We start from the raw sequence: 230,686 nt of genomic DNA on the forward strand, positions 1-230,686 counted from the left end.
GAAGACTCGGTGCTGGCGCCGCTGGCGGACGACGACGCCCACCTGCGCGAGCTGTTTGAGCTCGACAACGCGACGAATGCGCGCCTGGTGGCCGAATACGGCGGCGCGCCCGGCATCGGCGTCGATGAACTGGTGTTCGGCGTGCCGCATTTCCGCATCATCAATGCCGCCTACACCTATGCCCGCCCCGAGGGCGCGCGCTTCAATGACGGCGAACGGGGCGCCTGGTATTGCGCCTTCGAGATGGAAACGGCGCTGGCCGAGATCGTCTTCCACAAGACCGTGGAATACCAGGAAATCGGCTATTTCGACGACAGCGTCAGCTACCAGTCGCTGCTGGCCGATTTTTCCGCCAGCTTCCACGACCTGCGCGGCCAGGAGCGCTACCGCGCCTGTCTCGATCCGGCCAGCTATATCGCCTCGCAGGACCTGGCCGCCATCCTGCTCGATGCCGGTTCCATGGGGGTCATCTTCCCCAGCGCCAGGCGCGACGGCGGCACCAACCTCGCCTGTTTCCGCCCTGCCCTGGTGGGCAATGTTCGCAAAGGCGCCGCCTATCGGTTAACATGGCGGGGCACGCCGACGCCGCACGTGGACATCCTGTAAAAAAACCTGCGCGGCGCGGCATCCCACCCACAGAACATTGATATTTCGCATGCAAACCAATCCTGAAAAAGACACCGAACTGCGCCTCAAAGTCAACAGCGAAACGGCCCGCCTGGCCTGGAGCGAACTGGAAAAGCATTTCGCCCAAGGCAATGTCGTCTGGGTCGCCAATGAACTGGACCTGGTCGAAGTGGCCGTGCGCATCTCGCACGACGACAAGGCCACCATCACGCAATGGATGGCCGACGGCAAAGTCGCCAAGGTCTCCGACCAGCAGGCGCTGGACTGGCAGGCGGCCGACGCGGCGTTATGGGCCGTCGTCGTCAGCCCGTTCATCCTGGTGCAGCAGGAAAAGCCGACGAAACACTAAAGACTGCGTTCGAGCAGCAGGCATAGCGATGTATGCCCGGGCAAGATCTTCCGACCTCGGCGCATCGCCATATACGCATTACAGTAGGCCGCTACGTTATGTTTAATCATTTTGCCTTCTTGATTTTTGAGCGATTAAATGCACGCAAGTTGGCGGTATCTTTTGCTGAGTTTTCGGGCACATCCGAACGCACTTGGCGAACCCGCTTTAAGCATGGATGGGTGCCAACCGAGGAGGATCGCAGAAATTTAGGCGAAAGAACCAACGCTGCGCTTACCCAGCGACTGATTGACATAGGAGGATGGTCCTCCGATGAGGCAAGCACCATTCTTGCGCAATATCCGTCTGTCAGGACAGGTAAATTTTTACCAACTGCTGATCTCATTTACAGCTTGAGTCCTCAGCACGGAAAGTATTGTCAGGAAACGCTAGCCCTGGCGGAACACTTTGACCGGGATTGCGCAGCGCTTAGTGACGCCGTTATCTCGCAGGATACTGCCCTGGTACGTAAGGTGTTGATCACTATGCTCGATTGGCTTCAGTCGTTCTGCCAAGAAGAGGTTGATATCGACGATGCACGTGTGCTGCGCGCCCAACTTGAACTCGGTTTAGACGTTAATGTGTTACTCGAGACAGCCAAGCCTTTGAGTGATGCGCTGTTCTTCCATGTATTGTCATGCTGGGATGTGGAATTCTGTGCTGGTTACTTTGGCAATACTATGCAGGCCTATCCACTTTTTCAGCTGGTGATGCCCCGCTTTGATCCCAGCATTGATTTCGACCTTGAAACAGGACGACTCTTGAAAAATGGCAAGCAACCTAAAAAAGGGGTTTTCAACACTGCGACCTCGCGCCTGTTTGATTTCTTATTTGTCCTTGCAGCCTGGAGGCGTGACCGACGTTTGCCCGAAAACATGCCGCGGGTGAAGGACTTCTCCGCCTGGTCTGGCGAGAGCGAGGCGCGCCTGGTAAGCTGGCGCGACGAGACTACGCGCTTCACGATACACCAACTGGAATGCTTGTGGACAACCCTGATCAAGCCGGACAGCAACGGCATTTACCTGTCAATTCCATTTCCTATGTTTGTCTGCTCACATCTATGGAGTCCGCTCTTGACCCGAGAGAAGGGTCGCGCCACCGCCTTGGTCGATTGTACAGACAGCTATGGGGGCTGGTGGAAGCGGAACAGGGACCGTTTGGTCAGCAAAGGCCTGCAATTTGGCGTGCAGGCCTGGCCTAGCTATCTTACGTCTCAAGAAGCGGAAGGCAAATCATTTTCATCCTTCTGCGCCTCCCAGTCCGCCGGTCGCTCATCTTCTCCCCGCGACTGCCAGTAGGCATCATTATTCGGGTTCATCTGGTTGCCATGGTTGTCGCGTTCCTGTTGGCTTGTCATGTCCGCGCTCCCGTTACTTGGCACCTGGCTTGCCAGAGTTATTGGCAGCTGCTGCCTGAAGGCGGCCAACGTAACTGCCCTTGGGGACGCTGCCGCCGGTCGAACGGGCAACTGTTGCCTGCACTCGCGATGCCGCACGGGTTGTGGTGAGTGTCGACGTTTTTTGATCGTGCTTTGCTTTGGTCATGATGTCCTCAGTGATTCGGTTAAGTAACTGCGCTGAAATCAGCAAATGCAGTGTGCCGTATCGTGATGGATTTTTAGTTCCAGAATTCGGAAGCCCGGCGTCGTCGCCATTGGCTTGGGTGTTCGTGAATCACAAGTCATGGCAAATGAAAACGCGATAGATGAGTTGCCACCGGTAGCGTAGACCTTCTTGATTCATAATTCTTGGCAAAAGAGACCTCGACAGGTTCTGTTGAGCACCCATAAGTCCGGCCAAGCAGGCGATGAGTGCCTGGCAAAACACTACATTGCGCAATGCAGAGGCTTTGACAATGCGCAGCAAGCGCATTGTCAAAGCCAGCTTCAGTGCCCGCCGCCCAGGTAGGCCGCGATCACCTTCGGATCGTTCTTTAGACTCTCGGCCGGGCCGTGCACGGAAATGCTGCCGTTTTCCAGCACGTAGCCGTAATCGGCCACGTTCAGGGCGGCGGCGGCGAACTGTTCCACCAGCAGCATGGTCACCCCTTCGCCTTTCAGGCGCGTGATAATGCGGAAGACTTCTTCCACCAGGATCGGCGCCAGGCCCATCGACGGTTCGTCCAATAAAATCACTTCCGGGTTCAGCATCACGGCGCGGGCCATGGCCAGCATCTGCTGCTCGCCGCCCGACAAGGTGCCGGCCAGCTGGTCGCGCCGCTCCTTCAGGCGGGGGAACAGCTCCAGGGCCTTGTCCAGATCTCCCTTGATGTCGCCTTTCGGGCGCGCGCGCGTAAAGCGGGGGAAAGCGCCCAGCAGCAGGTTGTCCGTCACCGACATCGAGGCGAAGACTCTACGCCCTTCCGGCGAATGGGCCAGGCCCGCGCGCGCGATGCGGTGCGAATCGAGCCCCGTGACATCCTTGCCGCCCAGGGTGACGCTGCCCGATTTGGGTTTGAGCATGCCGGAAATGGCGCGCATGGTGGTGGTCTTGCCGGCCCCGTTCGAGCCGATCAGGGTGACCAGTTTGCCTTTCGGGACTTCCAGCGAAATGCCGTGCAGGACTTCGACTTTGCCGTAGGCGGCGTGCAGATTATGAATGGTCAGCATGGTCTTCCTCTCAGTGCGCCGCGGGGCTCAGGGTGTCGGCGCTGCCGCCCAGGTAGGCTTCGATCACTTTCGGATCGCTTTGGACCAGCGCGGGCGCGCCTTCGGCGATCTTCTGGCCGAAATCGAGCACCGTCACCACGTCCGACAGCGCCATCACCACGTCCATGTGGTGCTCGATCAGGATGATGGTGATGCCGTGCTCGCGGATCTTGCGGATGATGGCCATCAATTCCTTGATGTCGGGCGCCGTCAGGCCCGCCGCCGGTTCGTCGAGCAGCAGCAAACGGGGGTTGAGGCCCAGCGCGCGGCCGATTTCCAGCAGCCGTTGCTTGCCATACGGCAAATTGCGCGCCTCTTCGTTGGCCAGGTCGGCCAGGCCGACGAATTCGAGGATGCTGGCGGCCCGCTCGCGCGCCAGGCGCTCTTCGCGCTTGTAGCGGGGCGTGTGCAGCATCACGTCCAGCACGTTCGACCTGAAGGTGTTGTGCAGGCCCACCAGCACGTTCTCGGTGGCCGTCATCTCGCCGAACAGCTGCACGTTCTGGAAGGTGCGCGCCACGCCGCCCAGGGCGATCTCGGACGGCGTGCGGCCGGAAATGACGGCACCGGCAAACTCCACCTTGCCCGCCGTCGGCTTGTAGATCCCCGTGAGCACATTCATCATCGTGCTCTTGCCCGAGCCGTTAGGCCCGATCAAGCCGTGCACCGAGCCTTGCGTGACGGTCAGGTCCACCTGGTTCAGCGCTTTCAGGCCGCCGAACTGCATCAGCGCCTGCTCCACGCGCAGCAGGGTCGTGCCCCGCTGCCCGCCTTGCGCGTGGTCAAATGGCGCCACGCCGTGCGCAGCGACGGCCTGCACATGGCGCCGGCCCTTGCCGATAAAGCTCATCAAAAAGCCGACGATGCCGTCCTGCAGGTAGTAGACGACGAACAAGGTCATCAGGCCGAAGATGGTCAAGCGCCAGTCGACCATGTTGTCGAGCTTGTACGAATAGGCGGCCAGGCCGATGGTGGCGACCAGGGGCACGAGCACGCCGCGCACGGTGGAACGCTTCTTCGCCAGCATGAAGGCGGAGCCGATCACGCCCAGCACGGCGGCGGCCACGGCGATCTTGCGGAACAGTTCGATGTCGGCCAGCAGGCTGGGCAGCATGACGACGATCAGGGCGCCGATCAGCGCGCCCGAGCGCGTCTTGCGCCCGCCCATGATGACGGCCAGCAGGAACAAGATCGTCAGCTCGAAGTTGTAGGTATTGGGTGAAATATACTCTTCCGAATACGCATACAGGCTGCCGGCCAGGCCGGCGAAACCGGCGCTGATGACAAACGCATACACTTTATAGCGGTACACGGACACGCCCATGCAGTCCGAGGCGATGGGACTGTCGCGCAGCGCTTCGAACGCGCGGCCCAGGTTCGATTTCAGGATGCGGTGCACGACCACCAGCGAAATGACCATCAGCGCGGCCACCATGTAGTAGTACTCCACTTCCGTCAGTTTGTGGCCGAACAGGACGGGCTTGTGGATCTTGATGCCCATCGGGCCTTCCGTCAGGAAGCTCATCTCGTTGATGAGGATTTGCACGATGGTGCCGAAGGCCAGGGTCACCATGGCCAGGTAGGGGCCCGTCACGCGCAGGGCCGGCAAGGCCAGGATGGCGCCGAACAGGGCCGCCCCCAGGATGCTGGCGGGGATGGCCAGCCAGAACGACAGGCCCAGCTTGAACACCAGCACGCCCGTGGCGTACGAGCCGATGCCGAACAGGCCCGCGTGGCCCAGCGACACCTGCCCCGTGTAGCCGACGACGATATCGAGGCCGAACAGCAGGATGGCATAAATGAGGATGGTCTCGGCCAGGTGGATGTAGTAGGGATTCGGGATGACGACGGGGAACAGCACGAGCGCGGCCAGGCCCGCCGCGCTCAGCGCCAGCATGGTGATTTTCTTGTTCATGTGATCCTCAGACTTTCTTGATCGCGGCTTTGCCGAACAGGCCGGACGGCTTGATGGCCAGCACCAGCAGCAACAGCAGCAAGCCTGGTACCTCCTTGTAGCCGGTGGAAATGTAATAGCCGGTGGTGGTTTCCGCGATGCCCAGGATCAGGCCGCCGACGATGGCGCCCATGCCCGAGGTCAGCCCGCCGATGATAGCCACGGCAAACGCTTTCAAGCCCAGCGAGGCGCCCATGGTGGCGCCCGTCAAGGTCAGCGGCGCCACCAGCACGCCCGCGAACGCGGCCGTGGCCGACGACAGCGCATACGAAAACGTGATGACCATGCTGGTGTTGATGCCCATCAGGCCGGCCGCGTCGCGGTCGTTCGCCGTCGCCACCACGGCCTTGCCGTAGATGGACTTGCGGTTGAAGAGCTCGACGGCCAGCATGATGGCCAGCGCGCCGACGATGACGGCCACCTGCATCGGCTGCACGTTCGCGCCCAGCACCTTGAACGGCGCGGCCGAGAGCGGCGACGGGAAGGTCAGGTCGTCCTTGCCCCAGATGTTTTCCGCCACGTTCTTGAAGATGATGGCCAGGGCGATGGTCGACATGATCCAGCCGAATTCGGACTTGATCTTGATGGCCGGCCGCACGCCTATCCATTCGACGAACACGCCCTGCAAGGCGCCGAAGGCGATGACGATGGGGATCATCAGCAAATAGCTCATGTAGGGCCCGCCGTGGATGGTGCCCACGAGGGACAGGCCCACCAGCGCGCCCAGCATCAGGGACTCGCCCTGGCCGAAGTTGAGGGTGCCGGAAGTGGCGAACGTGAGCTGGTAGCCGAAGGCGATGACGGCGTAGATCATGCCCAGCGCGATGCCGCTGAAGACAAGCTGCAGGAAGATTTCCATGGTATTCCCCGGAAGACGGAAGATGAAAAAATGGCCAGTCCTGATTCCTCAAGGCTGGCCATTGCGCGGCTGGGTACTTGGCGTTAGCCGGACTTATTTGGCAAGGACGACCTTGCCGTCCTTGACTTCGCCAAACACGGTCAGCTCGGCCGTGATCGCTTCATGGTTGGTCTTGCTGAACGGCTTGTTGTAGGTGGTGACGGCGCCTTCCACTTTTTCATTCAGGCTTTCCAGCGCGGCGCGCACTTTCGGGCCATCCGTGCCGCCCGCCTGCTTGAACGCGGCGGCCAGCAGGTAGATGGAATCGTAGCCCTGCGCGGCCGAGACGGCCGACGGCATGCGGCCGCCCGACGGCTTGTAGGCGGCCACATAGGCGTCGATGAAGGCCTTGCGCTTGGGCGTGCTGGCATCCTGGATGAAGGTTTGCGGCATGCGCGTGCCGTTGCCGTTCTTGCCCGCGTTGTCGATGAAGTTACCCATGGCCAGGGTCCAGCTGCCGATCAGCGGCACTTTCCAGCCCAGTTTTTCCATGCCGTTGGCGATCTGCGCCAGTTCCGGGCCGATGCCGTAGGTCAGCACCACTTCCGCGCCCGCCTGCTTGGCTTTCAGCAGCTGGGCCGTCATGTCGACGTCCTTGATGTTGTATTTTTCCACGGCGACAGGCTTGATGCCCTTCTTTTCCAGCGCCTTTTCCAGGTCTTCGCGGCCCAGCTGGCCATAGTTGGTGGAATCGGCCAGGATCGCCACTTTCTTGAACTTGCGGTTCTCGATCGCCTCATGCACGATCATGCCGGACTGGATGGTGTCATTGGCCGCATTGCGGAAGATGTAGTTTTCCGGCTGGTCGGCAAATTGCTTGGTGACGATGGAACCCGTCGCCACATTGTTCATGACGGGAATCTTGGCTTCCTGGTAGAAGCGCTGCGAAGCGAGGGCCACGCCCGTATTGATGTAGCCGACGGTCGCGGCGACCTTTTCCTTGTTGATCAGTTCCTGGGCGATCTGCACGCCGCGTTCGTTCTTCGCTTCGTCATCGCGCTCAATCAGCAGCAAGGAACGGCCCAGCACGCCACCCTTGGCATTGATTTCCGCGACGGCCAGCTTGACGCCGTCGCGCATGGACACGCCCATCGGCGCGGAACCGCCCGTAAACGGTCCGGACACGCCGATCTTGATGGGGTCTGCTGCGACAGCAAATTGGGAGAAACCCAGCACTAGACTTGCAACGAGCAATTTCTGTTTGAAATTCATTGTCATCTCCTGTAATACAACATGTTTTTATAGTCGTACGCTGGATAACCGCCCCATCGATAAATCATTGTAGGTGAGTAATCTGGCAGCAGCAACAGATACATATGACGCGTCGCAGCATGTGTAAAAGACCCGGCTGCTTGCTTGCATGTCAGACTTCTGTAAGGAAAATATGGCGCAAATTGACACACCCTGCCCCATCGCGCAACAGTGCCGCGCCAGCGCTCGGCAACCAAGGCAGGCGCCAGGCGATACGGCAGCGGGCTGATCTGGCGCAAGACTGTCACTGTCCAGCATGCTAACGTCAGCCATGCCGGCGCTCGCGCGCGGCGCCATCCCGCCACTCCTACCGCCTGGAGGCCATATGCAGCGCCCGTCGACTTCCCCCCTTGTCCTTCGCTACCGCCTGCCCATGGCCGGCCTGCTGGCCAGCCTGCTGCTGGGCGGCTGCGCCACCGACCTGGCGCCCGTGCGCAGCTTTGCCGAGCAGACGCAGCAGATGTCGCGCCACTTCGAACCGATGCTGGCGGGCGGCGTCAACAGCTGCATGGACAAGGCCATGCGCCAGCGCCTGGTGCTCGCCGAGCGTTTCGATGCGCAAGCCAGTGCACAGGCGGCGCGCGCCGATTGCGCCGCCATCGCGCAGGCGAACCTGTCGGTCGCCAGCCTGAACGACATCCTGCTGCGCTACGCCCGCACGCTGGCGGTGCTGGCGGACGACAAGCTGCCCCTCTACAAGGAAGAGTTCGCCGGACTCGGCGATGCGCTGGGCGGCCTGGCCCAGCCTGGCGCCGGCGCTCCCCTGCTCGATGCGGACAAGCTGTCCAAGGTCGTCAAGCTGAGCGAGCACCTGAGCCGCCTGGCCACGCAGCGCCTGCAGAAATCGGCCTTGCGCGAATTGCTCGACGAACAGGAAGCCGTGAACATCGTCAGCGGCGCCCTCAAGGAGTATGCGCAGCGCAGCTATCGCGCCGGCCTGCGCGACGAGCAGCGCGACCTGGCGCTGCTGTACCACGCCGTCGATGGCGCCGCCCCGCGCGAACCGCTGGCCGCCAATTACATCCGCACGCGGCTGTACCAGGAAGGCCTGCAATTGCAGGAGCGCCAAAAGATCGTCGATGCCTATGTGGCGGCCGTCGACGCGCTGCAGGCCAGCGTGGCCGCCCTGCGGGCCAATCTCGACCGCCTGCAGGCGCCGGAACTGGAGCGGCAGCTGGCGCAGTTTTCCCGCCATGTCGGCACGCTGCAAAAACAGGCTGTTTTCTATGGCCCCGCCCGCTGGTAAGCGGCTAGCACACAGGAGTATCCCATGCCCCCATTGACTGAACTGACAAAGGATCAAAGCTACGCCATCGCCGACAGCCTGGCGCAGGCTTCGAGCCTGGTGCTGGAGCTGCGCATCCGCGCGCGGGAAACGCTGACGCCGGACGAACGCGCGCTGCTGGAACAGCATGAAAACCACCTGGACCAGATGGTGGCCCTGTTCCGCGCCTACGGCATCGCGCTGACGGCCGCCGGCGCCGAACAGGCGCGCGAGGAGATCGACGGCGCCATCGCCAGGGGCAAGCAACAGCTCAAGCGCATCGCCGACGTGAAGTCGGCCATCGGCGCGGCCGCCAGGCTGGTCGACCTGGGCGCCGCCATCCTGTCACGCGACCCGTTCGCCATCGGCGAGGCGGCCGCCAGCTTGCGGGCCAGGCCGAAGAAGGAAGAAGCGGCCTGACCCCCTCCGTTTGCCGCCCTACTCGATGCTGAGCACGCCCTGGTCCGAGCTCAGGTACGTCCCTGCGCCCTCGGCCACTTCGGCCAGGCTCCTGGCAAAGGCGCTACCGGCCGGCATCGACGTGAGCGCGTAATGGACGCCCGGCTTCAGCCCCGTGGCCAGGATGGCGCCGCCGGCCAGCGGCGAGGTCCAGTCCATGCGGGTGGCGGGCGCCACGTCGCGGTTGAACAGGACATGCAGCTGACTGCCCAGCAAGAGCGCCTCGGTGTTGGCTGCGGCCGCCAGGCGCCGCGCATCGGGCGGCTGGGCCGTGCCGGTGGCACCATCGTTGTCGGCGACAAACAGCGCGTGCAGAAAATACTCGGGCGCATTCAATGCCGGCGCAGCGGGCGACGTGACTTCCAGGCGCCACTCCCCCACGTCCTCATGGTTGGTCTGTTGCTCGCTCTTCAACGGTGCATGGTTAAACCAGAGATAACTACCGTCGGCTTGACGCCGGCGCACCATGAAACGGCAGTCGCCGCTACTGGGCAGCTGCTCGTTCGCCTTGATCGGACTCATCTGCCTGCACATGGTTCCGTCATGGTCGAGTCCACCAACCTTGTGCACGACGGCATTCTCTGGCAACAAGGTTTGCACGATCAGCATACCATTCCCATTGCGCACGGTGGCGATGCGGCGCTGTCCCGTGCTGTAGCCGAGCTTGTAGCGTCCGTCACCAAGATTGCCCGTACTGGCGGTATTGGCCACCGGGTCATGCGCCGTATGCAGCAAGAACGTGGCTGGCAAGGCACGTTTGCTGCGCACGCTGTCGAAGACTAGCGTCACGGGCTTGGGCCAGAACGCGGGCTGGCGCAGGAACAGGACTTGACGCACGAAGCCGTTGGCGCGATCAAGCCGCGTCGCCGAATACGCCTTGCTGGCATTGCCGCTGGTATAGGTATATTCCGGCGTATTTTCATAGCGCACGATGCCATCGAGGGCGTTCACCCCGCCAGGCAGGATCTCGTCAATAGTGGGATAAGCCTGTTGCGACGCCTGCAGCCACTGCCCGCCATCGCGACTGAGGCCGTTGGCGCCATTGAGCAGGTATTCCGTGGCGTCGTCCACCGTATCGAAGAGCGTGATCGTATTGTGCGCCACGCTGCGCGTATAGTAATTCCACCAATGGACGCTTTCGTAGATTTCATACAATCCCGTATCGAGCAGCAACGGCGCCTTGTAATACAGCGAAAAACTGTTCTGGTCGGCGTGCTGGTGATTCTGTGCCGCCAGCGAGGAGGATTTAAAATCGAGCAAGGTGGCATTCGGATAATCCCAGCTGTCGCGCATCAGCACCTGGCCCGAGACCCTGAAATGGCGCGCCAGTGGCAAGCTTTGTAGCGGCACAGGCGCAACCGCCGCAGGCCACAGCAGCCGTTCCAGAATCCCGTCTCCGCTGCTGCGCGGCCGATTGACCTGATCGCGATAAAAAGACCAGGCCTGGCCATCGTTTGCCACGCTGGCCACGCCGCGCGACAATTGTCCCATCAAGGGATTGCGCACGGTCAGCTCATAATTGTCGCCGCTGGCAGGAAAGGTGCCGTCGCCGCGCAAACCGTAGATGTACGGATAAAGCAGCTGCGCCTGCCAGTCCGCCTGCAGCAGCGGCGCGCCGCCTCCACTGTCGAGCGCGGTGCGCCACAAGAGCAAACGTTCCGGGATGCTCGACACGCCATAGGAAAAGCCCATCTGATGGCCGCCATCGGCCGAAATGGCGGCGCGCGCGGCCATAAACCCCTTCTCATAATGCGCATACGCGGTGTCGATCATGGGCACCACCTCGGGATGCTCTTCTGCGATGGCCAGCAAGCCCACAGCCATGTTCGTCACTGCGCTGAAGGCATGACCGCTGACATAGTAATTGGCAATCGAGGAAGACTTGTCGCGCTTCCAGTGTTCGTAGACGGGTTTTTGCTCGCAATCGAAGACGGTGCGCGTGTCGCGCAAGTGCTGCCCGCCGCCGCACATGGACGCCACCAGGTGGTCGTTCCGTATTTCCGTATTCTCGGCCGCGATCGTATCCTTGATTCTCTGCGCCAGCACGCTGCGATACGGCCCCGCGCCCAGCGCCGCGGGCACATCCGTACTGCCCATCAGCTCATATAGCCAGTCATACATCAGTCCCATGGCGGCCACCCTGCCCCCCATCGACCATTCATTGCCGGCCGGAAGCGGGCTCGCCAGCAGCATGTCGGCATACGTCAGCACGCCCTGCTTGTATTTGTCCTGTTCCGTCAGCAGCCAGGCCATGGACAGCACTTGCGCGCTTTCATAGATTATCCCGCGATGCCCAGTGGCAACCTTGCATGATTTCGGGAAGTTCGACGAGCTGGGCGCGATCGTGGCGCAGCTGCGGATTTCCGCCAGGCGCCTTTCTGCGGCGTGGATATAAGCGGTCCAGGCTTTCTTCAAATCCGCGTCGAGCGACGCGTACTGCATCAGTTCCTGCCCTTGCCCATCGCGCAGGATGAAGTTACTCATCGTTTCATTGCGCCGCGAACCGACATCGAATATCTGCTCGTTCGCGGTCCAGTCGCTGTCGGGCACCTGCGCCGTTCCCCATGACGCGCGTACCGGGACATCATTCACCTTGATATCTATCGTATGCTGCCGAGCATCCCATGCCAACTTGATATCCGAGACCGTGTTCGCTGCCAGATGCACGATTGTCGTCGAGACATTTGCAGTGAGCAATTTAACATTGCGGGCAAAAGTAATTTGCAGCCCGATCGTTCCGGGGGTATCCCACGCATCCACATGGCGGATAGAGATCGTATTGTTGGTATCGCTGTGGCGACCAAAAATGGCTTGGTCCTCGCCATCCTGGGTATCCTTGTGTTTTGCCAATAAACTGAATTGAATGCTACCCTTCACCGCAGGAAATTTAGCAGAAGGATAATACGGCAATTGCTTTTTCAGCGTGTCGATGCCGGTCTGTGCCAGAAACAGCCTGGGATGCCCGGGTTTGAGCGGCGCCGGCAACTGCGCCATCGCGGGAAGCGCGCCCGTCAACAGCAGGCACAAGCCCAAGGCTGACCATGTTTTCCCCGCCACGCCCGGCCGGCCGGCAGGATCCAACCTCATTGCCTTTGCTTCAATTGCCATGTTTTTCCTCTATTGCAATCATGAAGTTATCAAAAAAATATTCCTGTATACTGCCATGAATATTTTTAAAAAAACAATAAATTTGATTGCCAATAAAAAGCAATTGGAAAAGCCAGGGAGGATAGTTACTTAAAAAAAGAAATATCCCTCGAGGCAAATACGCAGCGCCAGGCTCGCATCATTACGGTTCCGCTGCCCGGTGCCCCATCGCGTGCGTCGCCATCTTCAGGTACAGGAAAGACTGCTCCTCGTTGTGCGCATAGCCCATCCGCCCTTCGGCCAGGGCCACGGATTTCTGCTGCAGCGCTTCCGGGTAGTCCAGGTCGCAGGCGGCGTCGAGCCAGTAGCGCGCCCGGGTTTCGTCGCTGTCGAGCAGCATGTTCGCCACGATGAACATGGCCGGCGCCACGCCCCGTTGCGCGGCCAGTTCCAGCCAGCGCAACGCGGCCACTCCGTCCTGCTGCCCGCCCATGCCGTTCTTCAGCATCAGGCCCAGGTAGTACGCGGCGGGACCGCTGCCCTGCCCCGCCGCCTGTTCGAACAGGATGCGCGCCTGCGGCTGCGTCGCGACTCCCGCGCGCATCAAGGTCTTGGCCTGGGCGGTGACGTCCGGCGCGGCCGATGCCAGCGCCGACATGGCCAAGGCGATGGCACACAACCATGCCTTCATTTCGACAGGTCCACTTGATACAGCGCAAAGCCCTTGCCCGCGCCATCATCAAGCTTCAACTGCGTCACATTGCCGATGCCGGCCGCCCTGGCCAGCTCGATCACGCCCGGCGCCGAGTGGAACACCACCGGGCCTTTGGTGGCGGCCTTGGCGAAGGTCCAGCTGCGCGCCGAACCGTTCTTCGCGCGCGTCAGGTTTTTTTCTTGCGTCACATACGCGATCAGCAGTTCGCGGTTGTTGTCGGGCGAGGCCACCACCGTCTTGCTGCCGTCCAGGCCAGGAAAATTGCCGCCGCCGCTGGCACGGTAGTTATTTGTCGCGATGAGGAACTCCTGGCTGGAATCCACGGTTTTGCCTTTGTAGCTCAGACCCTGGATGCGCCGGCCCGGCGGCTGCGTGACGTCGATCTGGTAGCGCACGTCGGCGCTGGTGATCGTATCGAAGTTGTAGCTCGGGTGGGCCGTGTTGACCAGTTCCTGCGGCTCCAGCTTGTGCGGATCGATGGTATTGAAGCGCCGCGCCGACTGTTCCAGCCACGCTTGCAGCTCCGCGCCGTTCATCTTCACGCCGTACAGGGCGTTCGGATACAGATACAGGTCGGCCGCATTGTTCAGCGCCACATTGCCCGCCTTGACGTCCGTGTAGTCGGACACCCCGGCCGAGCCGCTCTTGAACGGCGAGGACATCGACAGCACGGGCAGGTGCGCGTACTGCGGCAAATTCGCTTTTACATACGCGGCCAGGTAGCCGGCCTGCGCCTGGTTCACCACTTCGATGGCGCTGACGTCGCCCACGTCGGCGAAATACGTCGACATGCGGAAATCCGTGGCGCCGACCGGTGTCTGCACATAGGCGATCGTCGCCGCGTGCTCCTCGGCCACCAGTGCGGCGATGGCCGCGTCGGGCTGTACATAGCTCTTGTCCGCATTCTGGATGCCGCGCGCTTCCACCGTGGTGGCGCTCTTGTCGACCACCCACCGCTTGCCGTCGTGGCGCAGGCGCAAGCCGATCACGCCCAGGTGCTTGCCCCACAAATTGGCCATCACGGTGGGCACGCCGTTCACCAGGCCACGGGCCTTGTCGACGCCGGGCAAATTAAACTGCGGCACCGTGCTGGCCGCGTTCGGGAACAGCTGGTGCGAGTGGCCGATCAGCATGGCGTCCACGCCCGGCACTTGCGACAGGTAGTAATTGCCGTTTTCCATGGTGGGCGAGTACGGGCTGTCATCGAGACCGCCGTGCGAAATGGCCACCACCAGTTCGGCGCCCTTGGCGCGCATCTCGGGGATGAATTTTTCCGCCGTCTCGCGCACGCCCTGCGTATAGACGCGGCCTTCCAGCCAGCGCTTGTCCCAGGCCATGATGGTGGGCGGCGCAAAGCTGATGATGCCGACCTTGACGGTACTGGTGATGGGCTGGCCATCGGGACCGGTGGCCGTGATCTGCTTGGCGATGATGTGATATGGCGCAAATAGCGGCTTGCCCGTCCTGGCGCTGTAGACGTTGGCCAGCACTTGCGGGAACGCGGGGCCGGCGCAGCGCGGCTTGCCGGCGTCGACGCTGTCGACATCGAAGCGGTTGCCCGTCACCTGGCTCAAAAACGCCAGGCCGTAGTTGAATTCGTGGTTGCCGATGCCGCCGCCGTCGACCTTCAGCAAGTTCATGGCCTTGTAGATGGCCAGGGTCTGGTCGCAGGCCAGCGGTTTCACGAGGGCCTGGTAGTCGGCCAGGGCCGTGCCCTGGATGGTATCGCCGTTATCGAGCAACAGGTTGTTCGGAAATTGCGCGCGCGCCTGGGCGATCAGCGCCGCCGTGCGTTCCAGGCCTATCGACGGTTCGACCTGCAGCTTGTAGTAATCGTAGCTGAGCACGTTCGCGTGCAAGTCCGTCGTCTCCAGCAGGGCCAGGGTGGCGCTGCTGCCGGCCGCCGTGGCTGGCCGCGCTGCGGCGGCGATCTGCGTGGCGGCGGGCGGCAAGGCGCCGCAGCCGGCCAGCAGCAGCGGCAACAGGGCGAGACGGGGGAGTTGGCGCAAGGGTTGGCACATGAGTTGTTCCTGTGGAAAGACAATATCGCCAGCATCATACGCAGCACGCCAGCCATCTTCAAGGCAAAAATATTGTCGCAAATACAGCAAAATCGGCATTTTATTGCCCCGCACGGCAGCAATTGCGGCGCGGCGGCATGGGAAACGCGCCGCGCTCGCGTATAATTCAGGGTTTGATTTCACCATAGAAGACCAGAACATTATGGAAGCCGAACGCATCAATATCATCTCCGCCCTGCTCAACGACCTGACCGTCCGCGAAGCCGAACTTCGGAGGTATCTTTGACTTCACTGTCAAGTCGGAGAAACTAGAGCAAGTCAACGAAGAGCTGGAAGACCCCACCGTCTGGAACGATCCCAAGCGCGCCCAGGACCTCGGCAAGGAGAAGAAGGCGCTGGAAGCCATCGTCTTCACCCTGGCCAAGGCCGATGCCGACCTGCGCGACACCCGCGACCTGTTCGACATGGCCCGCGAAGAAGGCGATGACGAGACGCTCGAAGCGATCGAGCAGGATGTGCAGGAGATCCGCAAGGTCATCGAAAGCATGGAATTTCGCCGGATGTTCAACAATCCGATGGACCCGAACAACTGCTTCATCGACATCCAGGCCGGCGCCGGTGGCACGGAAGCCCAGGACTGGGCCTCGATGCTGCTGCGCCAGTACCTGCGCTATTGCGAACGCAAGGGTTTTAAAGTGGAAATCCTCGAGCAGTCCGACGGCGAGGTCGCCGGCATCAAGACGGCCACTTTGAAGGTCGAGGGCGATCACGCCTACGGCTTCCTGCGCACGGAAACGGGCGTGCACCGCCTGGTGCGCAAGTCGCCGTTCGACTCGGCCAACGGCCGCCATACGTCGTTCACGTCGCTGTTCGTGTATCCGGAAGTCGACGATTCGATCGAAATCGACGTCAACCCGGCCGATATCCGCGTCGATACCTACCGCGCCTCGGGCGCCGGCGGTCAGCACATCAACAAGACCGACTCCGCCGTCCGCATGACCCACGCGCCGACCGGCATCGTGGTGCAGTGCCAGAACGACCGTTCGCAGCACCGCAACCGCGCCGAAGCGATGGAAATGCTGAAAGCGAAACTGTACGAGCATGAACTGCGCAAGCGCATGAGCGAGCAGCAGAAGCTGGAAGACTCGAAGACGGACGTGGGCTGGGGCCACCAGATCCGCTCCTACGTGCTGGACCAGTCCCGCATCAAGGACTTGCGCACCGGCTTCGAGACAGGCAATACCAAGGGCGTGCTCGATGGCGACATCGACGACTTCATCTCCGCCTCGCTCAAGCAAGGCGTATAAGGATGAACGCCTCCGCTCCAGCGCAGCGTGCCTTCCTGTTCGACATGGATGGCACGATCGTCGACAACATGGCCTTCCACACGACATCGTGGCTGGCGTTCTTTGAACGCCACGGCCATGCGCTGGACGCGGAGGCCTTTTTCCGCGCTACGGCAGGGCGCCATGGCCGCGAAATCATCGCCCAGTACCTGGGCGAGGATGCCGACCACGCTACCCTGCTGGCTGAAAAGGAAGTCGTCTACCGCGAACTGTATGGCCCGCACCTGGCCACCGTCGCCGGCTTCGACGCCCTGACGGCCAGCGCGCATGCCCAAGGCGTGGCGCTGGTGGTCGGTTCGGCGGCGCCGACGGAAAACATCGACTTCACGCTCGACGGCCTGGACCTGCGCCAGCGCTTCAACGCCATCGTCGGCGCCGCCGACGTGGAACGGGGCAAGCCGCACCCGGACGTGTTCCTGAAAGGCGCGCAGCTGGCCGGCGCGCTGCCGCAAGACTGCATCGTCTTCGAAGACGCGCCCCTGGGCGTGGAAGCGGCGCGCCGTGCCGGCATGCGCGTCGTGGTACTCACCACCACCCTGCCGGCCGAGGCGTTTGCCGCCTTCGACAACGTCATTGCCATCGTGCCGGATTTCTCCGCACTCGACGTCGACGCACTGTTTGCCAGCGTGGCGCCAGCGCTGGCACCACATCATCAATCATCACCAACGAAGAACACCATGACTACGGATATCCAAGAACAAGCCGCCGCCCCCGATGAAAACAAGATCATCGCCGAGCGCCGCGTCAAGCTGGCCGCACTGCGCGAACAAGGCGTCGCCTTCCCGAACGATTTCCGCCCCGAGCACAAGGCGGCCGATCTGCACGCGCAATACGGCGGCAAGACGCGCGAAGAGCTGGAAGCCGAACCTGTCACCGTGGTGCTGGCCGGCCGCATGATGCTCAAGCGCGAAGCGGGCAAGAAAGCCGCTTTCGCCACCCTGCAAGACGCTTCCGGCCCGAAGGCCGACGGCCGCATCCAGATCTACGCCACCCTCGACCTGACGGGCGAAGCGGCCATGGCCGCCCTGCACCACTATGACCTGGGCGATATCCTGGGCGTGACGGGCACCCTGTTCAAGACCAAGACGGACGAACTGACCATCAAGGTCACGGAACTGCGTTTGATCACCAAGTCGCTGCGCCCGCTGCCGGACAAATTCCACGGCCTGGCCGACCAGGAAACGAAGTACCGCCAGCGCTACGTCGACCTGATCATGAACGAAGAGACGCGCCGCACCTTCAAGGCGCGTACCGCCGCCATCTCGTCGATCCGCCGCTTCATGGAAAAGAACGAGTTCATGGAAGTGGAAACGCCGATGCTGCACACGATTCCCGGCGGCGCGGCGGCCAAGCCCTTCATCACGCACCACAATGCGCTGGACATGCAGATGTTCCTGCGCATCGCGCCCGAGCTGTACCTGAAGCGCCTGGTGGTGGGCGGCTTCGACCGCGTGTTCGAGATCAACCGCAACTTCCGCAACGAAGGCGTGTCGATCCGTCACAACCCTGAATTCACGATGATGGAATTCTACGCGGCCTATACCGACTACAAATGGCTGATGGATTTCACGGAAGCCGTCATCCGCCAGGCCGCCATCGACGCGCACGGCACCGCCACCCTGACCTACGGCGGCCGCGAACTCGATCTGGCAAAACCGTTCCACCGCCTGACCATCGTCGAAGCGATCAACAAGTATGCGCCGGGCTACACGCCGGAGCAGTTGAACGATGCCGAATTCATCAAGGAAGAGCTGAAGAAATTCGGCGTCAAGCCCTTCGCCACGGCCGGCCTGGGCGCGCTGCAACTGGCGCTGTTCGAAGAGACGGCGGAAGCGCAGCTGTGGGAACCGACCTACATCATCGACTATCCGGTCGAAGTGTCGCCACTGGCGCGCGCTTCCGACACGGTGGCCGGCATCACCGAACGTTTTGAATTGTTCATGGTGGGCCGCGAGATCGCCAACGGTTTCTCCGAGTTGAACGATGCGGAAGACCAGTCGGCCCGCTTCCTGGCGCAAGTGGCCGCCAAGGATGCCGGCGATGAAGAGGCGATGTTCTACGACGCCGACTACATCCGCGCGCTGGAATACGGCATGCCGCCGGCCGGCGGCTGCGGCATCGGCATCGACCGTTTGATGATGATCATCACGGATTCGCCGAACATCCGCGACGTGCTGCTGTTCCCTCACCTGCGCCGCGAAGAGTGATGAACACCTGAAAAATCTACTGCGCGTCGCGATTTGCGGCCTGCGATGCTCACTGTGCTATAGCACAGTTGCGCTTCTTAGCCGCAACTCACATCCGCTCGCTACGATTTTTCAGGCGTTCGATGCTTCAAGGCAAAAAAAGCCGCCTGATTTTGCGATCAGGCGGCTTTTTTACGTCTGCCGCAGGCCGTCAATCGGCCAGGGTCACGCGCTGGTGGCTGCGGCTGGCCTGCTGCGCCGCCAGTGCCGTGGCCAGCGCGCGCATGCCGTCATCTCCCGTGGCGGCCGGCTGCCCTACGCCGCGCATGGCGCGCTGGAAGGCGCGCACCGAGCGCACGTACAGGTTTTCATGCTCGACGGGGATGTCGACGCTGCCGCCGTCGCGCGTCAGGCTGATGCTGCCGACGGGGCGCTGCGTCATCACGCCGGTGGCGAAGATGGTGCCCTTGCTGCCGATGATTTCCACGCCGGACAGCGAATACGGCGCGTTGAACGCGTCGTGCACCTGCACCAAAGTGCCGTTGTCGAACTCGATGACGGCCATCAGACCCTCTTCCAGCCCAGCCACCGTCATGCCGCCGCTGGTGGCGCAGGCCGTGACGTGGCGCGGCTCCGAGTCGAGCAGGAAGCGCAGGGTGTCGACGTCGTGCACGAACATGTCGAGCGTGACGCCGCCCGACTCGGGCGCATCCAGGCGCCAGCCGCGCAGGTGCTGCGGCAGGTTGTTCGCGTGCAGCACGCGGCCATACAGGGGCTGGCCGATCTCGCCCGCGCGTATCAGCTCGCGCACCTTACCGTGCGTGGCGGCGTTGCGCAGGTGGTGGTTAATCCCCAGCACCACGCCCGCTTCGGCGCAGCCGTCGACCATGCGGCGGGCGTCCTCCAGGTTCAGCGCCAGCGGCTTCTCGCACAGCACGTGCTTGCCCGCGCGCGCCGCCTGCAAGGTTTGCGCCATATGCCACTCGTTGGTGGTGCTGATGTACACGGCGTCCGCGCCCGGGTGCGCCAGCGCCGCATCCAGGTCCGTGTAGCTGGCGGCGATGCCGAATTGCGCCGCAAAGGCGGCGCCGCGCGCAGCATCGCGACTAACCACGGCCAGCACCTCGGCGTCGCCCTGCTGGCCGATTGCGTCAACCATCCATTCGCGCGCCACGGTGCTGGCGCCAACCAAAATCCATCCGGTTTTCTTCATTCGATTCTCCAGTTAAAAAGTGTGGCGCAGGCCCAGGTTCCAGGCCTGGTTGCCGGTGCCGTTGTCGGTGGCGTTGCCCACCAGGTAGGCGGCGCCGTTGCGGTTGTCGATGTGGGCATAGGCCGCATACAAGGTGCTGCGCTTCGACAGCGCATAGGTGTAGCCGATGCCGAGCTGGCTGGCGTCGCCGTTGGCGGCGCGCCGGTCGTCGCGCCGCACGTACGAGAACAGGACGCGGTGCGGGCCAAAAGGCACGGTGGCGCCCAGCATCAGGTCCGCGCTGTCGACCGTGGTGGCGGCGCCCGCCGTGCTCTTGCTGACGGCGACGGCGCCATGTGCCTTGAGCACGCCGAAGTCCCAGGTGGCGCCCAGCACCGTGTTGCGCGCCCGCCCCGTCAACAGCGCGCTTGACAGAGTGTTGGCGTCCTGGTGCGCCAGGCGCACATACAGCGGCCCGCTGGCATAGGTGGCCGCCGCGCCAGCGTAGCGCCTGGCCGAAGCGTCGCCCGGCACTTCGCCGAAGCCGTACGCCAGCTCGCCGGAGAGTCCCCCGCGCACGGGCGAGCTGTAGGTGATGCTGTTGTCGACGCGGCTGATGTAGCCGGCCGTGAAGACGTTGCTCATCCTGCCAGCAAAGCCCAGGTAAAACGGGTCCAGCGCGCCCAGGCTGCTATCGATGAAGGTGTACTGGCGGCCCAGCCGCAAGGTGCCCGCCGCGCCGGCGAGGCCGACGAAGGCCTGGCGCCCGAACAGCAGGCCGCCCTGGGCCGAGGCGCCCGTGTCGGCCAGGATGCCCGCATCCATCGTGAAGATCGCCGTCATGCCGCCGCCCAGGTCTTCGCTGCCCTTGAAACCGAGACGCGAGCCGTTGGCGATGCCGCTCGTCACCTTGAGCACCCTGCCCCCGGGGCCGCCGTTCTCGGACACCACGCCCAGGTCCGCGATGCCGTACATGGCCACGTTCGACTGCGCCGAGCACAGGCCGCCGCAGGCGCCCGCGCCGATGATCATTGCCCTTGCTACCTTGTTCTTCATCTTTTTTCCTGTCTGTGGATGCTGTTCTTAGCTGACCAGGTGGCGCGGCCGCTCGCCGCGCAGGCCGGCCAGCAGGTTGTCCACGGCCTGCTGCGCCATGGCGTAGCGCGTTTCATGCGTGGCCGAGCCGATATGCGGCAGCGCCACCACGTTGGCCATGCCCGGCAGCGGATTGTCCGGCGCCAGCGGTTCGCGCTCGAACACGTCGAGACCGGCGCCGTGGATGGTGCCCTGCTGCAGCGCCTCGATCAGCGCCGCCTCGTCGACGATGCGCCCGCGCGAACCGTTGATGAAGATGGCGCCGGGGCGCATCAGCGCGAACTCGCGCCGGCCCATCATGCGTTCCGTCTGCGCCGTCAGCGGCAGCACCACGCAGACGAAGTCGGAGCCGGCCAGCAGCTCGTCGAGCGCCACCTGGCGCGCGCCCAGCGCCGCTTCCACCTCGGGCACCGCTTCGCCGTTCACGTACAGCACCTGCATGCCGAAGCCCAGCGCGGCGCGGCGGGCCACGGCGCGGCCGATGCGGCCCATGCCCAGCATGCCGATGGTCTTGCCGTGCACGTTGACGCCGTACTGGCTTTCGCCCACGCTGCGCGTCCAGCTTCCCGCCTTGACGAATTCGGCCAGTTCGACGACCCTCCGCGCGCTGGCGAGTATCAGCGCGAAGATCGTGTCGGCCGTCGTTTCCGTCAGCACGTCCGGCGTATTGGCCAGCAGGATGCCCCGTTCGCGCAGGTAATCGACGTCGAACTGGTCGACGCCCACCGAAATGGTGGAAATGATGCGCAGGTCCAAGGCCGGGTCCAGCAATTCGCGGTCCAGGCGCACGCTGGCGCCCAGCAAGCCATGCGCGCCGCGGATGGCGGCGGCAAACGCGGCGCGGTTGCCCGCGTCGATCGCCTCGAAATACGTCACCTCGCATTCGGCGCGCAAGCGCGCCAGCAGCGGCTCGGCCAGCTTTTTATATACAACCACATGTTTTTTCACGAGTTTTCCCCTGTCCGGTTCAAGATTGGCCCAGCGCGTCGAGCTGGGCGCGGGTCGGCAAGCCTTCCATGTCGCCGGCCACCTGGATGGCGAAGGCGCCGACCCGGTTGGCGCGGCGTACCGCCTGCGCCAGCGGCAAGCCTTCCAGCAAGGCGCTGACCAGGCCGGCCGCGAAGCCGTCGCCGGCGCCCACCGTGTCGACCACCTTGGCCACGCGCTCGCCCGGCACCACGCCGCTGTCGCCATCGGCCGTGCGGTAATAGGCGCCGTCGGCGCCCAGCTTGATGACCACCAGCCGCACGCCGCGCTGCAGGTAAAAACCGGCGACGTCGTGCGGCAGCTCGTGGCCGGTGAGGATTTTTCCTTCGCCCAGGCCGGGCAGCACCCAGTCCGCCTTGCAGGCGAGCCGGTTGACCTGCTCGACCATGACGGCTTGCGACGGCCACAGCGTGGGCCGCAGGTTCGGGTCGAACGACACGGTGCGGCCATGCTCGCGCATGAAATCGATGGCCTGGCCGGCGAACGCCAGGCTGGTGGCGGACAGCGCCGCCGCCACGCCCGTGGCGTGCAAATGGCGCGCCGACAGGAAATAGGCGGGGTCGAAGTGCTCGGGCGCCAGCCGGCTGGCGGCGGAACCCTTGCGGAAGTATTCGACCAGCGGATCGACGCCGTTCTCGGCCCGGGCCTTGAGCTGAAAGGCGCTGCTCTGGCCGGCGACGGTGGCGACCCGGCTGCAGTCGACGCCCTCGGCCTGCACGCTGGCGCGGATGAAGCGGCCGAACGAGTCGTCGCCCACGCGGCTCAGCCAGCCGACTTTCAAGCCCAGGCGCGCCAGGCCGATGGCGACATTCGTCTCGGCGCCGGCCAGGCGGCGCGTGAAATGCGCCACGGCCGCCAGGTCGCCCGTTTCCTCGGCCACGAACATCGCCATCGCTTCGCCGTAGGTGACGACATCGAGCGCATGCGCTCCCGGCATCGCCTTTTGACTCGTTTCGAGGTCCATCATGCGGCCTCCAGCATCCGGATGTAGCGGCCCGTTTCGGCCACCAGGTCGGCGCCCTCGAGCGGGAATTCGATGGCCCGCTGCACGCCCGGCGCAAAGTGCGCGAAGACGGCGCGCCAGGCCGGATCGGCGTCGGAAACGGCGCAGGCGGACAACCGCCCCGCGTTCTCCATGACGGCCTTGCAGTGCACATAGCGCACGTACGGCGCCAGCAGGCGCGCCGCCTGCTGCGCATCCTCGCCCACCCAGCGCCAGTTGCCGATGTCGAAGGTCAGCCCCACGGGCAGCCCGATCTCGCGCGCCGCCGCCAGGAAGCGCGCCATCGGTGCCAGCGCGCCGCCGTGGGCCGTCTGGTCGTTTTCCACCAGCAGCGCCACGGGCGCGCCAGTCAGCCGGGCCTTCAAGGCCGGCAAGTCAGGCGCGGCCGGGTAATGACCGAGCGACACCTTCAGGTAGCGCGCCCCCAGGCGCGCCGCCTCGTCCAGCATCTGCTGCAGCAATTCCTGCCGCAGCAGCCCGTCCGCGTCCCACAATTCGATGGGCGTGGAATACACGGAGTACAGGCCGCGCGCGGCCACCGCCGCGCCCATGCGCGCCAGGTCCGGCAAGTCGGAAGTGAACAGTTCGCGGCGGATTTCGATGCCGGCGCCGCCCGCATCGGCCACCACGTCGATGAAATGGCTTTGCCCCAGTTGCCTTACCCTGCTTGCGCCATAGGCCGACGCCGCCACCAGGACGGGGCTCATTTGATCGCTCCCGCGCCGACGAACTGGCGCGCTTCGGGCGTTTGCGGGTTGCTGAAAAACGCTTCCGACGGCCCGCTCTCCCACACCGTTCCCTGGTGCATGAAGACGGTGACGTCGGCCATGCGCCGCGCGAATTCCATCTCGTGCGTCACCAAGAGCATCGTCATGCCCGCCTGCGCCAGCTCTTCCATCACTTTCAGCACTTCCTGCGTCAGTTCCGGGTCGAGCGCCGACGTCACTTCGTCGAACAGCATCACTTGCGGCTCCATCGCCAGCGAACGGGCGATCGCCACGCGCTGCTGCTGGCCGCCCGACAGCTGCTCGGGATAGGCGTCGCGCTTGTGATCGAGGCCCACCTGCTTGAGCACGCGCAGCGCCGTGGCGCGGCCCTGGGCGTCGGGCACCTTCTTGACGATGCGCGGCGCCAGCATGACGTTTTCTTCCACGGTCAGGTGGGGGAACAGGTTATAGCTCTGGAAAACCATGCCGACGTCCTTGCGCAAGTCGAGCAAGTGTTCCTGGCGCGCCGTCAGCGTATGGCCGGCGACGACGATGCTGCCGCTGTCGATGGTTTCCAGGCCGTTGATACAGCGCAGCATGGTGCTCTTGCCGGAGCCGCTGCGGCCGATCACGGCGATCACCTGGCCCCGCTCGACGGCGAACGAAACGCCCTTGAGCACGTGGTTGGCGCCGAAGCTCTTGCTGATATTGTCGATTTCAACGATGGGCATGGAATTTCCTTTCCAGTGAATGGCTGTAGCGCGACAGCGGATAGCACAGCGCGAAGTAGATCAGGGCGACGACGGGGAAGACGATGAAGGGCAGGAAGGTCGCATTGCTGACCAGTTGCCCTGCGCGCGTCAATTCCACCACGCCGATGATCGAGGTGATCGAAGTGTTCTTGATGATCTGCACCATGAAGCCCACCGTGGACGGCAGCGAATGGCGCAGCGCCTGCGGCAGGATGACGTAGCGCAGCTGCTGGTAGCGGTTCAGCGCCAGCGCGGCCGACGCTTCCCACTGCTGCCGCTGCACGCCCTCGATGCAGCCGCGCCAGATCTCGCCCAGGTAGGCGCTGGCAAAGATCGTCATCGCCGCGCCGGCCGCGATGAGCGGCGACAGCTTGTAGCCGAACAGGGCCAGGCCGTAATAGGTCAGGAACAGCACGATCAGCACGGGCGTGCCCTGCACCAGCTGGATGTACAGGGCGCTGGCGAAACGCAGGAGCGGGCTGCGCGCCGTGCGCAGCAGCGCCACGGCGAAGCCGGCGATGCCGCCCGTGATGAAGACGATCAGCGACAGGCCGATGGTCCAGCGCGTGGCCTCGAGCAGGAATTGCAGGTTATCCCAGGAAAAGTCACTGATCATGTCAAGCTCCCATGCGCGCCGCGCCCAGACGGCGGCGGCGTTTGAAGACGATCTGGCCCAGCACCCAGAAGCTGAAGCGGAACAGCAGGGCCAGCAGGATGTACAGCACCATCACGACGATGTAGATCTCGAAGCTGCGGAAGGTTTCCGCGTCGAGCAGGTGGGCGGCGGCGGTCAGCTCTTCTGCGGAAATGGCCGACACGACGCTTGAAGCGAGCATCATCAAGGTGAACTGGCTGGCCAGCGCCGGATAGACTTTTTCCAGCGCCGGCAGCAGCACCACGTGGCGCATCACCTGCCAGCGCGTCATGCCCAGCGCCTGCGCCGCCTCCAGCTGCGAGGGATGCACGGCGCCTATGCCGGCGCGCACGATTTCCGCCGCATAGGCGCCCAGGTTGACCGTCATGGCGACGAGCGCCGCGCCGTTGGCGTCGAGTTGCAGGCCCAGCGACGGCAAGCCGAAGTAGATGATGAACAGCTGCACCAGGAACGGCGTGCTGCGGATGATCTCGACATACGCGCGCACCGCGGCGCGGGCATAGGCGGGACCGTTCTTCAGGATGACGGCGGCGCACACGCCCACCGCCAGCCCCAGCACCATAGCCATGGTGCTCAGGCGTATCGTCAGCGCCGCGCCCCACAACAGGCGGTCCAGCGATTGCATGACGAGTTCGAAATGAAATTCATACGGCATACACAACTCCTTGTCTGCGTGCGCGTCCCCGGCCGCGCCTCCATGGCGGCGCGCCGTAGGGACGGGCACTTTCCCTATGCGGCTGGCGGTATCAGAAGGTCGGCAGCGCCGGCAGCGGTGCGCCGCTCCACTTGCGCGCGATGGCGTCGAGTTCGCCGTTCAGCTTGACGTAATAGATGAAGTTGTTGAGCCATTGGTGCAGCTCGAAGTCGCCGCGGCGCACCGCCATCGAGTTCGGTTGCAGCGAGTAGGCGAAGCGGACCTCGATCTTGCCGGCGCCGCGCGTCTTGATGATGTCGAGCGCCATCGTGCTGGGGATCGAGACGGCGTCGACCTGCTTGCTGAGCAAGGCCTGAGTGACGGTGGCGTCATCTTCGAAGCGCACGATATTGGTGCCGGCCGGCGCCATGCGGCTCAGCGCCGTGTCGTTGGTGGTGCCGCGCGTCACGCCCACTTTCTTGCCCTTCAAGTCGGCCAGGGCCTTGAATTTGCCGCCGACGGGCGCGACGATGGCCAGTTCGAACGCGCTGTAGGGCATGGTGAACATCAGGGTCTTGGCCCGTTCCGGCGTGGGCGCCAGCGTGGCCACGAGGAAGTCGACCTTGCCCGATTCCAGCGACGGCACGCGCGACGGCGCCGTCAACGGGACTATTTCCACGGGCAGGTTCAGGTATTTTCCGATCAGGTTGGCGACGTCGACGTCATAGCCGACGGGCGCGCCCTTGGCGTCGATGCTGCCAAACGGCGGCGTGCCGCTGACCACGCCAATGGTCAGCTTGCCTTTCTTGATCAGGTCGCCAAGCGTCTGGGCGCCGGCATCGGCCGCCGCACCGAGGGCAAACGTCGCTGCGAGCGCGCAAGCCACGATCTTCGAATAAAACAGTGTAGTCATCTTCATGCTTCAGTCTCCTGTGATCCCGGAACCGGCCTCGTCGAGGCACTGCCGGGAATATTGTCAAATGGACGATTCAGATCGCCTCTTGCCGTGTAGTACCAACCTCCTGCCCTTGCCCTGCCTGACTATCCATGCCCCTTTCCGGTGAGAACACCTTTTATGAAACCGGTTCCATTACCTGCTCAAAAAAAAGGGCAACGCCCTCTTCCCCCCTCAAGCGTCGCCGCCCTTGCGTACTTCGCCACCCTGGGTGGAATTACGCACAATCAACTTACCCGGCAACAGCACCTCGCGCGGCGGGCATTGATCGCCCTGCAGGCGCGACAGCATGCACGTCATCGCCGAAAAGCCGATCTCGTAAGTCTGCTGCTCGATCGTGCTCAGGCCCGCCAATGGCGACCACGGCAATTCGTCAAAGCCCAGCAAGCCCACGTCCTGCGGCATGCGCAATTCGAGGCGCTGCAGCATCAGCGCCAGTTCCAGCGCCACCATGCCGTTCGAGGCCAGCAGCGCCACGCGGCGGCCGCGCCACTGCGCCAGGCATAGACGCACCTGCGCGTCGATGGCGGGGCGGTCGTCCAGGTCCACGGCCAGCACCGCGCCCACGCAAGCCGGATGCTCGGCCATCACGGCCTGGAAACCGTCGGCGCGCATCAGCCGCGAGCTGACGCCCGTCAAGGGCGGCGCGATGAAGGCGATGGCGTCGAAACCCTGCTCGATCAGATGCGCGGTGGCCAGCCGGCCCGCCTGTACATTGTCCAGGCCCACGAGGTCGAAATCGACGCCCTCGATGCGGCGGTCGACCAGCACGATGGGCATCTCCGCCTGCTGCAAGTCGGACGACTGAATATTGCGCCCCTGCGTGTTGACGATCAGTCCTTCCACGCTGTACGAGCGCAGCGCGGCCAGCGACTGGCGTTCGCGCTGTTCGTCATTGCCGGTATTGCATAAAATCAGGGTATAGCCATGTTGCTGGCAGGCCGCCTCCACGCCTTGCAGCACGGCCACCGTGTAGGGATTGAGCATGTCGGCCACCACCATGCCGATCAGGCGCGTGCGTCCGCGCTTGAGGCCGCGCGCCATCTGGTTCGGCTGGTAGCCGAGGCGCGCGATGGTGCTGGCGATCTGCTGGCGGATGTTGTCGGACAAAGCATCGAGTTCCCCGCCGAGAAAGCGCGACACGCTGGTCTTCGACACGCCCGCCTCGCGCGCCACCTGGGCGATGGTCACGGGCCGGGCCGGCTCGCCGGTAACTGTTTTTTTGCTGCCGCGTACTGAATCCAAGCTTGCTCTCCACTAGCTGTTGATTGCATATTTTTATTTTGGAACCGGTTCCAAAGATAGCACCCAAGAATCGATGACGCAAGCGATTTGATTGCCTGTGGTGGCGAAAACACACGACGGAGGGGGCGCAAAGGAAAAGGCGCCGCCCTCCCCCCGGCGAACGCAGGGGGCGGGCGGCGCTGGCTGGAAAACGGCTTACTGGATCACGGTATAGCAGGGCACGTAGGCAGTGCCCGCCAGTTTCATGCGGTGCTGCGCCACGAACGAGGCGAGCAGCGCATCCATGGGGCCCATGATGTCCTTGTCGCCATGGATTTCGAAGTTGCCGTGCTCTTCGATCGAGCGGATGCCGTCATCCTTGACGTTGCCCGCCACCACGCCCGAAAACGCGCGCCGCAGCTGGGCCGCCAGCAAGTGCGTGGCCTGGTTCTTGTGCAGGCTCAGGTTGCGCATGTTTTCATGCGTGGGCTGGAACGGCTTCTGGAATTCGTGGTCGATTCTCAAGAGCCAATTGAAATAATAGGCGTCGCTGTGGGCCTTGCGGAATTCGCGCACCTGGCGGATACCGTCGAGCATTTCGCGCGCCACCAGTTCCGGATCATCGATGATGATTTTATAGCGCTGCTGCGCTTCCGGCCCCAGCGTGTCGCTGATGAACTGGTTGATCTGCACGAAATACTCGCGCGACGTTTCCGGGCCCGTGAAGATCAGCGGGAAGGGAATCTCGGCATTGTCCGGGTGCAGCAAAATGCCGAGGATATACAGAATCTCTTCGGCCGTGCCCGCGCCGCCGGGGAAGACGACGATGCCGTGGCCGGCGCGCACGAACGCTTCCAGGCGCTTTTCGATGTCCGGCATGATGACCAGGTCATTGACGATGGGGTTGGGCGATTCGGCCGCGATGATGCCCGGCTCGGTGATGCCCAGGTAGCGGCCATTGTGCAAACGCTGCTTGGCGTGGCCGATGGTGGCGCCCTTCATGGGGCCCTTCATGGCGCCCGGGCCGCAGCCGGTGCAGATGTCGAGGCCGCGCAAGCCCAGCTGGTAGCCCACTTCCTTCGAATAATTGTATTCGGCGCGGTTGATCGAGTGGCCGCCCCAGCACACGACCAGGTTCGGGTTGAGCTGGGTTTGCAGCACGTTGGCGTTGCGCAGGATGTGGAAGACGGCGTCCGTCACGCCTTCCGTGCTCTGCAGGTCGAATTTCGGGTTGCCCGTCACTTCATCACTGACGAAGATGATGTCGCGCAACACGGCAAACAGGTGTTCGTGGATGCCCTTGATCATCTTGCCGTCGACAAAGGCGATGGCCGGCGCGCCCTTGATGTCGAGCTTGATGCCGCGCTCGCGCTGGATGATGGAGATTTCAAACGATTGATATCGCTCAAGCAAGGCGCGTCCATCGTCGATGGTGCTGCCGCAATTCAAGACCGCCAGCGCGCAGCGGCGGAAGGTGTTGTACAGGCCGCCCTGGCTGGTATCGAGCAGTTTGTTGACTTCAGTCTTGGAGAGCACGTCCAGGCGGCCTTCCGGTGAAACCAGAGTATCGATAACGTCGTGTTCCATAATGCGAAAAATCCTTTAAAAATCGATCCTCGAAAATATTGCAGCACCAATATACGACAAGTCAGGCAAGTTGTGCTGTGCCGCCGCAAAATCGCCGGGGCCCGCGCTTGCCCGCAAACCGGTTTGACCAATATGAAACAGGCATTCTTGCTAATGCGAATGGAAACCTTCGCTCAGCGCAATTTGTAGATTAGAATGCCAGCCTATTGGAATTCCCGTGCATACGGTTCTTCATGAGAGTCCCCGCCGCCCGCAGGCTTCCATAAGTTTGTTTTATCGATCGACTATAATAATTTTTCAGGAGGAACCGCATGAGCGGTGCGACTACGCCCAACAAGGAAGCCGTTATTCCCGAGTTCAAGCAGATTATGGGCCATCCAAGCCCATTGTGGATGTTGTTCATGACTGAATTCTGGGAACGCTTCGCGTTCTACGGAGTTCGCTGGGCGCTGGTACTGTATATCGTGGCCCAGTTCCACGGCGGCGACGGTTCGGGACAGGCAGCGGCCAACCTGACCTACGGTTCCTTCCTCGCGCTGGTGTACGCCGGCGCCCTGTTCGGCGGCTATATCGCCGACCGGGTCATCGGTTACCAGCGCTCCATCCTGCTGGGCGCCATCTTCATGGCTGCCGGCCTGTTCTGCATCTCCGTGCCGAACCAGGACATCTTCAACCTGGGCCTGGCCACCATGATCGTCGGTAACGGCATGTTCAAGCCGAACATCTCGACCATGGTCGGCAAGCTGTATACGACAGCCGATCCGCGCCGCGACAGCGGTTTCACGATCTTCTACATGGGCATCAACATGGGCGCCATGGTCGCGCCCGTCTTCACCCAGTGGCTGGCCGAGTCGATCTTCGGCACCAGCGCCATGCCGTCGTACAAGATGGTCTTCATGGCTTCCGGTTTCGGTATGCTGATCAGCCTGGTATGGTTCTTCATCGGCCGCCGCGCCCTGAAGGGCATCGGCGCACCGGAAGCCGGTTCCGGCAACCCGATGCGCGTCGTCTGGGTGGCCGTCGGCTCCCTGTGCGTGATCCCGCTGATGTATTTCCTGCTGACCGTCGGCGCCGAAAAGCTGCAAATCGTGCTGACCGTGCTGTTCGTCGGCCTGGCCGTGATGCTGATGATCGAAGGCATACGCAATGGTAAAGTGGCGCGCGACCGCGTCATCGCCATGCTGCTGATCTTTGTCTTCAACATCCTGTTCTGGATGTTCTTCGAACAGGCGGGCAGCTCGTTTACTTTCCTGGCTGACAAGATCGTCAACCGCGACCTGGGCTTCTGGATCTTCCCGACCGCCTACTTCCAGACCGTCAATTCGGTGGCCATCATCGTCTTCGCGCCTATCATCGCCGCCATCTGGGTGTTCCTGGCGCGCCACAACGTCAATCCTTCGATCCCGCGCAAATTCGGCCTGGGCCTGCTGGGCAATGCACTGGCCTTCGGCCTGCTGATCTTCGCCCTGTCGAGCCTGGTTGGCGCCGACAACAAGATCCCGTTCTGGACCCTGACCACCGTCTACGTGCTGCAATCGATCGGCGAGCTGTGCCTGTCGCCCATCGGCCTGTCGATGGTCACCAAGCTGGCCCCGGTGCGCCTGGTCGGCCTGGGCATGGGCGGCTGGTTCCTGTCGACCGGTATCGGCAACAACCTGTCGGGCATCTTCGCCAGCCACGTCAGCGGCGAAAGCGGCATGTCGGTGCAGTCGGCCCTGTCCGGCTACACCTTCGGCTTCTGGTCCCTGCTGGGCGCCGGTGTCGTGCTGTTCCTGATCGCCCCGCTGATCAACAAACTGATGCACGGCGTGAAGTAAGCGTCTTGCTGTAGATCAGAACGGCGGCCTGCGGGCCGCCGTTTTTCATTCCGGCGCCGGCTTTCCCCTTGCCGGGCGGTACAATATGGCCAGGGCCGATGGCCACCTCAATCAAATTACAGAAAAATCCCATGTCCAGCATCTCCACCACCTCGCCCCTCTCCGACGACGAATACGCCGAACTCGACACCCTGCTGGCCGCGCCCGCGCTGGCCGGCGCCGCCATGGATGTGTCGATGCTGGAAGGTTTTCTGACCGCCGTCGCCCTGAGCCCGAAACAGATCGCCGCCGGGCAGTGGCTGCCCTGGGTCTGGGACAAGGCGGCCGGCAGCGCCGCGCCCGCGCCGGGCGATGCCAGCGAACGGGCGGCCAGCCTGGCGCAGCGCCACCATGCCTACATGGTCGAATGGCTGGCGAAGGACCCGGACAGCTTCGAGCCCATCTACGTCTGCGGCCCCGCATGGAGCGTGCCCGCCTGGTGCGCCGGTTTTATGCTGGGCACCAGCCTGGACAAGCCTCAATGGGCGGCCCTGGCCGTCAGCCACCCGCAATACCTGGCGCCATTCCAGCACCTGGCCACGGCCAGCGAGCTCGATGACGAGGCGGCCGAAACGGCCATGGATGGCGTCATTCCTGCCGTCATCGCCATCAACGCGGCCTGGGCCCGCCAGCGCCACCTGAAACAAAGCCAGCCCGGCGCCACCGTCTTGCGCGAACTGCCGAAAACGGGACGCAACGACCCCTGCCACTGTGGCAGCGGCAAGAAGTACAAGAAATGCTGCGCCGATAGCGATGCCGCGTAGAAATATTCTGCGCCGATGTTCCATGCGGACGAAATGTGACAATGTGTGAGTATTGGCAATACACAACTGTGTATAGTGAAAAGATTGTTGAAATGCAACAATATTAATCATTTTTTCACCATACAGGAATCCCATGGAAGAGCGCACTTTTTTTGAGCAAGGCGATGTCAAGGTCACCAACGCCCGTTTTGTCAGCGGCGGCCAGACCTATGCCATGAGCAATGTGACATCGGTCAAGCCATTTGAGAAAAAACCGCCACGCGCACTTGGCGTCATCCTTGCCCTGGTTGGCCTGGGCATCATGGTCGGCGCCAGTCCTTTTTTCGGCCTGCTGGTGCTGGGAGCCGGTCTCGCCGTGCTGTTCCTGATCAAGCCCGTCTACCATGTTCTGTTGGCAACTTCTGCCGGTGAAACACGCGCCCTCATGACCAAGAACCGCGAATACCTGAACCAGGTCGTCCAGGCCGTCAATGAAGCGATGATCCACCGCGGCTGACCAAACCGCACGGCCATGACGGCGGTGCGGTAAAATCAGGCGGCGCGTACCGGCCGGCCCCGCAGGCCGGTACGCCTGCCAGGGCCATTGCGGCCGCCGCCACCGCCGTATTACTAGTGTTACGCTTGCCGACCATTGCGCCTCCTCCTCGCTTCCCTGCTACGCTTCATCAGCCGCCATGTCCTGCAATTCCTGCTGTTCGTTGCCATCCTCGCGGCCGGCCATGCGCTGCTGGAACAGGCACGGCAATTTCACGATGGACAGGCCAGGCTAGGCATGCTGCGCGATGCGGCAAGCCAGGCCGGCGCCCGCCAGGCAACGCTGAGCGGGGAGACGCAGGCGCGCGTCGAAGCGCTGCGCCAGGCGTCCGACCAGGCCATCGCCGCGCGCATCGCGCAGATCGACGTGGCGCTGCGCGCGCTGCGGCAAGCGGCAACACCCTGGTCCTTCACCTTGGCATTGCCCACCAGCAAGGATCTCGGCGACGCCGTCGCCAGGCAGGCCGAGCAGCACATCCGCATCGAACTGCTGCTGCAGGAACGCGCCTATCTGCAATCGCTGCGCATTGCCCTTGGCAATGACAGCGCACGCCAGGCCCTGCTGCGGCTGCACGGCGAACATCGGCAAGCCTACCAGGCGCTCTCGGGCAACCTGGCCCGGCAACAGGCGCTGAGACAGGCGCACCCGCTGCAAGCCCATCTCCCCGGCACGGCGCCGCACGCGTCAATGGCCGCGCTGCAGGCCGAGGAAACGCGCCTGCGCGAGGCCAATGTCCTGGCCTACCAGCGCTACATGGCCCAGCGCCAGCACCTGGCCGCGATTGGCCCCGGCAGCGTATCGCCATTCCAGCTCGACCAGGCACGCATCGAGGCGCGCCGGCAGGATCTGGTCCACGCCATGGCGTCGATGGAAGGACAGCTGCGCGACAACTGGTGGCGCGCGCTGCGCGAGCTGTTCGCGCGCTACGGCCCTGCGGCCGCCCTGCTGGTGCTGTCGGCGATATTGCTGCCGCCGGCCATCCGGGCCTTCTTTTACTTCGTGCTGGCGCCCATCGCTTCGCGCCTGAAGCCCTTGTCCATCGCGCACGCGCCAAACGTGCCGGCCATCGCGCTCCCCCTGCCGCCCGATGGCCAGTCGCGCATTTCCGCCGTCTCGCAGGCAGTGCTGCTGCAGCCGGGCCAGCGGATGCTGATCCACCCCGAATACCTGCAGTCGTCGCCCGTCAGTAGCACCAAGCGCACGCAGTGGCTGCTGGACTGGCGCTTCCCCTTCACCAGCCTGGCGGCCGGCATGGTGGCGCTGACGCGGCTGGAAAGCGACGTAAGCGCATCCGTGACGATTTCCGCCAGCGACGATCCGCTGCTGGAGATCGCCGTGCTGCACCTGCCCGCAGGCAGCGCCCTGGTGTTCCAGCCCAGGGGCCTGGTGGGCCTGATCCGCGAGGCGGACCAGCCGCTGGCGATGGCCAGCCACTGGCGCCTGGGCAGCCTGCATGCCTGGCTCACCCTGCAGCTGCGCTTCATCGTCTTTCGCGGCCCCGTCACGCTGATCGTGCGCGGCTGCCGCGGCGTGCGCCTGGAACGGGCCGGCCAGGGCCGCTCCATCAGCCAGTCCGCCACCCTGGGTTTTACTACCGACGTGCTGTACTCGACGGGCCGCAGCGAAACCTTCATCCCCTACCTGCGCGGCCGGCAAGCGCTGTTCAACGACCGCTTCGACGGTAAGAATGGCGTCTACCTGTACGAGGAAACCCCGCGCCACGGCAAGCAGCCGGGCAAGGCGGGCAGCTGGTTTGAGGGGTTCACCGATGCAATCTTGAAAGTGTTCGGCATCTAGCCGGCGAAAAAATGATGGATGACTTCCTGTTTGCCGATTTTCTCGAGGACCAGGCCGTGTATGCGGCGGCAGAGGCCTGGTGGCAGGCCCGCCTGGCCTTCCTCGACGGGCAATGCGCGCCGTATCTGCGCACCGCGTTTGCCAATGGCCAGCCATTTGAGGACGGCAATCCGATCGTCAACCTGGCGAACCGCGGCACCGCCAAGGCGGCGCGCATCGTGCAGCAATGCCCGCGCGAATCCGGCCACGACTATACGAGTTTCGAGCAAGCCATCGAGCTGGCAAGCGGCGACGGGCACATCGCGGCGCGGGAAAAAGTCATCGTGCTGACGTTGACGCAGACGACGGCGCAGCGGGCCTGCGACGAGCTGCGCGCCTGGCTGGCACCCGCATAGGTACGCGCGCTACCAGACGTAGCCCAGGCGCACGCCGACATTGCGCAGTTCGCCATAATTGCACGCCCGCGCCGAGAAACACGAGGCGACATGGTATTTGTCGAACAGGTTCTTGACCGTCATGCCCACGCTCAGGCCGCGCCAGTCGCTGCGGGCCTGGCCCAGGTCATAGCGCAGCGACAGGTCGGCCAAGGTGAACGCCGGTGCCTGGAAGGTATTGTCAGCATCGCCCCAGCTGGCGCCGACATGGCGCAGGCCGGCGCCGGCCGACAGGCCGCGCCAGCGCCCGGCAAAGGCGTAGTCGGCCCACGCGGAAGCCATCTGCCGGGGCACTTCATACGGCGACTTGCCCTGCACGTTCGTGCCCCACATGTCCGCATTCGCCCGCGTCACTTTCAGGGGATTGTAGGTCAGGGACGCCAGCAGTTTCAACTGGCTGCTCGGCTGCGCCGCCACTTCCAGTTCGATGCCGCGCGAGCGCACCTCTCCCTGCTGGATCGAGAAATTCGGGTCGTCCGGGTCCGTCGTCAGCACATTCTGGCGGCGCAGTTCGAATGCGGCGGCGGTCACGGAAAGATGCGGACCAGGCGCGTATTTCACGCCGACTTCCACTTGCCGGGCTGTTTCCGGCTCGAACGGACGGTCAAGGCGGTCCGCGCCGGAAACGGGCGAGAACGATTCGCTGTAACTGGCGTAAGGCGCGAGGCCGTTCGCCGCCAGGTAAGTGATGCCGGCGCGGCCCGTGAATGCCGTGGGCTTGCGCAAGGTCGTGCTCGACGGCGATACCAGCAGATTGATCTGCTCCTGGCGCGTCCAGTCCTGGCGTCCGCCCACGGTGAAGACCCAGCTGCGGTAGTGCATGCGGTCCTGCAGGTAGGCGCCCAGCTGCCGGTTATGCTCGCGGCGCAGGGCGTCGGGTGCCAGCGCCGCCAGGTCCAGCGCGCCGCCGTAGACGGGGCGGTAGATATCGATCTGCGGCCCGTCGGCGATATACGAACTGAACGAAGTGTTGCTGCGGCTGTAATCGATGCCGGCAACGAGTTCGTGGCGCAGCGCGCCCGTCGCCACCTGGCCCGTCACGCTGGTGTCGAGCGCATACACGCCGCCCTTGCCGTCGCGCGTATCGATCTCGCGGTTGCTGATCGCATGCTCGATCAAATTGCCGTAACGAAACATATACTGCTCATGGTTATCCGCGTGCAGGTAACGGAAGTTCTGCCTGAGCGTCCATCCGCTGTCGAAGCTGTGGCGCGCTTCATAGCCAGCCGAGGCGACGCGCGTTTGCTCGTGGTCGAAGCCGGGCTCGCCAAGGAAGCGCGTCAGCGGCAGGCGGCCGTTGGGATTGCTGCCATTCAAGGCATCCCACTGCACGTTCGACGACTGCATGGCGCGGTTCTTCTGGAAAAATCCCAGCAAGGTGATGCTGGTGCGGGCGTTCGGCGCCCACCTCAGGCTCGGCGCCAGATAGTAGCGGTCGTCCTTCATGTAGTCGATCTGCTGGTCCGCCTGGCGCGCCAGCCCCACCAGGCGGTACTGCAGGCTGCCATCGTCGGCCAGCGTGCCGCCCACGTCGAGCGCCAGCTGCCTGCGCGCATGGCTGCCGAGCGACAGTTCCACCTGGCGCAGCGGGTCCGCCGCAGGGCGCTTGGCGACGAAATTGACGATGCCGCCCGGGGCATTCTGCCCGTACAGCACCGACGAGGGACCCTTGAGCACTTCCACGCGCTCGGCGCCATACGGCTCCACGCCGAAGAAACCCAGCGTCCCCATGGGCATCAGGCGCATGCCATCGAGGTAGAATGCGCCCGAGAACTGGCTGAAGCCGCGCACCGACAGGCTGTCGTCCGCCGGATTGGCGCCGGCCGTGTTGCTGCGCAAGCCGGCCGTGTACTGGATGGCGTCGTTCAGCGTGCGCACGCCCTGGTCATCCATGCGCTCGCGCGTGATGACGGACACCGATTGCGGCACTTCCAGCAGGGAAGCGTCGGTCTTGGTGGCCGTACTGGCCCGCCGCGCCACATAGCCGCCGACCTTGCCCCACGGGTCCTCCTCTTGCGCCAGCGCGCTGACGGTCACGGGCGCCATCGTCTGCACGCCGTCCGCCGCCGCGCCGGTGGCCGACGCGGTGGCGGCGCGCAGCGCATAGCCGCCGCCGACCGTGCGCACGGCGGCCAGTCCCGTGCCGGCCAGCGCCCGTGCCAGCGCCTCGTCCACCGTATAGCTGCCGCTGACGCCGCCGCTGCGCAGCCCTTCCGTCGCGGCCGAGCCAAAGGCGATCAGCAAGCCCGCTTCGCGCCCCAGCCGGTTCAATGTCGCTTCCAGCGGCCCGGCCGGAATGGCATAGCGGCGCAGGGCCTCGGCCTGCCCGACCGCTTGCGCCAGCGCCGGCGCGCAGGCCAGGCTGGCCAGTGCGCCCAGGCACAGCGCATGCACCAGGTGGGCGAGCGGTTGCATGGCCAACAGGCCCGGTGCGCGCAAGCGCGTGGAGGGATGGAATGTGCTGCGATCGTTCATGGCATGCCTTCGTCTCATGGATGGGTGGAACGGGCCAAAACCTGGGCCCTCACCTCCCTTGACAAGACAGCAGGCAAAAACAGTCCATGTATTTTCAATATATTGTCGCGCGCGGCCGCAAGGTGACCCAGTAGCGCGTCAGATAATGCAGTTCGACGGGCAAGGCTTGCGTCAGCGCCAGCAGCACCTTGTCGGTGTCGGCCAGCGGATAGGCGCCCGACACCAGCAGGTGCGCCAGCACCGGATCGCATCCCAGGTGGCCGCGCCGGTGGCGGGCCAACTCCAGCAGGAAGGCATCCAGGCGCATGTGCGCGGCCACCAGCATGCCGTCGGCCCAGGCGCCCGCGCCGGCATCGAGCGCACGCGCCGCGCCCACGCCGTCGCGCGTAAAACCGCCCTCTTCGCCCGCCCGCAGCACGCGCGGCTGGCCATGGGGCGCCGCTGGCTGCAGCTCGACAGCCCCCTGCAGCACACCAACCTGCGTGTAGCCGTCGTGCTGGCGCACGATGAAACGCGTGCCCAGTGCCTGCGCCGTTCCCTCGGCGGTGTGCACGCGGAAGGGCCGCCGCTGCGCATCGGGCGCCGTCTGCAGCAGCACCTCGCCGCGCAGCAGCTGCAGCGCGCGCACGGTGCTGTCATAACGGAGCTTGATGGCGCTGTCGGTATTGAGCACCAGCGTGCCGCCGTCCGGCAGACGCACCGTGCGCCGCTCGCCCGTGGCCGTGCCGGCATCGGCGTCCCGCGACTGCCAGGCGGGCGCCTGGCGCAACAGGGCGGCGCTGCCGCCCACGACCACCAGCGCCGTCAGCACGCGCACGGCACGGCGCCGCTGTGCGCCTGCGGGCGCGGCCAGGGCGGCGCCGGCCAGCCGCGGCGGAATGCCTGCCAGCTGGCCGCTGACGGCCTCGATGCGCTGCCAGGCCCGTTCATGTTCGGCGTCCTCGGCACGCCAGCGCTGCCACGCATTGAGCTGCGCGGCCGTGGCGTCGCCGCCCTGCAGCGCCAGCCACCACTGCACGGCCTGCCGCGCCACGGCGGGCGCCACGCGCGCGACAGCCGCCGCACCGCCCGGAGAAAGCGGCAGCTCGTCATCCATCGTTCTGCTCCGGGAAAAAGCAGCGCAGGGCCGCCCTGGCCAGATGGCGCTTGACGGTGGACAGGGAAATGCCCAGTTCGGCAGCCACCTGCTGCTGCCCCATGCCGTCGAGCTGCACCAGCAGGAAGGCTTGCCTGGCCTGTGCAGGCAACGCGGCCAGGCGCCGGTCCAGTTCCACCAGCCGTTCGAGGAACATCAAACGCACCTCGGGGGGCGGCGCCACCGGTTCCGGCATCAGGGCAAGGGCGTCGAGGTAGGCCTGCTCGATGGCGCGCCGGCGCACATGGTTGATCAGCAGGTTGCGGGCGATCGTCGTCAGATAGGCGCGCGGCTCGTGCACGCCCTGCATGCCCTGCGGCGCGAGCACGCGCAGGAAGGTGGCCTGCGCCAGGTCGGCCGCATCGAAGGCGTTGCCCACCTTGCGCTGCAGCCAGCCACGCAACCAGCCATGGTGCTGGCGATACAGTCGGGCGATGTCATCGAGGTCATGCAGGGAAACGTGGTCGGCGGACATGGAGCGGCGAGTCTGGCGGATAGCACAAACTTAATGAGAATTATTCTCAATTATAGGCAGAAATGGGGATGTCGGCAAGATTGGTGCCGGCAGCGGCCGCCACCCGCGCACGGGGTGGCATCGCTGCGGCACGATGGCCCTATGGCGCGATCGTATGCGACACCGTCAGCCACTCGCCCGGCTGCAGGCGTGAAGCCGCCTCGCGGGTGGCCAGCACGCTGTCAGGATCGAGAGCGGAGCGCTTCAGCTTGTAGGAATAGGCGAAATCATCGGCGTCGAAGGCCTGCCCCGCCTTGACGTAATACTTGAAGCCGACGAAGGAGTCGGGATTGGTGACGACCGTGTATTCAAGCATGACACTGTTCATGGCGGGCCTCGTCGACGATGGGAATGTCGCCATTATGCGTCAATCCCGGCGGCAGGCAAGCGGCGAGGCGCACGCATGAAAAACGCCCGGCGTTGATCCGGGCGGTTTTCACGGGCCGCGCGCACCGTCAGGGCTGCGCGCCGTCAGCCTTCTTCTTTTCACGCGCCACGAGGTACAACAGCACGATGATGGCCGCATACGGCAGCAGCGACAGCGCATCCGCATTCAGGCCCGCGTAGAACGGATTGCCATGCTCGGCCCAGTCGGCCATCATCTGGTCGAAGTGCGTGAGCACGCCGGCCGTAATGGCGATGATGATGCCGGCCAGCGCGCCGCCGGCGATATAGCCCGACGCCAGCAGCACGCCCGAGCTGCGGTCGCCCGCCAGCTGGCGCTCTTCTTCATTGAGCTTGGCGTTGTGTTCCAGCTTGTTGTTGCGGCGGTCCGCCAGCCAGCGCACCAGGCCGCCCACGAAGATCGGCAGGGTGGACGACAGCGGCAGGTACACGCCGACGGAAAACGCCAGCGAAGGGATGCCGGCCATTTCCAGCACCACGGCGATCATCACGCCGAACAGCACCAGGGTCCACGGCAGTTGCTGGTCGAGGATGCCCTTGATGATGTAGGACATCAGCACGGCCTTCGGCGCATCGTATTTCTTTACTTCCGAGCCGTCCGGACGCTTGCTGTAGTGGCCATTGATGCCCGGATCGACGAGGTAAGCCAGTTGGCCATCGTCCTTGACGAAGTATTTGCCGGCCGGGCCGCCCACGGTATCGGTCTTTTGCCAGACTTTGTACGTGTTGTGGTCGGTCTCGGCTTGCGGGCCATGCAGCGCGCCCGTCACCGTCAGCGTCGAGGCATCGACCGTCAGGCCAGGCGCCACCTGCGCGGCCGGCACGTAGACGGTGCTCGCCTCGTTCAGTTTCAGCAAAATCGGACCGAGTATCAGGGCCGACGACAGCGCGCCCGCCAGGATCGCGTACTGCTGCAGGCGCGGCGTGGCGCCCACCAGGTAGCCGGTTTTCAAGTCCTGCGAGGTGGTGCCCGCATTGCTGGCGGCGATGCAGACGATGGCGCCCACCGACAGGGCCGTCACATAGTAGCGCCCGCCCGTCCAGCCCATGATGAGGAAGATCAGGCAAGTGAACAGCAAGGTGGCCACGGCCATGCCGGAAATCGGGTTCGACGAGGAGCCGATCTCGCCCGTCAGGCGCGACGAGACGGTGGCGAACAGGAAGCCGAAGACGAGGATCAGCAGCGCGCCGAGGAAGTTCATGTGCAGCGGCGTGGCGAAGGTGATCACGGCGATGATGGACAGGCAGCCGATGACGACCCATTTCAGGGGGATGTCCTGGTCCGTGCGCAGGGTGGAATTGCTCTTGACGCCCTTGCCGATGCCTTTCAGGCCGGCCGACAGGCTGCGCCAGATCATGGGCATGGCGCGCACCAGGGAAATCAGGCCGCCGGCGGCCACGGCGCCCGCGCCGATGTACAGCACGTAGGCGCTGCGCACGTCGTCGGCGCCCATTTCGCTGATCAACTTGGTGCCCGGCGAGAGCACGGTGGTCAGGCTGTCGCCGAAGAACTTGATCATCGGGATCAAGAGCAGATACGACAGCACGCCGCCGGCCGCCATGGTGGCGGCGATGCGCGGGCCGATGATGTAGCCCACGCCCAGCAGTTCAGGCGAAATCTCGGCGCCGATGGAGCCGCCCTTGAGCGGCGCGGCAAATTCCACGCCCGGCGTGTCCTTCCAGCCCTTGAACGAGATATTGAAGACTTTATACAGCAGGCCGACGGCGAAGCCGCCGAAGATGATCTTGGCGCGGCGCTTGGCGTCCAGCGCGGCGGCCGAATCCTTCTCGATGCTTTCGCCGGCGGCGATGCGCGATTCTTCCGTGGCGGCCGCCTTGAGCACTTCGGCGCAGGCCGTGCCTTCGGGGAATTTGAGTTCCTTGTGCTGGTCGACGATCATGGTGCGGCGCATGGGGATCATCATCAGGATGCCCAGCAGGCCGCCGAGGATGCCGACCAGCATGACTCTGGAGATTTCCAGGTCGAAGCCGAGGATCAAAATGGCGGGCATGGTCACGCCCAGGCCGAAGGCCAGCGATTCGCCGGCCGAACCGGCCGTTTGCGTGATGCTGTTTTCCAGGATCGACGAATCCTTGCCGCCCACCTTCTTGGCCAGGCCGAACAGGGTGATGGCGATCACGGCGACGGGAATCGAGGCGCTGACGGTCAGGCCCACCTTCAGCACCAGGTACAGCGAGGAGGCGCCAAAGACCATCCCCAGGATGACGCCCATGAACAGGGCGCGGAAGGTCATTTCGGGCAATTTCGCGTCGGCCGGGATATACGGCTTCATGGCGCTCGGTGTTGCATCTTTTGCCATACAAAGTTCCTTAGTCTTGTAAAATAAACAGCCCGGATCGACGTCCGGGCTATTTTCTTGAAGCCGTGACTATCGCACAGCCGCGTTTCGATGAAAAGGTTTTTTGCAGCCGCTCCCGATGCTTGGGTCCTGTGTCCGCCAACGCCGGGGCGCCTGGCGCATTGGTCTATAATCGCTGCCACCGTGCCCCGCACGCTCACGTGAGACTGCCTTGACTGCCCAACGATCCGGATTTCCCTGGCCTTCGCGCCGCACCGCCGTGCGCGCCATCATCATCGCCGGCTGCGCCGCGCTGGCCGCCGCCGTGCTGCTGGTGGCCTACCTGTTCCTTTACGTGAGCCCGCGCCTGCCCGAACTGGGCGTCATCACCGACTACCAGCCAAAGATTCCGCTGCGCGTGTACACGGCCGACAAGGTGCTGATCGGCGAATTCGGCGAGGAGCACCGCGACTTCGTGCCCATCGCGCAAGTGCCCGACATGATGAAAAAAGCCCTGCTGGCCATCGAGGACAGCCGCTTCTACGAACACCACGGCATCGACTTCGTGCGCGCCGGCGGCGCCGTGCTGTCGAACCTGCGCCACGGCTTCGGCCACGGCGGCGGCTCCACCATCACCATGCAGGTGGCGCGCAACTTCTTCCTGACGCGCGAAAAAGTCGCCTCGCGCAAGCTCAACGAGATCATGCTGGCCCTGAAAATCGAAGCGGCCCTGTCGAAAGAACAGATTCTCGAGCTGTACATGAACCAGATGTACCTGGGCCAGCGCTCGTTCGGCTTCGGCAGCGCGGCGCAGACGTATTTCGGCAAGCCGCTGAATGAACTGTCGGTCGCGGAAATGGCCATGCTGGCCGGCCTGCCGCAAAACCCCTCGCGCCACAACCCGATCAGCAATCCGAAAAAAGCCCACGCGCGCCAGCAGCTGGTCTTGAAACGCATGCGCGAACTCGATTACATCAGCGAAAGCCAGTACCGGCAGGCGCTGGCCCAGCCGCTGCATTTCAATACGCGCGGCAAGCAGGGTTTCGATACGCACGCCGAATACGTGGCCGAACTGGCGCGCCAGGCCGTGTATGCGCAGTTCAAGGAAGACAGCTACACCAAGGGCATCAGCGTCTACACGACGATCCTGAAAGCCGACCAGGACGCGGCCTACGCCTCGACGCGCCGCAACGTCATCGCCTACGACCAGCGCCACGGCTACCGCGGCCCGGAAACCTTCATCGACCTGCCGGCGGACCCCGAGCAGCGCGACGACGCCATCGATGCTGCACTGCAAAAACGCCCGGACAGCGACGGCCTGATCGCCGCCGTCGTCACGGAAGCAGCCAGCGGCAAGGTGGTGGCCGACACGGGCGACGGCGACGCCAAGACCATCACGGGCGAGGGCTTGCGCTTTGCCGCCCCTGCCCTGTCCGCCAAGGCGGGCGCCGGCATCAAGCTGCGCCCGGGCGCCGTGATCCGCATCAGCCAGGACGCCAAGGGCAACTGGGCCATCACGCAAGTGCCGCTGGTGGCCGCCGCCTTCGTCTCGCTGGACGCGGAAACGGGCGCCTACCACGCCATGGTGGGCGGCTTCGACTACAACCTGCAAAAGTTCAACCACGTCACGCAGGCCTGGCGCCAGCCCGGTTCGGCCATGAAGCCCTTCGTGTACTCGGCGGCGCTGGAAAAAGGCTTTTCGCCGGCCACCCTGATCAACGACGTGCCCCTGGAAATGCAGGCGGGCGGCAAGGTGTGGGCGCCGCAGAATGACGATTTCAAGTTCGACGGCCCGATCACCATGCGCTATGCGCTGGCGCAGTCGAAGAACGTGGCCTCGGTGCGCATCCTGCGCGCGCTGGGCGTGTCATATACGCACGACTTCCTGGAAAAATTCGGTTTCGATCCAAAGCGCCAGCCCGGCAATCTGACCATGGCGCTGGGCACGGGTTCCGTCACGCCCGTGCAGATGGCGGGCGCCTACGCCCTGTTCGCCAATGGCGGCCACCAGGTGGAACCGTATTTGATCGACCGCATCGTCGACGCCAGGGGCACGGTATTGATGCAGACCAAACCGCCCGCGCCCAACGACGACAAGACCCTGGCGCTGGACCCGCGCAACGCCTTCGTCATGGACAGCATGCTGCGCGAAGTGACGCGCACGGGCACGGGCGCGGCGGCGGCGAAAAAGCTGGGGCGCAGCGACATCGCCGGCAAGACCGGCACCACCAGCGACGCCGTCGACGGCTGGTTCGCCGGCTACGGCGGCGGCATCGTGGCGGTGGCGTGGATGGGTTACGACGAACCGAAGTCCCTGGGCGGCCGCGAATTCGGCTCCACCCTGGCCATGCCGATCTGGATCGACTACATGCGCACCGCACTCTCCACGCGCCCGCAAGTGACGCGCGCCGTGCCGGCGGGCCTGAGCCAGGTCGACGGCGAGTGGCTGTACGATGAATTCATCGACATGAACGGCGTGAAAACGCTGGATATGGAGGCGGAGACGCCGACGGACCCGGCGGCGGTACCGGAGACGCTGCCCATAGAAACCACGAACTGACGCATCTATCTTGTCGGATGACGCTACGCTAATCCGACCTGCCTCTTACTGCATCAATCGCCAGTCGTAGGTCGGGTTAGCCGGGACGGCGTAACCCGACAAGTGCCGCCGGGGTTTACACGGCGCTCATGCTCAAATACCCGCGCACCGTACTGACGACGCTGTCGGCGAAATCGTCGACATGGACCTTCGCCGCGCGGTACTTCCAGCGTTTCACGTACCAGTCCTGGAACAGGGCCAGGCAGTGCGCGGCCAGCAAGGTGGGGTCGCCCTGCGGCTTCGGCGCGATTTCGGCGATGGTGGCGGCGATCAGGGTCTGCACATACAGTTCCGAATTCTTCGCCATGCTGCGCTGCTCCACCTGCAGCACGCGCGAATCCATGAAGACGAAATAAAACCACGGCTGCAGCACTTCGGACAGGTAGATCGACGAGCGTATCATCGCCTCAAGGCGGTCCAGCGGCGACTTCACGTCGGCAAACAGCAGCGGCAAGGCTTGCGTGGCATGGCGCACCACGTCCTCGATCATTTCGGCCAATTGATCCTTGCTGGTGATGTAGCCGTACAGCCCGCCCATCGACAGCCCCGTCTCGCGGCACAGGTCGCGCAAGCTCATGGCGCGGAAGCCCACGTCATTGGCCAGGCGGAAGGTGGCGACGAAAATGCGTTCGAGATTTTCCAGCGCCGGCTTGCGGCGCTTGACGCCGATGCGCTCGGCGTGGCGGTCAAGAATATATTCCCAGATGTTTTCGCCATTTAAAGGCGTCATCTGCTGAAACTGTTCAAAATTAAAATGGGTCGACAAGTGCATTCCCAAGTAACGGTGTATGAGCAATGTAAGACAGCACCTGGGCGGCGCTGCAAGACGGCGGGACGGCTGATGCGGGGCCGATTATAGCTCAGGAAAACAACTATTTGACTTTTCAACTATGCAATGGACGCATACGCAACGCCAAATTCCCACAGTTATTGCGCTGCATCATGCAATTGTCTGCAATTTAAATCCAGCAATGCTACATTCAATAAACCGAGCGCTCGCTATTTTTAATGCATCGAGAATGTAAGGAGTGCACGGTTCATCGCTACAGCATCGACATTTCCATATTATTCAAATAACGGAGACAAAATGAAGACTCGCTTCTGGCAACTGCTATCGACCCTGCTGCTCACCCTCGCCCTCCTGCCCGGCAGCGCCGGCGCCGCCGGCTACACGCAAACGAAGTACCCTATCGTGCTCGTGCACGGCCTGTTCGGTTTCGACAAGCTGGGCCCCGTCGAGTATTTCTATGGCGTGCCCGACGCCCTGCGCAGCGGCGGCGCGCAAGTGTATGTGACCACCGTCTCGGCCGCCAACAGCACGGAAGTGCGCGGCGAACAGCTGCTGTCGCAGGTGCGGCAGATCCTCGCCGCCACGGGGGCAAGCAAAGTCAACTTGATCGGCCACAGCCACGGCGGCCCCACGGCCCGCTATGTCGCCTCCGTGCGGCCCGACCTGGTGGCCTCCGTCACCAGCGTGGCCGGCGTGAACAAGGGTTCCAAGGTGGCCGATATCCTCAGCGGCGCCATTCCCAACACCAGCGGCGCGCTGGGCAATGCGCTCGCCTCGCTGATCAGTCTATTGTCGGGCAACGCAGGCCTGCCGCAAAACGCGGGCGCCTCGCTGGCATCGCTGTCCACGGCCGGCTCGCTGGCTTTTAATGGCCGCCACCCGCAAGGCGTGCCCACCTCGGCCTGCGGTGAAGGCGCGCATCAGGTGCAAGGCGTGTACTATTTCTCGTGGAGCGGCGCGCAACCGTACACGAATGTGCTCGACGCGGGCGACCCGCTGCTGGCGGCCATCAGCCTGGCCTTTGGCGGCGTGAAGAACGATGGCCTGGTCAGCAGCTGCTCCAGCCACCTGGGCAAGGTGATCCGCGACGACTACGCCATGAACCACCTCGATGAAGTCAACCAGTTCGTCGGCATCGTCAACCTGTTCGAAACGAACCCCGTCACCGTCTTCCGCCAGCAGGCCAACCGCCTGCAAGGCCTGGGACTGTAAGGAGCAGCGCATGCACGCGAAATGGATCATCGGCGCCAGCCTGGCGGCCCTGGCCCTGTACCTGGTGTTGCGGCCGGGAGAACCTCCCGCCGCGCCGCCGGAAAAACCGGAGCCGGACCTGTTCGCGTTCGTGCGCTCGATGCAGGGCACGCGGCCCGACGGCAACGTGACGGTGGCCCCCGGCGACCAGCTGGTGGTCGACGCCGAACTGGGCCACCTGTTCGACTACTACCTGGCGGGCCTCGGCGAAAAGCCGCTGGCCGCCATCCGCAGCCAGATCGAGGCGGAACTGGACAAGCGCCTGGCGCCCGTGCCCGCCCGCGCAGCGAAGCGCCTGCTGGGCGCATATCTGGCCTACAAGCAGGCATTGGCCGGCGCCGAGCAGGCCTTGCCGGCGCAGCCCGATGCGGCCGTGGCGGCGCGCGCGCGCCTGCAAGCGATGCGCGCCCTGCGCGGCAATTATTTTACGCCCGAGGAAAGCGCGGGCCTGTTCGGCGCCAGCGACGCCCATGACGACGATGCCGTGGCGCGCATGGCGGTATTGGGCGACACCTCGCTCGACGAGGCCCAGCGCCAGGCGCAACTGGCCGCGCTGGATCAAAAAATGTCGCCCGCCCGGCGCGCCGCGCGCGACGCGCCGCTGCAGGTGGTCAAGCTCGAGGAATCGGTCAAGGCCTTGCGGGCCCAGGGCGGCGGTGAAAACGAAGTCTACCGCCTGCGCGCCAGTACCTTCACGCCCGAGGCGGCGGCGCGGCTGGCGGAGCTGGACCGCGAAGAATCGCAGTGGCAGCAGCGCATCATCGCCTATCGGGCGCAAAAGGCGCAGCAGGCCGGCCTGCCCGGCGGCGCACAGGATGCGGCGGCCCTGCAGCAGCTGCGCGACGCCAGTTTCACGCCGGACGAACAGCGCCGGCTGGGCGCCTACGAGTAAGCCCCTACGCCAGTTCCGCCAGCAGCGCGGCGGCGGCCATCACATCCATGCTGGCATGCCCCTGCACATAGCGCGACAGCACCGGCGCCAGCAGCGCATGCGCCTCGGCGCGCGCGCCCTGCGCGTGCAGCAGGCGCGCCAGGCTGGTGGCGCAGCGCAGCTCCCAGCCCAGCGCGCCCTGCTCCCGGGCCAGCCGCAGCGCCTCTTCCAGCTGTGCCCGCACCTGCGCCAGGTCCCCGCGTCCGTCCGCCTCCAGAGCGCGCCAGCTGCGGTGCGCGGCGCGGCGCAGCACTTCCGGCATGCTCCACGGCGCCAGGCCCGCGCGGGCGCGCCGCAATGCCTGGCTGTCGGCCGCCGCGTCGTGCAGGGTCGCCATGACGTCAACCTGCATGGGCCAGCTGCGCAGCGGGGACCAGGAAAAGGGGGCGCGACGCGCCTCCGCGTCAAGCAGGCGCTGGTAGCCGGCGCCCCAGGCGCTCCAGTACAGCAGGCCATAACGGGCCGCATGCTCGCGCAGCAGGCAAGTCCAGGCCCGCGCCAGCCCATGCTGGCCGCACCACAGGGCGACGGGAATGGCGCTGAAGGCCAGCGCCACGCACAGCGAGGCGCCATTGTGCTCGAAGCCCACCATCACCGCCTCGCGCGCGGTGTGCAAGGCCTCGTCGGGACGTCCCAGCAGCCACAGGCAACGCGACAGGTTGCCCCGCATGCAGACCTGGTGGTCGGCCAGCACGGCATTGTTGAAACCGAGCTGGCCGGCACCGTCGGGATGGGCAAGCACCATGCGCGCCAGCGCCTCCGACTCCGCGTGGCGCCCCTGCAGATGTTCGCCCGCCGAGCGCATGCGCGCCTGCACCAGCTGCATCGCCGTGTCGCCCCGCGCCTGGCCCAGGGCCGCGAATTCGGCCACGTAGGCCTCGGCGCCGCGGAAATCGGCCAGCGCCATGCAGCAGATCCACATTCCGCAGATCGCCTCGGCGCGGCGGGCCGTATCGGCCGTCCGCATGGCCAGCGCATAGCCGCGCTGGAAGGACAGCAGCATGGCCCCCGTGACGCCCTGCGTATGCATGAGCAGGTGCGCCAGCGACGCATGCAGCTGCATCTCGCCGTCGCCGTCCTCGATCGCGTGCGCGGCCATCCGCTCCAGCGCCCGCTCCACGCGCACGCGGTATTCATCCATCAGCGACAGCTGGTAGAACAGGGTTTGCGCGGCCAGGGTCAGGGCGATGCCCAGCGCCGCGTCGCCCTCCTCGCCAAAGGCCCAGTCGATGGCGGCGCGCAGGTCATCCACGTGGCGGCCATAGCAGGCGCTCCAGCTGGACGAGGACATGCGCTCCCAGTCGGCGGCGATGCGGCCGGCCAGGCCGAGGCAGTGGCGCGCGTGGCGCAGCAGCACGGCATTGCCGTTTCCCGCCGCATGCAGCTGCGCCGCCGCATACGCGCGCGTCGTTTCCAATAAACGGTAATACACGTGCTCGCAGCAGAATTCGATGCTGACGAGCGACTTGGCGGCCAGGTCCGACACGACGTCGAACACCTCGCGCCCCGCCACGGCGGCGGCGGACTCCATGCGGAAGCGGCTCTTGAACACGCTCAGGGCCTGCAGCACATGGCGCTCTTCGTCGTCGAGCAGGCCATAGCTCCAGTCGAGGGTGGCGCGCAGGGTCTGGTGGCGCAGCGGCACGTTGCGCGGTCCGCGCGTGAGCAGGCGGAAGCGGTCATCGAGCTGGCGGCGCAATTCGTGGATGCCGAAGTGGCCGATGCGCCCCGCCGCCAGTTCCAGCGCCAGCGGAATGCCGTCGAGGCGGCGGCAGATCTCCGCCACCACGGGTACGTCGGCATCAGCCAGCACGAAGCCATCGTCGGCGGCCGCGCAACGCTCGCAAAACAGCTGCACCGCGGCGAAATGGCGGGCCGCCTGCGCATCGGGTATCACGTCGGCGGGCGGCAAGCCCAGCGCGGGAAGGCGCTGCAGGTGCTCGCTGGAGATGCGCAGCGGTTCACGGCTGGTGGCCAGCACATGCAGCAGCGGCGCGCCCTTCAGCAAGGCATCCGCCAGCGCGGCGGCCGCGCCGATCACGTGTTCGCAGTTATCGAGCACGATCAGCATGTGGCGCTGGCGCAGATAGGCCAGCAAGACGGGCATGGCGTCGCCGGCCGGCACGGCCACGCCCAGCGCCGTGGCCAGCGCCAGCGGCACCAGCCCGCCCTCGTTCAGCGGCGACAGGTCGACGAAGCACACGCCGTCCGCGTAGCGGCGCAGCACGCGCGTGGCCAGGGCCACGGCGACCGTGGTCTTGCCGATGCCGCCGGGGCCGACGATGCACAGCAGGCGCAATTGCAGCAGCTGGTTGGCCATCGCCTGGCTCACGTCGGCGCGGCCCAGCATGCGCGTCAGCATGACGGGCAGGTTATGCCGCGGCTCCGGCGCGGAAGCGCCGGAAGCCGCCTGGCCCGTGTGCGACAGCGGCGCCAGGAACCCGTAGCCGCGTCCGGGGATGGTGGTGATGTAGCGCTGGCCGTCGCGGCCATCGCCGAGGACCTTGCGCAGGGCGGCCAGGTGCACGCGCAGGGTCGCATCGTCGACGACGGCGTTTGGCCAGACGATGGCGACCAGCTCGTGCTTGTCGACGATCTCGCCGGCCCGCTCCAGCAATGCCAGCAGCAAGTCCATGGCCCGGCTGCCCAGTCGCAGCGCGCGTTCGCCTTCGAACAGCAGGCGCTCGAGCGGCAATAGGCGGAACGGGCCAAAGACATAGGCCGGGGCGGGGCTGTTCATCATTCTTGCATGGGAAATAGTATTAAAGACGCCAGAAACAATCCATGGCGTCGCTGCCAGGCCGCGCTTCGGCACTTAAAGGCAGGCGGCTTGCAATAGCACCATTTTACTGAGCATACGCATACCGCAACATGGCCTCATGTATGCGGCTTGTTACATGCCGTGCTCACGACTCGCACGCCAGGGCCGGCCGGGCGCCCGCCAGCAAGGCGGCGCTGGCCGCCGCCGGCGCCGGGCGGTGCAGGTAAAACCCCTGCACCTGCTGGCAGCCCAGGCGCCGCAAATGCGCAAGCTGCTCGCCGCTTTCCACGCCTTCGGCCACCACCTGCAAGCCCAGCCCCCGGGCCAGCGCGATGGTCGAGGCAACGATCATCGCATCATTGCGGTCGATGGCCAGGTCGCGGATGAAGGAGCGGTCGATCTTCAAGGTATGGATAGGCAGCATCTTGATATGGCTCAGCCCCGAGTAGCCGGTACCGTAATCGTCGAGCGAAATGGTCAGGCCCAGCGCGCGCAGCCGGAACAACACCTGCTTGGCCTGGGAAATGTCGTCGATGAAGCAGCTTTCCGTCACTTCCAGCTCCAGCAGGCCGGGGGCGATCGCATAGCGGTCCAGGCAACGCAGCACGGTTTCCTGCAGCAGCGGCTCGCGCAGCTGCGTGGCCGAGATATTCACGGCCACGGGCACCAGCGGCAATCCCGCCTGGCGCCATTGTGCCAGTTGGCGGCAGACGGCATCGATGCACCAGTTTCCCAGGGCGACGATGGCCTGGGTTTCCTCGGCCAGGCCGATGAACTCGTTCGGATAGATCAGGCCATGCCGCGGATGATCCCAGCGCAGCAGCGCCTCCAGGCCAACCAGGCGCAATTGCGCCGTATCGAACTTGCCCTGGTAATGCAGGCAGAATTCATCATGGCGTATGGCGCCGGCAAAGCGCCCTTGCAATTCCAGGCTGCGCGCCGAGGACAGGTTCAGCGCCATGTCGTAGAAACGGTAGCGGTCGCGGCCCGCCTTGGCGCTGTCCATGGCGCTGCCCGCGCTCGACAGCAGGGCATCGACGCCCTGCCCGTCGCGCGGATACAGGGCGATGCCGATGCTGGCCGTGGCCAGGATGTCCTCGCCGCCGCCGGGCTTGAACGGCTCGCGCACCGCGCCGAGGATGGCCCTGGCGATGGCCGCCAGCCGCTCTTCGCTGCCCACCTCGCACAGCAGCACGACAAAGGCGTCGCCGGCGAAGCGCGCCAGCACGTCATCGTCGCGCAGCACCTGCCGCAGGCGCGCCGCCGTCTCCTGCAGCAGCGCGTCGCCGGCCAGGTGCCCCAGGCGTTCATTGACCTGCTTGAAGCGGTCCAGGTCCACCAGCAGCAGCGCGTAATGGTTGCGGCTGTGGCGCGCCTGCTGCAGCTTGCCGCCGGCGACGGCGTAGAAACGGCGCCGGTTGGCCACGCCGGTCAGTTCGTCGCAGGCGGCCAGCTGGTCGGCGCGGCTTTTTTCGCGCGACAGCTGCAGGTTCAGGGCCAGCTGCTCGCCCTGCGCCTGGCGCCGCTGCAGGCGCAGGCGCTGCCGCGCCGCCCACAGCACGGCGCCGGCCAGCGACAGCACGGCCAGCGAGATCAGCGCGGCCTGTGCCACCAGGCGCCAGCGCAGGCCGTCGAGCTGCGCCAGCACCCGTCCGCGATCCTGGCTGACGCGCACCTGCAGGCCATGGCGCGGCAAGGTGCGCACTTCGAGCAGGCGCACCGCGCCATCGGCCGGCGCGGCGACGGCAGGCAGGCCATCCTGCAACGCCGCCAGCGCGGTGCCGCCGGCAAGGCCGATCTCGATGCGGCCATGCGCCTTGCGGCTGATTTCGCGGTAGGGTCGCAGGAAAAACGCCAGGTCGCCCGGCAGGTCGGGCGCGGCGGCCAGGGCGTCGTCCAGCTGCGCCGCGAGGATCGTCGCCACGTCGCGGTTCTCGATGCGGGCGCGGTCCAGCGCCTGCTGCGTCTCGTCATCGATACGCACCGCCGTGTAGCCCCAGATGCACAGCAGCAGGCAGGCCGCCAGCATGGCGCACAGGGCCGTGCTGGCGGCATCGAGCCAGGCCGGTGCAAGGCCCGGGCGCCCCGCGGTTGCGCGCAGCTCCACTCAGGCCACTAAGCGGTCAGGCACGGCACGGCCGGCGCCGGACGGCGCGGCAGCGCCGCCGTTGCCGGGCGCAGGCGGAACACGCTGACCACCTGCAGCAGGTTCGCCGCCTCGCCTTCGAGCGACTGCGACGCGGCCGCCGCCTCTTCCACCAGCGCCGCGTTCTGCTGCGTCACTTCGTCCATCTGCACCACGGCCTGGCTGATCTGGCCGATGCCCGTGCTTTGCTCGGCGCTGGCCGCCGTGATGTCGGCCACCATGCGGCTGACCTGGCCCACGGCCGCCACCACCTCGCGCATCGTGGCGCCCGCCTGTGCCACCAGCGCGGCACCGGCGTCGACCTGCTGCGTGGAATTGGCGATCAGTTCGCGGATATCGCGCGCGGCGGCCGCGCTGCGCTGGGCCAGGCTGCGCACTTCCGTCGCCACCACGGCAAAGCCGCGCCCCTGCTCGCCCGCGCGGGCCGCTTCCACGGCCGCGTTCAGCGCCAGGATATTCGTCTGGAAGGCCAGCATGTCGATCACGCCGATGATGTCGGCGATCTGCGCCGACGACGCGCTGATCGCGTCCATCGTGTGGATCACCTGGCCCACCGCCTGGCCGCCATCGCCGGCGATCTTCGCCGCCGTGACGGCCAGCGCGCTGGCATGGCGGGCATTGTCCGCGTTCTGCTGCACGGTGGAGCTGAGCTCCTCCATCGCCGACGCCGTCTGTTCCAGCGAGCTGGCCTGTTCTTCCGTGCGCGCCGACAGGTCGACATTGCCTGCCGCGATCTGCGTCGAGGCGGTGGCGATGGTGTCGGTGCCTTCACGCACGCGCTGCACGATGTCGAGCAGGTTGCCGTTCATGATGGCGAGCGCGTCGAGCAGCTTGCCCGTTTCATCGCGGCCATGGGTGCCGAAGGTCGACGTCAGGTCGCCCGCGGCCACCGTCTGCGCCACCTTCAATGCGTGTTGCAGGGGCGCGACGATGCTGCGCGTGACCAGCCAGGCGGTGGCGAGCGAAAAGAGCACGGCCAGCGCGCCCAGGGCCAGCATCAGGGTGCGCGCCGTGGCGTACTCATGGCGCACCTGGGCACCCGCCGCCTCCATCAAGTCATGCTGGTGCGCGATCAGCGTTTCCAGCGCGGCCATGTAGCGTATCTGCTCATCGCGCACCGTGCCGAGCAGCAAGGCCGTCGCCTCATCGCGCGCCCCCTCTTCCAGCAGGGCCAGCACCTTGTCGCGCCCGCCGTTGAACGTCGCGCGCGCCTGCGTCACGGCCGCCATCAATTCGCGCCCCTGCGGCGACAGCACCACCTTTTCCAGCTGCGCCAGTCCCTTTTCCGTTGCGCCGCCCGCCCTGGCGATGGTGGCGCGCTCCTGCGCCAGCTGCTGCGGCTCCGTCATCAGCAGCAGGTTGCGCGAGGAACGCGCGATCACGTTGACATTCTTGATGATGTCGTTGGCCAGCACGGTCTTCGGATATTTATCGTCGATCACGTCGCGCATGCGCGCTTCCAGCGCGGACAGGCGCAGCATGCCCAGCGCGGCGGTGGCCAGCAGCAACATGGTCAACAAAGCAAAGGACCAGCGCAAGCGCGTTCCAATATTCATATTTGCCATCTTCATTCGCATCCTTCAGTGTGGTGCATCGTTCATCGCGCCGGGCCGGCATGCGCAGGCTGACGGCAATGGCTGTCGCCGCCGGCGGTCCGCGAAGACCGGGCGCAACAGGCGATAAAGTCAGCCGGAATGGGGCAGGAACATGGCGCAACGGCATGCGGCGCCCCCACGGACCACGGCGCGGCGGTGGTACGGCAGGCAGTGTGAGTTATCTCACTGGCAATGTCGCGTTAAGTTTTGCAAAGATTTGCGTAGATGGCAAAACAGCTATTTTGGTAACACTGTTTTTTTATCAATGGCTTGCGCGGAGAGGATGCGCGGCCAGCCCGGCATGCCGGCCAGTCGGCGCTTGCGAGGGGCGCCAGCAAGGCATGCCCGCGTCTGCCGGGACAGGCTCCCGCTAGTCAGCGCGCAACAGGGGGGCGGTGGCGGCATGCAAAAACGGCCGCGCGGGGCGGCCGTTCGTCTCGACAGGAATTAAAACACTTCCCATTCGTCGTCCCTGGTCGCGCGCTGGCCAGCGGACGGCACGGCCCGCAGCGCGGGACGCGCCCTGGCGGGCACCGCCGGGCGAACGGCAGCGGCCACGCGGGGCGCGCTGGCCGTGCCGGCGGCGCGCGCCGGCGCCGACGGCGCGCCATCGAGCTTGAAGACGCTGACCACCTGCGCCAGCTGGCCCGATTGCTCCTGCAGCGATTCGGCGGCCGCCGCCGCCTCTTCCACCAGGGCCGCATTCTGCTGCGTCACCTGGTCCATCTGGCCGATGGCCTGGTTGATCTGGTCGATGCCCGAGCTTTGTTCCTGCGTGGCCAGGCTGATTTCGGCCATGATGTCGGTCACGCGCTGCACGCTGGCGACGATTTCCGCCATCGTGCTGCCCGCCTCGGCCACCAGCTTGCTGCCCGCATCCACCGCTTCCACGGAGTCGCCGATCAGGGTCTTGATTTCTTTCGCTGCGCCCGCCGATCTTTGGGCCAGATTGCGCACCTCGGTGGCGACGACGGCAAAGCCGCGCCCCTGCTCGCCCGCGCGCGCCGCCTCCACGGCCGCGTTCAGGGCCAGGATATTCGTCTGGAAGGCGATGCCGTCGATGACGCTGATGATATCGACGATCTTGCGCGAGGAATCGTTGATGGCGTCCATGGTGTCGACCACCTTGCCCACCACGGCGCCGCCCCGGACGGCCACGCCCGAGGCGCTCAGGGCCAGCTGGTTGGCCTGCTGCGCATTGTCCGCATTCTGGCGCACGGTCGAGGTCAGTTCCTCCATCGACGACGCCGTCTCTTCCAGCGAACTGGCTTGCTCTTCCGTGCGCGACGACAGGTCCAGGTTGCCGCTGGCAATTTCCGACGACGCCGTGGCGATGGTGTCGGTGCCGCTGCGCACCTGGCCGACGATGCTCACCAGGCTGGTGTTCATGTCCTTCAGCGCCTGCAGCAACTGCCCCGTCTCTTCCGTCGTGTGCACCTCGATATGGCTGGTCAGGTCGCCCGACGCCACCGTTTGCGCCACTTTCACGGCCGCATTGATCGGTTGGGTGATGGCGCGCGTGATGTAGGCGGCGCAGCCCATGCCCAGCGCCGAAGCCAGCAGCCCCAGGATCAGCATCAGGCTTTCCGAGCGCGTCACGGCAGCGCTGCCTTCCTTGACGCTGGCGTCGGCCACGCCGTTATTGAGCTTGATGATCTCATTGAGCGTGGCCTCGGCCTTGCCGAACAGGCTGCGCGAATCCTCGTACTGCTTGTAGAACGCCACGAACAGGTTCTTTTGCTGCTGCTCGTCGCGGTTCTCGGCCAGCTGGCGCAGGATGGCGCGCACCTTGTCGTCATCGCCCTTCCAGGCGGCCCACTCTTCCAGGAAACGCTTCCACAGCACGGCTTCCTCGGGCGTCTGCGGCAGCGGTTCGTACAGCTTGCGGCCTGCCTCGATATTGGCCCAGGCCTTGGTGCGCAGCCGCAGCGCGTCCGCAAATTTGTCTTGCGACTGGTAATTGTTTTCATAGATGGCCGCGGTCAGGGTGGCGGCGGCGACGGCCGTCTGGCCCTCGTTCATCATCATCAAGCCCTGGATCGACGGCAGGCGCACCACGCCGATTTCATTGACGGCGCCGCCCACGGTGGCGATGCCCGTGTAGCCGCAGATGCCCACCACCAGCAGGGCGGCCATCATGACGGCGACCAGGGTCGCCAACTTCCATTTGATGAGTAGATTCTTAAACATGGCTTGGTCCTTTATGTAGTCATTACAACAGCTGGCAAGGTCGAGGCAGGCATGTCCGGGTAGAACGGTTGTAGCTTGTATAAAGGCGGCGGGGGTGGGGCGTACGCTTCGTTACAATTGGCTAGAATTCATAATGACAAGGATAGAGGAAAAATGGCGTACTGGCTGATACATACTTGATACAAAACAAGATTTATTTCTTTACTGTGGTACTCCTCGCACAAGTCGCCACAAACCGGCCCGCCTGCTCCGCTTTGGTGCGAAAATTCGCCGTGCACGCCTATTGGCTGCGCAGTTGATAGTCGTATAAGATGCTCAACAGGCAAATCACGGGCACACAATGGCTTATCCTATCGAACACAAACTGGTGATCGGCGTCGCGTCCAGCGCGCTGTTCGACCTGTCCGAATCGCACCAGGTCTACCTCGACAGCGGTCCCGAGGAATACCGCAAGTACCAGGAAGCGCATATCGACGCGGTGTTGCCGCGCGGCGTGGCCTTTCCCTTCATCCGTCGTTTCCTGAACATCAACAAGCACTATCCGCGCCAGTCGCCGGTGGAAGTGGTGCTGTTTTCGCGCAATTCGCCGGAGACGGGCCTGCGCGTCATGCACTCGATCGCCCACTATGGCCTCGACATCTCGCGCGCCGCCTTCATGACGGGCAAGTCGCCGTATCCGTATTTGCCCGCCTTCAACGCCTCGCTCTTCCTCAGCGCGAATGAAGACGACGTGCGCAGCGCGCTGGCCTGCAACTACCCGGCCGGCCTGGTGCTGCCCTCGCGCACGGAAGACGACGAAAGCGACGAGGAGCTGCGCGTGGCCTTCGACTTCGATGGCGTGATCGCCGACGATGAAGCGGAAACCGTGTTCAAGCGCAACAACGACGTCGACGAGTTCCACGCGCACGAAACCCTGAACGTGGGCACGCCGCACCGCCCGGGACCGCTGGCCGACCTGTTCCAGAAGCTGGCCACCATGCAGCGCCTGGAGGAAAAGGCGCAGCGGCGCGACCCCGGCTACAGGAAGATCCTGCGCATCGCCATCATCACGGCGCGCAACGCGCCCTCGCACGAACGCGTGGTGACGACCCTGAAAAGCTGGGGCGTGGCGGCCGACGAGACGTTTTTCCTCGGCGGCATGGACAAGTCGCGCGTGCTGTCCGTGTTCAAGCCGCATATCTTCTTCGATGACCAGCTGAGCCACCTGAAATCGGCGGGCGGCACGATACCGATGGTGCATGTACCGTTCGGCATCGCCAATGTCCGCGCAGAATAAAACCTGCTGCGCGCCGTGCATTGCTGCCGCCCGCGACGGTTTTCTCAAGCGCGGAGATCAGGACGATGGTCTATAATCTCGCCTGTCAGCGCCGTCACTGGCGGCGCGGCGCGCACCACAGCTGTCCCATTCAACTGCCTCTGCCACTAGTGTCATCGCCTGCATGTCCTTAGACTTAACAAAAGCCCTCCCCAAGCCCGGCAACCGCTATGCGCTGCCCGCCCTGTATGGTTCATCCGACGCCCATGCCCTGGCGCTGGCCGCTTTGACCTTGAAGGCGCGGGGCCAGATGCTGGCCGTGGTGGTGGCGCAGGCCAGCGACGGCCAGCGCCTGCTCGATGAAATCCCCTGGTTTGGCGGCAAGGAACTGCGCTGCCATCTGCTGCCGGACTGGGAAACCCTGCCCTACGACGCCTTTTCGCCGCACCAGGACCTGGTCTCCGAGCGCCTGGCCACGCTGCATGAAATCCAGACGCGCCAGTGCGACGTGCTGATCGTGCCGGCCACCACGGCGCTGGTGCGCCTGGCGCCGCCGTCGTTCCTGGCCGCCTACACCTTCTTCTTCAAGAAGGGCGAAACGCTGGACGAGGCGCGCCTGAAGTCGCAGCTGACCCTGGCCGGCTACAGCCATGTGTCGCAAGTGATGTCGCCCGGCGAATACTCGGTGCGCGGCGGCCTGCTCGACCTGTTCCCCATGGGGTCGGCCCTGCCCTACCGGCTGGACCTGTTCGGCGACACCATCGAGACCATCCGCACCTTCGACGCCGACACCCAGCGCTCGCTGTATCCCGTGCACGAAGTGCGGCTGCTGCCGGGCCGCGAATTTCCCATGGACGAGGCGGCGCGCACCACCTTCCGCAACCGCTGGCGCGAGCAGTTCGAGGGCGACCCGTCGCGCTCCGTCGTCTACAAGGACATCAGCAGCGGCATCGCCTCGGCCGGCATCGAGTATTATCTGCCGCTGTTCTTCGAGCAGACGGCCACCCTGTTCGACTACCTGCCGCCCGACGCCTCGCTGGCCCTGGTGGGCGAGATCGACGCGGACATCAAACGCTTCTGGACCGATACCCAGTCGCGCTACCGCTTTTTGAAGGCCGACCGCGAGCGGCCGATTTTGCCGCCCGAAGCGCTGTTCCTGTCCGACGAACAGTTCTTCGGCCTGGCCAAGCCGTATCCGCGCCTGGCCATCACAAAATCGAACGATGCGCTGGCCTCCGAACTGTCGGCGCCGATTCCCAACATCGCCGTCAACCGGCGCGCCGACGACCCGCTGGCCAATCTGCGCAGCTACCTGCTGCAAGCGGGCCGCCGCGTGATGATCTGCGCCGAATCGAACGGCCGCCGCGAAACCCTGCAGCAGTATTTCAGCGAATACGACCTGCAACTGACGCCGGTGGAAGGCTGCGACGGCTTCTTGCAGTCCGATGCCAAGCTGATGCTGGGCGTGGCGCCGCTGCACGCCGGCTTCGAGCTGTTCACGCCGGACGGCAATCTGGCCTTCATCACCGAGACGGAACTGTACGCCGGTTCCGGCCGCAGGGTCGGCACCAAAAAACAGGAAGGCGTGACGCAGGTCGAGTCGATGGTGCGCGACCTGTCGGAGCTGAAAATCGGCGACCCCGTGGTGCACATCAACCACGGCATCGGGCGCTACATGGGCCTGACCAGCATGGACCTGGGCGAAGGCGAGACGGAATTTTTGCACCTCGAATACGCCAAGGACACGAAACTGTATGTGCCGGTGTCGCAGCTGCATGTGATCTCCCGTTATTCGGGCGCCTCGCCGGAAGACGCGCCGCTGCACTCGCTCGGTTCGGGCCAGTGGGAAAAGGCGAAAAAGCGCGCGGCCGAACAGGTGCGCGACACGGCCGCCGAGCTGCTCAACCTGTACGCCCGCCGCGCGCTGCGCCAGGGCCACTCCTTCGAATTCTCGGCGCACGACTACCAGCGCTTCGCCGACAGCTTCGGCTTCGACGAGACGCCGGACCAGGCCGAAGCCATCAACAACGTCATCAAGGACATGACGTCCGGCAAGCCGATGGACCGCCTCGTGTGCGGCGACGTCGGCTTCGGCAAGACGGAAGTGGCGCTGCGCGCCGCCTTCATCGCCGTCATGGGCGGCAAGCAGGTGGCGATACTGGCGCCCACCACCCTGCTGGCGGAACAGCATGCGCAAACCTTCGCCGACCGCTTCGCCGACTGGCCCGTGCGCATCGCGGAATTGTCGCGCTTCCGCAGCGGCAAGGAGATCACGCAGGCGTTCAAGGGCATGGCCGACGGCACCATCGACATCGTCATCGGCACGCACAAGCTGCTGTCCGACGACGTGAAGTTTACCCGTCTGGGCCTGGTCATCATTGACGAAGAACACAGGTTCGGCGTGCGCCAGAAAGAGGCATTGAAGGCCTTGCGCGCGGAAGTGGACGTGCTGACGCTGACGGCCACGCCGATCCCGCGCACCCTGGGCATGGCGCTGGAAGGCTTGCGCGACTTTTCCATCATCGCCACGGCGCCGCAAAAGCGCCTGGCCATCAAGACGTTCGTGCGCAGCGAGGGCGAAGCCATCATCCGCGAAGCATGTTTGCGCGAACTCAAACGCGGCGGCCAGATCTACTTCCTGCACAACGAGGTGGAAACCATCGAGAACCGCCTGGCCATGCTGACGGAACTGCTGCCCGAGGCGCGCATCGCCGTGGCGCACGGCCAGATGCACGAGCGCGACCTGGAAAAGGTCATGCGCGACTTCGTCGCCCAGCGCTTCAATATTTTGCTGTGCACGACCATCATTGAAACCGGCATCGACGTGCCGACGGCGAACACCATCATCATGCACCGCGCCGACAAGTTCGGCCTGGCGCAGCTGCACCAGCTGCGCGGCCGCGTGGGACGCTCGCATCACCAGGCCTACGCCTACCTGCTGGTGCACGACGTGCAGGGCCTGACGAAACTGGCGCAGCGCCGCCTGGACGCCATCCAGCAGATGGAAGAACTGGGCAGCGGCTTTTACCTGGCCATGCACGACCTGGAAATCCGCGGCGCCGGCGAGGTGCTGGGCGAGAGCCAGTCGGGCGAGATGACGGAAATCGGCTTCCAGCTGTATTCGGACATGCTCAACGAAGCCGTGCGCTCGCTGAAGGCGGGCAAGGAGCCGGACCTGGCCGCGCCGCTGGCCTCGACGACGGAAATCAACCTGCACGTGCCGGCCCTGCTGCCGGCGGACTTCTGCGGCGACGTGCACGAGCGCCTGTCAATCTACAAGCGCCTGGCCAACTGCGCCACGCAGGACAAGATCGACGATATCCAGGAAGAGCTGATCGACCGCTTCGGCAAGCTGCCCGATCCCGTCAAGGCGCTGGTCGAGACGCACCGATTGCGCATCGCGGCGAAAACCGTGGGCATCGTCAAGATCGACGTGCATGGCGAGGCAGCCACCCTGCAATTCATGGCCAAGCCGCCCATCGACCCGATGCGCATCATCGACCTGATCCAGAAAAACCGCCATATCAAGCTGCATGGCCAGGACAAGCTGAAAATCACTGCAGCCATGCCGGACCTGGCCGCGCGCGTGACGCAGATCAAGACCACCATCAAGCAATTGACGGTATAGACCATTCAGACCTTTTATGCAGGATAGCCCCATGACCGACACCACTTCCATCACCATGAACCTGATCCTGCAGGGCCTGGACGGCGACAGCGCCCGCCTCGAGCGCATCGCCGCGCTGGCCGCGCCCACCTCCGTCACGCGCCTGGGGCCGAACGCCGTGCGCTGCGAGCAGATCGCCTATTCGCCCGCGCTGCGCCCCACCATCGAAGTGGCGGCCCAGGCGGCGCAGCTGGACGCCACCTACATGATGGGCCAGCGCGAACTGGGCGAATTCAAGCTCGTGGCGATGGACATGGATTCGACCCTGATCACCATCGAGTGCATCGATGAAATCGCCGACATGCAGGGCCTCAAACCGCAGGTGGCGGCCATCACGGAAGCGGCCATGCGCGGCGAGCTCGATTTCGCCGCCAGCCTGAAGCAGCGCGTGGCCCTGCTCGAGGGGCTCGACGCGTCGGCCCTGCAGCGCGTCTACGATGAGCGCCTGCAGCTGTCGCCGGGCGCCGAGAAGATGCTGGCGGCCGTGCAGGCGGCCGGCCTGAAGACGCTGCTGGTGTCGGGCGGCTTCACCTTCTTCACCGAGCGCCTGAAACAGCGCCTGGGCCTCGACTACACGCATGCGAACGAACTGGAAATCATCGACGGCAAGCTGACAGGCAAGGTATTGGGCGGCATCGTCGACGCCGAGGAAAAGCAGCGCACGGTGGAGCGCGTATGCGCCGAAATGGGCATTGCGCCATCGCAAGCCATCGTCATGGGCGACGGCGCCAACGATTTGAAGATGATGGGCATCGCCGGCCTGTCCGTGGCCTTCCGCGCCAAGCCCGTGGTGCGTTCGCAGGCCGACGTGGCGCTCAATTTCGTCGGCCTCGATGGCATCCTGAACATCCTCGGCTGACGCCTGTCAGGGCATGGCCGCCCGGCCGTGCCCTTTTCCGCATCGCGGCCTATAGCTGCCACAAGCGCAGCGGCAGCAAACCCCACCAGGCCAGCACCAGCAGCAGCTGCAGCGCCGCCAGCAAGGCGATCCAGTCCCATTTCGCCAGCGTGCCGACGTCGGCCGCCGTGCCACGGCTGCGCCAGCAGCGCGCCAGGCCAAAGGCCACGGCCAGCGGCAGCGCGCCCGTCGCCAGGGCAAGCAGCACGCTGGCGACGGTGATGTCGCCCAGGCGCAGGAAGGACTGGAAGTAAAAGAACGGCAGCGGCAGCAGCAATGCCAGCAGCGACAGCAGCGGCGCGAACAGGTGGTCGCCGCGCGCCAGGGTACGCCGCGCGGCGCGCCAGCCCCCCGCCAGCAGCACGTACAGCAAGCCCGCCGCGCCCAGCGCCAGGCTGCCCCACAGCACCAGCATGCGCAGCATCGAGGCGCGTTCATAGCTGTGCAAGCCGTCGCTGAGCACATGGCGGCCGTCTTCCTGCAGCAGCACATGGGACGCGGTGCTGCGGTCGCTGGCACGGAACAGCAGGCCGCCCACCGGCTCGAGCTCCTTCGGCTCGCCCTGGAACGGGATCAGGAACAGCGCATCGCCATCCCACTTCAGGCGCACGAAACCGAAGACGGCATCGACCCAGGCCATGCTGGCCATGGCGTCGGGCGCGGGCACATACACGCCCTGCCAGTTTTCCACCGTGGCCGCAGGGGCGCCGCGGGCGGCCGGCGCGCGCAGCGGCAGGTCCAGGTCGCGCAGCAGCAGGCGGTTGAAGCGCTCATAGTCTGCCTGTTCCGCATCCGTATTGAAGGCCACGAAAAACGCGCTTTTCTGTTCCGGATAGAGGCACAGCATGGCGCGGAAACCCACGGCGGTGCCCGGGTGGCAGGCGCCCACCACATTGTGGCGGTCGCGCACGGCGAGCGCGAGGCCATGGCCCGTTTCCAGGCCCGCCTGCGCCGCGTCCGTGCCGGACGGCGCCGACAGCGCGCCCATCAGGGCCAGGTCGATGAACTGCCTGCCTTGCAGCTGGCCGTCCCCCATCAGGAAGCGCGCCAGCCTGCCCATGTCCGCCGCCGTGGTGGTGAACTGGCCGGCCGGGCGCAGGTACAGGGGCACGGCCGGCTGCGCCACGCCCTGCTCGAAGTGGCCCATGGCCAGGCGCGCATCGCCCTGGCCGCCGGCCTGTTTGCCCCCTTGCGTGCTCATTTGCGTGACAAAGGCAAACGTGCTGTCATGCATACCCAGCGGCTGCAGCAATTGCGCATCGAGGTAGCGTTCATACGGCTGGCCCGTGACCCGCTCGATCACCATGCCCAGCAAGCCATAGCCCATGTTCGAATAGGCATAGCGGCTGCCGGGGCGGGCGCGCACGCGCAGCAGATTGCCGCCGCCGTCAAAGGCGGCCGCCAGCGGCGTGTCCGGTGCCGGCTGCAGGCTGAACGCCTGCCAGAGACGGGCGTTGTCCAGGCCGGAAGTGTGCGCCAGCAGGTGGCGGATGCGCACGGGGTCGCTCGCCAGCCAGGGATTTCTCATGGCCAGTTCCGGTAATACCTGCTGCAGCGGCGTGTCGAGCGTGAGCCGGTCTTCGCTGACCAGGCGCAGCACGCCCAGCGCCAGCGCCACCTTGCCCACGGAACCCACCTGCACCCGCGTGTCCGCCTGCATGGGAGCACGGCTGGCGCCATCCTGCACGCCGGCGGCGCCCGTCAGCATATTTCCGTTAGGCAGCAATTCACTCCAGACGGCGCCCGCCAGCCCCTCTTCCTTCAAGCCGCTGGAAAAATCATCGACGAACGCGCCGTTGGCGGCATGTGCCGCATGGGCCGCCGTGCACAGCAGCAGCGCCTGCAAGGCGCGGCGCAGCCCTCGCCGCCCGCGCGCCATCATCATGTGAGCCCTGTCCAGTTTCAGCAATTCATTCAACCTTTTCCCTGCATGGGTGGCGCCCCCGCGCCGCATTGCTTGTTACAATCAAAACTTGAGCAAGCAAGGGAGCCTCCATGTCACAAGATATTATTCTGGATAACACTGCCCAGCAGAGCAAGACCCTGGCCTGGTGGTTATACCTGATACATGGCGCCAGCTTTGTATTTTCACTGGGCGCATTTTCCTTCATCCCGCTGATCATCAATTACGTGAAGCGGGACGAGGCGGCCGGGACCTTCGTGTACAGCCATCATGGCTGGCAGATCCGTTCATTCTGGTGGTATGCCTTCTGGATCGTCGTCGGCGCCGTGCTGTGGATTACCATCATCGGCATTCCGCTTGCCTTTCTCGTCTGGGGCGTGGCGTGGCTGTGGAAAGCCTACCGCCTGCTGCGCGGCTTCATCGACTTGAACAACAATAACGCCATGCCGCTGTAGCAGCGGCATCCGGGCAAGCCGCGCGCTTGCCCGCCCCCTTCCACCTACATCGCCGCGAACGCCCGTTCGATATCGGCGATCAGGTCTTGCGGCTCTTCCAGCCCCACGTTCAGGCGCACCAGCTGGCCCGGCAGCGGCCAGCCCTTGCGCATGGCGGCGATGCGGTACGGCATCACCAGGCTGTTCGCGCCGCCCCAGCTGTAGCCAATCTTGAACAACTGCAAGGCATCGACGAAACGGTCCGTCTGCTGCTCCGTGTAGCGGGCATCGAACAGCACGGAAAACAGGCCGCCCGCACCCGTGAAATCGCGCTGCCAGATGGCGTGACCAGGGCAATCGGCGAAAGCCGGATGCAGCACCGTGGCAATTTCACTCCTGCCCTTGAGCCAGGCGGCCACGGCGCGCGCGCCCCTGTCGTGGGCGTCGAAACGCAGCTTCATGGTCGGCAAGCCGCGCAGCACCAGATAGGCGTCGTCCGCGCCCACCCCCATGCCAAGGCGCATGTGCGCCTGCGCCAGGCGCTCGTGCAGGGCCCGCTCGCGCGTGATCAGGGCGCCCATCAGCACGTCCGAGCCGCCCGACTGGTATTTCGTCAGCGCCTGCATGATGATGTCCACGCCCAGCTCGAAGCCGCGCAGGGCCAGGCCGGCCGACCAGGTGTTGTCCAAAGCGACGAGCACGCCGCGCGCATGGGCGGCCGCGCAGATGGCGGGCAGGTCCGGCACTTCCATGGTCACGGAACCCGGTGCTTCCGTCCAGATGAGCTTGGTATTCTCCTGGATCAAGGCCGCGATGCCGGCGCCGATGAGCGGATCGTAATAGCGGGCCGTGATGCCGAAATCGTGCGCCAGCCAGCGTCCCAGTTCGCGGTTCGGGTTGTATATGTTTTCCGGCAAGAGCACGTCGTCGCCCGTCTTCAGCAGGGCAAAATCGGCCATGGCGATGGCCGCCAGCCCCGACGGCGCCAGCAGGCAGTGCGTGCCCCCTTCGATCTCGGCCAGCCGCGCTTCCAAGGTGAACGTGGTGGGCGTGCCGTGCAAGCCGTAGGTATAGGCGTTCTTCTCTTTCCAGTCGCCCGAGCGCATGGCCGCCACGTCCTTGAACAGCACGGTGGAGGCGTGATGGATGGCATTCGGAAACGCGGCAAAGCCTTGCGGTGCCTGGTAATCGCTGTGGATCAGCGCGGTCTGCGGGGATTTGGGTGTGGTCATGGCATCGTCGGCAAATAAAAAAGGCGGATCAGCCTGTGCTGGTCCGCCTTGATTGTAAGGGCTTATGCCCTTGCCTGCCGTACTGTTGTTACACCTGCTTACTCGGCAGCGCCCCACAGGTCGTGCGCGTCGGCCGACGTGATGGTCACATCGACAAATTGGCCCACGGCCAGCTTGCGGTGCGGCTCGAACGGCGGTTTGACGTACACGACGCCATCGATTTCCGGCGCGTCGGCGGACGAGCGGCCCACGCCGCCCGAGCGCGTGACTTCATCGATGAGCACGCGCACGGTCTTGCCGACCTTGGCCTGCAGGCGTTTTTTCGAGATTTCTTCCTGCAGCAGCATCACGCGGCCGCGGCGCTCTTCGCGCACTTCTTCCGGCACGGGATTGGCGATTTCGTTGGCCGTCGCGCCTTCGACAGGCGAATACGCGAAGCAGCCGAGGCGGTCGATCTGCGCTTCCTTGAGGAAATCGAGCAAATACTCGAATTCCGCTTCCGTTTCGCCTGGGAAACCGGCGATGAAGGTCGAGCGGATGGTGAGATCCGGGTTGATGGCGCGCCAGGCCTGGATGCGATCGAGGTTTTTCTCGCCGCTGGCCGGACGCTTCATGCGCTTCAATACGTCAGGATGCGCATGCTGCATCGGGATATCGAGGTAAGGCAGGATGTGGCCGCCGCTCATCATCGGGATGATCTGGTCCACATGCGGATACGGGTACACATAGTGCAGGCGCACCCAGGCGCCGTAGGACTTGGCCAGCTCGCCCAGCGCTTCCGTCAGCTGCGTCATGTGGGTCTTCACGGGACGGCCGTTCCAGAAGCCGGAGCGGAATTTCACGTCCACGCCGTAGGCCGAGGTATCTTGCGAAATGACCAGCAATTCCTTGACGCCCGACTTGAACAGGTTTTCCGCTTCCATCATCAGTTCGCCGATCGGGCGCGACACCAGGTCGCCGCGCATGGACGGGATGATGCAGAAGCTGCAACGGTGGTTGCAGCCTTCGGAAATTTTCAAATACGCGTAATGCTTCGGCGTCAGCTTGACGCCTTGCGGCGGCACCAGGTCGAGGAAAGGCGCATGCGGTTTCGGCAGGTGCAAGTGGACGGAATCCATCACTTCGGCCAGCGCATGCGGGCCCGTGACGGACAGCACTTTCGGGTGCACCTTCATGATGATGTCGTCGCCGGCAGCATCTTTCTTGGCGCCCAGGCAGCCGGTAACGATCACTTTACCGTTTTCGGCCAGCGCTTCGCCGATGGCGTCGAGCGACTCTTGCACGGCGGCGTCGATGAAGCCGCAGGTATTGACGATCACCAGATCGGCGCCAGCGTAGGATTTCGCCGTTTCGTAGCCTTCGGCACGCAGCTGGGTCAGGATTTGTTCGGAATCGACCAGCGCTTTCGGGCAGCCGAGCGAGACAAAGCCCACTTTCGGCGCCGCACCTGGCATGGCCAGCATGGCCTCTGGCTTGGCGGAAGGAACGGGAATACGGTGAATTTCAGACATAGTTGGCAGCTAGAAAATGGTGAGGCGAATCGGCTATTGTACCCCGAGCCGCCCCTTGCTGGCAGAACTATGCTGCGAACTGTATCGAATTGATGTCAAAGGTGCAATAAAATGATGCACATGGGCAGCATCGCTGCCCATGGCCATGCATCTGATTACTTCTTGTCCGTTGGCGGGACGGGTGGGACGAAGGGGAAGGTGCCGAACAGATTCTTGCTCTGGCTTTGCATCTGCTCCTGCATCTGCACGAACAGGCTCTTGCTCTGGTCGATGTAGTTGTTCATCATGCCCTGCATCATCGGGCCCTGCACGTTCATGAACTGGGTCCACATTTCCGGGCTGAACGGCTTGCCTTCGAAGCTGCCGGCCGAGGTGCCCGTGAACTTGTGCTGGATGTCCGTGAACGCTTGCACGTTCTTTTCCAGGTAGGAACCCATCATGCCCTGCATGGCGTGGCCATAGTAGCGGATGATCTGCGACAGCACGCCACTGGAGAACATGGGCACGCCGCTGGCTTCCTCTTCCAATATGATCTGCAGCAAGATGCTGCGCGTCAGATCTTCGCTGGACTTGGCATCGACGACCGTGAACTCTTCGTTGTCCAACACCAGCTGCTTGACATCCGTCAAGGTGATGTAGGAACTGGTTTGCGTGTCGTACAGACGGCGGTTCGGGTATTTTTTAATCAGGCGGTCTATACTTTTTTTTGCACTACTCATCACAAGTTCCACTTATTGCGCCGCAGCGCATACTGAGTTGATCCGAAAAAAAAGCGAACGTGGGTCCGCTTTCGCACCTGCCTACGTTTTCCATTATAGAGTGGAAAACGGCTCCATTGCACATCAGGGTAGTAGATTCCCGCATTTATTGCAACGCAACTAAAAGTAGATTCCTGACAAGACCGGAGATTACGCCGGTCTTGCCGGACAAAACGCTTTGTGACTTAATCCACCCTGACTTTAACATACCGGCCTGGCGCCGCCTCGATAGGCGCATGGCGTTTGTTGCCGGGCTTGGCTGGCGCCTTGACGTCGGCGCCGCCATGTTCGGCCAGGAAAGCCGCCCATTCCGGCCACCAGCTGCCCGCGTGTTCGGTTGCGCCGTCCATCCACTGCTCGGCGCTCAAGGGCTTGGCTTTCGCCGTGCGTGGCTGGTCATTGCTCCAGTAGCTGCGCTTTTTCTTCGCGGCGGGATTGATCACGCCGGCGATATGGCCGGAAGCGCCCAGGATGAAACGGTTGGCCCTGGTTTTTTTCGGGTTCAGCAGCGCCGTGCTCGCATAGGCCGCGCCCCAGGGCACGATGTGGTCTTCGCGCGAGCCATAGATGAAGGCGGGCGCATCGATGCTGCTCAGGTCGACCTTTTCGCCTGCCACCGTCAGCTTGCCCGGCACTTTCAGGCTGTTTTCCAGGTAGGTGTTGCGCAGATACCAGCAGAACATGGGACCCGGCAAGCCCGTGCCGTCGCCATTCCAGTACAGCAAGTCGAACGCGGGCGGCTCCTTGCCCTTCAGGTAATTCGACTGCACGTAATTCCACACGAGGTCGTTCGGGCGCAGGCTGGAGAAAGTGCTGCCCAGGTCGCGCCCGGACATCAGGCCGCCCTTGGACAAGCTTTGCTCGCGCAGCGCCACTTGCGGCTCGTCAATAAAGACGTCAAGCGCGCCCGCGTCGCAAAAGTCGAGGAAGGTGGTCAGCAGGGTCAGGCTGGCGGCCGGACTCTCGCCACGGGCCTTGAGCACGGCCAGCGCCGTCGACACGATGGTGCCGCCCACGCAAAAGCCGAACATGTTCAGCTTGTCCTGGCCGGAGATGTCCTGCACCACCCGGATGGCTTCGATCACGCCTTGCTCCACGTAATCATCCCACGTCAGGTGCTGCAGGCTCAGGTCCGGATTGCGCCAGGACATGAGGAACACGCTATTGCCCTGCTCCACCGCATAGCGCACAAGCGAGTTTTCTGGCTGCAAGTCAAGGATATAAAATTTATTGATGCATGGCGGTACCATCAACAGCGGACGCTGGTGTACCGTGGCGGTCGTCGGCGCGTACTGGATCAGCTGGAACAAGGCATTCTCAAACACCACCGTGCCCGGCGTGGTGGCCACGTTGCGGCCCACTTCGAAGGCCGATTCGTCCGATTGCGAGATGCGGCCCTTCTGCATGTCGGCCAGCATGTTGCTCAATCCCTTGGCCAGGCTTTCGCCCTTGGTCTCGATCAGGGTTTGCTGCGCGTCGGGATTGGTGGCAAGAAAGTTGGCAGGCGACATGGCGTCAACGATTTGTTGTACCGCAAAGGCAATCTTTTGCTTCTGGTGCGGCGTCGCTTCCACCGCCTCGGCCATGGCGGTGAGAAATTCCGCATTGAGCAGGTAGGCGGCCGCGTTGAAGGCCGACAAGGGACTCGCATGCCAGGCGGGCGCGGCGAAGCGGCGGTCCTTCAGCTCCGGCACCTTGCCGGCCATGAAGTCGGCCCACAAGCCCGTCAGCTTGGCCACATAGGCATTTTTCAGCTGCTCGATCGCTTCCGGCTTGATGCTGGCGCCCGCATCCTGCAAAATGCCGGCAATCGGATTGCTGGCCGGCTGCGGTACCATGTTGAACCACGTCTTCCACTGCTCAGGATTGCTGATCTGCGCCATCCATTCCTTGGTCATCATTTGAGGATCGGGCATATTCATAGATAGTTAAGTCCATTCAAGATTGAGGGACGCCGGACAAAACCTGCTGCGCGTGGGTTTCGTCAGGCGTCGCAAACGTAGTCAAAAATAAATATTTCTGGAGCACCTGCATGCAAACCTTTACTGACTGCCACGACTCATGATGCTCATGACCGCTGTTGCCTGGATCTATGTCGTCGGCCTCATGGCGCTGACGGAACCGTCCATCGTCGCCGGGGTGATGACCTTCGTGCTGTACTGCGTCATCCCGCTGTCCATCCTATTCTATCTGACGGGCTCGCGGCGACGCAAACGCAAGGCGGTGCGCATCGCCGAACTGAACGCCCGCGCGCTCGCCTCAGCAGACGATAAAACAAAAACGGCAGACACATAAGTGTCTGCCGTGCAGATTATTTGCGCCAGATCAAACTGGCCTGTCTTCCCGTGACGCCGTCGCGCCGGTACGAGTAAAACTGCGCCGCATCGCTGACGGTGCAATATTCCCCGCCCGCCACCTGCGCCACGCCATCGCGCAGCAGCATGGTGCGCGCCAGCGCATAGATATCGGCCAGGTATTTACCTGGCTTGCCGGCGATGGCGGCAAATGCATCCGACAACACTTGCCGCTCGGCAGCATCGCGCGCGCCGTCGCGGAACGCCTGCAGCACGTCCTGCCCCACTTCGAATTGCTGCGGACCAATGGCCGGCCCCAGCCAGGCGAGGATATCTTTCGCGCCCTGCGCGCGCATGCCGTCCAGCGTGCGCTGCAAGACGCCGTTGGCCAGGCCGCGCCAGCCCGCGTGGGCCGCGCCGACGACGAGGCCATCGGTCGAACAGAACAGCACCGGCAGGCAATCGGCCGTCATCACCACGCACACGGCGCCAGGCTGCGTGGCCACGCTGGCGTCGGCGTCCGGCACGCAACCGTGCAGTCTGGCCGCGTCGGCCACGGCCACGCCATGCACCTGCGACAGCCAGGCCGGTTCGGACGGCAAGACTGCCGCCAGCCGCGCCCGGTTGGCCGCCACGTGCGCGGGCTCGTCGCCCACGTGCGTGCCCAGGTTCAAGCCACCGCCGCCCTGCCCGTCACCATAGGGTGCCTGGCTGACGCCGCCCGCGCGCACGGTCGCCAGCGCGCCCACGTTCGCGGGCAAGCCGGGCCAATGGGGAATAATGCAAGGCAACGGTGACGTCATCAGACCTGTTCCGGCTCGGGAATGCCGGCCGTGGCGATCAGTTGCGCGAAATCATCGGCCAGCGGCACGATCCATTCGCACGCTTCCAGCGTGCCCGGATGCACGAGGCCCAGGCGGCGCGCCTGCAGCGCCTGGCGCGAGAACACGGACACCAGGTGCTGCTTGCCGTACACATAATCGCCGACCAGCGCAAAGCCCAGGTGCTGCATGTGCACGCGGATCTGGTGCGTGCGGCCTGTTTCCAGGCGGCATTGCATCAGACTCACGGGACGGCGGTCGAGTTCGCCGCTACCGATCAATTCATAGTGCGTGATGGCGGGCTTGGCGGTGAAATTCTCCGACACGGCCATCTTGACCCGGTCGCGCGGGTGGCGCGCGATCGACGCATCGATGGTGCCCGCCATTTTCGGCGTGCCCCACACGAGCGCGAAATATTCGCGCTTGACGGTGCGCGCCTGCAACTGGCGCACGAGGTCCGTTTGCGACGCCAGGGTCTTGCCGACCACCATCAGGCCGCTCGTATCCTTGTCCAGGCGGTGCACGATGCCGGCGCGCGGCACGCCGGCCAGCTGCGGGCAGTGGTGCAGCAGGCCGTTGAGCAGGGTGCCCGACCAGTTGCCGGGGCCGGGATGCACGACCAGTCCGGCCGGTTTGTTGATCACGATGATATGCTCATCTTCGTGCACGATGTTCAATTCCATCGCTTCCGGCTTAAAAGCCTCGTCTTCCGGCGCGCTTTGCGGCAGAATGACGATCTTCTCATCGCCATAGGCGGTCATATTGCGTTTGGCAACTTTTCCGTCCACGGTCACGAAACCGGCTTCCAGCCACAATTGCAAGCGGCTGCGCGAGTATTGCGGCACCAGCTGGGCGATGACTTTATCGAGGCGGTGGCCGCAGGCGTCCGGCGTCAGTTCCAGTGTAATCGGGGCCATTTCCTCGAAGACATCGTCGGCGGCAAAATCGCCGTCAAACGCTTCTTCGGCAGCATGCTCAGAAAGGGAGTCAAACGCGGGGTCAGCCAAATTAGGCTTCGGAGTTAATATCACAGCATTCCCATCGGCTATAATCAGCCTATTGTAAAATCTTGGTTAAAACCTTCTTGCAAAACGTCATGCAAAAAAAATTATCGTTGGTAGTCGCTTCAGTCGTTCTGCTCGGCATGTCCGCTTGCAGCTTGTTGCCTGAAAAAGTGGATGAGACCAAAAACTGGTCCGTTACGAAATTATACTCGGAGGCGCGTGAAGAAATGGCCGGGCAGCACTATGAAGCTGCAATCGGCCTGTTCCAAAAGCTGGAGGCTAACTATCCTTTCGGCAACTATGCCTTGCAGGCACAGATGGAGATCGCTTACGCGTATTATAAGGCGGGAGACCAGGCGCAGGCGCTGGCCGCCGTCGAACGCTTCATCAAGTTGCATCCGAACCACGCGAATGTGGATTATATGTACTACTTGCGTGGCCTGATCAGCTTTAACGACCAGATCAGCTTCCTGAACTTCCTGTACGAGCAAGATCCGACCGAGCGCGACCCGAAAGCGACGCGCGAAGCGTTTGCGGCCTTCAAGCAACTGGTCGACAAGTTCCCGAACAGCAAATATACGCCCGATTCGCTGGCCCGCATGAACTATTTGATCGATGCGATGGCGAAATATGAAGTCCACGTGGCGCGCTACTACTACCGCCGTGGCGCCTACCTGGCCGCGGCCAACCGCGCGCAAACGACGATCAGCGACTTTGCCGCCTCGCCGGCGATCGAAGAAGCGCTGTTCATCATGTACCGCTCGTATGACAAGCTGGGCTTGACCGACCTGCGCGACGACACCTTGCGCGTGCTGACCAAGAACTACCCGAACACGGCCTTCCTCAGCCCGGAAGGGGTGAACCGGGAGCGCAAGTGGTGGAAATTCTGGCAGTAAAATGAAAAAACCGGGCTGACCCGGTTTTTTTACTTAGAACGCCTATCAAAACCTACTGCGCGTCGTAATTTGCGGTCTGCGATGCTCACTGTACCTTCGTACAGTTCCGCTTCTCAACCACAACTTCCTTCCGCTCGCTACGGTTTTGTTAGGCGTTGTTATTCGCCGACCTTGCGCCGGAACACCCAGCTCTTGTCGTTCGACGCTTCCGGCACGAAGCCGTAGCCGTCGACGTCGAACTGCTTGAGCTGCTCGGGATCGCGGATATTGTGGACGGCCGCATAGCGGGCCAGCATGCCGCGCGCGCGCTTGGCGTAGAACGAGATGATTTTATATTTGCCGTTCTTCCAGTCCTCGAACACGGGCGCGATGACGGGCACGTCCAGCTGGCGCGGCTTGACGGATTTGAAATATTCTTCAGAAGCAAGATTCACCAGCACCTTGGCGCCCTGCTCTTTTGCAGTGCGGTTCAGGCCATTGGTGATGGTGTCGCCCCAGAACGCATACAAATCCTTGCCGCGCGCGGTCGACAAACGCGTGCCCATTTCCAGGCGGTGCGGGTGGATCAGGTCGAGCGGGCGCAGCAAGCCGTACAGCCCGGATAAAATGCGCACGCGCGACTGGGCATAGTCGAGCTGGGCCGGCTGCAGGCTGCGCGCCTCGAAACCGGCATACACGTCGCCATTGAAGGCCATGATGGCCTGGTGTGCCTCGTCGAGCTTGGGCGTCCAGGATGCGTAGCGGGCCACGTTGAGCGCGGACAAGGCGTCGGAAATGCCCATCAGGCTGCCCACTTCGGCGGGCGAAAACTGGCGCATGCGCTCGATCAGTTGAAAGGAATGGTCGAGAAAATCGGGGGTGCTGTGCAACGAGGTTGTTGGCGGCGTCTCCAGGTCGAGACTCTTGGCGGGCGAAAGCACGATCAACATAAATTATCACTACAAAATAGAATTGCCGACATGATACCTGCTCCACAAAAACTCGTCCTCGACACCAACGTTTGCCTCGACCTGTTCGTCTTCAACGACCCGCGCTGGGCGGGCCTGCTGGCGGCCATGGAAAGCGGCGCCGTGCACGCCATCACGCGCGAAGATTGCCGCGCGGAATATCTTGTCGTATTGCATTACAAACACCTGCCCCTCGACGAGGCCAGCCGCGCCGTTGCCGCCGCCCGCTTCGACGCCCACATCAGCGTCGTGGCGCCACCCGCCTCCGGCGTGCGCCTGCCCGTCTGCACGGACAAGGATGACCAGAAATTCCTCGAACTGGCGCGCGACGCCAACGCCGACATCCTCATCACCAAGGACAAGGCGCTGCTGAAACTGGCCCGCAAGACGGCCAAGGCCGGCATGTTCAAGATCATGGTGCCGGAAGGCTGGGCCTTGCCGGGCTGAGCCATCAAGCCCTGCACGCAAGCGGGCGCGCTGCGCTAGAATGGGACACGATTCCACTTTCCGCACCGCGCCCCTACCGTTCATGAACAGCCCGTCCCTGCCCCACCTGACTCCCACCCTGACCAGCCGCCTGCCCGCTGTCGGCACCACCGTGTTTACCCGCATGTCCAGCCTGGCGGCCCAGCATGGCGCCGTCAACCTGGGCCAGGGCTTTCCCGACTTCGATTGCGACCCGGCCCTGGTCGAGCTCGTCGGCGACGCCATGCGCGCCGGCCACAACCAGTACCCCCTGATGACGGGCGCCGCGCCCCTGCGCGAAGCCATCGCCGCGAAGATCGCCAGCCTGTACGGCCACGGCTATGATGCGGGCACGGAAATCACCGTCACAGCCGGCGCCACGCAGGCGCTGACCACGGCGATTTTGTGCTGCGTGCATCCGGGCGACGAAGTCATCGTCATCGAACCGGCCTACGACAGCTATTTACCCGCCATCGCGCTGGCCGGCGGCGTGCCCGTGCTGGTGGCGATGGAACTGGGCGATTCCGGCTACAGCGTGCCGTGGGACAAGCTGGCCGCCGCCATCAGCGGCAAGACACGCTTGATCATCATCAACACGCCGCACAACCCGACGGGCACGATTTTGCGCCCGGCCGACGTGGCGGCGCTGGCCGACATCGTGCGCGGCACGCAAATTTTGATTTTGTCCGACGAAGTCTACGAACACATGGTGTACGACGGCGTGCGCCATGAGTCGCTCGCGCGCCACGCGGAACTGGCGGCGCGCAGCTTCATCGTCTCCAGCTTCGGCAAGACCTATCACGTGACGGGCTGGAAAATCGGCTATGTGGCGGCACCGAAGGCCCTGACGGCCGAGTTTCGCAAGGTGCACCAGTACAACGTGTTTAGCGTCAACACGCCGATGCAGCACGGCTTGGCCGCCTACATGGCGGACCCGCAGCCCTGCCTGGACTTGCCCGCGTTTTACCAGCGCAAGCGCGATTTGTTCCGCGACGGCCTGGCGGGCAGCCGCTTTACCCTGCTGCCCGCCGACGGCACGTATTTCCAGTGCGTGCGCTACGATGCCATTTCGCAAGAGACTGAAGCGCAGTTCGCCGAATGGCTGACGGCGGAAATCAAGGTGGCCGCCATTCCCGTGTCCGCGTTTTACGCGCAGGGCCAGGAGTCGGGCATCGTGCGTTTCTGTTTTGCCAAGAAAGACGAGACCTTGCGCCTGGCGCTGGAACGCCTGCGCAGCATATAACCGAGCACTGAGCATGGCTTCGCCACGGCGGGGCAAAGGATGACAGCATGGTACAACGTCGCATCGGCCCGGCCGACCTGGTTCCCGGCGAACCCCTGCCCTGGGATTTGTTTCTGGCTGACCATAGTGCAGGTCCGCAACTACGCAAGGGGCAGATCATCACGGATGGCGCCCAGCTGGGCCGTTTGCTGCAGCTGGGCCTGTACGCGGGCGCGCCCGAGCAACCGTCCGTCTTGCGCCTGCTCAATGAAGCGGCGCAGCGCCTGGAACGGTTGCTGCTGGACTTGCGCAGCGAAGGCAATGCCGAGCGCGACGTGCGCGACATCGGCCGCGACCTGCTGCGCGCGCTCGAGCACGACGCCGACATCGCCCTGGCCAGCATCCTGCTCAACCAGATCGCCGGCAGCTACGCCGTGCGCCACTGCATCGAAACGGCGCTGCTGGCCATGCTCGTGGGCCGCAGCATGCACAAGTCCCACGATGAACTATTGCTGATCGGCGCGGCCGCCCTGACGATGAACGTGGGCATGCTGCGCCACCACGACAGCTTCCAGGACCGGCGCGGCCCCCTGAACGACGAGGAAATGCGCATCGTGCGCCAGCATCCCCGGGAAAGCACGGAATTGCTGCGCTGCGCCGGCGTCGACGACGAGGAATGGCTGAGCTGCGTGCTGCTGCACCATGAAAACGACGACGGCAGCGGCTACCCGCAGGGACGCACGGCCGATGAAATCCTGCAAAATGCCAAGCTGATCGGCCTGGCCGACCGCTATTGCGCCCGCGTCTCGGCGCGCAACTACCGGCGCTCCATCGTGCCCGACCAGGCGCTGCAGCACATCTTCCTCGAGCAGGACGTGCCCATCGACCCTTTGCTGGGGGAACAGTTCGTCAAGCTGCTGGGGAAATATCCACCCGGAACGCTCGTGCGCCTGCGCAGCGGCGAACTGGGCGTGGTGACGCAGCGGGGCGCCGCCCTAGTCCACCCGCTCAGCGACCCGCTGGGCGCGCCGCTGGCCGCCGCCGAACTATCGCAGATGACGCCGCGCGACACGGCCGACAGCCAGTTCGCCATCGTCGCGTCGCTGCACGAAGACGATGCCGGCGTGCATTTCAGCATGCGCAATGTATGGGGCGATGAGGCGCGGCTCTAGCCTCGCCGGCCAAGGCCCCCACAAGCTGTCACGTCACCGTTTCGGCGGACGGATGCCCGTGTACTGTGCGCTGACGAGCAGCCATTGATGATCGACAAGCCTGGCGACATAGCCGGCGCGCATGGCGAAGGTGCGGGCCGCCCCTTCCTGATTCATTGTGTAAGACAGCCGCGCCGAGATGAGCGCCGTATCGCCAAGGAGGCGCACCGCCGGTTCATCGACCTGGACCTGAGGACCCGGCCGCTTCTGCTCAGGCGCATAGAAGGACAGCATTTTTTCACGCCCGTCCACCTCGCCGACCGGCGATATTTCCACATAATTCTCGGCCGTGACGGCTTTCAAGGCGGCTTGATCGAAACTGCTCTGGGCCTGCGCATGGCGCTGCACTAAAGCCACCAGGTCGGCGTCGGCGGAAGCCGCGTGCGCACTACCGATAAGGCCCAAGCTGCCAAGCAGGCAGGTCGAGAGGACATGTGGAAAGGTCAATTTCATGCGTATTCATCCTGGTCATGGTCATGGGGAGGCGTGCGTTGACTGCCGCGGCAGCATCGAACACCCGCTTGCGGGCCGCGCATCACGAGAAAGCCCACTGTATGCTACCCGCTTGCCCTTTTATATGGCATGCCATTGCGACAAACCGCCGGATTGGTGGATTGAAATGCCATTTTCAGGCTCGGGATGCGCATGGCCATGCGTTCAGTCATGCCCGCAAGCCCCGCCTCAGCGCACGCTCGCAGGCGCATCCGGCAACGTCTGTTGCAGCTCAAGGTTGAGCGCCCACTGCCTGATCAGTGGAAACGCCGGGTCTTCACTATCCAGCAATTGATTCAATGTCCGCATGTAATCTGACCTTGTCGATGGCCGCTTGCGGCGGCCGGTGAGTGCATGGCGAAGCTGGCACCGCCAGGCATGCCAGCCGCTGCTCCATCGCGTGATCCGGTATCAATGACGCAACCTGAACACTTTGCAAATGTTGCACAGACATACCCCTGCGCGGCCGCACGCCTGCCACGGCAAGCCGGCTTGATGCCGCGCAACTCCCGTGCATTCCCCTGTATCGACCGTTCATCCTGCGCCTGGCGCCATTCGTCGGCCCGCGCTCGCCTGGCCTGGCGGCCGCACATACCATGCCGATATGACCACTCCACTCCAGTTCAAGTCCGGCCAGTTCTATGGCGACGTGCATCACGGCGCGCGCGGCAGCCTCTTCGATATCCGCCGCCTGAAGGCCACGCGCGGCGAGGATGAAGTCGAAACGCACCGGCATGACGATGCCCATTTCGTTTTTGTCCTGTCCGGCACCTATATTTCCAGCGCCCTGCACGCCCCGCCGCGCGCGCCTTCGCCCACCCTCGTCTTCAATCCGGCCGGCACGACGCACCGCGACCGCTTCGTCGATGGCAAGGGCAGTTTCATGACGGTATCGCTCGACCCGGCCCTGCTGTCCGGCGCCGAAGAATTGCATGTGGCCCAGGAGTGCGCCACCATGTTGCGCGATACGGCCAGCGCCGCAGCCGCGTTCCGGCTCGCGCGCGACATCGGCCGCGGCGGCGATAGCGCCCTGCTCGAAGCGGGCGCGTGGGAGATGCTGGCCAGCCTGCACAAGACGCCCCAGCAGGCGCGCCCGTCCCTGCCCGGCTGGGCGCACCAGGCCTATGCAGCCGTGATGGACCTGGCCAATGACACGCATCTGCGCATCGCCGACGTGGCCGCCGCCCTGGACGTGCATCCCGTGCACCTGGCCCGCGTCTTCCGCCAGGCCTGGGGCTGCTCGCCGGGCGACCTGCTGCGCTGGCGCCGCGTCGAGCAAGCCGGCGGCCTGCTGCGCCGTCCGGACCTGAGCATGGCCGAGGTGGCGCTGAGCGCGGGCTTCGCCGACCAGAGCCACATGAGCCGCGCCTTCCAGGCCCGCTACGGCATGACACCCAGCAACTATCGCCGCCAAATGTTTCAAACGTCCAAGACAATGCCCGATTTGCCAGACTAGACTGCACTTTTCCAACCTCGGAGTACACCATGTTGCGATATCTACCCCTACTTCTGGCCTTCGGCAACAGCGTCCACGCGGGCGAGCTGGACGGCGTCACCACCGCCATCGAAGCGGGCGACTTCAAGCAGGTCACCAGCGTCGTGGTGGCGCAGCATGGCAAGCTGCTCTACGAACACTACTTCGACCAGGACGGCGCGGAAAGCCTGCGCAACACGCGCTCGGTGGGCAAGACGGTGGCGGGCATGCTGGTCGGCCTGGCCATCGAGCGCAAGTTCTTGCGCGCCGATACCCGCGTGCTGCCCTACTTTCCGGAACTGCGCCCGCTGGCCTACGCCGACCCGCGCAAGGACAGGATCACGGTCGAGGATTTCCTGACCATGAGCTCGCTGCTCGAATGCGACGACGACAACCAGCATTCGCGCGGCAACGAAGAGCGCATGTATCTGGTGGAAGACTGGAGCCGCTTCGTGGCCGACTTGCCGATCCGCGGCTTTCCCGAATGGCAGCCCCGCCCCGAGCAATCGCCGTATGGCCGTGCCTGGAGCTATTGCACGGCGGGCGTAACCCTGTTGGGACCGCTGCTGGAAAAAGTGAGCGGCCAGGGCGTGCCGGACTTCGCCGCCGCCAACCTGTTCCAGCCGCTCGGCATCGACAAGGTCAAATGGCAATTCCAGCCCAAGGGCAGCGCCATGACGGGCGGCGGCTTGCAGTTGCGCAGCGTGGATCTGCTGAAGCTGGGCCAGCTCTACCTTGACGGCGGACGCTGGAATGGCAGGCAGGTGATGCCCGCCGACTGGGTCAAGCGCTCGGTCGCGCCCCATGCCAACGCGCGCGAAGGCATGGACTACGGCTACTTGTGGTGGCTGCAGTCGTTCACGGCCAATGGCCGCACGGTGCCAAGCTACGGCATGGCCGGTTCGGGCGGCAATAAGGTGCTGGTATTGCCGGAACTCGATGCCGTGGTCGTCATCACCACGACCAACTTCCAGGTGCGCGACGCCCATGGACTCAGCGAAAAATTGCTGACCAAGCTGATCCTGCCGGCATTGATGCGCCCCTGAACGCCCTTCATTTCGGGGACGTCAGGGACGCCCGCAAGCCATGCGTGAGCACGAAAGAAACACGCTCGCGTGGTCTGCGTCCCCGAAAACGCGCAGGCGGTTTTCAAGCCGGGATACTTGCGCGACCTTAAACTGCCGCCGAACTCGCGCAAGTCCGCCAGCATGTCGCTTCGGCATGCTCAAGAACATAGCTGGCGGGAGCAGGCCGAGAGGCGTCAAGCTGGCTTCTTTCATCGTGGCAACTGCTACTTCGCCGCAGCCGCCGTCAGCTGCACCAGCTTGCGCTCGACAAAGGCCTGCAGCTGCGGTGACAGCGTTTGCAAGCCCCTGGCCCGCTCGTAGGCCTGGCGCGCCTGGGCCGGGTGGTTGTCGGCCTGCAAGGCAATCCCGTACCCCATCCACCAGACGCTGTTGTCGGGCGCCGCCTGCAGGGCCAGCTGGTACTGTTCCGCCGCCTCGCGGTAGCGCTGCTCGCGCTGCAGCACGCCAGCGAGGAAGGCGCGGTAGTCGCCGCTGTCGCTGGCGTAGGGCAGGCTGCGCGTCAGGGTATCGAGGGCCGCCGCGCCGCCGCCGGCCTTGTCCAGCTGCAGACGGGCCAGCATCATGGCTTGCGCCGGCTGTTTCGGGTCCAGCGCCAGGCTCAGCTGCAACTGACGGGCCGCTTCGTCCGGGCGCTGCGCTTCGAGCAGCAGGCGCACCAGGGTTTCGCGCGCACCCTGGTGGCGCGGGTCCAGCTGCAGGGTCTGCTGCAAGGCCAGCATGGCGTCGGACACGCGGCCATCCTGCAACTGGGCCAACGCGCGCCGGTACTCATTCTCCACGCGCTGCTGCGGCGTGACTTGTTTTCCATCAATGATACGCTCGCTGGCGGCGGGCGCGGCAGCCCTCGGCACGGGCACGGCGGCAGGCTTGGCGGCCTTTTCCGTGATGCGGCGCAGTTCGGCAGGCTTGGCCTTCGCGGGCGCGGCCTCCTCGGCCTGGAACACGGGTTCGGGTGCCGCCGCCGGGGCGGGCGCCAGCGGTGCGGCGGCCACGGCGACAGCTACAGGCACAGGAACGGGCACCGGAACCGGCGCCGGAACCGGGTTGCTGGCCACGCTGACCAGCACGGGCGGCACCGCCGGACGCTTCAGGTAGAGCCAGCCCAGCGCGATGGCAACGGCCGTCAGGCCGGCCACGCCGCCGAACACCAGCGCGCGCGGCAGGCCGCGCTCGCGCTCGGGCACGGAGCGGATGCCGGCCGCGTCGCCGCGTCCATCGGGCGTGCCGCGGGCATCGAGGTCTTGCAACATCTTGTTAATCAGGCTCATCTACAGGCTCATCTTCGTCATCGGTTCAATAAAGTCCAGCTCACGCCGCAGGCGGCGGCCAGCACGCCGGCGCCGGCCAGCCAGGGCCAGGGGCGCTGCCACAAGCGCGGCTTGCTGGCCAGGGTGTCGCTGGCGGCCAGGGTCACGTGGCGGCCGCTGACCTGCTGCCGGCCCTCGCCATACGCCACCATCAGCGCCTTGTGCGCCATGATGTTGATCAGGCGCGGGATGCCGCCGGAAGCCTGGTACAGCTTGCGCACGCCGCCGCGGCTGAACAGGCGCGCGCCGTCGAAACCGGCCACGCGCAGGCGGTGCGCCACATAGAAATCGACGTCGTCGCGCGACAACGGCCCCAGGTGGTAATGAAAGGTGATGCGCTGCGCCAGCTGGCGGATTTCCGGCAGGGCCAGCTTGACGTCCAGCTCGGGCTGGCCGAACAGCACGATCTGCAGCAACTTGCGCTTTTCCGTTTCCAGGTTGGTCAGCAGGCGCAGCGCTTCCAGGCTGTCGACGGGAATCGCCTGCGCCTCGTCCACGCACAGCAGCACGCGCTTGCCCTGCGCCGCCAGGTTGAGCAAGCGCAAGTTGAGAGACTTGAGCAATTGATGCTGGTCAGCATCTTTCTCCAACAATACATCGAGCTCGTCGGCCAGGGCCAGGATCAGCGAACGGGGCGGCAAGTTCGGATTCGGGATGTAGGCCGTGACGAATTCCGGCCCCAGCGACTGCATGAACTTGCGGCACAAAAAAGTCTTGCCGGTACCCACTTCGCCAGTGATCTTGATGAAACCCTCGCCATTGCGCGCCGCCACCAGCAAGGTGTTGAGCGCCTTTTGCGACTGCGGGCCGTTAAAAAAGAAACTGGTATCGGGCGTAAGGCCGAACGGCGCCTCGCGCAAGCCGAAATGGGCCTGGTACATTTAGCGCCGCTCCGATGGCCGGCGCGGATCGAGCGCCTCGATGCGCTTGCCCGAATCGAGCAAGTCCTCGTTCCAACTGTTGGCGCCATCGACGATGGTGGGCTTGATCAGCACCACCAGCTCGCGCTTCTGGATCACCTGGCCCGTGTTGCGGAACAACACGCCCAGCACGGGAATATCACCCGCGCCCGGCACTTGCGAGCGGTCCGAGGTGGTCGCCTGGCGCATCAGGCCGCCGATCGCGACGATGCGCCCGTCCTGGCTGCGCACCATGCTGTCCATTTCGGACGTGCTGGACGCGGCCAGCGGCAGCTTGAGCGAACCGGCACTGCCCAGGTCGACCTCCTTGTTGACGGTGGTCACCTGGCTCACGGACGGGTGCACGTGCAGGATGATGTTGCCGTCGGCATCGATCTGCGGCGTCACGTCCAGCACCACGCCGGAAAAGAACGGTTGCAAGGTCACGTTCGGGCTGGTGGTGGCGCCGCTGGCCGTGGTGTTGGTGGTGGTCGACACGCCCGTCACGTAGAACTCGTCCGTGCCTATCTTCAGCACGGCCTTCTGGTTGTTCATGGTGGCGATGCGGGGACTCGACAGCACGTGCACGGTGCCTTGCGACTCGAGGAAGGAAATCATGGCGGCAAAGTTGGCGGTCTGGAAAGCCAGGCCGAACATGGAACCGGCCGCCGTCGCCGCCGAGCTCAGGCCAAAGCCGCTGCTGGCCGTCAGGCCGCTGCCATTCGTCATGTTCGGCGGCTGGCCGCCGTTGAACGGCAAGGGCGCCAGGGTCCCGCCCGGCTGGATGAAGCCGGTCGAGATGCGGTTCGTATGGCCGCTCTTGATGGAGGCAAACGAGGCCCAGTTGATGCCGGTCTGGAAATTGTCGTTGAGCTGCACTTCCAGGATCTTCGCTTCCAGGATCACCTGGCGGTCGACGGACAGTTGCGTGGCTTTCAAATACATGTCCACGTTGCGCAACTCTTCCGGCATGGCGCGGATGACGATCACGCCCGACTGCGGACTGAGCACCACCTGCCGCCCGCCTTCCACACTGCCGACGATGGCCTCCAGCGACGCCTTCAGTTCACGCCAGAAATCCGCGTTGGAGGTGGTCGTCAGGTTGCTGCTGTCCTCGCCTGGCACCAGGCCGCCCGCGTTTGGCGGGGGGGTGTTGCTGCTGCCATTGCTGCCAGTCGCGCCAGAGACCGTCGCTCCCACCGACGCCACGGAAGTCGACGATACGCGCAGGTTGGAACTGCCCTTGCGCGCGCCCGTCAGGTAATTGACATGAAACAGCCGCGTCTGCATGGTCAGGGGCTTGATGTAGATCTGCGTGCCCTCCACCTTGTAGTCGTAGCCATACAGTTCGCGCACGGCATCGAGCGCCTGGAACAGGGTCACGTCCTTCAGGTTGGCCGAAATCGTGCCGCCGATGTCCGGGTGCACCAGCATGTTGTAGCGCGTGCCGGCCACGATGGAGGTGAAGAACTGGCGTGCCGGCACATTGTTGAACGCCACGTTGAAACGCTCGTCGAGCGCGGCGCGGGCCTTCGGCAACTGCTGGGCCAGGGCCGCCACCGGCGGCAGCAGCGCCGCGTCCACGGCATCGGGCTGGGCCGCCGGCGTGGTGGTGGCCGCCGCGCCCTTGACGGCGTCGGTGATCGCATTGTAGGTGTCGCGCTTGACGGGTGCGACGTTGCACGCGCCCAGCCCCACGCTGACGCTGATGATGGCCGCCAGTTTGCTGATCCTGATCATCGCTGGCCGATCTTTCGACTTGTCTGTATTGATATGCATGTTTTTATTTCCGTTCCGTCTTGCTGCTCGGATAGAGCTTGTACGTGTGCAACGATTTCCCTTTACGCAATACCACGGCCGTTTCCTGGATCTCCACCACGACGGCCTCGCCCACCCTGCCGCCGGGACGCACGACCTGGCCATTGATCACGGCGACCCTGCGGCCACCGGGCTTGCTGGAAATCAAAACCGATTGCAATTGCGGCTGGGACGGCGTTGCCGGCACGGCCGACACCGACACCGGCGCCGCCAGGGCGGCGGGCGGGCGCGTGGGATCGTCGACAGATTGCGCCTGCGCAAACATCGTCAGGCACGACAGGCCAAGCCAAGCCAGCGCGCGCTTCACAGGGCCATCCATGTGTCATCCAGGCTCAGGGTGTACAGGGTCAGGGTCAGGCGCGCAACGGGATACGCATCCGCCTCCAGCCTGGCCTTGCCCCAGAACACCTGGGTCGGCATCGTTTGCAGCGCTTGCATATAATTCACCATATCGGGATAAGAACCTTGCACCACCACTTCCACGCCATGCCGGTGCAGCACTTGCGCGGCGACGGCAGGCTTGGCCGCCTTCGCGTCGGCGGCGCCAGCCGGCCCGCCAGCCGCGGCGGCGGGCACGGCCTCGCCGACCACGCCCGACGGCAGGGTCTTGAGCGACAGCAGGCGCAAGCGCGCGTGCTGGCGCAGCAGATTTTCCAGCAGCATCACCATGCGTTCCGGCGCCACCAGGCCATTTTGCATGTGGCGCAGACTGTCCTTCAGCCCCGCCGTTTCCGCCTGCACGGCGTTGAGGCGGTCGCGTACGCCCTTGTCGGGGTCCATGCCGTGCGCGGCGATGGTGAGCACGATCTCCTGGTCCACGCCCATCACCAGGCCCTGGTTCTGGGCCATGCTGCTGGCCAGCGCGGCACGCTTGCTGAACAGCGGGTCGAGCAGCATGAAATAGAACACGAACACCAGCGCCAACGCGCAGGCGGCAAAGAGCAGCACTCTTTCGCGCAAGCTCAGGGCATCGAATTTTTCCGCCCATTTTTTCCAGTTCTGCCGCATCAGCGCGCCCCTCCAGGCAAGGCTGGCGCGGCCGCATGCGCCGCCTCGCCGGTCGCCGCGGCCGCCGAGGACTGCAGGCTGAAACGGACGTACGGCACGCTGTCCGCAGGTTTGCTTTCCGCTGCCGCAGCAACGGCCTCGGGCTGGCCAATGTCCAGGCTGGCAAAAGTCTTGCCCTTCAACACATCCTGCCGCGCCAGGCTGGCGATGTACGCGGGTACCTGCGCCGCATGCAAGGCCGCTCCCTGCAAGCCGATGTCATTGCCGGCGCCGACGATGCTCGCGCCCGTCAGCCAGACCCCGTCCACCTTCGCCTGCGCGAAGGCGCGCAAATAGGCGGCATAGCCTTGTGTATTGCCGAGATCGCCACGGGCCAGCACGTCGGCCGCATGCCGCAGCGATGCGCGGTCCGCCTCGGCGCTGGCCAGCTGTCCTTCCAGCGCGGGGTCCTTGCGGCGCGGCGGGAAATCCTGCAAAACCTTGTTGCGGCGCGCTTCGCGCTGCGCCAGCTGCGCCTTGACGGACGCCTCCTCGCGCTGCAGGCCGGCGACCCGGTGCTGGCCGTACCAGGTCAGCAGCAGCAATCCCGCTGCCAGCACGCCGAGCGCCTGCGCCGAGGTGGCGGCCGAGACGCGGTGCGTCTGCTTTTCAAATTTTGGATTGAACAGATTGACTTGCTGGCTCATGCGGCCTTCCCCTCATCGCGCAAGGCGGCGCCCAGCACCTGGAAATAGCGCGCCTGGATGGCCGCATCCTGCAGTTCGGGCGTGGCGGCAAAGTCGAACACGCTGGCCAGGTCCAGCAATTCCACCGGCATGTACAGATTGTCGGCCAGGTAGCCGTGCAGGCCATGCGCGCCGCCCGCCACCAGCATCAGGCGCGCCACGGAAATGAAGTGGAACTGGCGGTCGAAGTGATCGAAGGAACGCTGCAGTTCCAGGGTGATCCTGTCGTAGAACGCGCTCGCGTCCGCTTCCAGCAATTGCGCCAGCTTCACGTCGATGCGGCGTGCCTGGTACAGCTCGCCATTGTGGCTGAGCGTGAGCAGGCCGCCATCCGCATCAAAGCTGAGCATGGCCAAGCCGCGCCCCGGCGTTTCCAGCAAGGCGGCGATATTGCGCTGCGCCATTTCAGGGATATCGATGACGGACAGGCCGATCTTGCAATCGGCATACAGCGCCTGGCGCCGCGCCACGGCGGCATTGCGCGCCGCCACGGCAAACACGCTGCTGCCGCGCTGGGTGCCATTCGGGTCGCCCGGGATGTCGAACACGTCGATGGTGGCGTCCGCCAGGGGGAAGTCCAGCATATCCTTCAGGCGCCAGCCGACGGCCGTCTTGAGTTCCTCGCGGGGCACGGCGGGCGCTTCCAGCGACAACAGCTGATAGTCGCCGGCCGCCAGCACCGTGGTGCAGTGCCAGCTCGGCGCCTGCAGCTGCCTGCCCAGTTTTTCCAGCGCGTCGGCGTCGGCCGGGCGTGCCGCCGGCTGGAACGCCACGCCCCTGACGACGGGCTTGCCCTCGGCCACGCGCGTGACGATGGCGGCGCTCACGCCATCGCTGCCAAATGCCGCCGCCAGCCAACCTTCTTGTTTTCTTGCTCTAGCGAATAAACCCATGCGACCAATCCAGTGTAAGTGCCTGCCACGATCTTGTCGCGCAGATAATGCATCAAACCAATTTTAATTCATCAAGTCAACTTTTCCGTGTAAAAACAGCATATTAGGCATTTATTTTTACACTGCTTGACCAGCCCGCCTCAATCCGACAACACCGCCTGCAGGCGGCGCTGTACATAGTCCGGATTATTTTGCGCATTCGGACACCCTGCGGGCCCCGGCTGGTTGCAGGCGGTCGCCGTGACGGTCCAGGTGCGCAGCGCACCGGGGCCGGTGCTCAGCTGGCACTGCACGGTGACCGTGAAGGGGCTCAGCGAGGTGCCGGCCGGCAGCGCAAAGCTGGTGTCGCTAAAGCAGCCGGGCGCGCGCGTGGGCGGCGCTGTCAGCGGCAGGATCGGCGGCGCCGGCGTGAGCTGCCGCGCCAGGCCCCATTCGATGCCCGCGCGCGCCGCCTGCTCGGCCCGCGCGCCCTGCACGTCGAGCGCCGATTCGACCTGCTGCATGGTAAACACATTCACCATCGCCACGCCCAGGCCGGCCAGCACGACCAGCAGGAAGATCGCCGTGACGAGGCTGAAGCCGCGCACGCGGCGCGAAGGAAAGCGGGCTGTTCTCATGGCGTGTTATTGACCTGCACTTGTTGCACCAGTGTCACGATGCCTGTGTTGCTGCCCGCCGCCCCCAGCGCGAGCTGGACGGAAACGAGGCCGCGCTGCACATTCGCCAGCGCGGCAGTGGAAAAGGTGCAGCCGGCCACCCGGTTGGCCAGCAAGGCTCGCACGCCGGCCGTCGACAGCGGCGCGGCACCGGCATCGGCCGGCTGCGCACTCTGGATCGCGTAGCCGGAATAGCGGCGCAAGGTGCGCGCGACGGGATCGCAGACATAGGTGACCGGCGTGGTGACGACCTGGAAGCGGTGCGACGGCGAAGGCTGCGGCACGGCCTGCTGCAGGAAGGGGTTGCTCTGCAGGCTGACCGTCGCGCCATTCACGGCCGTGACCAGCGCCAGGTTGCAGCCGTTCGGGCTGGCGCCGCAGCTGTACGCGTCGGGCAGGTTGGCGCCAAGATTGTAGACGGCGATGAAGTCGCCCGGGGCGATCGCCTGCACGGTCGTGCCGGCGTTCGCCGGCGCCGCGCCGACGATGGTAAATTGCAGGGGATTGGCCTGCGGCGTGCCGGGGTCGAAGGCCAGCACGGAGCCCAGGCCGGGCGGATCGTCCTCGGACAGGTAGCGTCCGCCGGACTTGGTCAGCAGCAATTCCAGGTACTGGCCGTTGCCCGTCACGCGCACGCTGTTGGGCAAGGCCAGGCGGATGTCGCGCGCCATGCGGCGCGTGGCCGTGTCCGCCAGGTCGGCCAGCGCGGCGCGCGCATTCGCGTCGATATAGCCCTGCACGGGCAGGCGGATGAACATGGCCACCATGGCGCCGACGATGCCCGTGATGACGATCACGATCACCAGTTCGACGAGGGTAAAGCCGCGCGCGCGGCGCCGGGAAAGCGTCGCCATCATGGGATGCTGTTCGGCGCGTAGCGCGTGCGGTAGCCGTCGAGCACCACCTGCGGCTGGCCGCGGAAGGCGACGGCGACGCGGATCTGCAGCGATTCGCTGGCGGCAATGCCATTCAGGGCGGCAGGCGTGACCGTCACGACGGCGCCATAGCCGGCCGGAAAGGCATTGCCCGCCGCGTCCGTCGTGTAGGCGGCCGCCTGGGCATAATCGCTGACCTGGTCGTAGGGCCGCGTGCCGCGCGCCGCCGGCCCCGTGGTGCAGCCGGCCGGACTCGTTGCCGTGGCCGCCGCCGGGTCGTTCAGCGCGCAAAAGGTGAAGCGGGCCGCCTCGATTTCATCGAGCATGCCTTCGGCGATGACCAGCGCCTGCTTGCGCAATTGCGGATCGGCACTGTTATTGCTGGTCCAGGACAGCACGCCCAGGATGCCGATCACGGCCACGGAGACGATGACGATGAAGATCACCACCTCGACCAGGGTCACGCCGGCCTGCGCGCGCCGGGCCGCAAGGCGCCTAGCGGTGCACATAGCCGGTCTCCGCTTCGACAAGGATCGTGTATTGCTGGCCGCCGCCGCCCACGGTGAGGGCCAGCGCGGCGGCAAAGTCGCCAAAGGCCGTGTAATAGGGACGGCCCAGCGGGTCGAAGAAAAACCCGGCCGCCCCGCTGGTCAGCGTGAGCGCATCGGGACGCCCCACGCACAGCCAGTTGCTCTGCCCGGCGCAATACTGCAGCGTGTACTTGCCGCCGCTGTTGCCGCCGGCCGGCGGCACGACGCGGCTGGCGGGCGTGTCGCAGGCGGCCGTGAAGCACGCGGCGACGCTGTTGCCATCGAGGCGCACGTACACGGGGCGGTTTTGCGCGATGGCCAGCTTTTGCGCATAGCGCAGCATGCCGACGGCCTGGTCGGCCAGGCTGCGCGCGTCAAATGTTTCGCGCTGGAAAAACCTCGCGCCTGCCACTGCGGCAAGGATGGCGGCCAGCACCAGCACGGTGATCAGTTCGATGATGGTGAAGCCGCGCGCGCGACGATGCACGGCAGGCAATGCGACCCTGCTGACTGTTGACGTGCGTGCTGGCAAGAGTGGATGCAAAAGAAATACCCGTAAAAAAAGCCCAACTGGCTGTCACCGGACAGTTGGGCTGATGCTGCAGCGGGACAGGACCATGCCTGCCCCCAGGCTGGCTTAGCGCGTGCCTTAGCCGCAGTTCGCCTGGCTGGCGTTGATCGTGACGACAGGCGGCACCACTGGCGGGCCTGCGGCTGCCGGGGTGTACACCACGGTGCAGGCTGTATGCGCCGGATCCGGGGTGACCGTGACGACACCACCCGTGTACGCAAGCTGATAGTCACCGAGACCGCCTGCAGCAGCAACGATGCCAGCAGCGTCAGCGGTAGGGTAGCCGTTGGCGCCCGTGATGTTCACGCCTTCCATGGTCACTGTCGGCGTGGCACTGTCGCTGCTGCCAACCAGCCATTGCGCGTGATACATGGCCGAAGCCGCGCGCAGGGAACCCGCGGCAGCCTGCATTTTCGCAAAACGCGCATCGGCTGACAAATTGCTGAACCGCGGGATCGCCGTTGCCGCCAGAATGCCCAGGATGACGATGACCACCACCAGTTCGATCAGGGTGAAACCGCCCTGGGCACCGCTCTTCAGATTACGTAAGGATTTATTCATACCAGCTCTCCAAAATCAATATAAAAACATAAGACCAAAACATGAAACTTTCGCTGCGCGGACTTCAGCGTACGGCCGGGTCCGGCGTTTTCCACACCACGATATCGGGTTCCTGGGCGAGCTTTTCAACATCGGCGTCTACACCCGGCAAGATTACCTTAAATTTCATTGGATCAACCCTCGCAGGGGAAAAAATATTGCCAGAACTTAACAAATAGATGATTTTTTGTTCTTTTCTGTCATATAACCAATTCCCCTTCGGCAACTTTTCCAGATCCGGCGCATAAAACTCGCCCAGGTAATTGGCCGGCTTGTCGGCCAGCCAGTCGAACGGGTTTTGCAGCGCCAGCGCAGGCAGCCGTTCGCGCTTGTTCTGCATGTGCAGCTGCAGCGCCTGCACCCGCAAGCTGCTGCGCATGGCGCCCAGCACCTGCGTCATCGCCACCTGCTCCGCCTGCCGCTGATAATAGCCGGCCCGGCTCAGGAACACGGTCACCAGGATGGCAAACACGGTGGCCACCACCGCCAGCTCGAACAGGGTGAAACCACGCTGGTCGGTGCGCGCGGCCATCAGTGCAGCGCCGCCCGGCCCAGGTCCCAGATCGGCAGGAAGATGCCCAGCGCCAGCACCAGCACCAGCGCGCCCAGGAAGACGATGAGTATCGGCTCGATCTGCGCGGACAGGGTCTTGAGCTCATAGTCGACTTCGCGCTCGTACATTTCCGCGATCTCGTCCATCAGGTCATCCAGCGAACCCGATTCCTCGCCCACGGCGATCATCTGCAGCACCACCGGCGTAAACACCTGGGCTGCGACGGAAGTGCGCAAGATGCTTTCGCCCCGCTCGACGCCATCGCGCATCTGCTCCACGCGCGCGCTCAGGTAGGTATTGTCGACCGTTTGCGACACCACCGTCAGCGCCTGCACGATGGGCACGCCGCTGCTGCTCGACAGGGCAAAGCTGCGCGCGAAGCGGGCCATCGTGCCCTTCAGGATGATCTTGCCGGCGATCGGCAGGCGCAGCTTGGCGCGGTCCCACTTGTAGCGGCCCTCTTTCGTGCCCAGCCAGGCGCGCCAGCCGAAAAAACCGCCCGCCGCCAGCAGCAGCAGCAAGGGCCAGTAATCGATGGTGAAGCGCGACGTGCCGATCAGGACGCGCGTCATCAGCGGCAATTCGGCATGGAAGCTTTCGAATACCTTGACGAACTGGGGAATGACGAACATGTTAACCACCACCATCGCCGCGATCATGGCGAACACGACGAACGTCGGGTAGCGCGTGGCCGATTTCACGCGAGCGCGCATGTCGCGGTCGAATTCCAGGTGGTCGAACAGGCGCAGGAACACTTCATCCAGGCGTCCCGTCATTTCGCCCACGCGCACCATGGACAGGTAGAACGGCGTAAACACGGCCGGGTGGCGCGCCATCGCGGCCGACAGTTCGCGCCCCGCGTCGAGCGACTCGCGCACGTCCTTGATGATGCGGCCGAAGGCGGGGCTGATGGCCGATTCCTGCAGGCCGGCCAGGCCGCGCATGATGGGCACGCCCGCCTTCAGCAAGGTGTACAGCTGACGGCTGAACAGCTGCACGTCCATGGGCGTGACCTTTTTCTCGCTCAGCTTGTCCCACCAGCCCAGCTGGCTGGCGCCAGCCTTCGTCACCGTCTGTTTCGTGGCGCTGATGTCGACGGGCGTGCTGCCGCCCGCCATCAGCTGGTCGGCCACGGCGCCGCTGTCGGCGCCTTCCATCACGCCGGTCAGCAGCTCGCCGCTGGCGCTGCGCGCCTTGTAGGAAAAGAACGGCACCTCAATCCTCGCTCTGGTTGCTGATGCGCATCGCTTCCATCACCGTCGTGCGGCCGGCAACCACCAGCTGCACCGCGTGGCGGCGCAAGGTGTTGCCCGCCATCTGCGCCGACGCCACCCGCATGAAGTGCGAGGGATCGGCGTGGTTGGCCGCATCGGCCACGGCGCGCGTAATTTCCAGCAATTCGTACACGCCAGTGCGGCCCCGGTAGCCCATGCCATTGCAGTGCGAGCAGCCCTTGCCGTGGAAATACTGGTTGCGTTCGACCAGTTCGCCCAGCTCCAGGCGCAGCCATTCGTATTCGTTGGGCGTGGGCGCGTACGGCGTGCTGCAGCTTTCGCAGATCACGCGCACCAGGCGCTGCGCCAGCACCGCTTGCAGCGAACTGCCCACCATGTAGCGCGGCACGCCCATGTCCATCAGGCGCAGCGGCGTGCTGATGGCGTCGTTCGTATGCAGCGTCGACAGCACCAGATGGCCCGTCATGGCGGCGCGCAAGCCGATTTGCGCCGTTTCCTGGTCGCGCATCTCGCCCACCAGCACGATGTCCGGGTCCTGCCGCAGGGCCGAGCGCAGCACCCTGGCAAAATTGAGCTCGATCTTGTCATTGACCTGCACCTGGTTGATGCCCGCCAGGCGGTATTCGACGGGGTCTTCCACCGTGATGAGCTTTTTTTCCACCGAATTGAGTTCGGCCAGCGCGCAATACAGGGTGGTCGTCTTGCCGCTGCCGGTCGGTCCCGTCACCAGCACCAGGCCGTTCGGGCGGTGCACGATGGCGCGGAACTGTTCCACCAGCGCGGGCGGCATGCCGATGGCGTCCAGGCGCAAGGTGGTGCCGCCCTGGTTCAGCAGCCGCATCACCACCGATTCGCCATACTGCGTCGGCATGGTCGAGATACGCACGTCGATGCGCTGGTTTTTCACGCGGATGGCGAAGCGGCCGTCCTGCGGCAGGCGTTTCTCGGAAATATCGAGGTCGGACATCAGTTTTAAACGCAGCGCCAGCGAACTGGCGATCTTGCTGTCGGCTTCCGTCTGCAGGTGCAGCACGCCGTCGATGCGGAAGCGGATCTGCAAGCGGCCTTCCTGCGGCTCGATGTGGATATCCGAGGCGCGCACCTGGGTGGCGTCCTCGAACACCGACTGCAGCAGCTTGACGATGGGCGCCTCTTCCAGGCCCGGATTGACGGCCAGCGCGCCGAAGTCGACGGAGACGTCGCCCAGGTCCTGCTCCAGCTCGCGCGTCAGGGTGGAAATGTCTTCCGTGCGGCGATAGATGCGGTCGATGGCCGCCAGCACTTCCGTCTCGTTGACCACCGCCAGCTCGATATGGCGCTTGACCAGCCGCGCGATCTCGTCGTAGGCGAACAGGTCGGTGGGGTCGGACATGCCGACCAGCAGCCCCTCGCGGCGGTCTTCCAGCACCAGCGCACGGAAGCGGCGCGCCTGGGTTTCCGGCAGCAGGCGCACCAGTTCCGGATTGATGTTGTAAAACTTGAGGTTGATGTAGGGAATGTCCAGCTGGCGCGCCAGCGCACCCGAAATCTGCTCTTCCGTGACAAAGCCGTGCTCGACAAAGACCCGTCCTAGCTTGCGGCCAGAACGCTTTTGCTCGGTCAAGGCCTGGCCCAACTGTTCTTCCGTCAGCAACTTCTGCTGCACCAAAATTTCACCGAGCCGGACTTTCTCTGGCCTTGCCATGCTTACTCCTCGACAAATTCAACAGATACCGCACGCCAGCGGCGCGCGTTGGTATTTTATTCCAGAACATGTTGTTTCTTAAAGAAAATACATTCACAAGCTTGATTTTCGTGCTTTCCAACACTGTACAAGGAAACACTTGCCGGACACCAGTTCGCATGGCAATAATGGCGGTCGTCCACCGTCCTCTTCCGTTGCCTTTCTCCATGAGCGCCTGCGCCATCCACTATCAGAATGTGCACAAACAGCTGGCGGGCATGAACGTGCTGCGCGGCGTGGACCTGTGCATACTGCCAGGCGAACTGTTCGGACTGGTGGGCGTGAATGGCGCGGGCAAGACCACGCTGCTCAAATGCCTGTTCGATTTTTACACGCCCGACGCCGGCAGCATCGCCATTTTCGGCCAGTCCCACCGCCACAGCGCGGCACGCGCGCCCCTGTCCTTCCTGCCGGAGCGCTTCCAGGCGCCATATTATCTGAGCGGCCGCGATTTCCTGCGCTACCTGCTCAGCCTGCACAAGGTGGGCTATGACGAGCGCGCCGCACAGGCGGCTGCCGCGGCACTGGACCTGGCGCCGGACGCCTTGCGGCGGCCCGCGCACGACTATTCGAAAGGCATGATGCAAAAACTGGGACTGGCCGCCTGCCTGCTGTCAGGCAAGCAGCAGCTGGTGCTCGATGAACCGATGAGCGGATTGGACCCGAAGGCGCGCGCCCTCTTCAAGCAGGCGCTGCGGCAATTGCGCGCGCAGGGGCGCGGCGCCTTCCTGACCTCGCATGCGCTGGCCGACGTCGATGAATTGTGCGACCGCATGGCCATCCTGCACGCGGGCCGCATGGTATTTACCGGCACGCCGGAACAATGCAGGCAGCGCCATGGCGGCACGCCAGGCGCCAGCCTGGAGCAGGCCTTTCTGAACTGCATTGCCGCATGAACCACGAAACACAAGGGCGCGCCATGCCCGGCATGTACCTGCGGCATTTCGGCTTGCGCATGGCCCCGTTCGGCATCACGCCGGACCCGGCCTTCTTTTATCCAGGCAACACGCGCGGCGAATTGCTCGACGCGCTGCTGTATGCCGTCACGCAGGGCGAAGGCATCATCAAGCTCAGCGGCGAAGTGGGCAGCGGCAAGACCATGCTGTGCCGCATGCTGGCCGAACGGCTGCCGCCCCATGTCGAGGTGCTGTATCTGCTCAATCCCCGCCTCGGTCCGGACGAGGTCATGCATGCCATCGGCGGCGAACTGGGCCTCGACCTGCAAGCGTGCCGCGCCGACGAAGTGCTGCGCGCCCTGCATGCCGAGCTGATCGCCCGGCACGCGGCGGGGCGCCAGGTGGTGCTGCTGGCCGAGGAGGCACAGGCCATGCCCATCGACACGCTGGAAGCCGTGCGCCTGCTGACCAACCTGGAGACGGCCAGCCACAAGCTGCTGCAGATCGTGCTGTTTGGCCAGCCGGAACTGGACCAGGCGCTGGATTTGCCGCAACTGCGGCAATTGAAGGAACGCATCACGCATAGCTTCGCGGTGCCGCGCCTGCCATCGGCGCTGCTGGCCGACTACCTGGCTTGCCGCCTGGCGGCCGCCGGCAGGCAGGCGCCGCTGCTGTTCGAGGCGGGCGCGCTGCGGCAACTGGCGCGTGCCTCGCAAGGCATCGTGCGCCGGGTCAATATCCTGGCCGACAAGGCCTTGCTGGCCGCCTATGCGGACGATGCACAGCAGGTCGGCGCGCGCCACGCGCGCCTGGCCATCGCCGACAGCCCGTTCCGGGCCGCGCCCTGGTATGAGGGCAAGCTGTTCGCCGCCCTGCTGTCGCTGGCAATGCTGGTGTCGGGCGGCGCGCTGCTGTGGCAATGGCTGGCGCCATCGGCCGCGCCGCCGCGCACGCCATTGCAGGATGCGCCGCGCACGGCGCCGCCCGTGCCCCGGTCCGCGACAGCCGGGCCGGACGACTTGCTGGCCACGACCCTGGCCGCGTCGCAGGCATGGCTGGCGCGCCAGCCGGCACAGCACCTGGTGTTGCATATCGCCAGCCTGGCCGCGACGGATACGGCAGGCGCGCAAGCCTTCCTGTGGCAGGCGCGGGCGGCGATCGGCTTACAGGACATCCATGTCTTCCACTTGCCCGCACGCGCGGGCGACCATGCCGCGCCGCGGCTGGAGATTGTCTATGGCAGCTTCGCCGACCGGGCCACCGCCGAGCGGGTCTGGAACCGGCTGTCCGCCCCGGCAACGCAGGCCACGGCACGGAAAATATTGCTGAGTGACATAGCTAGTATCCGCAAGGAAATAATGTCACTGGAAACCGCGCGCCACTGACGTGGTGGGCAGCAACTTTATTTCATGTTATTCCCGGCCATGACGGCACTTACGATTGCTTTTAAGCGATCATGATGGTTAAAATTGCAAAAGCACAACATGACTCCAAGGGCGATCTTTTCATGAACCAACACCCTATTCCTGTGCTGGCCTCCCGCATCACCCTCGCCTGCTGCGCCATGCTGGCCGGCTGCGCCTCGCATCAAATGCCCGTGTCGCCGGGCCACCTCAATGCAGCGCCGCCACCGGCGGGCGCCATTCCCGACACGGTGCAGCAAAGCAGCGCGCTGGCCGCGCCACTGGCCGCGCCGAAGGTCGAGACCTACAGCGTCACCGTACACAAGGTACCGGTGCAGTCGCTGCTGTTCGCGCTGGCGCGCGACGCCGGCATGAACGTGGACATCCATCCGCAGATCGAAGGCAGCGTGACCCTGAATGCGCTGAACCAGACCCTGCCGCAATTGCTCGCGCGTATCGGCAAGCAAGTCGATATGCGCTATGAAATCGATGGCAAGAACCTGGTGGTGCTGCCCGACGCGCCCGTCTGGCGCAACTACAAGGTCGATTACGTCAACATGGCGCGCAGCACCAACAGCAGCGTCAATATCGCCACGCAGATCTCCACGGCGGGCGGCGGCTCGAACAGCGTCAACACGGGCGGCGGCAACGGCCAAGGCGGCAATGCCGGCAATGGCAATAACAATTCGACCACCCTGGTGGTGAATCGTTCGGAAAATAATTTCTGGTACAGCCTGGAAAAGAACATCCGCGACATGCTGCGCGAAACCACGCTCAACGATGCGCAAGCGGACCCGCTGGCACAGCTGAACCAGCAATTGACGTCCATGCAAAACCAGCAGGGACAGCCAGGTCAGGCGCAGAACCAGGGCGGCAATCCCGGCAATCCGAACCTCCAGGGCGGTGGCCAAGCTGGCAACCAAGCTGGCAACCAGAATGCGCCGCAGAATGGCGGCCAGTACCAGCAAGGCCAGCAGCAAGGCGGCGCGAACAATGCCCAGGCGACGGACGCCAACGGCATGCCGCTGCTAAAGCTGGCCAACAAGGGCAGCCCGTCGTCGGTGGTGGTGAACGTGGAAGGCGGCCTGATCGCCGTGCGCGCCACGGGCCGCCAGCATGAAAAGATCGCCGAATTCCTCGATATCGTGCTGCACAGCGCCAAGCGCCAGGTGCTGATCGAGGCCACCATCATCGAAGTGCGCCTCAGCAACGAATACCAGCAAGGCATCAACTGGTCTCGCCTGACGGGCAGCCTGAGCCTGAACCAGGGCCGTGTCGGCACCCTGCCCCTGCCCAGCGGCGTGATGCCGGGCACGTCGCCCGGCGTCTTCGTGCTCAACTACATGAAGGACAGTTTCACCACGACCATCCAGCTGCTCGAATCGTTCGGCAAGGTCAAAGTGCTGTCCAGCCCCAAGATCAGCGTGCTGAACAACCAGACGGCCATGCTGAAAGTGGTCGACAACAATGTCTTTTTCACCCTCAAGGTCACGCCGGCCGTGATCAGTTCGACAGGCACCGTCACCACGCCGGCCACCTATGAATCGAAACTGGAAACGGTGCCCGTCGGCTTCGTCATGAGCGTCACGCCGCAGATTTCCGACAGCGATGAAGTCACGCTCAATGTGCGCCCCACCATCACGCGCATCGTCGGCTACGTGCAGGACCCGAATCCCGCCCTGACCTCGGCCAGCGTACAGAGCCGCGTGCCCGTGATCCAGGCGCGCGAGCTCGAATCGATCATGAAAGTGGGCAACGGCCAGATCGCCGTGATGGGCGGCCTGATGCAGGATTCCATCGACAATGCCAAGGACGGCGTGCCTGGACTGTCCAGCCTGCCCCTGGTGGGCAATTTATTTACCTACCGGAATGAAGTCAACAGCAAGACGGAACTGGTGATCTTCATGCGCCCCGTGGTGGTCAAGGATGCCAGCATCGATGGCGATTACCGCGACTACCGCTACCTGCTGCCAGGCCAGGCACCGCTCAACAGCCAGCCCTATACGGACGGCGCGCCGGCCGCCTCCGGACAGCCGCAGGCGCGCCTGCAGGGAGACCCGCCATGAGCTTGCTGATGCAGGCGCTCAAGAAGGCCGAGCGCGCCAAACAGAACAGCCTGCCGGACGAGGAGCTGGAAAAGCCGTCCGAGGCCTACGACCAGGTGCTGGAACTGGCGCCGGCCGACGCCGTGCCGCTGCGGGCGGCGCCGCCCCCGCCAGCCGCGCCGGAAGCGCCCAGCACGCTGAGCCTGGAACCATTGCCTGGCGCGCCAGCGGCCAGCGGCGCGGCGCCAACGCCGCCGCCCTTGGAAACACCCCGGCCGCCGCCACCGGAACCGGCCGCCGCCCAGTCCGGACCGCGCCCCGAGACACCGCGTCCGCGCAGCGAAGCGCCGGCGTCCAAGCCACGCGCCGCGAACGGCGGCGCCAACGGTGCCAGCCGCAGCAAGACGCCGCCACGGGGGCCCATCAGCGTCGACCCGGCTACCGTGCGCCTGGCCGTGCTGCTCGGCATCCTGCTGCTGGTGGCAGCGTCGATGGCATACTGGTACTGGCGCGCCAGCAGCAGCCCCGGCGCGGGCGCCAGCCTGCCCGGCGTGCCCATGCCCTTGACGGATGCGCCCGGCACGACGGACGCAGCCGGTCCCATCGTGGTGCAGGCCGCGGTTGGCGCGCCCCTCGCGCCAGCCGCCCAGGAACTGCCGCCGCCGGACGCGCGCCGCGAAGAACGGCCCGGCGCCAGCGCGGCGGAGCAGCAGGCGATGATCCAGGCGGCCGCGCAAGCGGCCGTGGCCGCCCAGCTGGCGCAGATGCCGCCGCCTGCGCCGCCCAGCCTGCCGCCCGTGGTGGCGCCCGACAACAGCCAGATCCAGGTACTGCGCAACGATACGGCGCCGCAGATCAACCCCGGCGTGCAGCAAGCCTACCAGGCCCTGAACGGGGGCCAGCTGGGCACGGCGCGCCGGCAGTACGAAACGGTACTGCAGCAGGACGCCAACAACCGCGACGCACTGCTGGGCCTGGCTGCCGTGGCCCTGCGCGAAAACCAGGGCGCGCAGGCGGCGGCGCTGTATGTGCGTTTGCTGGAAATCAACCCCGACGATGGCGAGGCGCTGGCCGGCCTGATCGGGCTGCGCCAGGGCGACGTGGTGCAAAGCGAAGCGAAGCTGAAAGCCATCCTGGCCCGTGCGCCCGACAGCGGCCCCGTGTTGTTTGCCTTGGGCAATGTATATGCCAAGCAGCGGCGCTGGCCCGAGGCGCAACAGCAATTTTTCCGCGCCTACAGCGCCGTGCCGGGCAACCCCGACTATGCCTTCAACCTGGCCGTCGGCCTGGACCGCCTGAACCAGCCCAAGCTGGCCGCCACCTATTACCAGCGCGCGCTGGTCCTGGCGCAAGCCACGCCAGCCGCCTTCGAGCGGGCCGTGGTGCAGGCGCGCCTGCGCGAACTGGGCAGCCCCGCGCCCATGGCGGCGGGCACCAGCACGCCAGCGGCGGCGCCGCCGCCGGCCAGCGTCATCATCCGTCAGGAATAAGCAACACATGGCAGAACAAGCAAAACTCCCGCTGGGCAAGCTGCTGATCCAGAAAGGCGTGATCAGCGAAGACCAGTTGCGCATCGCGCTGATCGAGCAAAAACGCAGCAGCGAACCGCTGGGCAAGCTCCTCATCACGCTCGGTTTCGTGACGGAAGCGACGGTGCGCGAAGCGCTCAGCGAAAACCTGAAACAGGTCAGCGCCGACCTGTCCAGCCTGGTCGTGGATGCCATCGCCCTGAAACTGATCCCGAAGGAGGTGGCCAAGCGCTACCGCGTCTTCCCCATCGTGTATGAACGGCAGAGCGACAACCTGATCCTGGCCATGGCCGACACCAGCAACATCGTCGCGCTGGACCAGATCAGCGCCATGCTGGTCAAGGGCATCACGATTTCCACGGTGCTCGTCAACGAATCCGACATCTCGCGCGCCATCGACCAGTACTACGGCTTCGAACTGTCGATCGACGGCATCCTGCACGAGATCGAGACGGGCGAAGTCAATTACCAGAGCATGGGTTCGCCCTCGGACGAATACAGCCAGCCCATGGTGCGCCTGATCGATGCGCTGCTGGCCGATGCCGTGCAAAACGGCGCCTCGGACATCCATTTCGAGCCGGAACAGTCGTTCCTGCGCATCCGCTACCGCATCGACGGCATCCTGCGGCAGATCCGCAGCCTGCACAAGTCGTACTGGCCGGCCATGGCCGTGCGCCTGAAGGTGATCTCGAACATGAATATCGCCGAGGCGCGCGCGCCGCAGGACGGGCGCATCACGATCAAGTTTTCTGGACGGCAAATCGATTTCCGCGCGTCGGCGCAGCCCACCACGCATGGCGAAAACTTCGTGCTGCGCGTGCTGGACCGCCAGAAAGGCATCGTACCGCTGGATTCGCTGGGCCTGGCCGAGGCGGAACTCAATGTGTTGAAACTGATGATCGCGCGGCCGGACGGGGTGATCCTCGTGACGGGGCCGACGGGCAGCGGCAAGACCACGACCTTGTACTCGATCATCAACCACATCAACACCGAAAGCGTCAACATCATGACCCTGGAGGACCCGGTCGAGTATCCGATGAACATGATACGCCAGACCTCGGTCAACGAATCGGTCAAGCTCGGCTTTGCCGACGGCATCCGCTCGATGATGCGGCAAGACCCCGACATCATCCTGGTGGGCGAGATCCGCGACCGCGAAACGGCGGAAATGGCGTTTGCCGCCGCCATGACGGGCCACCAGGTGTATTCCACCCTGCACACGAACTCGGCCATCGGTTCCATCTCGCGCCTGCTCGACATCGGCATCCTGCCCGACATCATGGCTGGCAACATCATCGGCATCGTGGCGCAGCGCCTGGTGCGCAAGTTGTGTCCCCATTGCAAGGAAACCGTACTGGCCGACAGCATCGAACGGCGCCTGCTGGGCTTGGCGCCGGACGCCGCGCCGGCCAGCATCTGCCGCGCCGTCGGCTGCGAGCGCTGCGCGCACCAGGGCTACAAGGGCCGCCTGGCCATCATGGAAATCCTGAAGATGACGCAGGAACTCGACGAACTGACGGCCCGCCGCGCCAGTGCGCGCGAGCTGAAGAACGCGGCCCGCGCGGCCGGCTTCCATGCGCTGATCGACGACGGCATGCGCCGCGTGCTCGACGGCACGACCACGCTGGAAGAGGTGGCGCGCGTGGTCGACCTGACGGATAGGCTCAGCTGATGGCGCAATATGTCTACCGTGCCATGGATGCTGCCGGGGCGATGATCCCCGGCAGCATGGAAGCGGCGAATGTACCGGACCTGGAAGCGCGCCTGCACCGCATGCAGCTCGACCTGATCGACTGCAGGATCACTGGCCAGTACCTGGTCTTGCTGGGCAAGCGCGTGATCCACCGCCGCGACCTCATCAATTTCTGCTTCCACATGGAGCAATTGACGGGCGCGGGCGTGCCCATCCTCGCGGGCTTGAACGACTTGCGCGAAAGCACGGACCACCCGCGCCTGCGCGAAGTGGTGACGGACCTGATTGAAAGCATCGAGGGCGGCCTGCCCCTGTCCGGCGCGCTGGCCCAGCATGCCGACATCTTCGACGCCACGTTTACCAGCCTGATCCTCGCTGGCGAGCAGAGCGGCAAGATCGCCGACGTCTTCAAGAACCTGTCGGAAAGCCTGAAATGGCAGGATGAACTGGCCTCGCAGACGCGCAAGATCATCATGTACCCGATTATCGTGGCCGTGGTGGTGGCCGCCGTGACGTTTTTCCTGATGATCTACCTGGTGCCGCAACTGACGGCCTTCATCCGCAACATGGGCGGCGAGCTGCCGCTGCATACGCGCGTGCTGATCTTCGTGTCGAATATCTTCATCGATTACTGGTACCTGCTGCTGGCCATGCCCGCGCTGCTGTTCTTCGGCTTGCGCGCGTGGATACGCCGCAGCGACGCGGCCCGCTACGCCTGGGATGGCGTGAAGCTGCGCCTGTGGCTGGTGGGCCCCGTGCTGCACAAGATCATCCTGGCCCGCTTCGCCACCTTCTTTGCGCTGATGTATGCCTCCGGCATCACCATCCTCGATTGCATCCGCCTGTCCGAAGGCATCGCCGGCAACCAAGTGGTGGCCGCCGGCCTGCGCCGCGCCGCCCAGCTGATCGGCGAGGGCCAGGGCGTGACCGCCGCCTTCCAGCACACGGGCATCTTCCCGCCGCTGGTGATCCGCATGCTGAAGGTGGGCGAGGCGACGGGTTCGCTGGACACGGCCTTGCGCAATGTCAGCTATTTCTACAACCGCGAAGTGAAGGAGCTGATCGAAAAAGTGCAGGCCATGATAGAGCCGGCCATGACGGTGATCCTGGGCTTGCTGCTGGGCTGGATCATGCTGTCGGTGCTGGGTCCCATTTACGACACGATCAGCACCATCAAAACCTGAGGCCGCCGTGTTCCGCAAACAATTGTTTTACCTGACCAGCGATGCGCTGTGCGCCTACGACTGGAACGACGGCGCGCTGGGACCGGGCCGTGCGTTTGCGGCCAGCGCGGCCGGGCTCGACGAGTTTGCCGCCTGGCTGGAAGACCCGCACGCGCATCGCCTGGACGTGCCCGCCTACCTGCTGACGGACCTGATCGAGGAAGACTTCCAGCGCCAGCTGCTGCCCCACGTGCGGGGTAAGGCGGGACGCGCGCTGCTGGAGCGGCGCAAGCAGCAGCTGCACCGCGACACCCCCTACCGCGGCAGCACCTTGCTGGGCCGCGAAAGCACGGGCCGGCATGATGACCAGGTACTGTTCTTTGCGCTGACCAATCCGTCGCTGCTGCAGCCGTGGACGGAGGCGCTGGAACACTTGCGCATTCCCGTGGCCGGCATCTATTCGACCAGCCTGCTGAGCATTGCACTGGTGAAAAAGCTGGCGCTCGCGCACCAGCACCTGCTGCTGGTGACGCAGCAATCGGGCGGCTTGCGGCAAAGCTATTATGAAGCGGGACAATTGCGCTTTTCGCGCCAGACGGTGGCCATCGCGCTTGACGGCGTGGCCGTAAATATCGCGCTGGAAACGGAAAAGACGCGGCAATTCCTCACCAGCACGCGCATGCTGGAACGCGGCGACGTGCTCAATACCGTCATCCTGGCGCCGGCCGCGCAAATCGCCAAGCTGGAATTGCTATGCGACAACGGTGTCGAGGTCGCCTACCACTTCATCGACATGCAGATCGCCAGCGAACGCGTGGGCTTGCGCCAGACCCCGGCGCTGGCCGACCAACTGCTGCTGACCTTGCTGGGCAAGCATCCGCCGCCCAGCCACTATCCGCCGGGAGCGCTGGCCCGCTACTACCACTTCCAGCGCGCGCGCAAGGCACTGTATGGCGCCAGCACGCTGATCGGCGCCTCGGCCGCCCTGTGGTGCGCCATCAACTTGCTGGGCGGCATCAGTGATGGCACGGCCACGGCCCGCCTGCAACAGGAGACCGCCTCGTATGAAGAACGCTACCGCAACGTCATGGCCACCCTGCCGCCGGCGCCGGCCAAGACGCAGAACATGAAGGTGGCCGTGACGTTCGAACGCATGATCGCCAGCCAGGCGCCCGAACCGGGCCGGCTGCTGCGCGTGCTCAGCGGCGCGCTGGAGCGCGCGCCGCAGGTGCAGCTGGGCCAGCTGCACTGGAATGCGGGTCCGCCGCCGGCCCGCACGGCCAGCAGCCAGCCGCCGCCACCGCAGCAGGGTCCCGGCGCGCCGCTCGGCAGCTCGCAGGCCGGCATTCCGGGCGCGCCGCCGCAAGCGCTGCGCCTGGAAGCGAACGTGGACATGGCACACAATGACTACCGCGCCGCGCTGGCCGCCATCACGGCCTTCGCGCAAGACCTGGCGCGCCAGCCTGGCTTGCTGGTGGCGATCGAGGAAACGCCGCTGGACCTGCGTTCCAGCGTGGCCCTGAGCGGCAAGAGCGCCACGCCCGCGCCCGACAGCCAGGCCCGTTTCACCCTGCTGCTGGTGTGGCAGCCATGAGCGCGCCGCCAAGACAGCCGCCGCTGCCCGGCATGAAAAAAGCCGCGGCCGGCACGCGCAGCCTGCCCCTGTGGGTGAGCGAGCTGCCACTGATACGCCCGGCCATGCTGTGCTTTGCGCTGACACTGCTGGCCAGCCTGCTATTGCTCAGCCTGAGCGCTAGCTACCGCGAGCGCCAGGCGCAACGGCTGGAGCTGGCGCGCCACACCCGGGCGGCGGCAGCCAACCTGTTCAACCACGTGGAAGCGGAGAAACGCGAAATCCGCAGCTATGAACCGCAGTTTCTGGTCTTGCTCCGGCGCGGCCTGATCGGCGAAGAAAACCGCCTGGCCTGGATCGAGGCCATCCGCCTGAGCCAGGAACGACGCAAGCTGTTACCGATCAGCTACGACATCAGTGCGCAACAGGTGCTGCAAGTGCCTTTGCCGATAGCCATCGGCCAGTATCAGCTACGCGGCAGTACAATGCAGCTTCACATGGATTTGCTGCATGAAATGGATTTACTGAACTTTTTCGACGACTTGCGCCAGGCCGGCTATTTTGCCGTGCAACAGTGCACGCTCAAGCGCAGCGGCAGCGGCGGCAATGCCACGGCCGCCACGCTGAGCGCCGATTGCAGCCTGCTGTGGCTGACGCTGGGCAGTATCGCGCCCGCCGCGCAGGGACGGCCATGAAGCGCATCCTGCTCGCCTGCATGCTGCTGGCCGGCGCCGCCCGCTGCGCGCAAGCCCAGGTGCCGCAGCTGGGACGGCTGTTTTCCTCGCCCGAGCAGCGCGCCCAGCTCGACGCGCAGCGCTACGGGCCGCCGCCAGGCAGCGCCGCGCAGGCGGCACCGCCCGCCGCGCCGCCGCCCCCGCCTCCGGCGCCGCCGCTGGAATTGAACGGCGTGGTCCAGCGCAGCAGCGGACGCTCGACCGTCTGGCTGAACCAGGCGCCGCAAACCGAGCCGCACAACCAGCTGGCGCGCGACCGTGCCGGTACGCCAGGCACGCTGACCCTGCGCCTGTCGACAGGCCAGCAGGTGCTGCTGAAACCGGGGCAGCGCTACGATCCGGCCAGCGGCCGCGTCAGCGAAGCGGACGAGGTGCGGCCATGATGCGCCAGCGCCAGCGCGGCGCGGCGCTGCTGCTGCTGGTAGCCGTGCTGGGCCTGGGCGCGGCAAGCTTGCTGATCAACGCTTTCAGCCGCAATACGGCCGAGGCCGAGCGCCAGCAGCGCACGCTGGCCACGCTGGCGCAGGCGCGCGAAGCCTTGCTGGGCTTTGCCGCCACGAATGGCCGCCTGCCGCGCCCGGCCGCATCCGCGCTCGACGGCCGCGAGCGTCCCGCCGATTGCCTGACCGATGCCGACTGCAGCGGCTTCCTGCCGTGGGTGGCGCTGGGCGTGAGCGGTGTCGACAGCTGGGGCAAGCTGCTGCGCTACAGCGTCACGCCGGAAATGTCGCGCGCCCCCATCGTCTCGTTTTCCGCCGTGGCCAACCGCACGGTGCGCCGGCGCGACAGCCGTGGCGAGTTCCAGTACATTGCTGGACAGCAACAATGCGATGTCAGCGCCCAGTGCCTGCCCTGCGTGCTCTTCTCGCAAGGCAAGGATAACTTCGGCACGGCGGCCAGCGGCGTGGCGCAGGCTAACATGGCGCGCGGCAACCTCGACGAAGCGGCCAACGAGCAAGCCAGCCGCGAATACAGCGATCGCGCGTCCGGCATGAACGCCGCCGGGCCCGGCGGCGCCTTCGATGACATGCTCAGCTGGATCACCTTGCCGGTCCTGTATCAACGCATGCGCACCGCGCGCAACCTGCCATGAGGCGCCCGTGCTTCGCCGCCCGCGCGCGCCGCCAGGCCGGCTTCAGCCTGATCGAGATCGCCATCGTGCTCGTCATCGTCGGCCTGATGATAGGCGGCCTGGTGACGCCGCTGACGGTGCAGATGGAGCAGCGCAAGGTGGCCGAGACGCAAAAGGCGCTCGATGAAGCGAAGGAAGCCTTGACCGGCTATGCCTTGCGCTACGGCTACCTGCCCTGCCCCGCCGTCTCAAGCATGAATGGCCTGGAAGACCGGCGCGGCCCCCGCTGCAACGGCGAAAAGCGCATCGGTTTCCTGCCCTGGGCCACGCTGGGGCTGCGCAAGAGCGACAGCTGGAACAATCTGTTCCGCTACAGCGTGACGCCGGCCTTCAGCGACAGCGAGCAGCAATTCAGCCTGGGCACGCCGCGCGACATCAGCATCGTCACGCGCAATGGCGGCGCCCTCGTGCAGGCAACGGCGCTGAACGACATTCCCGCCATGGTCATGTCCCATGGCAAGAACGGTTATGGCGCGATCAGCGAACAGGGCCGGCGCCAGGCCGGCGTGGCCGGCAACAACGTCGATGAGCGCAGCAATGCCACCAGCAGCAATGTGTTCATCAGCCGCGCCGCCGGCGGCGACGGACAGCCCGGCGGCGCCTTCGACGACATCGTCGTGTGGCTGTCGCCGAATATCCTGTTCAACCGCATGGTGGTCGCGCAAAGGCTGCCGCGCTGATGCTGCATCCCGCGCTCGCCATCGCCCGCTACACGCTGCTCGAAGCGCTGCGCAGCCGTTTGCTGTGGCTGTTCGTGCTGGCCGCCTGCGGCGCCGTCGGCCTGTCCGGCTTCCTGCAGCAACTGGCGCTGACGGAAAGCCGCGCCGTGCAGGCCGCGCTGCTGGCCGCCGGACTGCGCCTGGCCAGCGTCTTCCTGCTGGCTACCTTCATCATTACCAGCATGGCGCGCGAAGCGGCCGACAAGGGCCTGGAACTGTTGCTGGCGCTGCCCATGCCGCGCGCCGCCTACCTGCTGGGAAAACTGGCCGGCTATGGCGCGCTGGCAGCCATCCCGGCCTTGCTGTTCGGCGCGCTGATGCTGCCGTTTGCCGCGCCCGCGCAAGGCGCGCTGTGGGGCCTGTCGCTGCTGGGAGAGTTGTGGATCATGGCCGCCTTCAGCCTGCTGTGCGCGGCCAGCCTGCAGCAGGCGCTGCCGGCGCTGGCGGCGGCCGGCGGCTTCTATGTGCTGGCGCGCAGCGTCGGCAGCCTGCAACTGCTGGCACACGGCCCCGGCGCCGGCCACGCCTGGCCGCAGCAGGCGATGGCGGGCGCCATCGACCTGCTGGTCCTGCTGTTGCCGCGCCTCGACGATTTTACGCGCACGCACTGGCTGCTGTATGCCAGCGGCGACCTGCACGCGCTGGCCGGCGTGGCGGTGCAGACGGCCATCTATGTGACCTTGCTGGCGGCATGCGCGCTATGCGATTTTTACCGCAGGAATATCTGATGGCGTCGCCGCTGCGCCCCTGGTCCAGCGTGCCGCGCCCGGTGCCGCTGCTGCTGGCCGCCGCCCTGCTGCTGCAGCTGGGGTGGCAACTGGCGCACGGCACGGCCGCGGCGCAGGCGCGCCAGCTGCCCGCCGCGCCGCCGGTGGCCGCCGCACGCCTGGCCAGCCTGGGCGAGCCGCTGGCCATGGCGAAAGGCATGCTGCTGTACCTGCAGGCGTACGAAGACCAGCCCGGCGTCAGCCTGGCCTGGCGCGCGCTCGACTATGAACACCTGGCGGACTGGCTGGAAACGGCGCAGGCGCTCGATCCGCGCAGCCAGTATGCGCTGGTGGCCGCCAGCGAAGTCTACGCAGCCGTGCCCGACCCGCAGCGCGCGCGGCGCATGCTCGATTTCATCGCCCGCAGCTTTGCCGGCGATCCGGCGCGCCGCTGGCCCGCCATGGCACAGGCAACCCTGCTGGCCAGGCACCAGCTGCACGACCTGCCGCTGGCGCTCGGCTATGCGCGCCAGCTGCGGCGCCTGGCGACGGGGCCGCAAGTGCCGCCCTGGGTGCGCGAAATGGAAGCGTTCCTGCTGGAAGACATGGACCAGCTCGACAGCGCGCGCCTGGTGATCGGCGGCCTGATCCAGAGCGGACAAATCACCGACCCGCACGAGCTGGCGTTCCTCGCGCGCCGCCTCGACGCCCTTGCCAGCCAGATTGCCGCAAAGAAAGCAAATGGGGCGCCGTGACATGCCGGCATGCGGCCCCGTCAGGCCGCCATTCCCGCCTGCCGCCATTTGCAGTAAACTGCTTCGGCAGACGCCCCCCGCGACACCGTGTTTTTATAAGGAAGATCCCATGCCACCACGCCGCCAGCAAGGCTTTACCCTCGTTGAAATCGCCATCGTCCTGGTCATCATCGGCCTGCTGCTGGGCGGCGTGCTGAAAGGCCAGGGCCTGATCGACAGCGCCAAGGTCAAGAACATCATCCAGCAATCGAACTCGCTGACGGCCGCCGTGAACGCCTACCAGGACAAGTTCCGCGCCCTGCCCGGCGATGATATCCAGGGCACCGTGCATGTGCCCAATTCGGCCGGCAACGGCAATGGCGATGGCCAGATCGGCGACGGCCAGCCGCGCGAATTCACGCTGGCGCCGCAGCACCTGGCACTGGGCGGTTTCATCACCGGCTCGTTCAACGGCACCTCGCAATTCATGACCAGTGCCCAGGGCGGCGCCGTCTACCTGTACAACGACGAAGTGGGCGGCCGGGCCGGCAATGGCATCCGCTTCGACAACCTGCCCGAAGGCTATGCGGAACAGATAGACAGCAAACTCGACGATGGCGTGGCCAGCACCGGTTCCGTGCGCGCCAACCAGGCGTATGGCAACACGGGCGCCATCATTCCCCGCACCGCCGTGTTCTTCTGATACGACGTAGCTGGCCGCCCATCTCACTACCATGGCGCAAGCTGGCCGCCGGCCGGCCGCGCGCCACCCGTCCTGCCCGCCTTCCAGGCGCATTCCGTACCCCTTCCGCAACGCTTTTTGCGTCTCGGAAACTAGGCTTGTCAGAGCAATCAATTTCGTCTAGCATCTTTTCATTCAAGGTCAGCAAGCGCCAGCGTGAGCGGCCCTGCCGATTCATCTATTCTGGGAGCTTGCCGGGTGCAAGAGTTGCCTTCGATACGCTCAAGAATTTCATGGCTGGTGCTCGCCTGGGCTATCCCGACGGCATCCGTGTTCGTGCTGCTGGTGGCGCAAAACTATGCGCGCGAGCGCCAGCATGTCGTCAATGAAACGGCACAGGCGGCCCGCGCGGTAGGCGCCGCCGTCGAACGCGATCTGGGCGGCGCGGAAATGGCGGCCGACGTGCTGGCCGATTCGCCGGCGCTGCAACGCGACGATATCGAGGCGCTGCACACCCTCGCAACGCGCCTGCTGCGGCCCGGCCTGGCCGTCAGCGCCTTCATCGTTTCCGATGCGGCGGGACGGCAATTGATGCATACCTCGCTGCCGGCCCGCGCCGCGCCAGTGGCGCTGCCCCCCAAGTGGGCCGCCAGCATGCAGCGCGCGCTGCAAGACCGCAAGCCCCGCCTGACCAGCCTGCCAGGCGAGCCCGGCGCGGCGCAGCCGGACATGCCGCAACTGGCGCTGAACATGCGCTTGCCGCGCAAGCAGGGTGGCGCCTATGTGCTCACGGCACTGTATCGGCCGGACTACCTGCGCGGCCTGATGCGCGAGCTGAGCATGCCGGCCTACCTGGGCGCGGCCATCATCAATGCGGACGGCATCAATGTGGCGCGCACGCTCGACCCGCAACGCTACGTGGGACAGCGCAGCGCGGCGCCGTTGCTGGAACAGATGCGCCTGGCGCGCGAAGGCATGCTGCGCCATGCCACGCTGGAAGGCATCGATGTGTACACGGGCTTTCGCCGCGCCCGCGACGACGGCTGGACGGTGGCGGTGACCATGCGCACCAGCACCGTGCTCGACGCATTGCTGCGCTCGGTAGTCACGGGCTCGGCCATACTGGCCCTGCTGCTGGCCGCCGCCTATGTGCTGGCCTGGCGCGTCGGCGGGCGCCTGGCGCGCACGCTGCAGGCGCTGACGCGGCAGATACAGGCCCTGGCGCAAGGCCAGCCGCTGCTGGCAGGGCGGCAAACCGACCGCGAATCGGCCGACATGGCGCATGCGCTGGGCGCGCTGGAACGCGACCTGCGGCGCCACCGCACGCAGCTCGTAAGCCTGGTGGCCGAACGCACCGCAGCCCTGGAAAAATCCACGCGGCTGCTGGAAACCGTGTATGCGACGGCGCCCATCGGCATGTTTTTCGTCGACCTGGATTGGCGGATCGTCATGATCAACCAGTACCTGGCCGCCATCAACGCGGCCAGCGTGGAGCAGCACATCGGCCGCCCCGTCGGCGCCATGCTGGCCGACGCGGCCGTGCGCGCGGAAGTGGAGCACTGCCTGCGCCAGGTGCTGCAGACGGGACAGGCCATCGTCGATCGCGAACTCAAAGGTAACAGCGGGCGCCAGCCCGGGCAGGCCAGCCACTGGATTGTCTCCTACCATCCTATCTTCGGGCCGGAGCAGCAGTTGCTGGGCGTCTCGGGCCTGTGGCTGGACATCACCGAGCGCAAGCGCAGCGAGGCGGAATTCCGCCGCTCCAAGCACCTGTTCGGCACCATCATTGAAAACATCCCCGCCATGGTGTTCGTCAAGCGCGCCGACAAGCTGACCTTTGAAATGGTCAACCGCCATGCCGAACTGACCCTGGGACGCTCGCGCGAGCAACTGCTGGGCAAGTCCGACCACGATTTCTTCCCGCCGCACCAGGCGGGCGCCTTCGTCGCCGCGGACCGCCAGTTGCTGGCCACGGGCCAGATGGTGGAAATCGAGCAGGAAGCGATCAATACGGCCGATGGCACGACGCGCCATTTCACCACGCGCAAGGTGGTCTTGCGCGACGACGCGGGCCGCGCCAGCCATGTGCTGGGCGTCTCCATCGATGTCAGCGAACGCAAGCGTGCCACCGAGGTGCTGCGCGCCACCACGCGGCGCCTGGAGCAGAGCGAACGCTTCATCCGCACCGTCACCGACAACCTGCCCGGCATGGTTTCGTACTGGGGCCATGACTTGCGCTGCCGCTTCGCCAACAAGTTCTACAACGAATGGTTCGGCCGCAGCAGCGCCGAGCTGGCGGGCATCCACATGAGCGAGCTGCTGGGGCAGGAACTGTTCGACGTGTATGCGCCCCATGTCGAGGGGGTATTGGCGGGACGCGCGCAAAGCTTCGAGCGCGACCTGCTCGACCCGGCCGGCCGGGTGCGCCATACCTGGACCAATTACATTCCCGACTTCGACGACAGCGACGGCGTGCGCGGCTTCTTCGTGCTGGCCTCCGATGTTTCCGAACTCAAGCACACGGAATTGCGCCTGCACGAGTTGAACGAGCAAATGGTGCGCGCGCGCGACAAGGCCGAGGCGGCCAGCATCGCGAAGAGCGAATTCGTGGCCAACATGAGCCATGAAATCCGTACGCCGATGAATGCCATCATCGGCCTGGCCCGCCTGCTGGAAGAATCGCCGCTGGAACGGCGCGAGCGCAGCTATGTCGGCAAGATCCAGATGGCCACCCAGTCCCTGCTCAACATCGTCAACGACGTGCTGGACTTTTCCAAGATCGAGGCGGGCCAGATGGTGCTGGAACAGCGCCGCTTCCAGCTCGAACGCATGCTGGCCAGCATAGGCGTGCTGCTGGCCAGCAGCGCCTGGACGCGCGGCGTGGAACCGGTGTTCGTGCTCGATCCCGGCGTGCCGGCCGAACTGGTGGGCGACGCCCTGCGCGTGGAGCAGATCCTCATCAACCTGGTCGGCAACGCCGTCAAGTTCACCACCGAGGGCGAAGTGGTGCTGGCCATCCGCGCCGTGGCCGAGGATGCCGACAGCGTGACCGTGGAGTTTTCCGTGCGCGACACGGGCATCGGCATCGCCGACGCCGAGCAGGAACATATCTTCGACGCTTTTTCCCAGGGCGATACCAGCACCAGCCGCAAATACGGCGGCACGGGGCTGGGCCTGGCCATCTGCCGCCGCATGGTGGACCTGATGGGCGGCAGCCTCGGCGTGCGCAGCACGCTGGGCAAGGGTTCCGATTTCCGCTTCGTGTGCCGCTTCGGCCGCGCCGGCGCGCCGCCCGGGGCGCCGCCAGGCAAGGCCGCGCCCGCTCCGCCGGCGGCGCTGTCGGTGCTCATCATCGACGACAATGCCAGCGTGCGCGCCATGCTGGAACAGCTGTGCGCGGCGCAGGGCTGGCACAGCCGCAGCGCCGCCAGCGGCCAGGCCGGGCTGGAACTGCTGCGCCGCCACGGCAGCGGCGTCGATGGCGTGCCGCCGGCCGACATCGTGCTGCTCGACGCGGCCATGCCGGACATGGACGGCATCTCCATGCTGACCGAGGCGCGCGGCGACGAGCGCCTGGCGCTGCCGCCCGTGATCATGCTGGTGGCCGACCAGGATGCCGAAAACCTCGAACGCATCGCCGACAGCCTGATGCTGGCCGGCATCGTCGCCAAGCCCGCCACGCCGGCGCGCCTGCTGGCGGCCGTGGCGGCCGTGCGCAATGGCCGTGGCGCGCCGTCCGAGCGACCCGCGGCCACCCCGCTGTCAGGGCTGCTGGCGGGCATGCGCGTGCTGCTGGTGGAAGACAATGAAATCAACCAGGAAGTGGCGCAGTACATCCTGCTCCATTCGGGCGCGCGCGTGACGGTGGCCACCAACGGCCGCCTGGCCGTCGACTTGCTGGCGCAGGCGCCGCACGACTTTGACGCCGTGCTGATGGACTTGCAGATGCCGGTCATGAACGGCTATGCGGCGACGCAGGCGATCCGCGCACTGGGCTTGCCGGACCTGCCCATCGTCGCCATGACGGCCAATGCCATGGATGAAGACCGCCTGCGGGCGATCGCCAGCGGCATGAATGCGCATGTCGCCAAGCCCATCGATGTCGACGACCTGATCCAGACCCTGACGCGGCTGGTGCCATTGCGTCCCGTGGCCGCCGCCATCGAGGCCGGCGGCCGCGGCCGGCTGGCGCCAGACGTGCCGGCCACGGTGCCCGGCATCGACCTGGATGCGGCCCTGCACCGCTTCGGCGGCGACTATGGCGCCTTCCTGGCCCTGCTCAAGCGTTTTGAGAATTCACAAGGCGATGCCGTCGAGGAAGCGCGGCGCCTGCTGGCCGAAGGCAAGCCGCAGCACGCGGCGCAACTGCTGCACCGCGTCTGCGGCGTGGCGGCCAACCTCGGCGCCGCCAGCGTCGCGGGCTTGAGCGCCGACACGGAAAAAGCCCTGAAGGCGGGCCACCGGGACAGCGTCGCGGCCTTGCTGTCGCAGCTGGAGCAGGCCATGGCCGTCGTCATCGAAGGCGCGCGCACGCTGCCCATGCCCGTGCAGCGCACTGCGGCGGTGCCTGCCGCCCCGGGCACGGCCCAGGACGGCCTGTCCGCCGGGCTGGCCGCCTTGCTGCTGCTCATCCGCAACAACAACCTGAAGGCGCTGGCGCAGTTCCACGCCCTGCGTCCATTGCTGGAACAGTCAGACCGCGTCACCGCGCTGGCGATGGCCAATGCGATCGAGACACTGAATTTTTCCGAAGCGGAAAAACTGGTGCTCGATCAGCTGAAACGAGAGGAAAACAAGTGAGCTGGACCAACCTTGCCATGAATGGACGCATCCTCGTCGTTGATGACGCCATGGAAAATATCCAGATACTGCACCAGCTGCTGCGCGAGGAACACGAGGTGCTGTTCGCGCTGAGCGGCGAGAAGGCGCTGGAAATCGCCCACAGCCAGTTGCCTGACCTGATACTGCTCGATGCCGTCATGCCCGGCATGGATGGCTATGCCGTCTGCAATGCGCTGCGCGAATCGGCCATCCTCAGCGCCATTCCCGTGATCTTCGTCACGGCCCTGAACCAGCCCGAGGATGAAACGCGGGCGCTGGAAGCGGGCGCCGTCGATTTCATCAGCAAGCCGTTCAACGCGGCCGTGGTGCGCGCGCGCGTGCGCAGCCAGCTGACCATCAAGCGCCAGGCCGATGCCATGCGCGAACTGTCGCTGACGGACTCGCTGACGGGCGTGGCCAACCGGCGCAGCTTCAACGACACGCTGGAAAGCGAATGGCGGCGCTGCGCCCGCGATGGCGTGGCCATGGCCATCATCATGGCCGACATCGACCACTTCAAGGATTACAACGATACGTATGGCCACCAGGCCGGCGACCTGTGCCTGCAACAGGTGAGCGCCGCCATGCGCCGCTGCGCCGTGCGCCCGCCCGACTTGCTGGCCCGCTACGGCGGCGAGGAGTTCATCGTGCTGCTGCCGCAGGAAACGCGCGAAGGCGCCGAAGTGGTGGCCCAGCGCATCCTCGACGAAGTGCGCGCGCTGGAAATTCCGCATGCCAGGTCCAGCGTCGGCCCCCACGTCAGCGTCAGCCTGGGCATGGCCAGCATCATGCCGAACGAAAGCATGGATGCCAGCACCCTGATCCGCGCCGCCGACGCGCTGCTGTATCTGGCCAAGCAGACGGGCCGGGACAGGTATTGCGCGTCGGAGGGAGAGTGATCAGGCAGGCTATCGGCTCTTCGCGGGCGGGGCGTTGGAGCGCTTGCCGCCGGATGGCTGTCCCGTCTTACTGGGCCAGCCGCCCGCATTGCCCGGACCGCGACCTCTGGCCGTAGCGCTGCTGCCCTTGGCGCCCTTGCCAGCGCCGCTGTTTCCGCTGCTTGCGTTGTCAGACATCATCCCCTCCTTGGCCGGAAAGCGCCGGCGCGCCACCAATGTACATCCGGCGCACGCGCAGGAGCGCACGACTGCGTGTCGGACTGCAGCACGATGCCCCCACCTGTCGGCTTACGCCCTGCGGGCTAAGCCGACCTGCGGGTCTGCGGCTGCCAGCAATTGCTATGGATAGCAGCGCATCAGGAATTCCGCCACGCACACGGGTTTCGTGTCGCCTTCCCTCTCCATCGTGACGGCCCAGTTCACTTGCGCCCCTTCCGGCACGTCATCCACGGAAAGAATGTCGAGCCGCGCGCGCAATCGGCTGCCGACGGGCACGGGCGCGGGAAAGCGCACCTTGTTGAGGCCATAGTTGATGGCCATGCGGATGCCCGCCATGTCCAGCGCGCCCGTCAGCATGGCCGGCAGCAAGGACAGGGTGAGGAAACCGTGCGCCACGGTGCAGCCGTACGGCGACTCGCGCGCGCAGCGCCCGGCGTCGACGTGGATCCATTGATGGTCGTCGGTGGCGTCGGCAAAGGTATCGATGCGCTGCTGGGGGATGCTGACCCAGTCCGACACGGCCACGTGCTGCCCCGCCAGGGCCTGGAAACCGGCGATGCCGGCGATGTCACGCATGGTGTTCTCCCGCCGGGCGGCGGCCGAACATGCCCATGCCCTCGACGGTGGTCACCACGTCGCCATGCTGGTTGCGCACGCTCCACACGGAAATGACGATGCCACGGTCCGGTTTCGAGGTCGATGGGCGCACGTCCTTGACCTGGTAGGTCAGTTGCAGGGTGTCGCCCGCGCGCACGGGCTTGAGCCAGCGGATGCTGTCCAGGCCGGGCGAGCCCATGCTGGACGAATGCTTGAGCAGGTTGTCCACCACCAGGCGCATCATCATGCCGCAGGTATGCCAGCCGCTGGCGATGACGCCCTTGAAGATGGTTTTTTCCGCCGCCGCATGGTCGACGTGGAACGGTTGCGGATCGAAATCCGTGGCGAAGGCGATGATTTCCGCCTCCGTCACATGGCGCTGGCCCAGGTCGATTTCCAGGCCTTGCGTAAAGTCTTCGAAATACCAGTGTTTGGGGCTGATTTCGGTCAATGCGGTCATGCGGTCTCCGTCGGCAAAAAGCCCGGCTGGGCGATAAAGCGCTCGATGTGGTGCTCCACGTCGCCCAGGGTCAGGGCGATCATGGAGAGGCGCTTGAAATGGTGTGCGGCAGGCAATTCATCGGTCACGCCCATGCCGCCATGCAATTGCACGGCTTGCTGGCCGACAAAGGTGGCGGCCAGGCCCACGCGCGCCTTGGCGGCGGACACCGTGCGGCGGCGCTCGGACGCATCCTCGCTGCCGGCCTTGGCGGCAGCCAGCATGGCCATCGAACGGGCCTGCTCCAGGTGGATGAACATGTCGGCCATGCGGTGCTGCAAGGCCTGGAACTTGCCGATGGGCGCGCCGAACTGCTGGCGCGTTTTTAAGTATTCAAGCGTGGCGGCAAAGATGGCATCCATGGCGCCCACGGCTTCCGCGCACAGCAGGGCCGCGCCGTAATCCACGGCCGCGTCAAGAATGGGCCAGCCCTGCCCCTTTTGTCCGACCAGCGCGTCGTGCCCCAGCACCACTTGCACCAGGGTCACGGTGGCGGCGCGCTGGCCGTCGATGGTGCGGTAGTCGCGCACAGTGACGCCCGCCGCGTCGACGGGCACGAGAAACAGCGAAATGCCGTCCGTGTCATTCTGGCCGCCGGCGCTGCGCGCCGAGACGATCAGCGCACCGGCCTGGGCGCCGTGGATGACGACGGTTTTCTCGCCGTCGAGCACGAAACCGTCGCCTCGGCTTGTCGCGGTCGTGGCGATGTCGTGCAGGTCGTGGCGCGACTGGCGTTCGCCCAGCGCACAGGCGAGTTTCAGGCTGCCGCTGGCCACCTGTTCCAGCACGCCATCGTGGCCGCCCGCCAGGGCGAGAAAACGCGCGCCCAGCACGGTAGCCAGATACGGCTCGACCACCAGGCCACGGCCCAGCTCCTGCATCACCAGCAGCATGTCGACGGCCGTGCCGTCGAAGCCGCCCGCGCCGGCCGGCAGCGGCAAGGCCGTCATGCCCAGTTCGGCCAGGGTGGCCCAGGCGGCATCGGACGTGCCCGTGGCGGAATGGATGATCTGTTTGCGCGTTTCAAACGGGTACTCTTTGTCGACCCAGCGCCGGAGCGCGTCGGCAAATTGCTGCTGTTCCTGATTAAAATGGAAGTCCATGTCGTCTCCTTCTGGCTTACAGGCCCAGGATCATCTGCGTGATGATGTTTTTCTGGATTTCATTCGAGCCGCCATAGATCGATGTCTTGCGGTAATTGAAGTAATACGCGGCCAAGGGCGCGGCCAGGTCGTCGCCGCCTGCGCTGTGGGGCGCGCCGCCGTCAAGAAATGCCGGGTCGAAGGGCAAGGCTTGCGGGCCGATGGCTTCGAGCATCAGTTCCGTCAGCTGCTGCTGCAGCTCGGAGCCGCGCACCTTCAGCATCGACGCCTGCGGTCCCGGCCCCTTGCCCTCTTCGCTGATGACGCGCAAGACCGTCATTTCCAGCGCCATCAATTCGATTTCCAGGGTGGCGACCTTGGCGGCAAACGCGGGGTCGTGCAGCAGCGGCGCGCCGCGCTTGTTCTGCTGCATGGCCAGCTGCTTGAGGAATGTCAGCTCGCGCTTGGAGCGGCCGACGGCGGCGATGCCCGTGCGCTCGTGGCCCAGCAGGTATTTGGCGTAGGTCCAGCCCTTGTTTTCCTGCCCGACCAAGTTGCTGACGGGCACGCGCACGTTATCAAAAAAGACTTCGTTCACTTCGTGTTCTTCATCGAGCATGATGATGGGGCGCACGGTGATGCCCGGCGTTTTCATGTCGATCAGCAAGAAACTGATGCCTTCCTGCTTGCGCACCGTGCTATCCGTGCGCACCAGGCAAAAGATCATGTCGGCGTGCTGGCCCAAGGTGGTCCAGGTTTTCTGGCCGTTGACGATGTAATGGTCGCCGTCGCGCTCGGCCGTGGTTTTCAGCGAGGCGAGGTCGGAACCGGCGCCCGGCTCCGAGTATCCCTGGCACCACCAGTCGTCGCAATTCAAGATGCGCGGCAAATAATATGCTTTTTGTTCGGCGTTGGCGAAGGCCATGATGACGGGCGCCACCATGTTGATGCCGAAAGGCAGGATCGGCGGCGTGGCGGCGCGCGCGCACTCGTCTTCCCAGATATGGCGCTGCACGGACGTCCAGCCCGTGCCGCCGTATTCGACGGGCCAGGCCGGCGCGGCCCAGCCTTGTTGCGCGACAATCTTGTGCCAGCGCACGTAGTCGTCCTTGGCCAGGCGCAAATGCTGGCGCACCTTGCGCTGCAAGTCCGCCGGCAGATGGGTGTCGAGGAAGGCGCGCACCGTGTCGCGGAACGCCGTCTCCCCGGCCGTGTAATGCAGGTCCATGTCTGTCTCCTTGTTCTTGTCGGTTGCCGTGATGCCTGCACGCAAGGAAGCTCAGCGCACAAAAAAGCACGACCGTTCTCAAGGATTGTACAACAGATTGGCAGGCGCGCCAGGGGTTTTACACAGGCTCAAGGCGCATCGCGAGGCCATGCCCCTTGCCGCAATTACCTTTGAAGCAACATCCCCCGTAACAGCAATTCCAATGCCGCAACTCCTTTTATCAAGCGCGCATTGCCTTCGTCGCCGTCTGCGATCCAGAACGCCGCTTCTGCCAGACTGCCGTAGATCATCGAAGCCAGTGCCTCTGGGCAAGCATCAGCCACGATGCCTTGCTGAATCAGTTGCTGGATAAGCCCTTGCATCGACTCGAGGCAATGGCGCTGCGAATCCGGTGAAGCGCCGCCCAGGACTGCCCTGGCATCGCGCAAGACGATGCGCTGAATTTCCGGCTCCAGGGCCATCTCCAGATAGGCACGGCAGCGATGGCGAAAGCCTTCCCACAGATCGCCGGCGCTGTCGGAGATGGTTTGCAGGCGGCCATCCATTTCCGCGTCGATCTGCTCCACCACCGCCAGCAGCAAGCCCTTCTTGTCGCCGAAGTGATGATACAGCGCACCACGCGTCAACCCTGCCTGCGCGGTGAGGTCGTCCATTGACGTATCGGCATAACCGCGCTCGCTGAACACTGTGCGGGCGGTAGCCAGCAACGATGCGCGGGTTTCTTCCATTTCCACACGGGTCCGGCGAACCATTGCTTCCTCCTTACATACAGTGCGTATGATTATTTACATTCATTGCGTATGAATATATACTATTCATACGCACTGTATGTATTATCACTGCGCCGTGCCTCCGTTGCAAGCGGGGCATGCGCCGTTTATCGCATGATCATCTAAAGGATATGCACCATGAGTACGTCTTCCCGCGCTGCCGCAGAAACTGCCGTCCGCCATCCATGGCTGGCGGTCACCGCTGTCGGCATGGCCACCTTTTCGGTCGTGACGACGGAAATGCTGCCGGTCGGCCTGTTGACGCCGATTGCCGGCACCCTGGGCACCTCCACCGGAGCTGCCGGCCTGATGATCTCGCTGCCCGCCTTGCTGGCGGCCATGTTCGCGCCGCTGGTCGTGATCGTGTCGGGCAGCCTGGACCGGCGCACCATTCTCTGTGGCTTGCTGACTCTATTGGTGATCGCGAACGTTGCCTCGGCCCTGGCGCAGAACATGGCGTGGATGCTGGCGGCACGTGTTCTCGTCGGTTTTTGCATGGGCGGCATCTGGGCCATCGCCGGTGGCCTCGCTTCCCGGCTCGTTCCCGCCCGCTCGACCGGCCTGGCAACGTCGATCATCTTCGGTGGCGTGGCGGCCGCTTCCGTGCTGGGCGTGCCGCTAGGCGCACAAATCGGCGCCTTGGCAGGATGGCGCTGGGCCTTCGGCGCCATGGCGCTGTTCAGCAGCCTGGTACTGGCGCTGCATCTGGCCGTCATTCCCGCGCTGCCCGCCGCCGGTTCGACGACCTTGCGCCAATTCGGCAAACAGCTGCGCAACAGGCAGTTGCAGGCGGGGCTGCTCCTGACCCTGCTGCTGGTAAGCAGCCACTTCATGGCCTTTACCTTCGTGCGCCCGCTACTGCTGTCGATGTCGGGGTTTGATGCGCAATGGCTGGGCGCACTGCTGTTTGCCTATGGCTTCGCGGGCATCATTGGCAACTTCCTGGCCGGTGTCGTTGCGGCGCGGCGCACGGCGACTACCATCATCGCCATTGCGGGCGGCCTGCTGCTCACGCCGCTGCTGTTCCTCGCTGTCGGCGACTCCGGCATCGGCGGCGGCATGGTGTTGCTGGCCTGGGGACTGGCCTACGGCGGCGTATCGGTCGGCCTGATGACCTTGATGCTGAAAGCGGCGCCCGGGGCCGTGGAGATCGTCGCCGCGCTGTATGTGGGAGTCTTCAATATCGGCATTGCGCTGGGGGCGTGGGCCGGTGGTCAATCCGTGGACAGGCTGGGTCTCTCGGCCAACCTGTGGCTTGCCGCAGGATGCGCCGCGGCTGCCTTGCTGCTGTCTGTTGGCATCAGCTTTATTGAAGCCAACAAGCCGCCTGGCCCTGCAAGCGATTGACGCCGGCCGCCATCACCCATACAAATGCAGCAACACCTGCACGGCGACGATCTTGACGATGGTCATGCTGGGGAAAATCATCGCGTAGCCGAGGTTCGGCCGGTCCGACTTGGCCAGGCGGTTGGCGAACACCAGCACGGCCGGGTTGCCCGTGGCGCCGGCCGCAATACCGAGCAATTCAGGAAACGGCAGGCGCAGGAAAACCTTGCCCAGGATCACCACGAGCGCCACCACCACCAGCACCGTCACGGCCCCCAGCGCCAGCATGGGCAAGCCATCGGCGCCCACCTGCTGCACGAAGGGTAAACCAGACGCCATGCCGACGGAGGCGAGGAAAATCGTCAAGCCATAGTTGCGCATGACCAGGTTGGCCGACAGCGGCAGGCGCCAGCTGACCTTGCCGACACGGCCCAGGCGGCCCAAAATCAGCGCCATCACCAGCGGACCGCCGGCCAGCCCCAGGCTGAACGAACCTATCCACGGCAACGGTATCGGCACCAGGCCCAGCAGCACACCGAGCACCATGCCCATGCCCAGCGAGACATAGCTGAACTCGGCCGTGGCCGTGATGGAATTGCCGAACAGCTTGCGCACGTCGGCCGCATGTTTCGCTGGCGCAATGGCCATCACCCGGTCGCCGAATTCCAGCGTCAGGAACGGGTGCGGCAGGATCATGGCGTCGCCACGCCGGATGAAGGCGATCTGCAGGGGGAAATCTTTCCCAAGATTCAGTTCGCCCAGCGGCACGCCGACGATTTCCGCGTCCGACACGAACACTTCCGTGCCATCGAAGGCGCTGCGGTCCTTCATCAGCCGGCCCGGGTCCAGGTGGCCCAGCGCCGTGCGCGCCGCTTCCACGCCCGCCACCGTGCCCGACACCATCAGCGCGTCGCCCACGCCAAGCACCAGCGACGGGTCGGGCAAGCGGTTCTGGTGGCCCTGGCGCACGCCGATCACTTGCACGCCCGCCAGCGGGCCATCGGCCAGCTCGGACAGGGCCGCGCCCGCCAGGTTCGCTTCGTCGATGGTAATTTCGGACACGACGATGGGTGCCGGCGGCGGCGTCAGCACGGGTTTCAGGATGCGCCCGGCCAGGTACAGGCCCAGCATGGGGCCGACGACGCCGAACGGATACGCGACGGCATAGCCGACGGCCGCATCGCCATTGCCGTGCGACGCTTCCAGCGCCGCCTGCAGGGCGGCCGTGCTGGTCATGGCGCCGGCGAACACGCCGCTGGCCATGCGCAGCGAGATATCGATCCACTGCCCGCCCCAGACGGACACGGCCAGGCCGCCCATGACGGCGGCGAAAGCGATCAGGTTGTGCTTCTGCCCCGCGCCGCGCAAGCCGGCAAAGAACTGCGTGCCGTACTGCACGCCGATGCCATACAAGAACAGCAGCAAGCCGATGGAGCCGACCAGCGGCGGCGGCACGGAGCCGGGCGCAAAGGCGCCCAGCGCCAGCCCCGCGAACAGCACGCCGCCCACGCCCAGCGAAAAACCGAACACGCTGACACGCCCCAGCGCATAACCGGCGCCGATGACGAGAAACAGGGCGAGAATCGGCGTGGACTCCAGTGTGTGGCGAAATAATTGAAGCATCGGGCAACCTTGATCTGGAGAAGACCCAGTTTAACATGCACAAAAGCAACACGATGGCGATGATGACAAGCAAGCGTGCGCAGGTTTGCGCCTTAAAAACGGGCAAAAAAAAGCCCGCTGCGGGAGCGGGCTGAATCTAATTCCTGTGAGGAAGTAGAGGAGACAGGTGCAATGATGCCGCATCGCAGCATCATTATCCAATTGCATGTTGTGATGACAGAAATACGATTGTTCTATATCTCAGCCATAGCGGCCTCCCCTGCCCCTGCGATCCTCATGCCACATTGTCGCCGCGCAAGGTTTTCGCTGCCGCCACCATGTTGGCCAGCGCCGGAATGACTTCTTTCCAGCCGCGCGTTTTCAGGCCGCAATCGGGGTTGACCCACAGGCGCTGCGCGGGAATGCGCTCGGCCGCCTTGCGCATCAGGCTCACCATCTGTTCCTGGGTCGGAATGTTGGGCGAGTGGATGTCGTAGACGCCGGGGCCGATGGCATTGGGATAATTGAAATCATCGAAGGCGTCCAGCAATTCCATGTCGGAGCGCGACGTTTCAATGGTGATGACGTCCGCATCCATGCCGGCGATCTGCGCGATGATGTCGTTGAATTCCGAATAGCACATATGCGTGTGGATCTGCGTCTCGTCGGCCACGCCATTGGCCGTGATGCGGAACGCTTCCACGGCCCAGCGCAGGTACTCGGCCCATTGCGACTTGCGCAGTGGCAAGCCTTCGCGCAAGGCCGCCTCGTCGATCTGGATCACGCGGATGCCGGCCCGCTCCAGGTCCTGCACCTCGGCGCGCATGGCCAGCGCCAGCTGGTAGCACGACACGCTGCGGGGCTGGTCGTCGCGCACGAAAGACCAGTTCAGGATGGTGACGGGGCCCGTCAGCATGCCTTTCATCGGCTTGTCCGTCAGCGACTGGGCATACGTGCTCCACTCGACCGTCATGGCGCGCGGGCGGCTGATGTCGCCGAACAAGATGGGCGGTTTGACGCAGCGCGAACCGTACGATTGCACCCAGCCGAACTGGCTGAAGGCGTAGCCGTCCAGCTGTTCGCCGAAGTATTCCACCATGTCGTTGCGTTCCGCTTCGCCATGCACGAAGACGTCCAGGCCCAAGGTTTCCTGTTCCCTGACGCAATGGGCGATTTCCGCCTGCATCAGCTTTTTATAGCTGGCTTCGTCCAGCTGGCCGCTACGGAACCGGCTGCGCGCCTGGCGGATTTCCGCCGTTTGCGGGAAGGAGCCGATGGTCGTCGTCGGATACAGCGGCAGTTGCAGCAGCGCAGCTTGCTTGGCGGCACGCTCGGCATAGCCGCTCGCGCGCTGGCCCAACGTCGCATCGATGCGCGCCACGGCCGCTTTCACGTGCGGATTATGCACGCGGTTCGACTCGCGGCGCGCTTGCACGGCGGCCTGATTGGCATCGAGCGCCGCCTGTACGGAAGCGCGGCCCCGGTTCAGGGCGCCGGCGATGGTGCGCACTTCATCGAGCTTCTGGCGGGCGAAGGCCAGCCAGGATTGAATGTCGGCATCGAGCTGTTGTTCACTGTCCAGGTCGACGGGCACGTGCAGCAAGGAGCACGACGGCGCGATCCACAGCCGGTCTTGCAGGCTGGCGTGCACGGGTTCCAGCCATGCCAGCACTGCATTCAAATCCGTCTTCCAGATATTGCGGCCATTCACCACGCCCAGCGACAGCACGCTGCTGGCGGGCAATTGCGCGATCACTTGCTCCACCTCATCGCGGGCATTGATCGCGTCCAGGTGCAAGCCTTGCACGGGCAGTTGGCACGCCAGCGGCAAATTATCTTGCAGTTTGCCGAAATACGTGGCCAGCAGCAATTTGACGTGATGGACCTTGCTCAAGGCTTCGTAGGCCGTCACCAGCGCCTGCCGCCAGGCGCCGTCAAGTTCCGTGACGAGGACCGGTTCGTCGATCTGCACCCACTCCACGCCTTGCGCGGCCAGTTCCTGCAGCAATTGCACGTAGACGGGCAGCAAACCTTGCAGCAGCGCCAGCTTGTCGGCATCGTCCTTGGCCTTGCCCAGCCACAAATACGTGACGGGGCCGATCAGCACGGGCTTGGCTTTTACACCGAGCTGGCGCGCTTGCGCCAGTTGCCGCAGCAGGCGGCTGCTGTCGAGCTTGAATTGCGTGTCGGCCGCAAATTCCGGCACGATGTAGTGGTAATTGGTGTCGAACCATTTCGTCATTTCGCCGGCGTGGACGCAGCTGCAATCGCTGTCGCTGGCCGAGCGGCCACGGGCCACGCGGAAATAGTTGTCGAGCGCGGCGCCTTCCAGGCCGCGCACGCGCTGCGGCAGATTGCCCAAGGCAAAGCTCAGGTCCAGCACCTGGTCATAGAAGGAAAAGTCGCCGACAGGCACGAAGTCCAGCGCGTGCTGGTCTTGCCAGTGACGCTGGCGCAAGTCGGCGCCCTGGCCTTCCAGCGCTTCCAGGCTGCTTTGGCCCTTCCAGTAGTCTTCCAGGGCGAATTTCAGTTCGCGTTGGGCGCCGATGCGCGGGTAGCCGAGATTGTGTGTCGTGACGGTCATGGTGATTGCCTCCGAGTGAAGTATGGCGTCATCATAGAGGCTTTCATCCATGAAAAATAATGGTAAAACTTCATACATCCATTATTAATACTCATGTGAATACAACTCCAATGTATCCACCTTGCCCTGTCGAAATGGCCGCTGACGGATGACGTGCCCAACTTGCAGCTACGCACCCGCACCTGAGCAAGGAGGACCCTTGCGACCGCAAGGGGCAAAAAAAAAGCCCGCTGCGGGAGCGGGCTGAATCTATTTTCTTGGAGGAAGATAGAGGAGACAGATGCATGATGCCGCATTGCGGCATATCCATCCAATGATATGTTGTGATAGCGGAAATGCAAATTATCTATATCTCGGGCAGGCGGCAAAAAATGCCATGCGCCGGCGCCTATCGCTCGCGCATGGGCAAGATAGGGGCGATGGCACCGCGCTTAATCCTGGGGCGGCGAACAAAACGCAAAGCGTTGCCGATGCATGCGCAGATAATATTTCTGCTCCTCCTTCAGGGCCATGCACAAGGGGGCAGGCAAACCGAGGAGGTCACGATGCCGCCCCAGCAGCGAGGGGGCACACAACATGGCGCCATCATCCGCAAAGCTGATCAGGCCTCGATCGAACAAGGCATCCAGGGTCGCGATCAGCGGCAAGCCGTTATGGGGATCAAGCCGCTGCTGATCAGTAGCCCCTTGCCAGGACAGGGCATGCGAAGCACGCAAGACCGCTTCCAGATCGCAGCCCGTGACGGCACATTTCCTGTCCCATAAGGCAAGCAATTCGTCGCGATACCTGCCTTGGCCGCGCCGGGCCTGACACAGTATTTCTATCTCCGTTGAGCGCCCCTTCCCTCTCGCAAGCAAATCATTGATATCGTTTTGCTCGACCTTGCTCGCTATCAAGGCCAGGATGGCCTCCTTCCCCTTGTTCAGGGCGCCAAACGCCTGTCGAGGATTGGTGCCGTGAAAAACGACGACTTCGGCAGAGGAAACAGGCGTACTGCGCAGATCAGCATACCAACGCACCATGCGGTGATACTCTTCTGGCTCATTCGGGCTGATCACGCCCCCGCCGCGAAACACGATGACCGGCGCATCATCGAGCACCGTGCCGGCAGCAACAATACCGATCTTGTTTACCCATAACAGCAGCGTGTCGCCGCGCCTGGGCCGCTTGATCTTTTCCAGGAACTCGGGGCCGCCGCTGGTCACCGCAACGCCCCTGACTAACCATTCGTTATGAAAACTGAACTCATTATTTGACGTTGCATCGCTATTGATGAAAAACGTGTCCGAGTCAGGCGCTTTTTGAGGTGCTTTGCTGAGGTTTTCATGTGCCATGCCCGGCTTTCATAGGAGGATAGGCGCGCATTGAAACATGTATTGCCATTCAAGGTACACAAAATACTCTTCAGACAACAAATATGCATTTCCAGGCAAAAAAAAGCCCGCTACGGGAGCGGGCTGAATCTATTTTCTTGGAGGAATATAGAGGAGACAGATGCATGATGCCGCGTTGCAGCATATAAAACCACTTTATATTCGTGATGTCAGAAATACGCAGCAGTGATATTAGGGGCAACAGACAATTCCATACGGCAACTTTTTATGCTGCCGCCTCCGCTTTTCCTTGGCTCGCACGCAACATATTCTTGATGCCCCTCAAGGCCTGCCGCACGCGCGCCTCGTTTTCGATCAGGGCAAAGCGCACGTATTCATCGCCGTATTCGCCGAAACCGATGCCGGGCGACACGCTCACCCTGGCCTTTTCCAGCAGCAGCTTGGAAAATTCCAGCGAACCCAGGTGGCGATAGGCCTCGGGAATGTGCGCCCAGATGTACATCGACGCCTTCGGTTTTTCCACCATCCAGCCCGCTTCATGCAAGCCTTTGACGAGCACGTCGCGGCGGCGCTGGTACTGGGCGCAGATGTCCGTCACGCAACTTTGGTCGCCTTCCAGCGCGGCAATCGCCGCCACTTGCACGGGCGTAAAACTGCCATAGTCGTGATAGCTCTTGATGCGCGCCAGGGCCGCCACCAGTTCCGCATTGCCCACCATGAAGCCGATGCGCCAGCCCGCCATGTTGTAGCTTTTCGACATGGTGAAGAACTCGACGGCCACGTCGCGCGCACCGGGTACCTGCATGATGGACGGCGCCTTCCAGCCATCGAAGGTGATGTCGGCATACGCCAGGTCGTGCACCACCAGGATATTGTGCTGCTTCGCCAGCGCCACGACGCGCTCGAAAAACTCCAGTTCCACGCATTGCGCCGTGGGGTTGGACGGGAAACCCAGCACCATCATCTTCGGCTTCGGGTAGCTTTCGCGGATCGCGCGTTCCAGTTCGGCAAAGAAGTCCACGCCCGGCCCCATGCGCACGGAACGGATATCGGCACCCGCGATGACGGCGCCCCAGATGTGGATCGGGTAGCTGGGGTTCGGCACCAGCACCGTGTCGCCCCGGTCGAGCGTTGCCAGCATCAGGTGGGCCAGGCCCTCTTTCGAGCCGATGGTGACGATGGCTTCGCTGTCCGGGTCGATATCGACCTCGTAGCGCTTCTTGTACCAGTGTGCAATCGCGCGGCGCAGACGCGGAATACCTTTTGACGCGGAATAGCCGTGCGTGTCGGGGCGTTTCACCGTCTCGACCAGCTTGTCGACGATGTGGGCCGGCGTGGCGCCGTCGGGATTGCCCATCGACATGTCGATGATGTCCTCGCCACGGCGGCGCGCGGCCATCTTGAGCTCGGCGGTGATATTGAAAACGTAGGGGGGAAGGCGATTGATGCGCGAAAAGCTGCGCGGAGCTTGGCTGTCGGTCATGATATCTCTATACGTAAGCGCCCGGATCCGTCCGAGCGACGTTGGCGCAATGAGTGCGCCTGTGACGATACTAACCCGGCTTTGACAGCGCTGGCAAGTGTGTAGTCTAGCCGTTACAATACAGGCTGATCGAAAATGAGCGCACCGGTTGGTAACCCGGTAAGTGCCCGGCACCGTCCGGCATGCTCCCGCCCACGCGGACCCACGGCGCTGACCCTTGGCTGTTACACCAGCCGGGGAGGTGTACTGGTTCGTGCATTGTTCCCGCCGCGCCATCCCTCCCCTGCTTTGATGAGGAATAAAAACGGATGGCAACACACGACACCGCAGCAAGCGGCATGACCCTGGACCGCGCCGGCATCGAGCAGCAACTGGCGCAGTCGGTGCGCCACTTCATCGATTGCGCCTTCGATGGCGAAGACCTATCGCGCCTCGACTTGCAGGGCTGCACGTTTGAACGCTGCACCTTTGCGGAAACCAACTTGTTCGCCAGCAAGCTCGCGCGCAGCACTTGGCGCCGCTGCCGCGCCGGTAGCGCCGATTTCGAATCCGTCGACGCCGTCGACGCGAATTTCGAAGGCTGCGACCTGAACAACACGAAATGGCGGCGCGCCAAGCTGGCCTCGGCCACCTACCGGGGCTGCAAGCTGACGGGCGCCTCGTTCGAAGAAGTGGCCCACCTGGGCCTCACCTTTGAAGACAGCCTGCTGGTGGGCGCCGACCTGCGCGGCTTCTCCTTCCGCAAGGCAACATTGAAACAGCTGGATTTTTCCGACGCCTACCTGGCCGGCTGCGATTTCCGCGACGCCGTCTTCGAAGGGGGCAGCCTGCGCAACGCCACCATCAAGCTGGCGAAGTTCCAGGGCGCGGACTTGCGCGGCGCCGATATCGACGGCTTCAAACTGAGCGAAGCGGCGCTGCTGAAAGGCGCCGTCATCACGCATGCGCAAGCGGCCAACTTCATGCGCGCGCTGGACCTGGTGGTCATTTAAAAAACACAGGCAAAAAAAAGCCCGCTATGGAAGCGGGCTGAATCTATTTCCTTGGAGGAGATAGAGGAGACAAGTGCATCTTGCGGCATCGCGGCATATCACGCCACTTTATATTCATGATGATAGAAATATCCATCAGTGATAATGAGGTCCCATCAGGGTTTCAAGCCGTGCGGCGCATGGCCAGCGGTAAAAATTCTGTCAGCCACACCAGCAGGGCCAGGCCAGGAAACGCCATGCCGGTCAGCAAAGTCGCTGGCCAGCCATGGCTCGCATACACCCAGGCGCCGATGGCCGAGCCGGCCGCGCCGCCCGCGAAGAACAGGGCGAAATACAGGCCGTTCAGGCGGCCCCGCACTTGCGCGCCCAGGCTGAAGATGGCGCGCTGGCCCAGCACCAGATTCGCCGCCACGCCCATGTCGAGCACGATGGAGGCCGCCACCAGCAAACCCAGCGCCACAGATTTCGATTCCGGGGCAAACATGGGCAAGGCAAACGCGATGATGCCCAGCGCCAGCGCGGCGGCCGTGGCCGGCAAGGTGTGGCCCGCATCGGCCAGGCGGCCGGCGATGGGCGAAGCGACGGCGCCCGCCATGCCCACCAGGGCAAAGATGGCGATGCCTGTTTGCGACAGGCCGAACGCGGGGCTGGCCAGCACCAGCGGCGTGACGGTCCAGAACAGGCTGAAGGCGCCAAACAGGCCCGCGTGATAAGCGGCGCGGCGGCGCAGCACTGGCGTGCCCAGCAGCAAGTGCCACAGCGACGCCATCAGGGCCGGATAGCGCATGCTCGACACGGGCTGGCGCACGGGCAAGGCGCGGCGCAGCACCAGCGCCAGCAAGACCATCAGCACGGCGGCGCCGCCGAACACCACGTGCCAGCTGGCGTGCGCGGCCACCAGTGACGCCACGGGACGGGCCAGCATGATGCCCAGCAGCAAGCCGCTGACCACCTTGCCCACGGTTTGTCCCCGCGTCGCTTCCTGCGACAGGTGGGCGGCAAACGGCACGATCACTTGCGCCGCCACGGAACCGAGGCCGATGGCCAGCGCGGCGGCCAGGAACACGATGGCGCCCGTGCTCATGGCCGCGACCACCAGGGCCGTAGCCGTCACCAGCAAGGCCGTGACGATCAGGCGGCGGTTTTCCAGCAAGTCGCCCAGCGGCACGACAAACAGCAGGCCCAGGGTATAGCCCACTTGCGTCAGCGTGACGATCAGCCCGGCCGCCTGGGCCGACAGGCCCGTCGAGGCGCTGATGGGCCCGACGAGGGTTTGCGCGTAATACAGATTGGCGACGATCAGGCCGGAAGCGATGGCCAGCAGCAGCACCATGGCGGGCGCAATGTCGTGGGGAGCGGAAGATGAGGCCTTGTTCATGTTGTTTCCTCGGTTCGATAGGGATGTTGCCATTCTAGGCAAAACCGGGCCTAAGATAATCAGGGCATAATCCACTTATACTTTTCACATAAAATGAACAATGAGAATGGAAGCTATCCTATGGATAAGATCAAGGCCATGCAGACCTTCGTGCGCATCGTCGAAGCCAACAGTTTTTCCAAGGCGGCCGAAACCTTGAATTTGCCCCGTGCCGCGCTGACGGCCACCCTGCAAAAGCTGGAAGCCTACCTGGGCACGCAATTGCTGCAACGAACCACGCGCCGCTTGTCGCTGACGCCGGAAGGGGCAGATTACTTTCGCCATTGCATTGATATTTTGAAAGCCGTCGATACGGCGGAACTGGCGTTTCGCGGCCCCGACGCGGCAAAGCCGCGCGGCTTGCTGCGCATCAACCTGCCCAATACGGTGGGCCGCAGACTGGTCGTGCCGCATATCGCGCACTTCCACGCCGCCTGGCCGGACGTGCAATTGCAGCTGAGCCTGACGGACCGCCTGGTCGACCTGACGCAGGAAGGCATCGATTGCGCCTTGCGCGTGGGCACCTTGCAGGATTCCGCCTTCATCGGCAAGCAGGTCGGCCTGATGCGCTTCGTCACGTGCGCCTCGCCCGCCTATCTGGCGCGGCACGGCACGCCGCGCACCCTGGCCGACCTGGCCACGCACCACGGCATCATGCATTACTCGGGCCGCACGGGCCGCGCCTTCGACTGGGATTTTCAACAAGGCAAGGAAGTGCTGCGCGTGCAGATGGCCGGCCCCATCGCCGTCAACGACGCGGACGCCAGCGTCGCTTGCGCGCTGCAAGGGCTGGGACTGGCGCAGGCGGCCCAGTACCAGGTGCGCGAACACCTCGACAGCGGCGCCCTGGTGGCCGTGCTGGCCGAGCACCCGCCCACGCCCATGCCGATGTCCTTGCTGACGCCGCAAGGCCGCCTGGCCACGCCCAAGCTGCAGGCGTTTGCCGGCTGGATCACGGCCTTGCTGGCGGAAAATGCTGATGTGCAAAGCGGGCGCATGCACGGCATTTTTGCCCAATAGTAGTCGGCATCCGTGGGAAATTCCCCCAGCTAAGCTGGGGGAATTCGGAGCCCACCCGCAAACTAGTAGCAAGCGTCAAGAAAATAGTGCGCCACGACTTCAAAGGAAGCGAAGGATTCTTCGAAACTCGGCGGGTCGAGGCCATAGACAAGTGGCATGAGGTTTCGCGTGTAGCGCTCTTTCAACTCGCCATTTTCTTTCGCGGCAATCAAAGTCCGCTTAAGCACAGACACGGGGTCGACATCGAATTCGGCGTTTTGCCCTTTGAATTCATCTCGGTCGCTCATGACAAGCTGTGAGAAGATACCCTTGGCGGCCGTAAGTGAATCACCGAACTGCTCCGCAATCCTGGCGACATCGTAGACATGCCGCACCAGCGCAGGGTCGATATCTCCTTTGGTCTGGTGGCCGTCCCATTTGTAGGCGCAACGTCGCAGCAAGGACAGAACTTTTTCCGCCGTGGTCTCAGCCACTGAAATGCAATCAATCGAGAGTGTTGTGCTGGGTGCAATGCCCGCCAACGATTCATAGAGGTAGCCAAACTCTCGCTTCTCGAGTGGCAAAAGAGGGGGACGTTGAATCAGTTCAAGCTTAAGCTCGGGCCGTAGGCTTGGCAGTTGGTCGTATGCCGACTTATAAGCGGCACCGACTACATAGTAACGGTGCGCATCGCGAATTCGCGGATTTTCACCTCCGTCAGGGTACGCGAGCAACGGGAATCCCAACGTCGCCAACAATGAGGGGAGCACTTCGTGTAATGCGATTAAGCGGACACGGTCTCCGCGTCCCTTCTTCAGCGGTTTGGGAGTTGGCGAAAGCGAAACTTTAATGTCGATGTCTTCCGACATTCGATTGATGAGTCCATGCGCTTTTGACAGACACGTACCGCCAGCGAAAACCAACTGAATGCCAACGTCATGGCGAGTTAGCTCTCCCCCTCGCGTGTTGAGGTCGCTGAAATGGTCGTGCGAAACCTGAAGCTCGCTCAATCCTTTGAGAAGCTCGGTGATATGGATATCTTTTTCAGCGATCTGTACCGGCAGGCCCCGAAGGAGCCCCTCCGCAGCAAGGTCTTCAAGCGCTCGCCGTTGCTTGTCCGTAATCGTTCTCATAGACTACCGAGCGGCCTCCCACCGCAATTTTTCTGCGGATACGTCGACCACCCGTATTGGCAACGAAGGCCCCTGGAAGTTGGGTTGTCTTACCGGAATTATATGCCGCAGCCGCCTTACCTGCGCGTACTGTTACCCCTAATTTTTTCAACGCCTCAGTCGCCAACGTCTCAAGACTGCCGGCCGGGATAGTCGCCCCTGTAACCGAACTCTTACGTGTTTTGGCGTAGACTCCAGTCCCGATCCGAACCAGCACACCCTTAGCCTGCAACGATTTAAGTGCCTCGGTCACCTGTGATGCACTTCCCAAACGGGCTATTTCTGTTCGCAAAATTACATTACCAGCACGCTGTTTCACTGAACGAAGCATACGCTCTTCAAGTTTCATTTTCGCTCCTGCCAAGGGTGCACATCAAAGACTATAGCAACCCACCAATAATTGTCAAGACTAATCCTTATATAACAATGACTTACGTCGACACACATTGCCGACTGCCGAGCAATATCTGCAACAATTTCAAGGACGTAAATTACCTGAGAACATTACCGCAAACCTCTTGACCAAGTTGCCCCATAAAGTCAGGGGCACCAGCAGCGGCAACATTTGCTTGCCAACGGCTTTACTCACACCGCTGAGGCAAAAAAAAGCCCGCTACAAGGAGCGGGCTGAATCTATTTTCTTGGAGGAGAATAGAGGAGACAAGTGCATTATGCTGCATCGCGGCATATCAATCCAATTGATTGTTGGAATGATAGAAATACGCAAAACAGATAACTGATCAGGGCGAAAAAAAACCGGCTCCGCAAGGAACCGGTTTTCTAGTGCATGAAAGCCTTACTTCGCTGCCGTCACCGGCGTCGCCTTGCTGTCCGCGCCATACGGCAAGACCTTGGCCGCCATGCGGGTATCGGCCTTGATCAGCGCCACTTCGTCGGCCAGGATGCGCGCCGCTTCGTTCAGCAGCACGTCCTTGGCGCTCTTGGCGGCCGTTTCGGCGTCCAGTTCCGCACTCAGCGCACGCTCGTCGCCCTGCAGGCCGTCATCGGTGCGCAAGGCGCCCTTCACGGCGGCAATCTGCTTGGCCGTCTTGCTGGCCGCTTTCGCGCCCTTCAGCACATCTTTCGGGTCGGGAATCACCACCAGGTCGTCGGACGGATTCGAAATCTGCGCGATCAGGCGTTTTTCACGGGCCTTGGCGCGCGCTTCCTGGGCATCGCGCTCCTTGCGGCGCACGGTTTCATTGAGCGAAATCTGGTTTTCCTTGCGCTGCTTGACGACCAGGGCTATGTCATCGAGCAAGTACTGGAAATCCTTGTCCTTCGCCACGCGCGCTTCATGCTTCTTGTCGAGCAACGGCACGATCTCCTTCAGGTCGCCCGTCGGCATGTATTGCGCCGGCTTGATGGCCACCCACGGCAGGGCATTGTCATAGCTCGATTCGCCGAAGTTTTCCGTGTCCGACATGGCCGGCAGCTTGATATCGGGCGTGACGCCGCGCAACTGCGTGGTGCCGCCATTGATGCGGAAGAACTGGGCGATCGTCATCTTCAGCTCGCCGAAACGGGCTTTCTCGCTGCCGCCGAAACGGTCGAGGTTGAACAGGGTCTGCACGGTGCCCTTGCCGAAGCTGCCTTCGCCGATGATGACGCCACGGCCATAGTCCTGCACGGCGGCAGCGAAAATTTCGGACGCGGAAGCGGAACCACGGTTGATCAGCACGCCCATCGGACCGTCCCAGGCGAGGCCCGCATTCGTGTCGCTTTCGATATCGACCTTGCCTTCGGCATTGCGCTGCATCACGACCGGGCCCTTGTCGATGAACAGGCCCGTCAATTCAACGGCTTCGTTCAGCGAACCGCCGCCGTTGTTGCGCAAGTCGATCAGGACGTTCTCGACCTTGTCCTTCTTCAACTCGGCCAGCAAACGGCTGACGTCGCGCGTGGCGCTTTTAAAGTCCTTGTCGCCACGGCGGCGCGCTTCGAAATCCTGGTAGAAGGTCGGCAGGGAAATGACGCCGATGCGGCGCTTGACGCCGTTGTCGCGCACTTCGATGACCGATTTCTTCGCCGCCTGCTCTTCCATGCTGATTTTCTTGCGCACCAGCGGCAAGACCACGTGCTTGGCGTCCGGGCCGGCGTCGGCCGGCAGGATGTCGAGGCGCACGGTGGAATCCTTGGCGCCGCGGATCAGCTGCACCACGTCGTCGATGCGCATGCCCAGCACTTCGGTGATGGGGCCGCTTTCGCCCTGCCCCACGCCGACGATACGGTCGCCCACTTTCAGCTTGCCCGACAAGCCGGCCGGGCTGCCCGGCACGACTTCGCGCACCACCGTGTACTCGTCGCGCGTCTGCAGCACGGCGCCGATGCCTTCGAGCGACAACCGCATGGCGATGTCGAAGTTGTCCGAGGCGCGCGGGCCCAGGTAATTGGTGTGCGGTTCGATCGACATCGCATACGCATTCATGAAGATCTGGAACACGTCTTCGCTGTTGAGCTTGCGCGAACGCGCCGTGTAGCTTTCATAGCGCTTGTCCAGGGTCTCGCGGATGGCCTTGTCTTCCTTGCCCGCCAGCTTCAGGCGCAGCCAGTCATTCTTGACGCGCTTGCGCCACAGGTCGCGCACTTCCTCGTCGTTCTTCGGCCAGGCGGCCTTTTCGCGGTCGATCTGGTAGCTCTCGTCGGCCGTGAAATCGAATTTGGTCTTCAGCAATTCGCGCGCATAGGCCATGCGTTCATCGAAACGCTGCTGGTACAGATTGTAGATGGCAAACGGCGCCGTCAAGTCTTCATTGATGATGGCGTCGTCGAGCCTGGTGCGCAAGGGGGCGAAACGGTCGATGTCGGCTTGCACGAAGAACAGTTTTTCCGCGTCCAGCGATTTGAAATAGCGGTCGAAGATTTTCTCCGACATGGCGTCGTCGAGCGGCGTGGCCTTGTAATGGACGCGCGTCAGGACGCGCGATGCCCACAAGGCGGCCTGCGTTTGCTGGGCCAGCGGCTTCATGGTGAGCGGAGGAGCGGCGCTCTTGTCCGTCTGGGCTGCGCCAGCGTGGGCTGACAGGGCGAGCACCAGGGTGACCAGCATCATTTGCTTCTTCATCGGCTTCTCCGAAAATTAGTTAAATCAATTCCAGGCGGCGCAGAGATGCATGCGCCAGCCAGCAAGACAGTAAGGGGAATACACGACTGGTCTGCATATTATTCTACAGGATACGGCCTGGCAGTCTCCCATGGAAGATCAGTTTCTTCCTGGAAGCTTAAACGCGGATTAAAGGCGGCGGCTCATTCATTACAAAGTGAAACATTCGTGAGAAAAATCGCATCATTCGTCAGTGACGAATATCAACATGCTCCATTGAAATACAAAAAGTCAATAGACTGAAGTGGCAATCCTTGATGTCGATGATGTTTTTATGCGAAAGGAATGATTCCTGCGGGAAACACTTAGTAACAAATGGCAAGCCACATGCTATCATCGCGGCCTGAAATACAGCTTGCCTGCGCGCGGCCCCAGGCCGGCGCGCCTCCGTTTCAACAGCATCCCTCCCACCAGATCCCCTCCCCGCGTGTCATGTCATGACCAGGAATGGCCGAGCTGATTACCCTTTGCCAGACTCACACTATGCCTACAAAATCATTCTCCCCCCGCCATTGGAGCGTCGGCGGCAAGATTACCGTCTTTACGTTTGCCCTGGTCAGCCTGATCCTGGCCAGCCTGACTGCCCTGATGAGTATCAATACCTCGCGCGTGCTGGAACAGCGCGCCGAAGCGGCCGTCACCAGCGAGCTCAATAGCGTCATGACGACCACGGAAGTCTTCCATACGGCCATGGTCAACGAAGCGGCCAGCTTTGCGCGCCTGTTCGCGGCCGAATTCCCCGGCCCGTTCACGGTCGACACGGGCGCCATGGTGGCCGTGGCCGGCAAGGCCACGCCAGCGCTGGCCAATGGCGGCAAGGTGCTCAACCTCGACACGGCCGTGGTCGATCGCTACACGGCGCAGACGGGCGTGATCGCCACCATCTTTGCCGCCAACGGCGATGAATTCGTGCGCATCAGCACCTCGCTGAAAAAGCAGGATGGCGAACGGGCCATCGGTACCCAGCTCGACCATAACCATCCCAGCTACGCACCGCTGCGCGCGGGCCAGCGTTTCGTCGGCATGGCCACCTTGTTTGGCAAGCAATACATCACGCAGTACGACCCCGTGCGCGATGCGGCTGGCAAGGTGGTAGGCGTGCTGTTCATCGGCCTCGATATCAGCAAGAATCTGGCCATGTTGAAAGACAAGATTCGCCAGGTCAAGATCGGCCAGACGGGCTACATCTATATCCTCGACACGGCGCCCGGCGCCAATTACGGCCACATGGTGCTGCACCCGAACAGCGAAGGCAAGAGCGCGCTCGAGTTCAAGGCCAGCGACGGCCGCCTGTTCATCCAGGACATGCTGGCGCAGAAAGACGGCGCCATGCGCTATACGTGGACGGCACCCGGCGAAACGGCTGCCAGCGCGCGCGAAAAGCAGCTGTATTACCGTCAATTCAAGGATTGGCAATGGATCATCGCGGGCGGCACGTTCACGGACGAGATCACCCTGGAGGCGCGCCAGCTGCGCAAGCAGCTGGCCATTTCCGGCTTCGTCGCCCTGCTCGTGCTTGCCCTGCTGCTGTACTGGCTGGTGCGCGTGCTCGTCTCGCGCCCGCTGGCGCAGGCCGAGGCGGCCGCCGCGCAGATTGCCGCCGGCGACCTGACGGTGCACCTCGATACGACCAGCATGGACGAAATCGGCCGCCTGCTGCGCGCCATGAACCGCATCTGCGACAAGCTGTCGCAAGTGGTCGGCAATGTGCGCGGCAGCGCCGGGCAAATCGCCACGGCGTCCGGTGAAATCGCCAGCGGCAACCTGGATTTGTCGAGCCGCACGGAACAGCAAGCCAGTTCGCTGGAAGAAACGGCCGCCTCGATGGAGGAACTCAGTTCCACCGTGCGCCAGAACGTCGATCACGCGCAGCAGGCAAGCCGGCTGGCGCGTGACTCCTCGGCCCTGGCAGCCGAAGGCGGCGCGGCCGTGGCGCAGGTGGCCAGCACCATGGACGCCATCCGCAGCTCTTCAAACAAGATCGCCGACATCATCGGCGTCATCGACGGCATCGCCTTCCAGACCAACATACTGGCCCTGAACGCGGCAGTGGAAGCGGCACGCGCCGGTGAACAGGGACACGGTTTCGCCGTCGTCGCCACCGAGGTGCGCACCCTGGCGCAACGCTCGACGGCCGCGGCGAAAGACATCAAGGACTTGATCCAGGCGTCCGCCGGCACGGTGGACCTGGGCCACGCGCAAGTGAGCCAGGCCAGCGCCACCATGGACACCGTGGTGGCCAGCGTGCGGCAAGTGAGCACCATCATGGCGGAAATCGCGCAGGCGAGCGACGAACAGCGCAGCGGCATCGAGCAAGTCAACCAGGCCATCGCCCAGATGGACCAGGTGACCCAGCAGAACGCGGCCCTGGTGGAAGAAGCGGCCGCGGCCGCCGACGCGCTGCAGGAGCAGGCGCAGGAACTGAACCAGGTGGTGGGCGTGTTCAAGCTGTAAGTGCAAGCCGGGTGCTAAGATGGGAACGAACCCACTTGCCAGGAGCCACGATGCACGACGACTACGTTGTAATAGCCCGGCTGATGATCCCCACGGACGCGCACGTCATCCGTGGTTGCCTGGCCGCGGCCGGCATCGACGTGCTGCTGACGGACGACCAGCACATGCAGGCCGACATGCTGCTGGCGGCCGCCATCGGCGGCGCCCGCGTGATGGTGCGCGAGCACGACGTGGCGCGCGCCAATGACATCCTGGCCGCCTTCGAGCGGGGCGACCTGGCCCTGTCCGACGATGCGGACGTGGGCGCGCCCGTCGCCGATTAATTTACGAGTAGAAACAGCGCCCGCAGGCCTGACGGTAACTCTCGTTGCCGCCAATGCTGATCTGCTCGCCTTCCTTGATGCGGCGGCCCTGCTCGTCCACGCGGATGTTCATCGTGGCCTTCTTGCCGCAGGTACAAATGTTCTTCAATTCCTCGATATCGTCGGCCAGCGCCAGCAGGTAGGCCGAGCCGGGGAACGGTTCGCCCTTGAAATCCGTGCGCAAGCCGTAGCAGATGACGGGCACGCCCTTCACCTGCGCCAGCTGGTGCAATTGTTGCACCTGGGCCGTGCTGAGAAATTGCGCTTCGTCAAGCAACAGGCAAGCCACCTGGGGAATATCGTCGAGGAAATTCGTATCGGCATGGAAAATATCGACCTGGCGCTGCGGCCCCAGGCGCGAGGTGACCCGGCCCACGCCGTAGCGGCTGTCGATGGCGGCCGTGTACAGGCGCACCTGCTGGCCCTGCTCTTCATAGTTGTGCGCGACTTGCAACAAGGCCGTCGACTTGCCCGCGTTCATCGCGGAATACCGGAAATAAAGTTTTGCCACTGCCGCCTGCCCTGTCTGTCTGGTTTTTCAAGCATACTGTTTAGTATCTTTTCGAGGCGTGATTATAAATCGCAATGGCAAGCTTGCGGCAGCTTAATACATGCGCCAATGCCGAGGCAAAACGCCTGAAAACGGCGCATACTGCAACGATTCGCACCGCTGGCCATATGCGAAAGCCGTATATGCAAGCATATAAACATTCGTTCGCCGCACTCGTCCCCCCGCCTACACTGCGCGGCACGAAAGGCGGCTCGGGACACAATCCGGAGCCGCTGTTTCTCTGACAGGAGCCACCATGAATGATCGAATGCCATCCCCATCCCAGCCGCCAGCGCTATACAAGCTGATCGGCAATACCCCGCTGGTCGAAGTCACCAGGCTAGCCACGGGCCTGTGCCAGCTGTTCCTGAAACTGGAATCGCAAAATCCCGGCGGCTCCATCAAGGACCGCATCGGCCTGTCCATCATCGAGGCAGCCGAAGCCGACGGCCGCCTGCAGCCGGGCGGCACCATCGTCGAGGCCACCGCCGGCAACACGGGCATCGGCCTGGCCCTGGTGGGCCGCATCAAGGGCTACCGCGTGATTCTCGTCGTGCCCGACAAGATGTCGACGGAAAAAGTGCTGCATTTGAAGGCGCTGGGCGCCGAAGTGCACACCACGCGCTCGGACGTGGGCAAGGGCCATCCCGAGTACTACCAGGATTACGCGGCGCGGCTGGCGCGCGACCTGCCGGGCGCCTTCTTCGCCGACCAGTTCAACAATCCGGCCAATCCGCTGGCCCACGAAACGACGACGGCGCCCGAAATCTGGGAGCAGAGCGGGCATGACGTGGACGCCATCGTCGTCGGCGTCGGTTCGTCCGGCACCCTGACGGGCCTGACGCACTACTTCCGCAAGGTGCAGCCGAAACTCGAATTCGTGCTGGCCGACCCGCAAGGCTCCATCCTCACCGAATACATCGACACGGGCAAAGTGTCGGACACGAGCGGCTCGTGGGCCGTGGAAGGCATAGGCGAAGATTTTATCCCGTCGATTGCCGACATGGACAGTGTCACCAAAGCCTACACCATCAGCGACCAGGAGAGTTTTGATTCCGCGCGCGCCCTGCTGCGCGCCGAAGGCATTTTAGGTGGCTCGTCGACCGGCACCCTGCTGGCGGCCGCCCTCAAATACTGCCGCGAACAGACGACGCCGAAGCGCGTCGTCACGTTTGTCTGCGACACGGGGACGCGCTATTTATCTAAAGTCTACAACGATGGCTGGATGCGCGACCAGGGCCTGTTGCAGCGGGCCGTGTCGGGCGACTTGCGCGACCTGATCGGGCGCCGCTACGACGAGGGCGACGTGGTCAGCGTGGCGCCTGGCGACACCCTGCTCACCGCTTTCAACCGCATGCGCTCGGCCGACCTGGCGCAGCTGCCCGTCATCGACGGCGGCCAGCTGGTCGGCATTATCGACGAATCGGACTTGCTGCTGCACGTGTCCGGCGACGCCGCCCATTTCGCGGGCCTGGTGGGCGCCACCATGACGACGCAGATCGAAACCCTGGCGCCATCGAGCGGCTTGCCCGCCCTGCGCGGCACCCTGGACCGGGGCCTGACGGCCGTCGTCGCCGACGAAAGTACGTTTTACGGCCTGATCACCCGCTTCGACCTTCTCAACCACTTACGCAGGACTTTATCTTGAGCCAAGACATCCCCCGCAAGAGCCATCTGGCCACCCGCGTCATCCACGCAGGCCAGTCGCCCGACCCGTCGACGGGCGCCATCATGCCGCCCATTTACGCCACCTCCACCTTCGTGCAAGAGAGTCCCGGCGTGCACAAGGGCCTCGATTACGGCCGCTCGCACAATCCCACGCGCTGGGCGCTCGAGCGCTGCGTGGCCGACCTGGAAGGCGGCAGCGCCGCGTTTGCGTTCGCCTCGGGCCTGGCCGCCATCTCGTCCGTGCTGGAATTGCTGGACGCGGGCAGCCATATCGTCGCCGGCGACGACATGTACGGCGGCACCTACCGTTTATTTGAGCGCGTGCGCCGCCGCTCGGCAGGCCATGAATTCACGTACGTCGACCTGACCAATCCCGAGAATCTGCTGGCCGCGCTGCGCCCGGAAACGAAGATGGTATGGGTGGAAACACCGACCAACCCGATGCTGAAACTGGCCGACTTGCGCGCGATTGCCGACATCTGCCGCGCGCGGGGCATCATCGCCGTGGCCGACAACACGTTTGCCAGTCCGCTGGTGCAGCGGCCGCTCGAACACGGCTTCGACATCGTCGTGCACTCGACCACCAAGTATTTGAACGGCCACTCGGACATCATCGGCGGCATCGCCATCGTCGGCGCGGAAGAACGCCAGGCCGAATGGCGCGAGCAGCTGGGCTTTTTGCAAAACTCCGTGGGCGCGATTGCCGGGCCGTTCGACAGCTTTCTGGCCTTGCGCGGCGTGAAAACGCTGGCCATCCGCATGCAGCGCCATTGCGCAAGCGCGCTGGTGCTGGCGCAATGGCTGGAACAGCAAAAGGAAGTCAAACAGGTGTTTTATCCGGGCCTGGCCTCGCACCCGCAGCACGCGCTGGCGCAGCGCCAGATGGATGGTTACGGCGGCATCATCTCGATCGACCTCGATACCGACCTGGCCGGCGCGCGCCGCTTCCTGGAACGCTGCGAGGTGTTCGCCCTGGCCGAAAGCCTGGGCGGCGTGGAAAGCCTGATCGAACACCCGGCCCTGATGACGCATGCCAGCATTCCCGCCGAACAGCGGGCAAAACTGGGCATCGGCGACGGCTTGATCCGCCTGTCGGTGGGGATCGAGGATATCGAGGATTTGCGCCATGACTTGCGCACGGCGCTGGACGCGATTTGAGGGAGAGAGGTGTCGGATTACGCTCCGCTAATCCGACCTACGGCATACGGAGGGCGGTAGGTCGGATTAGCTCGGCAACGCCGGGCGTAATCCGACAAATTGTTGGCATCCTGGAACGCTGCGAGGTGTTCGCCCTGGCCGAAAGCCTGGGCGGCGTGGAAAGCCTGATCGAACACCCGGCCCTGATGACGCATGCCAGCATTCCCGCCGAACAGCGGGCACAACTGGGCATCGGCGACGGCTTGATCCGCCTGTCGGTGGGGATCGAGGATATCGAGGATTTGCGCCATGATCTGCGCACGGCGCTGGACGCGATTTGAGGGAGAGAGGTGTCGGATTACGCTTCGCTAATCCGACCTACGGCATACGGAGGGCGGTAGGTCGGATTAGCTCGGCAACGCCGGGCGTAATCCGACAAATTGTTGGCATGACGGATACCGCTCACTCCCCCGGCCGATACCTGCGCTCCAGGTGCCTGGCCACGTCCTCCGGATAAAACAGCACGTCCTTGAACTCGCCGCGCGCATACATGGCCGCCTGGTCCTGGAAGTGCGGCGACTTCGGGTCGCCGCTCTGGCCGCCCGCCAGGATGCTTTTCGCCCTGATGCGCGAACCGAATTCCACGGCCGCGACAAAGCTGTTGCCACGTTCGCCATAGATGCGTCGCGTCGTGCTCTTGCTGCTCTGGCCATACGCGGCCAGCGCGCCCCAGTTGCCCGACGCGTAAGGCACGGGCAGGCTGGCTTGCGCATCGTCAAACGGCTGCGCGATGTCGCCCGTCAGGCGCTGGAAACGGTTGATCTCGCCCCACGGCGTTTGCCAGTTGCCAAAATCGCGCTGCAGTTTATCGGCGGCGCTGGCCAGCGCCGCCAGCCGCTGCGCCGCCGTGACCTTGTCCGTCGCCAGAAAATCGACCACGGGCACGCCCTGCCCGCGCGCCTGCTTGCCCGTCAGCTCGGCCAGCTCCTGGCCCCAGAACACGGCCAGCGAAGTGGCGGTGGAAGTGAGCGAATAGCGCCAGTCCCAGGTCCGCAGCAGCGCGATCTTGTCGGCCAGCGCCCGCTTCTGCGGAGAGCGCTGCGGCAGCGCGTCCCAGGCGGCGAACAGCGGCGGCAGCAAGGTTTCAAAGGCCGTCAGTTCGCTGTCGTAGGACGCGGCGATCAGGCTGTCGAGCGTAAAACCGGTCTTGTTCTGGAAAACCTTGACGGCATGCAGGCCGCGCGCGTTTTCGCCGTAGACCGACATGTAGGCGGGATAATCCTGCTGGCGTGGGCTGCTGGCCCCGGCCGCCGAATACGGCCAGTTGTTCGTGTTCTGTATCCAGCCATTCTTCGGATTGAACAGGGTGATGGTCTGCGCCACCGTGTGCAGCCCTTTCCACTCGGTGGCCGGGTCGCTGCCGTCGACGGGCTGCTTCCAGTTGAAGCGCGGGTCGCGCACGGGGATGAAATTGCCGTGAAAATAGGCGATATTGCCATCCGCGTCCGCATACACGGTGTTGTTCGACGAATTCGTGCGCAATTCCATCGTTTGATAAAACGCAGCATAATCGCGCGCCTTGGTGCGCGTGTACGACTGCGTGAGCGCCTTCAACGGCGAGTGCATCAGGCGTACTGCCACCCATTTACCATCCTGCGCGCGCACGATGGGGCCGTGGTGGCTGTAGTAGACGGTGATGGTTGTCGAGCCCATGGCGCCGTTCGCCAGCTTGTACGGCACGGTAATCGGCACGGCTTTCAGGGGGCGCAGCCCGCCGTCATAGCGGTAGAACCAGGCGCCATCCTTGTCGACGATGCTTTCCAGGTATTCGTCGATGACGTCGCCGCCGCCCGAGGTATGCATCCAGCCCAGGCGCTCATTGAAGCCCTGGTAGACGAAGAACTGGCCCCAGGTGACGGCACCGTAGGCGTTCAAGCCTTCGCCGCTGGTGACCTGCACTTCGGGACGGAAGTAGAACGAGGTGTGCGGATTGATCATCAGCAGCGCATGGCCGTTTTTCGTGATGGCTGGCGCGATGGCGAAGCCGTTCGAGCCGCTGGGCTCCGGCTCCAGGCCTGACGCCAACCCGGTTTCCACGCTGGCCAGCGCCACAGGCGCGGTTTGCTGGCCATAGAACGCTTCGAGCTGCGCCAGGTTGATCGATTCGATATCGCCGCCGATGCTGCCCTCGCTGAAACTCAAGGCCATCCACGGCTCGAAATGCGCGATCAGCCTCGGTTTCACCTGCGGATGCGTGGCCAGGTAAAAATTCAAGCCGTCGGCAAACGCATCCATCAACCTACGCAGCCACGGCGGGCTGGCGCGGTACTGCGCCTGCAGCTCGGCCGGGTCGATGAAGAGCTTCATGCGCAGGTCGCGGTACAGCTCCCACTCGCCCTCCACTTCCGCCAGCCGCCCCATGGCATTGATATAGTTCAATTCCACGCGGGGAAAATCGTCCTCGGCTTGCGCATACATCAGGCCAAAGACGGCATCGGCATCCGTCTTGCCCGTCACGTGGGGAATGCCCCAGGTATCGCGCGCGATGCTGACGTTGGCGGCCTGCGCCTGCCAGCGGGCCATGTCGGCGGCAGCAACGGCGGGCGCCGCCAGCACAGGGGAAGCGGCGACGGCGCCGCAGGCGACAGCGGCGAACAGGGCATGGCGAACTGGCATGAACTACTCCAATGGTCAGGATGCGTCGATCAAGGCGGCGATACGCTGGCTGAGTTCCACATTTTCCGCCTGCAGCTGCGCCACCTTCTGCTTCAGGCTGGCAATCTCGCCGCGCAGGCGCTCCGTCTCACTGGGCGCCTGGGCCGCATTCTCCGCCCACGGTTCGTTGCCCGTTTCCGGCGTATCCTGAGAGATGTGGATTTTCGGCTCGCGCGGCGTGCGCGTGGCGGCGCGCTGTTCGCGGATTTCCTTGGCCGCCTGGCGCAGCAGCTTCTTGCCGCCGGCGACGGCCGCCACCTGCTCTTCCGGCGGCAGCGATGCCACGGTGGCCGCCGCATTGATGGAAATCGTGCCCGAACGGACCGCTTCCACCAGCTCCGGCGAAGCCGCTTTCTGGATCTTCTCGATCTGGCTGATCTGGTTGCTGCTCAAGCGCGCCGCCTTGGCCACCTCTTCGCGCGTGCTCATGGGCGGTTTCGGCGCGTTTTCGCCCTCGGGAGCGTCTGCCGCGCTGACGGGCGCCGGGCTGCGCGCGGCGACGATTTCCTTCTTGCGCAGGGCCAGCACGCCGCGCTGGAAGTCCGACACGCTGCGGCGCGCCAGGTGATTGTCGATCATCCACAGCATGACGTCGTCAAGCGAGCTAAAGCTGGTGTTCTGGATGGTCTTGAATTCGATGCCGTGCTGGCGGCAGATGGCGTAACGGTTATGCCCGTCGATCAGCACGTCGTTCCACAGCACCAGCGCATCGCGGCAGCCTTCGGCCAGCAGGCTGCGCTCGAGCGCCGCGTACTCGCTGGCGGTGAGCGGGTCGATATACGACTGCAGCACCTGATTGATAGTGATATTCATGGTTGTCCTCAATATTGCGGCGCGATGGTCCGCGCCGGCACGAATGCTACACCATCCACCGCCCATGGCCGGGTAAAATCACGGCGGCACAGCTCATACAAAAACACGGACCATGAAAAGAAAGTACGCCACCGCGATCATTTTTAGCGTCGCCGCCATCGGCTTTACCTGGGTCAGTCCCTATATCGCCATGTACCGCATCAGCATCGCGGCGCAATCCGTGCGCCTGGAAAACCTGGCGCAGCAGGCCGACCTGCCCGCCTTGCGGGCCAGCGTGGCGCGCCAGTTGCGGGCGGCCGGCGAAACGGCCAGCGAAGACGAATTCAAGGAAATGCTCGACACCATCGTCTCGCCGCCCGGCATCACGCTGCTGATCCTGCACGGCAAGCAGGGAGCCGATGGCAAGCGCCACGATTTCGGCATGTCCTACCGCTCGTGGAACGAAGTGCTGCTGCGGCGCAGCGGCGCGGCCCCCGCCGCCAGCCAGTTCCTGCTGCGGCGCCATGGCATATGGGGTTGGACGCTGACGGACATCACCCTGCCGCCTGAACTGCTTTAAAGCAAGTTAATTGATCTAAAACAACAATTATCTAAACCGCCATGTTGATTTCTGGAAATATTATGTAGAATGCCAACGCTTCGGGCGCAGCGGGTCGCCGGCTATCCAAGAGATCGCACAATGAAAAGAATCCTGCTTTTCGCTGTACTGGCGCTGGCTGCACTGGCCGGCATTTTCTATGGCAGTCCGTATTTCACCATGAACAAGATCCGCACGGCGACCATGGAACAGGACAGCGATGCGCTGGCCGCCCATATCGACCTGCCACAGCTGCGCGACAGCCTGGGGCAGCAGCTGCGGACCCTGTTTTCCGCGCCGGAAGTGGCGGCCGACATCAGCCCGTCCATCGTCGACCCGCTGCTCGACACCATGCTGATGCCCGAAGGGATAGTCGCCCTGATCAAGCTGAACGCCCGCTACGAAACGCCCGTGGCCAAGGTCAGCGACATCAGCGGGCGCCAGCGCAATAGCAAGCCTGACTATACCCTGCGCTATACCTCCTGGAACAGCGTGGTCGTACAGCGCGCCCACAGCAAGAGCCACATCGGCGAACTCACGCTGACCCGCGACGGCCTGTGGCACTGGAAGCTGACCTCGGTAGCCCTGCCCAGGAATCTGCTGGCCGATGCATGACGCGCCCGCGCGCTGCTATGATCTGCCTATTCAATCGAGAATGGGAGGCAATATGTGTGACCTGGTACAACAAGCACTGGCCCACGCGGGCAAACCGGCTACCACGCCCTGGGTCGTGACCTTGGTGAGTGGCGAAAAACTGACGGGCCCGATCTCACCCCTGAGCGACGGCTGCTATGCCATCGGCCTGGGACAGATCAAGTATTTCTCCAGCGACAAGGTCGCCTGTCTGAACGTCTCGGGCGCGGGCGCGTTTCCCATCTGACAGACACCGCGCGCGGCGCCGCGGGTGGTGCGCACGGCCTGACGGGCAAGACCATCTGCCTGCCACGCACCAGCTCCGCAGCGCCATAAGTTGTTTTTTAGCACGCAAAATCTCATTGATTTACGGAAATTTATGTGCAACAATGAATTTACCAAATCAAACAAATAAAAGTCTTTATTGTTTAAATCGGTTTTTGAAATAACACGATCCTCACACCACAAATCCGTGTTGTGGATATAGAAACATTCCGTAGGGCACGACCAGCCGCCAAACAGCAGCCTGCCGACGCCTACGCAAGCAAACTTTCTAGTCTTCGGCACGCATTTTTGGGAGAGGCATCATGAATACATTAACTGTTCGCAAGCAACTGACCCTGGCTTTCGGCTTGCTGGTCTTTTTTCTCATCGGCATCTCGATCCTCTCCGTGAGGAGCTTATCCAACTTCAACAGCAGCTTTGACATGTATGTCAATGGCATTACCGCTCGCGCCAACACGGCGCATCGGGTGCGCGATGCGATCGACATGCGCGCTGTCGCCGCCAGGAACCTGGTACTGGTGACCAAGCCTGAAGACATGGAAGTCGAACACAAACTCGTGCTGCAGGCACAGGCCGAGGTCGTAAAGAACATGCAACACTTGCTGGACCTGGCCAAGACGCCCGATGTATCGGACGATGTGCGCGGCGTGATCGCCAAGATCGACGACATCGAAAAGCGCTACTCCCCCGTGGCATTGGCCATCGTGGACCTGGCCCTGCAGAAAAAGAACGAGCAAGCCATCGCCAAGATGAACGAAGAATGCCGTCCGCTGCTGGCCGCCCTCGTCGCCGCGAGCGATGAGTATTTCGCCATGACGGACCAGCGCTCCGCCCTCGTCCTGAAGGAAGACAATGAGAGTTACATTCTCAACAGAAATATCCTCATCGGCGCCAGCGTGCTGTCCATCGTGCTGGCGACCCTGGCAGGCTGGCTCATCACCCGTCAGCTGCTGAAGGCACTGGGCGCCGAACCGCGCCAGCTGTGCGAGGCAGTCAGCCTGCTTGCCGCTGGCGATCTGACGGGCGAACTCGGCGTTGCCTCGAACGATAGCGCCAGCGTGCTCGCCGCGCTGCAGCGCATGCAGGTATCGCTGACGTCGGTGGTCTCGTCCGTCCGCCTGGATTCGGACACGGTCTCGCTTGCCGCAGCGGAGATTTCCTCTGGTAACAACGACCTTTCCATGCGCACGGAACAGCAAGCCAGCTCGCTGGAAGAAACCGCTTCCTCGATGGAAGAGCTGACCAGCACCGTGCGCAAGAATGCCGACAATGCCAGGGAAGCCAATGTGCTGGCCACCACGGCATCGGACGTGGCCAGCAAGGGCGGCGCCGTGGTGGGACAGGTGATGGGCACCATGGACCTGATCAGCGAATCGTCGCGCAAGATTGTCGACATCATCAGCGTCATCGATGGCATCGCCTTCCAGACGAACATTTTGGCCTTGAACGCGGCCGTGGAAGCGGCACGGGCCGGCGAACAGGGCCGCGGCTTTGCCGTCGTGGCGACCGAGGTGCGCGGCCTGGCCCAGCGCAGCGCCAGCGCCGCCAAGGAAATCAAGGCATTGATCGACGATTCCGTGAACCGCGTCGATGCGGGCGCCCGGCTGGCCGCCCAGGCGGGCACGACGATGACGGAAGTGGTCGCCAGCGTGGAACGCGTCAGCAACATCATCGCTGAAATCACGATCGCCAGCCAGGAACAGTCGGCCGGCATCGAACAGATCAATCAGGCGGTGGCGCAGATGGACAGCGTGACGCAACAAAACGCGTCGCTGGTGGAAGAAGCGGCCGCAGCGGCCGAGTCGCTGCGCGACCAGGCCAGCCACCTGGTGCAGACCGTGAGCATCTTCAAGACGCGCGACAGCCATGTAGCGGCACCCGCACCAGCCCCGGCACGCGCCAGCGCCAGCGCCAGCGCCAAGCCGCTGCGCCTGGTACCGGCGCCCGCCAGCAGCCCCGCCAAACGCCAGGCCGCACCCGCGAAACAGCGCACGGCGCAGGCGGAAGCCGTGACGGCGGGCGATTGGGAAGAGTTCTGAGCCGCGACGGGCATGCTGCCTGCATGCCTGCTTGAACCGCACAGGGGATTTGCCCAGCCGGCACATCCCCTGTCGCATTCCAGGCACACATCCACCAAGCAAAAAAATCCGCGGCAACTGTCGCACTTCTTGCACCCGGCACGTGATCGCCGGCCAGGCACAGATTGCGCCGGAATGCCGCGCGACGCCCTGAAACTGCGCGCCGGCCTGCGCTACACCAGCCACAGCAAGGATTATTCGCCGAGTGCGTGAAATTCCAACACCGCGGACCGTTTCATCCGGATCTACTCATGGCTCCCCCATCCGACATTGTGGAAAAGTCGCATACGCTATCGAACAATGGAAATTTCTTGGCCATATGATTAGCGAGTGTTGCAAGAGTTTTCGACGATGCTCCGCTTGCCACGCATACAGGCAAGCTCATCCATTGGAGTCCCTTTCACGGATATCCTGCTCCACGACTGCTGGTGATTCCCATGGGCCTCCGAGGCCATTCAAGCCGAGAAATGACTCATCGAAACCACGGCGCGCCCATTGGCACGCCCAGGGCCTTCGCCTCGTTCGACCTTGCCACGGCGCAGCCGTCGTTGTTGGACAGGAGCACCACTGGGCAGTCGCGCAAGTGGGGATCGAAAGCGCGTTCGCAGCTGATGTACATATTGTTGATCTCGACAAGCGAAAATATCTGCTTGCTCGGATCGCTCATGTCACACCCGCAGCGTACGCACGAGGCCAGTCAGCACGCCCCAAATGCGCAGCTCGCCAGCTTCAGCCGGGCAGATCGATGTGTATGCGGGGGTTGCCCGGACGTAGCGCTACCCTACCGGCGCTGTGGTCGGTGCGTGCGGCGGTTTTGGTGTAGTCGTTCGTTCGATATCCAGCACGTCGATGCCTTTGCCGCATGAGGTATCAAAAAACATGCCACTTCCACTGCCTCGCGTGGACTTTTCCCTGAATGCACAGCAGCCAAAGCGTAGTCGCGGCCGGCACCGCGCGCGAAGAACCGCTCCTCTATTCATTCAGGGTGGGGTCCGCTGAAGACATACATGACCATTTTCCGATCCGAGGCGATGAACATGCTGCCCGCTCCGTTTTCTTCGGTGCCAATTGAGTACGCATCCGCAGGCCGTCCGGCTTCGAACCAGTTCAAGAGCGCGGCGGCATGCGAGCCGGATCCGCTGAACGCCATCTGACCTCCGGGCACCCGATGGATTTTCGTTACAGCGTAAGCGCAGCCGGAATTGGTCCCGTGCTTATCTGCGGCAAGGGTCTTACCATCCCGGGCGATGATTGTCATGCTCGCACCACCTTCATCGAATTGCCGCCGCCGGCCGAACCGAAGCAAGGCGCCGGGAACGCGTCGACGGCCACGAAACGCGCGCGCGTCCGTGTTGTTCTGGAAGTACTCCGTATCGATTGGCCCCACCTTGTCGCGTTCGATGGCGTTCGAACCGGTATCGAGGTCGGGCAGCAGATCCTCGCCGCTGCGGGCGTGCACGGCCAGGTCGATGCAGGCATTGACCACGTCCGCTGGCACGATGGTGCTGGGCACGATGAAGCCATCGATCAACACGTTGTGGCGCGGCCAGTCCAGCGCCTGGTGCTGATAGACGCGGCGGCCGGCCCAGCGCGCGGCGGCCGCCGCGACGCTGGCGTACGATTCCGCGACGGACAGGCCGGCGCCGGTTTCGACGATGATAGTCATGATCCGAAGGCTCCCACCGCACAGGAGGCTCGGTCATACGCGAAGCCGTCCTTGTAGCGGCGCAGAGGAAGCCCCGTTTTACCGCCTGTTTTCAGCAACGCGGTCAGGGGGCGATACGTATCCGAAATGAAGGCTGGGACAAAGTCCCCTTGTGCCGCCAGTTTGATAATGCAATTGGAATCAAACGGCGCGGCAGCGGACTGGTAGGGCGTCGGCAGTGATGCACCGGTCCCGATGCCATTGCAGCGCAGGCCACCGGATGGCACCCCTTGGTACTGCAGATAGCAGTTGTTATCACCCGTCACGGTAGCTGTGATCGCGGCGCCCGTGCTGCTTGTAGTGGATCCCTGCAAAAGATCAATGAAGAAGCGATTGCCAGTATTCCCGCATACAACAACGTTGTTCGTGACATCGGCATCGCACGCCCCGTCCAAGGTGCAATTTGTAAAGATATTGATAAGCCGATTCGTCGAAGTGTCGACCGAGTTGTAAAAGGTATTATGGCGGACCTTATTTCCCGTGCCGCCATATATTTCGATCCCCTGGATTTCAGAGTCACGAATGATATTAAATTCATAAACATTATCTTGGAAGGCGGCATGCGACGTCGCGGTCCCGGCTGCGTTGGAAAATACAGTCGCCCATATCCCGCCCGCATGGTACGCGGTAAAAATACGGCCAGCATGACGCGCCCGTTCTCCATAGTTGTTGCGAACTTGGCTGTTCGAGCAAGACGACCAAAGCTCCAGGATCGAATTGCCGCCGACATCATGCCCATAGTTGCCGTCGTGGATGAGTCCATCCATGTTCGCGGTCTCGAAAGCGTTATTGAGGGAATCGTAACCCTCGCACCCGATCATCATACAGTCCGTTCCGCGCACCAGATCGCTCACGCCATACATCAGGATTGCATCACTGGCGGAGGTCAGGCCTACCGCATCGTATCCAGCCTGGCCACCACGGCAGCCGACAAACCAAATGCCGGCAACCGCAGTGATTGCCCCTCGCGCCGCGGGCGGCCCGGCGCGCAAGGAAATATTGCGGCCCTTGCGACAATCCATACCAACCACATGGACATTTCCGGTAGCGGCGACGTTCGAATAGCGGATCCCCAGGGCGAACTCCGAGCCCTGTGTCTCCATAGTAGCGGCATTGGGATTTGCGCTACCAAATGCCCAAATATAAAGAGTTCCCGCAGCAGAATCGTAAAACGCCATCCCCTCTCCAGTCACGGCGTCCAGGGATGTCTTTTTCCAAAGCCGCTGGTCATCTTGAAAAACGTCAGTATTTTTCGTAATTCCCGTCAACTTGTAAATATTGCCAGCGTGTTGCACCCAGTCGTTACGCACCACGCCAGCCGTGATAATCGGCAGCGCATCCGCGTCACCGTACGGACAGATGATGAACGGCCTGGTCGCAGTTCCATGGCATTCCAATGCAAGGCCTTCGGTGCCGGTAACGCGCAACGTGGTGCCGCGTTTAATCCCTAATACTTGGCCCGACATATCCCCCGAACATGCAAACTGGACTTGTGCCTGCGTGGTGAACGGATCTGCCAGCGTACCCAAATCGCGGCTACCAGTTGCCGATGGGTCAAGGAAAATCGTAGGACGCGCTGAAAAACCCATGACGTACAGATCCATATTGGGCAACCCGTCTTTCAACCAAGGCAGCGAGACGCAGGCAGCACTGCTTTGGTGGTGCGCTGCAAACAGAGCGGCGCTCTGTACTTTTACATCGACCTTCCCTGTGGAACACGTCACCAGGAACCGTTGCTGATCTGGGAATGGACCGATCGGGGCCAGCCCACCAGGGCCAACGACCCACGATTGCAACGAGTTCGTGCCGCCTCGCACAGGATCAAGACGGTAGACGACACCAGCCGCACTGGCGGCGGCGCTGACATTAAGAAATTGGCCCTCGGGAAGGCTGATGGTTTGCGGCATGCCGCTGGAGGTAATGGTTGGCATAGTGGCTTTCGGGAATGCAGTTTAGGGAATGCCCCGGCGCGCGGGGCGGTGATAGCCAAGGATTACGCCTTGGCTGCCTTCGCCGGCTTTTCGACCACGGCCGTAGCCGTGTCCGATACAACTTGCAACTGTGCGGCGGCGACAGCTGCATCCTTGGCGGCCTGGAAGCTTGCCGCTTCAACGCGCAGGCGCTGTGCTTCGGTCTCGTTGGCGCGGGCCTGCTCGGCAACGCGGTCCATCTCAGCTATCAGGCTGTGTTCGCGCTCATTCAGCTCGCGGCCGCGTTCTGCGAGGTGAGCGCGAGTCGCAAGCAATTCATCTGTGGTCGGCGCGCGCTCGATGTGCGCGCCCAGGTCGTTGTCGTCGCCGTACAGCTCGTGCACGTCGGGGTTGAAGTCGGATTTGTTGATGACGACGAACTGGCCTTGGGTGCGCGGGTCCGTCGATGCGATTTTGATGGTATCCATGGTGAATTCCTGGTGAGGCCCGGCAGCGCCGCAGTGCTGGCCGGGCCGAGTTTAAGGATATCTGCCGGGCTTACGCGCCGATCAGGACGCCCATGTGGCACGGCGCAACTGCTTTCACGCCCCGGGCCAGGCTGACCTCGTAGCGGACCTGGCGCTTCTGCTTGTAGATGCAGAACTCGTAGAAGATGCCGGAAACCGGATTGCTTACCATCTTCACGTCATCGGCCGAGTCGCTTCATCCGGCATGGCCGGCGCACGGCAGGCCAGTTGGATAGCCGAACGATGGAAGAACATGTTGCGGGGGGGTGGGCGGCGTGGCAGGCAGCGCAGGCTTGTCGGCCAGTGAATCGGCCGCCTTTGCGCTCTTGCCCAGCACGCGCGAGACGATCTGCGACGTCGTCTCGCCCTGCGCAGCGCCGAGCCGCACCTGGCTGGCGAAGCGGAACTGCGGGCATTTTTAGAGAAAATCCTAAATCCGGCAAAAAGTGCCAACAAAGTGCATCGCTTTTAATCGACGCCGATGGACGCGAATGGACAACAAAAAACCCGCGCTCCTATGACGGAGGCGGGTTTTTGGACGTTCTTGGATTTTTACGGCTGAGTTCTTGGTGCCGGAGCCGGAATCGAAAACCGCTCTGTTAACTCAGCCAATATCCAAAAATACCATCATAAATACCATCATTGGAGAAAAAGTTCTTCGTTACCATTCCACCTGGAGCGGTTGCTGGTGACTTCAGACAAATAGTCTAGTACAAAAAACGTCAAATGCTAGTACTCGCGTTGAAGTTTTTTTTGACTTTGTATTTTCGTTCCTGCAAGCATCAGCAGTAAGGGAATACCTTCTTGAAAAGCATGGCCGAAACTACTGCGATTTTTTGAGGTGGCTGCTTCTGTATTGCGGTGTCCGCTTACGCCCCAAAGAGGACCTTCGGCGAAACGCGCTCTGCCCTCCAGACGCCCACCGGTACGCGAGTGCAACCGCTGCAACCCGGCGGGTCTTGACACCTAGGCTTCGCGCACCTTCTCGGAATGGTCGATCAAGCACGCCAAGACTAGGTGCGGAAACTTATTTCTAAATGGGAGGGAAGAGAAAATCCATTGCACCATCTGTAAAACCATTCGTGATTAAATAAAATGCAACGTCAAATTATTGCAAGCCACAAATCATCTTTTGAATTATTTTGCATTTTCATTATTTGCTCAATACGTCGAGTGTATTTCCTTTGAGGCGCATAAAGGCTCCCTTGTCGACCTGGATCGCGGGTAACAATTTTGTGCAATACCATATACTGAATAGCTTTTTCGGCAGCTTCTGCATCCCAATATTTTTCGGCTCCTCTTAGAAGTGCTTCCTCCTGTCGGGCGCGCCCCTTTTGAAAGAAAAGTTTTTTTAGAATAGCTAGCAACGTTTTTTGCTTATTTGTGAGATTTAGTTCACTTATTTTTGCTACCGAAGACGTGTCTTCACTTTTCCCTACAATAGGTGCGAAAAATACTTCAGAAAATCCAGAAAGATCTGAAGCTCCTTTTAGAACTGTAATCATGCAATCTGTGAATGTTGTTGAATTGAAATTCGCACCTTCAATAACTAACTTTTCAATTTCTACACCTACAATTGAAAGATTAGAAATTTCTATATCAACTAGAGGTAATTCTTTTATTCGGCCATCGAATACAGAAAAACCTCGAAAATCGATTGCTTCTTGCCCCTGAAAAATTTTAGCAGCTACAAAATCGCAACCTATTTGCGTGTTGACATGTGAGCAACAATATTTTACAAACTTTTCTGTTTCATGCTCTAGCCCGGCCACGCGCGTGAACATGCGCAAACCTAACTCCCCTAATGGCTGAAGCCACCTTTTTTTAGCAATCGATTTCTCTGATTTCAGCGATGAATTTCCAAGTGCTATTCCACGAAGTCCGTCTTTAGCATAGTCATCGACAAAAATTCTCTCTGCTCCTCCATCACCCGTCCGCCCCAAATAAGGGAGTTTTTGCAACAACTGTGCAGCTTCATCAATAGGCGGCGATCCTGTCACTTCAAAAAATACGGTATTTATTTCTTCTGCAGTTATATTTTCGCTACCCTCATACTTTTCCCTAGTGCGCTGAGCCAATGAAAGCAAAATATTCTTTAAACTGTCCTTGAAAATAGCGGGATTTGCTTTAGTTTCTCGCGCGCATATAGCATCAAATACGCTTTCGAAAAATTCCAATTCCCCCTCAGCCGCAGATTCAATCCGTTCGACCTCTTCATTGCTCAATCTAGCTAGAAGTTGGCAGATCAGTGGCTTACGCGGCATCCAGTCCGGAACAGCTTGTAGTTTAGTATTAAGTTTTAGGTATTCGGCTAGCTCATCACTGGAGAATTCACTAGGGGATTTCAATAACAATACATCAGGAAGATTAAGCCCTAAACATTCTGCCATTTCAATATCGGAAGAAAAGTAATGTTCCCTTCCTGCAAGGAAAATCCCTGCGGCGCCTGCGGAGGAAATCAGGTCCCTTACCCCCTCAAGACTTTTCTTCCTGACTTCCCTAAGCCGATTTGGATCACCTGACCATGGCTGCGAACCAATCTCGTCAAATCCGTCTAGCAAAATTATTTGCTGTCCGTGCCGAACACTTCGAACAATATTATCGCTATATTCACCTAAACCTAATATATCTAAATGATCAGCAATCAATCTATTAAACTTTTTAACTCCGTAACTTTCCCGAAGATTAATTGCGAGCGGTGGAAATTGAGAATTATTAACAATTAAACTTCTAAAAACTTCCATTATGCAACGAGATTTACCCGATCCGAACTCCCCCATCAACACGATTTTGGTGCCGTGTTTTAATTTTTCAGTTATGTCGGATACAGTGTATTCTCTGCCAGAGTCATCTAAATATCGTATAGGGGTGTAATACTTCTCGTCGACGTTGCCTGTGTCAGGATCGACAGCGCTTCCAAAAGGGCTGCGTAATCGTTCAGCTATATATTGGGATGAGCCTATAAATTTTGAGGCAAAAGTTTCCAAGCTATGAACCTCTACATCTAATGCTTCACCGGTTCCTCTCAGCGAAGTATAGTCACCAGATGTTACAAAGAAACTTTCCGAGTAAATTCTTTTGCTCAATAATGCCTGCTTCATTGAATTTAGTTTTGCAACATCGCCTCTCAATTTATTCAGATCATCTCGCTTCGATATTTCTATAAGTATCCAATAGTCTTTTTTTATTTTTAAAACGGTATCGCAGCGAATATCAGCCACGTTTTCTGGCTCGGCCTTTGTTGACCAAACCGATTCCGCAATTTTTCTAACTTCGCGTTCTAAATCTTGCCAGCGCATTTTATTTTCCTGTAAAATATTTTAATTGAAAAATACCACATTAAAACTTTTTCCTGAAAGGTCTATTCACTATACCTCTCGTACCTCGCGTGAGCTGCACCAAAAATCCTTCACGAATATTTTTAATATCCAAACCGTTGAAGTTGCTTCAGTTTATCTCAATCCGGACGGCAGTCTGTAGAGTCTAAATGAGGAATGGAAAGACGGCCAAATAGCAGCGATTCAATATTGTGAGCGACCGCTTCTGGCCGTTTGCTGTCATTGGTAGGCTGCTCCCAAAAGCGGTCACATGTCAAAGAAAAACATGCTTACGCCTTGCTCAGTCATTTTACTTTTGGAGCCAAAGACCACCACGGATTCATGCTTTCGCCTGCTGACTGTTCAAGATCTTGCTCGCTCAAGCTGAAAGCACCAGGGAACTCTTCTAGCGCCTTAGAATAAATCCCCTTGTTTAGACAGAAACTATAGGCAATTAGCAGAACGGATTCAATGAACTGATACGAATGCTGCCAATGCTCATGAAGCCAACTTTGTAACTGATCGCGAAGACCTGATGGGGGAATTTCAAAGGTGTGCCATTGATGGTGCGCGAGCTCGTGAAGTTTACGGAGGGTAAGGCACTTGTCCCCCCCCCTTCGGATTCGATTAGTGCAATCCTGGTATGCTCCCAAACCGTCAAAGGATCAAGTCCATCTGGCAGGTTCTCGTAGTCCTTGATGTTCATTTCCATTCAATCTGGCAAAAATCATTAATCAATGCTCGTGGCTGCTATTGGCCGATAGCGGCAGCAGAGCATAGCGGATTGCCAAGCAGAAATTCTCACACATTGTCACTCTGCTCTAAATGGCTGCTTCTGGCCGCTTGCCGCCGTTACTTAATTGAATCCGCAGCCGACAAGCGCTCCCGAAAATAGCAAATTGCCGAACGGAAAACTACACGCACTATCACGCCCGTGCAAAAGCTTTCCTATACACCAAACGTTCGCCGCCATGCCGAAATACAACCGGTAAAGCTGCTGCTAAGGTCGCCAGCACCTGGCCGGTTATCTGGCGCGCCCGCTCGAGCGTTTCCGGACAGCGCCCTGCGGCATGGATAGCCTGGGCGGTAGCGGCGGGTCCGGCAGGTGCGCCATGCGCTCCAGGCAGGGTGCTGCGGCGGCTGCCACTGCACCGCTCGATGCGTGCAGCAGCGCATAGCGTGCCGCTGGCCCTTCGGCCATGCCCGGAGCGTGGCAGGTTAATCCGGCCAGCGCGCCAAATTCGGCAACCGTGATGGCGCTGCCGCTGCCGCTGCGGCAAAGCTCGGACGCCAGGCGCGATGTCGCCTGGCCGCGCAAGGCGTCTGCGACGGGCTGCGCGGACAGTTTGATCCAGGCCTGGAAGCGGCCACGCCGCGTTTCCACCACGGCGGCGCTTTGCCAGCCGCGCACCTCCTGGCGCTGCAAGTCAGCCTCTTGCAAGCCGTCGAGCAGCACCAGGCCATGCTGGCCTGCGGGCCGCACGGTGATGTCGTAGCCGCGCGCGTTCATGCGCTTGAGCCAGGCCAGGCTGCGCAGCAGTTCCAGCCCGCTCCACTGCCGCGTCTCTTGCTTGCCGTCCCTTGCCTGCGCCAGCCTGACGACGAACTGGGCGCAGCCCAGTGCCGTCATTTGCCCGCGCACGGCTTCCAGGCTGCGGTCGCGGGCCGGATCAGCGCAGCCAGCTGCTGCGCGTCCAGCACGTTCTGCAGCCTGGGGGCAGGTGCCAGACAGAGCCATAATGCGCTGGCGAGCAGCCCCGTCATCATGCCCACCAGCGCGGCCAGCAGATACTGGCGCTGCGACAGCGTCTGGTTGCTGGATTCGATTGCCCGGGCGCTCACGCGCGCCGCCTGTTCCGCGCTGCGCCAGGCGCTCGCCGCCGCCTCGATCTGGTGCCGGAACTGCTCCCCCTGGCGCGTGCCATCGACGTTCAGCTGCTGCATCGTCTGGTGCGCCTCGTCCGTCAGGGCCGCCATCGCCTGCGCCAGCGGCTCCAGGATCGCCGCCAGTTCCTCGGCGCTGGCCAGCTTCGCCTGGTGCAGCTGCGCCATCCTGCACGCCAGCGCGTCCAGTTGCGCCGTATTCTCGGCAGTGGCCAACTGCCGCAAGGTCTCGCTCTTTGTCATAGTGGACTCCTCGTTTCGCCAATCCCATGGGACTGTATCCGCGTCCCAGATCGCTGCCCTTCATCAGTACGCCATCGAGGCGGTAGGACAGGCCCGCCAGGGTGCTGTCATGGCGCTGCGTCACCGGCACCAGGGCCACGCCCGCCGCTGCCAGGCGCTGCATGAAAGCGGTGAAACTGCCGCAGCCGGTGATGGCGGCGTCGCACAACTGCTGCAGGCGCTGCCGCGTCGAGGCGATGCCTGTGCGCAGGCCTGCCTCGACTTCGCCCCGGCTCGCCGCGCGGCGCGGCGCCTCGGTGGAGGGGCGCAGCTGCTGCAGGCCGAAGTCGCGTTCGACCGCGCGCATGATGACTTCCTGGCGCCGGTAGTCGTGGCTGTCGCTGGCAACGCCGCCATCGCAGCGCACGCGATTGACCAGCAGGTGCACGTGTTCATGCCGGGTGTCGGCATGGCGCGTCAGCAGGTACTGGTTGTCGTCCAGGCCCATGCCCGCCAGATAGCGGCCCGCGATCTGCGTCCACTGGGCGTCGGACAGCTGCTCTCCCGGCGCGGCCGACAGCGATACATGCAGCACCGCCTTGCCCAGGCCTGGGCGCAGCTTGCGCACGGCACCGAATTCCTGCGCCAGTTCGCGCGGCGTGCGGCCGGTCATGTTGGTGTCGATCACGCGCGCCTGCTCCTTGCCCAGGTCATACGCCAGCACGCCGCGAAAGCCGCGTCCCTTGATGGCCTTAGCGATCATCGTCCTGCTCCTTCACGCCCAAGAGTGCCAGCCGCAGGCGGCGCGTTTCCGCGATCAGCCGCTGCAGCAGGGCGTCGGCCACGGCGACGCGGCCACCCTCGTTGGCGAGATGGGTCAACTGATTCAGGTTGGACGCCAGGCGGGCCAGTTCCACGTAGTGTTCGCGGTTGATGGCGGCGACGGGCGGCGGGGGCAAGGTGCGCGCCAGCGCTGCGGCGCGCAGCCATTGGGCGGGACGCATCTGCATGCGGGCGGCGCGTTCCAGCAGCGCCGCATGTTCGGCGGCCGAGACGCGCACGCCGATGGTGGCGCCGCGCACGGCGGCCGGGTCGCCTTTCGGGCGGCCGCCTTGTCGCTTGCGTGGCGTGGTCTCGGCGTGCATCGATGCTCCTGGCGTGGTGGACGAGCGCAGCGAGGATGGCCCCGCAGGGCAAGCCGGTTTGAGCGAAGCGAAAACATGGCTTGCTCCTCGCCAGCCCACGCGCCCGCGGCTCCCCGGTCTTTAATGTAGGCGCGGGCCAGCCGCTTTTCTTACGCGATATCAAACAGCGCGGGCGCTGTCGCGAAACAGGACGACGGCGGATGCGGGTGGACGCACGCCGTGTCGCCCATCGTGGCGCGCAGGCGACAGGCATGCGTATCGCCACACCTGTTCCTGCCAGCGCCGCCACTGGTTTTCTTTCTCCCGGCGGGCGTCGCCGTCAGGCTGGCGGCGTGGCGACGCCGTCGCGCAGGGCGTCGAGATAGTCGGCCCAGCGCTGCATCATGGCGCGGCGCGCAGGCAGGTGCGCCGTGCGGTTGTAGGCGCGCCCGTTCGGGTCGATGACGCTGTGCGCCAGCTGGTGCTCGATCAGGTCCACGCGCTCTTGCAGCACTTCGTCGAGGATGGTGCGGGCCATGGCGCGGAAACCGTGGCCGGTCATGACTTCCTTGGCATAGCCCAGGGAACGCAGCGCCGCATTGATGGTGTTTTCGCTCATGCAGCGCTGGCCGCTGCGCAGGCCGGGAAACACATAGCGGCCTTCGCCGGTGACTGGCTGCAGCGCGCGCAGGATCGCCACGGCCTGTGTCGGCAGCGGCACCAGGTGTTCGAGCTGCATTTTCATTTTCCTGGCCGGGATGCGCCACGCGGCGGCATCGAGATCGATTTCGCTCCATTCGGCGGCGCGCAGTTCGCCGGGACGCACGAACAGCATGGGCGCCAATTTCAGCGCCGCCACCGCCGTGACGTGGCCCTGGTAGCCATAAATGGCGCGCAGCAGCGGCGCGACATCGCCCGGTTCCGTCAGTGCCGGGTAGTGCGTTCTCGGCACCGGCGTCAATGCGCCTTTCAGGTCCGCCGTGACGTCGCGCTCGACGAGGTCCATCGCCACGCCGAAGCGCAGCACCTGGCCGCACAGCTGCTTGATGCGGTGCGCCGAATCGATCGCGCCGCGCGCCTCGACGCGCTGCACCACGCGCAGCACGTCGCGTGGGCGGATGGTGTTGAGCGGCATCTTGCCCAGGTAGGGGATGACGTCGCCTTCGAGCCAGTTGCCGACTTTCTTGCGCGTGCTGGCGCTGCCGTTGCGCTGGATAGTGAGCAGCCACTGGCGCGCCAGCTTGTCGAAGGTATTCAAGGCGGCGCTGCGCTGCTCGGCCTTCTGCGCGCGCTTGACGCCGTTCGGATCGATTCCTTCGGCCAGCGCCTTGCGCGCGTCTTCGGCCTTGCGCCGCGCCTGGGCCAGGCTCACGCGGGGGTAGACGCCGAACGCCAGCGTTTTTTGCTTGCCTGCATGGCGGTAATTCATGCGCCAGTACTTGCCCGTTCGGGTGACCAGCAGGTACATGCCGTACAGGTCGGGATACTTGTCGCCGCTGGGCGTGCCCTTGTAGACGGCATGGCGGATAAGCAGATCGGACAGTGGCATGGCGCACTCCCTGATGGTATTTTTTTAGAGAAAATCCTAAATCCAGCAAAAAGTACCAACAAAGTTCATCGCTTTTAATGTACGCCAAGGGACGCGGATGGACAACAAAAAACCCGCTCTCCTATGACGAAGGCGGGTTTTTGGACGTTCTTGGATTTTTACGGCTGAGTTCTTGGTGCCCGGAGCCGGAATCGAACCGGCACGCCCTTACAGGCGGGAGATTTTAAGTCTCCAGTGTCTACCAGTTTCACCATCCGGGCAGCGCGGCAAGATTCTAGCACAAGTGATACGGATTACACCATCTTGCTCTGCCTTCGGGCAAGCCGGGAGCGGCTCATGGCGGCTTACTCGCTGCCATGACTGTTTTCCCTTGCCTTGTCCCGCGCCTCGTCCTGCGACGCCAGGCCGTTGAAGAACAGGTTCAGCAGCACGGCGACGATGGCCGCCAGCAGGATGCCGCTGTGCAGCAGGGGCGACAGGGCCTTGGGCATGTGCTGCGCGTATTGCTCCGCCACCAGCGGCAGCATGCCGAAGCCGATCGACAGGGCCACGATGAACAGGTTGTTGCGGTTGCTCTTGTAGTCGACGCCGGCCAGGATGCGGATGCCGGTGGCGGCGACCATGCCGAACATCACCAGCCCTGCTCCGCCCAGCACGAACGCGGGAACGGCTTCTGCCGTCTGCGCGATCTTCGGTATCACGCCCATGACCAGCAGAATGACGCCGGCCGCCACGCAGACCCAGCGGCTGCGCACGCCCGTCACGCCGACCAGGCCCACATTCTGCGAAAACGAAGTGTACGGAAAGGTATTGAAGATGCCGCCGATCAGGGTGCCCAGGCCATCGACGCGCAAGCCGCGGCTGATGTCAGCCTGGTCGATGCGCTTGCCTGTCATTTCGCCCAGCGCGAGGAACATGCCCAGCGATTCGATCATGACGACGATCATCACCAGGCTCATGGTCACGATGGCGACCAGGTCGAAGGTGGGCATGCCGAACTGGAACGGCGTGACGATGGCAAAGGCCTTGGCACTGGCCACCTTGGCGAAATCGGCCTTGCCCAGCGCAAACGACAGCGCCGTGCCGGCGATGATGCCGATCAACACGGCAATGTTCGACAGGAAGCCGCGGCCATATTTAGCCACCAGCAAGATGACGGCCAGCACGAAGAAGGCGATGCCCATGTTGTCCAGCGCACCATAGCCGGGATTGGCGATCATGGGCACAGGACCGCCGGGCGCCGGCAGGCCGGCCGCCACGGCGGCGGCGGCCATCCGGGCAAATGCGGGATCGGCGATCTGCGCCATGGCCGGCGGACCGCCCAGTGCCCAGTTGACGCCCACGCGCATCAGCGACACGCCGATCACGGCAATGATGCTGCCAGTAACTACCGGCGGGAACAGCGCCAGCAGGCGGCTGATGAACGGCGCGATCAGCATCGACACGACGCCGGCGCCGATCACGGCGCCAAAGATGCCCGTGATGCCCAGGGCGGGATTGTTGGCCATGGCCAGCATGGGACTGACGGCGGCAAAGGTGACGCCCATCATGACGGGCAGGCGGATGCCGAAATGCCTGCCGATGCCCAGCGACTGGATCAGCGTCACCAGGCCACAGCAGAACAGGTCGGCGCTGATCAACGCCGCCACTTGCTCCGGTGGCAACTTGAGGGCGCGTCCGACGATCAGGGGCACGGCGATGGCGCCCGCATACATGACCAGCACATGCTGCAGGCCCAGCGTAAATAACTTGCCAGCGGGCAGGATTTCATCGATGGGCGACGGCGCCGCGGCACTGGCGCCGGCAGCGCTGCGGTGAACGGATTTCAGACGGGGAGTGGCCACATTACGCTCCATTTCCGGTGAACCTGGCGCCATGCGGCGCGCAGGAGAGAGGGAAAAGCAAGAGAGAAACTGGACGACGGGGATACGACGGCAACGGCGGGCGACACATGCGAAGCTCCTTGGATGGTGATGGCAAGGGAAAGCCATGCACGCATCGTGCCAGCAACGATTGTATACAGGAATTGTGCCAAAAAACCATTGCAGAAACAAAAAAACGACCTTCTAGCGACGGTATTTGCACCGTTTTCTCGCATGTGCGCATCCGCTCGCACCAGAAGGCGGCACGATGCGCGGACACGCCGCACGAACACGTCACTGGCCGGCGCAGGCATCGAGCAGCGCTTCCAGCTGGCGCGCATGGGCGGCATGCAGCTTCTCGCGCGCCAGCAAGGCTTGCACCTGTTCATAGATGCCGCGCGCGGGAACCGGCGGCAGTGCAGGCGCCGCCACACGCGCATGCACGCCAGCCACGTCGACAGGCAGCCGTTCGGATAGCGGCACGGTTGTCGCACAAGCGCCGAGCAGGCAAGCCAGCACGGCACAACCCAGTCGCCTGTATGACGCCTCCTGCACGCGCCGCCTCATGGCAGCTCGCTGGCAATCAGGGCCTCGGCCGCGCGGCAAGCGTCACCTTCGGGCCGCAATGCGAGAAGGCGCGCCGCAGCCGCCTGTGCATCGGCCTGCCCTGCCTGCGCGCCAGCCAGCGCCAGTTGCGCCCGCGCGGCACGGCGCGCGCCCTCCTCGCGCATCAATGCCACCGCCTGCTGCTGGAGCCGCAGCGCTTGCTGCACCTCCTGCACTTGCACGGAGCAGGCAGCGCGCCCCGATTCCCTGCCCCAGCGCTGCGCGCAGAACACGACAGCACCCAGCAACAGCAGCAGCGCCAATACGGTCAAGGGCGGCTTCATGCCAGCACCCGGCATGCCGTTTGGAACAAGGCCAGGCGCTCGGCCAGGCCATGCACGCCGCCATTGATGCGGCGCGTAATGCGTTCCTGCTCGCCCGCATCGGCCAGGCGGTTCAAGCCGCGCGACTGCCAGAACCAGCCAGCCGAGCGGCACGCAAGCACGGTTTGCTCGAGCAGATCAGGCTTGCCCAGCAAATCGGCCCCCAGCGCCACGCCGCACGCCGCGTAGTTGATGCGCCCCGTTACCTGCAGCAAGCCGCGCCCCTTGAAGCGCACGCCATCGCCGGCCATCACATTGCCCAGGTCCGCACGCCCTTCATAAGCGGCGCCGCTGGCCAGTTCGCGCACGTAACGCAACTGGCCGGACTCATGGCCCACCTGTGCCAAAAACGACGCCTGGCGTAGTGGCGTATCAATACCGAACTCCGCCATCGCCGCATTCAGCGGCGCCAGGAACAGCGTAACGCGTCGGCCCGCCAATGGCATGATCTGCATCAATTGGGCCCCCGTCACAGCACGCCCCGCACGTCCTTGACAACGGCCACCGCGTCCGCCGCCAATTCGCCGATATCCTTGCCGCGGCGCTTGTCGAACCAGCGCACGCAGGCGCCCAGCACCCACCAGGCAGGCAGGCCCGCGGCCACCATCAGCGGCGCGGCGATGAACAGGAAACCGGTGGCCGGGTCGCCGCCATACAGGCCCGCCACGGTTTTCGCGCTGTCAAACAGGCTGGGCCACCAGGACAGCACGGCGGCCACCAGCACGGGGCCGAGAAAGGTGGAGATGATGATGCTGGAACAAAAACGGATGAATGCCTCCTTCGTGGATTGCGGCCACATGAACATGAAGCCCAGCGACGTGGCGGCGGCGCCGGCCAGCACCGGCACGCCAAACAGTTTGATCAGTGCGCCGCCAGCGGCGGTGGTTTCGATGGCCATGGTTGCCTTTCTGTTGATGACATAAAAAAAACCCGCCGAAGCGGGTTGCGATTGAGACAGATTTCGTGAAATGCTCAGATCTCCTCGATTTCCAGCGGCACGGAATAGGCGTCGCAATACGGCATGCTGATCGGCGCGACCGACGACAGCTTGCCGAAAATGGTGTGGTCGCGTTCCAGTTCAAGGTCAGGCGATGCAGGAAACAGGCTGACCAGCATGGCGCCCGACATGCCGTTGCTGCGCATGATGTTGGCCAGTGCCGTGCGGTCCGCCGCTGGCAAGCCGGACAGCTGCAGCGGCATCTTGCGCGCCCGGGTGCCCGCTTCGGTCCGCAGGTCTCCGCTGTCGGTGCGGTAATGCGTGCTGCTGTCCATGATCGTCATCGACGCGCCATAGTCGGGATTGTGGGCAGGCGACCAGTACTCGCCCACCACCAGCCGTCCCGCCTCGAGATAGCCCTGCAAGTTATCCGGGTCGCTGACATCGATCGCCACGCCCAGCGCCGGCATCTGCGCCGGCAGCCAGTGCCGCGCATACGCGCCGCCGCCAAAGGCATAGGCAGTGGCCGCCTGCGCCGCCGTCAAGCCGCGCAGCCTGATGCCGGCGGCGGGACACGCCGGCAGCATGCCGCTGTCGTAGCTGTAGCTCTGCCAGGCGTCGATGTAGCCGGCGGGCCGCGTCGCCAGTGTTGAGGTGGCGATGTCGGCGGCACGGGTACCGCTGGCCGCCCCGGTTGAAATGAATGAATCCGCATATGCGCCCAGTTGTAACTGGTAGCCGGCTACCTTGAAGCCGCGCGCCGACTGCGGCAGGTACTTCGCGATGCCGTTTGCAGGGCCTCCCGTTGTGGTAGCAACAAATGTATATGAGCAACGGTAAATGTTATTACCCATGTGCACAACCGTTCCAGTCGATGCCGCCGCCGCGTTCTCTCGGACAAATGCGAAGTCTTTTGCGGAGTTACCCGTATCGCCTGGAAACGGCACGCCACCATCATCCATCATGACAAAGACAGACATCGTGTACGTGGCGCCAATCGTGGTTCCAATGCTGCCGGTTGAATTCTTATACGCGTAACGTGTTACGGAGTTATCCCCAAATTGGATGGAATTAGTGAAACCAGGGATGGGAACAACTGCAGCCATCACATTCCCACTCCCGAATTGCGCCAGGAGGCCATCCGAGTAGGTGAAATTGTTGGTGGCGGCAGGCTCCAGCAATAAAAATGGCGGTGCCGCCAGATTCAGCGGGTTGTATTGCATCCGCGCCACATTGGCCGCCGCCGTCTGCAGCAACCCGTTATTGCCGATAAACGTGCCCGTTGACGCGCGTCCCGTGAAATTCACCGTCGCCGGGTAATAAGAAGTCAGGCTTCCCGCTTCGACCTGTGCATGCGTAACATAGACGCCGCTTACACCATCTCCTTGGTAGCTCACTGTGTTCGTTCCGATTACGAGGTCCAGTGCGAGATACCAGGTGCCGTCCACCGACGTGACCAGATCAATCGCGCAACGATACCATCCGTCACTCAGCGGTACGATGCTCGCCAGGGCGCCCGCCATCCCTCCGTAATGAGAAACGGCACCCACCGTCCCCGTCGCAAGGTCAAAGATCGCCGCTGCACCGATTGCAAAGCCTGTCGTGGCCTGCGTCAGTCGCACCTTGCTACGTCCGGCAGCCTTGACGCAGATTGATACCGTCGTCCGGCGCGCCGCAACACCGGTGAAAGACCGATACAGCTCATGCACGGTGTTGCCCGTGCTTTCCACGACCTTCGCAGCACCTGTATTTCCTTCTGGAGTGGTGGCGATATTGGGAATGATAGACACATCAAATAGCCGCCAAAGTGCAGGGTTCATGAAATGGCCGGAGAAGGTCAGCTGGTTCTGGACCGCCGGCTCATTCGACACGCGCACGCGCATCGTCGCCGTCGGCGACAGGTTGCAGAATGGCAGGAACACCCCGCCGATGCGCTCGGGCGCGCCCCAGGTGGCGCCCAGGCGCGCCGTGGTACCGGTGGCGCGCCACGGGCGGCCCTTGCGGTTGTTTTGCAGGTTGGCCACGCCCAGCGTGCCGGCCGTGGTGCTGGCCGCCAGCGCTGCGCGGTCGGCCGCGTTGTCATAGATGATGCGAAGATTTGGCATGTTATTCCGTTGTGATGAGAGTGAGGCGCTGCGACACCGAATCCCGGTCGGCACTGCCCGTGCCGCCCGGACGCACCGTCTGCGTTACCGTTTGCGTGGTCATGCTGATGGCCGCGCGATAGGTCCGAGTTAGCGTGCTGTGTTCGTTGTCGGTGTAGGTAAAGGCGCCTTCGATTGACCGCGAGCAGGTCGACTTTTCATCGGGCAGATCCGTATTCGCGACAATCGTTGGTCCGCTGAATACGGCTGACTGCACCAGTACCTCGGCGCCACCGCCTATCGAGCGGAAGAGCTGAACCGTCACGCTATTCGCACCTGCACCGGCCGTATAGGCATGCAACGTGGATGCCTTTAAAAATCTCCAGGCGAAACTGCACACCACGTTGATCGTGCCACCATTCGAGCCGAACGGGCCATCGACCAGCTGGGCGTTGGGGTTGATCTCTGGATTGGTGATGGACGTTTTCAGTATGCCCGCCGAGAGCGCGCCACCGAAATAGGCCGAACCGCTCCGCTTGAGATAGAAAATGGCATTCACATCCGTCTTGTCGCCAGCACCCGCCCACATCGCATACACCGGGTCGTCCGGCCCCATTTCGATGCGAAAGCCGGAACCGCCGCCGGTAACGACATTGCCTGAAAAATTGGCCTTGCCGCCCGCTATGCTGAATCCTGGCGCAAAGATGCGGCCATCGGGCGAAATCTCGAAGTACTGGGTGCCCGCCCCATTGTTGTAGTCACCAAAGCGCAGGCCCTGCTCGCTAAGATGGAAGCCCTTGCCGTCGCCCGTGCCATTCGGCCATGCATAGCTGGCGGTCGGATAGCCGCCACCGCCATGGATGGTGGAAGCGGAAATATCGCCCGCCACCACCGAGCCAAGGTTGGCCTTGATGGCGCCGAGCGTGTCGCCCACGATCGCCTTCGCCGCCACCGTCCCGTCGACCAGCAGATTGCCGTTCAACACCGTGCCCTGCACCATCCAGGCTCCGTCGAGGTAGAACTTCGTCACCGCATGCACGGCGTCATACAGCGTGACGACGTCGCGGTTGATCGGCACGCCGTAGCCGGCCCGGCCCAGTTCGTACACGGCCGAGGCATCCGACCAGGTCGAATAGCCGGGCGCCGTGATCGTGACGGTACCGCGCTGGCCCGACGGCCCGGCCACGCCCTGGTCACCGCGGAACTTCGACCAGGTGTAGTCCGCCTTGTTGCTGCTGGCGGCTGCGGCGGGCTTGTTGACGGCCAGGCCCAGGTACAGCGTGCTGGCGCGCGGCGTGTCGTACAGGCCGGTGCCGTCAGCGTTGTCGGCGTACTTGATCCACGTGTAGGTGGTTTTCCCGTCCACGCCGGGCGCGCCATTCACGCCGTTGCTGCCATTCGTGCCGTCGGCGCCCTTGATCAGCGACCACGCATAGTCCACCGGCTTGTCGCTTTCGACCGCCGTCGCCTTGTTGTAGGCCAGGCCGATATGGCTCATGCCCACGGGCGAGTCCGAAAAGCCGCCGCCGGCGGCGGTATTGCCATACTTGACCCAGGTGTAGGTCGTCACACCATCGGCGGCCAGGCGCGCGGCCGCCGCCCATTCGCCGGCTGGGATGTCGTCGGTGGCGCCGCGCGCGGCGGCCGTGGCGCCCGAGGTAAACAGATAGGCGCCGCCGGCCGTGGGCACCTGCGTCGACCAGCCGTTGTTCAGGCCCGTCAGCGCACCGGAGGCGAAAGTGAACGTGCACGTCGCGCTCGGCAGCGCCGGCGCGATGCTGGTCGCGCCGCGCTGGTAGATGCGCACGGGTGCCACGTTCAGGCCATCCACGCCGTTCGCGCCATTGCTGCCGTTGGCGCCGTCGGCACCGGCCGCGCCGTCGGCCGCCATGCGCGCGGCCGCCGCCCATTCGCCGGCCGGGATATCGTCGGTGGCGGCCGTCGACGCGGCTGTGGCGCCCGAGGTGAACAGATAGGCGCCGCCGGCCGTCGGCACCTGCGTCGACCAGCCGTTGTTCAGGCCCGCCAGCGCGCCGGTGGCGAAGGTGAACGTGCATGCCGCGCTCGGTAGCGCCGGCGCGACATTGGCGACGGCGCGCTGGTAGATGCGCACGGGCGCCACGTTCTGACCAGGCGCGCCATCCCTGGCCAGCAGCACGGCCGCTGCCCACTCGTTGGCGGCGATGTTGTCCGTGGCGTTGCGCGAGCTGGCGCCCGCCACGCGCACGTACAGCGGCGCCGTGCCGGCCGGGATGTTCTTTGACCAGCCATTCGCCAGGTCATTGCCGGCGGGCGCCGTGATGGCCGCGCTGGCAAAGGTGTAGACCACGTCGCCCGGGGAATCGGCGGGCGCGGCGGCCGCCCGCTTGTAGGCGAAGGCCTGCGCCGTATTGATCCCGGCCAGGCCGGCGTCGCCCGCCACGCCATCGTATACCTTGCTGACCATGTAGCTGGCGATGTAGTCGACGCCGAATTCGCGGATACGCGCCTGCACGGTGGCCGTGTCGGTGGTCATGCCGGCAAAATTGACCGTGGCCACGTTGCCGTCGACCGTCAGCGACGTGCCGGCCGACACCGTGAAGACGATATCGCCCGCCACATTCACGGGCTTGGCCGTGATGGCAATCGAGGCGGGCGACCCGGCGCCCCTGCTGTCGACGCGAAACACGGGCGTGGCGCCGGACATCAGGATGGCCTTGCCGTCGGCAACGGTACTATAGCGATCCGCCGTCGCCTGCAGCAGGCGGTCGCGTGCGCCCACGATGGCGCTCATGCCAGCACTCCCACCGTCACGCGGCCGCTCAGCCAGAAGTGCGACAGCCGCACCACCACGCCCGCCACGCCATCCTGCAAGCCGAAGCGTTCATTGCGCAGCACCACCGGCTGCCCCAGTTCCAGCATCATCATCTCGGGTTCTCCATCAAATTCGTAAATGGTGCGCGGCACCTTGCTCAGGGCCAGGCGCCGTGCCGCTTCCGCGCGGGCATCCTCGCGCGTCTTGAGGCAGGTATCGATCTGCACCGGGTCATCGCTCAATCGGTAGCGCGCGCGCACCGCTTCGTCGACCACCGTTTCGGTCAGCCACTGCGTGGCATACAGGTCGGCGTGTTCAGCCGGGATGCTGGTGGTCAGACCTGTCTGCACATTCCAGTTCCGGTCGAATCCGATCTTGACTGCCGCCGTCGCCGGCAAGCGTTGCGCCGGACGCAGCGATCGCTCGCGCATATGTTCCGGGCCGATCGGCACGGACACGCCAGCGGCCGGCAATGCCAGCTGCACCAGGCGCAGCTGGCCGGTACGCGACATGAGCGCCTGCGCACCCACGCTGGCCGCCAGTTGCTGGATGGCCTGCGCCTGGTTGGTCCGGTCCGCTACATACAGGCCAACCGGCTGCGGGTGGGAGGCATCGAAGGCGGCCAGATTGGCCAGGTCCAGGTCGGCCAGCGTAAAGCGGTCGGCGGCCTTGCCATAGGCGGTGGCGATGCGCTGCACCAGCGGCGCGATGCGCGGCGCATAGCCGCCGCCCCTGTCGCCCTGCACGCTGACCGTGATCGTGGTGGAAAACGGATCGGTGGTCAGGTTGAAGCGCCCCGCCTGGTCGTTCAGGGCCACGGCAATCGGCTTGCCGTTGGTGCGCACCTCGAAACTCGACTCGACGGCGCCCAGGAAGCCATATTCCAAGGTGGCCGGATTCGTCAGCAGGGGCGCCACGTTGTGGCATTCGCCAAATGGAACCGGCAAAATGGCGTCCTTGTTCGGCGTCGTGCCGCCCAGCTTGGCCTCGGTGACGGGCGTATTCAGGCGCTGCAGCTTGTCGCGCAACACCAGGTTGACCGCGCCGCGTCCCGGGCTGGCCACGTCGGCGATGATGCCGTCGTAAACCAGGCGGAAATCCGCGCGCGGCCAGGATGGATCGCCGGCCCAGGCCTTGATGGGCCGGTTCATCCAGACGTCGCCCAGCCAGCCATCGAGCGCGCCATCGGCGTTATTCAGTTCGATATCGCCGCCCGACAGGCCCGCCTCGCCGGACAGGCTGACTTGCTCGGTAAACGCCAGGCCGCCGGTGGCCAGCGGCAGGTACTCGGTGTTGGCCGGCGTTTCATCGGGGCCGGTAAGGTAGGAGCGCGAGGCAACATAGCGCGTCACCTCGTCGCCGGCCACATTCACCTGTGCCTCGAGCAGCACCATGCGTACGGCAGAGGGGCTTTGCAGCCACTCCAAAAACTGCGCATCGGTCATGCGTATTCCCCTTTCACTGCATTTGCCCAGGACGCTGTCCTGGCGGATTTATCAACACCGTCCACCACCGTCCTGGCGGCGCTGGCGTTCGATTCGACGGTGGCCTGTATCGTGGCGCCCGTCTGCGCGCGCTGATCCGCGCGCAAGCCTTGCAGCTCGGCGCGCATGGCCTGGTTGTCCTCGCGCAGGCCGCGGATTTCGGCGACCAGGACGTCGGAGCCAAGGTTCGCCGCCGAGGAATAGCGTGCGGGGTCGAAGACTGATGCCGTCACAGGTGTAGTCATCGCGGCAAGTGCTGCGACGAAGGGAGTATTGCTGAAATGCACATCCAAATCAGCCGCACCTCCCGTCGCCGCCCGCAGACCGGCGATGGCCTGCGCCACCGTCAGCACACTGTCATTGATGGTAATCAAGCCCGATACTTGGGCATTCAGCGCATCCAGGCTGGCCTGCTGCACGTCGACCTGCGCGGCCGCCCATTTCAACGCTTCCTTGTTCGCTTCCACCACGCGGGCATAATCGGCCGCATAGCGTGCATCGGAGGCGTTAACGACTTGCGAGGCCGTCAAAAACGCCTGTTCGGCGGCGGACAATCCCGATTGCGCCGCCGTGTCGCCCGCATTTGCGGCCGCCAGGGTTTTCTCGAACTGGGCGCGCGCCTCCGCATACTTCTGCTCCGGCGTCAGCGTCGACTGGGCGCCCAGCGCCATGCTGGCATTGAGCCCGTTCAAGGTCGTCACCCACGATTTCGATTTCTCCAGCGCCGACTTGGCCGCCGCAGATTCGCTTTCATAGGCTTTCGCCAGCGCATCCTTCGCGCTGGTTACCGCCTTGACGGCCTGGATCTGGTCGAACAATCCACGATTAGCATCGGCGACGCTGGCGCGCTGGGCGGCCAGCAGCTGCGCTTCGCTTTGCGTCAATTCGTTCAACTGCTGTTGCAGGCCCTTGCGTTCGCTGGCGATATCGCTGGCCGTCTTGCTCACTTCGGCCAGCTCACCCGTGGCGGCGGCCAGATCGGCCGCATAATCGGCCGCCTTTTTGAACGGTTCGGCCAAGGACAACAGGGCCACATACAATTCAGCCGATCCTTCTTTTCCGATGGCCACGCCATCAGCAGCAGACAATACGGCAGCTTTGAAGCCATCCATCGTCGTCACGCCACCCAAACTCAGCTTGCCCATGGCGTCATTCACCGACTTGGTGATCGGCGCCATCTTTTCGGATTCAGACAGGAAATTCTCGTAAAAATACGAGGTGCCGCTTGTCAGCTTTTCCAGGCCACCGGCAGTATCGATCAAGTCTTCGCTCAGCTTTACTGCTGCCATGCCCGTGACGCCGAAAGATTTCCCCAAGACAAACAGGACATCGCTGACCTGCTGGAAGTCATTGGCAATGCGATTCAGTGTTTCAAAAGCGCCTTCGCCTATCTTGGCGAAATCGCGCAAGCCAGCAACGCCAGCATCAGCCATCTTGTCGCCCAGCGCAGAAAATGCCGTTTCCAGTGCTTTCTGTTGATCCTCAGCCGACAGTCCTTTCAAACTGATCTTGCCCAGATCGACCTTGAAACCGTCCATCCGAGTATTGAAATCGGCACCTGCCACGCCCATGACGTTGGCGGCGCCACGAATGGCATTGCCCATGCTGACAATAATCATCGTGAACTGCTGATTGACGTCATCGGACATTGCTGCCGTCTCGGTCTTATTCTTATTGCTATAGGTGAAGCCCAGTGCTTTCTTCTTGGTATTGACATCGGCATACGATTGGGCGGTAAAACCAATATCCTCGATCTGGCCCAGGCTAATGGCCTTGCCGGTAATCCCCTGATCGACCACAGTCTTGGAGGTATTGAACAGTTTGGAAACAACGCTGCCCAACACCGCCCCCACCACACTGCCGAGCACCAATCCGATGGGACCACCAATCGCCGCCATTCCCATGCCCAGATAGGTACCCAGCATGGCGCCACCCAAGCCTCCAGCCGAAGTACCGGCCAGGACGCCCATTGTGCCTCCCAGGACCTTGGTTCCGGTCTGCACGCCTGCCGCAGCTCCGCCCGCTCCCGTCGCCACCGACTCGCGTGCCAGCAAATTGGCCAGGTTGCCGATACCGGCAGCGAGCTTGCGCAGCGAGTTATCCATTGAAATGGTGTGCGCGAGACCCAAGCCTGAATTTTTTTCCATGATGGCCAGGCTGCGCGCAATCGAAGCGCTTTTAGCCGATGGGTCACCCAGCACCGTGCCCGTGCCGTTTGCCTTTTGGCGCTCCTTGGCAACATCGACATTGCCGCCGCCTCCACCGCCAATCGCCACGCCCAGGCCAGCCACGATCGCCGCCATGGCCGCCATGCGGCCAAACGCCGTATATGGGTCACCAGTTCCCTGGCTCAGTACTGCGTTGATACCCTTTGGCACCAGCTCGGCCAGAGTCATGGCCACTTCGGCCGCATGAAATACCTGGGAAACCGTGGTCAAGGCCTTGTAGCCAGCGCTCTGCTCGTCGAAGAAACCGGCCGCCGCGCCGGCCATGTCGCTGTAACCTTTCATCTGAGCTTGTGTGGAATCAAGCTGCGCTTTCGATTTCGCGGCGATTTTCGCTGGTTCGTCCTCCTTGGCATCCTCCGTCGCATTTGCCAGGGTCCGTTGAATATCCTGCTGGGCCTTCTTGTGCTCAACCAGCGCTGCGGTAACCTTGCCTATTGTGCCGCCCACCTTGCCGAAGGCCTTTTCCAGCGCATCGCCCAAGGCTTTGGCGCCATCGGCAGCCTCTTTCCATTGCTGCTCGTCGGCTGCCTTGGCATCGGCGCGGTCCTTGGCCGTTTTTGCCTTCGCGTCGTCTTCCTGCTTTTTCCGCGTGTCTGCTGCCTGCTGGCGGGCGATTTCTTCCACCTGCGCCAGCTCGGCTTGCATCTTCGGCTCCCCCCTCGCTTTGGCAGCGCCAGCTTCGGCGATCTTGTTCCTGTTTTCCTGAGCAGCCAACGGCGTTTTTGCCTTGAAGGCGCTCAACACATCGATCTGCTTCTGATAGGCATCCGCCTCTGCCTTACCCCGCTCGCGAATGGTGTTTCTGCGATTTTCAAAATATTGCTCTTCGCTTAAAGTGCCACCCTTGCGGTACAACTCATCAAGTTTGGCGCTCTGGTCATAACCCTCCGTTTTCAAGCGCAATTCATCTTGAATGGCTTGCAACTGCCCCGCACGCCGCGCCTCGCTATCATCAGAACCAAAGGCGGGCGGAGGCGGCGCAACCTTGAATGCAGCATGAATGGAAGCGCGCGTCTTTTCCTGCTCGACAACGGGAATCGCCAGCGGCGTACCACTCAGTATCGCGACGTTCTTGTTGTATTGAGCAATTACTGCTGCCTCCTCGTTAACTTTCTTGGCATAGCGAGCCTTGGTCGCATCGATACTCTTCTGCGCCGATTTTTCAGCATCATTTTTTGCTTGAACCTCTTGTTGCGCATCAGAAGCCTTTCGCTCCTGCGCTTGCTTAGTCACCAGCTCTTGGCGCACCTTTGCCATCTGTTCAAGAACCTGCTGCAATTGCTTGCCACTTATGCCCATGCCTTCATGCGTACCCAAACTGGTATAGCCTGTGGCTTTTAACATCTCGACGTCTATATCGTGCTGAACGATCTTTTCGTCCATTGTGGTCGTGCGTCCCATCCCATTGAAGCTGTCTTCACCATTCGACCAGAGAGTCTTGATTGCCCGCATCGCGACACCGACAATGCTCAGGTTTTCACTGCGTTTTTTCAGCACGTCGTTGTAATTTTTTGCCACTTCTATCATCGACTCCTGAGTCTTACCTTCCTCCTCGAGTGACTTGATATGCTGGTACTGACTGGCATCCAAAGTTCGATACATTTCGGCATGGGTGTCAACCCAACTGACAACGCCGCCAGCCATCTTGGCAAAGTCCGCGGCTACCTCCCCTGCTGGCTTGCCTGTAATTTGTGCCGTTGTCACGGCAGCGGCACCCACCGACAACATGGCTTCCGCCGAAAACTCGCCCGTTTCCAGCAGCGTTTGCAGGGCTGCACGCGCATCGCCCATACCCGCATCGTTAAGACTGGCAACGGACTTGACCATGGCATTGAACTGCCCCTCCGTGACGCCCGCCGAGTTGCCTGTCAGCTGTATTGCCTTGGAAAAATTATCCGACTCCAGCTGGCCTTTCACATACGTTGAGGCTGCAAATGCGGCCGCTTCCGCCAGCATTTGCAACGCCAATACCGGCCCCGCGCCCAGGCGGGTGATTGCCAGTTCCGTCAGGCCGGAGGTATTCATCAGCGCTCCCAGGCCATCCTTGATCTTTCCGACGTCGGCATGCATGCCGCCTTCGCCGATCTTCAGCGATGCCTTGGCAAAACCTTCGAGCGCGGTCATACCCTTGAACAAGGCGTCCGAGGCGTCGCTGCTTTCGTCACCCAGGACTTTGGACGCGTCCGCCGCTGCGCGAGCCGCTTCGGCCTGTGCGCGCATGATTTGTTCGGAGTCGCGCATCCTGACGTTGGCATACTGGACCTGCTGCCCAGCCTCGCCGCTGGCGGCGGCAAGGTCGTTTACGGCTTGCATACCCGCCCTTACCTCCGCAGTATTCACAACAATGAGTATTTCAGTTATCTCTGGCATGTTTGGCCCATAAAAAAGGCCGCGCATGGCGGCCGGGTTGGAAAATACGGGTCAGCCCGCCGCATGCTGGTGCGCCAAGAACAGCGCGTCGAGCTGGTCCAGCAGCTGGTGCTCGAACGGCTCGATGGCGATGGCGTGGCGCGCCTGCCAGGCGAGGATTTCCGTGCTGGCGATGGGATTGACGGCCATGCCGTTCTGCCGCTTGCGGTTCAATTGCGCGAACCATTCCCACACGTGGGCCAGTTCAAACGGCATCGGCGGCGTCACCTCTTCGGGCGGCGCGCGGTACAGCGGATGGCGCCGGGCGGCGTCGATATGCTCGCCCTTGGCATGGCCATCGGCCGCCCGTGCGCCACGCTCGAACTGGTACCCGGCGTAGCGCAGCAGGCTGGCCGTCAGAGCTTCAAAAAAATCGACTCGTTTTCCAGCGCCGTGGTGACCTTTTCCTGCCAGGTCGGGTATTTTTCAAAGGCCGCTTCCAGCAGCGCCGGATCGAGCGGCACGGGCGCGCCGTTGCTGGTGAAGCCGTACCAGCCCGTGACCACGGCCAGCGCCAGGCGTTTCTGGTTGCCGTCGATGGCTTGCACCAGCAGCTCCGCGCCTTCGTCGGTGGAGGCGTCGATGGCTGTCTTGCGGCGCGCCGATTTCTTGTAGCCTTCGGCGCGCACGGCGTTGTTGGCCTGGCGGTATTGCTCGCTGTTCTTGCCGACGATGGTCAGGCCGGCCACCGCTTCGCCGTCCGCGTCGAAGATGACGGGCACGTCGAACGTGACGGGGGTGGCCGCTGCATGGATATTGCCGATGTCGAAACCTGCCTGGATTTTTTGTGCGTTGTTCATGTGTGATGCTTTCTGGATGAAGTAAAAGTAAAAAAGGCCGCCACGGTGGCGGCCTTGACCTGCGTCAACCGCTTACAGCGCGCTGTCCTGGATCGTCAACGTGGTCGCTTCATGCTGCGCATCCGTGCCCTTGTAGCGCAGGACGTCGAAGGCGCAGGTGACGATCTTGTTTTTCTCGCCGTCGTCGATCTTGGCCGAGGTGATCTTGATGCGGCCCATGGCCAGCGCCAGCACGTCGGCTGCGGGCGCCGTGCCCGACGCCATGGCGTAGGCCAGCGGAATTTCCGTCTCGGCCTTGAAGTAGTCGAGGTAGCTGGCGTCCTGCAGCAGCACCGTGAACTGGCCCGAGCCCATGACCTTGCCGCGCGAGGCGGCCGTGGCATATTTGGAGCCGATCACCGGGTCGACCTTGACCTGGCCGTCGAGCGAGACGGACATGCCGGTGCAGATCTGCGACGGGATGCCGTTCACCGACAGCATCGCCGTGGCGCCCGAAAACTTGCCGCTGCCAGGCGCGGCCAGCGGCGTGGGGAAGTACGGCACGGCCGTGGTCGGGCCTTCCGCCTTGCCCATCAGGGTGAAGTCCAGGCTGGTGATGCCGTTCGGCTGCACGGCGATATCCATCTTGCTGACCAACTGGTCGACGAAGCTGCGGTGCACGCCGATCTTCGGGTCCTGCACTTCGGCCGTGAACCAGTCGGTGGTGTGGCCGCTCAAAGGGGTGAAGCTGCGCTTGCCCACCGCCGCCACGCCGACCGAGTCGCCGGCCGCCTTGACGACCATGGCCGAACCGTCCATGAACTGGCCATTCAGGTTGGTCGCCGTCACCGACGTGACGAAGAAGTTCTTCGCGTTGTTGGCGGCGGCCGGCGCCGTCATGCCGGTGATGCGCACCACGCTGCCGGCGCGGAAACCTTCTGCCAGCCAGGAGCCGGCGCTGCGCGTCAGGCCGGAGGCGGCGGCAGCGATGGTGGTCTGCGCGGCAGCGACGCCGCCGGCCGTGAAGTCGCGGCGCAGCAGCGCCGCCATCAGCGGCGCATAGGTGCCGCATGCCGCTTCGGCCTTGATGGCGCCCGTGGTGCGGAAATTGCCCAGGCGGGTATCGCCCTGCTGCTGGCTGGCGTCGATTTCGGCGCTCGCATATTTATCCGCTTCCGTGTCGAAGGTGGCCGTGACGCGGGGATAGATCTGGCCGCCGCCGGCGGCGGCCTTGCTGCCTTCCGCGCCTTGTTTGCTGATAACGATCAAGCTGTCGATGCCGTTTGCTGTCGATGCCATAGTTGTAAAACCTTTCGTGGAATGAAACCGCCGGGGCGGTCTTGTGGGAAAAACTGAAAAATGGGAGATGAAACGAAAAAGCCCGCGCACGGTGAGGCGGCGGGCTGGTGTCCGGATGGCGCGCAGCCATGCCGGATGGAAGATGGGCGAAGGGGGCCATGAAGGCGGTTCGCTGCGCTGATTTCCCCTATCGGTGTCGCGCCTTGCGCGCGCCCATTACGAGTGGAGAAGCATGTGGTGTACTGCGGTGCTACTGTTGCTGCGTGATCGAGACTCTATTGTAGGGGCGTTTTTTTTCAGCTCGGGGCATATTGCATAATCTTTTTAATGACCGAGGCGGCGCATGGCACGCGCGCCGTGCGACTGGAAGATGCCTTCGAGCTCGCTGACCATGTCCTTGATGCGCTCCCGTTCGAAACCGCCGGAACAGCTGATGGCCGCTTCGCCGCCGCCGTGGCACGCCTTGCAGACGACAGGCACGCCCACCGGCATGGCGGCGACGATGCCGGTGCCGTGGCAAACCTTGCATTTGCTGTCGAGCCAATGCGCGAGCGACGCTTCGGCCACGCGGCGGTACAGGGTAGTGGCCGCCTGCGCATCCCAGGCCGTCTGCGCCTTGACCCAGCGGCGCGCCCGGCCCTTCTGCGCCACGGCCGCCGTCCAGGCGCGCAGCAGCTGCGCCAGATTGCCGGCATTGCCTTCGAACAGGCGGCTGACGGTGCCGTCCGCGTACTTGACGCGGCACAGCAAGGCGCCCATGTCGCCGGCCAGCGCGGCCGCCGCGACCGCGTCCAGGTCGTGGTGGAACGCATCGTCGCGCAGGTTCTGCGATGACAGCGACGCGATGTATTTTTCAGCAAACCTCATGATTTCTCCTCGTTGATTCTTGTCTTGTTCAGTACTTCGCCGGGCCGAACAACGCAGCCACCAGCGGATCGCGGCTGGCGGCACCGCGCGGCCAGTTGGCGCTGCGGCGCACCTGCGGCGGCAGCTCGGCCCAGCCGTCGACCTCCTCGTCCTGCTCGCCCAGCGCGTACAGGGCGGGCCGCTGGCGCCCCGGCTCCGTGCAATGGCGCTGCGCCAGGTGGATCACGCCCAGGCCGCACATGTGGCGCAGATAGCGGCTCATGGTGCCCGCATCGAGCCCCAGCAAGGCGGACAATTGCGCCGCGCTGGCCTGTCCCTGTTCCCCGATGTAATGCCTGATGCGGGCGATATGCAGCTGCGACTTCCTGCTGCGTCCCTGTAGCTGGCGCGCCACCCGCGGCGCCGTCCTGCCTGTCACTACCTGACTGCTGTTTAACATCTGCCTGACCTCCCGTATGGTTGCCGGCCGACAGACGCTGTTGTGCGAATTTGCGACAGGCAACAAGTGGACTTTATCAATCGCTAATGTTAAAGTCAAGCATTTGGTAATTTATCAAACGGTAAATTTCGGGTTTAATGTGGAGATGAATATGTATCAATACAGACGCGACCGCCTGCTGGCCCTGATACGGGAACGCTACGACAACACGCGCAAGAAAATTTCCGACGCCAGCGGCTGGAGCGAGGCGCGCATCTCGCAAATCCTCTCGCCCACCTACCGCGACGGCCGCGCCTTCAGCGAAAAGATCGCGCGCAAGCTGGAAGCGGACCTGCGCCTGGACGGCATGTATTTCGACCAGGGCGCGGCACCGGACCAGGCGGCCCTGGCCGCGCGCGCGCTCGATGGGGTGCAAGCGGTGGTGGTGACCGATGGCGAGGATGAGCGCTTCTATCCGATCCGCAAGGTGAAATTGCGCCTGTCGGCGGGCATCACGGGCTTTGCCATCGAACCGGAAATGCACGACGGCAGCACCATCAGCGTGCCGCGCAGCTGGGTCGAGCGCAATGGCTACCACCCTGAAAAACTGGTGGCGATCAAGGTCAAGGGCGAGAGCATGGAACCGGCCCTGTACGAGGACGACGTGGTGATCATCAACACGGCCGACAGCAGGCCGGCCGACGGCGTGGTATTCGCCGTCAACTACGAGGGCGAGCCGGTGGTCAAGCGCATGGCGCGCGACATCGGCGAATGGTGGCTGACGTCGGACAACCCGGACCAGCGCAAATACCACCGCAAGCTATGCCGCGGCAATGAATGCCTGATCGTCGGCAGGGTCGTGCGCAAGGAAAGCGACCGGATCTGAAGCGATGTTTATCGATTGATAAACATCGCTGCAGGCGTGCGCCTTATGCCAGGGCAGCCTGGATCTGCTGCAGGCAAGACGGATCGTCGATGGACGTCAGGTCGCCCGGGCTGCGTCCTTCGCAGATGGCCTGGATCGAGCGGCGCAGCAGCTTGCCCGAACGCGTCTTCGGCAGCTGCGGCACGAACAGCACGCGCGCAGGCCGCGCCACTGCGCCCAGCTGCCGATCGACGACCGCCATCACCTCGCGCTCCAGGGCCGCTTTCGCTTCAACGCTGTCGTAGCCCTGCGGATGCTTCAGGATCACGAAGGCCATCGCCACCTGTCCCTTGAGCTTGTCCTCCATGCCCACCACGGCCACTTCCGACACGTTCGGATGGCTGGAGATGCTCTCCTCGATCTCGCGCGTGCCCAGGCGGTGGCCGGCCACGTTGATCACGTCGTCGGTGCGGCCGAGGATGAAATAGTAGCCATCCGCGTCGCGCATGCCCCAGTCGAAGGTGGAATACACCTGCCGCCCGCCAAAGCTGGACCAGTAGGTATCGACGAAGCGTTCGTCGTCGCCGTACACCGTCTGCATGCAGCCGGGCGGCAGCGGGCCTTCCAGCACCAGCACGCCCTTCTCGTAGTCTTCGCACTCCTCGCCCGTCGCCTCGTTGAGCAGCCTGACCTGGTAGCCGTACATGGCCATGCCGGGGCTGCCCAGGCGCGTCGGCGTGTCGGCCACGCCTTTCGCCACCGAGAGGATAGGCCAGCCCGTCTCCGTCTGCCAGTAGTTGTCGATGATGTCCACCTTCAGTTCGTCGGCGATCCACTGCGAGGTGGTTTCATCGAGCGGCTCGCCCGCCAGGTACAGCGCTTTCAATGACGACAGGTCGTATTTGCGCATCAGTTCCACCGGATGCTTGCGCAGCACGCGAATGGCCGTCGGCGCCGAAAACATGCGCGTGACCTTGTATTTCTCGACGATGCTCCACCAGATGCCGGCATCGGGACAGATGGGCAAGCCCTCGTACAGGATGGTGGCCATGCCGGCGATCAGCGGGCCGTACACGATGTAGGAATGGCCCACCACCCAGCCGATATCCGAGGTGGCGAAGAAGGTTTCGCCGGGCTTGCCGCAGAAGTTGTATTGCATCGACGACGCCAGCGCCACCGCATAGCCGCCCACGTCGCGCTGCACACCTTTGGGCTTGCCCGTGGTGCCCGAGGTGTACAGCACGTACGACGGCTCGTTCGATTCGAGCCAGGCGACGGGCACCTGCGCATCCAGGTGCTGCTCGCGCAGGGCCGCGTAATCGACGTCGCGTCCGGCCGTCAGTTCCATCGGCACCAGATGGCGGTCGACCAGCAGCACCTGCCGCGGCTTGTGCGTGGCGATGCGGATGGCTTCGTCGAGCAGCGGCTTGTAGGCGATCGCCTTGCCATTGCGCGAACCGGCATCGGCGGAGAACACCAGTTTTGGCTGCGCGTCGTCGATGCGGCTGGCCAGGCTGTTGGCGGCAAAGCCGCCGAACACCACGGAATGCACGGCGCCGATGCGGGCGCAGGCCAGCATGGCAAACGCCGCCTCGGCGATCATCGGCATGTAGATCAGGACGCGGTCGCCCTTGACCACGCCCAGCGACTGCAAAATGGCGGCGCAGCGCTCGACTTCCCGCTGCAGCTCGCGAAAGCTGTAGCTGCGTTCGGTATTCGTCTCGGTGGAGATGGCGATCAGCGCGGCGGCATCGCCCTGGCTCTCCACCCAGCGGTCGACGGCGTTGTGGCACAGATTCGTGGTGCCGCCCACGAACCACTTGGCGAATGGCGGACGCGAATAGTCGAGCACTTGCGAAAACGGCGTGTTCCAGGCGATCTTGCCCGCTTCCTCGCGCCAGAATGTCTCGGGCGTGTCGATCGAGCGTTGATAAAATGCTGCAAAATTCATGTCTTCTCCGGTATGCATGTAGTTAGTATGTGATGTGTTTTCCTGCGCATGCGTATTTCTGTTTATCTGCGTATGTGTGCGTCCTCCAGCATCATTTCTCTCGTACTCCCGACTCATTGAAAATTCTTCTGCCCGGCGAACAGCTGCCTTGAAAACAGGAACAGCTCCGGCTGCGCCGCCGCGCAGCGGCTGCGTTCCTGCGCGATCCTGTCGCGGTTCGCCGCCAGGGTGGCGCCATCGAGCGGCATGCCGAACTGCCCGTCGCCTGGCGCCATGGGCGACATCACGCGCTGCAGCACGATATCGCCCAGCGCCTTCTTGAAATGACCCGCTTCCCAGTACCAGCGCGTGGCCGCGCCGCGTTCATTGGCGGCAGGTATGCGCTCGCAGTTGTATGCGCCATAGCCGCTGAAATCGGTCAGCGACAGCTGCGCGGCCGGGTGCTGTTCCTTGACGGCGGCCACTTCCTGCGCCAGCCGGCGTTTCCACTCCTCGAACAGGGGCCACAAACCCGCGGCTTCGAACATGGCCAGCAGTTGCGCGTGATAGGGGTAGATCACCAGCTTGATGTCGGCCTGCGTGGCCGCCAGCGCCAGCAGGAAGGCGCGCATCGCCTGAACATCGTCGGTAGCGAGTGCGCGCGTGGAGGTCCGCCTGAACCTGGCGGCATTTTCCTGCGCCCGCTGGCGAAACAGCTTGTGGTAGCCGTCGCGGCGCACGTATGCCCCATACTCGAGCAGGGGGTTGAAACCGTCGGGCGCCATGGTCGCCGCCTCCCGGTCGCGCTGTATGCGCAGGGTATGCGCGGCATCCAGGACGGATGCCAGCGAAAACAGCGTATCGAAGCGCCAGGATGGGCGCGCGGGCGCTGCCATCGCCCCAGTCGCCGCACGCGCCGGCAATGCCGCAGCCGGATTGAGGAAATCGATGAATTCCATGCCCACGATGACCGTGCGCGGCCTGACGCCGGCCCGCAGCAATTGCGCGAACTGGCTGGCGGACGTGGCCAGCCCCGTGCCGGGTATGGCCAGGTTGTAGCCGGCGCCGTGCGCTGAAAAAGCGCTGGCGCGCGGATCAAAGCCGATCTCGGCGCGGGAGTTGCCCAGGATGATGAATTGCGGCCGCAGCCGCAGCGCAGACTCCTGCTTGATCTGGCTCTGATAGCGGGTCAGGCCCGGCTTGACGGCATTGAAATGCTCGTGGCGCACGAGCCCATACAAACCGTAGGGATCGACGATGACGACAAAGGCGCAGACGATGATGGCGCCCGATACCAGCAGGAGCAGCAAGGTGAGCAGGTAAAACCGGTATGGGGAGCGTGTCATGGCGGCCCCCTAGAACTGAAAATACAGGAATTCGGCGGGCCGGTTCAGGCCCAGCATGCTCGCCAGCGCCAGCGCGGCAATGGCGGCGGCCCAGGCGGGCGAGGCGCGCCAGGCGAGCCGGCGCAGGACGCCCAAGCCGCCCTGCCCGCCCGCCGCGGCACTTGCCCGGGAATCCAGCGCCGGTTCGACGTGCCGCATGATCTGCTGCGTATTGGGCATGGCAAAAACCAGCATCGCCGCCAGCGCGATCCACGTCCAGCTTTCGATGAAGGCCGTGCCGCCGCCCAGATAAAACGACACGCCCAGCATCGCCAGCACGGGCTGCACCGGCAGCAGATAGGGCGCCAGCGCATCGGGCAAGGCCAAGCCGAAGCCGCCCGCCATGCCTTCGACTATCGTCAAGGCGCTGGCCATGTCGGGCGCACGGAAGAAGACCCAGGCGATGCAGACGGCGGCGAAGGTGAGGAGCGTCGCCATGGCGCTGCCGGCACGCGTGCCGGACGGCAGGCGCAGCTGGCGCGCCAGCGTGCTCCAGCCCCGGTGGAGGACCAGATAAGCACCGTGCAAGGCGCCCCAGGCGATGAAATTCCAGCCGGCGCCATGCCACAAGCCGCCCAGCACCATGGTGAGCATCAGGTTCAGGTAGCGCCGCGCGGGTCCGCAGCGGCTGCCGCCCAGCGGAATGTACAGATAATCGCGCAAAAAGCGCGACAGGGTCATGTGCCAGCGGCGCCAGAACTGCGCGATATTGCGCGCTTTATAGGGCGAATCGAAATTGAGCGGCAAGCGCACGCCGAACAGCCGCGACAAGCCGATGGCCATGTCGGAATAGCCGGAAAAATCGAAGTACAGCTGGAACGCATACGCCAGCACGCCGCCCCAGGCGAGCAGCAGCGACGGCGCGCCGGGGTCGCTGAACAGGGGCGCCGCATACGGGCCGATATTATCGGCAATCAACACCTTCTTGGCCAGGCCGATGACAAAGATGGTGCTGCCGATGGCCACATTCGCGGCCGACAGGCGGAAGGTGCGCCTGGCGGCGAACTGCGGCATCATTTCCTTGTGGTGCAATACGGGGCCGGCGATCAGGTGGGGGAAATAGGTGACAAACAGCAGATAATGGACAAAGCGGCTTTCCTGCGCCTTGCCCCTATAGCTATCGACCAGGAAGGCGATCTGCGTAAAGGTGAAAAACGAAATCCCGATCGGCAGTACCACATGCAGGGCGGGCAGCGGCTGCGCCAGCAGTTCCGCCAGGCTGGCGACGAAGAAGCCAGCGTATTTGTAATACGCGAGCAGGCCCAGGTTGGCGGCGATGGCCGCCGTCAACAGCGCCTTGCGGTGCATGCCGCGCCCGGGTGCGAGCAGGCCCGCGCAAGCATAGTTGAAGACGACAGAGCCCAGCAGCAGCGGCAGGTAGCGATAATCCCACCAGCCGTAGAAAAACAGCGAGGCGCCTGCCAGCCAGGCGGCGGCCCACAATTGGCTGCGCCGTCCCAGGATGAAAAATCCGGCCACCGTGATGGGCAGGTATGCAAACAGGAAGACATAGGAATTAAATAGCATCTGTTCACCTATCAGCCAGGATTAAGGTTTGCTAATTGCGGCGCGTGCAGGACCATAGCGGCGTCACGGGCGGCGCCACTCCATTTTTTCTCTTTGTTCGGTTTGCGGGTAGCGGAAAAATCAATTTTCCTCAAGATAAACACCGCCAGGCGCACGCAGCGCGCCTGGCGGCGCGGCTTAACCGGAGAAGGCGTCGCCGGGAACGCGCACGCATCCCTCCATCAGCACGCGCGCGCTGCGGCTCATGATGGCCTTGGTGACGCTCCATTGGCCATCGACCTGCTGCGCTTGCGCGCCCACCGTCAGGGTGCCGGACGGGTGGCCGAAACGCACGCTGCTTTTTTCGCCGCCGCCGGCCGCCAGGTTCACCAGGGTGCCGGGAATGGCCGCCGCCGTGCCGATGGCGACGGCCGCCGTGCCCATCATGGCATGATGTAATTTACCCATCGACATGGCGCGCACCAGCAGGTCGATCCCGCCCGCATCCACTTTTTTGCCGCTGGACGAGACATAGCCGGCCGGCCTGGCGACAAAGGCCACCTTCGGCGTGTGCTGGCGCTTCGCCGCTTCATCCAGGTGGGAGATCAAACCCATGCGCAGGGCGCCATGCGCGCGGATGGTCTCGAAACGGGCCAGCGCTGCCGGATCGCCATTGATGGCGTCCTGCAGTTCCGTCCCCGTATAGCCGATGGCGTCCGCGTCGACGAAAATCGTCGGGATGCCGGCATTGATCATCGTGACTTTCAACACGCCGATGCCGGGCACGTCGAGCTCATCGACCAGATTGCCGGTAGGAAACATGGCCGAACTGCCAGCATCGCCGCCCTCCTCGTCCGCCGCCGGATCGAGGAACTCCAGCTTCACTTCGGCGGCCGGGAAAGTCACGCCATCGAGCTCGAAGTCGCCCGTTTCCTGCACTTCGCCCTGCGTCATGGGGACGTGGGCGATGATGGTCTTGCCGATATTGGCTTGCCAGATGCGCACCGTGGCGATGCCGTCGCGCGGCACGCGGGCGGCGTCCACCAGCCCGCTGGCAATGGCGAACGAGCCGACGGCGGCCGACAGGTTGCCGCAATTGCCGCTCCAGTCGACAAAGGGCTTGTCAATCGAGACCTGGCCGAACAGGTAGTCGACGTCGTGGTCAAGCTTGCTGCTTTTCGCCAGGATCACCGTCTTGCTGGTGCTGGACGTGGCGCCGCCCATGCCGTCGATCTGCTTGCCGTAGGGGTCGGGGCTGCCGATCACGCGCAGCAGCAGCGCATCGCGCGCGGCGCCCGGCACTTGCGCGCTGGCCGGTAAATCCTGCAGGCGGAAAAATACGCCCTTGCTGGTGCCGCCGCGCATGTAGGTGGCCGGGATGTTGATTTGGGGTACGTGAGTCATGAGTTTTCCTGGAAAGAGGTAGGTCGGATTAGCGTGGCTTCGCCATGCGTAATCCGACACATTGTTGGCGCGTTCTGGCAGACAGCGTCGGATGACGCGCAAGCGCCAATCCGACCTACCCGTCTGGTTTACGCCGCCTTCGACGACTCGAGGAAATCCTGCGCAAAGCGCTGCAGCACGCCACCGGCCTCGTAGATCGACACCTCTTCCGCCGTATCGAGGCGGCAGGTGACGGGCACGTCGAGCGTGTCGCCGTTCTTGCGGTGGATCAACAAGGTCAAGGTGGAGCGCGGCGTGCGCTCGCCGACGACGTCGTAGGTTTCGCTGCCGTCCAGGCCCAGGGTCTTGCGGTTCACGCCAGGGAGGAATTCCAGCGGCAGGACGCCCATGCCCACCAGGTTGGTGCGGTGGATGCGTTCAAAACCTTCGGCCACGATGGCTTCCACGCCGGCCAGGCGCACGCCCTTGGCGGCCCAGTCGCGCGAAGAACCCTGGCCATAGTCGGCGCCGGCGATGATGATCAATGGCTGCTTGCGCTCCATGTACACCTCGATGGCTTCCCACATGCGCGAGATCGTGCCTTCCGGCTCGATGCGCGTGAGCGAACCGGCCTTCACTTTGCCATCCTCGATCACCATCTCGTTTTTCAGGGTCGGGTTGGCGAACGTGGCGCGCTGCGCCGTCAGATGGTCGCCGCGGTGCGTGGCGTAGGAATTGAAGTCTTCCTCGGGCAAACCCATCTTCGCCAGGTATTCGCCGGCCGCGCTGTCGAGCATGATGGCGTTCGATGGCGACAAGTGGTCGGTGGTGATGTTGTCGCCCAGGACGGCCAGCGGACGCATGCCTTTCAAGGGGCGCGCGCCGGCCAGCGCGCCTTCCCAGTATGGCGGCCGGCGGATATACGTCGTCTGCGGACGCCAGTCGTACAGGGGGCTGACCTTGATGCCGTCGTCCACCTGCGCGGCAAACATCGGAATATAAACCTTGCGGAACTGCTCCGGCTTGACGCTGGAGGCGACGATGGCGTCGATTTCCTCGTCCGATGGCCAGATATCCTTGAGCAGGATAGGCTTGCCGTCAGCGTCATGGCCCAGCACATCCTTCTCGATATCGAAGCGGATGGTGCCGGCGATCGCGTAGGCCACCACCAGCGGCGGCGAGGCGAGGAAAGCCTGTTTCGCGTACGGGTGGATGCGGCCGTCGAAGTTGCGGTTGCCCGACAGGACGGCCGTGGCGTACAGGTCGCGCGACACCACTTCATCCTGGATCACGGGGTCGAGCGCGCCCGACATGCCATTGCACGAGGTGCAGGCAAACGCCACGACGCCAAAGCCCAGTTGTTCCAGTTCCGGCATCAGGCCCGCTTCCTGCAGGTACAGTTCCACGGTTTTAGAACCTGGCGCCAGCGACGATTTGACCCAGGGTTTACGCGTCAGGCCCAGGCGGTTCGCATTGCGCGCGATCAAGCCGGCGGCGATCATGTTGCGCGGGTTGTTCGTATTCGTGCAGCTGGTGATGGCGGCGATGATGACGGCGCCATCCGGCATCTTGCCCGGCTCGTTTTCCACCACGCCGGAAATGCCGCGCGCGGCCAGTTCCGACGTCGGCACGCGGTTGTGCGGGTTCGACGGCCCGGCGATATTGCGCACCACGGACGACAGGTCGAAGCTCAAGACGCGCTCGTACTGCGCATCGACCAGGCTGTCGGCCCACAGGCCGGTCTCTTTCGCGTACAGCTCCACCAGTTTGACCAGTTCGTCGTCGCGTCCCGTCAGCTTCAGGTACTTGATGGTTTGCGCATCGATGTAGAACATGGCGGCCGTGGCGCCAAATTCCGGCGCCATGTTGGAAATCGTGGCGCGGTCGCCCAGGGTCAGGTGCGACGCGCCTTCGCCAAAGAATTCCAGGTAGGACGAGACGACCTTCTGCTTGCGCAAAAATTCCGTCAGCGCCAGCACGGTGTCGGTGGCGGTGATGCCCGGCTGCGGCTTGCCCGTCAGCTTGACGCCGATGATGTCGGGCAGGCGCATCCACGAGGCGCGGCCCAGCATCACGCTTTCCGCTTCCAGGCCGCCCACGCCGATGGCGATCACGCCCAGCGCGTCGACCATGGGCGTATGCGAATCCGTGCCCACCAGGGTGTCGGGATAGGCCACGCCATTTTGCACCTGGATCACGGGCGACATGCGCTCAAGATTGATCTGGTGCAAGATGCCGTTGCCTGGTGGAATCACGTCGACGTTCTTGAACGCCTTCTTGGTCCAGTCGATGAAGTCGAAACGGTCTTCGTTGCGGCGGTCTTCGATGGCGCGGTTCTTGGCGAAGGCGTCGGGGTCGAAACCGCCGCATTCGACGGCCAGCGAGTGGTCGACCACCAGCTGCGTCGGCACCACCGGGTTGACCAGGGCCGGGTCGCCGCCCTGGGCCGCGATGGCGTCGCGCAGGCCGGCCAGGTCGACCAGGGCCGTCTGGCCCAGGATGTCATGGCAGACGACGCGGGCGGGGAACCAGGGGAAGTCGAGGTCGCGGCGGCGTTCGATGAACTGGCTCAGCGAGGCGTTCAGGGTGGCCGGGTCGCAGCGGCGCACGAGGTTTTCGGCCAGCACGCGCGAGGTGTAGGGCAAGGTGGCGTAGGCGCCTGGGGCGATCGCATCGACGGCGGCGCGCGTGTCGAAGTAGTCCAGCCCTGTTCCCGGCAATGGCTTGCGGTACAGGGTGTTCATCGGGGTAGTCATTGCGGTGCTCATTATTTGCGGTCCTTGATCGGCACGAATTCCAGGTCTTCCGGACCGACGTAGTTGGCGCTCGGGCGGATGATCTTGTTGTCGATGCGCTGCTCGATGATGTGGGCGGCCCAGCCCGAGGTGCGCGAAATGACGAACAGCGGCGTAAACATCGCCGTCGGCACGCCCATCATGTGGTACGAGACAGCCGAGAACCAGTCCAGGTTCGGGAACATGTTCTTGATTTCCCACATGACCGATTCCAGGCGCTCGGCGATGTCGAACATCTTCGTGGAACCGGCTTCCTGCGACAGCGAACGGGCCACTTCCTTGATGACTTTATTGCGCGGGTCCGAGATCGTGTAGACGGGGTGGCCGAAGCCGATCACCACTTCCTTGTTGGCGACGCGCTCGCGGATGTCCGCTTCCGCTTCGTCGGCGTTGTCGTAGCGCTTCTGGATGTCCAGCGCCACTTCGTTGGCACCGCCGTGTTTCGGGCCGCGCAGCGCGCCGATGGCGCCCGTGATGGCCGAATGGATGTCGGAACCCGTGCCGGCGATGACGCGGCTGGTGAAGGTCGAGGCGTTGAATTCGTGTTCCGCGTACAGGATCAGCGAGGTGTGCATGGCTTTTTCCCACGACGCCGACGGTTTTTCACCGTGCAGCAGGTGCAGGAAATGGCCGCCGATCGAGTCGTCGTCCGTTTCCACCTCGATGCGCTTGCCGTTATGGCTGTAGTGGTACCAGTACAGCAGCATGGAGCCGAACGACGCCATCAGGCGGTCGGCGATGTCGCGCGCGCCAGGCGCGTTATGGTCGTCCTTTTCCGGCAAGGCGCAGCCCAGCACGGACACGCCCGTACGCATCACGTCCATCGGGTGGGCGGCGGCCGGCAGCGCTTCCAGCGCGGCCTTGACGGCGCACGGCAGGCCGCGCAGGGACTTCAGCTTGGCCTTGTAGCCTTTCAGTTCGGCGGAAGTCGGCAGCTTGCCGTGCACCAGCAGGTAGGCGATTTCCTCGAATTCGCAGCTGTCGGCCACGTCCAGGATGTCGTAGCCGCGGTAGTGCAAATCGTTGCCGGTCTTGCCGACCGAGCACAGCGCCGTGTTACCGGCGGTGACGCCGGACAGGGCGACGGATTTTTTAGGCTTGAAAGTGGCGGCTTGCGGTGCGGTCATTGTGTTCTCCAGATTGAATGGTCTCGGGTGCGTCACTGCGGGACCGGCATGCGGTCCCGGCTTGCTTGCTTATTTCTGCTTATTTCTTTTGCGCGGCGAACAGCGCGTCCAGTTTTTGTTCAAAATCATGGTAATTGATCGATTCGTACAGTTCCATGCGCGTCTGCATGGTGTCGACGACATTTTTTTGCGTGCCATCGCGGCGCAGCGCCTGGTAGACGTTTTCCGCCGCCTTGTTCATGGCGCGGAAGGCCGACAAGGGGTACAGGGCCAGGCCCACGTGGGCGCTGCGCAGTTCGTCCAGGGTGAACAGCGGCGTGGCGCCAAATTCCGTGATATTGGCCAGGATAGGCACATTGACGGCCTTGGCGAAGGTGGCGTACATGTCCAGGTCCGTGATGGCTTCCGGGAAGATCATGTCGGCACCGGCTTCGACGCAGGCGATGGCGCGTTCCAGGGCCGCTTCCAGGCCATCGACGGCCAGCGCATCGGTGCGCGCCATGATGACGAAGTTCGGGTCCGTGCGCGCGTCGACGGCCGCCTTGATGCGGTCGATCATCTCTTCCTTGCTGACGATTTCCTTGCCCGGACGGTGGCCGCAGCGCTTGGCGCCCACCTGGTCTTCGATGTGCAGGCCGGCCGCGCCGAACTTGATCATCGATTTGACCGTGCGCGCCACGTTGAAGGCGGACGAACCGAAACCCGTGTCGGCATCGACCAGCAGCGGCAGGTCGCACACGTCGGTGATGCGGCGCACATCGGTCAATACGTCGTCCAGGCTGGAAATGCCCAGGTCGGGCAAGCCCAGCGAGCCGGCCGCGACGCCGCCGCCGGACAGGTAGATGGCCTTGTAGCCGGCACGCTTGGCCAGCAAGGCGTGGTTGGCGTTAATGGCGCCGACGACTTGCAAAGGAGATTCTTCCTGGACGGCCTTGCGGAAAGCGGCACCTGCGGAGTATTGGGTCATGTATGCACCTTATGGGTAATCAGAGTTTTCCGAATGTTTCATGGACTTGCTATGAGCATCAGTATTGCAAATGCCGTGCCAGGCCATCACCGGCCTGCGCAGGCAGCGCGGCCGCAGAGTGGAAACAAGGGGGGAAAGCCCGGGGAAAGCCCGGCCCGCGCAGGCACAGGGGTGTCACGCAAGGGAACAGCCGGTGTCGGGCAGCGAGTACACGAAAGTACACGATGTTTCAAAAATGTTTCACTCTCATCGGTTGAAACATCCGCCGTTCACCATTTTGCAACACGCGGTGAAACGCTGGCTAGAAACGGCGCACCAGCCTCAACAGCACGCTGCGCCCGAGATGGCTGCGCGTGGCCAGCTCGGAAAATTCGCCGTGGCCGCCGCCGAAAAGGTTATTGCCGCTCAACAATGCATCCCATCCCGGCTGGAATTGCCACCCCAGCCGCAGGTCCAGCGCCGTATAGGCGGGCACGCCGGGGGTGGCCAGGGCCGCCACGCGGCGCACGGTGGCGTCGAACTGCGCGTGCGGCGACCATTGCAGCGAGGAGCGCAGCTGCCAGGTATGGGCCGGGTCGCGCCCTGCCCGTTCCAGGGAAGCGGCCGTATCGATGCTGCCCGGCTTGAACGACAGCGTTTCGTGCAGCGCCGTCCAGCCGGCGGACAGGCGCCAGGCGGGGCTGGCCTGGTAGCTGCCCCAGGCCTCGATGCCGCGCGTGGCGCCGCGCATGCCATTGCCGAAATAGACTTGTTCGCCGCCGGGCGCCAGCTCCTGCGTGCGCAGGCGGTCATACAGGGCGCGGTACAGGTTGACGGAATACGACCAGGCATTGCCGGCCCGCCCCCGGTAGCCCGCCTCCAGCACCGTTGCCAGTTCCGGCTTGAAGCCGGCGCCGCCGGCCAGGATGTAGGGCGGCTGGCCGGGGAAATACAGGTCGCGGTCCAGCCGCGATGGCGCGCGCACGGTGCGCGACAGGGCCGTCCAGAGCAGGCTGTCCGGTGCGCGCTGCCAGGCCAGGCGCAGGTTCGGCAGCCACTGCGTGCCCGTGTAGCCATTGCGTTCGAGACGCAGGCCCGCCGTCAGGCGCAAGCCGGGCCCCAGGCTGATCTCATCCTGCGCAAACAGGCTGGACCACGTTTGCGCCTGCGCGGCCGGCAAAAAAGCCATGATTTCGCTGTTGTCCACCTGGTCGCGCGCGTGGCGCAGCTGGACGCCGGCCGTCAGCGCATGCGCGCCCAGCGGGGCCAGCGCATATTGCGCCTGCACGTCGACGATATTCAATTGCTCCGCATACGTGGGCGGCACCGTGCGCTCGGTACGGTCGAGGTAAGCCTGCACCTCCAGGCCGGCGCCGCCATCGAGCGCGCGCTGCCAGCGCAACATCAGGTTGGCGCCGGCGATGGTGATCGTGTCCAGCGCCAGCGGCACGCCCGCGAAATGCACGCTGCCGGGAGCGGGCTGGCCGCGGCGCCCCCGATACAGGTCGCCCTGCGCCGTGAACTGCTCGCGGCCCGCGCGCCAGTCGGCGCGAAAGCCCGCCTGCGCCTTGTGCCAGCCATCGTCGACGGGCTGGCCGGCGGCCGTGCGCGTGGCCGCCTCCCCGAATCCCTGCGCATACAGGCGATATGCGCCGTTCGCGCCGAAAGTGCCGCCATGACGCGCGCCTGCGCTGCGCAACTGCGTGCCGGCGGCGGCCGACAGCAAGCTTCCCTGCGTCTGCGCGGCTGGCTTGCTGATGATGTTGATGACGCCATTGACGGCATTCGTGCCCCACAGGGTGCCACCGGGGCCGCTGATGACTTCGATGCGCTCGATATCATCGAGCATGACGCCCTGGGCATCCCAGAAGACGCCGGAAAACAGCGGCGTGTACACGGAGCGGCCATCGACCAGCACCAGCAGCTTGTTGCCGTCGTTATTGGCAAAACCGCGCGCCGTGATCACGTATTCGCTATTTGCCTGGCGCATCACTTGCAGGTTGGGCGCCAGCCGCAGCACCTCGGGCAGGCTGGCGGCGCCGGAACGGCGCACATCGTCGGCACTGATGACAAACACGGCCGCCGGCGCGCCGGCCAGCCTTTCGTCATGCCGGGAAACGGAAGTGATGCGCACATTGCCCAGCTCTTCAAGGCTCATGCTGGTCAAACTGCCGGCATCGACATGCGCGGCGGCCGCCGTGTGGCACAGCATGCATGCCGCGGCCAGGCCGCTGGCGATGGCGCTCAGGCCGTTGCGGCGGCGCCAGGCCCCGCCGGCGACAACGGACGACCCCGCAGCATGGCTTCGGTTCTCATCTGAATGCATAGCGCCAACATGACAAAAGAACACAGCGGGAATGCTCAGCGCAACGAGCACGCCGCGCCTGAGCAAAGAATGCAGTAGCGCTGCCTTTTTTGCAAGCAATAGCACAGGAAATGATTTCCATTGATGCCATTCCGGTACACGCGCGCCATCACACTGCCAGATCAACAGTCACGCGGGAGCGGCAGCCATGGACAGGCGCCAAATGGAAGAGGAGCGGGGCAGGACGCGATGCGGCCAGGCAGGATGCCGGCGAGGCATATCGGCACAATCGCACAACCGGCTGGCGCCGGCTGCGCTTGTATTACAGGAACGCGGAACGAAGGCGGGTCAGGCCAGGCGCACGAGCGGATTGGCGATGATATTGTCGATCTGGCGCACCGCTTCCTCGCAGGCGGCGGCAATCGCGCCATCTTCGTCGTCGCGCACGAACTGCATGGTCGAACCTTCGAACACTTCGATGCCTTCCGCGCTGGCCCGTTCGATGTCGCAACTGGCCGACCATTTGCCATCGGTGGTGGGCACGGCCAGGGGAACGATTTCCCAGCCTTTATAGTGAATCTTGGAACTGCTATCCATGGGGCCTCCTTACTCAATAAGATAAATCGTAGCATGAAGCGCTGACGGCGGCGATGTGTTTCACACAATGGGCGGCAATCGGGCTAAACGATTTACGCTGCCTCAAGGACGCAGCAGATTATCCACTTCCATCCTGGCCACTTCCAGGCCTGCCGTACAGGCCGTTTCGGGCGCGGCATAGCCGCCCAGGGTGCGGCTGCGCGTGATGTCCTGCGCCCCGGCTTCGCCGTCGCGCTGCAACCGATAGGTGAAATCCCATAAATCGTCATTGTCCTTTTGCGGCGTGACCGAAATCGTGAAACCGCGGTACTGTTCGCTACGTGCACTGGTATCGTTCATGACTTCCTCCTTGTAGACTGGAGATTAACATGTGGCAAGCGGCGAAGCGCGCACGGCTGTACAGGCGGCGCCAGCGACGCCATATCTGTTTTTTGCATATGAAAAGCAGATATGCGGCATTTTTTTGGCGAGCTCTGGCGATATAATGGCCTTCCCTGCCCCATCCCTTGCCTGTAGCCTGCCGCCGTGATGACTCCACAAATCCAAGCCTTCTTCGACCCCGCCACCGCCACCGTCACCTATGTTGTCTACGAGGCCGATGGCCGGGACTGCGCCATCATCGATTCCGTGCTCGACTACGACCCGAAAGCGGGCCGCACCTCGACCGCCTCGGCCGACAAGGTGATCGCCTTCGTGCGCGCACACGGCTTGCAGTGCCGCTGGCTGCTGGAAACCCACGCGCACGCCGACCATCTTTCCGCCGCGCCCTACCTGCAGCAGCAGCTGGGCGGCGACGTGGCCATCGGTGCCGCCATCCAGACGGTGCAGCAGGCGTTCGCCGCCGTCTACCACCAGGACGGCGCCAGGGCCGACGGCTCGCAGTTCGACCAGCTGTTCGCGCCCGATCAGGTGTTTCATATTGGCAAGCTGGAAGTGCGCGCAATGCACGTGCCCGGCCACACGCCGGCCGACCTGGCGTACCAGATCGGCGACGCCGTCTTCGTCGGCGACACCCTGTTCATGCCGGACGTGGGCTCGGCCCGCTGCGACTTCCCCGGCGGTTCCGCCACCCTGCTGTACCGCTCCGTGCAGCGCCTGCTGGCGCTGCCACCGCAAACACGGCTGTTCATGTGCCACGACTACCCGCCCGACGGCCGCCCGCCGCGCTGGGAAGTGACGGTGGCCGAACAGCGCGCCGGCAATATCCACTTGCACGACGGCGTCACGGAAGAACAGTTCGTGGCCATGCGCACCCGCCGCGACGCCACCCTGGACATGCCGACCCTGATCCTGCCCGCGATCCAGGTCAACATCAACGCGGGCAAGCTGCCCGAGCCGGAAGACAACGGCGTGCGCTACCTCAAAATACCGCTGAACGCGATCTGATTGCCTCGGGCACTCCCAGCCTGCCGCTCCTCCTTTCTTGACACCACGCAAGTTCCACCCCGGGCATTGCGCATACAGTGCAGATTGCCTGGGCTTGCCTGGGCGCCGCTGTTTCTGCCTTCCCATCCTGGATGGAGCGCCCGCATGTCGCCCGACCCTACGCTCGATACGAATTGCATCCTGCTCGCCGAAGCCGAAGGCACGACCTTGTTCAGCCACGCGCTGCTCAAGGCCGTCACGCGCCTGCCGCGTCCCGGCATCGTCATCTTCGTGCACGGCGTCAATTCCGACGGTGAATGGTATGAGCAGGCCGAGCAAGGCCTGTGCGACGGCCTGAATGCCCGCCTGAAGCGCCGCGACGAAGACCTGGCGATCCCTGGCCCGGCCGCCGGGCAGATGCAGGCCGCCATTTACGCGCGCGACCATCTGGCCGGGCTATGCCGGCCACCAGACTATCCATACACCTGGAGAACTCATGAAACAGTTCCTTGCGCTGCCCATGCTCGCTGCGTTCACCATGTTTGCGCTATTGACGGCCTGCGCCGTGCAACCTGCTCCGAAAGAAGAGAAGCTTCCAACAATCACGGCCCATGCTCCCTTCCGGGCACAAGTGGTGGGCCTGCAGTGGCTCAATCCACTGCAGCGGCTCGACTATCCGACCGAGTGGCAACTGCTATGGACGTTGGGATTGGCCAAGCCCAACGAAAATGACGATATGGTCAGAACGGATCCCAGGGGGTTCAGCACCTTGCAGGCCGTCGCCCCTATTGCCCACGATATCAATGGCAGGGAAACGTTCAAGGGTTACCACCATAAGTATTTACAAGAACTGATGAGCAATTTCCACGATATCTATTTTTCCAGCCCCACCTACTTTTACCACGTCTACCCCAAGGATCAAAAACAGAACTGGCGCGAACTGGCCGGCATCCGCGTGGAGTATGCCCTGCCTGAAGGGAAATTCGATCCGGCAGAAGTTCATCAGACAATAAAAGATGAAATTATCAGCAACTTCGACATCGGCAACACTCACTTCCCCACCCTCTGGACCCGCGCCACCCCGCCCGACGTGCGCATCACCCTGGGCGGCAACAATGCGGGCTTCGTCTCCCTGCAAGCCGCGCTGGCCTACCTGGAAGCGCATCCGAAGGAAACCGTATGGGTCATGAACTGGGATGCGCCGAGCCGGCCGAAAACCATGCAGATCAATGAAAACCTGGTGCTGCTGGTGCTGGCCGGCCCTGATTACAAAACGGAGCGGGCGGCGCTGGCGTGGATAGGCTATCCGGCCACGAAAAGCGTGGCCGATTTTGCACTGGCCAAGGACAAGCCGCCACGCGCCGTGCAGGCCTGGCAGGCGCTATTTGCCGAAGCAGCTAGCCAGGGCGGCAAGACGGAAACCGATATCGGCTACGTCATCCACGACGCCAACAAGACCTTGCCCACGTCCTCCGACCGGCTGGCCCAGCTGGCGCATGCCTTGAGCCTGGAAGTACCGGGCTTCGACTTCCTGCCGCAGACCTTCAATACGCCGGCCCTGCTGGGCGAGATGGGCGCCGGCACGGCGCTGACCAATGTCGCCCTGGCCATCGCCCATGCCAACCACGTCGGCCAGCCCGTGCTGGTGGCGGGCACCAGCGATCCTGCCAGCGTCACGGGCGTGCTGGTGTCGCCGCCGGCCACGGTGCGGCCCATCGACCACGACCAGCCGTGGTTCCGCGCACGCGGCGAACACCATGCGTACCTGCCCTGGTGGGGCATCCGCCACGACACGGCGGACGCTATGCAGGGCTACTCGCAGTGAGGTGGATTGATGGCTTACGTAATAAGTCAGCGCGAGCTGCGCACATTAGCCGCCGGCACCGCTTTCTCCCTATTTGCGCTATTGACGGCCTGCGCCGTGCAACCTGTGCAGAAGGAAGACGATCTCCCAAAAAACACGACCCATGCTCCCTTCCGGGCACAAGTGGTGGGCCTGCAATGGCTCAATCCACTGCAACGGCTCGACTATCCGACCGAGTGGCAGCTGCTATGGACGTTGGGATTGGCCAAGCCCAACAAGAATGACGATATGGTCAGGACGGATCCCAGGGGCTTCAGCACCTTGCAGGCCGTCGCCCCCATAGCCCACGATATCAATGGCAGGGAAACGTTCAAGGGTTATCACCATAAGTATCTGCGCGAGCTGATGACCAATTTCCACGACATTTATTATTCCAGCCCCACCTACTTCTACCACGTCTATCCCAAGGATAAAAAACAGAACTGGCGCGAACTGGCAGGCATCCGCGTGGAATATGCCCTGCCTGAAGGAAAATTCGATTTGGCAGAAGTACATCAATTCACGCAGCAAACCATCACCGACACCTTCAGCATCGGCAACACTCACTTCCCCACCCTCTGGACCCGCGCCACCCCGCCCGACGTGCGCATCACCCTGGGCGGCAACAATGCGGGCTTCGTCTCCCTCCACGCCGCGCTGGCCTACCTGGAAGCGCATCCGAAGGAAACCGTGTGGGTCATGAACTGGGATGCGCCGAGCCGGCCGAAAACCATGCAGATCAATGAAAACCTCGTGCTGCTGGTACTGGCCGGCCCTGATTACAAAACGGAGCGGGCGGCGCTGGCGTGGATAGGCTATCCGGCCACGAAGAATGTCGCCGATTTTGCACTGGCCAAGGACAAGCCGCCGCGCGCCGTGCAGGCGTGGCAGGCCGTATTTGCCGAAGCGGCGCGCCAGGGCGGCAAGACGGAAGAAGACATCGGCTACGTCATCCACGACGCCAACAAGACCTTGCCCACCTCCTCCGACCGCCTGGGCCAGCTGGCGCATGCCTTGAGCCTGGAAGTGCCGGGCTTCGACTTCCTGCCGCAGACCTTCAATACGCCGGCCCTGCTGGGCGAGATGGGCGCCGGCACGGCGCTGACCAATGTCGCCCTGGCCATCGCCCATGCCAACCACGTCGGCCAGCCCGTGCTGGTGGCGGGCACCAGCGATCCCGACAGCGTCACGGGCGTGCTGGTGTCGCCGCCGGCCACGGTGCGGCCCATCGACCACGACCAGCCGTGGTTCCGCGCACGCGGCGAAAACCATGCCTATCTGCCGTGGTGGGGCATCCGCCACGATGCGGCGGACGATAGGCAGGGTTATTCGGATTGAAGTCCGAAGGCAACGTTCCTCACATGGCGTCAAACGCAATAACACAATGCAAATGATGCGTCTTCCGCCATACCAGATCCCTCAGTACCATGTGGTGACTCTATCCGAGGATCAGCCACGCCATGCAACCACCGTCAAAACCCGTACCGCCCGACCAGCAGGCCACCCAGACCGGCGGCGCCACGATGCCCGTGCGCGGCGCGCTTGCCAGCCTGTCCCTGGCGATGCTGCTGCCCGCGCTGGGCACCAGCATCGCCAACGTGGGCTTGCCCGACATGGCCAGGGCCCTGCAGGCACCGTTCCAGGATGTGCAATGGATCGTGCTGGCGTATCTGCTGGCCATCACCGCCCTGATCGTCAGCGTGGGTCGCCTCGGCGACATGCTCGGCCGGCGCCGCCTGCTGCTGGCCGGCATCGCGCTGTTTGCCATTGCCTCCATCCTGTGCGCCCTGGCGCCCACCCTGTGGCTGCTGGTCGCCGCGCGCGCCGTGCAAGGCCTGGGCGCCTCCGTCATGATGGCGCTGACCATGGCCTTCGTCGGCAGCACCGTGCCCAAGGCCAGGACAGGCAGCGCCATGGGCCTGCTCGGCACCATGTCGGCCGTCGGCACCACGCTCGGCCCCGCGCTGGGCGGCCTGCTGATCGCGCGCTTCGGCTGGCAATCCATCTTCCTCGTCAACGTGCCGCTGGCTGGCGTGGCGCTGCTGCTGGCCTGGCGCTACCTGCCGGCTGACCGGGACGGCGCGCACGCCAAGCGTCCCGTGTTCGACCACCGCGGCACGCTGCTGCTGGCCTTGACACTGGCCGCCTATGCGCTGGCCATGACCCTGGGCCGCGGCCATTTCGGCGTGCGCAACGTGGCGCTGCTGATGGCCGCCTGCGTCGGCGCCATCCTGTTCGTCCGGGTCGAACTGAAGGCGCCGGCGCCGCTGATCCGCCTGGCCATGCTGCGCGCGCCCGTGCTCAGCGCCGGCCTGGCGACCAGCATGCTGGTCTCGACGGTCATGATGTCCACCCTGGTGGTCGGTCCCTTCTACCTGGCGCGCGGCCTGGGCCTGGGCACGGCCGTCACCGGCATGGTGCTGGCGGCCGGCCCGCTGGTGGCGGCGTTCTGCGGCGTGCCGTCCGGCTGGCTGGTGGACCGCTACGGCGCGCAACGCATGGGCGGCGCGGGCCTGTGCGGCGCGGCAGGCGCCTGCCTGGCGCTGGCCCTGCTGCCCGCCAGCCTGGGCATCCCCGGCTATGTCGCGCCGATCATGCTGCTCACGGCCAGCTACGCGCTGTTCCAGGCGGCCAACAATACCGCCGTGATGGGCGACATCGCTGCCGACCAGCGCGGCCTCATCTCCGGCATGCTCAATCTGTCGCGCAATCTGGGCCTCGTCACCGGCGCCTCCGTGATGGGCGCCGTCTTCGCCGCCGGCGCTGGCGATATCGCCGGCACCCGGCCAGCCGCCATGATCCGTGGCATGCACGCCACCTTTGCCGTCGCCAGCGCGCTGATACTCGCCGCGCTGGCCATTTTCGCGCTCGGCCGCGCCCTGGCCAAGCCCCCTACGTCTTCTGGAGACCCCGCATGATGCGCCCCCGTCCGATCCCGTCCCTGCCCGTCCCGCTGTTACTGCTGCTGGCCCTGGCCTGCAGTGCCACCTTGTCAGGCTGCGGCCGCTCCCAGGCCGCGCCTGGGAGTCCGCCGCCCAAGCCCACCGTTTCCGTGGCGCTGCCGGAAACGTCGATGGTGCAGGCAAGCCTCGACTACACGGGCCGCATCGAGCCGTCGCAGCGCGTGGAAGTGCGCTCGCGCATATCGGGCTACTTGCAGCAGATCGCGTTTCGCGATGGCCAGCAGGTCAAGGCCGGCGATCCGCTGTTCGTCATCGACCCGCGCCCCTTCGCGGCGGCGCGCGACCGCGCCCAGGCCAGCCTGGCCCAGGCCCATGCGCGCAGCAAGCTGGCCACGGCCCAGTTCGAGCGCAGCAGCCGGCTGCAGCAGACGGGTGCGGCCAGCACCGAGGAGCTGGAACGGGCGCGCGGCGAGCTGGAAGGCGCGCAGGCGGCCGTCATGCTGGGCCAGGCGGAATTGCGCAGCGCCGAGCTGGAACTGTCCTTCACCACCCTGCGCGCCCCCATTGCCGGCACCGTCTCGGACCGCCGCGTCGATGTCGGCAACTACGTGACCGGCGGCGCGGCGCAGAGCGGCGTGCTGACCACCATCGTTGCGCACGATCCCGTGCGCGCCATGGTCGACCTGTCGGAAGCGGATTTCCAGCGCCTGCGCCAGCAAAGCAGGCTGCCGGGCAAGGTGCAGCTGGCGCTCGACGGCGGCGGCCCCGCCCAGGAAGCCAGCGTCGATTTTGTCGACAACGAGATCAGCGCCCGCTCGGGTACGGTGCGCCTGCGCGCCAGCCTGGCCAACGCCGACCGCGCCGTCATGCCGGCCAGCTTTGCGCGCGTGCGCATTCCCGTCGGCGCGGCGCAAGAGCGCCTGCTGGTGCCCGACGCCGCCATCCTCAGCGACCAGAATAAAAAGATGGTGTTCGTCGTGGACGCGGCGGGCAAGGTGGCGCCGCGCAAGGTGGAACTGGGCGGCCTGCAGGGCGACAGGCAGATCGTGCTGTCCGGCCTCGGACCGCAGGAGCGGGTCATCGTCTCCGGCGTGGCCAAGGTGCGCCCGGGCGACCAGGTCCTGGTGGCCGCTCCCCGCGCCAGCGGCGCATAAGGAGCAAGCATGCGTTTTTCCCAATTTTTCATCCGCCGTCCCGTGTTTGCCATCGTGCTGTCGATCCTCATCACCCTGGTGGGCGCGGTGTCGGCCATGCGCCTGCCGATCTCGGAATTTCCCGAGATCGTGCCGCCCACGGTGACGGTGAAGGCCAGCTACCCGGGCGCCTCGGCGCAGGAAATCGCCGATACGGTCGCCGCGCCGATCGAACAGGAAATGAACGGCGTCGACGGCATGCTCTACATGTCCTCGCAATCGGTGGGCGACGGCAAGCTGACCATCAGCGTGGTGTTCAAGCCGGGCACCAACATCGAACAGGCGCAGTCGCTGGTGCAGAACCGCGTGGCGGTGGCCGAAGCGCGCCTGCCCGACGCCGTGCGCCGGCTGGGTCTGGCCGTCAAGAAGGCTTCGCCCGACCAGCTGATGGTGGTGCTGTTCGATTCGCCGAAAGGCACGCGCGACCAGCAGTACATCTCCAACTTCATCGGTACCGCCGTCAAGGACCAGCTGGCCCGCATCGAAGGCGTCGGCGACATCTACACGCGCGGCGCGCGCGATTTCTCGCTGCGCATCTGGCTCGATCCGGCGCGCGTGGCCTCGCTGGGCCTGAGCGCGCCGGAAGTGATCGCGGCGGTACGGCAAGCCAACTCGCAGGTCGCCGCCGGGGTATTGAACCAGCCGCCCGGCGGCAGCGATGGCGCCTACCAGGTGCAGGTGCAGGCGCAAAGCCGCTTGCGCGACGTGGCCGAATTCGAGGCCATCATCGTGGCCGCGCATGCCGACGGCGGCGTGGTGCGCCTGCGCGACGTGGCGCGCGTCGAGATGGGCGCGCAGGATTATGCGGAAAGCGGCTTCGTCGACAACCGCACGGCCATCGCGCTGAGCATCAGCCTGCTGCCCGGCTCGAACGCGCTGGCCACCGGCGACCGCGTGCTGGCGCAGCTGGCCAAGATGGAAGCCGATTTCCCGCAGGACGTCGCCTACCACACCTACTACAACCCGACCGAATTCATCCGCTCCTCGATCGACAAGGTGCGCGACACCATCTTCGAGGCGGCGCTGCTGGTGTGCCTGGCCATGCTGCTGTTCCTCGGCTCGTGGCGCGCCGCCATCATTCCCATCCTGGCCATTCCCGTGTCCCTGGTCGGCACCTTCACGGTGCTGGCCGCGATGGGCTATACCCTCAATACCCTCTCGCTGTTCGGCCTGGTGCTGGCGATCGGCATCGTCGTCGATGACGCCATCGTGGTGGTGGAAAACGTCGAGCGCCACATCGAGGAAGGCATGAGCCCCGTCGCTGCGGCGCAGCGCAGCATGAGCGAGGTGGGTTTCGCGCTGGTCGCCATCGCGCTGGTGCTGGTGGCCGTGTTCGTGCCAACGGCCTTCATCGATGGCATCTCCGGCATGTTCTACCGCCAGTTCGCCGTCACCATCGCCGCCTCCACCGTGATCTCGGCGCTGGTCTCGCTGACGCTGTCGCCGGCCCTGGCCGCGCTGCTGCTCAAGCCGCGGCTCAATGCCAACAGCCTGGGCGCGCGCTGGATGGCCATCTTCAACCGCGGCTTTTCCCGCCTGACGGGCGGCTACGTGCAACTGACCGGACGCATCCTCTCGCGGCGCTGGCTGATGCTGCCCGTGTACCTCCTGCTGGCGGGCCTGACCCTGTGGCGCCTGGACGCGACGCCGCGCGGTTTCGTGCCGCAGCTGGACCGCGGCTATGCCATCGTCTCGATCCAGCTGCCGGCCGGCTCAACCCTGGCGCGCACCAGCGCAGTGGTGCAGGACGCCACGGCACGCCTGATGAGCCACCCCGGCGTAGCCCACACGGCTGCCTTCGTCGGCACCGACGGCGCCACGTTTACGTCGGCGCCCAACACGGCCGTCATCTTCACCATGTTCAAGGACTTCGGCGCGCGCGCCAGCGCTGGCCTGGACGGGCCGGCCATGCTGGGCGCCCTGCGCGGCAAGCTGGCGCCCATCGGCGCGGCGCGCGTGATGGTGATACCGCCGCCTTCCGTGCGCGGCATCGGCACCGGCGGCGGCTTCAAGCTGATGCTGCGCGATACGGGCGGCCTGGGACCGCAAGCCTTGCAGGCGGCCGCGCGCGGCATCGTCGAGGAAGCGGCCAGGCTGCCTTCGGTGATGGGCGCCTTCACGCCGTTCAACGCCATGAGCCCGCAGATCAAGGTTGAACTGGACCGCACCAAGGCCGAATACCTGGGCGTGCCGCTGCTGCGCGTCAACGAGACCCTGCAAAGCTACCTGGCGCCCGTGTTCGTCAACGACATGAACCTGATGGGCCGGGTCTGGCGCGTCACCGCGCAGGCGGACGCGCCCTACCGGCGCAGCGTGGCCGACCTGGCCGCGCTGAAGACGCGCGCCGCCAGCGGCGACATGGTCCCCCTGGGCAGCGTGGCCACCTTCAGCGAAGGCACGGCGCCGTTCCGCGTGCCGCGCTACAACCTGTATCCGGCCGCCGAAATCCAGGGCAGCACCAAGCCCGGCTACTCGACGGGGCAGACCATCGCCGCGCTGGAAGAACTGCTCAAGGCGCGCCTGCCGGCCGGCTTCGACTACGAGTGGACGGAACTGGCGCTGCAGGAAAAACACGCGGGCGCCAGCACCGGCATGGTGCTGGGACTGGCCGTGCTGCTGGTATATTTGCTGCTGGCGGCCCTGTTTGAAAGCTGGCTGCTGCCCCTGTCCGTCGTGCTGATCGTGCCCAGCTGCGTGCTGGCCACGCTGATCGGCGTGTCGTGGCGTGGCCTGGACAACAACGTGCTGACGCAGATCAGCATCGTGGTGCTGATCGGCCTGGCCGCCAAGAACGCCATCCTGATCGTCGAATTCGCGCGCCAGGCGATGGCGGCCGGCGCCGATGCGCGCGCAGCAGCCATCGCCGCCGCACGCACGCGCTTGCGTCCCATCCTGATGACGTCGCTGGCTTTCCTGCTGGGCGCGATACCGCTGATGCTCTCTTCCGGTGCGGGCGCGGAGATGCGCCAGTCGATGGGCACGGCCGTCTTCGCCGGCATGCTGGGCGTGACCTTGTCCGGCCTGTTGTTTACCCCCTTGTTTTTCACCTTGCTGAGCAGGAGCCGCGCGGCGCCGGCCACGCGCACGGTCGCGCTGGGAGAAGCCGCATGAGCCGCATGACAACCCTGAACACGCGCCGCGCCGCGCCGCTGCTGGCGGTAGCCATGCTGGCCCTGGCCGGCTGCAGCGCCGGCACGCCCACGGCGACGCGGGCGCTCGAGCCGCCGCAGCTGCCGGTCCTGCCCTCGGCGGGCGGCCCGCAACTGCAGGCCGGCGCGCCGCCGGCGCTGTGGTGGCAGGATCTGGGCGATGCCAGGCTGGCGCAGCTGGTCAAGCGCGCTTGGCAAGACAACTACGACGTGCGCATCGCCGCCGCACGCCTGGCCAGCGCCAGCGCGTTCGCGCAGGCCGCGCGCGGCGCGCGCCTGCCGACGCTGGATCTCGACGCCCAGGCCGGACGCGCGCGCCTGGCGCCGAGCGAGGGCGGCGACGGCCAGCCGCACATCGCCTCGCCGGTGCAGTGGAGCGCCGTCTTCAGCTGGGAGCTCGACCTGTTCGGCCGCGTGCGCCACAGCATCAGCGCCGCCGAGGCATCGGCGGACGAACGCGCCGCCGTGCGCGACGACGTGCGGCGCCTGATCCTGGCGCAGGTGGTGGACGCCTACCTGGTGCTGCGCGGCGCGCAACAGATGCGCGCCAGCCTGCAGGAGCAGCTGTCGAACCAGTCCGGCACCCTGCAACTGGTGCGCGAGCGAGAAAGCGCGGGCCGTGCCGCGCCGGCCGAGCGCATGCGCGCCGAGGCGCAGATGCGCCTGGCCAGCGCCCGCCTGCCCGGCCTGAACGCCGAAGAACGCGTGGCGCGCAACCGGCTGGCGACGCTCACCGGACAGCGTCTCGATGCGCCGGAACTGGCGGCGCTCGACCAGCCGATGCCGCTGGCGCTGCCGCAATCCTTGCTGACGGACGAGCCGGCCCACCTGCTACTGCGCCGGCCCGACGTGCGCGCGGCCGAACGCGCGCTGGCGGCGGCTAGCGCGCGCGAAGGCGCCGCCATCGCCGAGCGTTTCCCGCGCATCAGCCTGGGCGCGCTGTTGGGCGCCTCCGGCATGGCCGGCGACTGGAATGGCGGCGATGCGGCACGCTGGCAGGCGGGTGCCGCGCTTTCCCTGCCGCTGTTCGACGGCGGCACGCGCCGCGCCCGCGCAAGCGCGGCCGGTGCCGAGGTGCAGGCCGCGCAGGCCGGCTTCGACAAGGCGCTGGCGCTGGCACTGGAAGAAGCCGACAGCGCCAGCGCGCAATGGGTGCAATTGCGCGGCCGCCATGCGCAGCTGCGCCAGGCGCACCAGCTGGCGCAGGAAAGCGCGCGCCTGGCGCGCGTGCGTTACCAGGAAGGTGCGGAAAGCCTGCTGGGCGTGCTCGAAGCGGAACGCATTGCGCTGGCCGCGCAGGAGCAGCTGGTGACGGCGCACCGCGACGTGGCCATCGCCACGGCGCGCGGCTACACGGCCATGGCCGGCGGCTTCGACGGGCCCGCGCAGCAGGCCGCTGCCGGCGCCATCAGCCCACGTTGATCCGGGCCGCGCAGGCGTTGACCACGCAGCCGCGCAGCCAGCGGTGGGCCGGGTCGGCATCCATACGCGGATGCCACATCAGCGAGACGGTCAGGTCGGGCATGCCCAGCGGCAGCGCAAAACTGAACATGCCGGCACGCAGATTGCCCGTATGCCGTTCCGGCACGGTGGCGATCAGGTCGGAGCCGGCGGCCAGCGCCAACGCCGCCGTAAAGCCGCCGACGATGCTGGCGATCGTGCGGTGCAGTCCCAGCGCGGCCAGGGCGTCGTCCATCGGCCCCGTATCCTGGTCGCGCCGCGCCACCAGCACGTGCTGGCCGGCCGCATAACGCTCGGCGCTGATGTCGCCTTGCGCCAGCGCATGGCCGCTGCGCACCACACCGACGAAACGGTCGCCGAACAGCCTGCGCGTGCGCACTTCCGGGCTGGTGAAACTGCCGATCACGCCTGTTTCCAGGTCGATGCTGCCCTCGCGCAGCTGCACGCTTTCGCGGTCGAGCTTTTGCACGAAGCGCAGGCGCACGCCGGGCGCCTGCGCGCCGATATGCGCGAGCAGCGCCGGGCCAAAATTTTCCACGAAGCCATCGCTCGAACGCAGCGTAAACGTCTGCGCCAGCTGGCGCGGATCGAGCTGCTGCGCCGGTCCCAGCACGGCCAGCACCTCGCCCAGCAGGGAACCCACCCGTTCGCGCAACTCCAGCGCGCGCGGCGTGGGCACCAGTTCACGCCCGGCGCGCACCAGCAGCGGATCGCCGGTCGTCTCGCGCAGGCGCGCCAGGGCGCGGCTCATGGCCGATGGACTCAACCGCAGGCGCCGCGCCGCGCGCGTGACGCTGCCTTCGGCCAGCAGGACATCGAGCGTAACCAACAGGTTCAGGTCCGGTAGCGACATGATTTTACCTTGCCTCCCGTTCCCGGCGCCACAGCTGGCGCGTGCCGACGGCTATCCGCTCCATTTCGCCCGTGGCGTGCAGCTGCTGCAGCGCCACGTCGATGACGGACGGCGGAAATTCCCCGACCACCCACCATAGCGCTATGCCTTCGCAGGTGTCGGCGGCATGCGGATGCTGGCTCACATAAGTACGGATCTGCTGGATGACGCTGTCGATGAGGGCGGAATCTGGAGTCATGAAATACGCTGGATAGATGTTGTCAAAACGACACCGGGCGCGCTGGCAAGGCAGCGGCCCGCGCTACGCAAATTACTCGCCCTGCTCCGGCGCCCGCCCGATCTCGCCGTCGATATTGGCCAGGAACCAGGCCAGCGACGCCATCAGCGCCACGTTGCGCTTGAGGTTCTCCGGGTCGACCTTGTCCAGCGTGTCGGCCGGCGTATGGTGGTAGTGGAAGTAGCTGTGGCTGTCGACCAGCGGCTCGAAACTGGGCACGCCGCCCGTTTCCAGGCGGTGCAGGTCGCCCGTGCCCAGCGCGTCGCGGCGCGTGAACGCGTGTGCGCCCATCGGCAGCAGGGCGGCGCGCAGCGGGGCGAACAGTTTTTCCGCCTTCGGCCCCACGCTGGCGAGGATGCCGAACGGGCGGCCGGCGCCGCTGTCCATCTCGATGGCCGCATATTGCTTGCCGAGCGCCTGCTTGTGGGCCTCGAAATAGGCCTGCCCGCCACGGCCGCCATTTTCCTCGTTCATCCAGGCGATCACGCGGATGGTGCGGCGCGGGCGGTAGTCGAGCTTTTTCAGGGTTTCCACCACGCCCATGGCCGCCACCACGCCAGCGCCGTCGTCGTGCGCACCGGTCGCCAGGTCCCAGGAATCGAGGTGGCCCGAGACCACCACCACTTCGTCGGCCTTGTCCGTGCCAGGCCAGTCGGCAATCACGTTGTAGCTGTCCGCTTCCGGCAGGTTTTGCGGCGTCAGGGTCAGGTGCATGGTCAAGGGGCCGCGCGCGGCCAGGCGGCCGATCAGCAAGGCGTCTTCCACGGTGACGGCGGCGGCGGGAATCCGTTTGCCGTCATCGAGACCCGTGGCGCCCGCGTGCGGGATGCGGAAGTTCGCGCCGCCGACCGAGCGCACCAGCGCGGCGGCCGCGCCCAGGTCCGCCGCCGCCTTCGGCCCGTTGAAACGCGCGCGCGAGCCCTGGCCGTAGGTGACGCCGGCCAGGCCCCGCTCGGCCATCTCCTGGTCGAACGGCGTGTCGATCAGCACGATGGCGCCCTGCACTTCCGGCGCGCGCGCCTTGAGTTCTTCCAGGCTCTTGACGATGATGAGCGGTGCCGTCAGGCCGGCGGCCGGCGTGGCGCCCGAGCCGCCCAGGGCGGTGAGCACCACGCGCTGCGACACGCCCTGCGGGCGGCCCGCGTAGTCGACGATTTCCGCCGTTTCGGCGCCGCGCACCCAGTGCGGCACTTTCACGGGCTGCAGGGTGACGCTGGCGCCCAATTGGCGCATGGTCTCGGCCACCTGCCGCACGGCGGCGGCGGCGCCGGCAGAACCGGACAGGCGCGGGCCGATCAAATCCGTCATGTCGGCCAGGCGGGCATACGCCCAGTCGCTTTGCAGGGCGGTGTCGCGCACCTGTGCCAGCGCTTGCGGCGTATTGCCTGGCGTGGCGGCAAGCGCGCCGGCGCTGACGGCGCAGCCCAGGGCGAGGGACAAACGGCGCAGCGGCGCGCCGGTCAGGATGGTATGCATGTCGTTCAGTTCCAGTCAACGAAGCGGGAGCGGGTGCGCCGTGGCCATGGGCAAGGCGCGGTTTTCTACGATAGCGTATTTATTCTGTCATTGCAGCAACTTTTGCCATGAAAAAGAGGCGGCAGCGGGCTGCGTGGCTTATCATGCAAGGCACGCTTGCCACCGGAAACCGCCATGCTCAAGGGAACCCTGTGTACCGTGCGGCATGTCCTTGCCGCGGACCTCAATACGTATATCGCGCTGGTCAACGACCTGCCTTCGCGCGGCGCCTACTTTTCCATGCAGTTCAAGTCGCCCGAGGCGATGCGGCGCGACTTCCTGCAATCGGGCTTTGTCAGCGAAGACAGCGAACTGTTCCTCATCGAGGATCACTCCCAGCACATCGTCGGCACCATCACGCACTTCAAGAGCCGCACGCCGGCCAGCCGCGAGATCGGCTATCGCCTGTTCGATCCGCAGCGGGGCGGACGCGGCTATACCAGCGAAGCGACGCGCCTGCTGGTCGACTACCTGTTCCAGGCCTATCCGTATCACCGCCTGGAGCTGTTGATGGACCCGCACAATGTCGCCTCCGAGCGCATCGCGCAAAAATGCGGTTTTACCCTGGAAGGCTTGATGCGCCAGGCATTTTTCATCCATGGCGTGATGCGCGATGTCAAAATGTACAGCCTGCTGCGCCCGGAATGGCAGGCGCGTTCGCCCCGCCCGCCCGCCTGACTTGTTACGGCCATGGCTTGAATGTAAGAAGTTGTATTAGACATGGAACAAGGCCACGACTGCGGATATAGTCCAGTTCATGCAGATCATTGTGATCTCGCCGGAATGGAAGGAAATGCCATGTTGAACAAGAAACTCCTGGGTGCGGTAATGGTAGCGGCGGTGGCGGTGTCTTCGGCCGCAGTCGCCGGCGACCGCGACTTCAATACCGTTGCCGGCGCCGTGGTCGGAGCGGCCATCGGCCACAGCACTGGCGGCCGTGACGGCGCGATCGTCGGTGGCGTGCTGGGCGCCGCCGTCGGCAACAGCATCAGCACGAATGACCGCTATTACGACCGTGGCGGCTATCGCGGCGGCTACCGCGAAACGTATTACCAGCCGGCGCCGCAGCCCGTGTACTATGCCCCCGCGCCGCAGCCCGTGTATTACGCGCCGCCGCCACGCTATTACGGCCCGCCGGCCGTCGTCTACGTGCAACCGGGCCGCGGCTACTACCGCGACCATGGCCGCCGCGACTATTACGACCATGGCCGTGGCCATGGCTGGGGTCACCGCCGCTAAGCCAACCGGCGTGCCCGAGACAAAAAACCTGCGCCAGCCTGCTGCCGCAGGTTTTTTTTGATGGATAGACAAACATCGGCGGCGGTATCGCCTGCGGGCAATATCGGCTAAGCTGTACCCATGATCAAATTTCCTGGCTGCCAGGACAGCACCGAACGATGCATTTCATCAAAGACGAGCTCGACTTTGGCCCCTGGCTCGATGCCGCCGCCGGCAGTTGCGTGGGCGCCGGTCCCATGCCGCGGCGCGAAAACCAGGATAACTTCCTGCTGATCGACGCCGGCGGCCAGGCCGCCTGCCTGTTGCAGCAACAGCCATATCGCTGCCAGGTGCCTGGCTGGCCGGCCGGCCACGTGCGCGCCGCCGTCCTCGACGGCATGGGCGGCCATGGCCACGGACGCGAGGCGGCCGAAGCGGCCGTGCAAGGCTTGCTGGCCCTGCCCGCCTGCCGCGACACGGCCAGCCTGGCCTTGCATCTCGACGAACTGCATGCGCGCCTGCAAGCCGGTTTCACGGCCGGGGCACCGGCGCAGGCGCGTCCGCCCGGCACCACGCTGACCTTGCTGGAAGTGCCGCCCGGCCAGCCGCCGCTGCTGTACCACGTGGGCGACTCGCGCCTGTATGAAATCAGCGCCGGCCAGTCCACCGTCCTCACCGTCGACCACGTCCCCGCCACCGTGTACGCCATGCACGGCGGGCTGAACGAAGCACAATGGCATGCCAGCGTGCATGGCGAACATCATCCGCAAATCTCGCAAGCCTTTATCCTGGGCAACGCCATCAGCGACAGCCTGCGGCTCGACAAGCCGCTGCGGGCGCTCGACGCGGGCAATTTGCCGCCCTTCCTGGCCCACCTGGCCGATCGCCGCGTGCTGCAAGTACGCGCCGATGCCCTGTATCTGCTGGCCAGCGACGGTTTCTGGGCGTGCGCCGACCCCATCGCCGCCGTGGCCCGCTGGCCTGCATTGTGCGCAGGCAAGACAGCGGCACTGGCCCTTGCCGCCCTGTTCGACGACTTTCTCGCCGCCCCGCCCAAAGGCTTAGCCAGCGACAACCTGACCATGCTGGCCCTGCGCTTCCAATGAGGGAACTGCCGCCGCCTGGCATGGTCTGAGCAAGAATAGCCGCGCAAGCCCGCCCGGCCAGTCAAGGAGCATGCCATGAGCGACGCCCTTCCCACCCCATCGCGGCCGGCGGACGGTCCCGATTTGAATGCCATCAAGCAACGCCAGCAAGCCACCTGGGCCAGCGGCGACTTCGCCGTCATCGGCGTCACCCTGCAGCCGGTCGGCGAATCGCTGGCCGAGGCGGCCGATATCCGCGCCCATGAAGACGTCATCGATATCGCTGCCGGCAATGGCAATGCCACGCTGGCGGCCGCGCGCCGCTTCGCGCGCGTCACCTCCACCGACTATGTGCCGGAATTGCTCGACAAGGGCCGCGCGCGCGCCGAGGCGGAAGGCCTGGCCGTAAGTTTCCGCGCCGCCGATGCGGAAAACCTGCCGTTTGCCGACGCCAGCTTCGACGCGGCCCTGTCCACCTTTGGCGTGATGTTTGCGCCCGACCACCGCCGCGCCGCCGCCGAGATGCTGCGCGTGGTGCGCGCTGGCGGACGCATCGGCATGGCGAACTGGACACCGGAAGGCTTCATCGGGCAACTGTTCCAGACCGTGGGCCGGCATGTGCCGCCGCCAGCGGGCTTGCAGTCGCCGGCCCGCTGGGGCGACGAGGCGTATGTGCGCGACCTGTTCGGCGCCGCGGCGGCCCAGCTGCACGCGCGGCACCAGCACTTCCACTTCCGCTATGCGAGCGCCGCGCACTGGCTGCAGGTATTCCGCGATTACTACGGCCCCGTGCACAAGGCCTTCGCCGCCCTGGCGCCCGATGCGGCCCAGGCGCTGGAACACGACGTGCTCGCCCTGCTCGACCGCCATAACACCGCCGGCCCCGTTTCGCTGGTGATACCGGCGCAATACCTGGAAGTAATCATCCGCAAGCGCCAGGATTGAAATGAATTATCAAAAACACATATTTGAAAGCTCATGATATGTGATTTTAGGCAATTGTTTCCATGACTCATAAATAGCGGCGCATTTTAGCGACATATTTATGCGCAAAACAGCGGTCCCGCTTGACGTGCCGGTTGCCAAGCGCGCCCAAAAGCGCGTAAGCTCTCAGGTACAACAGAGGACAACAGGTCCGCGCTCGATTCGAGTCAGAATGTCATGAAAAAATGCAGTAACCCGGAGCACCCGCACTGTACGTTCTGGGTCTTGCCTGGTGAGAACGTCTGCGCGGGCAATCATCCGCAAACAGCCGTTCCCGCCAGCAGCTACGACCTGCTGAACGCCCTGCGCAGCGCCCGTTCCGAGCAATCGGCAACGGCGCCTGTCCGTGCGCCCGCGGCGAGCATGCCGGCGGCTGCGGCAAGCGCCCCGCTGGCGACCCCGTCCGCCGTGGCGCCAGTCCGCCCCGCCAGCCAGGCCGTGCAGCCGCATCTGCACATCAGCGGCTTCGATCCGCGCGCGGCGGGCGGACGGCAAACCTTGAAAATGGAATTGCGCGGCATGGCCGCCCAGTGTGCGCCGCAACTGGCCCTGCGCCTGCGCTCGGACTTGATCCCGCGCGGCTTTGTCCAGCATGATTGCGTGCGCGCCACGCGCGGCGACTGGCGCCCCGTGTTTGTCGAGTTTTCCTCGCGCAACAAGGAACATGGGCAATACCAGATCGATGTCGAAGTACACAGCCACGTCGATGGCGCCGTGGCGCAGAAATGGGTGTGCACGTTTGTCATCCTGGTGCCGCGCCGCGACGCTACCTTGACGGAAATCCACCAGATCTTCCTCAGCACGCACAAGAACGTGCGCGTGATGGCCGACGACGCCTCGATCGCCCGCGTCACGGGCGGCGACGGCTGCAACCTCGACGTCACCGCGCGCAATGCCGGCATCGCCCACGTGGATTTATCGGCGCCGCAAGGCAAGATCGACATGGGCTTTACCACCATCGCCTGGGACGAGGAACTGATCGAAGTCGACCTGCCCGCCGCCAGCCATTGCCATCCGCACCCGAGCCAGGCGGCCTGCCTTGTCAACGCGGCGCCGGAAGCGGGCGAACAGCGCCAGATCCGCCTGTTCGCGCTGGAAGAATGCATGCTGGGGCGCTTCGAACTGGTTGACCCGGAAGCGCATGTACTGCTCAGCCATTTCAGCCCCGACGGCCAGGACAACAATGGCTTGACGCGCCGCCTGTCGGGCCGCCACGCCGTCATCCGGCGCGGCCAGCAAGGCTTTGAAATCGAGGACGTATCGCGTTATGGCGTGCTGCTCGACGGCGTCTGGCCCGGCAAGCACAAGCCCGTCGCCCTGCGCCTGGGCATGCGCATCGAACTGTCCGCCAGCATCAAGGGCATCGTCGTGCTCGGCGTCACGGCCATCCTCGCGCATGGCGTGATCCTGCACCGCCTCGACCACGGCGCCCGCGCCGAGTGTTTTTACCTGCTGCTGCCCGACACCCAACCCGTGCCGGCCAGCCACCTGGCCACGCCGCAGGCCAGCTGCCTTCCCGTGCTGTTCCACCGCAACGGCGGGTTCTGGCACCTCGATACGGCCAGCGGCAAGGAAACCGCGCTGGCCCCCGCCACCGCCCTCGACAAGCTCAACGGCTTCGCGCGGCACAACCGCTTCGCCAGCGAACCGTATCCCGAATGCTGGATCATCCGCACCGAAGGCGCGGCCCTGTGCGATAGCAGCATGCAAACGGCATAGCAAACAGTAGTAAAGCTGCTGCTATCCACAATGCACTAGCGTGGCACGAGTACGAGAAAAATCATCGATAGGCCGAGTATAAATACCGCTTCCAGCGTAAACACGATGGCGGGAATCTGCAATTCGCGCGGGATTTTCATGGCGACACCTCTTAAAACGTAAGACTGCTTTCAGCATAGCGCGCCCTGCGCGAAATACATTATCAGCCGCACAACACACTTGACCGGCCGGCATCAGGCGCCGAGTTCGCAATCATCTCCATCGCGACACATCATTTAACAAATTATCGGCAGATATTGCGCAAATAGCCCACAGCGATGCCCTTGCGTACTGTATATTCATCCAGTTAATATCCCCCTGTATTTCACACAGCGCCAGCATGGCGTTTTACATTTCCTATGGCTTCCAATAAAGCGCATCATGCAACCGGTTGGGCTGCAGGCGTGATCGCCGCGGCCCTGGTCGCGCACGCTGGCGCCGGCGGCCCGTATCAAGTGCTGAGCATGCTCGCCTTTGTCATGGGCGCGCTGGGCGGCACGGCGCCGGACTGGCTGGAGGTGGCCTGGTGGGCGCGCACGCACCGGCTGTGGATCACGCACCGCACATGGACGCACTGGGGCCTGGCCTGGATCGCCCTGCTCGTCTACACCTACCTGCAATTGCCGCACCACCTGTGGGCGCCGCCCCTGTTCGGCTTTGCCGCCGGCGGCATCATGCATCTGCTGGCCGACTGGCCCAATCCGCTGGGCGTGCCGTGGATCTTCCGCCGCCACTCGCTGCGCTGGTGGAAAAGCGGCCGCCACGACATCATCGTCATCGTCGCCGCCTGGCTGGCCGCCACCGTGGTGGCCGACCACGTGTTTTTCGATGGCATCCACCTGCGGCGTGCCTTGCTGGCCTTCGACAGCCTGCTGCACTGGTCCGCCACGGCCCTGCAGCAAGCCTGGGCGGATCTGCAACAGTGGCAGGAGCGCTGGCGCCTGGGCGGCGGACAATAATTGACGCCGCCCGCATGGCAATGTGATAATGAGTATCATTCTCAAACAGTCCAGCCAGCCGGCACCCCGCGTTCCGTCAGCCCAGCCCATCCCTTGCCTGGAGAACGCAGTGAGTACCGTCAGTCCCCCCCATGCCAGCGACCTGAGCACCCTGTACAGCGAACACCACGGCTGGCTGTATGGCTGGCTGCGCGGCAAACTGGGCAATCGGGCCGAGGCGGCCGACCTGGCGCAGGACACGTTTTTGCGGCTGCTGGGCAAGCGCGAGGTGACACCGCTGGCGCCCCTGCGCGAGCCGCGCGGCTACCTGGCCACCATCGCGCGCGGCTTGCTGGTCGACCGCTACCGGCGCCAGGCGCTGGAACAGGCCTACCTGGAAGCGCTGGCGCTGCAGGACGAACCGCTGGCGATCTGCGCCGAAACGCATGCCATCATCATCGAAACCCTGCTCACCATCGACCGCCTGCTCGACCGCCTGGGCGCGCGCACGCGGACCATCTTCCTGCTGGCGCAAATCGAAGAACTGAGTTACGTGGACATCAGCCGGCGCCTCGGCGTCTCCCTGCCGACCGTGAAAAAGCACCTGGTGCGCGCCTACACCGAATGCCTGCTGCTGGCGGCCGGCTGATGCTTTCCCCGTCTACCCCGCAGCCAACTCCAATCGCCCGCAAGGTGCTGGCCGCCGCCGCCCACTGGCATGTCGAACTCCGGTGCGGCAGCGCCGACCCGGCCGCCCTGCAGGCATGGCGCGACGCCAGCGCCGAGCATGAACGGGCCTGGGAGCTGCTGCGGCGCATGGACGGCCAGCTGGGCGCGCTACCGTCAGCGCTGGCGATTCCCGCCCTGCAGGCGGCGCAGCAGCGGCGCCGCGCCGTCGCCAGGATACTCGCCGTGCTGGTGGCCGCCGGCGGCGGCATCGCGCTGGGCCAGGCGGGGCTGCGCTCGGGCCAGTGGCAAGCCTGGACGGCGTCGCTGCGCACGGCGCCGGGCCAGCGCCGCCACGTGGCGCTGGCCGATGGCGGAGGCATGGAGCTGAACACGGATACGGCGGCCGATGTCGATTACGGCGCCAGCCATCGCCGCATCCGCCTGCACCATGGCGAAATCATGATCACGACGGCATCCGATCCGCGCCCCTTCCTGGTCGATACGCCGCACGGCGTGATCCGCGCGCTGGGCACGCGCTTCGGCGTGCGCTGCGATGCCGATGGCAGCGTCGTCAGCGTCTACGCACACGCCGTGGAAGTGCGCTGCATGGCGCGTCCGTACGCCGTGCGGCGCCTGGAAGCGGGACAGCAATTGCGTTTCTCGGACACCGGCCCGCAAGCCGTGACGGCCATGCCCGCGCACCAGGACAGCTGGCTGCGCGGCATGCTGGTGGCGGCCGATTGGCCCCTGCAACGGCTGGTGGCGGAACTGGCGCGCTACCGGCGCGGACGCCTCGTTTGCGACGCCAGAGTGGCGCGGCGCGCCGTCACGGGCACTTACCGGCTCGACGATATCGATGCCGTGCTGGAGAGCCTGTGCGCCTCGCACGGACTGCAAGTGACGTACATCACGCGCTACTGGGCCACCGTGGCGGCCCGTTCAAGCTAATTATTTTCAGTTTTTTTGCCTCAGGGGTTGGTGTTTCGGCGCGCTGCTTCGGCTTCATAGGTAAGAAGCCGATGCATCCACCATAGACCACATCCCTGAACAGAAAGACCGAACATGCAGCTGACCGCCCCCGTCCTCCATCCCGCCGCGCGCGCCATCCGCCTGGCCGTCATCGCCATGGCCTGCGCCGCCCCTGCCGCCTTTGTCGCCGCACCCGCGCTGGCGCAGGGCCAGGCCGCCGCAGCGCCAAGCGCGGCACCGCAAGCCTATGCCATTGCCGCCGGCCCGCTGGCCACCGCCCTGAACGACTTCGCCGTCGCCGCCGGCGTCAGCCTGTCGACCGACCCCGCGCAGACGCGCGGCCTGCGCTCGCCCGGCGTGCGCGGCAGCCACAATGTGGCGCAGGGCTTTGCCCAGGTGCTGGCCGGCAGCGGCCTGGAAGCGGTGCGGCTGCCGAACGGCGCCTGGGTGCTGCGCCAGGCGGCGCCAGCGTCCGCCCCGGCGGCCGGCACGGAAAAGACCATGGCGCCCGTGGTGGTGAACGCCAGCCTGGAGCGCGACCCCGTCAGTGAACACAGCGCCTCGTATGCGGCGCGCGCCGTCACCGTCGGCAAGGGCGTGCAAACCCTGCGCGAGATTCCGCTATCCGTCAGCGTCGTCACGCGGCAGAAAATGGATGACCAGAACCTCAACACCATCGACGCCGTGCTGGCCAACACCACCGGCATCACCATGTACGACAGCCCGATGGGCGGGCGCTATGTGTATTCGCGCGGCTTCATGGTCGACACCTACCAGTTCGACGGCGTCAACCGCGCCATGTACTACCCGCAGGCGAACAGCTTTACCAGCAACACCGCCATGCTCGATCGCGTGGAAATCGTGCGCGGCGCCACCGGACTGCTGCAGGGCACGGGCGCGCCGGGCGCCGCCATCAACCTGGTGCGCAAGCGCCCGCTGGCGGAAAAGCAGGTGCAGCTGGCGCTCGGCGCGGGCCGCTGGAACGACGTGCGCGGCGAAGTCGACGTCACCGGCCCCCTGAACGCATCGGGCAGCATCCGCGGCCGCGCATGAGCAGCGCGATTATTTCTATGACGTGGCCGACAGCCGCACGGACGTGCTGTACGGCGTGCTGGAATTCGACCTGGCGCCGGGCAGCAAGCTGACGACAGGCGCCAGCCATGAAAAACTGAAGTCGACGCCGTTCTTCTCCGGCATGCCCCGCTACCTCGACGGCAGCGACCCGAAGCTGCCCCGCGAGACCTTCCTCGGCGCCGACTGGAACCGCTGGAACAGCCGCCAGACGGCCGTCTTCGCCGAATTCGAGCACCGCTTCGACGCCGACTGGTCGCTCAAGGCCAGCGCCAACTACACGCGCGAGCGGCATGACGTGAAATACATGTTCAGCCAGGGCGCGATCGACCCCGCCACCCTGGCCGGCATGATGATGTTTGGCGGCGTGTTCGACTACGGCAGCACCAACAAGGGCCTCGACCTGTCGCTCGACGGCAAATTCAACGCCTTCGGCCGCCGCCACGGCTTCAGCGCCGGCATCAGCACGAACCGCCTGGAAAGCGACAGCGATTTCAGTCTGGCCCTGCTGCAGCAAGCGAACAATCCGCTGCAGCCGAATCACGGTGTGGCCGAACCGAGCGACGCCTGGTTCCGCGAACACAGCTACCGGGGCGATCCCAGCGTCACAAGAATGACGCAGACGGGCGCCTACGGCGTGGCGCGCTTCAGCGTCAGCGATCCGCTCACCGTAGTGGCGGGCGCCCGCGTGTCGAACTACAAATGGAGCAGCGTGTACCGCGACACGGGCGAGGTGTACATCGACCCGTACCGCGAAAACGGCGTCGTCACGCCGTATGGCGGCGTGATCTACGCATTCGACAAGCGCTGGTCCGGCTACGCCAGCGTGTCCGACATCTTCCAGCCGCAAAACCAGCGCACGGCCGATGGCGCCCTGCTCGACCCGCTCAAGGGCCGCAACCTGGAAGTGGGCGTCAAGGGCGAACTGTTCGACGGCAAGGTAAACACCTCGCTGGCGCTGTTCCGCATCGAGCAGCGCAACCGCGCGGAACTCGACCTGGCTAATACCTGCTCCAGCGGCACGGAGTGCTATTTCTCGACGGGCAAGGTGCGCAGCGAGGGCCTCGATGCGGAAATCAGCGGCGAAGTGGCGCCGGGCTGGCAGCTGTTCGCCGGCTACACGCTGAACAATTTCAAGTACCTGGAGCAGACGTCGAACGCGGGCGTGATGTTCGCCAGCACCTACTCGCCGCGCCACATGCTGCGCGCGTGGAGCGACTACCGCCTGCCCGGCGCCTTGCAGCAGTGGAGCGTGGGCGGCGGCGTGAACTTCCAGACGGAGAGCTCGCGCGTCACGCGCGACGTGACCGTGGCGCAGGGCGCGTATGCCTTGTGGAGCGCGCGCGCCGCGTACCAGATCGACCGCAACTGGACGGCATCGCTGTCCGTGACGAACTTGCTCGACAAGCGCTACTACCAGACGGTGGGCGCGCCGGCCTGGGGCAATTTCTATGGAGAGCCGCGCAAGGCCGCATTGACCCTGCGCGCGCGCTTCTAAACCAAGCGCCTAGGTTGCCGGGCGCAGCGGCGCCTTCGGCAGCGGGATGAATTCCGTCTCGCCCGGCACCTGCCCCATGCGCTGGGCGCTCCAGTCGTCGGCCGCCTGCGCCAGGCGCTCCTTGCTCGACGAGACGAAATTCCAGAACAGGAAGCGGTGGCCGTCCAGCGGCTCGCCGCCGATGACCACGAACTGCACCGGGGCGCCGCCCGCCGTGACCACGGGCACCTTACCCTCCTCCAGCAAGGCCATGGTGTGCGGCGAGAGCAGCACGCCGTCGAGCGATACCTCTCCGCTGATCGGGTAAATCGCCGCTTCCGCCGGCAAGCCCTCCAGCCGCAGCTCGCGCCCCGCCTGCAGCGCCACGTCCAGGTACAGGGTCTGCATATAGGTGCGCACGGGCGAGGTCCGGCCGAACGCCGTGCCGATCAATACTTTGACGACGGCGCTGTCGAGCGCCACGACGGGAATGTCGGCCTGCGGCGTATGCGTGAAACTCGGCGCGTCTTCCTCGTGCGCCTTGGGCAGCGCGGCCCACAGCTGTAAACCATGCGTGCGGTGCGGTTGTCCCGCCAGGTCGTGCGGCGTGCGCTCCGAATGCACGATGCCGCGTCCGGCCGTCATCCAGTTGATGGCGCCCGGTTCGATGCGCTGGTACGAACCGATGCTGTCGCGGTGGTCGATCGCGCCCTCGAACAGATAGGTGACGGTGGCCAGGCCGATATGCGGATGCGGGCGCACGTCGTGGTTGGCGTCGGGCGCCACGTCGATGGGGCCGAAATGGTCGAAGAAGATGAAGGGGCCGACGGCCTGCTTTACTGCGGAAGGCAGCAGGCGCCGCACGACGAAGCCGCCGCCCAGGTCTTTTTCGTGGCTTTTCAGGATGGCCGCGCTCATGCCAGCACCGTCGTGATTTCCGTGGTGACGGCCGTCATCAGCTTGTGGATCGGGCATTTGCCGGCCACGGCCAGCAATTCCTGGCGCTGCGCATCCGTCAGCTCGCCCGTCAGGTGCAGGGTGGCGGCCAGGCGGTACACGCCCTTGCGCTCGTCGCTGGCATCGCGCTCGGTCGACACTTCCACGTGTTCCAGCGGGATGCCCTTGTGTTTGGCGTACCAGACGACGGTGAGCGCCTTGCAGGCCGACAGGGCCGCGTCGTACAGGTCATGCGGCGACGGGCCGGCATCGCCGCCGCCCTCCTCCACCGAGGCGTCGGCGGAAATGATGTGATCGCGCACGTGCACGATGTGGCGCATGGCTTGCGACTGGTCACGGATGGCTTTGATGGTCATGGCGTTCCTTGGTGCGTTTGGAAAGCCACAATTTACACCGTTTGCCCGCTTTGCGCAGCCCGCCCCAGGGCACCCGGCTATTTGATGCGGAACACGGCGTCGACCGTCTGCGCCATTTTCAGGCTGGTGACCATCAGCATGTCGTCGGGATTTTGCCGCTGGCGGCTGTTGGCACGCTGATAGCGGTCGGACGGCACCAGGCCCACCGCGTTGCCCAGGTTTTTCAGCTGGTCCGACGAAATGCCGGCCACGGCGCCCACGCGCTTGCCAAAGCCGCGCGCCATGGCATCGGCCTTGCGCTGCGCATCCTTGACGGCCTCGCCCATCAGTTCCTCTTCCAGGCGGATGCGCTCGGAAGCGCCGAAGGTGACGGCAAACGCATCGAGATTGGGCATGGCCAGCAGCGGGCGCATCACGGCCGGCCACTTCGACAGGTCGGCCACGTTGACATGCACGCTGGCCTTGATCAGGTATTGCGGCTTGGCGGGGTCCTGTTCGGCGCCCTTGCGGATTTCCTTGCGCACGTCGCGCACCTCGATGTCGGCGGCCGCTTCGGGCAAGCCCTGCTCCACCAGCAGCGCCTTGATTTCGCCGATGCGCGTCTGCACCAGGGCAGTCGCCGCCTCGGGCGAAGGATCGAAAACGCTGACGTCGAAATCGATTTCGCCCAGGTCCGGCATGACGAAGCTGTAGGCCGTGCCCGTCGCATGGATGAAGGGATAGGAAGGCAGATCGCCGGCCAGGGCGCAGACGGGCAGGCAGGCGAACACGAGGCACAGCAGGCGTTTGAACACGGATACTCCGGCACAGTTAGGGTGCATGAAGTATCCGTCAAGATGACTGATTTGACAATGGATTAATCGAGGCTGCGCGCCACGCGGAAACCGACAATATCGTTCGACAGCACGGTGGAAAAACCGTTGCGCAGGGCCGAGCGCAGGTAGCGCGGATGGTACAGCCAGGAACCGCCGCGCAGGATGCGCCGGCTGCTGTCGCTGCCCTCTTCCCAGGCGCTGCCATCGACGGGCGCGCCCTCGTAGTTGTCATGCACGACGTCCTGCACCCATTCCCATACATTGCCGTGCATGTCGAACAAGCCCCAGGGATTCGGCGCGAAGCTGCCCAGCGGCGTGGTGCCGCCCCGGTACACGCCGCGCGGGCCGCCGTTGTAGACATACAGGCCGTCATAGTTGGCCTGCTCGGTGCTGATCGTGTCACCCACGTTGAAGGCCGTGCGCGTGCCGGCGCGGCACGCATATTCCCATTCCGCCTCGCTGGGCAGGCGATACTGCCGCCCGGTGCGCTCGCTGAGCCACGCCAGGTACAGCTGCGCGTCGTTCCAGCTCACGCCCACCACCGGATGCTGCTCGGTCTGCACGAAGCCGGGATTGTCCCAGTCCGTCTCCGAGCCGCCCGCCCACTGCGTCGCCTTGACGAAGGCGCGCCATTCTCCCACGCTGACGGGATGGCGCGCCAGCGCGAACGGGCGCTCGATGCCGACCCAGTGCTGCGGCGTTTCGCGCTCCAGCCAGGTCTTTTGCGAGCCGGCCTGGATGGCGGCCTTGTGCTCCTCCTCGTGCGCGCCCATCTGGAAGCGGCCGCTGGGAATGAGCACCAGTTCCGGTCCCTGGCCGGTGCCGTCGAGGAAATCGTCGCGCAGCACGCCTTCCGCATTGGGCACCGGCTGCTGCGCCTCGGGGGCCGGCGAGGCGGCGGCGTCCGCGGCTTTTTGCTGGGCGGCGGCGCGGCTGGCCTCCTCCTTGCGCGCGCGTTCCTGCTCCGCGCGGTATGCGGCCTCGGCTTTCGCCTGGATGGCCTTGCGCTGCAATTCCTGGTGCTCCTGCAAGGCGGTCGCCGCATCGGCTTCGCGGCGCGCGCGCAACTGGCCGCGCAGCGCCTCCTTGCGCAGCTTGCGCGCCTCTTCCGCTTCGAAATGGCGCTGCGCCTCCTGCTCGCGGCGCAGCTTGTCCTGCCGCTGCTTTTCCAGCGCGGCCGCCTGGATTTCCGCCTTGCGCCGCTGGTCCAGCTCTTCCTGCCGCAGGCGCGCCTCCTTCAGCGCTTCTTCGCGTGCCTGCCCGGCCGCCAGCGCCGCCTCCTTTTGCTGCTGCGCCAGACGCGCCTGCTCCTGGCGCGCCAGTTCTGCCAGCTCGTCCGGCGAAGGACCGGCGGCCCGCTCCAGGCTTTCCAGCAGTGCCTGCACCGATTGCGGCCGCAATTCCAGCGTCAGGGAAAAGCCGTTCTGCAGCACCTGCCATTGGGCCGCATTGAGCGCCTGCGGCTTGGAGGGCAGGTGGCCGGCGCTGCGCGCGTCATCGAACGGCATGCGCCCTTCCAGCATCTGGTAAATCATGACGGCCACCGCATATACGTCCAGGCGCGGGCTGGGCTGGCGCTGGTGCGTGCCCGCCTCGGGTGCCCGGTAACCCTGCGTGCCCGCATTCGGCATGTCCAGCGCCAGGCTGCTGTCCGCATTGCGCACGCGCGTAGCGATGCCGTAGTCGAGCAGCTTGATGTCGCCCTTCGCCGTCAGGAAGACATTGCCCGGCTTGATGTCGCGGTGCACCAGCTTGTGCTTTTCCCACGCATACGACAGGGCATCGGCCACCGGCCGCAGCATCTGCTGCACCGACGCCAGCGGCAGCGCGCCCTGGCGTGCCAGGTAGTGCTCGAGGTCTTCGCCATCGAGGCACTCCATGATGATGAAGTAGCTGGCCGTGGCCGGGTCCTGCGCCCACTCGTAGACGCGCACGATGTTCTCATGCGCGAGTTTTCTCGCCTGGGTCGCTTCCTCGATCAGCAGCTTGGCATGCGTGGCGCTCTGCGTCAGCTGCGGCGGCAAGATCTTCAGCGCCACCATTTCGCTGCTGCCCAGCTCCGCGTGCGTGGCCAGGTCGGTGGCCTGCCACACCTGCCCCATGCCGCCCGTGCCGATCAGCCGTTCGAGCCGGTAGCGGCGGTTTTGCGGGCCGATTTCCTGGCCCGTCATGAAGCCCAGCTCCGTGCCCTGGCGCGCCGGTGGCGGCGCGGACGCGGGCGTGGCGCCCGGCGGCGCATATTCGGCGTCGAGGATGGCGTTCTTGCGGCGTTCGAATTCATGCTCGCTGAGCAGCCCGTCGTCATGCAGGGCGCGCAGTTCGCGCAGCTTGTCTCGTGCTTTTTGCATCATCTGGGGTGAAACGCTTCCATCAAGGCTGCAGGGCGACGCCGCAGGCGGCGCAGAATTTGTCTTCCGGATGTCCGCTGCGCTGCGCATGGCCGTTCTTGCAGCGGGCCGGCGCCACGGCGCCAGCGCCGGGCTGCAGCGCCTGCGCCACGGCCACGCCCAGCTGCGCCTGCGCCGCCAGGCCATGGCTGTGCGCCGCGTTCTGCAGGTTGATCAGCTCGAGCTGCTGGCGCCGTTCGCGTTCCGCCTGCCCCTCCAGGTAGGCGCGTTCCTGCGCCACGCTGTCCTGCGCCATGCGCATGGCGTCCAGCGGCGCGACGCTGTTCTCGGCCGCCGCCAGCGCCGCCAGCGCGTGGATCTGCTCGGCGCTCATGCCCGCCTGCAGCTGCACCTTCAGCACTTGCGCCAGCGCGGCCGCATTCTGCCCGGCCGCCATGGCCACCTTGCCCGTGTCGCTTAGCGTGCCGATTTTCTCGATGCGGTCGATGTCGATGCGCGCCAGTTCGGCCGCATGCGCCTGCTGCGCCAGCAGGGCTTCATACTCTCCCTTCCAGCGCGCATAATCGCTTTCGCGCTGCTGCACCATGGCCAGCAAGTCGCGCTGCCATTGCGCTTCCTGTTCCAGCTGGCGCAGCTGCTGGCGCTGTTCCTCGATGGCCAGCGCGTCGAGCTGCGCCAGGTGTGCCTGCTGCTGCAGCTGGCGCGCGTGCACGCCGTCGGCCTCGATGGTGCGCAGCAGCTTTTCCTGCTGCGCGATGGCGTCCTCGCGCGCGCCGCCGCGGCGCAGCGCCGCGACCTTCTCGGCGATCTCCGCCGCCTGCACCTGCGCCGTTTCGTCCTTGTGCGCCTCGGCGCGCAGCAGTTCGCGCTGGCGCGCCAGCTGCATCTGCTCTTCCCATTCCTGCACCCGCTCGGCTTCGCGCTTGCGCGCCGCGTTGGCCAGGACCGCGCCCTGCCAGGCGGCCTTGTGCTGTTCCGCTTCCAGCTGCGCCTCACGCTGCGCCGCGTCAGCCTCGGCCTGGCGCAGGCGCGCCAGCTGCGCGCGGCGGCCCGCCTCGTCGTCGATCAGCAGCGCGCTTTCGACCTGCTGCGCGATCGACTGCAAGTGGACTTGATGGGTAAAACGCTGCTGCGCCAGCTGGATCTGCTCGCGTCCGTTCAGCTGCGACAGTTCCAGCTCGCTGCGCATCTTGATGGCGGCCAGCACGCGCACGTGCTCCCAGCCGGCCGCGTCATCGGCCCGCTGGGCGCCCTGCTTCGCCAGCTCCTGCTCCAGTTCGCCCAGCGCCAGCGCGGCGCCATGGTCGAGCGCCTGGCGCCGCGATTTCGCTTCCAGGATGCGGCCATACAGGTCGATCTGGCGCCCGCGCAGCGCCTGCAGGCGCTCCGCTTCCTGGTGCGCCAGCTCGGCCTTGTCCACCGTCGCCTCCTGCCGCAGTTCGGCGCGGCGGTGCGCGTGGCGCGCCGCCAGTTCCTCGCGGCGGATGCGCTGCCACTCTTCCTCGTCATACAGCTGGTCGAGCTGCTTCATGCGTTCCAGGCTGTGCTGCTCGAGTTCCTGCGGCGGCAAGCCGCCCAGCCACAAGGTGCCGATGCAGGCATCGCTGCCATCGCGCTTGTCGTGGCGCAAGGTCAAGGTTTCCACGCGCGCCACGGCCAGGCCGGACGGCGCCAGGCGCTGCGTCAGGGCCGACTGCAGGCGTTCGTTCAGTTCGGGGCGCAGGTCGGCATTCGCATCCATCTCGCGCAGGGCGCGGCTGCCGACGAATTCCAGCGCGATCTGGCGCACGGACGGCAGCAGCAAGGCGTGCAGGTGGGCGCGCGTGACGGCGCCCGGCGCGCGCATGAACTGGCACGCAAAGGCGTCCGGCTGGCCCAGCGCGATCTCGACGCGCAGGGAGGCGGCGACGTTCAGCAGTTCCGTGCTGGCCAGGTCGGGCAGGTCGAAATCGAGGCTGACGGCGTCGGCGCGCGCGATCAGCACTTCGGCCGGGCGCGCCGGCAGCAGCGCCGGCAGGCGGGCAAAGAAGGCGGTGCCGTCATACTCGCCGGCCGGTATCAAGGTGAAAGCGTCCGATTGCACGATCCACGCGCGCGACTCGGCGGGCACCTGCAGGCGCTTTGCGGCGCCGCCGAACAGCGAGGACAGTTCACGCACGCCGAAGAACAGGGCCAGCTGATCGTCAGCCAGGCGCCACTGGTTGGCATGCAGCACGGCGTCGCTGCCGGGTGCGCCCAGCGACAAACCGCATTGCGCGCAATAGCCGGCGGCGGCGCCGTTCTTGTGCTCGCAGCGGGGGCAGCGGGCGCCGCCAAAACCAAACAATTGGAACATGTGTGACTCCTGATGAGAATTATTGTGCGTGCGCCGGCGACCGTAGCGATTCTAGCAGGAGCGCCGGCGGCGCACCCGCCGCACGCTACACTGTGCAATAGCAAATAATGCCATGTGGCAATTGCATTCATATGCCCGGATACAGGGCTATTTAGGCCTCAATTCCAGCCGTCGGACGGCCGCTCGCACCCGCCGGCGTTTCAGCGCCGTTTTTTTGCAGGCCATCCCGCCAAAACGGCGGCTGGTCGCATGCGCATGGCGGGCGGGCGCGCCCTTCGCTACAGTGCATGCATACCCACCCGCCACCCGAAAGGAATCATCATGAAAGCCTTGAAAAACATGGAAGCCATCTTCACCGTCGCCGTCGCCATCGCCTGCGGCGCCAGCTATGTCAGCTTCCTGCAGCCCCAGGCCGGCAAAGCCGGCAACGTGGCGCAGGTGAACGCCATCCCTGTGGTGGTGGTCAGCGCCAAACGCCTGACGGAAGAGGAAAAGAAAATCTCGCTGATCGAGGAACGGCAAGCCTTGCTGGGCAACGCCACCGCCAGCACCTTGTGAGCCACGCATGACAGGCCCACGCCGCCTGGCGCCAGCTTGAATACCGCCGCGCCAGGCCGCCATTTGTATCGGTCACGGATACACGGACACACAGCATTGTGTCAATTGTAATAAGTTGAATCAAAGGCGAAAAACCGCCAGCAAGCGCCTATAGTCCATTTCACGCAATCACCGAAATGGAGCACACCATGAAACCCATCACACTCTACGCAGCAGCCATGCTCGCCATCAGCACCGCGGCCTTCCTGCCGGCGCAGGCGATGGCGCAAGGCCAGCTCGGCGTCAGCATTGTCATCGGCAGCGCCCCTCCCCCGCCACGGTTTGAAAGCGTGCCCGCACCGCGCCGCGGCTATGTCTGGGCGCCCGGCTACTGGAACTGGGACGGCCACCGCCATGTCTGGAACAATGGCGAATGGCTGCGCGAGCGGGGCGGCAGCCAGTACCGCCGCGCCGCCTGGATACAGGAAAACAACCGCTGGCGCCTCGACCGGGGCGGCTGGGCCGCGGCCCAGGTGCAGCCCGTGCGCTATGACGAGATCCGCATCGCCCCGCCGCCGCCGCGCCGCGAAGCCATCCCGCGCGCCCGCCACGGCTACGTCTGGGCGCCCGGCCACTGGGAATGGCGCAGCCAGCGCTACGCCTGGACGCCGGGCGTGTGGATCGCCGAACGTCCCGGCTATGCGTATGCGCCGCCCGCGTGGCAGCAGCGCGACGGTCGCTGGCAGATGGAGCAAGGCCGCTGGTCGCCGCGCGGCCCGAATGGCGACCGCGACCGCGACGGCATCCCCAACCGCTATGACCGCGACAATGGCAACCGCCACGACCGCGACGGCGATGGCATCCCCAACCGCGACGACCGCCGCCCCGATAATCCGCGCCGCAGCTAAAACGCGGCAGTAGTCCCCGCCAAGGCCACCCATCGCGGTGGCCTTGTCATTTTCCCGACACATCCGTGCATTAGAATCGCGCGACGATCAATCACACTGCGCGAGAAAGATTCACGATGGCGATGGAAACTGCCGGTTTTACCTACGGCTCGGACACCTCGGGCCTGGTCTGGGGCTTTTTGTTTGGCCGCGAGACGCAGCCGCTGGCGCTCGATTCGTCAGCCGCGCTGGCCTGGCTGGCCGACGGCGCGGCCCGCCCGGCGCAGGAATTCGTCTGGCTGCATTTCAACCTGTCGCATGCGGCCAGCGAAAAATGGCTGATGGCGCACACGCAGCTGGCCGACGAATTCTATGAAACCCTGCACCAGGGCTCGCGCTCGACGCGCATCGAACAGGCGGAAAACACGCTGATCGCCGTGGTCAACGACGTGGTGCACAATTTTTCGTTCGAGGCGTCCGACATTTCCACCATGTGGGCCAGCGTGGCGCAAAACCTCGTCATCACGGCGCGCCGCGCGCCGCTGCAGTCGATCGAGCGCCTGCGCCAGGCCGTCATCAAGAACCACGAACCGATCCGCTCGTCGGTGGAGCTGCTGATCCACCTGCTGCGCGACCAGGCCGACGTGCTGGTCAACATCGTGCGCGACGCCGTGGCGCGCGTCGACGATATCGAGGATCACTTGCTGGCCGGGCGCCTGGTGCCGAAACGCGAAGACCTGGGCGCCATGCGGCGCGTGCTGGTGCGGCTGCAGCGGCTGCTGGCGCCGGAGCCGGCAGCCCTGTTCCGCCTGCTGCAACGCCCGCCCGCATGGGTGTCGGAGCTGGACAGCCTGGAATTGCGCCAGTCGACGGAGGAATTTTCGGTGGTGCTCAGCGATATGTCTTCGCTGCAGGAACGCATCAAGCTGCTGCAGGAAGAGATCGCCGCCAGGGTCAACGAGGAAAACAGCCGCAGCCTGTTCGTGCTGACCATCGTCACCGTGCTGGCGCTGCCGATCAACATCATCGCCGGCATGCTGGGCATGAACGTGGGGGGCATTCCGCTGGCCCAGCACCCGCAGGGCTTCTGGATCATCGTCGCCATCATCGTCACGTTCACGGTCGTGGCCGGATGGCTGGTGGTGCGCGTGCAACGCAATAGTTAATTATTGGAAACACGGCCAGGCAGGCGGACGGCAGGCGCCGTCCGCCCTCAGTGCCTGCCGCGCTTAGCGGTGGTACTCCCCGGCCCGCTCAGGCTGGTAGACGATTTCCTCGATCTTCACCTTTACCACGCCGCCCGGCATGGGCCAGGCGATGCTGTCGCCCACGGACAGGCCCAGCAGGGCGCTGCCGACGGGCGCCAGCACGGAAATGCGGTCGGCCTGCCCTTCCACGTCTTTCGGATACACGAGCGTCAGGCAGAATTCCTCCTTGTTCTCCACCGTGAAGCGCACGGTGGAATTCATCGTCACGACGGTCGGCGGAATCTCTTGCGGCTCGAGCACTTCGGCACGGCCCAGCTCATCGAGCAAGGCGGCCTTGTCAGGCGACAAGTTATTTCCCAAGGCATACAACAACGCTTCCAGTCGTTCCAGGTCTTGTGACGACAAAATAATTTTTGGTTTTTTTTCCAAGATATCCTCACTGATTATCATTAGGGCGGCGTCCGGTTTTGCTGGCGAGCAGGCGCACAAGACAAAACAAACAGCATCAGAACGTCCATCATCTGCGGATTATGGACGAACTCGCGGAGCAAGGCCATAGCGTTCCGCCATTCCCGATTAAAAATTATTAAAATCAATGACTTGCAGGACCAGAATTATCGATCGAAAAGAAATACGGCAAGCCCAGGCCATTCAAACGGGGCCAGGCGATTTATTCTCCATGGGATTTTATTTACTCGCGGCATGTCTTGACGATCAAAAAGACGCGGCCGCCAAAAAGGATTAAAATCAATCCATCATTATTATTAGAAATGCACGCTTCCGTTTTTTCGTGCGCCTGCCTGCCTCTCCCGCAGGCGCCGCCTTGCCGCATGACGCCGCCACGCGGCTGTCAGGGCACAAAAATGCTGCGTGCCCTGTACTTTCACGCTACGAAATGACAATATGTCGGCCTTAACAACACGTTGAGAGTTCCGGCTCACTTCGGTTTTCATCAGACTGGAACGCAAAGTATGGCAGGGCAAGGCGGCATCAAGCGCGGCGGCGACAAACGGGGCTGGCAAGGAATGGCGACATGATGGTGCCCCTGATGCTGCCGTCGGCGCGCCTGCGGGGCGACAAGGTGGCACGGCTGAACCTGCTGGCCGCCGCTGCCATGCTCGCCTGTGCCAGCCTGCTGCTGATCCTGTTTCAACTGCTGACGCTGCAGGCCGCATTGCAGCAGAACCTGCAAGTCCAGGCCGACATGCTGGCCCCTGCCGCGGCCCAGGCATTGCGCCAGAACAATCGCCTGGCGGCGGAACAGGCCCTCGCCCCCCTCGCGGCGGCCCCCCACATCGAGCAGGCGCTGATCTACACCCCCTACGGCGCGCCGTTCGCCCGCCATGCGCGCAGCGGCGCCGACCTGCCGCCGGCCGCGCCGCAAGCGGGCCTGCACATCGCCTACCTGGCGGGCAACGGCACCATCCTCACGCCATTGCCGGGCGGCGGCGCGCTACTGCTGCGCACCAGCCTCGCGCCCCTGTACCGCAGCCTGGCGCAGTTTGGCGCATTCACGGTGCTCGTCAGCCTGTGCGCATTCGGCCTGACGGTACTGATGGTGCGCCGCACGCGCCTGGCCGCGCAGCAGGCGGAAAACCACCTGCATTATCTGGCCCACGTCGACCCCGTCACGGAATTGCCGAATCGCCATGAATTCAACGATGCGCTGGCCTATGCGCTGGCGCGTGCCGACCGCCAGGACAGCAGCGTCGGCCTGCTGCTGCTGGACCTCGATAATTTCAAGGTGGTCAACGACACGCTGGGCCACCATTGCGGCGACCAGTTGCTGAAGATGGTCGCCAAGCGCCTGATGGTCATCCTGCGCACCACCGACATCATCTGCCGCATCGGCGGCGACGAGTTCGTCGTCATCGTCGAACCGGCCGACGACGCCTCCGAGATGGCCAGCGTGGCCCGCAAGATCCTCGCCGTGCTGGCCGCCCCCTTCGACCTCGAAGGCCACCAGCTGTATGTCCGGGCCAGTATCGGCGTGAGCCTGTATCCGTTCGACGCGCGGGACGTGGCCACCCTGACGCGCAACGCCGACACGGCCATGTATCACGCCAAGCACCAGGGCAAGAACTGCTTTGCCGTCTTCCAGTCCGACATGGAACTGCGCGCCCAGCGCCGCCTGCGCATGGAAGCGAACCTGCGCCGCGCGCTGCAGAATCAGGAGCTGTATTTGCACTACCAGCCGCAGGTCGACCTGCGCAGCGGGCGCATCGTCGGCGTGGAAGCGCTGATACGCTGGAACTGCCGCGAAATGGGGCAGCTCAGCCCCAGCGAATTCATTCCCGTGGCCGAGGAAAGCGGCATCATCGTCGACCTGGGACGCTGGGTGCTGCAGAGCGCTTGCCGCCAGGCGGCCGCCTGGTGCAAGGCCGGCCTGCTCGACTCGCTGGAACACGTGGCCGTCAACCTGTCCGCCTGCCAGGCGCGCGATCCGGGCCTGATGGACGACATCCGCGCCATCCTGCAGGAAACGCAACTGCCGCACGGCTTGCTGGAACTGGAAATCACGGAAGGGGTCTTGATGGACAATATCCACGCCAACGTGGAATTGATGCGGCGCCTGCAGGAAACGGGCATCCATTTGTCGGTCGACGATTTCGGCACCGGCTACTCCTCGATGTCCTACCTGAAGCGCCTGCCGATCGACCAGCTGAAGATCGACCGCAGCTTCGTGCACGACCTGCCCGGCGAGGGCGAAGCCATCGTCACGGCCATCATCGCCATGGCGCACAGCCTGCACCTGAAAGTGGTGGCCGAAGGGGTAGAGACCTTGCAGCAGGTGGAGTTCTTGAGAAAAGCCGGCTGCGACAACGTGCAGGGCTACTTCTTTGCGCGCCCGATGACGGCGGCGCAGTTGACGGCGTTGCTGCTGGAGCGGCGCGACTGGAGCACGCGCACGATCTTGCCGGCTTGAGGTCTGGCCAACGATATTGTCGGATTACGCCATTTGATGCTGACGATATTGTCGGATTACGCGCGGCGTTGCCGCGCTAATCCGACCTACGCCATGCACAGGCAGGCGGGGTTGGCGCAAAGCGCCCATGGCCCCGTAGGTCGGGTTGGCGCAAAGCGCCCATGACCCCGTCGGTCGGGTTGGCGCAAAGCGCCTATGACCCCGTAGGTCGGGTTAGCGCGCAGCGCGTAAGCCGACGCCACCTCGACATCAAGCCAATTTCGCCGAATGCTCGCGCGTGGCGTGGAATGTCAATTTCGGCCAGCGCTCTTCCGTCAGGCGCAGGTTGACGCCCGAGGTGGCCAGGTAAGCCATGTTGCCGGCCGCATCGTAGGCCACGTTGTGGCCCAGCGCGTTCTCGAAATCCTGCAGCACGCGCTTGTCGTCGCAACTGACCCAGCGCGCGCTGCTGATGCTGGTGCCCTCGAACACGGCGTCGACGCCATACTCGTTGAGCAGACGGCTGGCCACCACTTCGAACTGCAGCACGCCGACGGCGCCCAGTACCAGCTCGCCGCCCTGCACCGGCTTGAAGACCTGCACCGCGCCCTCTTCGCCCAGCTGCTGCAAGCCCTTGTGCAACTGCTTGATTTTCAAGGGATTACGGATGCGCACCGAGCGGAAGAAGTCGGGCGCGAAGTACGGGATGCCCGTAAACGTCAGCATCTCGCCTTCGGAAAAACTGTCGCCGATCTGCATGTTGCCATGGTTCGGCAAGCCGATGATGTCGCCCGCGTACGCCTCTTCCACCTGCTCGCGCGACGATGCCATGAAGGTCACCACGTTCGACACCTTGATCTCGCGCCCCAGGCGCAAGTGCTTGACCTTCATGCCGCGCTCGAAACGCCCCGAGCACACGCGCAAAAAGGCGATGCGGTCGCGGTGCGCCGGGTCCAT

Annotated in this window: 193 protein-coding genes, 1 tRNA gene and 2 pseudogenes (2 of these 196 cut by a window edge); 81 read left to right on the plus strand and 115 right to left on the minus strand. The window is 64.3% G+C overall.

Features of this window, described 5'->3' with window-relative positions:
• The 3 genes in view from AC3RCJ_RS18065 to AC3RCJ_RS18075 are tightly spaced (at most 49 nt apart) and all read left to right on the plus strand, a layout consistent with a single transcriptional unit that may run on beyond the window.
• Positions 1-606: the 3' portion of an RES family NAD+ phosphorylase gene (locus AC3RCJ_RS18065; protein WP_492963048.1), read on the plus strand. Its footprint begins 93 nt before the window's first position; only the last 606 of its 699 coding nucleotides appear in the window; its start codon lies off the left edge, out of view; it ends in the stop codon at positions 604-606.
• Between the two features lie 49 nt (positions 607-655).
• Positions 656-976 (plus strand): DUF2288 domain-containing protein, encoded by a 321-nt coding sequence (locus tag AC3RCJ_RS18070; RefSeq protein WP_070304968.1) that lies wholly within the window; start codon positions 656-658, stop codon positions 974-976.
• A gap of 32 nt (positions 977-1,008) precedes the next feature.
• Positions 1,009-2,313: a hypothetical protein gene (locus tag AC3RCJ_RS18075; protein WP_492963050.1), complete on the plus strand. Its 1,305-nt coding sequence runs from the start codon at positions 1,009-1,011 to the stop codon at positions 2,311-2,313.
• Between the two features lie 72 nt (positions 2,314-2,385).
• Here AC3RCJ_RS18075 and AC3RCJ_RS18080 read toward each other — a convergent pair whose 3' ends face one another.
• The 5 genes from AC3RCJ_RS18080 to AC3RCJ_RS18100 form a co-directional block, all read right to left on the minus strand.
• A complete protein-coding gene (locus AC3RCJ_RS18080) occupies positions 2,386-2,559 on the minus strand; it encodes a hypothetical protein (RefSeq protein WP_492964670.1) in 174 nt (57 codons plus the stop codon).
• Between the two features lie 341 nt (positions 2,560-2,900).
• The gene (locus AC3RCJ_RS18085) at positions 2,901-3,623 is read right to left on the minus strand and encodes an ABC transporter ATP-binding protein (RefSeq protein WP_492963052.1); all 723 of its coding nucleotides are present in this window, start codon (positions 3,621-3,623) and stop codon (positions 2,901-2,903) included.
• 10 nt (positions 3,624-3,633) lie between these two features.
• The gene (locus AC3RCJ_RS18090) at positions 3,634-5,577 is read right to left on the minus strand and encodes a branched-chain amino acid ABC transporter ATP-binding protein/permease (RefSeq protein ID WP_492963054.1); all 1,944 of its coding nucleotides are present in this window, start codon (positions 5,575-5,577) and stop codon (positions 3,634-3,636) included.
• A 7-nt stretch (positions 5,578-5,584) separates the two neighbouring features.
• Positions 5,585-6,475, minus strand: a complete 891-nt coding sequence (locus tag AC3RCJ_RS18095; RefSeq protein WP_492963056.1) for a branched-chain amino acid ABC transporter permease — start codon at positions 6,473-6,475, stop codon at positions 5,585-5,587.
• A 93-nt stretch (positions 6,476-6,568) separates the two neighbouring features.
• Positions 6,569-7,726 (minus strand): ABC transporter substrate-binding protein, encoded by a 1,158-nt coding sequence (locus AC3RCJ_RS18100; protein WP_492963058.1) that lies wholly within the window; start codon positions 7,724-7,726, stop codon positions 6,569-6,571.
• Positions 7,727-8,090: 364 nt separating this feature from the next.
• On the opposite strand from AC3RCJ_RS18100, the gene AC3RCJ_RS18105 reads away from it, so the two are divergent.
• Both AC3RCJ_RS18105 and AC3RCJ_RS18110 read left to right on the plus strand, forming a co-directional pair.
• Complete coding sequence (locus AC3RCJ_RS18105; protein WP_492963060.1) at positions 8,091-9,011, plus strand: hypothetical protein; 921 nt, start codon at positions 8,091-8,093, stop codon at positions 9,009-9,011.
• Between the two features lie 24 nt (positions 9,012-9,035).
• Positions 9,036-9,449 carry a hypothetical protein gene (locus tag AC3RCJ_RS18110; protein WP_492963062.1) on the plus strand — a complete coding sequence of 138 codons (414 nt, stop codon included), beginning with the start codon at positions 9,036-9,038 and terminating at the stop codon, positions 9,447-9,449.
• A gap of 18 nt (positions 9,450-9,467) precedes the next feature.
• Here the strand turns inward: AC3RCJ_RS18110 and AC3RCJ_RS18115 are convergent, their stop codons facing one another.
• Positions 9,468-12,080: a heparinase II/III domain-containing protein gene (locus AC3RCJ_RS18115; RefSeq protein ID WP_492963064.1), complete on the minus strand. Its 2,613-nt coding sequence runs from the start codon at positions 12,078-12,080 to the stop codon at positions 9,468-9,470.
• A 376-nt stretch (positions 12,081-12,456) separates the two neighbouring features.
• On the opposite strand from AC3RCJ_RS18115, the gene AC3RCJ_RS18120 reads away from it, so the two are divergent.
• Complete coding sequence (locus AC3RCJ_RS18120; RefSeq protein WP_492963065.1) at positions 12,457-12,729, plus strand: hypothetical protein; 273 nt, start codon at positions 12,457-12,459, stop codon at positions 12,727-12,729.
• A 48-nt stretch (positions 12,730-12,777) separates the two neighbouring features.
• Here the strand turns inward: AC3RCJ_RS18120 and AC3RCJ_RS18125 are convergent, their stop codons facing one another.
• Complete coding sequence (locus AC3RCJ_RS18125) at positions 12,778-13,266, minus strand: tetratricopeptide repeat protein (protein ID WP_492963067.1); 489 nt, start codon at positions 13,264-13,266, stop codon at positions 12,778-12,780.
• On the minus strand, positions 13,263-15,311 hold the full coding sequence (locus tag AC3RCJ_RS18130; protein WP_492963069.1) for a bifunctional 2',3'-cyclic-nucleotide 2'-phosphodiesterase/3'-nucleotidase: 2,049 nt from the start codon (positions 15,309-15,311) through the stop codon (positions 13,263-13,265). Before AC3RCJ_RS18130 ends, AC3RCJ_RS18125 begins: the two co-directional genes overlap by 4 nt.
• Here AC3RCJ_RS18130 and AC3RCJ_RS18135 point away from each other — a divergent pair.
• The 4 genes and pseudogenes from AC3RCJ_RS18135 (at position 15,310) to lysS (ending at position 18,864) form a co-directional block, all read left to right on the plus strand.
• Entirely contained in the window at positions 15,310-15,597 is a 288-nt protein-coding gene (locus AC3RCJ_RS18135) for a hypothetical protein (protein WP_492963110.1), read from the plus strand. The two genes, AC3RCJ_RS18130 and AC3RCJ_RS18135, sit on opposite strands and share 2 nt — an antisense overlap.
• Positions 15,514-16,618, plus strand: a protein-coding gene (gene prfB / locus AC3RCJ_RS18140) for a peptide chain release factor 2 (RefSeq protein WP_139143151.1) whose coding sequence is annotated in 2 segments (ribosomal slippage) — positions 15,514-15,594 and positions 15,596-16,618 — 1,104 coding nt in all. Because the reading frame shifts where the segments join, the coding sequence is not laid out codon by codon here. The genes AC3RCJ_RS18135 and prfB overlap by 84 nt, the downstream gene beginning before the upstream one ends.
• A 2-nt stretch (positions 16,619-16,620) precedes the next feature.
• Positions 16,621-17,169: pseudogene (locus AC3RCJ_RS18145) on the plus strand (HAD family hydrolase); the annotation flags it as partial.
• 165 nt (positions 17,170-17,334) lie between these two features.
• Positions 17,335-18,864 (plus strand): lysine--tRNA ligase, encoded by a 1,530-nt coding sequence (gene lysS, locus AC3RCJ_RS18150; RefSeq protein ID WP_070219960.1) that lies wholly within the window; start codon positions 17,335-17,337, stop codon positions 18,862-18,864.
• A gap of 190 nt (positions 18,865-19,054) precedes the next feature.
• Here lysS and AC3RCJ_RS18155 read toward each other — a convergent pair whose 3' ends face one another.
• From AC3RCJ_RS18155 to ppnN, 11 genes are all read right to left on the minus strand, one after another.
• Positions 19,055-20,056, minus strand: a complete 1,002-nt coding sequence (locus AC3RCJ_RS18155; protein WP_492963071.1) for a Gfo/Idh/MocA family protein — start codon at positions 20,054-20,056, stop codon at positions 19,055-19,057.
• Between the two features lie 12 nt (positions 20,057-20,068).
• A complete protein-coding gene (locus AC3RCJ_RS18160; protein ID WP_492963073.1) occupies positions 20,069-21,091 on the minus strand; it encodes a porin in 1,023 nt (340 codons plus the stop codon).
• A gap of 27 nt (positions 21,092-21,118) precedes the next feature.
• On the minus strand, positions 21,119-22,078 hold the full coding sequence (locus AC3RCJ_RS18165; protein WP_492963075.1) for a 2-hydroxyacid dehydrogenase: 960 nt from the start codon (positions 22,076-22,078) through the stop codon (positions 21,119-21,121).
• Between the two features lie 19 nt (positions 22,079-22,097).
• A complete protein-coding gene (locus tag AC3RCJ_RS18170) occupies positions 22,098-23,084 on the minus strand; it encodes a sugar kinase (protein WP_492963077.1) in 987 nt (328 codons plus the stop codon).
• A complete protein-coding gene (locus AC3RCJ_RS18175; RefSeq protein WP_492963079.1) occupies positions 23,081-23,827 on the minus strand; it encodes a sugar phosphate isomerase/epimerase family protein in 747 nt (248 codons plus the stop codon). Before AC3RCJ_RS18175 ends, AC3RCJ_RS18170 begins: the two co-directional genes overlap by 4 nt.
• Positions 23,824-24,558 carry an amino acid ABC transporter ATP-binding protein gene (locus tag AC3RCJ_RS18180; protein ID WP_492963081.1) on the minus strand — a complete coding sequence of 245 codons (735 nt, stop codon included), beginning with the start codon at positions 24,556-24,558 and terminating at the stop codon, positions 23,824-23,826. The genes AC3RCJ_RS18175 and AC3RCJ_RS18180 overlap by 4 nt, the downstream gene beginning before the upstream one ends.
• On the minus strand, positions 24,545-25,195 hold the full coding sequence (locus AC3RCJ_RS18185; RefSeq protein WP_492963083.1) for an amino acid ABC transporter permease: 651 nt from the start codon (positions 25,193-25,195) through the stop codon (positions 24,545-24,547). The genes AC3RCJ_RS18180 and AC3RCJ_RS18185 overlap by 14 nt, the downstream gene beginning before the upstream one ends.
• A 1-nt stretch (position 25,196) precedes the next feature.
• A complete protein-coding gene (locus AC3RCJ_RS18190; RefSeq protein WP_492963085.1) occupies positions 25,197-25,889 on the minus strand; it encodes an amino acid ABC transporter permease in 693 nt (230 codons plus the stop codon).
• Positions 25,890-25,980: 91 nt separating this feature from the next.
• Positions 25,981-26,787 (minus strand): transporter substrate-binding domain-containing protein, encoded by an 807-nt coding sequence (locus AC3RCJ_RS18195; protein ID WP_492963087.1) that lies wholly within the window; start codon positions 26,785-26,787, stop codon positions 25,981-25,983.
• 210 nt (positions 26,788-26,997) lie between these two features.
• On the minus strand, positions 26,998-28,068 hold the full coding sequence (locus AC3RCJ_RS18200; protein ID WP_492963089.1) for a LacI family DNA-binding transcriptional regulator: 1,071 nt from the start codon (positions 28,066-28,068) through the stop codon (positions 26,998-27,000).
• 195 nt (positions 28,069-28,263) lie between these two features.
• Positions 28,264-29,634: a nucleotide 5'-monophosphate nucleosidase PpnN gene (gene ppnN, locus AC3RCJ_RS18205; protein ID WP_492963091.1), complete on the minus strand. Its 1,371-nt coding sequence runs from the start codon at positions 29,632-29,634 to the stop codon at positions 28,264-28,266.
• A gap of 368 nt (positions 29,635-30,002) precedes the next feature.
• Here ppnN and AC3RCJ_RS18210 point away from each other — a divergent pair, with 368 nt between their 5' ends.
• The 5 genes from AC3RCJ_RS18210 to AC3RCJ_RS18230 all read left to right on the plus strand — a co-directional run bounded on the left by AC3RCJ_RS18210 (position 30,003) and on the right by AC3RCJ_RS18230 (position 34,981).
• On the plus strand, positions 30,003-31,451 hold the full coding sequence (locus AC3RCJ_RS18210; RefSeq protein WP_492963108.1) for a peptide MFS transporter: 1,449 nt from the start codon (positions 30,003-30,005) through the stop codon (positions 31,449-31,451).
• 131 nt (positions 31,452-31,582) lie between these two features.
• A complete protein-coding gene (locus tag AC3RCJ_RS18215; RefSeq protein WP_492963093.1) occupies positions 31,583-32,254 on the plus strand; it encodes a UPF0149 family protein in 672 nt (223 codons plus the stop codon).
• Between the two features lie 133 nt (positions 32,255-32,387).
• Positions 32,388-32,750: a DUF6232 family protein gene (locus AC3RCJ_RS18220; protein ID WP_492963095.1), complete on the plus strand. Its 363-nt coding sequence runs from the start codon at positions 32,388-32,390 to the stop codon at positions 32,748-32,750.
• A 135-nt stretch (positions 32,751-32,885) separates the two neighbouring features.
• Positions 32,886-34,586 (plus strand): hypothetical protein, encoded by a 1,701-nt coding sequence (locus AC3RCJ_RS18225; protein WP_492963097.1) that lies wholly within the window; start codon positions 32,886-32,888, stop codon positions 34,584-34,586.
• 11 nt (positions 34,587-34,597) lie between these two features.
• Positions 34,598-34,981, plus strand: coding sequence for a hypothetical protein (locus tag AC3RCJ_RS18230; RefSeq protein WP_492963099.1), 384 nt, complete (start codon positions 34,598-34,600; stop codon positions 34,979-34,981).
• Positions 34,982-34,990: 9 nt separating this feature from the next.
• Here AC3RCJ_RS18230 and AC3RCJ_RS18235 read toward each other — a convergent pair whose 3' ends face one another.
• The 5 genes from AC3RCJ_RS18235 to AC3RCJ_RS18255 form a co-directional block, all read right to left on the minus strand.
• Entirely contained in the window at positions 34,991-37,495 is a 2,505-nt protein-coding gene (locus tag AC3RCJ_RS18235; protein WP_492963101.1) for a TonB-dependent siderophore receptor, read from the minus strand.
• A 94-nt stretch (positions 37,496-37,589) separates the two neighbouring features.
• The gene (locus tag AC3RCJ_RS18240; protein WP_492964671.1) at positions 37,590-38,591 is read right to left on the minus strand and encodes a FecR domain-containing protein; all 1,002 of its coding nucleotides are present in this window, start codon (positions 38,589-38,591) and stop codon (positions 37,590-37,592) included.
• Positions 38,584-39,105: a sigma-70 family RNA polymerase sigma factor gene (locus AC3RCJ_RS18245; RefSeq protein ID WP_492964672.1), complete on the minus strand. Its 522-nt coding sequence runs from the start codon at positions 39,103-39,105 to the stop codon at positions 38,584-38,586. Before AC3RCJ_RS18245 ends, AC3RCJ_RS18240 begins: the two co-directional genes overlap by 8 nt.
• A 139-nt stretch (positions 39,106-39,244) precedes the next feature.
• The gene (locus AC3RCJ_RS18250) at positions 39,245-39,472 is read right to left on the minus strand and encodes a hypothetical protein (RefSeq protein WP_492964673.1); all 228 of its coding nucleotides are present in this window, start codon (positions 39,470-39,472) and stop codon (positions 39,245-39,247) included.
• A gap of 127 nt (positions 39,473-39,599) precedes the next feature.
• The gene (locus tag AC3RCJ_RS18255) at positions 39,600-41,870 is read right to left on the minus strand and encodes an OPT family oligopeptide transporter (RefSeq protein WP_492964674.1); all 2,271 of its coding nucleotides are present in this window, start codon (positions 41,868-41,870) and stop codon (positions 39,600-39,602) included.
• A 211-nt stretch (positions 41,871-42,081) separates the two neighbouring features.
• Between AC3RCJ_RS18255 and AC3RCJ_RS18260 the strand changes: the two genes are divergently transcribed.
• Complete coding sequence (locus AC3RCJ_RS18260) at positions 42,082-44,409, plus strand: penicillin-binding protein 1A (RefSeq protein WP_492964675.1); 2,328 nt, start codon at positions 42,082-42,084, stop codon at positions 44,407-44,409.
• A gap of 115 nt (positions 44,410-44,524) precedes the next feature.
• Here the strand turns inward: AC3RCJ_RS18260 and AC3RCJ_RS18265 are convergent, their stop codons facing one another.
• Positions 44,525-45,178 carry a TetR/AcrR family transcriptional regulator gene (locus AC3RCJ_RS18265; protein WP_492964676.1) on the minus strand — a complete coding sequence of 218 codons (654 nt, stop codon included), beginning with the start codon at positions 45,176-45,178 and terminating at the stop codon, positions 44,525-44,527.
• Positions 45,179-45,535: 357 nt separating this feature from the next.
• Between AC3RCJ_RS18265 and AC3RCJ_RS18270 the strand changes: the two genes are divergently transcribed.
• On the plus strand, positions 45,536-46,450 hold the full coding sequence (locus AC3RCJ_RS18270) for a lipase family alpha/beta hydrolase (protein WP_492964677.1): 915 nt from the start codon (positions 45,536-45,538) through the stop codon (positions 46,448-46,450).
• A 10-nt stretch (positions 46,451-46,460) separates the two neighbouring features.
• A complete protein-coding gene (locus AC3RCJ_RS18275; RefSeq protein WP_492964678.1) occupies positions 46,461-47,381 on the plus strand; it encodes a lipase secretion chaperone in 921 nt (306 codons plus the stop codon).
• A 4-nt stretch (positions 47,382-47,385) separates the two neighbouring features.
• Here AC3RCJ_RS18275 and AC3RCJ_RS18280 read toward each other — a convergent pair whose 3' ends face one another.
• From AC3RCJ_RS18280 to AC3RCJ_RS18295, 4 genes are all read right to left on the minus strand, one after another.
• Complete coding sequence (locus tag AC3RCJ_RS18280; protein WP_492964679.1) at positions 47,386-50,163, minus strand: ATP-binding protein; 2,778 nt, start codon at positions 50,161-50,163, stop codon at positions 47,386-47,388.
• A gap of 163 nt (positions 50,164-50,326) precedes the next feature.
• Positions 50,327-52,288, minus strand: a complete 1,962-nt coding sequence (locus AC3RCJ_RS18285) for a putative bifunctional diguanylate cyclase/phosphodiesterase (protein ID WP_492964680.1) — start codon at positions 52,286-52,288, stop codon at positions 50,327-50,329.
• A gap of 8 nt (positions 52,289-52,296) precedes the next feature.
• A complete protein-coding gene (locus AC3RCJ_RS18290) occupies positions 52,297-53,883 on the minus strand; it encodes a methyl-accepting chemotaxis protein (protein WP_492964681.1) in 1,587 nt (528 codons plus the stop codon).
• Positions 53,884-54,369: 486 nt separating this feature from the next.
• Positions 54,370-56,112: a methyl-accepting chemotaxis protein gene (locus AC3RCJ_RS18295; RefSeq protein WP_492964682.1), complete on the minus strand. Its 1,743-nt coding sequence runs from the start codon at positions 56,110-56,112 to the stop codon at positions 54,370-54,372.
• A 340-nt stretch (positions 56,113-56,452) separates the two neighbouring features.
• Between AC3RCJ_RS18295 and AC3RCJ_RS18300 the strand changes: the two genes are divergently transcribed.
• From AC3RCJ_RS18300 to serB, 3 genes are all read left to right on the plus strand, one after another.
• Complete coding sequence (locus AC3RCJ_RS18300) at positions 56,453-57,388, plus strand: 5'-nucleotidase (protein WP_492964160.1); 936 nt, start codon at positions 56,453-56,455, stop codon at positions 57,386-57,388.
• 163 nt (positions 57,389-57,551) lie between these two features.
• Positions 57,552-60,995 carry a transcription-repair coupling factor gene (gene mfd, locus AC3RCJ_RS18305; RefSeq protein WP_492964159.1) on the plus strand — a complete coding sequence of 1,148 codons (3,444 nt, stop codon included), beginning with the start codon at positions 57,552-57,554 and terminating at the stop codon, positions 60,993-60,995.
• A 31-nt stretch (positions 60,996-61,026) separates the two neighbouring features.
• A complete protein-coding gene (gene serB, locus AC3RCJ_RS18310) occupies positions 61,027-61,893 on the plus strand; it encodes a phosphoserine phosphatase SerB (RefSeq protein WP_492964158.1) in 867 nt (288 codons plus the stop codon).
• Between the two features lie 49 nt (positions 61,894-61,942).
• Here serB and AC3RCJ_RS18315 read toward each other — a convergent pair whose 3' ends face one another.
• Positions 61,943-63,817 (minus strand): serine hydrolase domain-containing protein, encoded by a 1,875-nt coding sequence (locus AC3RCJ_RS18315; protein WP_492964157.1) that lies wholly within the window; start codon positions 63,815-63,817, stop codon positions 61,943-61,945.
• A 110-nt stretch (positions 63,818-63,927) separates the two neighbouring features.
• On the opposite strand from AC3RCJ_RS18315, the gene AC3RCJ_RS18320 reads away from it, so the two are divergent.
• On the plus strand, positions 63,928-64,290 hold the full coding sequence (locus AC3RCJ_RS18320) for a DUF4870 family protein (RefSeq protein ID WP_492964156.1): 363 nt from the start codon (positions 63,928-63,930) through the stop codon (positions 64,288-64,290).
• Positions 64,291-64,334: 44 nt separating this feature from the next.
• Here AC3RCJ_RS18320 and AC3RCJ_RS18325 read toward each other — a convergent pair whose 3' ends face one another.
• The 4 genes from AC3RCJ_RS18325 to phaC form a co-directional block, all read right to left on the minus strand.
• Complete coding sequence (locus AC3RCJ_RS18325; RefSeq protein WP_492964155.1) at positions 64,335-65,501, minus strand: cystathionine beta-lyase; 1,167 nt, start codon at positions 65,499-65,501, stop codon at positions 64,335-64,337.
• A gap of 98 nt (positions 65,502-65,599) precedes the next feature.
• Complete coding sequence (rimO, locus tag AC3RCJ_RS18330) at positions 65,600-66,955, minus strand: 30S ribosomal protein S12 methylthiotransferase RimO (RefSeq protein WP_170909721.1); 1,356 nt, start codon at positions 66,953-66,955, stop codon at positions 65,600-65,602.
• A gap of 212 nt (positions 66,956-67,167) precedes the next feature.
• Positions 67,168-67,731 (minus strand): polyhydroxyalkanoate synthesis repressor PhaR, encoded by a 564-nt coding sequence (gene phaR, locus AC3RCJ_RS18335; protein ID WP_071323205.1) that lies wholly within the window; start codon positions 67,729-67,731, stop codon positions 67,168-67,170.
• 224 nt (positions 67,732-67,955) lie between these two features.
• A complete protein-coding gene (gene phaC, locus AC3RCJ_RS18340; RefSeq protein WP_492964154.1) occupies positions 67,956-69,671 on the minus strand; it encodes a class I poly(R)-hydroxyalkanoic acid synthase in 1,716 nt (571 codons plus the stop codon).
• A 160-nt stretch (positions 69,672-69,831) separates the two neighbouring features.
• On the opposite strand from phaC, the gene AC3RCJ_RS18345 reads away from it, so the two are divergent.
• Positions 69,832-70,065: a hypothetical protein gene (locus tag AC3RCJ_RS18345; RefSeq protein ID WP_492964153.1), complete on the plus strand. Its 234-nt coding sequence runs from the start codon at positions 69,832-69,834 to the stop codon at positions 70,063-70,065.
• Between the two features lie 16 nt (positions 70,066-70,081).
• Here AC3RCJ_RS18345 and pgeF read toward each other — a convergent pair whose 3' ends face one another.
• Together pgeF and AC3RCJ_RS18355 are read right to left on the minus strand one after the other, a co-directional pair.
• Positions 70,082-70,867: a peptidoglycan editing factor PgeF gene (pgeF, locus tag AC3RCJ_RS18350; RefSeq protein WP_492964152.1), complete on the minus strand. Its 786-nt coding sequence runs from the start codon at positions 70,865-70,867 to the stop codon at positions 70,082-70,084.
• On the minus strand, positions 70,867-71,892 hold the full coding sequence (locus tag AC3RCJ_RS18355) for an RluA family pseudouridine synthase (protein WP_492964151.1): 1,026 nt from the start codon (positions 71,890-71,892) through the stop codon (positions 70,867-70,869). Before AC3RCJ_RS18355 ends, pgeF begins: the two co-directional genes overlap by 1 nt.
• An 89-nt stretch (positions 71,893-71,981) precedes the next feature.
• Here AC3RCJ_RS18355 and AC3RCJ_RS18360 point away from each other — a divergent pair, with 89 nt between their 5' ends.
• Complete coding sequence (locus AC3RCJ_RS18360; RefSeq protein ID WP_492964150.1) at positions 71,982-72,785, plus strand: outer membrane protein assembly factor BamD; 804 nt, start codon at positions 71,982-71,984, stop codon at positions 72,783-72,785.
• Between the two features lie 158 nt (positions 72,786-72,943).
• Here the strand turns inward: AC3RCJ_RS18360 and yaaA are convergent, their stop codons facing one another.
• Entirely contained in the window at positions 72,944-73,714 is a 771-nt protein-coding gene (gene yaaA / locus AC3RCJ_RS18365) for a peroxide stress protein YaaA (protein ID WP_492964149.1), read from the minus strand.
• 30 nt (positions 73,715-73,744) lie between these two features.
• Between yaaA and AC3RCJ_RS18370 the strand changes: the two genes are divergently transcribed.
• The 3 genes from AC3RCJ_RS18370 to AC3RCJ_RS18380 all read left to right on the plus strand — a co-directional run bounded on the left by AC3RCJ_RS18370 (position 73,745) and on the right by AC3RCJ_RS18380 (position 76,591).
• The gene (locus AC3RCJ_RS18370) at positions 73,745-74,179 is read left to right on the plus strand and encodes a putative toxin-antitoxin system toxin component, PIN family (RefSeq protein ID WP_492964148.1); all 435 of its coding nucleotides are present in this window, start codon (positions 73,745-73,747) and stop codon (positions 74,177-74,179) included.
• Between the two features lie 82 nt (positions 74,180-74,261).
• A complete protein-coding gene (locus AC3RCJ_RS18375; protein ID WP_492964147.1) occupies positions 74,262-75,440 on the plus strand; it encodes a pyridoxal phosphate-dependent aminotransferase in 1,179 nt (392 codons plus the stop codon).
• A 47-nt stretch (positions 75,441-75,487) separates the two neighbouring features.
• The gene (locus tag AC3RCJ_RS18380) at positions 75,488-76,591 is read left to right on the plus strand and encodes an HD-GYP domain-containing protein (protein WP_492964146.1); all 1,104 of its coding nucleotides are present in this window, start codon (positions 75,488-75,490) and stop codon (positions 76,589-76,591) included.
• Between the two features lie 33 nt (positions 76,592-76,624).
• Here the strand turns inward: AC3RCJ_RS18380 and AC3RCJ_RS18385 are convergent, their stop codons facing one another.
• A complete protein-coding gene (locus AC3RCJ_RS18385) occupies positions 76,625-77,083 on the minus strand; it encodes a nuclear transport factor 2 family protein (protein WP_492964145.1) in 459 nt (152 codons plus the stop codon).
• Positions 77,084-77,726: 643 nt separating this feature from the next.
• Here AC3RCJ_RS18385 and AC3RCJ_RS18390 point away from each other — a divergent pair.
• Complete coding sequence (locus AC3RCJ_RS18390) at positions 77,727-78,578, plus strand: helix-turn-helix transcriptional regulator (RefSeq protein ID WP_492964144.1); 852 nt, start codon at positions 77,727-77,729, stop codon at positions 78,576-78,578.
• Positions 78,579-78,607: 29 nt separating this feature from the next.
• Entirely contained in the window at positions 78,608-79,642 is a 1,035-nt protein-coding gene (locus tag AC3RCJ_RS18395) for a serine hydrolase domain-containing protein (protein WP_492964143.1), read from the plus strand.
• A gap of 245 nt (positions 79,643-79,887) precedes the next feature.
• Here AC3RCJ_RS18395 and AC3RCJ_RS18400 read toward each other — a convergent pair whose 3' ends face one another.
• The 15 genes from AC3RCJ_RS18400 to AC3RCJ_RS18470 all read right to left on the minus strand — a co-directional run bounded on the left by AC3RCJ_RS18400 (position 79,888) and on the right by AC3RCJ_RS18470 (position 93,038).
• Positions 79,888-80,952 (minus strand): tetratricopeptide repeat protein, encoded by a 1,065-nt coding sequence (locus AC3RCJ_RS18400; protein WP_492964142.1) that lies wholly within the window; start codon positions 80,950-80,952, stop codon positions 79,888-79,890.
• A 17-nt stretch (positions 80,953-80,969) separates the two neighbouring features.
• Positions 80,970-81,872 (minus strand): ExeA family protein, encoded by a 903-nt coding sequence (locus tag AC3RCJ_RS18405; RefSeq protein WP_492964141.1) that lies wholly within the window; start codon positions 81,870-81,872, stop codon positions 80,970-80,972.
• Positions 81,873-83,669, minus strand: a complete 1,797-nt coding sequence (mshL, locus tag AC3RCJ_RS18410) for a pilus (MSHA type) biogenesis protein MshL (protein ID WP_492964140.1) — start codon at positions 83,667-83,669, stop codon at positions 81,873-81,875.
• A gap of 4 nt (positions 83,670-83,673) precedes the next feature.
• Complete coding sequence (locus AC3RCJ_RS18415) at positions 83,674-84,027, minus strand: MSHA biogenesis protein MshK (protein WP_492964139.1); 354 nt, start codon at positions 84,025-84,027, stop codon at positions 83,674-83,676.
• On the minus strand, positions 84,012-84,716 hold the full coding sequence (locus AC3RCJ_RS18420) for a hypothetical protein (protein ID WP_492964138.1): 705 nt from the start codon (positions 84,714-84,716) through the stop codon (positions 84,012-84,014). The genes AC3RCJ_RS18415 and AC3RCJ_RS18420 overlap by 16 nt, the downstream gene beginning before the upstream one ends.
• Complete coding sequence (locus AC3RCJ_RS18425) at positions 84,716-85,402, minus strand: MSHA biogenesis protein MshA (RefSeq protein WP_492964137.1); 687 nt, start codon at positions 85,400-85,402, stop codon at positions 84,716-84,718. The genes AC3RCJ_RS18420 and AC3RCJ_RS18425 overlap by 1 nt, the downstream gene beginning before the upstream one ends.
• Entirely contained in the window at positions 85,399-86,334 is a 936-nt protein-coding gene (locus AC3RCJ_RS18430) for an agglutinin biogenesis protein MshI (protein ID WP_492964136.1), read from the minus strand. Before AC3RCJ_RS18430 ends, AC3RCJ_RS18425 begins: the two co-directional genes overlap by 4 nt.
• Positions 86,335-86,474: 140 nt before the next feature.
• Positions 86,475-86,951, minus strand: a complete 477-nt coding sequence (locus AC3RCJ_RS18435) for a pilus assembly PilX family protein (protein ID WP_492964135.1) — start codon at positions 86,949-86,951, stop codon at positions 86,475-86,477.
• Entirely contained in the window at positions 86,948-87,847 is a 900-nt protein-coding gene (locus AC3RCJ_RS18440; protein ID WP_492964134.1) for a prepilin-type N-terminal cleavage/methylation domain-containing protein, read from the minus strand. Before AC3RCJ_RS18440 ends, AC3RCJ_RS18435 begins: the two co-directional genes overlap by 4 nt.
• Entirely contained in the window at positions 87,844-88,374 is a 531-nt protein-coding gene (locus tag AC3RCJ_RS18445) for a prepilin-type N-terminal cleavage/methylation domain-containing protein (protein WP_492964133.1), read from the minus strand. Before AC3RCJ_RS18445 ends, AC3RCJ_RS18440 begins: the two co-directional genes overlap by 4 nt.
• Positions 88,361-88,882 carry a pilus assembly FimT family protein gene (locus AC3RCJ_RS18450; protein ID WP_492964132.1) on the minus strand — a complete coding sequence of 174 codons (522 nt, stop codon included), beginning with the start codon at positions 88,880-88,882 and terminating at the stop codon, positions 88,361-88,363. Before AC3RCJ_RS18450 ends, AC3RCJ_RS18445 begins: the two co-directional genes overlap by 14 nt.
• Before the next feature lie 162 nt (positions 88,883-89,044).
• Entirely contained in the window at positions 89,045-89,527 is a 483-nt protein-coding gene (locus AC3RCJ_RS18455) for a pilin (RefSeq protein ID WP_492964131.1), read from the minus strand.
• 64 nt (positions 89,528-89,591) lie between these two features.
• The gene (locus AC3RCJ_RS18460; RefSeq protein ID WP_492964130.1) at positions 89,592-90,098 is read right to left on the minus strand and encodes a type II secretion system protein; all 507 of its coding nucleotides are present in this window, start codon (positions 90,096-90,098) and stop codon (positions 89,592-89,594) included.
• Positions 90,098-91,333, minus strand: a complete 1,236-nt coding sequence (locus tag AC3RCJ_RS18465) for a type II secretion system F family protein (protein ID WP_492964129.1) — start codon at positions 91,331-91,333, stop codon at positions 90,098-90,100. Before AC3RCJ_RS18465 ends, AC3RCJ_RS18460 begins: the two co-directional genes overlap by 1 nt.
• 1 nt (position 91,334) lies before the next feature.
• Complete coding sequence (locus AC3RCJ_RS18470; RefSeq protein ID WP_492964128.1) at positions 91,335-93,038, minus strand: GspE/PulE family protein; 1,704 nt, start codon at positions 93,036-93,038, stop codon at positions 91,335-91,337.
• Between the two features lie 206 nt (positions 93,039-93,244).
• On the opposite strand from AC3RCJ_RS18470, the gene AC3RCJ_RS18475 reads away from it, so the two are divergent.
• From AC3RCJ_RS18475 to AC3RCJ_RS18550, 16 genes are all read left to right on the plus strand, one after another.
• On the plus strand, positions 93,245-93,973 hold the full coding sequence (locus tag AC3RCJ_RS18475; protein ID WP_492964127.1) for an ABC transporter ATP-binding protein: 729 nt from the start codon (positions 93,245-93,247) through the stop codon (positions 93,971-93,973).
• Entirely contained in the window at positions 93,970-95,358 is a 1,389-nt protein-coding gene (locus AC3RCJ_RS18480) for an ExeA family protein (RefSeq protein WP_492964126.1), read from the plus strand. The genes AC3RCJ_RS18475 and AC3RCJ_RS18480 overlap by 4 nt, the downstream gene beginning before the upstream one ends.
• Positions 95,359-95,480: 122 nt before the next feature.
• On the plus strand, positions 95,481-97,442 hold the full coding sequence (locus tag AC3RCJ_RS18485) for a type II secretion system protein GspD (RefSeq protein WP_492964125.1): 1,962 nt from the start codon (positions 95,481-95,483) through the stop codon (positions 97,440-97,442).
• A complete protein-coding gene (locus AC3RCJ_RS18490) occupies positions 97,439-98,911 on the plus strand; it encodes a tetratricopeptide repeat protein (protein WP_492964683.1) in 1,473 nt (490 codons plus the stop codon). The genes AC3RCJ_RS18485 and AC3RCJ_RS18490 overlap by 4 nt, the downstream gene beginning before the upstream one ends.
• Positions 98,912-98,918: 7 nt before the next feature.
• A complete protein-coding gene (locus tag AC3RCJ_RS18495; RefSeq protein ID WP_492964684.1) occupies positions 98,919-100,622 on the plus strand; it encodes a GspE/PulE family protein in 1,704 nt (567 codons plus the stop codon).
• A complete protein-coding gene (locus AC3RCJ_RS18500) occupies positions 100,622-101,827 on the plus strand; it encodes a type II secretion system F family protein (protein ID WP_492964686.1) in 1,206 nt (401 codons plus the stop codon). The genes AC3RCJ_RS18495 and AC3RCJ_RS18500 overlap by 1 nt, the downstream gene beginning before the upstream one ends.
• A gap of 7 nt (positions 101,828-101,834) precedes the next feature.
• On the plus strand, positions 101,835-103,400 hold the full coding sequence (locus tag AC3RCJ_RS18505; protein ID WP_492964687.1) for a hypothetical protein: 1,566 nt from the start codon (positions 101,835-101,837) through the stop codon (positions 103,398-103,400).
• Between the two features lie 32 nt (positions 103,401-103,432).
• Entirely contained in the window at positions 103,433-104,074 is a 642-nt protein-coding gene (locus AC3RCJ_RS18510) for a hypothetical protein (RefSeq protein WP_492964689.1), read from the plus strand.
• Positions 104,071-104,496: a hypothetical protein gene (locus tag AC3RCJ_RS18515; RefSeq protein ID WP_492964691.1), complete on the plus strand. Its 426-nt coding sequence runs from the start codon at positions 104,071-104,073 to the stop codon at positions 104,494-104,496. The genes AC3RCJ_RS18510 and AC3RCJ_RS18515 overlap by 4 nt, the downstream gene beginning before the upstream one ends.
• Positions 104,493-105,206: a hypothetical protein gene (locus AC3RCJ_RS18520; protein WP_492964693.1), complete on the plus strand. Its 714-nt coding sequence runs from the start codon at positions 104,493-104,495 to the stop codon at positions 105,204-105,206. Before AC3RCJ_RS18515 ends, AC3RCJ_RS18520 begins: the two co-directional genes overlap by 4 nt.
• Positions 105,203-105,925, plus strand: a complete 723-nt coding sequence (locus AC3RCJ_RS18525) for a prepilin-type N-terminal cleavage/methylation domain-containing protein (RefSeq protein ID WP_492964695.1) — start codon at positions 105,203-105,205, stop codon at positions 105,923-105,925. Before AC3RCJ_RS18520 ends, AC3RCJ_RS18525 begins: the two co-directional genes overlap by 4 nt.
• Entirely contained in the window at positions 105,925-106,692 is a 768-nt protein-coding gene (locus AC3RCJ_RS18530; RefSeq protein ID WP_492964697.1) for an ABC transporter permease, read from the plus strand. Before AC3RCJ_RS18525 ends, AC3RCJ_RS18530 begins: the two co-directional genes overlap by 1 nt.
• Entirely contained in the window at positions 106,692-107,426 is a 735-nt protein-coding gene (locus AC3RCJ_RS18535) for a hypothetical protein (RefSeq protein ID WP_492964699.1), read from the plus strand. The genes AC3RCJ_RS18530 and AC3RCJ_RS18535 overlap by 1 nt, the downstream gene beginning before the upstream one ends.
• A 109-nt stretch (positions 107,427-107,535) precedes the next feature.
• Positions 107,536-108,108, plus strand: coding sequence for a prepilin-type N-terminal cleavage/methylation domain-containing protein (locus AC3RCJ_RS18540; protein WP_492962297.1), 573 nt, complete (start codon positions 107,536-107,538; stop codon positions 108,106-108,108).
• 279 nt (positions 108,109-108,387) lie between these two features.
• Positions 108,388-112,887, plus strand: coding sequence for a PAS domain-containing protein (locus AC3RCJ_RS18545; RefSeq protein ID WP_492962295.1), 4,500 nt, complete (start codon positions 108,388-108,390; stop codon positions 112,885-112,887).
• On the plus strand, positions 112,884-113,807 hold the full coding sequence (locus AC3RCJ_RS18550) for a diguanylate cyclase domain-containing protein (protein WP_492962293.1): 924 nt from the start codon (positions 112,884-112,886) through the stop codon (positions 113,805-113,807). The genes AC3RCJ_RS18545 and AC3RCJ_RS18550 overlap by 4 nt, the downstream gene beginning before the upstream one ends.
• Positions 113,808-114,146: 339 nt before the next feature.
• On the opposite strand, the gene AC3RCJ_RS18555 is transcribed toward AC3RCJ_RS18550, so the two are convergent.
• The 5 genes from AC3RCJ_RS18555 to AC3RCJ_RS18575 form a co-directional block, all read right to left on the minus strand.
• Positions 114,147-114,602, minus strand: a complete 456-nt coding sequence (locus tag AC3RCJ_RS18555) for a MaoC family dehydratase (RefSeq protein WP_492962291.1) — start codon at positions 114,600-114,602, stop codon at positions 114,147-114,149.
• A complete protein-coding gene (locus AC3RCJ_RS18560) occupies positions 114,595-115,083 on the minus strand; it encodes a MaoC family dehydratase (protein WP_492962289.1) in 489 nt (162 codons plus the stop codon). Before AC3RCJ_RS18560 ends, AC3RCJ_RS18555 begins: the two co-directional genes overlap by 8 nt.
• Entirely contained in the window at positions 115,080-116,225 is a 1,146-nt protein-coding gene (locus AC3RCJ_RS18565; protein ID WP_492962287.1) for an acyl-CoA dehydrogenase family protein, read from the minus strand. Before AC3RCJ_RS18565 ends, AC3RCJ_RS18560 begins: the two co-directional genes overlap by 4 nt.
• Before the next feature lie 16 nt (positions 116,226-116,241).
• The gene (locus AC3RCJ_RS18570; protein WP_492962285.1) at positions 116,242-117,432 is read right to left on the minus strand and encodes an acyl-CoA dehydrogenase family protein; all 1,191 of its coding nucleotides are present in this window, start codon (positions 117,430-117,432) and stop codon (positions 116,242-116,244) included.
• 164 nt (positions 117,433-117,596) lie between these two features.
• Entirely contained in the window at positions 117,597-118,184 is a 588-nt protein-coding gene (locus AC3RCJ_RS18575; protein WP_492962283.1) for a TetR/AcrR family transcriptional regulator, read from the minus strand.
• 156 nt (positions 118,185-118,340) lie between these two features.
• Between AC3RCJ_RS18575 and AC3RCJ_RS18580 the strand changes: the two genes are divergently transcribed.
• On the plus strand, positions 118,341-119,549 hold the full coding sequence (locus AC3RCJ_RS18580) for an MFS transporter (protein ID WP_492962281.1): 1,209 nt from the start codon (positions 118,341-118,343) through the stop codon (positions 119,547-119,549).
• Between the two features lie 12 nt (positions 119,550-119,561).
• On the opposite strand, the gene AC3RCJ_RS18585 is transcribed toward AC3RCJ_RS18580, so the two are convergent.
• The 4 genes from AC3RCJ_RS18585 to alaC all read right to left on the minus strand — a co-directional run bounded on the left by AC3RCJ_RS18585 (position 119,562) and on the right by alaC (position 126,531).
• Positions 119,562-121,151 carry an aspartate:alanine exchanger family transporter gene (locus AC3RCJ_RS18585; RefSeq protein ID WP_492962279.1) on the minus strand — a complete coding sequence of 530 codons (1,590 nt, stop codon included), beginning with the start codon at positions 121,149-121,151 and terminating at the stop codon, positions 119,562-119,564.
• 274 nt (positions 121,152-121,425) lie between these two features.
• Positions 121,426-123,714 (minus strand): 5-methyltetrahydropteroyltriglutamate--homocysteine S-methyltransferase, encoded by a 2,289-nt coding sequence (gene metE / locus AC3RCJ_RS18590; RefSeq protein WP_492962277.1) that lies wholly within the window; start codon positions 123,712-123,714, stop codon positions 121,426-121,428.
• Positions 123,715-124,145: 431 nt separating this feature from the next.
• Complete coding sequence (locus tag AC3RCJ_RS18595; protein ID WP_492962275.1) at positions 124,146-125,048, minus strand: HNH endonuclease; 903 nt, start codon at positions 125,046-125,048, stop codon at positions 124,146-124,148.
• Between the two features lie 265 nt (positions 125,049-125,313).
• Positions 125,314-126,531 carry an alanine transaminase gene (gene alaC / locus AC3RCJ_RS18600; protein WP_492962273.1) on the minus strand — a complete coding sequence of 406 codons (1,218 nt, stop codon included), beginning with the start codon at positions 126,529-126,531 and terminating at the stop codon, positions 125,314-125,316.
• Positions 126,532-126,839: 308 nt separating this feature from the next.
• On the opposite strand from alaC, the gene AC3RCJ_RS18605 reads away from it, so the two are divergent.
• On the plus strand, positions 126,840-127,523 hold the full coding sequence (locus tag AC3RCJ_RS18605; protein WP_492962271.1) for a pentapeptide repeat-containing protein: 684 nt from the start codon (positions 126,840-126,842) through the stop codon (positions 127,521-127,523).
• Positions 127,524-127,686: 163 nt separating this feature from the next.
• On the opposite strand, the gene AC3RCJ_RS18610 is transcribed toward AC3RCJ_RS18605, so the two are convergent.
• Positions 127,687-128,901 (minus strand): MFS transporter, encoded by a 1,215-nt coding sequence (locus tag AC3RCJ_RS18610; RefSeq protein WP_492962269.1) that lies wholly within the window; start codon positions 128,899-128,901, stop codon positions 127,687-127,689.
• 120 nt (positions 128,902-129,021) lie between these two features.
• Between AC3RCJ_RS18610 and AC3RCJ_RS18615 the strand changes: the two genes are divergently transcribed.
• A complete protein-coding gene (locus tag AC3RCJ_RS18615; protein ID WP_492962267.1) occupies positions 129,022-129,960 on the plus strand; it encodes a LysR family transcriptional regulator in 939 nt (312 codons plus the stop codon).
• A gap of 62 nt (positions 129,961-130,022) precedes the next feature.
• Here the strand turns inward: AC3RCJ_RS18615 and AC3RCJ_RS18620 are convergent, their stop codons facing one another.
• Both AC3RCJ_RS18620 and AC3RCJ_RS18625 read right to left on the minus strand, forming a co-directional pair.
• Positions 130,023-131,072 carry a nucleotidyl transferase AbiEii/AbiGii toxin family protein gene (locus AC3RCJ_RS18620; RefSeq protein WP_492962265.1) on the minus strand — a complete coding sequence of 350 codons (1,050 nt, stop codon included), beginning with the start codon at positions 131,070-131,072 and terminating at the stop codon, positions 130,023-130,025.
• Positions 131,035-131,460, minus strand: coding sequence for a DUF6088 family protein (locus AC3RCJ_RS18625; protein ID WP_492962263.1), 426 nt, complete (start codon positions 131,458-131,460; stop codon positions 131,035-131,037). Before AC3RCJ_RS18625 ends, AC3RCJ_RS18620 begins: the two co-directional genes overlap by 38 nt.
• A gap of 97 nt (positions 131,461-131,557) precedes the next feature.
• On the opposite strand from AC3RCJ_RS18625, the gene AC3RCJ_RS18630 reads away from it, so the two are divergent.
• A complete protein-coding gene (locus tag AC3RCJ_RS18630) occupies positions 131,558-131,851 on the plus strand; it encodes a hypothetical protein (protein ID WP_492962261.1) in 294 nt (97 codons plus the stop codon).
• A 56-nt stretch (positions 131,852-131,907) separates the two neighbouring features.
• Here AC3RCJ_RS18630 and AC3RCJ_RS18635 read toward each other — a convergent pair whose 3' ends face one another.
• Entirely contained in the window at positions 131,908-134,175 is a 2,268-nt protein-coding gene (locus AC3RCJ_RS18635; RefSeq protein ID WP_492962259.1) for a carboxy terminal-processing peptidase, read from the minus strand.
• 522 nt (positions 134,176-134,697) lie between these two features.
• Between AC3RCJ_RS18635 and AC3RCJ_RS18640 the strand changes: the two genes are divergently transcribed.
• Together AC3RCJ_RS18640 and AC3RCJ_RS18645 are read left to right on the plus strand one after the other, a co-directional pair.
• Positions 134,698-136,668, plus strand: coding sequence for a methyl-accepting chemotaxis protein (locus tag AC3RCJ_RS18640; RefSeq protein WP_492962257.1), 1,971 nt, complete (start codon positions 134,698-134,700; stop codon positions 136,666-136,668).
• A gap of 50 nt (positions 136,669-136,718) precedes the next feature.
• On the plus strand, positions 136,719-136,991 hold the full coding sequence (locus AC3RCJ_RS18645; protein WP_492962255.1) for a putative signal transducing protein: 273 nt from the start codon (positions 136,719-136,721) through the stop codon (positions 136,989-136,991).
• 1 nt (position 136,992) lies between these two features.
• On the opposite strand, the gene AC3RCJ_RS18650 is transcribed toward AC3RCJ_RS18645, so the two are convergent.
• Positions 136,993-137,541: a thymidine kinase gene (locus AC3RCJ_RS18650; RefSeq protein ID WP_492962254.1), complete on the minus strand. Its 549-nt coding sequence runs from the start codon at positions 137,539-137,541 to the stop codon at positions 136,993-136,995.
• 295 nt (positions 137,542-137,836) lie between these two features.
• On the opposite strand from AC3RCJ_RS18650, the gene AC3RCJ_RS18655 reads away from it, so the two are divergent.
• The 3 genes from AC3RCJ_RS18655 to AC3RCJ_RS18665 are packed head-to-tail and all read left to right on the plus strand — an operon-like array spanning position 137,837 to position 140,726.
• Complete coding sequence (locus tag AC3RCJ_RS18655) at positions 137,837-139,228, plus strand: pyridoxal-phosphate dependent enzyme (protein WP_492962252.1); 1,392 nt, start codon at positions 137,837-137,839, stop codon at positions 139,226-139,228.
• Positions 139,225-140,406 (plus strand): trans-sulfuration enzyme family protein, encoded by a 1,182-nt coding sequence (locus AC3RCJ_RS18660; protein ID WP_492964710.1) that lies wholly within the window; start codon positions 139,225-139,227, stop codon positions 140,404-140,406. Before AC3RCJ_RS18655 ends, AC3RCJ_RS18660 begins: the two co-directional genes overlap by 4 nt.
• The gene (locus tag AC3RCJ_RS18665) at positions 140,403-140,726 is read left to right on the plus strand and encodes a PLP-dependent transferase (RefSeq protein WP_492964712.1); all 324 of its coding nucleotides are present in this window, start codon (positions 140,403-140,405) and stop codon (positions 140,724-140,726) included. Before AC3RCJ_RS18660 ends, AC3RCJ_RS18665 begins: the two co-directional genes overlap by 4 nt.
• Before the next feature lie 121 nt (positions 140,727-140,847).
• Here AC3RCJ_RS18665 and AC3RCJ_RS18670 read toward each other — a convergent pair whose 3' ends face one another.
• Positions 140,848-143,061, minus strand: coding sequence for a penicillin acylase family protein (locus AC3RCJ_RS18670; protein ID WP_492962248.1), 2,214 nt, complete (start codon positions 143,059-143,061; stop codon positions 140,848-140,850).
• A gap of 15 nt (positions 143,062-143,076) precedes the next feature.
• The gene (locus tag AC3RCJ_RS18675) at positions 143,077-143,913 is read right to left on the minus strand and encodes a hypothetical protein (protein WP_492962246.1); all 837 of its coding nucleotides are present in this window, start codon (positions 143,911-143,913) and stop codon (positions 143,077-143,079) included.
• Positions 143,914-144,025: 112 nt separating this feature from the next.
• Here AC3RCJ_RS18675 and AC3RCJ_RS18680 point away from each other — a divergent pair, with 112 nt between their 5' ends.
• From AC3RCJ_RS18680 to AC3RCJ_RS18695, 4 genes are all read left to right on the plus strand, one after another.
• On the plus strand, positions 144,026-144,472 hold the full coding sequence (locus AC3RCJ_RS18680; RefSeq protein WP_492962244.1) for a DUF2939 domain-containing protein: 447 nt from the start codon (positions 144,026-144,028) through the stop codon (positions 144,470-144,472).
• 120 nt (positions 144,473-144,592) lie between these two features.
• Positions 144,593-145,105, plus strand: a complete 513-nt coding sequence (locus AC3RCJ_RS18685) for a DUF2939 domain-containing protein (protein WP_492962242.1) — start codon at positions 144,593-144,595, stop codon at positions 145,103-145,105.
• 52 nt (positions 145,106-145,157) lie between these two features.
• Positions 145,158-145,370: a hypothetical protein gene (locus tag AC3RCJ_RS18690; RefSeq protein WP_492962240.1), complete on the plus strand. Its 213-nt coding sequence runs from the start codon at positions 145,158-145,160 to the stop codon at positions 145,368-145,370.
• A gap of 340 nt (positions 145,371-145,710) precedes the next feature.
• A complete protein-coding gene (locus AC3RCJ_RS18695) occupies positions 145,711-147,447 on the plus strand; it encodes a methyl-accepting chemotaxis protein (protein WP_492962238.1) in 1,737 nt (578 codons plus the stop codon).
• A 511-nt stretch (positions 147,448-147,958) separates the two neighbouring features.
• Here the strand turns inward: AC3RCJ_RS18695 and AC3RCJ_RS18700 are convergent.
• The 26 genes and pseudogenes from AC3RCJ_RS18700 to AC3RCJ_RS18825 form a co-directional block, all read right to left on the minus strand.
• Complete coding sequence (locus AC3RCJ_RS18700; RefSeq protein ID WP_492962236.1) at positions 147,959-148,153, minus strand: Y-family DNA polymerase; 195 nt, start codon at positions 148,151-148,153, stop codon at positions 147,959-147,961.
• Between the two features lie 309 nt (positions 148,154-148,462).
• Positions 148,463-149,152, minus strand: coding sequence for a DnaT-like ssDNA-binding protein (locus tag AC3RCJ_RS18705; protein ID WP_492962234.1), 690 nt, complete (start codon positions 149,150-149,152; stop codon positions 148,463-148,465).
• A complete protein-coding gene (locus tag AC3RCJ_RS18710; RefSeq protein WP_492962232.1) occupies positions 149,149-151,122 on the minus strand; it encodes a hypothetical protein in 1,974 nt (657 codons plus the stop codon). Before AC3RCJ_RS18710 ends, AC3RCJ_RS18705 begins: the two co-directional genes overlap by 4 nt.
• Positions 151,123-151,184: 62 nt before the next feature.
• Entirely contained in the window at positions 151,185-151,589 is a 405-nt protein-coding gene (locus AC3RCJ_RS18715; RefSeq protein WP_492962230.1) for a hypothetical protein, read from the minus strand.
• A 70-nt stretch (positions 151,590-151,659) separates the two neighbouring features.
• Positions 151,660-151,800 carry a hypothetical protein gene (locus tag AC3RCJ_RS18720; RefSeq protein ID WP_492962228.1) on the minus strand — a complete coding sequence of 47 codons (141 nt, stop codon included), beginning with the start codon at positions 151,798-151,800 and terminating at the stop codon, positions 151,660-151,662.
• A 931-nt stretch (positions 151,801-152,731) separates the two neighbouring features.
• Positions 152,732-154,927: an NACHT domain-containing protein gene (locus tag AC3RCJ_RS18725; RefSeq protein WP_086144829.1), complete on the minus strand. Its 2,196-nt coding sequence runs from the start codon at positions 154,925-154,927 to the stop codon at positions 152,732-152,734.
• A gap of 472 nt (positions 154,928-155,399) precedes the next feature.
• On the minus strand, positions 155,400-155,651 hold the full coding sequence (locus AC3RCJ_RS18730) for a hypothetical protein (RefSeq protein ID WP_086144828.1): 252 nt from the start codon (positions 155,649-155,651) through the stop codon (positions 155,400-155,402).
• A 920-nt stretch (positions 155,652-156,571) separates the two neighbouring features.
• Positions 156,572-157,072, minus strand: coding sequence for an IncQ-type mobilization protein MobB (locus AC3RCJ_RS18735; protein WP_492965790.1), 501 nt, complete (start codon positions 157,070-157,072; stop codon positions 156,572-156,574).
• Between the two features lie 328 nt (positions 157,073-157,400).
• Positions 157,401-157,814 (minus strand): annotated as a pseudogene (locus AC3RCJ_RS18740) (relaxase/mobilization nuclease domain-containing protein); the annotation flags it as partial.
• Positions 157,804-158,196, minus strand: coding sequence for a plasmid mobilization protein (locus tag AC3RCJ_RS18745; RefSeq protein ID WP_071075382.1), 393 nt, complete (start codon positions 158,194-158,196; stop codon positions 157,804-157,806). The gene AC3RCJ_RS18745 and the pseudogene AC3RCJ_RS18740, both read right to left, overlap by 11 nt.
• A gap of 319 nt (positions 158,197-158,515) precedes the next feature.
• Positions 158,516-159,724 carry a tyrosine-type recombinase/integrase gene (locus AC3RCJ_RS18750; RefSeq protein WP_193068888.1) on the minus strand — a complete coding sequence of 403 codons (1,209 nt, stop codon included), beginning with the start codon at positions 159,722-159,724 and terminating at the stop codon, positions 158,516-158,518.
• Positions 159,725-159,897: 173 nt separating this feature from the next.
• A tRNA-Leu gene (locus tag AC3RCJ_RS18755) sits at positions 159,898-159,984 on the minus strand.
• Between the two features lie 84 nt (positions 159,985-160,068).
• A complete protein-coding gene (locus tag AC3RCJ_RS18760) occupies positions 160,069-161,580 on the minus strand; it encodes a nucleobase:cation symporter-2 family protein (RefSeq protein WP_492962303.1) in 1,512 nt (503 codons plus the stop codon).
• A 300-nt stretch (positions 161,581-161,880) separates the two neighbouring features.
• Positions 161,881-162,069, minus strand: coding sequence for a hypothetical protein (locus AC3RCJ_RS18765; protein WP_492962224.1), 189 nt, complete (start codon positions 162,067-162,069; stop codon positions 161,881-161,883).
• 80 nt (positions 162,070-162,149) lie between these two features.
• Entirely contained in the window at positions 162,150-162,476 is a 327-nt protein-coding gene (locus AC3RCJ_RS18770; RefSeq protein WP_492962222.1) for a hypothetical protein, read from the minus strand.
• A complete protein-coding gene (locus AC3RCJ_RS18775) occupies positions 162,473-162,961 on the minus strand; it encodes a glycoside hydrolase family 19 protein (RefSeq protein WP_492962220.1) in 489 nt (162 codons plus the stop codon). The genes AC3RCJ_RS18770 and AC3RCJ_RS18775 overlap by 4 nt, the downstream gene beginning before the upstream one ends.
• A 23-nt stretch (positions 162,962-162,984) precedes the next feature.
• A complete protein-coding gene (locus AC3RCJ_RS18780; RefSeq protein ID WP_492962218.1) occupies positions 162,985-163,413 on the minus strand; it encodes a hypothetical protein in 429 nt (142 codons plus the stop codon).
• Positions 163,414-163,487: 74 nt separating this feature from the next.
• Entirely contained in the window at positions 163,488-165,557 is a 2,070-nt protein-coding gene (locus tag AC3RCJ_RS18785; protein ID WP_492962216.1) for a phage head spike fiber domain-containing protein, read from the minus strand.
• A gap of 1 nt (position 165,558) precedes the next feature.
• On the minus strand, positions 165,559-168,309 hold the full coding sequence (locus AC3RCJ_RS18790) for a hypothetical protein (protein ID WP_492962214.1): 2,751 nt from the start codon (positions 168,307-168,309) through the stop codon (positions 165,559-165,561).
• Positions 168,306-169,775 carry a hypothetical protein gene (locus tag AC3RCJ_RS18795; protein ID WP_492962212.1) on the minus strand — a complete coding sequence of 490 codons (1,470 nt, stop codon included), beginning with the start codon at positions 169,773-169,775 and terminating at the stop codon, positions 168,306-168,308. Before AC3RCJ_RS18795 ends, AC3RCJ_RS18790 begins: the two co-directional genes overlap by 4 nt.
• Positions 169,772-174,355, minus strand: a complete 4,584-nt coding sequence (locus AC3RCJ_RS18800; protein ID WP_492962210.1) for a phage tail length tape measure family protein — start codon at positions 174,353-174,355, stop codon at positions 169,772-169,774. The genes AC3RCJ_RS18795 and AC3RCJ_RS18800 overlap by 4 nt, the downstream gene beginning before the upstream one ends.
• Positions 174,356-174,463: 108 nt before the next feature.
• Complete coding sequence (locus AC3RCJ_RS18805; protein ID WP_492962208.1) at positions 174,464-174,679, minus strand: phage tail assembly chaperone; 216 nt, start codon at positions 174,677-174,679, stop codon at positions 174,464-174,466.
• 128 nt (positions 174,680-174,807) lie between these two features.
• Positions 174,808-175,251, minus strand: a complete 444-nt coding sequence (locus AC3RCJ_RS18810; RefSeq protein WP_492962206.1) for a hypothetical protein — start codon at positions 175,249-175,251, stop codon at positions 174,808-174,810.
• A gap of 72 nt (positions 175,252-175,323) precedes the next feature.
• Positions 175,324-176,529 carry a phage tail tube protein gene (locus AC3RCJ_RS18815; RefSeq protein ID WP_492962204.1) on the minus strand — a complete coding sequence of 402 codons (1,206 nt, stop codon included), beginning with the start codon at positions 176,527-176,529 and terminating at the stop codon, positions 175,324-175,326.
• A gap of 324 nt (positions 176,530-176,853) precedes the next feature.
• Positions 176,854-177,396: a hypothetical protein gene (locus tag AC3RCJ_RS18820; RefSeq protein WP_492962202.1), complete on the minus strand. Its 543-nt coding sequence runs from the start codon at positions 177,394-177,396 to the stop codon at positions 176,854-176,856.
• A gap of 28 nt (positions 177,397-177,424) precedes the next feature.
• Entirely contained in the window at positions 177,425-177,835 is a 411-nt protein-coding gene (locus tag AC3RCJ_RS18825; RefSeq protein WP_492962200.1) for a hypothetical protein, read from the minus strand.
• A gap of 151 nt (positions 177,836-177,986) precedes the next feature.
• Between AC3RCJ_RS18825 and AC3RCJ_RS18830 the strand changes: the two genes are divergently transcribed.
• Complete coding sequence (locus tag AC3RCJ_RS18830; RefSeq protein ID WP_492962198.1) at positions 177,987-178,700, plus strand: S24 family peptidase; 714 nt, start codon at positions 177,987-177,989, stop codon at positions 178,698-178,700.
• A gap of 43 nt (positions 178,701-178,743) precedes the next feature.
• Here the strand turns inward: AC3RCJ_RS18830 and AC3RCJ_RS18835 are convergent, their stop codons facing one another.
• From AC3RCJ_RS18835 to AC3RCJ_RS18880, 10 genes are all read right to left on the minus strand, one after another.
• Positions 178,744-180,747, minus strand: a complete 2,004-nt coding sequence (locus AC3RCJ_RS18835) for a propionate--CoA ligase (protein WP_492962196.1) — start codon at positions 180,745-180,747, stop codon at positions 178,744-178,746.
• A complete protein-coding gene (locus AC3RCJ_RS18840; RefSeq protein ID WP_492962194.1) occupies positions 180,744-181,955 on the minus strand; it encodes a hypothetical protein in 1,212 nt (403 codons plus the stop codon). Before AC3RCJ_RS18840 ends, AC3RCJ_RS18835 begins: the two co-directional genes overlap by 4 nt.
• A gap of 9 nt (positions 181,956-181,964) precedes the next feature.
• Positions 181,965-183,521 (minus strand): MBOAT family O-acyltransferase, encoded by a 1,557-nt coding sequence (locus AC3RCJ_RS18845; RefSeq protein WP_492962192.1) that lies wholly within the window; start codon positions 183,519-183,521, stop codon positions 181,965-181,967.
• Between the two features lie 177 nt (positions 183,522-183,698).
• Positions 183,699-184,904, minus strand: a complete 1,206-nt coding sequence (gene prpF / locus AC3RCJ_RS18850; protein ID WP_492962190.1) for a 2-methylaconitate cis-trans isomerase PrpF — start codon at positions 184,902-184,904, stop codon at positions 183,699-183,701.
• Positions 184,905-185,032: 128 nt separating this feature from the next.
• The gene (gene acnD, locus AC3RCJ_RS18855; RefSeq protein ID WP_492962301.1) at positions 185,033-187,627 is read right to left on the minus strand and encodes a Fe/S-dependent 2-methylisocitrate dehydratase AcnD; all 2,595 of its coding nucleotides are present in this window, start codon (positions 187,625-187,627) and stop codon (positions 185,033-185,035) included.
• Positions 187,628-187,650: 23 nt separating this feature from the next.
• Entirely contained in the window at positions 187,651-188,805 is a 1,155-nt protein-coding gene (gene prpC / locus AC3RCJ_RS18860) for a bifunctional 2-methylcitrate synthase/citrate synthase (protein ID WP_492962188.1), read from the minus strand.
• A 79-nt stretch (positions 188,806-188,884) separates the two neighbouring features.
• Positions 188,885-189,772, minus strand: a complete 888-nt coding sequence (prpB, locus tag AC3RCJ_RS18865; protein ID WP_492962186.1) for a methylisocitrate lyase — start codon at positions 189,770-189,772, stop codon at positions 188,885-188,887.
• Between the two features lie 301 nt (positions 189,773-190,073).
• Positions 190,074-192,077: a TOL_0244 family TonB-dependent receptor gene (locus AC3RCJ_RS18870; RefSeq protein WP_492962184.1), complete on the minus strand. Its 2,004-nt coding sequence runs from the start codon at positions 192,075-192,077 to the stop codon at positions 190,074-190,076.
• Positions 192,078-192,404: 327 nt separating this feature from the next.
• Positions 192,405-192,653 (minus strand): hypothetical protein, encoded by a 249-nt coding sequence (locus AC3RCJ_RS18875; RefSeq protein WP_492962182.1) that lies wholly within the window; start codon positions 192,651-192,653, stop codon positions 192,405-192,407.
• 102 nt (positions 192,654-192,755) lie between these two features.
• Complete coding sequence (locus AC3RCJ_RS18880) at positions 192,756-192,992, minus strand: hypothetical protein (protein WP_492962180.1); 237 nt, start codon at positions 192,990-192,992, stop codon at positions 192,756-192,758.
• Positions 192,993-193,181: 189 nt separating this feature from the next.
• Here AC3RCJ_RS18880 and AC3RCJ_RS18885 point away from each other — a divergent pair, with 189 nt between their 5' ends.
• The 8 genes from AC3RCJ_RS18885 to AC3RCJ_RS18920 all read left to right on the plus strand — a co-directional run bounded on the left by AC3RCJ_RS18885 (position 193,182) and on the right by AC3RCJ_RS18920 (position 204,528).
• A complete protein-coding gene (locus tag AC3RCJ_RS18885) occupies positions 193,182-194,039 on the plus strand; it encodes an MBL fold metallo-hydrolase (RefSeq protein WP_492962178.1) in 858 nt (285 codons plus the stop codon).
• A 144-nt stretch (positions 194,040-194,183) separates the two neighbouring features.
• A complete protein-coding gene (locus tag AC3RCJ_RS18890) occupies positions 194,184-194,750 on the plus strand; it encodes a T6SS effector phospholipase Tle3 domain-containing protein (protein ID WP_492962176.1) in 567 nt (188 codons plus the stop codon).
• The gene (locus tag AC3RCJ_RS18895; RefSeq protein ID WP_492964727.1) at positions 194,653-195,843 is read left to right on the plus strand and encodes a hypothetical protein; all 1,191 of its coding nucleotides are present in this window, start codon (positions 194,653-194,655) and stop codon (positions 195,841-195,843) included. The genes AC3RCJ_RS18890 and AC3RCJ_RS18895 overlap by 98 nt, the downstream gene beginning before the upstream one ends.
• Positions 195,844-195,939: 96 nt before the next feature.
• Positions 195,940-197,199, plus strand: coding sequence for a hypothetical protein (locus AC3RCJ_RS18900; protein ID WP_492962172.1), 1,260 nt, complete (start codon positions 195,940-195,942; stop codon positions 197,197-197,199).
• Between the two features lie 122 nt (positions 197,200-197,321).
• Entirely contained in the window at positions 197,322-198,779 is a 1,458-nt protein-coding gene (locus tag AC3RCJ_RS18905) for an MFS transporter (RefSeq protein ID WP_492962170.1), read from the plus strand.
• A complete protein-coding gene (locus AC3RCJ_RS18910; protein ID WP_492962168.1) occupies positions 198,776-199,918 on the plus strand; it encodes an efflux RND transporter periplasmic adaptor subunit in 1,143 nt (380 codons plus the stop codon). The genes AC3RCJ_RS18905 and AC3RCJ_RS18910 overlap by 4 nt, the downstream gene beginning before the upstream one ends.
• A gap of 9 nt (positions 199,919-199,927) precedes the next feature.
• On the plus strand, positions 199,928-203,068 hold the full coding sequence (locus AC3RCJ_RS18915) for an efflux RND transporter permease subunit (protein WP_492962166.1): 3,141 nt from the start codon (positions 199,928-199,930) through the stop codon (positions 203,066-203,068).
• Positions 203,065-204,528 carry an efflux transporter outer membrane subunit gene (locus AC3RCJ_RS18920; protein ID WP_492964730.1) on the plus strand — a complete coding sequence of 488 codons (1,464 nt, stop codon included), beginning with the start codon at positions 203,065-203,067 and terminating at the stop codon, positions 204,526-204,528. The genes AC3RCJ_RS18915 and AC3RCJ_RS18920 overlap by 4 nt, the downstream gene beginning before the upstream one ends.
• On the opposite strand, the gene AC3RCJ_RS18925 is transcribed toward AC3RCJ_RS18920, so the two are convergent.
• The 3 genes from AC3RCJ_RS18925 to AC3RCJ_RS18935 form a co-directional block, all read right to left on the minus strand.
• Entirely contained in the window at positions 204,515-205,420 is a 906-nt protein-coding gene (locus tag AC3RCJ_RS18925) for a LysR family transcriptional regulator (RefSeq protein ID WP_492961503.1), read from the minus strand. The genes AC3RCJ_RS18920 and AC3RCJ_RS18925 overlap by 14 nt on opposite strands.
• A 4-nt stretch (positions 205,421-205,424) precedes the next feature.
• Positions 205,425-205,658, minus strand: a complete 234-nt coding sequence (locus tag AC3RCJ_RS18930) for a hypothetical protein (protein ID WP_492961501.1) — start codon at positions 205,656-205,658, stop codon at positions 205,425-205,427.
• A gap of 72 nt (positions 205,659-205,730) precedes the next feature.
• The gene (locus tag AC3RCJ_RS18935) at positions 205,731-207,173 is read right to left on the minus strand and encodes a M20/M25/M40 family metallo-hydrolase (RefSeq protein ID WP_492961499.1); all 1,443 of its coding nucleotides are present in this window, start codon (positions 207,171-207,173) and stop codon (positions 205,731-205,733) included.
• A gap of 174 nt (positions 207,174-207,347) precedes the next feature.
• On the opposite strand from AC3RCJ_RS18935, the gene AC3RCJ_RS18940 reads away from it, so the two are divergent.
• The 10 genes from AC3RCJ_RS18940 to AC3RCJ_RS18985 all read left to right on the plus strand — a co-directional run bounded on the left by AC3RCJ_RS18940 (position 207,348) and on the right by AC3RCJ_RS18985 (position 217,402).
• Positions 207,348-207,890, plus strand: coding sequence for a GNAT family N-acetyltransferase (locus AC3RCJ_RS18940; RefSeq protein WP_492961497.1), 543 nt, complete (start codon positions 207,348-207,350; stop codon positions 207,888-207,890).
• A 120-nt stretch (positions 207,891-208,010) separates the two neighbouring features.
• Complete coding sequence (locus AC3RCJ_RS18945) at positions 208,011-208,451, plus strand: glycine zipper 2TM domain-containing protein (protein ID WP_492961495.1); 441 nt, start codon at positions 208,011-208,013, stop codon at positions 208,449-208,451.
• Between the two features lie 158 nt (positions 208,452-208,609).
• Positions 208,610-209,536: a PP2C family protein-serine/threonine phosphatase gene (locus AC3RCJ_RS18950; RefSeq protein ID WP_492961493.1), complete on the plus strand. Its 927-nt coding sequence runs from the start codon at positions 208,610-208,612 to the stop codon at positions 209,534-209,536.
• A gap of 75 nt (positions 209,537-209,611) precedes the next feature.
• Positions 209,612-210,460, plus strand: a complete 849-nt coding sequence (locus AC3RCJ_RS18955) for a class I SAM-dependent methyltransferase (protein WP_492961491.1) — start codon at positions 209,612-209,614, stop codon at positions 210,458-210,460.
• A 216-nt stretch (positions 210,461-210,676) separates the two neighbouring features.
• A complete protein-coding gene (locus tag AC3RCJ_RS18960) occupies positions 210,677-212,218 on the plus strand; it encodes an FHA domain-containing protein (protein ID WP_492961489.1) in 1,542 nt (513 codons plus the stop codon).
• A gap of 398 nt (positions 212,219-212,616) precedes the next feature.
• Entirely contained in the window at positions 212,617-213,216 is a 600-nt protein-coding gene (locus AC3RCJ_RS18965; RefSeq protein WP_492961487.1) for a metal-dependent hydrolase, read from the plus strand.
• Positions 213,217-213,325: 109 nt separating this feature from the next.
• Positions 213,326-213,844 carry a sigma-70 family RNA polymerase sigma factor gene (locus AC3RCJ_RS18970; RefSeq protein ID WP_492961485.1) on the plus strand — a complete coding sequence of 173 codons (519 nt, stop codon included), beginning with the start codon at positions 213,326-213,328 and terminating at the stop codon, positions 213,842-213,844.
• Positions 213,844-214,812 (plus strand): FecR domain-containing protein, encoded by a 969-nt coding sequence (locus AC3RCJ_RS18975; RefSeq protein WP_492961483.1) that lies wholly within the window; start codon positions 213,844-213,846, stop codon positions 214,810-214,812. The genes AC3RCJ_RS18970 and AC3RCJ_RS18975 overlap by 1 nt, the downstream gene beginning before the upstream one ends.
• A 114-nt stretch (positions 214,813-214,926) precedes the next feature.
• Entirely contained in the window at positions 214,927-215,886 is a 960-nt protein-coding gene (locus AC3RCJ_RS18980) for a TonB-dependent siderophore receptor (RefSeq protein ID WP_492961481.1), read from the plus strand.
• 22 nt (positions 215,887-215,908) lie between these two features.
• Positions 215,909-217,402 carry a TonB-dependent siderophore receptor gene (locus AC3RCJ_RS18985; RefSeq protein ID WP_492961479.1) on the plus strand — a complete coding sequence of 498 codons (1,494 nt, stop codon included), beginning with the start codon at positions 215,909-215,911 and terminating at the stop codon, positions 217,400-217,402.
• 9 nt (positions 217,403-217,411) lie between these two features.
• Here AC3RCJ_RS18985 and AC3RCJ_RS18990 read toward each other — a convergent pair whose 3' ends face one another.
• The 5 genes from AC3RCJ_RS18990 to AC3RCJ_RS19010 all read right to left on the minus strand — a co-directional run bounded on the left by AC3RCJ_RS18990 (position 217,412) and on the right by AC3RCJ_RS19010 (position 224,192).
• Entirely contained in the window at positions 217,412-218,299 is an 888-nt protein-coding gene (locus tag AC3RCJ_RS18990; protein ID WP_492961477.1) for a pirin family protein, read from the minus strand.
• On the minus strand, positions 218,296-218,694 hold the full coding sequence (locus tag AC3RCJ_RS18995; protein ID WP_492961475.1) for an OsmC family protein: 399 nt from the start codon (positions 218,692-218,694) through the stop codon (positions 218,296-218,298). The genes AC3RCJ_RS18990 and AC3RCJ_RS18995 overlap by 4 nt, the downstream gene beginning before the upstream one ends.
• Before the next feature lie 77 nt (positions 218,695-218,771).
• Positions 218,772-219,488 carry an SIMPL domain-containing protein gene (locus tag AC3RCJ_RS19000; RefSeq protein WP_492961473.1) on the minus strand — a complete coding sequence of 239 codons (717 nt, stop codon included), beginning with the start codon at positions 219,486-219,488 and terminating at the stop codon, positions 218,772-218,774.
• 62 nt (positions 219,489-219,550) lie between these two features.
• Positions 219,551-221,860 carry an SUMF1/EgtB/PvdO family nonheme iron enzyme gene (locus tag AC3RCJ_RS19005; protein ID WP_492961472.1) on the minus strand — a complete coding sequence of 770 codons (2,310 nt, stop codon included), beginning with the start codon at positions 221,858-221,860 and terminating at the stop codon, positions 219,551-219,553.
• 19 nt (positions 221,861-221,879) lie between these two features.
• Positions 221,880-224,192 (minus strand): coiled-coil domain-containing protein, encoded by a 2,313-nt coding sequence (locus AC3RCJ_RS19010; RefSeq protein WP_492961471.1) that lies wholly within the window; start codon positions 224,190-224,192, stop codon positions 221,880-221,882.
• Positions 224,193-224,513: 321 nt separating this feature from the next.
• On the opposite strand from AC3RCJ_RS19010, the gene AC3RCJ_RS19015 reads away from it, so the two are divergent.
• The 3 genes from AC3RCJ_RS19015 to AC3RCJ_RS19025 all read left to right on the plus strand — a co-directional run bounded on the left by AC3RCJ_RS19015 (position 224,514) and on the right by AC3RCJ_RS19025 (position 226,782).
• Positions 224,514-224,750 (plus strand): hypothetical protein, encoded by a 237-nt coding sequence (locus tag AC3RCJ_RS19015; protein WP_492961470.1) that lies wholly within the window; start codon positions 224,514-224,516, stop codon positions 224,748-224,750.
• A gap of 188 nt (positions 224,751-224,938) precedes the next feature.
• Positions 224,939-225,637, plus strand: coding sequence for a YXWGXW repeat-containing protein (locus AC3RCJ_RS19020; RefSeq protein WP_492961469.1), 699 nt, complete (start codon positions 224,939-224,941; stop codon positions 225,635-225,637).
• A gap of 116 nt (positions 225,638-225,753) precedes the next feature.
• Entirely contained in the window at positions 225,754-226,782 is a 1,029-nt protein-coding gene (locus AC3RCJ_RS19025) for a transporter (RefSeq protein WP_492961468.1), read from the plus strand.
• Positions 226,783-226,845: 63 nt separating this feature from the next.
• Here AC3RCJ_RS19025 and rnk read toward each other — a convergent pair whose 3' ends face one another.
• A complete protein-coding gene (gene rnk / locus AC3RCJ_RS19030; RefSeq protein WP_162835757.1) occupies positions 226,846-227,253 on the minus strand; it encodes a nucleoside diphosphate kinase regulator in 408 nt (135 codons plus the stop codon).
• A gap of 604 nt (positions 227,254-227,857) precedes the next feature.
• On the opposite strand from rnk, the gene AC3RCJ_RS19035 reads away from it, so the two are divergent.
• Positions 227,858-229,750: a putative bifunctional diguanylate cyclase/phosphodiesterase gene (locus tag AC3RCJ_RS19035; RefSeq protein ID WP_492961467.1), complete on the plus strand. Its 1,893-nt coding sequence runs from the start codon at positions 227,858-227,860 to the stop codon at positions 229,748-229,750.
• Between the two features lie 249 nt (positions 229,751-229,999).
• On the opposite strand, the gene AC3RCJ_RS19040 is transcribed toward AC3RCJ_RS19035, so the two are convergent.
• Positions 230,000-230,686, minus strand: the end of a protein-coding gene (locus tag AC3RCJ_RS19040) for a peptide chain release factor 3 (RefSeq protein ID WP_492961510.1). Its footprint extends 990 nt past the window's final position; only the last 687 of its 1,677 coding nucleotides appear in the window; its start codon lies off the right edge, out of view; the stop codon is at positions 230,000-230,002.

Source organism: Janthinobacterium sp. GW822-FHT07H11, from assembly GCF_058798615.1.

What these genes read in the sequence shown, in the direction of transcription:
- mshL (WP_492964140.1), bottom strand. Translation starts at nt 83,669, where the DNA reads ATGCATATCAATACAGACAAGTCGAAAGATCGGCCAGCGATGATCAGG.
- AC3RCJ_RS18460 (WP_492964130.1), bottom strand. Translation starts at nt 90,098, where the DNA reads ATGGCCGCGCGCACCGACCAGCGTGGTTTCACCCTGTTCGAGCTGGCG.
- AC3RCJ_RS18320 (WP_492964156.1), top strand. Translation starts at nt 63,928, where the DNA reads ATGTCACAAGATATTATTCTGGATAACACTGCCCAGCAGAGCAAGACC.
- AC3RCJ_RS18275 (WP_492964678.1), top strand. Translation starts at nt 46,461, where the DNA reads ATGCACGCGAAATGGATCATCGGCGCCAGCCTGGCGGCCCTGGCCCTG.
- AC3RCJ_RS19005 (WP_492961472.1), bottom strand. Translation starts at nt 221,860, where the DNA reads ATGATGCAAAAAGCACGAGACAAGCTGCGCGAACTGCGCGCCCTGCAT.
- AC3RCJ_RS18995 (WP_492961475.1), bottom strand. Translation starts at nt 218,694, where the DNA reads ATGACCATCAAAGCCATCCGTGACCAGTCGCAAGCCATGCGCCACATC.
- phaC (WP_492964154.1), bottom strand. Translation starts at nt 69,671, where the DNA reads ATGATGACCAAGGAATGGATGGCGCAGATCAGCAATCCTGAGCAGTGG.
- prpB (WP_492962186.1), bottom strand. Translation starts at nt 189,772, where the DNA reads ATGACCCAATACTCCGCAGGTGCCGCTTTCCGCAAGGCCGTCCAGGAA.
- AC3RCJ_RS18270 (WP_492964677.1), top strand. Translation starts at nt 45,536, where the DNA reads ATGAAGACTCGCTTCTGGCAACTGCTATCGACCCTGCTGCTCACCCTC.
- AC3RCJ_RS18130 (WP_492963069.1), bottom strand. Translation starts at nt 15,311, where the DNA reads ATGTGCCAACCCTTGCGCCAACTCCCCCGTCTCGCCCTGTTGCCGCTG.
- AC3RCJ_RS18965 (WP_492961487.1), top strand. Translation starts at nt 212,617, where the DNA reads ATGGCTTCCAATAAAGCGCATCATGCAACCGGTTGGGCTGCAGGCGTG.
- AC3RCJ_RS18785 (WP_492962216.1), bottom strand. Translation starts at nt 165,557, where the DNA reads ATGCCAAATCTTCGCATCATCTATGACAACGCGGCCGACCGCGCAGCG.
- AC3RCJ_RS18295 (WP_492964682.1), bottom strand. Translation starts at nt 56,112, where the DNA reads ATGTTTAAGAATCTACTCATCAAATGGAAGTTGGCGACCCTGGTCGCC.
- AC3RCJ_RS18605 (WP_492962271.1), top strand. Translation starts at nt 126,840, where the DNA reads ATGGCAACACACGACACCGCAGCAAGCGGCATGACCCTGGACCGCGCC.
- AC3RCJ_RS18570 (WP_492962285.1), bottom strand. Translation starts at nt 117,432, where the DNA reads ATGGACCTGCATTACACGGCCGGGGAGACGGCGTTCCGCGACACGGTG.
- pgeF (WP_492964152.1), bottom strand. Translation starts at nt 70,867, where the DNA reads ATGACGTCACCGTTGCCTTGCATTATTCCCCATTGGCCCGGCTTGCCC.
- prpF (WP_492962190.1), bottom strand. Translation starts at nt 184,904, where the DNA reads ATGACTCACGTACCCCAAATCAACATCCCGGCCACCTACATGCGCGGC.
- AC3RCJ_RS18525 (WP_492964695.1), top strand. Translation starts at nt 105,203, where the DNA reads ATGAGGCGCCCGTGCTTCGCCGCCCGCGCGCGCCGCCAGGCCGGCTTC.
- AC3RCJ_RS18565 (WP_492962287.1), bottom strand. Translation starts at nt 116,225, where the DNA reads ATGGACTTCCATTTTAATCAGGAACAGCAGCAATTTGCCGACGCGCTC.
- AC3RCJ_RS18925 (WP_492961503.1), bottom strand. Translation starts at nt 205,420, where the DNA reads ATGTCGCTACCGGACCTGAACCTGTTGGTTACGCTCGATGTCCTGCTG.
- AC3RCJ_RS18400 (WP_492964142.1), bottom strand. Translation starts at nt 80,952, where the DNA reads ATGAGCCTGATTAACAAGATGTTGCAAGACCTCGATGCCCGCGGCACG.
- serB (WP_492964158.1), top strand. Translation starts at nt 61,027, where the DNA reads ATGACCGACACCACTTCCATCACCATGAACCTGATCCTGCAGGGCCTG.
- AC3RCJ_RS18750 (WP_193068888.1), bottom strand. Translation starts at nt 159,724, where the DNA reads ATGCCACTGTCCGATCTGCTTATCCGCCATGCCGTCTACAAGGGCACG.
- AC3RCJ_RS18435 (WP_492964135.1), bottom strand. Translation starts at nt 86,951, where the DNA reads ATGAGAACAGCCCGCTTTCCTTCGCGCCGCGTGCGCGGCTTCAGCCTC.
- yaaA (WP_492964149.1), bottom strand. Translation starts at nt 73,714, where the DNA reads ATGTTGATCGTGCTTTCGCCCGCCAAGAGTCTCGACCTGGAGACGCCG.
- AC3RCJ_RS18420 (WP_492964138.1), bottom strand. Translation starts at nt 84,716, where the DNA reads ATGCGGCAGAACTGGAAAAAATGGGCGGAAAAATTCGATGCCCTGAGC.
- AC3RCJ_RS18610 (WP_492962269.1), bottom strand. Translation starts at nt 128,901, where the DNA reads ATGAACAAGGCCTCATCTTCCGCTCCCCACGACATTGCGCCCGCCATG.
- AC3RCJ_RS18635 (WP_492962259.1), bottom strand. Translation starts at nt 134,175, where the DNA reads ATGAAGAAGCAAATGATGCTGGTCACCCTGGTGCTCGCCCTGTCAGCC.
- AC3RCJ_RS18455 (WP_492964131.1), bottom strand. Translation starts at nt 89,527, where the DNA reads ATGAATAAATCCTTACGTAATCTGAAGAGCGGTGCCCAGGGCGGTTTC.
- AC3RCJ_RS18920 (WP_492964730.1), top strand. Translation starts at nt 203,065, where the DNA reads ATGAGCCGCATGACAACCCTGAACACGCGCCGCGCCGCGCCGCTGCTG.
- AC3RCJ_RS18675 (WP_492962246.1), bottom strand. Translation starts at nt 143,913, where the DNA reads ATGAATATCACTATCAATCAGGTGCTGCAGTCGTATATCGACCCGCTC.
- AC3RCJ_RS18280 (WP_492964679.1), bottom strand. Translation starts at nt 50,163, where the DNA reads ATGATGAACAGCCCCGCCCCGGCCTATGTCTTTGGCCCGTTCCGCCTA.
- AC3RCJ_RS18655 (WP_492962252.1), top strand. Translation starts at nt 137,837, where the DNA reads ATGAATGATCGAATGCCATCCCCATCCCAGCCGCCAGCGCTATACAAG.
- AC3RCJ_RS18880 (WP_492962180.1), bottom strand. Translation starts at nt 192,992, where the DNA reads ATGAACGATACCAGTGCACGTAGCGAACAGTACCGCGGTTTCACGATT.
- AC3RCJ_RS18360 (WP_492964150.1), top strand. Translation starts at nt 71,982, where the DNA reads ATGCAAAAAAAATTATCGTTGGTAGTCGCTTCAGTCGTTCTGCTCGGC.
- AC3RCJ_RS18315 (WP_492964157.1), bottom strand. Translation starts at nt 63,817, where the DNA reads ATGATGATGGCGCGCGGGCGGCGAGGGCTGCGCCGCGCCTTGCAGGCG.
- AC3RCJ_RS18325 (WP_492964155.1), bottom strand. Translation starts at nt 65,501, where the DNA reads ATGACCACACCCAAATCCCCGCAGACCGCGCTGATCCACAGCGATTAC.
- AC3RCJ_RS18975 (WP_492961483.1), top strand. Translation starts at nt 213,844, where the DNA reads ATGCTTTCCCCGTCTACCCCGCAGCCAACTCCAATCGCCCGCAAGGTG.
- AC3RCJ_RS18480 (WP_492964126.1), top strand. Translation starts at nt 93,970, where the DNA reads ATGAACCACGAAACACAAGGGCGCGCCATGCCCGGCATGTACCTGCGG.
- AC3RCJ_RS19035 (WP_492961467.1), top strand. Translation starts at nt 227,858, where the DNA reads ATGATGGTGCCCCTGATGCTGCCGTCGGCGCGCCTGCGGGGCGACAAG.
- AC3RCJ_RS18345 (WP_492964153.1), top strand. Translation starts at nt 69,832, where the DNA reads ATGATGCTCATGACCGCTGTTGCCTGGATCTATGTCGTCGGCCTCATG.
- AC3RCJ_RS18580 (WP_492962281.1), top strand. Translation starts at nt 118,341, where the DNA reads ATGAGTACGTCTTCCCGCGCTGCCGCAGAAACTGCCGTCCGCCATCCA.
- alaC (WP_492962273.1), bottom strand. Translation starts at nt 126,531, where the DNA reads ATGACCGACAGCCAAGCTCCGCGCAGCTTTTCGCGCATCAATCGCCTT.
- AC3RCJ_RS18250 (WP_492964673.1), bottom strand. Translation starts at nt 39,472, where the DNA reads ATGAACAGTGTCATGCTTGAATACACGGTCGTCACCAATCCCGACTCC.
- AC3RCJ_RS18255 (WP_492964674.1), bottom strand. Translation starts at nt 41,870, where the DNA reads ATGGCAAAAGATGCAACACCGAGCGCCATGAAGCCGTATATCCCGGCC.
- rimO (WP_170909721.1), bottom strand. Translation starts at nt 66,955, where the DNA reads ATGCCAGGTGCGGCGCCGAAAGTGGGCTTTGTCTCGCTCGGCTGCCCG.
- AC3RCJ_RS18950 (WP_492961493.1), top strand. Translation starts at nt 208,610, where the DNA reads ATGCATTTCATCAAAGACGAGCTCGACTTTGGCCCCTGGCTCGATGCC.
- AC3RCJ_RS19020 (WP_492961469.1), top strand. Translation starts at nt 224,939, where the DNA reads ATGAAACCCATCACACTCTACGCAGCAGCCATGCTCGCCATCAGCACC.
- AC3RCJ_RS18090 (WP_492963054.1), bottom strand. Translation starts at nt 5,577, where the DNA reads ATGAACAAGAAAATCACCATGCTGGCGCTGAGCGCGGCGGGCCTGGCC.
- AC3RCJ_RS18980 (WP_492961481.1), top strand. Translation starts at nt 214,927, where the DNA reads ATGCAGCTGACCGCCCCCGTCCTCCATCCCGCCGCGCGCGCCATCCGC.
- AC3RCJ_RS18945 (WP_492961495.1), top strand. Translation starts at nt 208,011, where the DNA reads ATGTTGAACAAGAAACTCCTGGGTGCGGTAATGGTAGCGGCGGTGGCG.
- AC3RCJ_RS18585 (WP_492962279.1), bottom strand. Translation starts at nt 121,151, where the DNA reads ATGCTTCAATTATTTCGCCACACACTGGAGTCCACGCCGATTCTCGCC.
- AC3RCJ_RS18670 (WP_492962248.1), bottom strand. Translation starts at nt 143,061, where the DNA reads ATGCCAGTTCGCCATGCCCTGTTCGCCGCTGTCGCCTGCGGCGCCGTC.
- AC3RCJ_RS18625 (WP_492962263.1), bottom strand. Translation starts at nt 131,460, where the DNA reads ATGAAACTTGAAGAGCGTATGCTTCGTTCAGTGAAACAGCGTGCTGGT.
- AC3RCJ_RS18230 (WP_492963099.1), top strand. Translation starts at nt 34,598, where the DNA reads ATGATGGATGACTTCCTGTTTGCCGATTTTCTCGAGGACCAGGCCGTG.
- AC3RCJ_RS18235 (WP_492963101.1), bottom strand. Translation starts at nt 37,495, where the DNA reads ATGAACGATCGCAGCACATTCCATCCCTCCACGCGCTTGCGCGCACCG.
- AC3RCJ_RS18680 (WP_492962244.1), top strand. Translation starts at nt 144,026, where the DNA reads ATGAAAAGAAAGTACGCCACCGCGATCATTTTTAGCGTCGCCGCCATC.
- AC3RCJ_RS18265 (WP_492964676.1), bottom strand. Translation starts at nt 45,178, where the DNA reads ATGACGCCTTTAAATGGCGAAAACATCTGGGAATATATTCTTGACCGC.
- AC3RCJ_RS18845 (WP_492962192.1), bottom strand. Translation starts at nt 183,521, where the DNA reads ATGCTATTTAATTCCTATGTCTTCCTGTTTGCATACCTGCCCATCACG.
- AC3RCJ_RS18125 (WP_492963067.1), bottom strand. Translation starts at nt 13,266, where the DNA reads ATGAAGGCATGGTTGTGTGCCATCGCCTTGGCCATGTCGGCGCTGGCA.
- AC3RCJ_RS18835 (WP_492962196.1), bottom strand. Translation starts at nt 180,747, where the DNA reads ATGAGTCGGGAGTACGAGAGAAATGATGCTGGAGGACGCACACATACG.
- AC3RCJ_RS18445 (WP_492964133.1), bottom strand. Translation starts at nt 88,374, where the DNA reads ATGTGCACCGCTAGGCGCCTTGCGGCCCGGCGCGCGCAGGCCGGCGTG.
- AC3RCJ_RS18185 (WP_492963083.1), bottom strand. Translation starts at nt 25,195, where the DNA reads ATGATCAGTGACTTTTCCTGGGATAACCTGCAATTCCTGCTCGAGGCC.
- AC3RCJ_RS18960 (WP_492961489.1), top strand. Translation starts at nt 210,677, where the DNA reads ATGAAAAAATGCAGTAACCCGGAGCACCCGCACTGTACGTTCTGGGTC.
- AC3RCJ_RS18730 (WP_086144828.1), bottom strand. Translation starts at nt 155,651, where the DNA reads ATGAACATCAAGGACTACGAGAACCTGCCAGATGGACTTGATCCTTTG.
- AC3RCJ_RS18210 (WP_492963108.1), top strand. Translation starts at nt 30,003, where the DNA reads ATGGGCCATCCAAGCCCATTGTGGATGTTGTTCATGACTGAATTCTGG.
- AC3RCJ_RS18485 (WP_492964125.1), top strand. Translation starts at nt 95,481, where the DNA reads ATGAACCAACACCCTATTCCTGTGCTGGCCTCCCGCATCACCCTCGCC.
- AC3RCJ_RS18840 (WP_492962194.1), bottom strand. Translation starts at nt 181,955, where the DNA reads ATGACACGCTCCCCATACCGGTTTTACCTGCTCACCTTGCTGCTCCTG.
- AC3RCJ_RS18645 (WP_492962255.1), top strand. Translation starts at nt 136,719, where the DNA reads ATGCACGACGACTACGTTGTAATAGCCCGGCTGATGATCCCCACGGAC.
- mfd (WP_492964159.1), top strand. Translation starts at nt 57,552, where the DNA reads ATGTCCTTAGACTTAACAAAAGCCCTCCCCAAGCCCGGCAACCGCTAT.
- AC3RCJ_RS18540 (WP_492962297.1), top strand. Translation starts at nt 107,536, where the DNA reads ATGCCACCACGCCGCCAGCAAGGCTTTACCCTCGTTGAAATCGCCATC.
- phaR (WP_071323205.1), bottom strand. Translation starts at nt 67,731, where the DNA reads ATGAGTAGTGCAAAAAAAAGTATAGACCGCCTGATTAAAAAATACCCG.
- AC3RCJ_RS18530 (WP_492964697.1), top strand. Translation starts at nt 105,925, where the DNA reads ATGCTGCATCCCGCGCTCGCCATCGCCCGCTACACGCTGCTCGAAGCG.
- AC3RCJ_RS18425 (WP_492964137.1), bottom strand. Translation starts at nt 85,402, where the DNA reads ATGAGCCAGCAAGTCAATCTGTTCAATCCAAAATTTGAAAAGCAGACG.
- AC3RCJ_RS18720 (WP_492962228.1), bottom strand. Translation starts at nt 151,800, where the DNA reads ATGGTAAGCAATCCGGTTTCCGGCATCTTCTACGAGTTCTGCATCTAC.
- AC3RCJ_RS18175 (WP_492963079.1), bottom strand. Translation starts at nt 23,827, where the DNA reads ATGAGCCCCGTCCTGGTGGCGGCGTCGGCCTATGGCGCAAGCAGGGTA.
- AC3RCJ_RS18795 (WP_492962212.1), bottom strand. Translation starts at nt 169,775, where the DNA reads ATGACCGATGCGCAGTTTTTGGAGTGGCTGCAAAGCCCCTCTGCCGTA.
- AC3RCJ_RS18875 (WP_492962182.1), bottom strand. Translation starts at nt 192,653, where the DNA reads ATGGATAGCAGTTCCAAGATTCACTATAAAGGCTGGGAAATCGTTCCC.
- AC3RCJ_RS18575 (WP_492962283.1), bottom strand. Translation starts at nt 118,184, where the DNA reads ATGGTTCGCCGGACCCGTGTGGAAATGGAAGAAACCCGCGCATCGTTG.
- AC3RCJ_RS18085 (WP_492963052.1), bottom strand. Translation starts at nt 3,623, where the DNA reads ATGCTGACCATTCATAATCTGCACGCCGCCTACGGCAAAGTCGAAGTC.
- AC3RCJ_RS18685 (WP_492962242.1), top strand. Translation starts at nt 144,593, where the DNA reads ATGAAAAGAATCCTGCTTTTCGCTGTACTGGCGCTGGCTGCACTGGCC.
- AC3RCJ_RS18595 (WP_492962275.1), bottom strand. Translation starts at nt 125,048, where the DNA reads ATGGCACATGAAAACCTCAGCAAAGCACCTCAAAAAGCGCCTGACTCG.
- AC3RCJ_RS18380 (WP_492964146.1), top strand. Translation starts at nt 75,488, where the DNA reads ATGGTACAACGTCGCATCGGCCCGGCCGACCTGGTTCCCGGCGAACCC.
- AC3RCJ_RS18870 (WP_492962184.1), bottom strand. Translation starts at nt 192,077, where the DNA reads ATGCATTCAGATGAGAACCGAAGCCATGCTGCGGGGTCGTCCGTTGTC.
- AC3RCJ_RS18470 (WP_492964128.1), bottom strand. Translation starts at nt 93,038, where the DNA reads ATGGCAAGGCCAGAGAAAGTCCGGCTCGGTGAAATTTTGGTGCAGCAG.
- AC3RCJ_RS18905 (WP_492962170.1), top strand. Translation starts at nt 197,322, where the DNA reads ATGCAACCACCGTCAAAACCCGTACCGCCCGACCAGCAGGCCACCCAG.
- AC3RCJ_RS18890 (WP_492962176.1), top strand. Translation starts at nt 194,184, where the DNA reads ATGTCGCCCGACCCTACGCTCGATACGAATTGCATCCTGCTCGCCGAA.
- AC3RCJ_RS18155 (WP_492963071.1), bottom strand. Translation starts at nt 20,056, where the DNA reads ATGAAGAAAACCGGATGGATTTTGGTTGGCGCCAGCACCGTGGCGCGC.
- AC3RCJ_RS18725 (WP_086144829.1), bottom strand. Translation starts at nt 154,927, where the DNA reads ATGCGCTGGCAAGATTTAGAACGCGAAGTTAGAAAAATTGCGGAATCG.
- AC3RCJ_RS18415 (WP_492964139.1), bottom strand. Translation starts at nt 84,027, where the DNA reads ATGGATGGCCCTGTGAAGCGCGCGCTGGCTTGGCTTGGCCTGTCGTGC.
- AC3RCJ_RS18700 (WP_492962236.1), bottom strand. Translation starts at nt 148,153, where the DNA reads ATGAGCGATCCGAGCAAGCAGATATTTTCGCTTGTCGAGATCAACAAT.
- ppnN (WP_492963091.1), bottom strand. Translation starts at nt 29,634, where the DNA reads ATGGAACACGACGTTATCGATACTCTGGTTTCACCGGAAGGCCGCCTG.
- prpC (WP_492962188.1), bottom strand. Translation starts at nt 188,805, where the DNA reads ATGACCGCACCGCAAGCCGCCACTTTCAAGCCTAAAAAATCCGTCGCC.
- AC3RCJ_RS18955 (WP_492961491.1), top strand. Translation starts at nt 209,612, where the DNA reads ATGAGCGACGCCCTTCCCACCCCATCGCGGCCGGCGGACGGTCCCGAT.
- AC3RCJ_RS18490 (WP_492964683.1), top strand. Translation starts at nt 97,439, where the DNA reads ATGAGCTTGCTGATGCAGGCGCTCAAGAAGGCCGAGCGCGCCAAACAG.
- AC3RCJ_RS18100 (WP_492963058.1), bottom strand. Translation starts at nt 7,726, where the DNA reads ATGAATTTCAAACAGAAATTGCTCGTTGCAAGTCTAGTGCTGGGTTTC.
- AC3RCJ_RS18885 (WP_492962178.1), top strand. Translation starts at nt 193,182, where the DNA reads ATGACTCCACAAATCCAAGCCTTCTTCGACCCCGCCACCGCCACCGTC.
- AC3RCJ_RS18695 (WP_492962238.1), top strand. Translation starts at nt 145,711, where the DNA reads ATGAATACATTAACTGTTCGCAAGCAACTGACCCTGGCTTTCGGCTTG.
- AC3RCJ_RS19010 (WP_492961471.1), bottom strand. Translation starts at nt 224,192, where the DNA reads ATGTTCCAATTGTTTGGTTTTGGCGGCGCCCGCTGCCCCCGCTGCGAG.
- AC3RCJ_RS18825 (WP_492962200.1), bottom strand. Translation starts at nt 177,835, where the DNA reads ATGTTAAACAGCAGTCAGGTAGTGACAGGCAGGACGGCGCCGCGGGTG.
- AC3RCJ_RS18180 (WP_492963081.1), bottom strand. Translation starts at nt 24,558, where the DNA reads ATGCCCATCGTTGAAATCGACAATATCAGCAAGAGCTTCGGCGCCAAC.
- AC3RCJ_RS18690 (WP_492962240.1), top strand. Translation starts at nt 145,158, where the DNA reads ATGTGTGACCTGGTACAACAAGCACTGGCCCACGCGGGCAAACCGGCT.
- AC3RCJ_RS18915 (WP_492962166.1), top strand. Translation starts at nt 199,928, where the DNA reads ATGCGTTTTTCCCAATTTTTCATCCGCCGTCCCGTGTTTGCCATCGTG.
- AC3RCJ_RS18940 (WP_492961497.1), top strand. Translation starts at nt 207,348, where the DNA reads ATGCTCAAGGGAACCCTGTGTACCGTGCGGCATGTCCTTGCCGCGGAC.
- AC3RCJ_RS18385 (WP_492964145.1), bottom strand. Translation starts at nt 77,083, where the DNA reads ATGAAATTGACCTTTCCACATGTCCTCTCGACCTGCCTGCTTGGCAGC.
- lysS (WP_070219960.1), top strand. Translation starts at nt 17,335, where the DNA reads ATGACTACGGATATCCAAGAACAAGCCGCCGCCCCCGATGAAAACAAG.
- AC3RCJ_RS18390 (WP_492964144.1), top strand. Translation starts at nt 77,727, where the DNA reads ATGACCACTCCACTCCAGTTCAAGTCCGGCCAGTTCTATGGCGACGTG.
- AC3RCJ_RS18240 (WP_492964671.1), bottom strand. Translation starts at nt 38,591, where the DNA reads ATGGATGACGAGCTGCCGCTTTCTCCGGGCGGTGCGGCGGCTGTCGCG.
- AC3RCJ_RS18190 (WP_492963085.1), bottom strand. Translation starts at nt 25,889, where the DNA reads ATGCCGTATGAATTTCATTTCGAACTCGTCATGCAATCGCTGGACCGC.
- AC3RCJ_RS18245 (WP_492964672.1), bottom strand. Translation starts at nt 39,105, where the DNA reads ATGTCCGCCGACCACGTTTCCCTGCATGACCTCGATGACATCGCCCGA.
- AC3RCJ_RS19015 (WP_492961470.1), top strand. Translation starts at nt 224,514, where the DNA reads ATGAAAGCCTTGAAAAACATGGAAGCCATCTTCACCGTCGCCGTCGCC.
- AC3RCJ_RS18215 (WP_492963093.1), top strand. Translation starts at nt 31,583, where the DNA reads ATGTCCAGCATCTCCACCACCTCGCCCCTCTCCGACGACGAATACGCC.
- AC3RCJ_RS18440 (WP_492964134.1), bottom strand. Translation starts at nt 87,847, where the DNA reads ATGATGGCGACGCTTTCCCGGCGCCGCGCGCGCGGCTTTACCCTCGTC.
- AC3RCJ_RS18135 (WP_492963110.1), top strand. Translation starts at nt 15,310, where the DNA reads ATGAGTTGTTCCTGTGGAAAGACAATATCGCCAGCATCATACGCAGCA.
- AC3RCJ_RS18070 (WP_070304968.1), top strand. Translation starts at nt 656, where the DNA reads ATGCAAACCAATCCTGAAAAAGACACCGAACTGCGCCTCAAAGTCAAC.
- AC3RCJ_RS18300 (WP_492964160.1), top strand. Translation starts at nt 56,453, where the DNA reads ATGGCTTATCCTATCGAACACAAACTGGTGATCGGCGTCGCGTCCAGC.
- AC3RCJ_RS18110 (WP_492963062.1), top strand. Translation starts at nt 9,036, where the DNA reads ATGCCCCCATTGACTGAACTGACAAAGGATCAAAGCTACGCCATCGCC.
- AC3RCJ_RS18520 (WP_492964693.1), top strand. Translation starts at nt 104,493, where the DNA reads ATGATGCGCCAGCGCCAGCGCGGCGCGGCGCTGCTGCTGCTGGTAGCC.
- AC3RCJ_RS18705 (WP_492962234.1), bottom strand. Translation starts at nt 149,152, where the DNA reads ATGACTATCATCGTCGAAACCGGCGCCGGCCTGTCCGTCGCGGAATCG.
- AC3RCJ_RS18195 (WP_492963087.1), bottom strand. Translation starts at nt 26,787, where the DNA reads ATGAAGATGACTACACTGTTTTATTCGAAGATCGTGGCTTGCGCGCTC.
- AC3RCJ_RS18615 (WP_492962267.1), top strand. Translation starts at nt 129,022, where the DNA reads ATGGATAAGATCAAGGCCATGCAGACCTTCGTGCGCATCGTCGAAGCC.
- acnD (WP_492962301.1), bottom strand. Translation starts at nt 187,627, where the DNA reads ATGAACACCCTGTACCGCAAGCCATTGCCGGGAACAGGGCTGGACTAC.
- AC3RCJ_RS18760 (WP_492962303.1), bottom strand. Translation starts at nt 161,580, where the DNA reads ATGGAGCGTAATGTGGCCACTCCCCGTCTGAAATCCGTTCACCGCAGC.
- AC3RCJ_RS18405 (WP_492964141.1), bottom strand. Translation starts at nt 81,872, where the DNA reads ATGTACCAGGCCCATTTCGGCTTGCGCGAGGCGCCGTTCGGCCTTACG.
- AC3RCJ_RS18430 (WP_492964136.1), bottom strand. Translation starts at nt 86,334, where the DNA reads ATGGGTTTATTCGCTAGAGCAAGAAAACAAGAAGGTTGGCTGGCGGCG.
- AC3RCJ_RS18830 (WP_492962198.1), top strand. Translation starts at nt 177,987, where the DNA reads ATGTATCAATACAGACGCGACCGCCTGCTGGCCCTGATACGGGAACGC.
- AC3RCJ_RS18075 (WP_492963050.1), top strand. Translation starts at nt 1,009, where the DNA reads ATGCCCGGGCAAGATCTTCCGACCTCGGCGCATCGCCATATACGCATT.
- AC3RCJ_RS18620 (WP_492962265.1), bottom strand. Translation starts at nt 131,072, where the DNA reads ATGAGAACGATTACGGACAAGCAACGGCGAGCGCTTGAAGACCTTGCT.
- AC3RCJ_RS18475 (WP_492964127.1), top strand. Translation starts at nt 93,245, where the DNA reads ATGAGCGCCTGCGCCATCCACTATCAGAATGTGCACAAACAGCTGGCG.
- AC3RCJ_RS18910 (WP_492962168.1), top strand. Translation starts at nt 198,776, where the DNA reads ATGATGCGCCCCCGTCCGATCCCGTCCCTGCCCGTCCCGCTGTTACTG.
- AC3RCJ_RS18775 (WP_492962220.1), bottom strand. Translation starts at nt 162,961, where the DNA reads ATGCCATTGGCGGGCCGACGCGTTACGCTGTTCCTGGCGCCGCTGAAT.
- AC3RCJ_RS18930 (WP_492961501.1), bottom strand. Translation starts at nt 205,658, where the DNA reads ATGACTCCAGATTCCGCCCTCATCGACAGCGTCATCCAGCAGATCCGT.
- AC3RCJ_RS19025 (WP_492961468.1), top strand. Translation starts at nt 225,754, where the DNA reads ATGGCGATGGAAACTGCCGGTTTTACCTACGGCTCGGACACCTCGGGC.
- AC3RCJ_RS18770 (WP_492962222.1), bottom strand. Translation starts at nt 162,476, where the DNA reads ATGAAGCCGCCCTTGACCGTATTGGCGCTGCTGCTGTTGCTGGGTGCT.
- metE (WP_492962277.1), bottom strand. Translation starts at nt 123,714, where the DNA reads ATGACCGTCACGACACACAATCTCGGCTACCCGCGCATCGGCGCCCAA.
- AC3RCJ_RS18160 (WP_492963073.1), bottom strand. Translation starts at nt 21,091, where the DNA reads ATGAAGAACAAGGTAGCAAGGGCAATGATCATCGGCGCGGGCGCCTGC.
- AC3RCJ_RS18640 (WP_492962257.1), top strand. Translation starts at nt 134,698, where the DNA reads ATGCCTACAAAATCATTCTCCCCCCGCCATTGGAGCGTCGGCGGCAAG.
- AC3RCJ_RS18170 (WP_492963077.1), bottom strand. Translation starts at nt 23,084, where the DNA reads ATGATGGACCTCGAAACGAGTCAAAAGGCGATGCCGGGAGCGCATGCG.
- AC3RCJ_RS18710 (WP_492962232.1), bottom strand. Translation starts at nt 151,122, where the DNA reads ATGCCAACCATTACCTCCAGCGGCATGCCGCAAACCATCAGCCTTCCC.
- AC3RCJ_RS18820 (WP_492962202.1), bottom strand. Translation starts at nt 177,396, where the DNA reads ATGAGGTTTGCTGAAAAATACATCGCGTCGCTGTCATCGCAGAACCTG.
- AC3RCJ_RS18290 (WP_492964681.1), bottom strand. Translation starts at nt 53,883, where the DNA reads ATGAATATTGGAACGCGCTTGCGCTGGTCCTTTGCTTTGTTGACCATG.
- AC3RCJ_RS18220 (WP_492963095.1), top strand. Translation starts at nt 32,388, where the DNA reads ATGGAAGAGCGCACTTTTTTTGAGCAAGGCGATGTCAAGGTCACCAAC.
- AC3RCJ_RS18510 (WP_492964689.1), top strand. Translation starts at nt 103,433, where the DNA reads ATGAAAAAAGCCGCGGCCGGCACGCGCAGCCTGCCCCTGTGGGTGAGC.
- AC3RCJ_RS18395 (WP_492964143.1), top strand. Translation starts at nt 78,608, where the DNA reads ATGTTGCGATATCTACCCCTACTTCTGGCCTTCGGCAACAGCGTCCAC.
- AC3RCJ_RS18535 (WP_492964699.1), top strand. Translation starts at nt 106,692, where the DNA reads ATGGCGTCGCCGCTGCGCCCCTGGTCCAGCGTGCCGCGCCCGGTGCCG.
- AC3RCJ_RS18375 (WP_492964147.1), top strand. Translation starts at nt 74,262, where the DNA reads ATGAACAGCCCGTCCCTGCCCCACCTGACTCCCACCCTGACCAGCCGC.
- AC3RCJ_RS18080 (WP_492964670.1), bottom strand. Translation starts at nt 2,559, where the DNA reads ATGACCAAAGCAAAGCACGATCAAAAAACGTCGACACTCACCACAACC.
- AC3RCJ_RS18555 (WP_492962291.1), bottom strand. Translation starts at nt 114,602, where the DNA reads ATGCGTGACATCGCCGGCATCGCCGGTTTCCAGGCCCTGGCGGGGCAG.
- AC3RCJ_RS18790 (WP_492962214.1), bottom strand. Translation starts at nt 168,309, where the DNA reads ATGAGCGCCATCGTGGGCGCACGCGACCGCCTGCTGCAGGCGACGGCG.
- AC3RCJ_RS18745 (WP_071075382.1), bottom strand. Translation starts at nt 158,196, where the DNA reads ATGCACGCCGAGACCACGCCACGCAAGCGACAAGGCGGCCGCCCGAAA.
- AC3RCJ_RS18560 (WP_492962289.1), bottom strand. Translation starts at nt 115,083, where the DNA reads ATGACCGCATTGACCGAAATCAGCCCCAAACACTGGTATTTCGAAGAC.
- AC3RCJ_RS18810 (WP_492962206.1), bottom strand. Translation starts at nt 175,251, where the DNA reads ATGAACAACGCACAAAAAATCCAGGCAGGTTTCGACATCGGCAATATC.
- AC3RCJ_RS18095 (WP_492963056.1), bottom strand. Translation starts at nt 6,475, where the DNA reads ATGGAAATCTTCCTGCAGCTTGTCTTCAGCGGCATCGCGCTGGGCATG.
- AC3RCJ_RS18735 (WP_492965790.1), bottom strand. Translation starts at nt 157,072, where the DNA reads ATGACAAAGAGCGAGACCTTGCGGCAGTTGGCCACTGCCGAGAATACG.
- AC3RCJ_RS18780 (WP_492962218.1), bottom strand. Translation starts at nt 163,413, where the DNA reads ATGGCCATCGAAACCACCGCCGCTGGCGGCGCACTGATCAAACTGTTT.
- AC3RCJ_RS18800 (WP_492962210.1), bottom strand. Translation starts at nt 174,355, where the DNA reads ATGCAAGCCGTAAACGACCTTGCCGCCGCCAGCGGCGAGGCTGGGCAG.
- AC3RCJ_RS18815 (WP_492962204.1), bottom strand. Translation starts at nt 176,529, where the DNA reads ATGGCATCGACAGCAAACGGCATCGACAGCTTGATCGTTATCAGCAAA.
- AC3RCJ_RS18105 (WP_492963060.1), top strand. Translation starts at nt 8,091, where the DNA reads ATGCAGCGCCCGTCGACTTCCCCCCTTGTCCTTCGCTACCGCCTGCCC.
- AC3RCJ_RS18515 (WP_492964691.1), top strand. Translation starts at nt 104,071, where the DNA reads ATGAAGCGCATCCTGCTCGCCTGCATGCTGCTGGCCGGCGCCGCCCGC.
- AC3RCJ_RS18935 (WP_492961499.1), bottom strand. Translation starts at nt 207,173, where the DNA reads ATGCATACCATCCTGACCGGCGCGCCGCTGCGCCGTTTGTCCCTCGCC.
- AC3RCJ_RS18500 (WP_492964686.1), top strand. Translation starts at nt 100,622, where the DNA reads ATGGCGCAATATGTCTACCGTGCCATGGATGCTGCCGGGGCGATGATC.
- AC3RCJ_RS18495 (WP_492964684.1), top strand. Translation starts at nt 98,919, where the DNA reads ATGGCAGAACAAGCAAAACTCCCGCTGGGCAAGCTGCTGATCCAGAAA.
- AC3RCJ_RS18370 (WP_492964148.1), top strand. Translation starts at nt 73,745, where the DNA reads ATGATACCTGCTCCACAAAAACTCGTCCTCGACACCAACGTTTGCCTC.
- AC3RCJ_RS18715 (WP_492962230.1), bottom strand. Translation starts at nt 151,589, where the DNA reads ATGGATACCATCAAAATCGCATCGACGGACCCGCGCACCCAAGGCCAG.
- AC3RCJ_RS18990 (WP_492961477.1), bottom strand. Translation starts at nt 218,299, where the DNA reads ATGAGCGCGGCCATCCTGAAAAGCCACGAAAAAGACCTGGGCGGCGGC.